Raw genomic sequence first — 226,334 nt, forward strand, 5'->3', positions numbered from 1 at the left:
TGAGCGGCAATTCGATGATAGCGGCGGTGGCGAAGGGAATGCTCGAATGGCTGTCCCGTTTCAAGCGGGATCTGGTGGCGATGAAAGGCGCCGAGCGGCTGACGGTCGAGGAGCATGAGCGGATCTACAAGGCAATCGCCGGCGGCGATCCGGAAGGCGCGAGCGCGGCAATGGCCGACCACATTGGCCGCGCCAACGAGCTCTATTCGAAACTGGCCGGCGGCGGCGCCGGCTGAGCGGCCGCCGAAATTTTTTGCCCGGGAAAACTCATATGATGACATGATTTCTTTTTGGTGCTAACGGTCACTCCGTGAACGTCATTCCAGTCGGGAAGCCTGCATTGTCCGGTCGCCTCCGCGCCACCTATCTGATCGAAACCCGCTACCCGCTGGAGGTTGCCGCGGCTGCGATGGCGGGCGAACAATCAAGCGGGACTTTCCGCGCCATACCCGGAGAAACGCCGGAGCTGCTGCGCAGGTTCGGAGCCCGCGTGGAATTCATCAGCGATGTTGCCGAGGTCGACAGCGAGGCGTTGCCGTTCTCGCGCTCGCCAAAAAATGCGACCGTGAGGCCGCACCGGGCCAAGGTGGGCCTTTCCTGGAACATCGAGAATACGGGGACAGTGCTGGCTTCGGTCTGGTCGACGGTTCTCGGCAATCTGTTCGAGCTGCATCATTTCTCGGCCATGCGTCTCCTCGACGTTACCTTTCCCGATGCCTTCGCGGATGCCTACCCAGGGCCGGCCTTCGCCGTCGAGGGAACGCGTCGCCTGACAAGCGTCGAAGGACGCCCGCTGATCGGCACCATCGTCAAGCCGAGCGTTGGTCTTACCCCGCAGGAGACCGCGACCCTGGCCGACACGCTGATTGCCGCGGGTCTTGATTTCATCAAGGACGACGAATTGATGGGGGACCCTCCGCATTCGCCGTTCGAACACCGGTACGAAGCGGTCATGGCGGTGATAGACGGGCACGCCGACAGGACCGGGCGCAAGATCATGTATGCGGCCAACATTTCCGGTGACATCGACGCCATGCGTCGCCAGCTGGATCTGATCGAGCGCCGTGGCGGGACCTGCGCCATGCTGGTCCTGAATTCCGTCGGCCTGTCCGCCGTCATCGAGATGCGTCGCCACTCCGCCGTTGCGCTGCACGGCCATCGGGCCGGCTGGGGCCTCTTCAGCCGCTCTCCCGATCTCGGCATGAGCTATCTCGCCTATCAGAAATTCTGGCGTCTGGCGGGCATCGACCACATGCACGTCAACGGGCTGTCCAACAAGTTCTGCGAGCCGGACGAATCGGTGATGGCGTCGGCCCATGGCTGTCTCACCCCGATGTTCGAGCGGGCTGGCCGTCCCGATACGGTCATGCCGGTGTTTTCGTCTGGACAGACCGCTGTGCAGGCGGCCGAGACCTATACGAGGCTCGGCTCGGACGATTTCATCTATTGCTGCGGCGGCGGGATCATGGCGCATCCAGGCGGGCCGGCCGCCGGCGTTCGAAGCCTGCATGATGCTTTCGAAGCCGCGGCGGCAGGGGTTCCCGCACGCGACTACGCCGCCACGCATCCGGAGCTCGAAGCCGCGCTGCAAGCGTTCGGCTGAATCTGCGCCATCGGCGCGCCATCAAGGCAAATGGGAGAGAAAGCAAATGACGACATCCGTGGCGGTGCTTGGGGCCGGAGGGAAGATGGGCTTCCGCGTGACGCGCAAGTTGATCGAAGCGGGCTACGATGTCCGCGCCGTGGAGATCGGCGAGGCCGGCCGCAAGCGGCTGGGAGAGGCCGATATCGGCGCCGTCGCCATGGAGGAGGGCATTCCCGGCGCCAAGGTGGTGGTAATGGCTCTGCCGGACAACATCATCGGCCAGGTGGCGCGCCAGATTTCGCCGATGCTTGCCGCGGGCACCATGATCCTCATTCTGGATGCGGCAGCGCCCTATGCCGGCGACTTGCCCGCGGATCGGCCGGATCTCACCTATTTCGTCGGCCATCCCTGCCATCCGCCGCTGTTCGGCGAAGAGACGGAATGGGCCGCGCGTCGCGATTACCATGGCGGCATCGCCAGGCAATCGATCGTCTGTGCCCTGATGCAAGGTCCGGAAGAGCACTATGCGCTTGGCGAGGAAGTGTGCAGGGCCATGTGGTCGCCGATCATCGACAGCCATCGCGTCACGGTCGAACAACTGGCGATCCTGGAGCCGGGCCTGTCCGAAATGGTGGCCATGCCCTTCGTCGACACCATGGTCGAGGCTGTCGAGGAGTGCGAACGCAAATATGGCATTCCCAGGAAGGCCGCGATGGACTTCCTGATAGGCCATCTGAACGTCGAGATCGCCATGTGGTTCGGCTTCTCTCCGAAAGTGCCGTCCGATGCGGCGCTACGCCTGATGCGGTTCGCCAAGGGCGTCGTGGTCCGTGACGATTGGCGCGAAGCGCTGTCTCCTGCCAAGGTCAAGGAAGCCTCGGAATTGATCGTCTACGGCAAGGGAGCCTGAGCCCTGCCTTCGCCGCGCCGGACCTCGGTATCGACCGCGCTCTTCGATGGCTATCCCATGGAATTGGCCCTCGAGGAGATTGCGGCGGCCGGCGCCCTCCATGTCGAGCCGGCCTTCATCCGCGGCTATGTCGATTTCGACGAAGGCATGTTTGCGGCTGCGCACGCCGCGAAGTTGCGCCAGGCAGCGGAACATGCCGGGCTGGGGATCAATGCCGTGTCGGCTCATCTCGACCTGTCGGGGGCCGATGCCGTCGACGCCTTGTCCCGCCGCATCGGCTTTGCCGCCGGTCTTGGCGCGTCCTTCCTGATTACCAATGCCGGCCCGGCGAGAAACAGCGCGGCGATCCGCAAAACGATTGACGCCCTCCTGCCGAGGCTGGAGGAAGTCGGCATCGTCCTGGCGCTTGAAAACCCCGGACATGGCCAAGGCGATCTGCTCGGCAGTGCCCGGATGGGGGCAAGCTTCATTCGGGACATCGGATCGCGACACGTGCGCCTGAACCACGACGCCGGAAATGTCTTTACCTACAGCAACGAGACGGTGCAGCCGGCGCAAGATATCGCTGATGCCATCGATGCCGTTGGGCATGCCCATCTGAAGGATGTCGTCAGCACCGGGGAGGGATGGACATTTTGCGCCATCGGCGACGGCTCGATGGGCTACGGACCGTACTGGGCAACGCTTCCCGCGACGCTGCCGGTCAGCATCGAACTGCCATTGCGGCTGCGGCGCCCGCAGCGCCGTGATCCCCAACGGCGGAGCGCGCCGGTGGATATGGCCACCATTCGGAGCGCGCTGCGGCGTTCACTGGATTTCGTCAACTCGCTGGAGATCGCAAAGAGCAGCACCTTCTGAACAGCGAAAGCTGGTTCCTTGCCTTTGCGAGAGCCGGCTATCCACGCTCCGGGAACATCGCCTTCAGCCCTTCACGCGAGGCCTTGGCGACGCCGCGTTCGGTGATCAGGCCGGTGACCAGCCGCGCCGGCGTCACGTCGAAGGCGGGGTTTGCCGCGGGCGTCGCTTCCGGCGAGACGCGCACCTGGGCGATCTCGCCGCTCGCGGTCTTGCCCCACACCAGCGAAACCTCGTCGCCGGAGCGTTCCTCGATCGGGATTTCGGCAAGCCCGTCGCCCACCGTCCAGTCGATGGTCGGCGAAGGCAGCGCGACATAGAACGGCACGTCGTTGTCTGCGGCGGCGAGTGCCTTCAAATAGGTGCCGATCTTGTTACAGACGTCGCCGTCGGCCGTCGTGCGGTCGGTGCCGACGATGACCATGTCGATTGCGCCGCGCTGCATCAGATGGCCGCCGGCATTGTCGACGATCAGCGTATGCGGCACGCCGTGGCCGGCCATCTCCCAGGCCGTCAACTGGGCGCCCTGGTTGCGCGGCCGCGTCTCGTCGACATAGACATGGACCGGAATGCCGGCCTCCGTTGCCAGGTAGATCGGCGCCGTGGCCGTGCCGTAGTCGACGGTAGCCAGCCAGCCGGCGTTGCAATGGGTCAGGATGTTGACGGTTTCGCCCGGCTTTTTGCGCGCCGCGATGTCCTTGATGATGGCGAGACCGTTCTCGCCGATGGCGCGATTGAGCCCGACATCCTCGTTGGCGATCTCGCTGGCGCGACGATAGGCGGCTGCGGCGCGTTGTTCCGTCGGCAGCGGCCGCAGGAGCCGCCGCATCTCATCCAGCGCCCAACGCAGATTGATCGCCGTGGGACGCGTCTCGTGGAGCGTCTCCCAGACGGCATCGAGCGCGGCATCCGCCGGATCGTCCGCCATCTGCATGGCAACGCCATAGGCAGCGGTGACACCGATCAGCGGCGCGCCGCGCACCCACATGTCGCGGATGGCGGTGGCGATGCCGTTAACGGTATCGACCTTCACGACACGGAAGTCATGCGGCAGCCAGCGCTGGTCGATGATCTCCACCGAGCGCCCATCGTCGCTCAGCCAGATGGTGCGATAGTGGCGCTCGCCGACGTTCAAATGCGGTTCTCCTGTTCGATTAGCGCGGCCAGGTTGTTGACCTCGTCGATGCTGTGAATATGACGCCTGTTGACGGCGATGTGGCGGCCGAACTTCAGCGCCTTCGCTTCACATGTGGCGCGCAGGTCTTCGTCGGCAATGGTCTCGAAATCGGCATTGTGGGCGAGGCCGAGGATGCGCCGGTGCACCTCGATGCCGGCAAAGCCGAGGAGGTCGTCCCAGATCTGGTGCAGCACATGGTCGAGCGCCTGCTCGGCGCCGAGCCTGTCGCCCTGATCCTCGAACAGGCTCTTTTGATAAAGCATGCCGTTGCGCTCCGTGCGCCACAGATGCGAGAATTCGGTGCGGAACACCGACCACGTCTGCGCCGTGACATCGAGCAGATAAGCGCGCATGGCGTCGCGCTTGCCGCTCTGCTCATGGCCCCGCTGCGAGAAGAAGGCCATCCAGAAATTGGCGAGCAGCATGCCGACGTCGAAGGCCATCGGCCCGTAGAAGGCGAATTCAGGGTCGATCATCCTGGTCTCTGTATCCGTGACCATGATCGAGCCGGAATGCAGGTCGCCATGCAGCAATGTCTCTGCATTGGCGGCGAAAAGATGCTTCAGGCGCTGCGCTTCCACCTTGAGGTCGCGGTCGGCGCGCAACTCGGCGACCAATGCGTCGAGCTGCGGCGAAGTGTGGCGGTTTAGCTTGGCGTCGAAATAGGGGTCGGAGAACACCAGGTTCTCGGTGATGTCGCACAGCTCGACATTGTCGGCGAACAGCGCCAGATCCGCCTTGCGTTCCTTGGTCACCATCGAGAAGTCGGAGCCGCGGAACAGGGTGCGGGCCATGAACAGCCCGATATCCCTGGCGATGTTCGGCAATTGCCGGCCCTCGATCAGCGCCCGCCGCAAAATGATGTGCGGCGACAGATACTCCATGATGATCAGCGCCTGGGTCTCGTCGAAATGGTAGATGGCCGGCACCGAGCCCGGCGCGCGCGCCTCCTGCCGTGTCAGCGCGTGATATTCGAAGAAGGAACGCTTCAGCGGCAGCGGCCAGCTGTCGCCGACCAGCCGGACATAGGGCAGGGCCTGCTTGACGACAGCCGCGCCCTTGCCGCCCTCGACGATGAAGACGAGATTAAGATTGCCATCGCCGACCTCGCGCACTTTCCAGCGGCTGGTGTCCTCGCCGATGCGCTGGGTGAGCGCCTCGTTGCTGCCGAGCCGCGTGGCGAGCGTCTCCACCGACAGTGCTTCGAACGGCGTCTTCCCGGTCATCCTCACCTCTCCTGCTCGTTCCCCCATAATAGCGGAGCCACGGCGGCGGGGCCAAGCTAGGTAGCGCTCTGGCAATTGTCAATCGTGTTGACAATTGCCGATGTAGCCCATAGCGTCACGGGCAGGGAGGAACGCATGGTCGGCAATGCCGTGTTCCGCGTAGAGGGACTGAGGAAATCCTTTGGCCGCAACGAGGTGCTTGGCGGCGTCTCGCTCGAACTCCATGCCGGTGAAGTGACCGTCCTGATGGGTGCCAACGGCGCCGGCAAATCCACCCTCGTCAAGATCGTCAGCGGCGTCTACGAGCGCGACGGCGGCACCATGACCCTGGCCGGCCAGGACTTTGCGCCGGGAAGACCGGCGGAAGCGATCCGCGCTGGCGTCGTCACCGTTCACCAGAACATCAATGACGGCGTCGTCGCCGATCTTGACGTGGCCACCAACCTGACATTGGGCAGGCTGAGCGGCAGTGGCGCCCCGGTGCTCTTCAACCCGGTCCGTGTGCGTCGCGAGGCCAAGGCGGTTGCCGACCGCATGGACCTGGCGATCGACTTGAAGGCGCGCGTCAGCGATCTCTCGCTGGCCGATCGCCAGATGGTGGCGATTGCCCGCGCGCTGGCACATCAGCCGAAAGTGCTGATCCTCGATGAACCCACCTCATCGCTGTCGAGCGCCGAAGCCGATCGGCTTTTTGCGCTGGTCGACAGGCTGCGCGCGCAAGGCGTGGCGATCCTCTATATCTCGCACCGCATGTCCGACATAAGGCGGCTTGCCGACCGCATCGTCTCGATGCGCGACGGCGCCGTGTCCGGCGTCTTCGACAAGAAGCCGCTGGACTACGAAGGTGCGGTCAATGCCATGCTCGGCCGTAAGATCCACCTCGAGCAGATCGTCGCCAGGCACTCGGCCAAGGCGGTGCTGACCGTCGAAGGGCTGCGCATCGCCCAGGGCGCCAGGCCGATCTCGATGACACTTGGCGACGGCGAGGTCGTTGCCGTCACCGGGCTGGTCGGCGTCGGCAAGACAGCGCTTGCCGAGACGCTGTTCGGCGTGCGCAGGCCGCTCGCCGGCACCATGACGATGAACGGCAAGCCCTACGCGCCGCGCTCGGCCGGCGACGCGATCGCCGCCGGTGTCTTCCTCGTCGCAAAGGATCGCGCCACCAGCGGCATCGTCGGCGGCTTCAACATCGAGCGCAATGTCAGCCTGCCGTTTCTGAGAAGGATGTCGAACCTGGGCGTGCTCAAGCGCCGCCTGGAACGCGCCACGGCGCGCCGGCAGATCCAGGAATTGGGCATCGTCTGCCGCTCCGAGAAGGACGAGATGTCGGCATTGTCCGGCGGCAACCAGCAGAAGGTGATGGTCGCCCGCTGGATGGCGCAGGATGCAAGGCTGTTCATTCTCGACGAGCCGTTTCAGGGCGTCGATATCTCGGCCAGGCGCGACATCGCCGCCAAGCTGAGGGCAAGCGCCAATGGCCGCGCGACGCTTTTGTTCGTGACCGAACTCGACGAGGCTCTTGAGACGGCCGACCGTATCCTGGTGATGTCGGAGCAGACCATCGTCGGCGAACATCGCAACGCGGACATCGATCTCGATCGCCTGCTGGCCGAGGTGGCCGGCGGGCTGCCGCACCGCGCGGCTTGACCTGCTGGAATTGAAGAGCTGACGATGACAATTGGAATGGAGAGCATGGGTTCGAGTTGGGTAAAAACGGCAGCGGCGCGCGGGGGCGCTGAATGACGCAGCGCAACCACGCCATCCGCTACGGTTTCATCGTCCTGTTGTTCGGGCTCGTCGCTTATTTCGCGATTGCCGCCGACGGTTTCATTTCGCCGCAAAGCGCGGTCTTCATCTTCCAGTCGGTCGCTATCACCGGCGTGCTGGCGCTTGGCGTCACCGCCACGCTGGTCGTTGGCGGCTTCGACCTGTCGATCGGCTCGGTCGCCACGTCAGCCATGATGGCTGCGGCCTATGTGATGGTGGTGCTGGAGCAGAACGCTGTCGTCGCGGTCATCGTCTGCCTGCTGATCGGCGTTATTGTTGGGCTCATCAATGGTTGGCTGATCGTCTATATGCGCGTGCCGGACCTGCTGGCGACGCTCGGCATGATGTTCCTGCTGGTCGGCCTGCAGCGCATCCCGACCGAAGGCCGCTCGATCGCCACCGGCATGACCATGCCCGATGGCTCGGTCGCCAACGGCAAGTTCGGCGAGGCGTTCCTGGCGCTCGGCCGCCACCGCTTCGACTTCTTCATTCCCAATCTCGTTCCGGTCTCGGTCGTCGTCCTGGCGGTGCTCGCGGTGCTGATCTGGTTCTTCCTCGAATACACCCGCTTCGGCCGCATGATGTATGCAGTCGGCTCCAATGAGCGCGCCGCCGAACTCGCCGGCGCGCCTGTCAAGGCATACAAAATCTGGGCCTATATCATTTCAGGAGTTTTTGCCTCGATCGGCGGTATTTTGCTCGCCGCCCGGCTTGGACGCGGCGACATCGCCTCGGGTAATAATCTGCTGCTCGACGCCGTCGCCGCGGCGCTCATCGGCTACGCGGTGCTAGGCGCCGCCAAGCCGAACGCGTTCGGCACGGCTGTCGGCGCCGTCTTCGTCGGTGTCCTGCTGCAGGGCCTGACGATGATGAACGCGCCGTACTACACGCAGGATTTCATCAAGGGCGCCGTTCTGGTCGTCGCCCTTGTCTTCACCTTCGCTCTTTCCGGCAGGGGCAGGACATAGATTTCGACCGGGTTGCATTTCAACAAGTGGAGGAAACGACGTGAACATCACAAGAAGACTTTTGGGCAAGGCAGCGCTCGGGCTCGCCGGCGCGGCGTTGCTGATGCAGGGGACGGCCCTGGCTGCCGATCGCCCGGCACCGTTCGACAAGCCTGGCGTCAAGATCGCCCTGGTGCGCTATCTCTCGACCGGTGACTTCTTCCAGGCCTATCTGTCCGGCGTCGAGGCGCAGGCCAAGGCCCTCGGCGTCGACCTGCGCGTGCTCGACAGCCGCCAGGACGCCGCCCTCCAGGCCGACATGGTCGACCAGGCCATCGCGCTTGGCGTGCAGGGTATCATCATCCAGCACGGCCTGACGGAATCGATGAAGGACGCCGCCCAGCGCGCGGTCGACGCCGGCATCAAGGTGGTCGCTTTCGACGTCAACGTCGAAAACCCCAAGATCCCGCAGATCGAGCAGTCAGACCGCGACCTTGCGCGCCTCGCGCTCGAGCAGGCGGTCAAGGACAATGGCGAGAGCTGGAAGGCCGGCTATGTCTATGTCGCGGGCATCGCGCCGCTCGACCGCCGCAATGAAACATGGGTCGACGTGAAGAAGAAATACTCCGGCATCAACGAAGTCGCCATGTTCGGCACGCTGGACAACCCGATCGCCAACTCGGTCGCCAACCAGGCGCGCTCGGTGCTGACCGCCCATCCCGACATCAAGGTGATGTTTGCTCCCTATGACGAGTTCGCCAAGGGCGTGAAGATCGCCGTCGACGAGGCGGGCCTGAACAAGGACATCAAGATCTATTCGGCCGACATCTCGACCTCCGACATTGCGGCGATGCGCGAGCCCGACAGCGCCTGGGCGGCAACCGCGGCCACCAACCCGGCCGTCGTCGGCCAGGTCTCGGTGCGTGCGCTGGCGCAGCTGCTGGCCGGCGAAGACCCCGGACACAACGTCGTCGTGCCGCCGACGCTGATCACCCAGAAGGACCTTCTCGACAAGGACATCAAGAATATGGAGGACCTGTCGGCCAAGCTGCCGCAGTTCGCCCATGCCGATGTCGCCATGCCGGCCTGGATGCCGAACCCGAACGCGAAGTAGGCCAATCGATATTGCAATTCGCTCACACTTGGAACAGCCGCTTGCAGCAAGTGCAGGCGGCTTTTTTGCTGTCTTCATTCGTTGAACAGATCGGAGTAGGAGCCGGTGCGGGCAAGCCGCAGCTCATCGTCGGCAATGCGGTAGATCAAGAGCCAATCAGGTTCTACATGCGCATCCCGATAGTCTTTCCAGTCGCCTTTTAGAGGGTGATCCTTATAACGCGCCGGCAGTTCCAGTCCGGCGATGAGCAGGCCCAACAACTCGCGCAATTTAGCGAGGTCTTTGCCACGCTTCTCCATGCGCTTAACGTCCCTGCGGAATTGCCCGGAGTGAACGGGCGTCGGCATGTCAGATGCCCAAATCCTTGAACAATTCGTCGGCTGACGCGAAACGCTTGCCTTTGCCTTTTTCCAATTCGGCAATGGCCTTTTGGGTGGTTGCGTTCGGCACCTTCACCGGAAAGGGAAATTCCTTGTCGGCGGCGACGCGGACCAGCAGCAGGCGAATGGCGTCGGAGACCGACAGTCCCATTGCCGCCAGGGCTTCGGTAGCCTGGTCCTTTGTCGCCGTATCAATTCGAGCGCGGACAACCGTATCCGTTGCCATATTGTGACTCCTTGAGTTTGAGCCACAATGTAGCTACAAACGGGTGTTCTTGCAAGCCTGCCGTCTGCGCTGTGCGTGACCGTGCTACCGCAGCGCCGCCGCGATATTGCCGCCGTCGACCGTCGTTACGTCGGCGGTTGTGCGGTCGGCCAGCGCGTGGTGCAGGAAAGCCTGCGCCACGTCCTGCGCCGTCACCTCCTGGCCGAGCAGATTGCCGGACATGTACTCTTTTTCCGACACGCCGCGTGCGCCCGATCGGCTGGCGATCATGGCGTCGGTCAACAGCCCGGAGCGGATGCGGTCGGCATTGACGGCGTTGGAACGGATGCCATGCGCGCCGTAATCCAGTGCATATTGCCTGGACAGGAACAGCGTCGCCGCCTTCGGCACGCCGTAGGCGCCGAATTTCGGACCCGGATTGACCGCCTGCTTGGAGGTGTTGAACAGGAGTGCACCCCCGGTGCCCTGTTCGAGCATGATGCGCACCGCGTTCTGCGCCACCGACTGGTGGGCGAAGAAATTGAGCTCGAAGCTCTTGCGCAGCAGCGCGTCGTCAAGTTCGCCGATCCGGCCTTCCCAGGCGGCACCGGCATTGGACACCACTATGTCGACGCCGCCATACACGGCGACCGCACTGTCGAAGGCTGCACGCACCTGCGCCGTATCGGTGATGTCGGCGGCGACGCCGATCGAATTGTTGCCCGCTTTCTTGGCCGCATCAGCGGCTTTTTCGCCATCGAGATCGACGACCACCGCATGGGCGCCATTGTCGGCGAAAAGCTTGGCTGTCGCGGCGCCGATCGCACCGGCTCCGCCAGTGATCAGCACGACCTGGCCGGTCAGCGGCTTCGGCTTGTTGGAGGCGAGTTTGGCCTGTTCCAGCGACCAGTATTCGAGCGGGAACAGGTCGGCCTTGGAAAGCGGATGAAAACGGCCGACCGCTTCGGCGCCGCGCACGGCCTCGATCCACATCTCGCCGACGTCGGAGGCGATCCTGGCATCCTTCAGCGTGCGGCCATGGCCGAACATGCCGAGTCCTGGCACCAGCGTCAGCCGCGGCATCGGGTCGAGCATGGTGCGTTTGACGTCGTCGAGCGCGTCATTGGTCTCGAAATAGGCACGGTATTCCTTGGCGAAGGCGTCGACATGGCTCTTGATGACGGCCTTGTAGTCGCCGGCCTTGTCCGCATCGGGCGCCGGCACCGCCATCGGCCCGGTCTTGATGCGGATCGATAGGTCCGGCGTCGACACGCCGCGCGCGGCGTAGTCGGCGATCTCGGCCGAATTGATGAAATCGACGATCGCATCCGAGGTGCGGAAATCGCTGATCATGCGGTCGAAGCGGCCTTCGCCGCGTGCCACCGCCACGGCGCCGCGCAACATAGGAGCGATGGAAGCCGGCGTCGCGAGCTTCGCCGGAAGCGCGGCCTTTGCCGCCTTGGGCTTGGCATGCTTGGCTACATACTCCTCGGCGACATTCACATAGTGGATCATCCGGTCGTAGGCCTGCTTGGCGTCGTCGCCGAAGGTGAAGATGCCGTGCTTGTCGAGGATCAGGCCTTCCACATCAGGGTCGGCATCGAAGACGTCGGCAGCCGCCTTGGCGAGGTCGAAGCCCGGCATGATGTAGGGCACGTAACCCATCTTGGCCCCGAACACCGTCTTCACCAACGGCTTGCTGTCTTCCTGGTCGACGATCGCCAGGATGGCGGTCGAGTGCGTGTGGTCGACGAATTTGTGCGGCAGGAAGGCATGCAGCAAAGTCTCGACCGAAGGATTGGGCGAGGACGGATCGATGAGGTTCGCCCGCTGCAGCGCGACCATGTCCTCGTCGGAGAGCTTGTCCAACGCGCGCGCCTTGATGAGCGCGCCCATCTTCACCGCCGGCAAGCCCTGCGGCTCGATGACGGCCATGTCCCAGCCGCTGCCCTTGACGCACAGCACGTCCCATTCGTCGCCAACGAGGTCGGTCGCCTTGGTCTTGCAGGAAGTGTTGCCGCCGCCATGCAGCACCAGTCGCGGTTCGCCGCCCAGCAGGCGCGTCGTGTAGACGCGCAGCGCGAGATCGCGTCCGACGCCTTTCTTTGCATAGTCGGCAACCATCTTCTCCGCGTCGCCGTCATTCCACAGGTTCTTCATTAGCTTCGTCCAGTTGCTGTCATAGTGGTGAAACAGGAATGCCACGACGCCTTGATGACGGCCGCGGCAGGAATGGTCTCTAGGATACCTTTTTGCCTGGCGCTCCGGCATGATCCAGAAGCCGCTGCGCCATATCGGCGCCGACCACCAGATGCGTGCAAAGGCCGCCGGCGATCGCCGCGAGCAGGGGTTCGAACTTGCTGTTCTCCTGCACCACCATCAGCCGCTTCTGAATGGCGCGCAGCGAGGAAAGCTCCGCCGAGATCACCCGCCGGTTGTAGCCGCAGTCGAGCACCTTGCCCTCGGCATCGATGATCTGCCCGGCAATGACGCCGGCCGCGCCCGCCTTGCGCAGGTCGGCCATTTCGTCTGATGCCAGCGCGCCGCATTTGACCAGATGGCTGTCGGCATCGACGGCGCCGACCGAATACAGCGCCAGATCGCATTCGTGGATGCTCGACAGCTGTTCGCGGATTACAGGCTCGGCCCGCAGGCCGCGCGCCAGCTCTTCTGTGGTCAGCACGAGCGGCGCGTAGAAATTGATGCCCTTGGCGTTGAGCCGCCGGGCGATCTCCATCGTGCACTGGTCGGGACGATAGGAATATGGCGCGCCGAGATTGCCGCAGAGCTGCACCACGGTGACATCCTGGAGATCGGCGTAGGACATGATGTCGGCGATCATGTAGACGGTGCGTCCCCAGGCGACGCCGATGCGGTCGCCTTTTTTCACCAGTTCGAGAAAGACGCTCGCCGCCAGCACCGCGATGTCGGTGGCGGGATCGGCGATATGGCCGTTTTCCGGCGCGATCCAGACCGCGTCGAGACCGAGTGCATCCTCGAGCTTGCGCGCCATGACGTCGTCGGTGAAAAGCTGGGTCGAGGTCGAGATGTTGACGATGCCGGTCTCTCGCGCCTTGCGCAGATACATGGCAACCGAGGCGCGGGAAATGTTAAGCTGGCTCGCCACCTGGTCCTGGCGCAGGCCATGCGCATAATAGAGCCAGGCGGCCTTGTGGATAAGTTGTTCTGCCGGTCGGATTGCCATGCCTTCTCCTCGGCTGACATTAGTCACGGCTCTCGACAAAAGTCAAACCGCGCGGAGGTACGCGATGCCTTTACGCGCGCCAAATCTAGATCATCATTGCGCCAGACGCGCTTTGTCGTGGCATCGTTGCTGGTGACGCGGCCCGAGCCTGTGGTTAGAACATGTCGGCAAAGGGACATACGGGGAGGACAGGATGGGCAACCCTTACGAACAGGATCTCGACAGGAACGCTGCCAACCACCAGCCGCTGACGCCGCTCACTTATCTGGAGCGGGCAGCCAAGACCTATCCCGATCATGTCGCCATCATCCATGGCCGGCAGCGCGTGACGTATCGCGATTTCTGGCGGCGTTCGCTGCAGCTCGCCTCGGCGCTCTCCAGGCGCGGCATAGGCAAGGGCGACACGGTGACGGTGATGCTGTCGAACACGCCGCCGATGCTGGAGGCGCATTTCGGCGTGCCAATGACCAAGGCGGTGCTGCATTCGCTCAACACTCGCCTCGACGCCGCCGTGATCGCTTTCCAGCTCGACCATGCCGGGACCAGAGTGCTTATCGTCGATCGCGAATTCTCCGGAGTGGTTCGGCAAGCGCTTGACCTCGCCAAGGTGAAGCCCCTGGTCATCGACTATGACGATCCCGACTACGCCGCGGACGCTCCCTATCCGAAGGGCGGTCGCATCGGCACTCTCGACTACGAGGCCTTCGTCGCCGAGGGCGAGGGGAATTTTGCCTGGTCGATGCCTGACGACGAGTGGGACGCCATTTCGCTCAACTACACCTCGGGCACGACAGGCAACCCGAAAGGCGTCGTCTACCATCATCGGGGTGCTGCCCTGATGGCCTACGCCAACACCGTCCATGCCGGCATGGCCAAGCATGCGGTCTATCTGTGGACACTGCCGATGTTCCACTGCAATGGCTGGTGCTTTCCGTGGACCTTGGCCGTCCAGGCCGGCACCCATGTCTGTCTGCGCTGGGTTCGGCCGAAGCAGATCTACGACGCCATCGCCGACCATGGCGTCACCCATCTGTGCGGCGCACCGATCGTCATGTCGGTGCTGATCAATGCCAGGGATGAGGACAAGCGCCAGTTCCCGCAAGCCGTCACCTTCAACACGGCCGCCGCGCCGCCGCCGGAAGCGGTGCTCACCGGCATGGCCGATGCCGGCTTCGCCGTCACGCATCTCTACGGCCTGACCGAAACCTACGGCCCGGCGGTGGTCAACGAGTGGCACAATGAATGGGACCATCTTGAGAAGGGGCAGAGGGCCACGAGGAAGGCCAGGCAAGGCGTGCGCTACGCCGCGCTCGAAGGCCTCACGGTGATGGATCCCGAAACGATGACGCAGACGCCCGCCGACGGCAAGACCATCGGCGAGGTCATGTTTCGCGGCAACATCGTCATGAAAGGCTATCTCAGGAACCGCAAGGCCACCGACGAGGCGTTCGCCGGCGGCTGGTTCCACTCCGGCGATCTCGGCGTCATGCATGCGGATGGATATATCCAGCTCAAGGACCGCTCCAAGGACATCATCATTTCGGGCGGCGAGAACATTTCCTCGATCGAGGTCGAGGACGCGCTCTACAAGCACCCGTCCGTTGCGTCTTGCGGCGTGGTGGCGCGGGCGGACGAGAAATGGGGCGAGGTGCCGGTCGCCTATGTCGAGCTGAAGCCCGGCAAGACAGCGACCGAGGCCGAGATCATCGAGCATTGTCGCGCGCTGCTTGCCCGCTTCAAACTGCCGAAAGCGGTGGTGTTCGCCGAGATCCCCAAGACCTCGACGGGGAAGATCCAGAAATTCCGGCTAAGAGAGATGGCGAAGGAGGCGTAGGCCGCATGGCCGCTCTTGCGATGACCTCGACAATTTGCGGCGGGCCTTGTGACTTCGTCATCCCAGGGCGAAGCAAGGACCAAGCGACGCGGCGCAGACCCTAGGATCCATGCCCTGATGTCAGTCAAAAAATGAGGTGGATCAGGAAGTTACTGTAGCCTACAGCAGCCATCCTCGACTGCCGGAGCACGGCCGCAAGGCCACGGCATGGATCCTAGGATTTCCGCGACGTCGCTTCGCGACTGCTCCACCCTGGGATGACGAAGTGCGAGGCGAGCCACCCCCCTCACTGTCACCATCTGTCACCATTTTGTACGCGTACGCCGAATCCGTGTTGACATCGCGTTCCTTTCGATTTACGAGTGACGAAAATCAAAATTCATCACTAGTAAATCGAAAGAGGCTATGTCCGAAACCGCCAACCTCGTCGCCGATGCCGCCCGCCAGGAGAATGTAACGCGCATTCTCGATTGCGCCGAGCGCCTGTTCCGGCACTATGGCTACGGCAAGACCAATGTCGCCGACATTGCCCGCGAACTCGGCATGTCGCCAGCCAACATCTATCGCTTCTTTGCTTCCAAGGTCGAAATCCACCAGGCGGTCTGCGGCCGGATGCTCGGGGCCAGCTACAGGATGGCCTACGAGATCATGCATTTGCCGATCAGCGCCGAGGAACGGCTGCGGCGCTACGTGCACGCGCAGTACAAGATGACCATGGAGGTCATGCTCGACGACCAGAAGGTCCATGAGATGGTCATCGTCGCCCTCGAGCGCGATTGGGGCGTTATCGACAAGCATGTCGACAGTATCCATGATCTTTTTGCCGAGGTGATCCGCGAGGGCATCGCGGCCGGCGAATTCAGGGAGCAGGATCCGGTGATTGCGTCGCGCTGCTTCGGCGCGGCCACGGTCATTTTGTGCCACCCGCAGATGGTGGCCCAGTGTCTTGCCAAGACCAACCGGGCAATGCCCGACGACCTCATCGACTATGCGATCAAGGCCTTGAAGAAGTAGCCGCCGCCCGCCGGGCGCCGGTAACGACAATCAATCTCCAGTTTGGGAGTGCTAAGGTGTCTTCGTCCAATTCCATTATCCGCTGGCTGCCGGTTGCCGGCCTGATCGTCGCGTCGCTCGGCCTTGCCGGTTGTTCCCAGGAGAAGGCGGAGGTCAAGGATATCATCCGCCCCGTCAAGGTCGTCGAGATCGGCGCGGCGCAGACCACCCGCCAGCTCGATTATTCCGGCTCGGTGCGTGCCCGCACCGAGATGAATCTCGGCTTCCGCGTTGCCGGCAAGGTCACCGAGAGGCTCGTCGACATCGGCCAGCATGTCACCTCGGGCGACGTCCTCGCCCGCATCGATCCCTCCGATTACGAGCTTTCGGTCAAAAGCGCCGCGGCGAGCCTTGACGCCGCCGAGCGCCAGGTCGAGACGGTGGATCTCGCCAGGAAGCGCGCCGAGCAGCTCTATGCCAAGAATTTCGCGCCGAAATCGCAGCTCGAGCAGGCGACGCTGGCCTACAACCAGGCGGTCGCGACGCGCGATGCCGCCCGCTCGACCCTCGCCCAGGCTCAGAACCAGGTCCACTATACCGACCTCAAGGCGAGCGAGAACGGCATCGTCACCGCGGTCAGTGCCGATGTCGGCCAGGTGGTCGGTGCCGGCACGCCCGTGATGACGGTTGCCGTCGATGGCGAGAAGGAAGTGCTGATCGCGGTGCCGGAAATGGATATTGCCGGCTTCAGGCCGGGCAAGGAGGTCAAGGCAAGCTTCTGGGCGGACGATGCGCTGACGCTTGCCGGCAAGGTCCGCGAAGTGGCCGGCAGCGCCGACCCGCAGTCGCGTACCTTCGCCGTTCGCGTCTCGCTTCCCAACGATCCGCGCGTGCTGCTCGGCATGACCGCCAACGTGCAGGCCTCGATCGACAGCAAGACCCAGCTGGTCTCGATCCCGCTCAGCGCCCTGGCTGAAAAGGACGGCCAGAAGATCGTCTGGGCCGTGGACCGCGGCAGCGACACCGTGCATTCGCGTCCGGTCAAGATCGCGAACTTCACCGCCGATGGCGTCGCGGTTGCCGACGGCCTCAAGCAGGGCGACGTCGTGGTTGCCGCTGGCACCCAGTTCATGACCGACAATCTGAAGGTCAAGCTGTCCGGCGACAGTCTCCAGCAGTCCGCCTCGGCGGCGGAAGACGCTGCCACCAGCAGCCTGCGCTGACAGCCAGGCACAACGAAACCCTTCCCTATCTTGGCGGCGCGAGCCGCAAGACCGGGCAGGCCATGGTTTCCGGGCGGCAGGCGCCCGATCGTCGAGACGCCGGCAAGATGGCTCCCCCGCATCATTGTCGCGTCACACGCGATGCGAGTCTCTCCGCTTGAGGGAGCTTCGCCGCCCGGAAGCCAGACGAAGAACGCATGAACGGCATGATGAACCTGCCTTGCAGATCAATTGGACTGGACTGGCGCCATGACCACCGACAGCAACACTGAAAAGCGGCCTTTCAACCTCTCGCGTTGGGCGATCGGGCATCCGAGCATCGCGCGTTTCCTGTTCGGCCTGATCATCCTTGCCGGTGCGCTCGGCCTGATGCGCATGGGCCAGAAGGAAGATCCCGATTTCACCTTCCGCGTCATGGTCGTGCAGGCGATCTGGCCGGGTTCTTCGATCCAGGAGATGGAAGACCAGGTCGTCAACAAGATCGAGCGCAAGCTGCAGGAAACGCCGCATCTCGACTTCGTGCGCTCCTACACGCGCGCCGGCAGCGCCATCATCACGGTTCAGATCAAGGGCGACACCAATGCTGCCCAGGTCAACGACGCCTTCTATCAGGTACGCAAGAAGGTCGGCGACATAGCAGGCGATCTGCCGCAGGGCCTGCTCGGCCCCTATTTCAACGATGAATTCGGCGACACCTTCATCACCTTGCATTCGATCAGCGGCGATGGCTTCAGCTATCCCGAATTGAAGAAGTTCGCCATTCAGGCCCGCGATATGCTGCTGACGACGCCCGGCGTCGAAAAGGCGGTCATCATCGGCGACCAGCCCGAGAAGATCTATGTCGACGTCTCGTCCAAGGCGCTGGCCGAGCGCGGCCTGACGCTGACTGACCTGCAGAACGCGATCAAGGGACAGAACAATGTCGACCCGGCAGGCTCTGTCGACACCGGCCTGCGCTCGGTCCGCATTTCGGTCGAGGGCGACGTCACCAGGGCGGCTGACATTCGCGAGCTGCGCTTGCGCGCCGGCAACCAGGTGACGCGCCTTGGCGATATCGCCACCGTGAGCTCGGGGCTGGAGGATCCTTTCGAGCGCAAGTACCGGTTCAATGGCCACGAGAGCGTCCAGCTCGGTGTCGTCATGGCCAAGGGCTTCAACGTCACCGATGTCGGCAAGGACGTCGAGGCGACCTACAAGCGATTCGAGGAGGCGCTGCCCTATGGCGTCTCCGTCGACCAGATATCGGACCAACCCGAGGTCGTCAGGGACGCTGTCAGCGAGTTCATGCATGCGCTCGGCGAAGCGCTGCTGATCGTGCTCGTCGTCTCGTTCCTGTCGATCGGCTGGCGCTCCGGACTTGTCATTGCGATCGCCATCCCGCTGGTCCTGGCCGCCACTTTCGCGATCATGTACGAGATCGGCATCGACCTGCAGCGCATTTCTCTCGGCGCCTTGATCATCGCGCTCGGCCTGCTTGTCGACGACGCCATGATCGTCGTCGAGATGATGGAACGCAAGCTGGAGGAGGGGCTGGTCAAGATCGAGGCGGCGGGTTTCGCCTATTCCTCGACCGCTTTCCCGATGCTGACCGGCACGCTGATCACCACCGCCGGCTTCATTCCGGTCGGCTTCGCCGCCTCCACCGCCGGCGAATATGTCCGCACGCTGTTCTACGTTGTCGGCATCGCGCTCGTCGTGTCCTGGTTCGTGGCGGTCTATTTCACGCCATGGCTGGGATATATGATCCTCAAGCAGCGCAAGCATGCCGGTTCCCATCACGACGTCTTCGACACCAGCTTCTATCGCCGGCTTCGCTCGACCGTTACCTGGGCCGTGCGCCATCGCATCATCGTGCTGACGATGACGCTGGTGACCTTCGCCACCAGCCTGTGGGCCTTCCAGTTCATTCCGCAGAACTTCTTCCCGCAATCGTCTCGCCCGGAAATCCTCGTCGATCTCTGGCTGCCGGAAGGCACCAGCATCAAGGAAGTCGAGACGCAGGCCAAGGCGCTGGAAGCCAAGATGATGGACGACAAGGACAAGCGCTTCATCGCCACCTATATCGGTGAAGGCGCGCCGCGCTTCTTCCTGCCGCTGGACCAGCAGCTCAGGAATCCGAACTTCGCCCAGCTTCTTGTGATGGCCAATGACGAGCCGGCGCGCGAGCGGCTGATCGTCAAGCTGCGTACCATCCTGGCGCAGGACTTCCCCTCCATCCGCGGCAAGGTCGACCGCTTGTTCCTCGGGCCGCCGACAGGCTGGCCGGTGCAGATGCGCGTCATGGGCCCGGACCGCCAGGAAGTGCGACGCATTGCCGACCAGGTGAAGGCGAAATTCCAGGCCAACCCGCTGCTCGGCGCCGTCCATGACGACTGGCTGGAACCTGTGCCGGCGATGAAGCTGGTCATCGACCAGGACCGCGCCCGTGCGTTGGGCGTCACCTCGCAGCGCATCCGCCAGATGCTGCAGGCGTCCATGTCCGGCGCGCCGCTGGGCGACTTCCGCGACGGCGAAGAAACGGTGTCCATCGTCGCGCGCGAGCCGGATGCCAGCCGCGCGCTGCTGTCCTCGGTCGATTCCATCTACATCCCGACCGATTTCGGTGGCTTCGTGCCGCTGTCGCAGGTGGCCAAGGTTGTGCCGGTGCTGGAGCAAGGCGTCGAGTGGAGGCGCGACCGCTTGCCGACCATCAGCGTGCGGGCGACCTTGCCCGACGGCGTGCAGTCAAACGACGTCGTCACCAAGATGTACAACGACATGAAGGGCCTGCGCGATGGTCTGGCGCCCGGCTACAAGATCGAGATCCAGGGCGGTGCCGAGGATTCGGCGGAAAGCCAGGCTTCCATTGCCGCCAAGGCGCCGATCATGCTGGCCGTCATCGTCATATTGCTGATGGTCCAGCTGCAGCATTTCGGCAAGGCTATGCTTGTTCTGGCTACCGGTCCACTCGGCATCATCGGTGCGGCCGCGGCCCTTTTGATCAGCGGCGCGCCGTTCGGCTTCGTCGCCATCCTCGGCGTCATAGCGCTGCTCGGCATCATCATGCGAAACTCCATCATCCTCGTCGACCAGATCGACCAGGACATCGCGAAAGGCATGGAACGCTCCGAAGCGATCATCGGCTCGGCTGTGCGCCGTTTCCGGCCGATCGTGTTGACGGCAATGACCGCGGTGCTGGCGCTGATCCCGATCTCGCGCGGCGTATTCTGGGGGCCGCTCGCCTACGCCATGATGGGCGGCATTCTGGTTGCAACCGTGCTCACCATCCTGGTGCTGCCCGCTGGCTACGCCCTGTTCTTCGGCCGCGAGCGCAAGAAGGTGCCGACCGACGAACAGACGCCCGAACCGAAAACCGTCGAAGGCGTGGAGAGGCCGCAACTCGCTTTGGCGGCTGAATGAACGAAATCGGCCGGTCTCATTTGAGACCGGCCGATTTCTGTTCTTGCGGAGCCGAAGGCCGCTTGCCCGTCAGGCAATCAGATGACGAAAAACCAGTTGGCGATCAGCATTACCGCCACTCCGGCGACCAGCGTCAGATAGGGCAGCATGCCCGCCTTTTTCACCGAGAGGTCCGCTCCCGCCATGCCGAGGTCGGCCAGCATGTGGTCGGGGAACTTGCCGCCGTCCTGGATGTAATGGCGGAAGCAGAACACCGGGATGATCAGCGCCGCGGTGATCAGCCCGGCCCACAGCGCCATCGGGTTCCACACCTTGGCGCCGGCGCCCATGAAGATCGCGTTGACATAGGCGAAGATCGCCCCGATCCCCAAGAGCCACGTCGGGGCCTTCCACGGCCGCGCGATATGGCCGTTGTCGATGCGATGGATCCAGCCGGCATTGAGGTTGAGGAAGTTGAAGATGATGTAGCCGCAATTGGATACGGCGAGAATGAAGAAGAAGCTCGTCGCATCGGCCGAGGCGATCGCCAGCACGATCAGGTTGAAGCACAGGTCGGTCCACATCGCCCGCGTCGGCGCGCCATGTTCGTTGACATGGCTGAGGTAGCGCGGCAGCCAGCCGTCGACGGAGCCCTGGTAGAGCGTGCGCGAGGAGCCGGCCATAGCCGTCATGATGCACAGCACAAGCGCCAGGATCATCAGCATCACCAGCAGGCTGTGGATAAGCCCGCCGCCGCCGACCATGCCGGCGAGAGCATCCGCCACGCCTGAGCCGTCGACGATCGGCGTCGCCAGCATGCCATTCAACCCGAGCACGCCCTGGAAGGTGAACGGCACCAGGATGAACAGCAGCATGCAGAGCAGGCCGGAATAGAAGATGGCCTTGAAGGTGTCGGTGCCCGGATTCTTGAACTCGGACGTATAGCAGACGGCGGTTTCGAAGCCGTAGGTCGACCAGGCGGCGATGAACATGCCGCCGAGCACCAGCGTCCAGCCGGCGATGTTCCAGGCGCCGGGCTCTGGCGCATAGGCGGCGGCCAAGGGAACTAGCGGCGAGAAATTGGCCCAGTTGATCTGGCCGGTGAAGATCGGCACGACGCCGACGATCAGCATCGGGACGATGACCAGCAGACCGATATATTTCTGCACATTGGCGGTGCCCAGGATACCGCGATGCTGGATCGAGAAGATCATCAGCATCAGCACGGCGCCGATGAAGAAGGTGGCGTTGAAGGTGAAGGACACCGGACCCAGCGTGTGGCTGAACGCCGACCACGTGCGGATCGCCGGGGTCGCCGCCGCGGTCACCGCGGTAATGGCGTCGGCGGCGCTCGTTCCGGCATGTGCCGCGATATAGGCGGCGACCTCGGGCGACGTGTCGGTAAAGATCGGCACCGGCGCCAGCGCATTGAGGATATAGGCGGCGGCGATCGAGCAGCCGAGCGAGAGCACCGGCGACCAGGCAAACCAGTTGCACCATACCGACAAGGGCGCGATGAACTTGGAGTAGCGCAGCCAGGCGGTGGCGCCGTAGATCGAGGCGCCGCCCGATTTGTTCGGGAACAGGCCGGCGATCTCGGCATAGGTGAAGGATTGCAGGAAGCCCATGACCATGGACACCGTCCAGATCAGGAAAGCGAGCGTCCCGGTCGTGCCGGCAATGCCGCCGATCGAGAACAGGACAAGGGCTGGAACGCCGCTCGCCACCCAGAAGGCGCCGCGCCAGTCGATATGCCTGAGCAGCTTGCTTTCGGCAGGCTGGTCCAGGACCGTGCTTATGGTGCTCATGTCGGTGAATTCCCCTTTTTGATGTTCCCCGCCGGCGACGCCTCGGCTGTGCGAAGCTTGCTCCCCGGCCAATATCGCCGCGACTTCAGTGTTTCCACTCAGTCGTATTTTTTTCTTAGGAGTGAAGATTGATCCGGCGCGCTTTCACGTCAAGCGTTTTGTCGCGCCGTGCACATCACGCTTGCGGGCGGGCGCACAAATGTGCCCTGCGGCGCCGCCGACGGGCAATCCCGTATGCCCGGAAGGCCGCGGTCAGGAACGCGGCCTGGTCTTCTGCGGATCGTAATGGGCGAAGGCCACGACTCGCGCCGGCAGCCGCTTGGCGTGGCCGTCGAGCTTGCCGATTTCAACTCGCGCGCCGATGGCGGCGTGGGTGACATCGAGCCGCGCCAGCGCGATGGTCTTGTTCAGCACCGGCGAGCGCATGCCCGACGTGACGACCCCGATCTGGGCGCGGCCGACATGCACGCAATCGCCATGGCCGACCGCGACGTTGGCATCGATGTCGAGCCCGACCAGTTTGTTCTGCGGGTTCTCCTTGCGCCGGATCAGCGCCTCGCGGCCGATGAAGTCGTCGGTCTTGGACTTCAGCGGCACGGTGAAGCCGATGCCGGCCTCGAACGGGTCGGTCTGGTCGGAGAACTCGTAACCGGCGAAGATCAGCCCGGCCTCGATGCGCACCATGTCCAGCGCCTGCAGGCCCATCGGCTTCAATCCATGCGGCTGGCCGGCGGCCCAGATCGCGTCGAAGACCTTTTCGGCGTCGCGCGGATGACACCAGATCTCGTAGCCGAGTTCACCGGTATAGCCGGTGCGCGAGACGACGACCGGAACGCCATTGCCGCCGCCGATGCGCGCGACGGCGAAGCGGAACCATTCCAGTTCCTCGATCGACGGCTGCAGCGGCGAGGTCCAGATCACCTTCCTCAGGATGTCGCGGCTCTTCGGCCCCTGCACGGCGATATTGTGCATCTGGTCGGTGGACGAGCGCACCAGCACGTTGAGGCCGAGCTTTGTCGCCGTCTCGCGCAGCCATTCGCCGGACAGATCGTCGCCGCCGACCCAGCGGAAATTGTCCTTGCCGAGCCTGAGCAGCGTGCCATCGTCGATCATGCCACCATGCTCGTAGCACATGGCGGAATAGACGACCTGGCCCACGCCGAGCTTCTTGACGTCGCGGGTCAGCGTATATTGCAGCAGCGCTTCGGAATCCGGGCCGGTGACCTCGAATTTGCGCAGCGGCGACAGGTCCATGATCACGGCGTCCTGCCGGCAGGCCCAGTACTCGGCGATCGCGCCTTCCCTGGCGAAGGAATTGGCCAGCCAATAGCCCCTGTACTCGACGAAGTCGCGGGTGTGCTTGGCAAAGCTCGAATGAAAGGAGGTCTCGCGGGTCATTTTCGGTTCCGAATCGGGCGTCATGCGTCTGGCGATCGCACGCGAGAATTTGTGCTGGCCGGAATAGGTGCGCACATGGATGTCGGTCAGGTCCCAGCCATTGGCCGGCGTCGTATCGTCGGGGCAGGCGGAGGACACGCAGACGATGTCGGTCAGGGCCCGCAGCAGCACATAGTCGCCGGGCCGCGACCATGGCTCGTCGGAGACCATGATGCCATGCGCGTCGATCGCCGTGTTGAAGAAGAAGTTGATAGCCATCCAGCCGGCGCGTGGTGTGACGCCCTTGTCCGACAGCGCGCGGTTGAAGTTCTCCGAGCAGTTGGCATGGCCGGGATAGCCGATGTCATCGTAATATTTGGCGGCGCATGCGAGCGCGAAGGCGTCGTGCCGGCCGCATGTGTCCTGCACCACTTCGACCAGCGGCTCCATGTCCTGGTCGTAATATTTCGAGTGCAGCCCCGGCATCGGATAGCTCGCGCCCATCAGCGTGCGTGTCGTCGTCACATCGAGCGGATGGTCGAGCCCCTTGTCCAGCTTGCGCGCCGAAAAGCACTGGAAGTCGGTGCATTGGCGCCCGTCGACGTCGATGATCTGCAGATAGTCGCCGGCTTTGACGAAGTAGGATTCCGCCGTCGCCGAATGGACGCGCAAATCGAGCACCGGATCGGCGAGCGGGTCGGCCAATAGCGACTTCGCCGCCGGACGGATGGTGGCACGCCGCACGATCACGGTAAGCGGCGTCGCCGTATCATGGCCGTCGACCAGCATCGGCCCGCCGGGCGCGGCAATCACCACCGAGCCGTCGCGCACGACGGTGAAAGCTTGTTCGGTGCCGGCCGGCGTGGCGCCGCCGAACACGCGCACCGCCTTGGCCTGGTCGAGCCGCACCTGCCGGCGTGCGAGCCCGCGCCGCAGGGACGCGAGGCTGTCATCGCCCTCGGCAAGCAGCGCCTTGATGCCGGCGGCATTGCTGTTGGAGTTTTCCCCGAGGATGGAGGGATCGGTCGCACCGGTGCCATCCCACGCCAGCAGTTCGCAAGCCTGGCCGCCCTCGACATTGCGCACCGTGATCGTGTCGCCGGCCTCGACCTCGATCAGCACCGCACCATTGCCTTGGACCGTATAGCGCTCCATGCCCGGCGGCAGCGCGATCTGGCCGGGCCGCAGGATCAGGCTCGGCCGGGGTGGCCCGGATGCGACGGCAGGGTAGGGCGACTGGCTCATCTCAGCCTTGCGGTTCGAGAAACAAGTTTGCCTGTGTGTGAAATTATTTTAGCAGCAAGAATAGCAGTGCGGGTGGGTTTGGCAAGGCGGTGGTGGGGCAGGTTCTTCCTTCTCCCCTTGTGGGGTCCGAAGGACGGGACGAGATCCGTGGCTCGCCCCAGGGCGGTGGATCAGTGCCCAGCGCCGAGACGGTTGAGGGGGTGGGTGACGGCGTGCCGTCATTGCCAAGCTGGAGCACCACTCATCCGACCTCGCTCCGCGAGGCCACCTTCTCCTACAAGGGGAGAAGGGAAGGGCGTGCGCAAGGCTACGTCACTTCCTCGGAATGGCTGATATCCACACCATATTCCGCCGCCGCATCGAGCATCGTGTGCCACAGGCTCTCGGCAAAGGTCGCGAAGACCAGAGCGTTGAACACCGGCCGTCCGTCCGCCCGATCATTCCCACGCCAGAGCGAGACGCTGGTGTGATCCATCGAGGTTGCGGCGGCAGAGCCGACCGCGAACACACCGGCATGCAGATCGATCGATGACAGCTTGGCCAACATCGCCCGCGCCTTGTCACCGGAGATGCTGATCAGCGCCCGCGCATGCGACTGGTCGGATAGCGAAGCCGATCCGGCAAGCAGAGGAGCAAGCGCCTTCATCCCGTGCTTGCCACTCTTCGACAGCACGAAAAACTGATCCGGCCCGGACCAGATCAGCGTGGCATCCGCAATCCGCGCCGCCTTGGGCGCATCCGGACCGGCAATGCCGAAACACGCCGTCGCAGCCCTGGCCAGGTCACCCGCCTTGCCGCGGCGTGCCATCACTTGCACGAGGTCGAAATTGCGGATCTCGGTCAGCGAAACGCCGGTATCGCCCTGCGCGCCATGCGGACCGACGACCAGCGTGCGGTCGAGAGGGCTGCGCGCATCCCAGGTAAATTCAGCCACGCTGGCGCCCTCCATCCGGGTCGTAGAAGACGGGATTGCACAGTTCGACATCATACTCCTCTGCGCGCAGCGGATCGTGCGCGCGCACGGTCTCGCCGATACGCTCGCGACCACGTTCCACGAGAGCAAGCCCGATCCATTGATCCGATGTCGGCGAGAAGCAGACTGAGGTGACATAGCCCTGGTCGTTATCAGGTCCGGGCGTCTGGCCCTTCGGAACGATGTGCGCGCCGGAGCGCAGCCGCCGCGCCTTGTCGGTCGGCTTGATGCCGACGACGACCTGCCGGTCCGGCGCGACCAGCGCCTCGCGCCCGGCCATGACGCGGCCCACAAAATCCTTCTTGGTCGACATCATCTTGCCCAGGCCGAGGGCGGCGGCCGTGGTCGTGCCGTTCAGTTCCGGTCCGGCGACATGGCCCTTTTCGATGCGCATGACGCCAAGAGCCTCGGTGCCGTATGGCGTCACGCCGAACGGCTTGCCGGCCAGCATCAGATTGCGCACGAGCGCCTCGCCATAGCGCGCCGGCACCGAAATTTCGAACGCCATTTCGCCGGAGAAGGAAATGCGAAACAGCCGTGCCTTGATGCCACCGCGCAACGCAACTTCGCGCGCGCCCATGAACGGGAAGCCCTCGTTCGACAGATCCTCTGTCGGGTCGACGATCTCCTTCAGCAGATCTCGGGTCTTCGGCCCGGCGATCGAGAATTGCGCCCACTGGTCGGAGACCGAGGTCAGTTGCACGTCCAATTCGGGAAACAGCACCTGCCGGCAGAATTCGAGATGCTGCATCACCAGTCCGGCCTTGGCGGTGGTGGTGGTGAGGAAATAATGATCCTCGGCCAGCCGCGAGGTCGTGCCGTCGTCGTAGACGAACCCGTCTTCGCGCAGCATCAGCCCGTAGCGCGCCTTGCCGACGGCGAGGCTGGAGAAGGTGTTGATGTAGACGCGGTCGAGGAAGGCGCCGGCATCGGGGCCGTGCACGTCGATCTTGCCGAGCGTCGAGACATCGCAGAAGCCGACGCCGGAACGCACCGCCTTGACCTCGCGTGTGACGGATTCCAGCCAGTCCTTCTCGCCCGTGCGCGGATACCATTGCGCGCGCTTCCACAGGCCGGTGTCGACGAAGACGGCACCCTGTTCGACGGCCCAGTGATGCGAAGGCGTCAGCCTTGTGGCGTGGAAAGTCTCGTCGCGGTGATGGCCGGCAAAGGCGCCGATCGCGACCGGCACATAGGGCGGGCGGTAGATCGTGGTGCCGGTTTCGGGAATGGACTTGCCCGACACCGCGGCCATGATGGCAAGGCCGGCGACATTGGAGGTCTTGCCCTGGTCGGTCGCCATGCCGAGCGTGGTGTAGCGCTTCAGATGCTCGACCGACTCGAAGCCCTCGCGCTGCGCTAGTTCGATGTCGGAAGCAGTGACATCGTGCTGCTGGTCGACGAACGCCTTGCCCTTGCCGGCGACATGCCAGAGCGGCGTCAACGAGAACGCCTCGTCATCGGCGATCGGCGCTGTGCCGGCCTTGCCGCTGCGCCCGGCGTCGAGCGCGGCCGCCGCGCCTGCTGCAAACCCTCCCGCCAGGCAGGCGCCGAGACCGAACGAGCCATTGGCTGCACCGGCGGCGACCATGCCGGGAGGCGCTCCGTCGGGCACGAAGGCGGCGATGTCGTCGCGCCATTTCGGCCGGCCGCGATGATAGGAGGTGAGCCCGACCGCCGGGTTCCAGCCGCCGGAGACGGCAAGCCCGTCCGCTTCCACTTCGGCTCGCGCGCCGCCGGTGAGAGAGACGGAGATTTTCCTCACACCGTCCTTGCCGCCGTCCGCACGGCTGACGGCGCCATGCAGCACCGGGAAGCCGCTCTTCGAGGCGAGCGAACGATGGGCGGGCGAGACGTCAGGCCGTGCGTCGATGACCGCCGCAATCTGCAAGCCTGCGCCGAGTACTGTCTCGACCGTGCGCCAGCCATCCTCATTGTTGGTGAACAGCGCGATGCGTTTTGCCGGCGCGGCGGCATAGCGCGCGACATAGGTCCGCATGGCCGAAGCCATCATCACGCCGGGCGTATCGTTGCCGGCAAAGACGACCGGCCGCTCGAGGGCGCCGGCCGCGACGACGCAACGCCTGGCCACGATGCGCCACATGCGCTGGCGCACCTGGTGCTCGGGCGGCGAGGGCAGATGGTCGTTGACCCGCTCGATCGCGCCATAGGTGCCGCCATCGTAGACGCCGAACAGCGTCGTGCGGGTCATGATGCGGACATCGGGCATTGCCTCGAGTTCCGCCAGGGTTCGCGACAGCCACTCGGCTGCCGGCAGCCCGTCGATCGTGCCGCCATCCGAGAGCAGGCGGCCGCCGGGAATAAAATCCTCTTCGCACAGGATGACGCGGGCGCCGGAGCGGCCGGCGGCAAGGGCCGCCGCAAGCCCGGTCGGGCCGGAGCCGGCGATCAGCACGTCGCAATGCGCCCAGGCCTTGTCATAGTGGTCGGGATCGGCAACGCCGGCGGCGCGGCCGAGGCCTGCGGCGCGGCGGATCGCCGGCTCGTAGATCGCCTCCCAGAATTTGGCCGGCCACATGAAGGTCTTGTAGTAGAAGCCGGCGACGAAGATCGGCGCGAAGAGCTGGTTGACCGACATCACGTCGAAATGGAGCGACGGCCAGCGGTTCTGGCTGGCGGCCTCGAGCCCTTCATAGAGCTCGGCGGTCGTGGCCTTGGTGTTCGGCTCGCGGCGTGCGCCGGTGCGCAGTTCGACCAGCGCGTTGGGCTCTTCCGAGCCGGCGGTCAGAATGCCGCGCGGACGGTGGTATTTGAACGAGCGGCCGACCAGCTTGACGCCGTTGGCGATCAGCGCCGACGCCAGCGTGTCGCCCTCGAAGCCGAAGAACGTCTTGCCATCGAAGCGGAAGCTCAGCGGTGACGAACGATCGACGAGGCCGCCAGTGGAGAGACGATTGGACTGGGAGGAAATCACGATGCAGCCCCATGCACTGGCGTCGCGCTGCCCCTCATCGCCCTGCCGCTTCTTACCCTCCCCCTGGTGGGGAGGGTCGCTGCGAAGCAGCGGGGTGGGGGGGCGGCGCCGACCCCCACCCAGACTTGCGGTCCGACCTCCCCACAAGGGGGAGGTAAAGACGTACCGGCCTTCACCGCGGCGCTGAGCTGGACAGAAAAATTCATTTCGCAACCTGCCTCGCCCCGGCGCCCGCCGCCGGCTCCACGGCCGAAATTTCGTGCGTCAGCGTGTTGCGGGTGACCTTCAGCCACGCTCGGCAGCCGCCGCCGTGGTACCAATTCTCGTCCATCACGCCGGCGACATTGTCGCGCAGGTAAACGTAGTCGAAGACGTCGTCCTCCGAAGCGCCAGCCTCCGGACGCATCGGCTTGGCGTCGCCGAGATAGGTGAACTCGCCGAGGTCGCGTTCGCCGCAGAAGGGACAGGTGATGCGCATGGCAGGGCCTTCAGTGCAGGTTCGGTTGGGCGCCCTGGCCCTTTTCGTCTATCATCGCACCAGACCGGAACCGGTCGAGGCGAAAGCGGGCGGCCTCCTTGTGGGACTGGTCGCGGGCCAGCAGGTGGGCAAAGACGAGGCCTGAGCCCGGCGTCGCCTTGAAGCCGCCATAGCACCAGCCGGCATTGAGGTAGAGCCCGTCGACCGGCGTCTTGTCGATGATCGGCGAGCCGTCCATCGACATGTCCATGATGCCGCCCCACTGGCGCAGCAGGCGCACACGGCCGATCATCGGCATCAGCGCCATGCCGCCTTCGCAGACGTCTTCCATCACAGGCAGGTTGCCGCGCTGGGCGTAGGAATTGTAGCCGTCTATGTCGCCGCCGAAGACCAGGCCACCCTTGTCCGACTGGCTGACGTAGAAATGGCCGGCGCCGAACGTCATCACATTGGGGATGAGCGGCTTGATCGCCTCGGAGACGAAGGCCTGCAGCACATGGCTTTCGATCGGCAGGCGCAGGCCCGCCATCGCGGCGACGCGCGAGGAGGAGCCCGCGACGGCCATGCCGACTTTCCCGGCGCCGATCTTGCCGCGCGAGGTCTCGACGCCGGTCACCTTGCCGTTGGCGTCGCGCACGAAGCCCGTCACTTCGCAATTCTGGATGATGTCGACGCCGAGCGCGCTCGCCGCATGGGCGTAGCCCCAGACCACCGCGTCGTGCCGCGCCGTGCCGCCGCGCCGCTGCAAGAGCCCGCCTTGCACGGGAAAGCGCGCATTGTCGAAATTCAGGAACGGCATCATCTTCTTGACCGCGGCAAGGTCGAGCAATTCGGCATCGATGCCGTTGATGCGCATCGTGTTGCCGCGCCGCGCATAGGCGTCGCGCTGCGCGTCGGAGTGATAGAGGTTTATGACGCCGCGCTGGCTGACCATCGTGTTGTAGTTGAGGTCCTGCTCCATCCGCTCCCACAGCTTCATCGATAATTCGTAGAAGCCGGTGTTGCCGGGCAGGCCGTAATTGGAACGGATGATGGTGGTGTTACGGCCGGCATTGCCGGAGCCGATCCAGCCCTTTTCAAGCACGGCGACATTCCTGATGCCGTACTCGCTGGCGAGGAACCAGGCGGTGGCCAGGCCATGGCCGCCGCCGCCGATGATCACCACGTCGTAGCGGTCCTTCGGGCTGGCGTCGCGCCAGGTGCGCTGCCAGTTCTTGTGGCCGGAGAAGGCGGCGCGGGCGAGCGAGAAGATCGAATATTTCATACGTTCATTCCGAGGTCGCTCGCACGCTGCGCCGGTCAGATGTCCAGCGTGTGGTCGCGCTCCCATTGCGTGAAGTGCGAAGCATAGGAATTCCATTCCTGGTGCTTCAGCTTTAGATAAGCCGACGAGAATTCCTCACCCAGCGCCGTCTTGAGCGATTTGTCATTGTCGAATTCGCGCAACGCGTCGAGCAGGTTGAGCGGCAATTTCGGCGCGCCCTCCACCGTGTGACCGTGCTGGTACATATCGATGTCGTAGCGCCTGCCGGGGTCGGCCTTGGAGCGGATGCCGTCGAGGCCGGCGGCGATGATGACGGCTTGCAGCAGATAAGGGTTGGCCGCGCCATCAGGCAGCCGCAGCTCGAAACGGCCGGGGCCGGGCACGCGCACCATGTGGGTGCGGTTGTTGCCGGTCCAGGTCACCGTGTTTGGCGCCCAGGTGGCGCCTGAAATGGTGCGCGGGGCGTTGATGCGCTTGTAGGAGTTGACCGTCGGGTTGGTGATGGCGGCGAGAGCCGAGGCATGTTTCATGATGCCGCCAAGAAAGTTCTTGCCCTTGGCCGACAGGCCGAGCTCCATCGAATTGTCGGCAAAGACATTGGTCTTGCCTGTTTTGTCCCACACCGAGATGTGCGCATGGCAGCCATTGCCGGTCAGTCCCTGGAAGGGCTTGGGCATGAAGGTGGCGCGCAGGCCGTGCTTTTCCGCGATCGACTTGACCATGAACTTGAAGAAAGAATGCTTATCGGCGGTCGCCAGCGCATCGTCGAAGGCCCAGTTCATCTCGAACTGGCCGTTGGCATCCTCGTGGTCGTTCTGGTAGGCGCCCCAGCCGAGCGCCAGCATGTGGTCGCAGATCTCGGCGATGACGTCGTAGCGGCGCATCAACGCTTGCTGGTCGTAGCATGGTTTCGCCGCCGTATCATATTCGTCGGAGATCGTTTTGCCGTCGGGCGAGATCAGGAAGAATTCCGCCTCGACGCCGGTCTTGACATGCATGCCGTCGTTAGCGGCTTCCGCGATCAGTCGCTTAAGCGTGTTGCGCGGTGCCTGGTCGACCTCCTTGTCGTCCATGATGCAGTTGGCGGCGACCCAGGCGACGTCAGGCTTCCAGGGCAGCTGGATAACCGAATTCGGATCCGGCACCGCCAGCATGTCGGGATGTGCCGGCGTGAGGTCAAGCGAGGTAGCGAAACCGGCGAAGCCGGCGCCATCCTTCTGCATATCTGATATCGCCTGCGCCGGCACCAGCTTGGCGCGTTGCCCGCTGAACAGGTCGGTGTAGGAGATCATGAAATATTTGACGTTTTTCGCCCTTGCGAACTCTGCAAGATCAACTGTCACGGAAGTTCCCCATTTTTTGTCGATTGTTGGCCCTAGAGCATATGGCCTTCGGCCCTTTGTTGATCAGAAGCCGTTCTTCCCCGGTATCCAGTTGGTGCCGGCCAGCGGCACGCCGGCCATCGCGGCGGCCTCGATCGTGAGCGCGACGAGATCCTCGGGTTCGAGATTGTGCAGGCTGTTCTTGCCGCAAGCGCGGGCGATGGTCTGCGCCTCCAGCGTCATCACCTTGAGATAGTTCGCCAGCCGGCGGCCGGCGGCCACCGGATCGACCCGCTTCATCAGTTCGGGATCCTGCGTGGTGATGCCGGCCGGGTCGCGGCCCTCGTGCCAGTCGTCATAGGCGCCTGATGTGGTGCCGAGCTCGTTGTACTCCGCCTCCCAGCGGGGATCGTTGTCGCCGAGCGCGACAAGGGCAGCCGTGCCGATGGAGACCGCGTCGACGCCGAGCGCCAGCGCCTTGGCGACATCGGCGCCGTTGCGGATGCCGCCCGAGACGATCAACTGCACCTTGCGATGCATGCCGAGATCCTGCAGCGCCTGCACCGCCGGCCTGATGCAAGCGAGCGTCGGCTGGCCGACATTCTCGATGAACACTTCCTGCGTCGCCGCCGTGCCGCCCTGCATGCCGTCGACGACGACGACGTCGGCGCCGGCCTTCACCGCAAGCGCTGTGTCGTAGTAGGGGCGGGCGCCGCCGACCTTGACGTAAATCGGCTTCTCCCAGTCGGTGATTTCGCGCAGTTCGAGAATCTTGATCTCGAGATCGTCCGGCCCGGTCCAGTCGGGATGGCGCGAGGCCGAGCGCTGGTCGATGCCCTTGGGCAGCGTGCGCATCTCGGCGACGCGATCGGAGATCTTCTGTCCGAGCAGCATGCCGCCGCCGCCGGGCTTGGCGCCCTGGCCGACGACGACCTCGATGGCATCGGCGCGCCGCAGGTCGCGCAGATTCATGCCATAGCGCGAGGGGAGATATTGGTAGACGAGTTGCTTGGAATGGCCGCGCTCTTCCTCGGTCATGCCGCCGTCGCCGGTCGTGGTCGAGGTGCCCGACAGCGTCGCGCCGCGCCCGAGCGCTTCCTTGGCCGGGCCCGACAGCGAGCCGAAGCTCATGCCAGCAACGGTGATCGGGATTTTCAGCTCGATCGGCTTCTTGGCATGGCGTGAGCCCAACACGACTGATGTGTCGCAGCGCTCGCGATAGCCTTCGAGCGGATAGCGCGAGATCGATGCGCCCAGGAACAGAAGGTCGTCGAAATGCGGCAGCTTGCGCTTGGCGCCGGCGCCCCGGATGTCATAGATGCCGGTGGCCGCGGCGCGGCGGATCTCGGAAAGCGTGTAGTCGTCGAAAGTCGCGGATTTGCGCGGCGTCGTCGGCGGGTTGCGATAGGTCATGCTGCCTCAATACGCGTCGGCGTTGTCGATATTGAAATTGTAGAGCGTGCGCGCCGAGCCGTAGCGCTTGAACTCCGACGGCTTGACGCCGGTGACGCCGGCACGATCGAGCAGGCCTTGCAGGAGTTCGAGGTGTTCGGGCCGCATTTCCTTGGCGATGCAGTCGGCGCCCAAACTGTCGACCTTGCCGCGCACGAATAGCCGTGCCTCGTAGATGGAATCGCCGAGCGCGTCGCCGGCATCGCCCAGCACCACCAGATTGCCGGACTGTGCCATGAAGGCCGACATATGGCCGATATTGCCGTGCACGACGATGTCGATGCCTTTCATCGAAATGCCGCACCGCGAGGACGCATTGCCCTCGATGACGAGCAGCCCGCCCTTGCCGGTGGCGCCGGCATACTGGCTGGCGTCGCCTTTGACTGTTATCGACCCCGACATCATGTTTTCGCCGACGCCGGGTCCCGCCGAACCATGCACGGTGATGGCACTGCCGGAATTCATGCCGCCACAGTAATAGCCGACGCTGCCGCGCACATCGATGCTGACCGGCTGGTCGACGCCGACGGCGACCGAATGGCTGCCCTTCGGGTTCAACACTTCCCAGGCGGTCTCGTTCGAGCCTGGCGTCAGATTGTGCAGTGCCTGGTTGAGCTCGCGCAGCGACATCTGGTCCAGGTCGAACACCCGGGAGGCATGGTCGCTCGCCGCCGCGGTTGAAAGTTTTGTTGCCGGCATGAACTCAATGCTCCCAGAAATAGACGGTTGCGGGTTCCGGTTCCCAGACTCTCGCATTGTCTATGCCGGGCAGTTTGGTCAGCGCGCGATATTCCGAGCCGAAGGCGACATACTGGTCCGTTTCGGCCATCACGGCGGGCTTGCAGGCGATCGGGTCGCGCACCACGCCGAAGCCGTTCTTGGTGCCGACGACGAAGGTGAAGAAACCGTCGAGATCTGAGAGGGTGCCCTCCAGCGCCTCGCCGAGGTTCTTGCCATGCGCCATCTGGGAGGAGAGATAGGCGGCCGCCACTTCGGTGTCGTTCTCGGTCTCGAATTTCATGCCTTCGCGGACCAGTTCGCGGCGAACGTTGTTGTGGTTGGACAGCGAGCCATTGTGCACCAGGCACTGGTCGGCGCCGGTCGAGAACGGATGCGCGCCCATCGTCGTCACCGCCGATTCCGTCGCCATGCGGGTGTGCCCGATGCCATGCGTTCCGGTCATCCCACGGATGTCGAAGCGGTCGACCACAGCCTCGGGCAAGCCGACTTCCTTGTATATTTCCACGGCTTCGCCGGCACCCATGATGCGGATGTCGGGCCTGAGCGACTGGATGGTCTCACGCGCGGCATCGACCTTTTCGGGCGTGGTCCTGATGACGGCATGCGTCGATTTTACCATGACGCTCACCGGCACGCCGAGCGCCTTGGTGAGTTCGGCGTCCAGTCCACGGAAATCACGCTCCGGCCTCGGCGACTGGATGGTGATCTTGGCCTCGTTGCGGGACGGCGCGCCATAGATCGCGATGCCGGCGCTGTCGGGTCCGCGATCGCTGAGCGATACCAGCATCTGCGACAACATCGCACCGAGCTGCGGCTCCAGCGCTTTGTCCTTGAGGAAAAGTCCAACGATTCCGCACATGCCAGCCTCCAGACCCTTTGTAGCTAAAAATGATGTATCGAATGAGTTCGGGGAATTCAATTGGTATGAAAAAAATATTCCTCTCGTTACGCGTTGTGTTTTGTCCCATCCGGCGGCCTATCGCCTTGTCGGCGCATGGAATGGGCCCATTTGGCGGTCCGGATACGAGCCATCTTGTAGGCGTCGAGGATCGACAGCGCATAGATCAGGAAGCCGCCGGCGTGGCGGCCGACAAAGCTGGCGTCGGGCGGGGCGATCTTCGCCGTCACCCAGGCCAGGATGACCATGAAGAAAAGAAACTGCAGGCCGCGCGTGGGAACGCCCAGCATGACGTGGCCGCTGCCCGGCAGCAGGGTTGCCGCGCCCAGGACGATATATGGGCTGGTAGGTCCGGGCGAGGGGGTTGCGCTGGTCATGCCGCTTTCCGTTCGTTCCTGTTGATCGCGTCGCGCAGTCCCGAAAGGGATACGAGCAGCCGCGAGATCAGCGCCGGGTCGATTTGCGCGTCACCGAAAGCGGCTTGCCGGAAGACACCGTAGCGGGCCCGCTCGGCTTCGGCCAGCAGCCAGACGATACGCACACCCTTTGGCGTGATCAGTAGCTCCTTGGCGCGTCCTTCTGAAAAGGGCTCCAGATGGTCGGCGATGATGTTTTGCGGGAAGCGCACGCCTCTGCGGTCCGTTCGAAGCACCGCCTCGGCGGGAAAGCCGGGCGCCTTCGGCAGCGTGTGGTCGAGATGGTCGAAATTGGAGAATGTCGTCGGCGAGCCCGGCCGCATCATCATGTCGAAGGTGCCGGGCACGGCTGTTTTCTCCGTTATCGATACGCTGAGCCAGCGCGCCGGCAGCTTTCTCGTCGCCAGCGTGTCGACGATGGTGCGCAACTGCACGCGCTGGCCGTTCCACGAGCCTTCCCACGTAACGACGCCGGCAGTACCGTCCGAGACATCTTCGGCGTCGGCAATGACGGCGCGGATGCTGGCCTGGTCGGCGGCGCGCGCCACGGCAGCCCTGTCGCGGCTGCGGCGTGCCAGCCAGGCAAAGTGCAGGACGAGAGCCAGGACAGCCGCCCCGGCAAGCAGTGCTGACGTCACCTCGGACATTTCGTCATGCCAGGCCCGCCCAATTTGGACGGGCCTACTCCCATCAATAGCCCTGCGGTTTCGGCCACGGCATGGTGAACTGGTCGCCGCGCCGCACGAATTTGTAGCGGTAGAAATGGAACCACAGCGAGATCAGGAAATAGAACGCGACCATGGCGATGAGCTGCGAGCCGAAGCCGAGGAAGATGGCGAAGAAGGTGACCACGCACAGGCAGAACAAGACGATCGCCGGCAGCGGGTGAAAGGGATGCGTGTAGCCGCGGCGGATCGAACCCAGAGGCCACTTCTTCCGGAACATCATGATGTTGATGCTCATGAACGTATATTGCAGCACGCCGGACAGGATCGAGAAGGTGATCGCCTGGTTGAGGTCGGCGATAAAGGCGAAGGCGAGCGCGATCGGCAGCAGGAACAGGATCGAGCGGTAGGGTGTGCGGTATCTCGGGTGCACCGCCGAGAACCAGCTCGGCAGGTAGCGATCGCGGCCGAGCGAGAACCAGGCGCGCGCCGCGTCGTTGATGCAGCCATTGGCGGACGCCAGTGCGGCAAGCAGCGTGGCGATGAACAGCAGGTTTTCCAGCAGCGGGTTGCCGGTCAGCTTGCCGGCGTCCCACAGCGGATAATAAGTGATGCCGAGATATTCCCAGGGCATCAGCGAGGCGCAGACATACCAGGTCATGGCGGCGGCGATCAGAAGCGTGATCATGCCGGCCATCGTGCCATAAGGCAGCGAGCGCGCGGGCGAGCGCACTTCCTCGGCCGCCTGCGTGGTGCCCTCGATGCCGAGATAGTACCAGATGCCGAACTGGAAAGCGGCGATGACGCCGATCCAGCCATAGGGCAGCGCGTTCTCTGGGGTGACCAACTCGTTGAGCTTGAGCACCGCGCCTTGCGTCCACGGGCTGACCGAGAAGAACAGGATGACGATGGAGATGTAGGCAATCGCGGTGATGACGAAGTTGACGTTGAGCGTCATCAGCACGCCGCGATAGTTGAGCCATGCCAGGACGACGATGGTGGCAGCGATGAAGGAGTTGTGGGTGAGGCCCTCGACGCCCGCCTTGGCGACGATCGTGTCGCCGAGCAGGATGGCGTCCGACACTTCGAGCATGGTGTAGGCAAAGACCAGGAACAGCGCGACGTTGAAGGCCATCAGCGGCCCGACGATGTGCTTGGCCTGCGCATATTGGCCGCCCGCGGCGGCGACCGTCGACGTCACTTCGGAATCGATCATGGCGACCGAGGTATAGAGCAGCCCGACGACCCAGCAGACGATCAGCGCGGCAAGCGCGCCGCCCTTGTCGGCGGAGAAATTCCAGCCGGTGAACTCGCCGACCAGGACGATGCCCACACCCAACGCCCAGACATGGGCCGGGCCAAGCACCCGAAGCAGCGAGACCCTGTCGCCATTTGTTGCCGAACCCGCAGTTTCAACCACGACCGTCATCGATCAATCCCCACTCAGATCCGGTGTTTTTCGGAAGCGGCTTCAAGTTCGCCTTCGCGCGAGGACGTCAGCACATCCTCGGAGTAGGTCGTATCGACCTTGAACCAATCGTAGAGCATCCACAGCGCAAGCACGATCGAGATGCCCCAGCATGCGTAAGAGAGCGCTATCCACATGGTCTTGTCCCCGGATTATTTCTCGTCGAACTTCTCGTTGATGACGTCGCGATATTCGCGGTCCGATGCCCGGAACAGGAACACGAAATAACCGATTAGCACGGCTGCCATGACAACAAGCGTCGGCCAGTCGATGATGTAGTGGAAACGGTTCTGGATTATGTCGTGCGCGGTCTCTGGCGTATAGCCGAGCCTTTCCCAGATCGACGCCATGGTCGGGTTCTGGCCGAGCGCCTCCCAGGTCTTGGCGTCGAGCGCGTCGATGGACTTGGCTGCTCCCGCCAATCCCAGTTTCAGCGGCAGCCACAGCGCCACGAAGATGGCGACCACGACGACGGCGATATCGAAGACCTGCCCGGCCTTGCTCTGTTGCGGCGGCGTGTAGCGGGACATGCTTCTCTCCCCCTCAGGATTTGCGGTTGCGGTCGTAGTTCTTGATGTCGAGCCCGTAGATGAACTCCTTGTCCTCCTTGTAGTGGTTGACCATGGCCAGGATCGCCGCCGTGTTGAAGATCAGCACCGCGGCGGCGGCAATCGCGACGACGGCCTTGATGCCGTCATGCGGGATATGCGGCCATGTCATGAAGAGGACGAAGAGGATCGTCGCCCACAGGCAGATGATCAGGAGCGCGGATCCGCGCAAGTCGGAACGGTACAGCGCCTCGATGCGCTGCTGCAGGTCTGACATCGGTTTTCCCCTTTTTCGACGTCCGGTTCCGAATCCACCGTCCGCCGTTCTCTTTCAAGAGAGTGAAATTTTTTTCATAAATTCAGACCGAATTCGGAAATTGTCAAGGCGAATTTACGCAGAGTTAACCGTCTTGTTCGGATGACGAATTTTGCCTGACAATGAAATTATTTGCTTTCAGGGGATTGCAGGCCCCACGCGTTTGCGATCAATATTCGCTCAAAGCTCCAGCCCGCGCGCACAGGAGCAGGGAACATAATCAAAATATCGAACGGAGGATCGGATGACGGCATCCTGGAGATTTTCAACCCTGGCGGATCGCCATCGCGCGCTGGGTTCGAAACTCGAAGACTGGAGCGGCATGGGCACCGCCTGGACCTACGACAAGGATGCCGACGAGGAATACATTGCTATCCGCACCAAGGCCGGGCTGATGGATGTCTCGGGCCTGAAGAAGGTCCACATCACAGGCCCGCACGCCTCGCACCTCATCGATCTCGCCACCACGCGCGACGTCGAAAAAATCTATCCCGGCAAATCGGCCTATGCCTGCATGCTCAACGAGGCGGGAAAATTCACCGACGACTGCATCCTCTACCGCACCGGGCCGAATAGCTGGATGGTGGTGCATGGCTCGGGAACCGGACATGAGGAGTTGCAGCGGGCGGCGATGGGCAGGGACGTGTCGCTGCGCTTCGACGACAATCTGCACGACCTCTCGCTGCAGGGGCCGGCGGCGGTCGACTATCTTGCCAGGCACGTGCCGGGCATTCGCGACCTCAACTATTTCCATCACATGCAGACGCAGCTCTTCGGTTTTCCGGTGATGATCTCGCGCACCGGCTATACCGGCGAGCGCGGCTATGAAATCTTCTGCCGCGGCCAGGATGCCGGCACGATCTGGGACAGGATCCTCGACGAGGGCAAGAGCGCCGGTATCATCCCGTGCCGCTTCACTACGCTCGACATGCTGCGCGTCGAGAGCTATCTCCTGTTCTATCCCTACGACAATTCGCAGAAATATCCGTTCGAGAATGAAGGCCCCGGCGACACGCTGTGGGAACTCGGCCTCGACTTCACCGTCAGCCCGGGAAAGACCGGCTTTCGCGGCGCCGAGGAGCACTACCGTCTCAAGGGCAAGGAGCGCTTCAAGATCTATGGCGTGTTGCTCGACGGCAAGGAGCCGGCCGACGAGGGCGCCCCGGTCTATCGCGATGGGAAGAAAGTCGGCGTCGTCACCTGCGCCATGTATTCGCCGCTGGTCGAGAAATCGATGGGCATCGCCCGCCTCGACGTCGACTGCGCCGTCAAGGACACAAGGCTCGAGATCCGCAACAGGAGCGGATCGATCAAGGCGACGGCGCAGCCATTGCCGTTCGACGACCCAAAGAAGACCAAGCGCACGGCGAAAGGCTGAGGCATAGTCGAAGGCGAGGGTTCGAGGCACGAAGCAGAGAATGGCAGCCAAGTCGATCATCAGCCGGCCCGTCTACGGAACCTTGTCTCCGCAGCCCGGCAAGCACCATCTTTTCATCGCCGATGCCGAGGGTGCGCTCGCGATAGCGGACATGGCCAAAACGGCTCCGGACGGGTTCTTCGACGGTGCCGAGATCGTCTTCATTCCCGGGCCGGACGACAGGCAAGTCGCCGCTCTCGAAGCGCTGAAACCGGCGCGCTTCCACCAGGCGCCGTCCTTCGCCAGTCTGCTGCCGCGGCTGAAACAGACGCTTGATAACGCGCATATGGGCCTGCGCCTCTATCTCGCCGGTACCGAAGGGCTGATCGGCCAGGCCATGCAGGTGGCGCTCGATGCCGGCATCGACCACACCGCGATCCAGACCGAACATCGCGGCTCGCTGGCGCGCCGCGTGCAGTGCGTGCATTGCAAGGGCATCACCGAGAATGTAACGACGCAACCCGCCACCTGCTCGCATTGCGGCCTGCTACTTCTGGTACGCGACCACTATTCGCGGCGGCTGGCGGCGTTCCAGGGCGTCTGCATCAATGCCGAGGATCGCAGCGAAATTCCTCCGTTCGAGGAGGTCTTCCGATGAGCACCGGCACCACCAAGCTCGACGTCGTCGTCAGCGATGTTGTGCCCGTCAACGAGCTGGTCACCCGCTTTCATTTCCGCCGCCGCGACGGCGAGCTGTTGCCGACCTTTTCAGGCGGCGCCCATGTCGTGGTCGAGATGCGCGACGGCGACCGCACAAGGCTCAATCCCTATTCGCTGATGGGCTCGCCGCTCGACACGCGCGAATACACGATCTCGATACGTCGCGACGATGTCGGCCGGGGCGGCTCGCTTTTCATGCACCGGAGCGTCAAGCCCGGCCTGGAGATGGTGATCTCCTATCCAGTCAATCTGTTCTCACTCGATCTCCGGGCGAAGAAACATTTGATGCTGGCGGGCGGCATCGGCATCACGCCCTTCATGGCCCAGACCGCGCAGTTGGCAGGCGAGGGCGGCAATTTCGAACTGCACTACACCTGCCGCACGGCTTCGCTCGGCACCTATGCCGATGTGCTGCAACAGCGCTACGGCCGCCGGGTCCGGCTCTATCACGACGACCGCGGGGAACGCATAGACCTCGACCGGCTGCTGTCGTCGCAGCCGCTCGGCACGCATCTCTATGTCTGCGGTCCGGCAGGCATGATCGGCTGGGTGCGCGAGCGCGCCGCCGCGCTTGGCTGGCCACCGGAGACCGTGCATTTCGAGCATTTCGCGGCGCCGCAACCGGGATTGCCCTTCGATGTGACGCTGGCCGTCAGCGGCAAGAGCATCCGGGTCGGCGAGCAGCAGAGCCTGCTCGAGGCGATCGAGGCGGCCGGCGTCGATCCGCCCTATCTCTGCCGCGGCGGCGTTTGCGGCCAATGCGAAACCAACGTCATCGCGTCCGACGGCAAGTTCATCCACAACGACCATTGGCTGAGCGAGGAAGATCATCGCTCCGGCTGCAAGATCATGCCGTGCGTGTCGCGCTTCGAAGGCAAATCGCTGGTCTTGGAAAGATAGGAGGCGAGCTTGGGCATCACCTTTCGCAAGGAAACGTTTCGCGACGACTTCACCTTCAGGAACAGCCCTGAGCACATCAGGCGGTTCCCGTTTCCGTTCCATGAAGACAGCTACATGTATGCGGTCAACATCGAGCCGCATGTCGTCGGTCCGAAGGGCAGCGTGCTGGAAAACCTGATAGATGTCGATGAGCACTATGTCGCCGAGATGCAGGACCGCGCTCTGGTCCTGGCCGAGGATCCGTTGCGCTGCCAGTCGCTGCCGCACATGACGCTCGCCGGCTGGGATCTGCTCGAACTTCTGATGGAGCAGCAGGCGCTGGGCTATCCCGAGCATTTCACGCTGACCCGAGACGGCGATCGCTGGCGCTGGATCAACCGGCCGCTCGGCATCGACGACACCTTCACCTTCGGCGACACAACGACGCTGCCTTACGGGCCGATGGAGTACATCACCCGCCAGAGCCAGGGCGATTTCTGCATCCTCGATCAGCGCGACGGCAATCTTTGGATGGATGCCGGAATGGTCACCACCCAGGCCGACTGGTCGCTCGATTTTGACATCGGCATGAACTTCTTCGAGTGGCACGCGCCGGTACCGCTGGCACATGAAAAGGGGATTTTCGTCAGGGCGCTGAAGTTCCTCATCAACATCCAGCAGGGCAAGCCGGCGCGTCGCCTGAACTGGACCATGACCGTCAATCCGCGCCTCGACACCAGCCCCGAGAATTATCACAAATGGGGCCCGGACCGGGCGACGGTGACGCCCGACAATGTCGGCGACAAGGTGCATCTGCGCGTCGAGTTGCAGAGCTTCTGGCGCCTGCCGCGCTCCAACGCCATCGTCTTCCCGATCCGCTGCTACCTGATCAAGATGGACGAGCTGGTGACGCAACCGAAATGGGCGCGCCGCCTGCACCGCGTCGTCCGCGACCTGCCCGAGGAGCTTGCCACCTACAAGGGGCTGACGCGCTACCGCCCGACACTGGTCGAGTGGCTGTCGAAATTGGATGATGGCAGTGCGACGAGCCCGGGATTCGGGCCGGATTGATTGCTGTATTGACGCTGCCCTCCAAGCAGCCAATCTCCCCCCAAGAGGGGGAGATGCCCGGCAGGGCAGAGGGGGGCGCCGTGGAGCGCAGGCCTTGCCCAATGTCCAACCTCTAACGCTCCGCGAAACTCACCCGCCGCCCAGCCCGGCCACAATCACGACATGCTGGCAGACACTGTCGATGTCGCGGATAACATCGTCGTTCCAGAAGCGCAGGACGGTCCAGCCCAGGGCTTCGAACTTGGCGGTTCTTGCAGCGTCCAATTCCAACGCTTCGGCTTGGCCATGCTGGGAACCATCAAGCTCGACGATCAGCTTTTTGTCCGGGCATGCAAAATCGACGATATGGCCGGCGATAGGCATCTGGCGCCGAAAACCCCAGTCCATCAACCTACGTGCCCTGATCTCATTCCAGAGCTTGAGTTCGGCGTCGGTCATCACCTTGCGCATCCTGCGCGCATTGCGGCGGTTGTTGGAGGATACGAGATTATGCGTCATCGCGGTTCGCCCCCCTCTGTCCTGCCGGACATCTCCCCCTCAAGGGGGAGATCGGATGTCACTTCGGCTTTCGCCAATCGCCAATGCTGTAAAAAAGGAAATCGAGCCCCGTTAACCCGCGCTCTGCGGATAGCAAATAATCGACAGATAGCGCATGGGCAGTTTCGTCAGCTGCTCCGGTCCGTGCGGGGCGTCGGCGTCGAAGAACAGGCTGTCGCCGGGCTTCATCGGATAGAGATTGCTGCCGTGCCGGTAAATGACCTCGCCCTCGAGCATATAAAGGAATTCCATGCCCTCGTGCTGGAAGGTCGGGAACACGTCCGAATCCTCGGTCAGCGTGATCAGATAGGGCTCGACGACGACGCCGCTGGTGTTTGAGCCGATATGGCCAAGCAGATTGTACTGGTGGCCGGCGCGCGTGCCGCGGCGCTCGACGTCCAACCCTTCGCCCGCCTTGACGAAAACGGCGCTGCGCTCCTCTTCGAAGCGGCGGAAGAAGGCGGTGACGGGAACACCCAGCGCCCGCGACAGCGCCTGCAAGGTGGTCAGCGACGGCGAGGTGATGCCGTTCTCGATCTTCGACAGCATGCCCAGCGAAATGTCGGTGGCGACCGCCAGATCGGCGACGGTGATGCCGAGCTTCTTGCGGAACGCGCGCACCTCGCGGCCGATCGCCACTTCCAGCACCTTTTCACGCGTGTCGCGGATGGCGTGCGGGTTCTGGGTAAGCGGCGCGCGGATGGTCTTCCCGTCCACCGAGACCTTTGGCAGCGGCTTTGCCTTTGCGCCGCCGGCTCCAGCACCGGCCTTTGGATTTGAAGCGTTTTTCGCCATGTCGCCCCCCGGACTTCGCGGATTTATTTCACTCAAGGTGAACATGTTCGGTGGCGATACATGAGCGCAGCCGCGTCGGCAAGCCGTCTTATGTCGCATGCGCCAATCCCGCGATTTCGGCCAATGCGGGTTCTTCGCCAGGAATCCGCCTTGCGCAAACGCCGCTCCCGCAGATGACTGTTGACAGTGCCGAAGGGCCAATTACTGTCACTGCCAGTGAAATTTGTTTCGCAGGGGAAATCAAAAAAATGGAGGCCCGGAAATGAACACTCGCGTTGCCGTCATCGGGGCCGGACCGTCCGGCCTAGCACAGCTCAGGGCCTTCAAGTCAGCGGCCGACAAAGGGGCAGACATTCCCGAGATCGTCTGCTTCGAAAAGCAGTCCGACTGGGGCGGCCTGTGGAATTATACATGGCGCACCGGCCTCGACGAGCATGGCGATCCGGTGCACGGCTCGATGTATCGCTATCTCTGGTCGAACGGGCCGAAGGAATGCCTGGAATTCGCCGACTACACGTTCGAGGAACATTTCGGCCGACCGATCGGCTCCTATCCCCCGCGCGCCGTGCTGTGGGACTACATCAAGGGCCGCGTCGAAAAGTCAGGCGTGCGCAAATGGGTGCGCTTCAACAGTCCTGTGCGCATGGTGACCTTCTCGGACGAGACGAAGAAATTCACCGTCACCGCGCATGACCGCACCAACGACGTCACCTATTCGGAAGAGTTCGACAATGTCGTCGTCGCGTCCGGGCATTTCTCGGTGCCAAACGTTCCCTATTTCGAGGGGTTCTCGACCTTCAACGGCCGCATCTTGCACAGCCACGATTTCCGCGACGCGATGGAATTCAAGGGCAAGGACATCCTGATCATCGGCCGCTCCTATTCGGCCGAGGACATCGGCTCGCAGTGCTACAAATACGGGGCGAAGTCGATCACCTCGAGCTACCGCTCCAAGCCGATGGGCTTCAAATGGCCTGAGAACTGGAAAGAGGTGCCGCTGCTCCAGAAGGTCGTCGGCAAGACCGCGCATTTCAAGGATGGTTCAACCAAGGATATCGACGCAATCATCCTGTGCACCGGCTATCTCCATTCCTTCCCTTTCCTCACCGACGACCTGAAGCTCAAGACCGCCAACCGCATGTGGCCGCTGGATCTCTATGAAGGCGTCGTTTGGGAGAAGAACCCGAAGCTTTTCTACATCGGCATGCAGGACCAGTTCTACACTTTCAACATGTTCGACGCGCAGGCTTGGTTCGCGCGCGACGTGATCATGGGCCGCATCAAGCTGCCGTCCGCGCAGGCAATGGCCGAGCACGGCGCCAGATGGCGGGCGCGCGAGGAGACGCTGGAAGACGCCGAGCAGATGATCTGGTTCCAGGGCGACTACACCAAGGAACTGATGGACCAGACCGACTATCCCGGCTTCGACGTCGAGGCGGTCAACCAGACCTTCATGGAATGGGAGCACCACAAGGTGGAAGACATCATGAGCTTCCGCGACCATTCCTACCGCTCGTTGATGACCGGCACCATGGCGCCGCTGCACCATACGCCGTGGCTGCAGGCGCTGGACGATTCGATGGAGAGCTATCTGGAAGTGAAGGGCGTCGCGGCGGAGTAGCGGCTTTCAGGCCGGCAACACGACCCAGTCGTGGCGGCTTTCGCCATAGACGGCTTGCGTCGGCGCGGGGAAAGACGGATCGGCGAAACAGCCGACCGCGACAGCGACCGCCTCCGGTTTGCGCGACGGATACCAGAACACCGTCGAGCCGCAGTTTCCACAAAAGTGGAACGTGACGGGAAAGCCGCTGTCGGAATTGCGCCGGAATGTCTGGGATGAGCCGTCGATGTCGATCGCGTCGGCATCGAAAAAAGCCGCTATCCCGAACGGACTGCCGGTGCGCCGCTGGCAGTCCAGGCAGTGGCAAAGCGATATTTTGGCCGGCTGTTGCGGACAGCGGATCTGCAATTGGCCACAGGTGCAGCGGGCAATCCTGCTGGTCATGTCTTCCTCCCTTGATAAGTTCGCCGGTTGAGCTTTAACCCAGCCTCGCCCGTGCCTTGGCCGTCCAGGCATTGAACAGCCGGTCGGCGACGATGCCGATGAAGGCGATGGCGAGCCCTGCGACGATGCCGCGGCCCGAATCGGCCTTGGACAGCGCGATGAACACCTCCTGGCCGAGATCACGGGTGCCGACCATGGCGCAGATGATGATCATCGCCAACGCCATCAGGATCGTCTGGTTGACGCCCAGCATGATCTCGGGCAGCGCGAGTGGCAATTGCACGCGAAAGAAAGTCTGGCGCGGCGTGCAGCCCGAAACCTTGGCCGCCTCGATCAGTGCCGGCGGCACCTGCCTGATGCCGTGATTGGTGTAGCGGATCGCCGGCACCACGGCGAAGGCGATCGTTGCGATCATCGCGGTGACGTCGCCGACGCGGAAAAGCATCACCACCGGAATGATGAAGCAGAAGGAGGGCAGCACCTGCAGCGTGTCGATGACGGGCGTGGTCACCTTCTCGAAGCGGTCGCTGCGCGCGGCCATCAGGCCGATCGGAATGCCGATCAGGCAAGCGATGAAAGCCGAGATGCCGCAGAGATAGACGGTCGCCATCGTCTTTTCCCACAGCCCGGTGACGGCGCAGAAGGCGGTCAGCACTGCCACCAGAGCGGCCAGGCGCAACCCGGAAAGCTGAAAGCCGGCAAGGCCGAGCAGGAACACCGCGCCCAGCCACGGAAAGCCCTCGCAGAAGGCCCGCACCGGGTTCAGCACGTTAAGGATCAGCGCCACGCGGAACGCCTCGATGACGTCGAAGAAGTTGATCGTCACCCAATTCACCGCCGCTTTCCACAATGGCGCGGTGGTGAAGGTGATCACCTTCGGCACCGCCGCGAAGGCAGGCACGAAGAGGCCAAGCAGTGTGGTGACGATCAGAATGGCGACGGCCAGCGTCAGATTGCGCCGCCAGAAGGCGGGCTGGACTTGCCGGTGGACGTGACCTTTTGCATGGTTGGCGGCGATGGCCTGGCTCAGCCGGTCGAGCGCGATGGCTAGCGCCACGATGGCCAGCCCCGCTTCCATGGCTTCGCCGACCTTCAGCGCACGCAGCGCCAGCAACACGTCATAGCCTAGCCCGCCGGCGCCGATCATCGAGGCGATGATCACCATGTTCAGCGCCAGCATGATCACCTGGTTGACGCCGACCATCAGCGTCGGCCGCGCCGACGGCAAAAGCACGCGCCACAGTTTCTGCCGCGCCGTGCAGCCGGCCATCTCGCTGAAATCGTCGATCTCGGACGGCACCCGCGACAGGCCGAGCATCGTTGCCCGCACCATTGGCGGCGTGGCGAAGATGGCGGTGGCGATCATCGCCGAAACCGGGCTGTTGCCGAACAGAAGCAGCATCGGGATGAGGTACGCGAAGGTCGGGATGGTCTGCATCAGATCGAGGGCAGGGGAGACCACCAGCCGCTCCGCCCAGGGTTTCCGCCAAGCCCAGATGCCGACGAACAATCCCGTGGCGATGCAGAATGGCACGGCGATGGAAATCAGCGCCAGCGTCAGCATGGCGCTGGTCCATTGGCCGAACAGCGCGATGTAGAGAAAACAGCCGCCGACCAGCATGCCGAGCTTGCGGCCGCCAGCGGCATGCCCGGCGACAAACGCCGCCGCGCAGACGCCGATCCAGGACAGGCGCGGCAGCATATAGGCGTCGGCACCGTGGCCGATCTTGAAATTCTTGGCCAGAAGGTCGAGCGCGAAATCGAGCGGCACGCCGAGCACGGCGGTGATCGACCGCGTCAGCCCTGACAGGTTTATTTTTATCCAGCGCATCAGGGCGCTGACCCAGTCGGCGACCGGCACGATCGCCTCGGCCGGATAATTGACGGCCCAGGGGAAACTGTCCTGGAGCAGGAACACGATCAGCACCACGGCAAGCGCTGCGGCCCAGACCAGCAGCCATGTCTGCGCCGGTCGCGGCCTCGTCTCACTGGCGCTTGCCGTTACTGTCATGCACCGGCTCCTGACCGCTCGATGCCGGCGAGCAGGTCGATCACCGCTTGCGGCGTCACCTCGCCGATCGGCTTGCCGCTGCCGTTGACCACCGCGAACGGTCTGCCGGCCGCGACGATGCTGGCCGAGAAGCTGGCAATCTTGGCCTCCGGCGCCACCGTGCCGCCATGCTCGGCGCCGTCGCAGGCGCGCATCAGGCTCTTCGCCGAGATCACCTTGGCGCGGTCGACGTCGCGGGTGAATTCGGCGACATAGTCTGTCGCGGGATTAACCACCAGTTCCTCCGGCGTGCCGATCTGGATGACTTCGCCATCCTTCATGATGGCGATGCGGTCGGCCAGCCTTATCGCCTCGTCGAAATCATGGGTGATGAAGACGATGGTCTTGTGCAGCATGGTTTGCAATCGCATCAACTCGTCCTGCATCTCGCGGCGGATCAACGGGTCGAGCGCCGAGAACGGTTCGTCGAGGAACCAGATCTCCGGCTTGGTCGCCAGGCTGCGGGCGATGCCGACACGCTGCTGCTGGCCGCCTGACAGCTCGCGCGGATAGAAATGCTCGCGGCCGCGCAGGCCGACAAGCTCGATCACGTCGCGGACGCGTGCTTCGCGCGTCGCGCGGTCCTGCCCCTGGATGCTGAGCGGAAAGGCGATGTTGTCCAGCACGTTGAGATGCGGCAGCAGCGCGAAATTCTGGAACACCATGCCCATGCGGTGGCGCCTGAGTTCGATGAGCGCCGCATCGGAGATCTTGAGCAGGTCCTTGCCCTCGAACTCGACCTTGCCGTGCGTCGGCTCGACCAGACGCGACATGCAGCGCACCAGGGTCGACTTGCCCGACCCCGAGAGCCCCATGATGGTGAAGACCTCGCCCTGGCGGATTTCAAGATCGACGCCGCGTACCGCCCCGACCAGTCCGGCAGCGGCGACATCGGCCATGCTGGCCTTGCCGTCGCGCTCGCGGATGAAGCTGGCCGCGTTCGAACCGAACAGTTTCCAGACATTGCGGCAGGCCAGCTTTATCGGGCGGGCATCCTTTGGCGCGCCCGCAACGTTCGATCCCTGTTCGGTCTTGTCAGGCATTCAAGCGTCCTTCTGGAATATCGACGATTGAGGCCCGGCCGATCGACGGCCGGGTCTCATTCTCCAGTCGGAGCAATCACTGTGCCCAGGCTTGCCAGTCGGCTTCGTGGGCGGCGATCCAGGCGGCGGCGACGTCCTCCGGCGTCTTGCCGCCGAGGTCGATCTCACCGCTCATCTTGTTGAGCTCGTCGGTGTCGACCGTGTAGGCCTTGGCCACCTTGTAGGCGACGGGCCATTTGTCCTTCATGCCGTTCCAGGCATATTTCCAGATCTCGCCATGCGGCTTGCCGCAATCATATTTGGCGTCGGGATTCGTGCCCCATTTCGGGTCGCTGTAGCATTCGGGCGTGTATTCGGGGAATTGAACCCATTCGCCCTTGTATTTGGCCGGCGCCCAATGCGGCGAATAGATCCACAGCATGATCGGCGCCTTGCGCTGGTAAGCGGAATCGAGCTCCGCGAACATCGCCGCGTCGGTGCCGGCGTGGATGACGGTGAATGGCAATTTGAGTGCCTCGACGCGCTCGTCGTCAAAACCCTCCCAGGTCACCGGACCGCCGAGATAACGACCCTTGGGCGCCGTCTCGGCCGTCGAAAAGGCCTCGGCGCATTTCGGATCCTTCAGCGCTTCCCAATTGGGCAGGCCCGGGCATTTCTCCTTCATATATTCGGGGAACCACCACTCTTCCTTGGCCTTGGGGCCGAGCTTGCCGAGGCGCTCGGTCTGGCCGGTGGCGTCGGAAGCCTTCATCGCCTCGCCGGCGGTCGTGTCCCAGAATTCCAGGCCGATATCGAGGTCGCCATTGGTGAGACCGGTGGTCAGGCTGGAGAGGTAATCGGCGGTCGGATATTCGACGGTGTAGCCGAGCTTTTCGAGAATACCGCCGAGAATCTTGGCGTTGAGATTGACGCTGGTCCAGTCGAACAGCGCGATCTTGATGGGATCGTTGGATTCAGGGGCTGCGGCGTGGACGGAAAGCGTTGGCAGGCTCAGTGCCGCGAGCGCGGCGGCGCCCATGGACAGTTTAGAAACTCCGCTCCGAAATGACATGCTTGTTCTCCTTCAAGCTGTGACGGTTATCGTTCGTTCCCTTCTTGCGTCTTTCTGCCCTTGCTGGGTTTTTTCTTGATTGTGTTGGAAAGACCTGCCGTTGCGCAAGGCCGTTTCCGCCATCGCGCGGCCAAAACCGGCGCAGGTGGATTGTGCTGAGTGTTTGATTTGCGGAAATGGTGCTGAAAGGTCGGCGTCATAGCTGCCGACGGATCGCTGCGACAACGATCACCTGCGGGTCGATTGCCAGCCTTATGACGCCCTGCAAAATGCGAGCCATCAGGGTCCCCTGACCTCGGCTATCGGCCCGGCAAGCCCCATCGCCAGAACCGTTTCATGAGATGAAATTATATATACCAACACTTATCGCGCGCAATGACTAAGGCTTGCTGGATGCATAATTCGGACCGCAGGCGAGGTCGCACCCAACCCACCTGCCGAGCCACCTTACCAGCAGACGTAGCCGCCATCGACGATCAGGTCGAGGCCGGTGACGAAGCTCGACGCGCGGCTGGCCAGGAACACGGTCGGCCCGACCATTTCCTCGGGCGCCGCCATGCGCCCCATCGGCGTGTCGCGCTTGAAGATCTTGATCTCCTCCGCCACCTCGGGCCTCTTGTTCATCGGCGTCAGCGTGTAGCCCGGGCTGACCACGTTGACGCGCAGGCCGCGGTCGGCCCACTCCATGGCGAGGCTCTTCGACATGTGGATGACGGCGGCCTTCGAGGAATTGTAATGCGCCTGCGTCAGCCCGCGATTGACGATGGTGCCCGACATCGAGGCGATGTTGACGATCGAGCCCTTGCGCCGCGCCAGCATCTTGCGCGCTTCGGCCTGGCAGGAAAAGAACACGCCGGCGACATTGACCTCGTGCACCTTCCGCCACGTCTCCAGGGCCATTGTCTCGGCCGGCTCCGATCCGGCGATGCCGGCATTGTTGACGGCAATCGTCAGGGCGCCGAGTTCGCTCTCGACGCGGTCCAAGCGCGGTGATACGCTGTGCGGTCTCCTCCAGCCCGCCCTTCGATGCATGGCCGAAACAGGCGACGTCGGCGCCGGCCTGCGCCAATCCGATCGCGATTGCCTGGCCGATGCCGCTGCCGGCACCGGTAACCAGCGCGACATCGCCGTCCAGCTTGAAAAGATCCATCGATAACCCTCCCTGCTTCAGGGAGGGTATGCGCTGTCCCGCGTTCCGATCAAGCCTTCAGCGCGGGCATTGCGACACGGCTAGAAATAGCCGTCGGAGGCGGCCGTGGCTTCTTTCGGGATCTCGACGCCGTCGACCAGGATCTTGTCGACCAGTTCGTGATGGAAGCAGACCAGGCCCTTGATGCGCTCCGCCTCATGCACCGGCTCCGGATAGTACCAGACGAGGTTCTCGTGGCGCTTCTTGCCCGTCGTCACGTGATAGTAGTTGGAGATGCCCTTGTAGGGGCAGCGCGAGATGTAGCGGCTGGGCGCGAACATATCGAGCCGCGTGTCGGAGATCGGCAGATAATGGCGTACCGGATGGCCGGTCTCGAACAGGAACACGCCGCGCCGTGAATCGGCGACCTGCTCGCCGTCCAGGATCACCTGCACCCGCCGTGTCGACGGCAGGCAGTCGACCCGTCGGAACGGGTCGCGGGCGTGGACGAAGATCTCCTCGTCCTCCTCATACCAGTGCGTCATCTTGGGCCAGTAGAAGGACATGTAGTCCGCGATCGGCGGACAGCCCTTGACCGGGTCGAGATAGCGCCAGGCGGCATCCTCGACCAGCGTGATGCCGGTGTTGAGCGAGTAGTGCGTGGCCAGGCCCTTGAACGGATCTTCCGTCGTCGTCCTGCTCGGCAGCAGGAACTCCTCGCGCACGTCACTCATCGGGAAGTAGTAGACCGGCAGGTGATCGGATTCGTAGAACACCAGCGCCCTGGTCGTGTCGGCGACGATCATCGATCCCACTTGCACGCGCAGCCGCTTCTGCATCGGCATGGTGAAGGCGACGTAGCCGGGCTCGAACTCATACTGCACGATCGTGTCGAGCAAGGGAAAATGCGGCCCGCGGCCGCGCAAATGAGGCTTGCGAATGGTAGTCTCCCGTTTCTTTTCTTTTGTCATCGAGTGTTCGCGCAAAGCGAGATGGACCTGGATTGAGTCATCGTATCGGAGTGGGTTTCCGGGCGGCGGGCTTCTCCTGAGTCGAGCGGCTCGAACGATGGCCCCCCATCGCCCTTCGCAGCCCCGCTGGCGGATAGCCTCGCCGCCCGAAAGCAGAAATTGTCCATCCAGCCTCTATCCCAGCGACACCCGGTCGAGCAGCAGGCCGGCGGCGATCGGCGGCAGCCCGCTGACATTCTTGCGCACCGGCACCAGGAGGTCGGGGAAATAGCTGAAGATGACAGGCGTCTCGTCGAGCAGCAGCTTCTGGATGTCTGACGCCGCCGCCCGCTGCGCGCCGATGTCGAGCGCCTTGAGATAGGAATTGACCATGCCGTCATAGGCGGCGCTCTTGAAATGCGCCGCATTCCACGGGCCGTCGCTGACCAGCGGGCTTTTCAGGAAGACGTTCGGCACGCTGCGATGGGCGTAGTCGGTGATGCCGAGCGGGCTGTCCAGCCAGTCCGATTGACCGAACACCGCCTTGCCGTAATATTTGTCCTGGTCCTCGATGTTGAGCGAGACGCGCGCGCCGATCTCCTTGGCGAAGTTCTGGAACAGCTGCGCGTAGCCGGGAATGTCGGAGTAGCGCAGCGTCGTCAGCGTGATGTCGAAGCCGCTGCCGAGGCCCACGGCTTCCATAAGCTGCTTGGCCTTGGCGATGTCCTGGGCGCGCTGCGGCACCGTTCTGTCGGTCGCGGGGAAGGCCGCCGCAAACGGGCTGTCATTGCCGGTCGCCGCCATCCCGCGGCACAGCCCATCCACCAGCTTGGAACGGTCGATGCACAGCGCCAGCGCCTGGCGCACGCGCTTGTCGGTGAAAGGCGCCATGTCGCAGCGCATGTGAAGCTGGCGGTGCGCGGTCGAGGCGACGCGCAGCACGGTGATGTCGGGGCTGTTCAGCACCACCTGGCTGACATCGAGTGGAACGGCGTCGAGAATGTCCACTTCGCCGGCCTGCAGCGCCAGGATGCGCGGCTGGACATCGCCGTAAAATTTGAACTCGAGCCGGTCCGGCAGCGCCTTCTCGCCCCAATAATCGGGGTTGCGGATGAAGGTCGCGCCGACTTTCGGCGTGTAGCTCTCCAGCCGAAACGGGCCGGTGCCTTCAAAGGTCTTTTCGTAATCACCCTTGTAGCTCGCCGGCAGGATGACGGCATTGTAGTTGTCGATCGACACCGAATAGGGAAAGCTGCCGTTCGGCACGTCGAGATGGAAGGCGACGGTGTGGTCGTCGACCTTGCGGGTGCCGCCCTTCGACAGCAGGCCCTTGAACACCGAAAGCGCGTTCGAGGCCCCGTCCGGGTCGGCCAGCCGGTCGAAGGTCGCGACGACGTCGTCGGCCTTGAAGTCCTCGCCATTGTGGAATTTCACGCCCTTGCGCAGCTTGAACGTCCAGACGCTGCCGTCCTCGTTCGGCGACCAGCTTTCCGCCAGCACCGGCTTCAGCGTGAGGTCCGGCTGTGTGACGCAGAGGAATTCGGCGGTCTGGAAAACCAGCTGGTAGCTGCCGCTGTCGTAGTAGGTGACGGGATCGATGGCCCCGCCCGGCGTCGCCACGCCGGCGCGCACCGTGCCGCCCGGTTTGCCTTCGGCGCGGGCTTCTTGCGTGCCGAGACCGGCGGCGGCGACAAGGCTGCCCAAGAACGGCAGCGAAAGGCCGAGAACGCTGCCATGGCGCAGGAAATCGCGCCGGTCGAGCCGGCCGGCCAGCAATTCGTCGACAGCGGAATTTTCGATTGCAGTGAGATTCCGGCGGGCGATGTCGATCCTCTCGAAATGCTTCGGCATGGCTGCAATCCTCGCTTGTCTTGGGGCAGGCCATCTAATTCATCGTTGACCGCCAGCGGAAAGCGATATTTTTTGATAGGGGCCATCGGAATTTTCGATGCGGAGAGCCAAGACATGGACACCGAAAACCTGCGCAGTTTCCTGGAGATTGCCGAGCATGGCAGCTTCACCGTCGCGGCCAATCGGCTGAACCTTGCCCAGTCCACCGTCAGTGCGCGGATAAGAGTGCTGGAGGAGCAGTTGGGGCGACGGCTTTTCGTCCGCGAACGCGATGGCATCACGCTGACGCCGGCCGGCCGCCAGTTCCTGCCGCATGCATCCGCAATCACCCGTACCTGGGAGCAATCAAGGCAGGACATCGCCGTTCCCGATGGCTACGAGACACTGCTGCGGCTGACCGCGCCCGCCTATCTGTGGGAGCGCATCACTTCGCCATGGGTCGAATGGATGCGCGCCGAGCGGCCGAACGTGGCGTTGCGGCTCGAGGGCAGTTTTCCCGATCTGGCAATCGACCAACTGGCCGAAGGCCTGCTCGACATCTGCATCCTCTATCTGCCGCGGCCGCATCCCGGAATCGTTTACGAAACGCTGGCCGTCGATCAGGTCGTGCTTGTCCAGCATGCCGCGCAGACGAAGCCATGGACCGAGAACTACATACTGATGGACTGGGGGCTCGAATTCCGCATCGAGCATGATCGGGCGTTTGCCGGCATGGTCAAGCCGGCCATTTCGGCCGGCCTGGTCTTCATCGGTTTGCAGCACGTGCTGTCGCAGCAAGCCGCCGCCTATCTGCCGCTCAGCGCCGTCAGCGGCCATATCGAGCGCGGCGAAATGAAACGCGTCGCGAACACGCCCATGTTCCAGCGGCCGATCTATCTTGCCTATCCCAGCAATCCGGCGTCGTCGGATGTGCTCGACGTGGCCTTGGCGGGATTGCGGGCACTGACGAGGGATTGGGCCGGCGAGCAGGGCTTTGCCGAGGGCGACCGGTCCTTCAGCATGGCCGGCCATCCGTGAAGGGCAGGGGCCGTATGTTCGGCTACGCCGGCTCGGTATCGACCGCTGCCGGCCTCTGCAGCCTGGCGAGTTCCACATAGGGAATATGGCAACGGATCGAGTGTCCGGGGCGCGCCTCGGCCAGCGGCGGTTCCTGTTGTTCGCAGATCGGGCCGATCTTGCGTGGGCAGCGCGTGTGGAAGACACAGCCCGGCGGCGGATTGGTGGCGCTGGGGATTTCGCCGTCGAGACGGATGCGCGCCGTCTCGGTCTGGTCGAGCCTGGGCACGGCCGACAGCAGCGCTTCGGTGTAGGGATGATGCGGGCCGGAGAAAACGTCCTCCGACGGCCCAAGCTCCATGATGCGGCCGAGATAGAGCACGGCGATTTTGTCGGAGAGGTAGCGCACCACGCCAAGATCATGCGAGATGAAGATGTAGCTGACGTCTTCCTTCGCTTGCAGATCGGCGAGCAGGTTCAGGATCGCGGCCTGCACCGACACGTCGAGCGCCGAGGTCGGCTCGTCGCACACGACGATGCGTGGATCGCCGGCGAAGGCGCGCGCTATGGCAACGCGCTGTTTCAGTCCGCCCGACAGCTGGCGCGGCTTCACGGCCAGATGCCGGTCGGTCAGCCGCACCGAGCGGACGAGGTCGTCGAGGCGCGCCTCGAGCGCCTTGCCGCTCAAGCCCGCCAGCCGCTTCAGCGCGCGGCCGATCAGATGCCTTATCGAATGCGACCGGTTGAGTGCGGAGTCCGGATTCTGGAAGACGATCTGCATCGCCTTGACCTGGTCGTCGCTGCGGTCCCCCAGCCGCGGCGCCAGCGCCTTGCCCTCGAGCTCGATGCTGCCGCCGTCGTCGGGCGGCACGAGGCCGAGCAGCAGCCTGGCGAAAGTGGTCTTGCCGCTGCCGGATTCGCCGACCAGCCCGAGCGTTTCGCCCGGCCTGAGATCGAGCGACACGTCCTTCACCGCGCGCAGCGAATGGCCATGGCTGGCAAAGGTCTTGTTCAGCCCGGCGACCCGCAATACCGGCGCGGCTGCGGCTTTCGGCGCGGCGGGCGCGTCGCTGGGCGTCGCGCGCGGCAGGGATTGCGCCTTCTCGTGATAGTGGCAGCGCGACAGCCGGCCGCCCAGTTCGTAGAGCGGCGGCAACTCGTTGCGGCAGCGGTCAGTAGCGAGAGCGCAGCGGTCGGCGAAGGGGCAGCCCTTGATGTCGGCCCCGATGCCGGGCAAAAAGCCCGGGATGGTGTCGAGGCGGCCCTGGTCCTTGCGCTGGCCGCCGCGCGGCAGGCAGCGCAGCAGCGCTACCGTATAGGGATGGCGCGGATCGTTGAAGACGGCCTCCGTCGGCCCTTCCTCGACCAGCATGCCGGCATAGAGCACGCCGACGCGATCGCACATGTTGGAGACGACGGCGAGATTGTGGCTGATGAACAGGATCGAGGCCGACAATTCTTGCCGCAGCTGCGCGATCAGGTCGAGCACCTCGGCTTCGACGGTCGCGTCGAGGCCGGTCGTCGGCTCATCCAGGATCAGCATCGAAGGATCGTTGGCCAGCGCCATGGCGATCGCCACGCGCTGCTGCATGCCGCCGGAAAGCTGGTGCGGATAGCGTTGCATGACGCTGGCCGGATCGGAGATCCGCACCCGGTTGAGCATGGCGATTGCGCGATCCTCGGCTGCCTGCCCCGTTTTGCCCCCAAGCTCGAAGATCTCGGTCAGCTGGCGACCGATGCGGATCGACGGGTTGAGCGCCTTGCCGGGGTCCTGATAGACCATGGAGACGCTTTCGGCGCGCATTTGCCTGAGCGCCTCGGCATCGAGCTTCATGACGTCCTGGCCGTCGAGCGAGATCGCGCCGCCTGATATCGAACCGTTTCGCGGCAGGTAGCGCACGACGGAAAGGGCGACTGTGGATTTGCCGCAGCCGGATTCGCCGACCAGCCCATAGGCCTCGCCTTGGCCGATGGTGAGACTGAGATTGCGCAGCACCGCCCGGTTTCGGCCCGAAACACGATAAGCGACCGACAGGTCGTCGAGGTCGAGTGCGTTCTGGGCCTTGGCCTTCCGGGTCTTGGAGGGTTCAGTCATTGAAGGCTCCATGCACGCCGTCGGCCGCCAGATTGACGCCGATCACCAGCGAGGCGATGGCGAGCGCGTCGAACAGCACGGTCCACCAGAAGCCGCCGCCGATCATGCCGTAATTGCTGGAAATCGAGAGCCCCCAGTCCGGCGACGGCGGCTGGATGCCGAAGCCCATGAAGGAAAGCGTGGCAACCGCGAAAATGGCATAACCAAGCCGCACGGTCGTTTCAACCAGGATCGGCGGAATGACGTTGGGCAGGATCTCGACGAACATCGTATGCAGCGCACTCTCATGCCTGAGCTGGGCCGCGGCGACATAGTCGAGCTCGCGCTCAGCCAGCACCGCCGAGCGCACGGTGCGCGCGATGATCGGCGCGAAGCTCAGGCCGATGACCACGATGACGGTGGTCTTGGACGTGCCGAGCGCCACGATGGCGAGCAGCGCCACGATCACCACCGGGATTGCCATGAAGGCTTCCAGGATGCGGCTGACGACATCGTCGACGATACCGCGGAAGTAACCGGTGAGCAGCCCGAGCGCCGTGCCGGCCACCGTCGCCAGCAATGTCGCCAGCGGCGCCACGGTCAGGATGTCGCGCGAGCCGACGATGACGCGCGAGAAGACGTCGCGGCCGATCTGGTCGGTGCCGAACCAGTGTTCGGCCGAAGGCGGCGCCAGCGCGTTGATGATGTCGTCGGCGAGCGGATCGTAGGGCGCGAAATGTTCGCCGAACAGCGCACAGGCGACCCAGAACAGCACGATGGTGATGCCGACGAGGAAGGTGCCGGAGCGAAGCAGCGAGGACAAAACCTCCGCCAGGGGGCTGCGCTGGCGGGTGTCGTCCTGTCTGGCGGGACTGGTCTGGACGGCGCTCATTGTTCTGACCCCAGCCGGATGCGTGGATTGAGCACGGAATAGAGGAAGTCGGCCACAAGGGTGGCCACGGCATACACGATGCCAATGGTCAGGATGCCCGATTCCAGCATCGGGAAATCCTTGCCGCGCGCAGCGGTGAAGATCAGCGAGCCGATACCCTGGTAGCGGAACAGCGTCTCGATCACCACCAGCCCGCCGATGAGATAGCCGGTCTGGGTGGCAATGACGGTGATGGTCGGCAGCAGCGCATTGCGCAGCACATGGCGCCAGATCACCGTGCGCCAGGGCAGGCCCTTGAGCACCGCGGTTCGCGTATAGTCGGAATCGAGCGCCTCGATCATGCCCGAGCGCGCCATGCGCGCGATATAGCCGAACAGCACCAGGAACAGCGGCAGCGCCGGCAGGATCAGGTAGTAAAGCTGCGTGAAGAAACCGGCATCGCGCGGCCATGCCGCCGAGATCGGCAGCCAGCGCAGCCAGACGCCGAAGATCAGGATCAGGATGATGCCGGTGACGAACTCCGGCAGCACCGTCACCGACAGGCCGCCAAGGCTGATGATGCGGTCGAGCGGCCGGTTGAGGTTGAGGGCCGCGACGACGCCGCCAAGGATGCCGATCGGCACCACCAGCACGAAGGCGACCGCCGCCAGCTTCATCGAATTTCCCAGCGCATCGATGACGAAGGGGGCGACCGGCGAGCGGAAGATGTAGGACGTGCCCATGTCGCCCTGGACGAAGTTTGAAATCCAGCTCCAGTACTGGGCAAGCAGTGGCCGGTCGACGCCGAGCGAATGGTTGAGCGCATCGACGGCGCGCTGGTCGGCGAACGGCCCCAATATGGCGCGCCCGACATTGCCGGGCAGCACCTGCCCGCCCAGGAAGACCATGATGCTGAGCAGGAACAGCGTGACGAGCGAAAGCGAGACGCGCCGGACAAGGAAGGAGAGAATGGCTAACACTCCCTGAGTAGCCAGCTCCCGTCAGGAAGCTGGCTGTTAGAGGATTGGCTTTCCCTTCCGCTCAGGCCTTCGACGCCTTTTCCAGGAACAGCTGCGACATCGCGGTCGGCTGCACGCCGGCCACGCCCTTCGCCGTCGCCGTCAGATAGTCGTAGAAATAGCCGAAGATGACCGGCGTCTCCTCGAGCAGAAGTTTCTGGATCTTGCCTGCCGTCGCCTTCTGCGCTTCGAGATCGAGGGCCGCGATATAGCTGGTCGCCAGCGCGTCGTAGTCCTTGTTCTTGAAGTGCGCCGCGTTCCACGTGCCTTCGCTCTTCAGCGGGGCGGCAAGATAGACGTTCGGCACGCCGCGGTGGCCGTAGTCGGTGATGCCCATTTCCGAGTCCAGCCAGTTCGATTTGCCGAACACGGCGTCGCCGTAATAGGCGCTCTGGTCGAGGATGTTGAGCTCGAGCTCGATGCCGATTTCCTTGACCCAGTTCTGGATGAGCTGGGCGTATTCGGGGATTTCGAGATAGCGCTCGGTGGTCAGCGTCATCTTGAAGCCCTTGCCCGCGCCCGCCGCCTCCATGAGTTGCTTGGCCTGCGCGATGTCCTGCTTGCGCTGCGGCACGCTCGCATCGGTCGAGGGATAAACCGGGGCGAACGGGCTGTCGTTGCCAGCCACGGCGCGCCCCTTCATCAGGCCCGCGACCAGCTTGTCGCGGTCCAGGCTGAGCGCGATGGCGCGGCGCACGCGCGCATCCTTCATCGGCCCGTCGTCGCAGCGCAGGTGCAGTTGCTGGTGCGCCGACGATTTCAGGCTGATGATGTCGATGTTGGGATCGTTGAGCAGCGCCACGCCAGACAGCACAGGCATCTGGTTGATGATGTCGACCTGCCCGCCCTGCAGCGCCAGGATCATTGGCTGCATGTCGGCAAAGAAGGTGAATTCGGTGCGTTCCGGCAGCGCCTTCTCGCCCCAGTAGCCTTCGTTGCGGACGAAGGACGCGCCGACCTTTGGCGTGTATTTGTCGATCTTGAAGGGCCCGGTGCCGTCGAAGCTCTTTTCGTAGTCGCCCTTGTAACTCGCCGGCACGATGACGGCGTTGTAATTGTCGGACGACACCATGTAGGGAAAGTTGCCGTTCGGGGCGTCGAGGTGGAATTCCACCGTGTAGTCGTCGACCTTCTTGCTGGCGCCCTTCGACAGGATGCCGGTGAACACCGACAATGCGTTGGACGAGTTGGCCGGGTCGGCGATCCGGTCGATGCTGGCCACCACGTCGTCGGCCTTCATTTCGCCGCCTGAGTGGAACTTCACGCCCTTGCGCAGCTTGAAAGTCCACACCGAGCCGTTGTCGTTCGGCTTCCAGCTTTCAGCCAGCGCCGGCTTGAGCACGAGATCGGGGCCGTCGACGCAGAGGAACTCCGCGACTTGCTGCATGATCAGCAGGCCGCCGGCATCGGCGATGGTGACAGGATCGATCGTCGCCGCCGGCACGCTGCTTGCGACGCGGATCGTGGCGCCTGGCGCGCCTTGCGCCCGGACGAGCGACGGCATGGCGCCGAGGCCCGCGGCCGTGGTGATGCCGCCCAGCAGCGGCAGCGACAGGCCGAGCAGGCTGCCATGGCGGATGAAGTCGCGGCGGCTGACACGGCCGTCGACGAGACCGTCGATGAGGTGATTTTCGAGCGGCGAGCGGTTGCGCCGGATGAGGTCGAGAATGCGATAATTCTTGCTCATGGGTTTGACCCTTTCCCCTGTTTCTTATGGTTGACGAAAATTCGCGACTACACCGTTTCCGGTCGCCAGAGGCCTGTAGACCGGGACTGTAGCACGCGGTTTTGTCCGGTCCATCCAGTCCTTGGCGCGGACGTGCCGGTTTCTGGGCTGCACTGCTTCCTCTAGTCCGTGGCCACCCTTTCCGACCGGGATCGCGGCGGCTGGCTTCTGCTGTTGTGGCCGGCCGCCCTCATCTAGTTCAGCGGCAAACGACGGTAAGTTCCGGGCTTTGCCGGATCGTGATATTTGTTGCAGGGCCCGTTCTCGGCGAAGTCGCGATGGCAGGCAGCGAGCCGTTCTCGCGACAATGTGATGCCGAGACCGGGCCCCTCCGGCACAGGCACGACATTATTCCTCGGGCAAAACGGTCCTTCCTCGGTGATGTCGGTCGGTTGCATGCGAAACAGCGACTGGTTCGGTTCCCGTATCCAGCCGAGCGCCGCGCATAGATGCAGGTAGGCGGCGCTGCCGATGCCGCTGTCGCCGCTGTAGCACCAGAAATCGATGCCGGCGTGCTCGCAGGCGCCGACGAAGCGCAGCATGCGGCCGATGCCGCCATGCGCGGTTGGATTGCCGACGAAGGCGTCGGGCACCTTGAGGTCCATGGCGCGGGCGATGTCGATGTTGTGGGTCGAGAACGGGATCGAGCAATGGCGCCTGAGTTCGCGCATCTCCTCGATCGTCGCCACTGGATCCTCCCAATTGCGCACGCTAAGCTCTTCCAGCGGCCGCGTCAGTCGCCGGGCGGTGCTGAGCGAATAGGCCTGGTTGGAATCGATGCGGATCATTGCATCGTCGCCGAGCTTCCTGCGGATCAATTCGATCATCTTCAGCGAGATTTTTGGATCCTGCGTCGAGAACTTCCCTTCGAAGAAGGTCGTTCCGTGGGTCTCATGAAGCTCGACGCAGTAGTCGGCGACTTCCTCCGGCGTCGTCTCGCCTTTCACGCTTGGCCCGTTGCCGCGTAGCGAAAAGTAATCGGTGAACGGGATCTCCTTGCGCACGGCGCCGCCGAGCAATTGGTAGAGCGGCTGGTTCCACGCCTTGCCGCGCAGGTCCCAGAGCGCCATCTCGATCGCGCCGAAGGCCATGATGCGGGTGCGGTCGTTGATCGACTGCACGCCGGTCCAGTAGGGGAGGCAGACATGCTCGGCGCCCGCGATGTCGAAGGCGTCGCGGCCCACGAGCCGCGGTGCCAGGATGTCGTTGATGATCGCGGCTGCTGCCGGCGTCGGTGCTTCGCCGAGGCCGATCAGGCCATCTTCGGTCTCCACTTCGACAATGGTCGGCGAGAAGCCGTCGAGTTCACCGAACACCCAGGCATAAGGCGCCTCGAGCCTGAGGTTGATCGGCGTCGCCTTGATGCCGCGGATTTTCACCGGCCGACCTCGAAGAAGGGCTTGCCGAGAAGATCCGGGACGACGTCGATGCCGAGGCCCGGACCATCCGGAACGCCCATGCGGCTGCCGGTGACCGGCGGCTTGTTCGACGCCGTGCGCACCGTCACCCATTCGTGGAAGGCGATGGCGTGCAGGCGGCGCTCCTGCGGCGTCGACAGCGACAGATGCGCCATGGCCGCCGTGTCGATCTCGGCGCCGCCGGTATCCTCGACGGTGATCATGAAGCCGAGGTCGACGGCGACATCGCGGATCAGCCGGGTCCTGCCGACGCCGCCGAGCCGCGAGATCTTCAGCGTCAGCCCGTCGGCCGCGCCCCGGCGATGAATTTCCAGCATGTCCTCCAGCGAGGTGACGGATTCGTCGAGCACCATCGGCTTGTCGAGCATGCGGCGCACCGACATGTTTTCCTCGATCGTCGTGCAGGGTTGCTCGAATGTGTAATCGATCGAGCGCGTCGCATCGGCGAACTGGCGCGCCTGGTAGGGCGTCCAGCCGGCATTGGCGTCGCAGAAGATGACAGTGTCTTTCGGCACTGAGGCGGCGACCGCCGTGACGCGTTCGATGTCGTCGCGGACGTTGCCGCCGACCTTGGCCTGCAGCCGGTGGAAGCCGTCCTGGACGATGCGCTTCGCAAGTGCGGCCATGGCATCGACGCTGCCATGGGTGACGACCTTGTAAAGCTCGGCCGTATCGCTCTCCTTGCCGCCCAGCATCGTCACCAGCGGCACGTCGGCGGCGCGCGCGGCGAGATCCCAGCAGGCCATGTCGAGCGCCGACTTGATGTAGGGATGCCCTTTGAACACGATGTCCATCAGCCGGCCGATGCCGGCGAGGCCGCGCGGGTCGTGGCCGATGAGGTGCGGGGCGATCTCCATAACGCCGGCACGGGCGCCCGCCGGGAAGGCGGCCGAATAGAAATTGCCGAGCGGCGCCATCTCGCCCCAGCCGGTGATGCCGTCATCGGAGGTGATCGATACGATCACTGCGTCGAAGGCGTCGGCGACGCGCCCCTTCGACATGCGATAGGGGCCGTCCACGAAGGGCTGCGCGACATGGTAGGCTTTGATGGTTGCGATCTGCACGTTGATGTCCGTTGTCCGCTGGGGAAGGATCAGGCGCCTTTCGACGGGCGCCGTTCGAGAGCGCGCGCGTAGGCAAGAAGCTCTTCGAAGTCGTGGTCTATATGCTCGCGGGCGTGGCGCTGGGCAGCGCGCATGTCGTCGCCCTTGAGCAGCCGCACGTAAGTCTCGTGAACGTTCTCGGCAGGCACCGCTTCGTTGCGTGCCTGCTGGTGCAGGGCAAAATACATCTGCAACCGGCTGGTCAGCCGTTGCCATGTTTCCAAAAGAACGGAATTGTCGGCCCATTCGTGAATCAGGCCATGCAGTTGCAGCGCGGTTTCGATCTGCCTTGTGGTGTCGCGGTCGCGCGTCGCCTGCTTCACCGCCTCATGGCGCCGGTCGAGCTCATCGAAAAAGCGCCGATCGCGCAGCTCCCATGTCCGCTCGATGGCGAATTCGTCGAGCACCTTGTTGAGCGAGTAGACATCGTCGATGTCCTTGGCGGTGACATTGATGACGAAGGTGCCGGCATAGGGGATGCTGGTCAGGATGCCTTCCTGCACCAGCTCGCGCATCGCTTCGCGCAAAGGCGCGCGGCTGACGCGCATCTGCTCGGAAATCCGCAGCTCGTTGAGCTTCTGGCCCGGCTCCAACTGGCCGGTCAGGATTGCCCGTCGCAGCAGCGCCACGATCTCCGCGCGTCGGGTCGTATCCGCGATTGGACTGAAATCCGCCTTTGCCATCCCGGCCACTCCCGACGAAACAAGGGCAAGACAAGCAGATTGTCGACAATCTAACAAGGACTTTTGCGGCTTTTTTCACATGGCCGGTACTGGTCGGGCGGAGCTGCTCGCAAAAGCGGCGCCCGCGACCTGTGGGAAGGCCGGGGCGCCGCGCTGAAACCGGGCCTGCGGGGGAGTCAGGTGGCCGGTTTCTGTGGCAGTGGCGAAATCGGCATTCCAGGGCCGATCTTCTGCAGATTGCCTGTTATCACCTGGTCGCCTTCCGTGACTCCGCTCAGGATGGCCACCAGGTCGCCGCTGGTCGGCCCGGTCGAGACCAGCCGCTGGTCGACCGTGTTGCCCTTGCCGACGACGTAGAGATATTTGCCGAGCTGGCTCGAACCCAGTGCCACCTGCGGCACCATCAGCGCATCGGGCTGCTGTTTGACGTGCAGCCGGACGCGGACATATTGGCCAGGCAGCAGCGCGAACTTGGCGTTGCCGATGGTGGCGCGCGCGGTGATGGTGCCGGTCGAATGGTCGATCGTGTTGTCGATGAAGGTGAGTTCACCCTTCTGATGGGCTTCGGTCTCGCCCGGGAGCAGCACCTCGACCTCGATCGGGCCGGCGGCACGAGCTTCCTCGATCTGCGCCAGATCGCTCTCGCTCGGATTGAAGGTTACATAGATCGGGTCGAGCTGCACCAGCGTGTTGAGCACCGTGCCGGCGACGCTGACCAGCGTGCCGATCGAGGCCTGGTTACGGCCGATGCGGCCTGCGAAGGGAGCGCGAATCTCCGAATAGCTCAAATTGAGCTCGGCCGAGCGGACCGCCGCCTGGTTGAGCGCCAGCGACGCCTGCGCCTCGCGCAAGGTGCTGGTGCGCTGGTCGAAGCTGTCCTTGGCCAAATAGCCGCTCTTGGCGAGCTCGGTGCCGCGGCCGAGATTGGAGCGGGCATAGTCGAGCGTCGCTGTATCACGCTGCACCTGCGCCTTCGCCTGGTCGAGCGCCGCCTGGAAGTCCTGCGGCGCGATCCTGTAGAGGAGGTCGCCCTTCTTGACGTCGGCGCCGTCTTCGGCGGCCTGCTCTTCCAGGTAGCCCGGCACTCTGGCCTGCAGCGTGACGCTGCGGATCGGTTCGGTGCGGGCGGCATAGTCGAGATAGATCGGGATCGTTTTCTTCACCACGCTGGTCACCGGCACCGGCATGACGAATGCCGCGGGAGCGGGCGTTGCCGCTCCGGCCGTGCCGGCATTGAGGCTGAGGCTGCCCATATCGAGCAGGTGAACGCTCGCCACCGAGATTGCGCCCAGCGCGACAGCGGCGCCCAAAGCGATTTTCCATTTACGCATGTTCAGTCTCCAATCTTATTCGGCCGCTTGCGCCATGGGCGGCAAGGCGGGTTCGGCAGTTGGTTCGGAATGCAGGGAAGCGGGCTCGTCGCCGCCGCGCCGTTCGCGCAGCTGTTCGATGACCGCATAGAAGACCGGCACGAACACCAGCGACAGGATGGTCGCCGCCACCATGCCGCCGAAGACGGTGGTGCCGATCGATTGACGGCTGGCAGCACCGGCGCCGGTCGCGAACATCAGCGGCAGCACGCCCAGGATGAAGGCGAAGGCCGTCATCAGGATCGGCCGCAGCCTCAGCCGTGCCGCTTCCATCGCCGCTTCGACAATGCTGAGGCCTTCTTCGCGCCGTCGCCGGGCGAACTCGACGATCAGGATGGCGTTCTTGGCCGCCAGGCCGATCAGCATGACGAAGCCGATCTGCGAGTAGACGTCGATCTGCATGCCGCGCACCCACAGCACCACGAACGCGCCGAACAAGGCGAGCGGCACTGCCAGCAGCACCATGAACGGCATCGCCCAGCTCTCATATTGCGCCGCCAGGATCAGGAAGACGAAGACGATGGCGAGGCCGAAGACGACCGACGCGATCGATCCCGCCTTGAGCTCCTGGAAGGTGATGCCGGTCCATTCGAAGCCGAAATCCCTTGGCAGAGCCGTGGCGGCGGCCCGTTCCATGGCGGCGACCGCCTGGCCGGACGAATAGCCGGGCGCGGCGCCGCCATTGATCGAGGCCGAGGCGTTGTTGTTGTAGTGCGGCACCGTTTCCGGGCCGACGAACGGCACCAGCTTGCCCAGCGTGCTGAGCGGCACCATGCCGCCGGAGGCATTGCGCACATAGAGCCGCGAAATGTCGGCCGCACCCGCGCGTGCATCCTTGTCGGCCTGGATGGTCACCCGGAAGGTGCGGCCGAACAGGTTGAAGTCGTTGACGTAGAGCGAGCCGAGATAGATCTGCAGCGTGTTGAAGACGTCAGGCAGGTTGAGCCCGAGCAGCTTCGCCTTGGCGCGGTCGAGGTCGTAGTTGAACTGCGGCGTCGAGGTCGAGAATGGCGAGAAAAGCTGCTGAGGGTTGATTTCCGGCTGCTTGCGCGCCTCGGCGATCACGGCTTGCGTCGCGTCGTTGAGCGCGGTGCTGCCGCGGCCGGTAAGGTCCTCGACGACGAATTCGAAGCCGCCCGTGGTGCCGATACCCGGGATCGAGGGCGGATCGAAGGAGAGCGCGAACGCCTCCGGGATCTGCATCAGCTTGCCGCGCACGTCGGCGACGAGCTTGGAGGCGCTCTGGTCGGGGCCACGCTCTTCCCACGGCTTCAGGATGGCGAATTCGACCGCGGAATTCGACTGCGCCGCGCTGGTCAGGAAGTTCAGGCCGCTGATCGAGCCGACGATGTCGACGCCGGGCGTCGCCTGCAGGATGTCGCGCGCCTTCTGCGCCACAGCGTCGGTGCGTTCCAGCGAAGCGCCGTCGGGCAATTGGATGACGACGAAGAAATAGCCCTGGTCCTCGACCGGAAGGAAGGTCGAGGGAAGCTTTGCCCAGACGAAATAGGTGGCGACCAGCCCGGCCGCGAACAGGCCGAGCATGATCCAGCGCAAACGGATGAGGATGCGCACGCCATTGGCATAGGCATGCGACAGCCTGTCAAAGCCCGTATTGAACCAGCGGAACAGCACGAACTGCGTGCCTTGGCGATGGCGCAGGAAGGCGGCGCTCAGCGCCGGGCTCAGCGTCAGCGAATTGAAGGCGGAAATGCCGACCGAGATCGCCACCGTCAGCGCGAACTGGTTGTAGAGCCGTCCCGAAACGCCGGGGATGAAGGCGACCGGCACGAAGACGGCCATCAGCACGGCTGTGGTGGCGATGATCGGACCGGTGACCTCGGCCATGGCGGCCTTGGTAGCCGCCAACGGTTTCAGCCCGGCCTCGAGCTGTCGTTCGACATTCTCGACCACCACGATGGCGTCGTCGACGACAAGGCCGATCGCCAGCACCATGCCGAGCAGGGAGAGCATGTTGAGCGAGAAGCCCATCATCTCCATGACGACGAGCGTCGCTACCAGCGACACCGGGATGGCGATCGTCGGAATGATTGTGGTGCGCCAGCTTTGCAGGAAGATGAAAACCACGGCGACGACGAGGACCAGAGCCTCGCCGAGCGTGATCAGCACGTCATGCATGGAGGCCGAGACGAAGCGCGTCGTGTCGTAGTGCATGGCATAGCTGACGCCCTTGGGGAAGCGGGCGGACAGCTCCTGCATCTTGTCCTTGACGCGCTGCTGCAGATCGAGCGCGTTGGAGCCGGGCATCTGGTAGACGGCGAGCACCACGGTCGGGTCCTTGCCGAAGAAGGCCGACGACGAATATTGCAGGGCGCCGAGCTCGATGCGGGCGACGTCGCGCAGCCGCACCAGCGAACCGGTGGTGGTGTTGGCGCGCACGACGATGTCGCCGAACTCCTTGGGATCGCTCAACCGGCCGACGGCATTGACCTGCATCTCGAAAGCGGTGCCGGCAGGCGCCGGAGACTGGCCGATCTTGCCGGCGGCCACCTGGACGTTCTGCTCGGCAATGGCGTTCTGGACGTCGACGGCGGTGATGCCGAGATTGGCGAGCTTGTCCGGATCGAGCCAGACGCGCATCGAATAGCGCCGCTCGCCGAAGATCTGCACGTCACCGACACCGGGCAGCCGCTTCAGCGGGTCGACCACTTGCAGATAGGCAAGGTTCGACAGCGCCACCGGATCGACGGAGCCGTCGGGCGAAGTGAGGTTGACGATGAGGACAAAGTTCGGATTCTGCTTCTTGATCGTCACGCCGCCCTGATTGACGATCGCCGGAAGCGACGAGGCAGCCTGCGAGACGCGGTTCTGGACGTCGACGGCGGCGGTGCTCAGGGAGTAGCCGACATCGAAGGTGATGGTGATCGTCGAGGAACCATCATTGGAGCTGGTCGACGACATATAGGTCATGCCTTGCACGCCGTTGATCTGCTGCTCCAGCGGCGTCGTCACCGTGTCGGCGACCACCTGCGCGCTGGCTCCAGGATAGTGGGCGCTGACCACGACCTGCGGCGGTGTGATGTCGGGAAACTGCGAGACGGGCAGCAGGAAATAACAAATCGTCCCGGCGAGCACCATGATGATGGCGATCGCCGAGGCGAAGATCGGGCGGTGAATGAAGAAGTTTACCACGACACGCACGCCTCTCCGGCTGCTCTTGCCCTGCCGAACGCAGTGGCAACCCTGGACAGCCTCTGGCCGCGTCCGAACTCTTCCGACGAACGGAGCAACGGCACCTCGCCGCGCTGCGAACCGGCAAGCGTGCGCAGCATTGTTTCGAAAGCGCGCGGATCGACCCCGTCGGCTTTCATGACCAGCCGGATCATTGGATCCCGGACGGCTTCATCTATGGTAAGATCGCGGCGCTGTGGCATTGGCCGGCTCCTTGTCTGTCGATTCGCAGCCCATGCTCGCGAACCGTTTTTCATCTCTTCACCGGCCGGAGCCGCATGAAATGCAATTTTTCGCCCGCCCCGATCTGGCCGGACCAGATCACGGTCTTGTTATTGACGGCGGACGCCATAGGTGTTACCAGTAAGTAACATTCTGGAAGTTACAGACCGGTAACACCCTAGTCAAGAGGTGGCCGAGGGATTTTTGGAAACGAAAGGAGATCAATGATGACAGACGGCGTCGTGGAGCGTCCTCGTCCCCGGGATCGGATCCTGGAGACGGCGCGCGACATGTTCCACAAGCACGGCATCAAGGGCGTCGGCGTCGACGCCATCACCGAGGCTGCCGGCACGAACAAGATGACGCTCTACCGTCATTTCGAATCCAAGGACGATCTGATCATCGAATGCCTGCGCGCCACCGCATCAAAGGCCGGCGCGATGTGGGACGCATTCGAAGCCGAGCACCCGGGCGACAAGCTCGCGCAACTGCATGCCTGGGTTCGCAAGGCGGCCGAGATGCTTACGGCCGATTGCCGGGGCTGCGACATGGCCAACGCCGCGGTTGAGCTGACTGAACCCGACCATCCGGCCAGGCGCGTGATCAAGGAACTCAAGGAAGCCCAGCGCGAGCGCTTGGTGGCGCTCTGCCGGGGCGCCGGCATCGGCCAGGCCGAACTTCTGGCCGATACGCTTTCGCTGCTGTGCGAAGGCGCGCGCGTGAGCGTGCAGACCGTTGGCACCGAAGGTCCCAGCGCGCAATTGGTGCGCATGGCGGAAGGGTTGATCCAGTCCTTCAGGGGCGGAGCCGCCGCGGGCTGATCCATCGGCAAGGCTCATTGGCGCCGGACAGCGCGTGCGCTTCCGGTTTGCCGTGGCTTTGATGTTGCGTGGATTCCCTGCCGTTCCCGGAAATGTCCGGCATGCAATAAAAAAGCCCGCTGCCGGGAGGAGGTGGCAGCGGGCTCGATTTCGAATGTGGTGCGGGAGGAGGTGCACCCCACTCAGCGCCGGCATCGCATCTGGGAGGAGTAGATGGCCGACAACCAAAAGCTATGAGTTGCCCAATGATTCGGCAATCGTGAATCGTGCATAGCAGCTGTGCAGATTCGCCGTATCGCTCGCGACGTGACCGGAAGGCCTCGCGGCCCGCGTCACTGCACCGGGACGTTTTCCCGGAAGATCAGCCGCGGCTCGATGAATTTCCGCGTCAGGTAGGGCGCCGATGATGCGATCGAGCCAAGCAGGCGGATGACCGATTGCTCGGCGATCAGCCTGGCATTCTGGTCGATGACGACGTCGGCGAGATCGTCGACGAGATAGCCGCGCGTTTCCCTCGTCAGGTCGTGACAGATGAATACCGGCTTGCGGTTGGGCCTGGCCTCCCGGATGGCCTTGGCAACGCCGGAGCGTCCGGCTCCAATGCAATAGATGCCGAGCAGTTCCGGCTCGTTGCGCAGCGCCTTCATGGTTTCGGCATAGCTGGCACCGGTCTCGTCGTTGATCTCGACGGCGCTGCTGACGCTCAGGTTGGGGAACTCCTCGCCGAGCACGGAGCGGAAACCCATCTCACGTTCCTCATGGCCGCGATAGGAGCGCGAGCCGACCACCATCGCCAACTGGCCCTCGCGGCCGCCGAGGAAGCGCCCCATCAGGAGTGCGGCGGTCCGTCCCGCCACCCGGTTGTCTATGCCGACATAGGCCGAGCGTGGTGCGGCCGGAATATCGGACACCAGCGTCACCAGGCGAATGCCGGCCTCGACGATGTCGCGCAGGATGTTGCGCGTCCTGGGATGATCGACGGCGATGACGCCGACGCCGTTGGCTTTCAGCGACAGGTTTTCGACGGCGGTCTGCAAAGCGTTCGGCGAGATTCCGGCGAGGTTGTGGATCCGGCACGAGGCAACGAGCGGCAGGCGCGAGGCATAATCCTCGATATGCCTGGCCAAATCCTGCATGAAGGCGTTGCTGCCGATCGGCAGGAAGAATTCCAGATTGGCCGGCCGCGAGGGGAGCGTTACCTGATCGGCGACCGGCAGATAGCCGAGCTGCTTGGCGGCCTCCATGACGCGCTGCCGGTTGGCCGCGCTGACCCCCTTCCGGTTGTTGAGCACCCTGTCGACCGTCGCCGTCGACAGTTCGCAGTTCCTGGCGATGTCAGAGACGGTGGCTTTCATGCCGCAACCCTATTGCCGATGCGATGGCACGCCAGACGGGCGATTTGAGCGGCGCCGATCGCGCCCATCGCCCGGACGCCCATTCTGCTGTTTCGCAGGGATGTTGCGCTCGTCCTCAATGCGATCCCTTGCCATCGGCGATGGCGTCGCGGATCTCCTTGTCCGACATGCCGGTGATGACGCGTTCAACCTCCGCCACGCTGGTCGTCTTGGGGTCGATGTCCCCGGCCACCACCTTGCCGCGCCGCATGACGACGATGCGGTCCACCACCTGGAAGACATGGTGGATGTTGTGCGCGATGAAGATGCAGGAATGGCCGGAATCGCGCGCGCTGCGCACGAAGCTCAGCACGCCCTGGGTTTCGGCGACGCCAAGATTGTTGGTCGGTTCGTCGAGGATGATGAGATCGCTGTCGAAATGCATGGCGCGCGCGATCGCCACCGCCTGGCGCTCGCCGCCGGAGAGCGAGCCGATCGGCGTGGTCGGCGGAATGTTCTTGGAAATGCCGACCTGCTTGAGCAGGTCGCGGGCGACCGTGTTCATCGCCTCCTGGTCCATGCGGTTGAGGAAGCGCGGCGGCTTGATCGGCTCGCGCCCGAGGAACAAATTGCGGGCGATCGACAGTTGGGTGACCAGCGCCGAATCCTGGTAGATGGTCTCTATGCCGTTGGCGATGGCGTCGCTGGTGTTGCGCAGGTTCACCTTCTTGCCGCGGATGAAGATGTCGCCGCTGGTCAGCGGCACCGCGCCCGACAGCACTTTGATCAGCGTCGACTTGCCGGCGCCATTGTCGCCGAGCAGGCCGACGATCTCGCGCTCGTTGACATGGAAATTGGCGTCCACCAGCGCCTGCACGCGCCCGTAGGACTTGCGGATGTTCTGCATGCGGATCAGTGGCTCGGCCATGGTTCACGTCCCTGCCTGATGCCGGCGTTCCAGCCATGAATGAAGCGCCATCATGCCAAGGATGATCGCGCCGATGAAGATGTTGTAGGCAAGGCCGGGCACGCCGATCAGCACGATGCCGTTGCGCATGACGCGCAGGATCAGGATGCCGAGCACGGTGCCGATGATGGTGCCGCGCCCGCCCGTCAGCGCCGTGCCGCCGATCACCACCATGGCGATGACCTCGAGTTCGTAGCCGGTGCCGCTGTTGGGGTTGGCCGCCGAGGTGCGCAGCGAGGAGATGACGCCTGCAAGCGAGGCCATGACCGAGGACAGCACGAACAGGCCGATCTTGACGCGGCTGACATTGACGCCGCGCGCCCTCGCAGCGTTCGGGTTGCCGCCGGCGGCCTGGATCCAGTTGCCGGTGCGGCTTTGCGTCAGCACATAGCCCAGCGCGATGGCCGCGGCGATGAACCAGAACAGCGACATGTAGATGCGGAACGGGCCGATGAAGAAATCGCCGACCAGCGCCTCCGCCAGCCAACTGCCCTCGGCGCTCCAGGTGCGCTGCGGAAAGCCGTCGGTGACGAACAGCGCGGTGCCGCGCACCACCAGGAGCATGCCGAGCGTGACCAGAAAGGACGGGATCTTGAGCTGCGTGACGAACCAGCCATTGACTAGGCCGATGAAGGCGGCGACCAGCAGCGCGAGGACGAAGCCCATCTCCAGCGAGGTGAGGCCGCTGTTGAACAGCGTCCACATCAGCACCGGCGAGAAGCCGAACAGCGAGCCGACGGAAAGGTCGAATTCGCCCGACGTCATCAGCAACGTCATCGCCAGCGCGATCAGCCCGAGCTCGACCGTGAAGGCCAACGTGTTGGAGATGTTCTGGGGTGACAGGAAGTCGTGGTTGAAACCCCAGAAGACGGCGATCTCGACGACGAGCAGCACGAAGGGGCCGAATTCCGGCCGCGCGATCAGGCCTTGGACAAGCGAACGATTTTCCACGTGTAACCCGCGACTGGTTGGAATGGGCCGGACCATCGGGCCGCATCAAACGGCTCGATACCAGGCGAAAGGGCGGGACGCCGCACGCCCGGTGGACGCGCGGCGCTGGAGATCAGGGGCTATTTGCCGGACAGGATCTTGTCGTAGATCTCGGCGGTGTCTTTCTCATAGAGCGCGCCGGTGATGACGTTGAAGCCCGGGGGAATGCCGCTTGCGGCCATGTTGGCGAGCGACAGCGCGACATAGCTGGTCGCCTGCGGGTCCTGCCACTGGCCGGCATTGACGTAGCCGTTCAGCACTTCCTGGGTGGTGTCGAGCGAGTTGCCCCAGCCGACGACGGGGATTTCGCCGGGCTTGACGCCGACCTGGTCGAACACGCGTTTGATCGAGCCGGTGACGAGGTCGCCAAGGCCGATGATCGCCTTCACCTTGGCCTTGTTAGCGGTGAGATAGTCGACCATGCGGTTGATCACCTCGGCCTGGTCGAGCGTCGCCTCGGTCACCTCATAGGTGATGCCGAGCGGCTCGAACACGCTCTTGATGCCTTCCTCTTCCTGCACGCCATAGGTGGCGCCGGGAATCTCGACAGGCATCCAGACGAAGTCGCCCTTCTTCACCAGGCCCTTGTCGACCAGATACTGCGCCCAGTGCTTGCCGAAGGTGACATTGTCGCCGCCGACATAGGCGTTGAAATTGGCCTTGGGATCGGGCGTGTTGAAATTGATGATCGGAATGTTGGCCGCGCGGGCTTCCTTGACGATCTCGACAAGGCTGCCCGGATCGGGGCTGGTGGTGGTGATGCCGTCGGCCTTGGCCGAGATCGCGGCCCGCACCGCCTCCTGCTGCGAGGCGACGTCGCCATTGTGGAACGAGGTGTTGACGGTATTGCCGGTGTCCTTGGCCCATTGCTTGGCGCCGGCAAGGAAGTAGGTCCAGACCGGATCGGCCGGGCCGCCATGTGAAATCCAGTAGAACGTCTTGGCCTGCGCCGCCGCCGGAATGACCGTCAGCGCGACCAGCAGGCCGTATAGAACCACTCTTAGCCGTGTCAGCATTTGATTTCCTCCCGTTTGAAACTGATCAGTTCGAAACCGCCCTCTTGATCGGGCAAGACCGCGTCCTCCCCGCCAACGCCGTGTTGGATGATCAGAGCATCCTCTTTTTCGACAAATGGCAAGCCTCCGCCTGTCAGTCGTAGTCGGCGCCTGACGGGGCGCCATCAGCGGTCCCATCAGATTGCATCAGTTCGGATGATTTTCGCGGCAGGCGATACCGGCCTCGAGGGTCGCCGGAGCGATGATTGACCGCCCTCGGGCGAACCCAGAGCTAGAGGAGGCCGGCCCTGGCAAGATCGCGCATCAGATGGCTGGCGCCGTAGGTCCAGTGCGGGCAGTCCGGCGACAGTCGCACCCGGTTGACCAGCGCGCCGAATTTCTCCGACGAGATGGTGACGATGTCGCCGACCTTATGGGTGAAACCCTTGCCCTTCTCGCCGCGGTCCTTCGAAGGCACGAACATGGTGCCGAGATAGAGCGCCAGGCCGTCCGGGTACTGGTGATGCGGGCCCATGGCAGCCGCTACGAGCTCTTCGGGAGAGCGGCTGATCTCGGCCATCGAGCTCGCGCCCTCCAGCGAGAACCCGTCCTCACCTTCCACTTTCAGCCGGACCACGGCCCGCTTTACGTCGTCGATGGAGAACGTGCCGTCGAACAGGCGGATGAAGGGGCCGAGCGAGGCGGAGGCGTTGTTGTCCTTGGCCTTGCCGAGCAGCAGCGCGGAGCGCCCTTCGACATCGCGCAGATTTACGTCGTTGCCGATGGTGGCGCCGACGATCCTGCCGCTTGAGGCGGCGATCATGGCGATCTCCGGCTCCGGATTGTTCCAGGTCGAGACGGGATGCAGGCCGACATCGGCGCCGAAGCCGACCGAGGCCATCGGCTGGCATTTGGTGAAGATCTCGGCGTCGGGGCCGATGCCCACTTCCAGATATTGCGACCAGGCGCCGCGTGCGATGAGCTTGGCCTTGATCTCCATCGCTTCCGGCGAACCGGGCTTGAGCTTGGACAGATCGTGGCCGATCAGCCCGGCAATGTCGGCGCGGATGGCGTCGGCCTTTTCCGCCGAACCGCGCGCCTGTTCCTCGATGACGCGTTCCAAAAGGCTGACGACGAAGGTGACGCCCGAGGCCTTGATCGCCTGCAGGTCGACGGGGGAGATGAGATAGGGCCTTGCCGGATCACGCGTGGCTTCGAAACTGTTGGCCGCGATGCCGTCGAGCGAGCCGATCGGCTTGCCCTTGGCCGAGCGCACATAACCGGCCGGATCGGCCATCTCGCAGATATCGCGCACGGTCGGCGCCGTGCTCGACGTGATGTCGAAGACGGTGCCATCACGCACCGTGACCACCAGGGGATGCGAGGCGTCGCTGCTTCTGGCGCGCCCGACAAAAAGGCCTTCGGCGGGCAGATGCATCGGGTTTGTCATGCGTACGGTCCTCTGATCATCAAAAATGCGGCTCGCTGGTTCGGCGCGGCACTTTCACCGGATTCCTGTCAAAGGTCTATCCCGTTTGTGGTGAGCCAGGCGCCATATCTGCCGGCGTCGTCGGCGATTGGCGTACCGCAAGGAAGCACTCCTTCAGGGGTTGGATGCATGCGGCGGTGCGGGAGCCCCAACGCCTGCGTCATTTTTCGGCTTGCGGTTGTTCTCGTTTTGTTCTAATATGCCCAACCTGAGTCAATTGGCGGACGAGATCAGTATGAGTGGGCAACCCGCATTCGGAACCGCGAAGAACGGCCAGGCCTTTTTCCGATGGGAACAGGCCGGGAAGCATTTCCACCGGCTGTTCTTTGCCATCCTCGTCGGCAGCGCGATTGCTGGTCGTCTCGCGCGAAAGGCCATTGCCTTGAACCGTGAGTTCGGATTGCAAGGCTGGCTGGTTCCGGAAAATCACATCCACATCTCGCTTGTCGGGCTCGGCGACCATGAGGAGTACCCGCAGGAGCTGGCAGAGGCCGCCTGTCATATCGGATCGATGATCGTTGCGAAGCCCTTCGAGGTCTCGTTCGATCGCCTGTCGGCTTTTGGCGGTGGTGCACTGGTCCTGCGCGGCAGCGATGGCAATCCGCCGCTGCAGAAGTTCTGGCGTGACCTCACGGCGGTGATCTCGGACAGCCCGCTAAAACCCTTTCTCACCAGGTCCATCGAACCGCATGTTACATTGCTTCGTGATGAAGTGGGCGTTCCCAGCATTCGCGAGCGGTCGATCGATCCGATCGGCTGGACTGTCCGGGATTTTGTGCTGATCCACAGTCTCATTGGGAAGGGCGCCTACAAGCAACCCGGACGTTGGCGGCTGACCGGCCAGGACGATGCACTGCCCGCCATGTGAGAGCCTGGAATCGTCCTCGCATAGTCCGCGCGGTCCATCATCCTGACATGGCATGTCAGCTACCAGACGGCACGACGATGGCAGGCCGCCAACCTTTCCCTATTTGCAATGCGTCTGAACAGGAGGAACACATGACCAACACGGAAATTGCCAAGGATTTCACGGAGCTTCTCAAGCGCGGTGACTACGAAAGTGCTGCCGAGAAATACAACGCCGACGACATCGTCAGCTATGAGGCCATGGAGGGGCCGATGGCCGTCTGCCGCGGCAAGGACGCCGTCAAGCAGAAAGGCCAGTGGTGGCAGGAAAACAACGAAGTCCATGGCGGCTCGGTCGAGGGCCCTTATGTCAACGGCGACCAGTTCGCCGTGCGCTTTACATTTGACATAACGCCCAAGGCCACGGGCCAGCGTGTCACCATGGACGAGGTTGGCCTGTACACGGTCAAGAACGGCAAGATTGCCGAAGAGCGCTTCTATTATTGAGACGGGTTTTCGGCTGTCGGCACATTTCGCCGCATCCTGAGCGGCCAGGATCATGTCCTGGCCGCTATCCGACCTGATGCACATCGTCGTCACGGATCGGCGACCGCGCGCCCGCCATTGAAGAAACTTACTCTTCGATGGTTCTGCCGGGCCGCTGGCAAAGCGCGCCGGGGCTGCTTAATCTGCGGCCAGATTCGAAGTCCGGAAGGCACCTGTTTTGACGATCACCATGTACGGCATCACCACCTGCGACACGATCAGGAAGGCCCGCGTCTGGCTGGATGGCCACGACGTGCCTTACCGGTTCCACGACTATCGGGCCGAAGGCATCGAGGCGGGCAGGCTGGATGGCTGGGTCCGCAAGGTCGGCTGGGAAAAGCTGCTCAATAAGGGCAGCACCACGTTCCGCGAGTTGCCGGACAAGGATAAGCAGGGCCTGGATGAAAGGAAGGCCAAGGCACTGATGCTGGCCAAGCCGACGATGATCAAACGGCCTGTGCTCGAGGTTGGCGACCGCATCCTGGTCGGGTTCAAGCCGGATGTTTATGAGGCGGCGGTGGTCGGGAAGTAGGGCGCGGTACACTCTCAATTCGTCATCCTAGGGCGGAGCAAGGAGCGAAGCGACGCGGCGCAGACCCTAGGATCCATGCCGTTACTTTTGGGCGTCGCAGCCGTGCTGATTCTGCTCCGTTGCATTTCCGGACGGACGTCACGGCATGGATCCTCGGGTCAAGCCCGAGGATGACTAAGGGACAGGTCACTGTCCTCTCAGATACCCCGCCAGTGCCACGGCATTGTTGTGCGCCTCGTCATGGGCGCCGTAGAGCAGCGTCACCTTGCCGTCGCGGAGCAGGGCGCGCAGTTGCGCCACGGCCTCGCCATTGCCTTCCAGTTCGGCACGATACCGCTTCTGGAACTCGGCCCATCGTTCGGGCTCGTGCCCGAACCACTTGCGCAAGTCGGTGCTCGGCGCGATGTCCTTCAGCCATAGCGCCAGCGCGGCATGCTCCTTGCTGACGCCACGTGGCCAGACTCGATCGACCAGGACCCGCTGCCCGTCATCGAACGAGGGTGGTTCATACACCCGCTTGACCGCGATCTCGAAGGCCATCCGCTCTCCTTCGTGCGCTCTCGTCAGGCCCACTCGCCCTTGCGCATGACCGGCACGCGACTGCCGTCCCTGCCGACGCCGTCGATGTCGATCTTGTCCGAGCCGATCATCCAGTCGATGTGGATGAAGCTCTTGTTGCCGCCGCGCTCCGCGATCTCGGCCTGGCTGAGCGAGGCGCCGTCGACGAAGCACTTCGAATAGCACTGGCCGAGCGCGATGTGGCAGGCGGCGTTTTCGTCGAACAGCGTGTTGAAGAACAACAGGCCGCTCGCCGAGATCGGCGAGGAATGCGGCACCAGCGCCACTTCGCCAAGCCGGCGTGCGCCCTCGTCGGTGTCCAGCACTTTCTTCAGCACGTCCTCGCCCTTCGAAGCCTTCGCCTCGACGATCCTGCCGCCCTCGAAACGCACCGAGATCTCGTCGATCAGCGTGCCCTGGTAGGAGAGCGGCTTGGTCGATGAAACATGGCCTTCAACCCGCCGCGCATGCGGCGTGGTGAAGACCTCCTCGGTCGGGATGTTGGGATTGCAGGTGACGCCGTTCTTGGCGGTGGAGGCGCCGCCCATCCACTCATGGCCGTCGGCCAGCCCGACCGTCAGGTCGGTGCCCGGCCCGGTGAAATGAAGCGCATGGAAAGCATGGCCGTTGAGCCATTCGGTGCGGCTGCGAAGGGCGGCATTGTGCGCCTTCCAGTTGCCGATCGGATCTTCCACGTCCACCCGCGAGGCGGCAAAGATGGCGTCGGCGAGCTTGGCCACCGCAACGTCGTCGGCATCATCGGGGAAGACCTGCTTGGCCCAGGCGAGATCGGGATAGGCGACGATGTTCCAGTTGATGTCGAAGCCGGTGATCTTTTCCAGCGCCGGCTGGTAGGCCATCGAATTGGCCTTGTTGGCGCGCGCCACGTTCGCCGGGTCCTGCGCCGACAGGAGCGAAGGATCTTCGCCGCGCACGGCAAGTCGCGCCGCATTGTTGGAGAAGGCTTTGGCCATGCCTTCATAGAGCCAGCCGGCGGCGCGGTCGAAGCCGGCGTCCGCGCCATAACGAAAGCGCGCCAGCGTGATCTCGTCATCGTTGAAGATCGGCGTCACCAGCCCCGCGCCGGCCTTGTAGGCATGCTCGACGATGCGCCGGGTCAGCGGCAGCGCGGCGATGGAGGAGGTCAGCACCAGGTCCTGCCCGGGCTGCAATTGCAGCCCCACTTTGATGGCGACTTCGGCCAGCCTGTCGAGCTTCACCGGGTCGATCGTTGCGGAAACGCCGCGCGAATGTGTGGTCATGATCCTGCCTGCCGTAGTTTGATGTCGGACTCTACATAGACCGGCGCCACGGTGCTTTCCACCGTGATCGCATCGCTCGTGCCCGTCTTCGCGGAGCCGAACCGCGCCATCGTCGCCTCGATCTCTTCCCTGATCCAGAGCTTGAAATCCCGGACCTTGCGGCTTTCGGCCTTGGCGGCGGAGGTCACCAGCCAATAGCCAAGCCCGCTCTGGGCGCGGATCCCGAACGGCGCGACGAGCCGCCCGTCCGCCAGCGCGTCGGCGGCGAGCAACTGCCAGCCCAGCATCACGCCATGGCCGGCAATCGCCGATTCCAGGCAAAGCATCGGATCGGTGAAGCGAGCGCCCTTCAGGAAAGTGACTGGTTCGACACCGGCGGCGTCGAACCAGCTTTCCCAGTTGATCATCGCTCGTTCGTCGGTAATCGCGCAGGTCTGGGCAAGGTCTTCGATCGATTTCAGTTTCTTCGCTATCGAGGGCGCGCAGACCGGGAACACCTCTTGTGCCAAAAGCAACTCCGCCTTGCTGGCCGGCCATGTGCCGTCGCCAAGCCGGATGGCGATATCGATATCGGAATGGTCGAGGTCGGCCAGCCGCACCGAGGCGTCGATGCGCAACAGCACGTTGGGATGCCGGGTGAAGTGATGCGACAGCCGCGGCAGCAGCCATTTCGAGGCGAATGCCGGCGCCACGGAAACCACCAGCGTGCATTGTCGCGCCTCGTCGGCCAGCGCCACGGCCTGGGTGAGCTCGCGGAAACCCGCGCCGAGGCGCATCGCGAACATGGCGCCGAATTCCGTCAGGACCAGCCCCTTGGCCGTTCGCTCGAACACGGCCTGGCCGAGCTGCTGCTCCACGCGCTTTATCTGCTGGCTGACGGCGCTGGCCGAAACGTTGAGTTCGCCGGCGGCCGCGGCGAGCGAGCCGAGACGGGCGACGGTCTCCACGGCGCGAAGGCCGTTGAGGTGGACGCGGTTGAGCATGGCCATTGAGTTTTTCTAAACCAGCGGGGCTGAAATCTCAATTGAAAGTGATGCCGAAAGCGCAGACTTTATTCACGGGACAGGCCTGCGGAGGCTGACATGTTGAGGCTGTTATCGTCGCTCAAGATAGTATTCCCTGTGCACGAGCCGCCAGACGGCTGCGAAATGGTCGCCTGGCTGGCCGATCCGCTTGCGCATCCCGTGCTCGACGCCATGTCGGAGCGTGAGCTCGGCGACATGCCGTTCCGGCTGACGGCGCGACGCACCGCCCACGAGACGGCGCAAGCGGGCTGCCGCTGATTGGTGCTGACGGTCCGGCGCCTGGCCCAACGCAAGCGCGTTGTGTCGCCGGTCTTCGCACTTATTGTGCACCGCGATGACATCCGCCACCTCAACAGCGCTGCGGTTCGCTTTCGCCGGCATGATCGCCATGGCTGTCGCCATGGGCATTGGTCGTTTCGTCTATACGCCGATCCTGCCCGGCATGATGGAAGAACTCCATCTGTCGGCGGCCGATGCGGGCTGGATCGCGTCAGCCAATTATCTCGGCTACCTCGCCGGCGCCTTCGCCGCGGCGGGCGGCTGGGCGCATGGACGCGAGCGCCTGCTGATGCTGGCCGGCCTCGGCGCCAGCGCCTTGCTTGCCGCGCTGATGGGCTTGTCGGATACGATCGCCGCCTTTCTCGTCATCCGCTTTCTTGCAGGCCTGGCCAGCGCCTTCGTCATGGTGTTCCTGGCCAGCATTGTTTTCAGCCATCTTGCCGCGGCCGGCCGCAGCGATCTGCAGGCGTGGCATTTCGGCGGCGTCGGCCTCGGCATCGCCCTGTCCTCGGTGCTGATGGCGGCCCTGGTCAGCGAACATGCCGGCTGGGCGGCGGGTTGGCTGTGGTCGGCGGCGATCTCGGCTTGTGGCTTCGTCGTGGTGGCGCTGCTGGTGGACAGCGGTCCGCTGGCCAGCGGCGATACCGGCCGCGAGCCGGCGCTGCCAAAAGACCGCTCGCTGACCAAGGTGATCGTCGCTTACGGCTTGTTCGGCTTCGGCTACGTGGTAACGGCTACCTTCCTTGTCGCCATTGTCCGGCAAGGCGGCGGCGGACGCGTGTTCGAGGCGGTGGTCTGGATGGTCACCGGTCTTGCCGGCTTTCCCTCGGTCTGGCTCTGGCAGAAGATATCGGCGCGGATCGGCCTATACGCGACCTATGCGCTGGGATGTTTCGTCGAGGTCGTCGGCATTGTCGCAAGCGTCGCGGTGGGCGGGCGCACCGGGCCGCTGCTCGGCGGCCTGCTCGTTGGCGGCACGTTCATCGCCATCACCGCGCTTGGCCTGCAGACCGCGCGGCAACTGGCGCCACAGGCCCCCCGGCGGACCTTCGCCTTGATGACGGCTTCGTTCGGTCTTGGCCAGATCATCGGCCCGATTGCCGCCGGGCTCCTGGCGCAGGCGTCGGGCGATTTCTTCCTTGCCTCGATCGCCGCCGCGGCCGTTCTGGTCGCCTCCGGCGTCATCATATGGTCGGCCGCGCCAAAATCGCCATGATTGTGGGTTTGCTCGGTGCCGGGCATCGGGCATGGGCATTTTCTTTCCCCCTAATGTGTGACTTTATGCCTGCTGAACCCAGCTGATTTGCGCAAAAATCGAGGAATTCGCCACAGTGTTCGTATCCTTCTTCCCGCAGCCGAAGCTGTTTTTCTCTTCGGCCGCCGTCTGGAGCCTTGCGGCGATCCTGTTCTGGTTTTTCGGGGGTGAGCAACTGGGCGCCGTCTTCGGCCTGCCGCCGGCAGCAGCCGGTGCACCGCCCATTATCGGCATCGCCGTCCTCGTCTCGAAGCCGTTTCTCTGGTTCTACATCTACTTCGCGTTCTGCGTGGTCGCTTTCTATGCGTTCTGGAGCTGGTATTCGCCGCATCCGTGGCAACGCTGGTCGATCCTGATGACGGCGGTCATCCTGTTCTTCATCTATTTCAATGTGCAGGTCAGCGTCGCCGTCAACGCCTGGTACGGGCCCTTCTTCGACTATGTGCAGGGGCTGATGTCGGGCACCGGAAAATCGACCAACGCCGAATTCTACATTGGGCTGGCCGATTTCTCGTGGCTTGCGCTGGTCGGCATGAACGTGCAGGTGGTCAACGCCTTCATCGTCAGCCATTGGATCTTCCGCTGGCGCACGGCGATGAACAACTATTTCGTCGAGAACTGGGGCAGGCTGCGCCACATCGAGGGCGCCTCGCAACGTATCCAGGAGGACACGATGCGGTTTTCCCAGATCATGGAAGATCTGGGTTCCAGCTTCGTCCAGTCGATCATGACGCTGATCGCCTTCCTGCCGGTCATGATCCAGTTGCAGGCCCATATAACCGAGTTGCCGATCATCGGCGCGATCCCCCAGCCATTGGTGGTCGCGGCACTGGCCTGGTGTCTGTTCGGAACGATTTCGGTCATGATTGCCGGCATGAAGCTTCCAGGGCTGCAGTTCCGCAACCAGCGCGTGGAGGCGGCCTACCGCAAGGAGCTCGTTTACGGCGAGGATCATGCCGACCGGGCCCAGCCCGCCACCACCGCCGCGCTGTTCGCCAATGTTCGCCACAATTATTTCCGGCTGTATTTCCACTACATCTATTTCAATGTCGTCCGGTACACCTACCTGCAGGCCGACAATATTTTCTCGCTGCTGATCCTCGGGCCGTCGCTGGTCGCCCACAAGATAACGTTCGGCGCGCTGAACCAGATTTCGAATGCATTCGGCAAGGTGACAGGTTCCTTGCAGTTCCTGCTCACCTCCTGGTCGACCATCGTCGAACTGCAATCGGTGCATAAGCGCCTGCGCGCCTTCGAGGCGACGCTGCAGGGCGAGCCGCTGCCGGAAATCGACCAGCGCTATCTGGCGCGGCAAGGCGCCGAGGATCCCGCTTAAGTCAGGAAAGACCTGGGTGCGAAACGGGTCGGCGGCTCAGCCGCCGACGGAAGCCTGCTTCTGGCCAGAACCCTGCCGCGAGATGTAATCGCGAAAACTGATGCATTCGACGTCTGATTTGACGCAGACCTCGCCGGCAAAACGCTCCAGCGCGTTCCAGTAGGCGCCGTCATTCATCAGCGCGAAATGGAAGCCGAGTTGCAGCGGAACGCGCTTGCCCCGGTATTGATCCTCGAAGGCGGCGCGGAAAGCCTGGTAGGTGCGGTCCGCGAACTCGCCTGCCTTGCTCGGCCGCTCGAAGCCGCCGGAATGCCTGACATAGAGATTGTAGTCCATGGCGATCACCGGCCGCGATTTCGGTCCTTCCGGGATCTGCGGCAGTGAAAAGCGCGCGAGGCCGGCGGTGGTCGGCGGCTGGACCGGGCCGCGCGAGACGCCGCTGGCGTCGAACCGGTAACCGGCGGCGGGCAGCGCCTCGTAGAGCGCCTTGCTCGTCGACAGATAGGGCGCGCGGAAGCCAACCACCGCATGCCGCGCGAAATCGCGCCAGCCGGTCGGCTCGGGCTCGATGCCGTTGATCGCATAGGCGTTTTCGAGGATGTGCTCGAACGAGGCGAACTCCTTCAGCCAGTCGGCCTTGCTCCAGTCCTTGCCGTCGAAATGGCCGCAGCCATGACTGGCGATGTCATGGCCTTCCGATGCCGCAAGCCCGATCTGCTCCAGCCGCTGGCTCACTTCCTGCGTCGAGGCGGCGAAGCCGATGTTGGATTTGCCCGATGTCTTGCCCGGCGCGGTGTATTGGCTGCGCGTTTCCGATGACAGCAGGAAGACACAGGAGAGGAAATAGGTGAAATGCGCTCCGGTGCGCTTCGCCAGCGCCCGGCTGCGCTTCCATTGCGAGATGTCGCGGGCGCTGTCGAAGGAGATGATGACGACCTGCTTCGGCCTTGCCGGCAAAGGCGCCCGCGAGCCGGGTGGATCGGCGAAAGCCGCACCGGCCGTGGCAAGCGAAGCGAGACAGAACGCGGCAACGCGAGACGAAAAGGATATTGGCAACAGCTACTGACCCCGGGGCGGTTTTGGCCCCGCTATAGCGCAAATGTGGCGTGGGTGCGGTGGCCTTTTCGTCCGTTTGCCCCGCGAATAGGTGATTTTCCGGTCGAACCCCTTCCATGCCGACAAAATTTCGCTAAAACGCGGGCTCGCGAACGCTCCGGCCCGGGGCAGGAATGGTTTTATTGATGTCCGACGACAGTTTTATCCGTGAAGTCAACGACGAGATCCGTCGCGAACAGGCGCAGAAGCTGTGGGACCGTTTCGGCCCGGCCCTGCTTGTGGTCGCGGTGCTGGTCGTGCTCGGCACCGCCGCCTTCGTCGGCTACCGCTACTGGGACGAGACCCGCGCCAACCGTTCGGGCGATGCCTTCTCGCAAGCGTTGAAGCTGGCCAATGACGGCAAGAACGACGAGGCGCTGGCCGCGCTCGATCAATTGGAGAAGGATGGCTACGGCGCCTATCCGCTGCTCGCCCGCATGCGCGCTGCCACCGTCAAGGCCGACAAGGGCGACGTCGATGCCGCCGTCAAGGATTTCGACGAGGTGGCGGCCGACGCCGCCATTCCCCAGGGCATTCGCGACATGGCGCGGTTGAGGGCGGCGCTGCTGCTGGTCGATCACGGCTCCTTCGCCGATGTGTCGAGCCGCGTCGAGGCCCTGACCTCGGACACCAACACCCTGCGCCACACCGCGCGCGAGGCGCTCGGGCTGGCCGCCTGGAAGGAAGGCAAGACCCAGGATGCGCTGAAGCTGTTCGACCAGATCGCCGCCGATGACGGTGCCCCGCGCAACACCCGTGAACGGGCGACCCTGATGTCCGAGCTGATCCGCGGCTCGGGCAGCGCGTCGTGACATATGAGCTTCAAAGTCGCCATCATCGGCCGGCCTAACGTCGGCAAATCGACTCTTTTCAATCGGCTGGTGGGAAGGAAGCTGGCGCTTGTCGATGACACGCCGGGCGTCACCCGCGACCGCCGCGTCCATGCGGCAAAGCTTTACGACCTGCATTTCGACGTCATCGACACTGCGGGTTTCGAGGACGCCGCCGCCTCGACGCTGCCCGGCCGCATGCGTGCGCAGACCGAGATCGCTATCCGTGAGGCCGACCTGATCTTCTTCACCGTCGACGCCAAATCCGGCCTGTTGCCGGACGACCGGACCTTTGCCGAGATCGTGCGCAAATCCGGCAAGCCGGTCGTGCTGGTCGCCAACAAGGCCGAGGCGAAGGGCGCGCAGGGCGGCATGCTGGAGGCCTGGGAGCTCGGGCTTGGCGAGCCGGTTCCGGTCTCGGCCGAACACGGCCAAGGCATGCCCGACCTGCGCGACGCGGTGATCGCCGCACTTGGCGAGGCGAGAGCCTTTGGCGAAGATGAGGACGACGACGAGGAGATCGCCTCCAGCGAGGTGCTGATCGGCGAGGATATCGCCGATCCCGACGCCGACGAGGTGCCGGCCTATGACGACACCAAGCCGATGCGCATTGCCGTCGTCGGCCGCCCCAATGCCGGCAAGTCGACGCTGATCAACGCACTGATCGGCGAGGAGCGGCTTTTGACCGGACCGGAAGCCGGCATCACCCGCGATTCCATCTCGGTCGATTGGGACTGGCGCGGCCGCCGTATAAAATTGTTCGACACCGCCGGCATGCGCCGCAAGGCCAGGATCCATGAAAAGCTCGAGGTCATGTCGGTGCAGGATGGCCTGCGCGCCATCCGCTTCGCCGAGATCGTCATCATCGTGCTCGACGCCACCATCCCTTTCGAGAAGCAGGATCTCCAGATCGCCGACCTGATCATCCGCGAGGGCCGCGCGCCGGTGATCGCCTTCAACAAATGGGACCTGATCGACAATCCGCAGGAACTCTTGGCCGAACTGCGCGAAAAGACCGAACGGCTTTTGCCGCAGGCGCGCGGCATGCAGGCGGTGACGGTTTCGGCCGAGACCGGACGGGGCCTCGACAAGCTCATGGAAGCCGTCATCCGCACGCACAAGGTCTGGAACAGCCGCGTCTCGACCGGCAGGCTCAATCGCTGGCTGGAAGGCATTCTTGCGCATCATCCGCCGCCCGCGGTTGCCGGTCGCCGGCTGAAGGTTAAATATGTCACGCAGGCCAAGACGCGCCCGCCGGGCTTCGTCGTCTCGTGCTCGCGCCCGGATGCGATGCCGCAATCCTATGTCCGCTATCTCACCAACAGCCTGCGCGAAGCCTTCGACATGCCGGGCGTACCGATCCGCATGGCGTTGAGGACTTCGGACAATCCCTTTGCCGGCAGGGCCAAGAAGCGCTGACGTCCGGGGGAAGGGTGCCAACCCTTCGACGCGGTGTAGACCCTGGAATGACGAAGAGGGGCTGCGACCAGGGCCTAGGCGACCTTCAGCAGGTTCTCATCCGTCCGCGCGCCCTCCGGTAGTGCCTGCCGCGCCGCTTCCAGCAGGATATCGGCGAGGCGGGCGGCCACCGGTTCGGGTTCGGCATCCCTGCGGTGCAGGAACAGCGTCATCCTGGGCAGCGCCGGCAGACCGGCAATCTCCGGCGTCATCGCGCTGACGCTGGCCGGCAGGCCGATGTCGGTGCGGATCGTCAGCCCGAGCCCGGCTGCCACAGCCGCCCAGATGCCACCAAGGCTCGGGCTGGAGAAGGCCATGCGCCAGGGCAGGCCGGCGCGGTCGAGCGTTTCGGTTGCGACCGTGCGCAACAGGCAAGGTGCTTCCAGCGCCACCAGCGGCAGCGGCTCGCCATGGCGCAGGCTGGTCTCGATGCGCTTTGCCGGGCCGATCCAGCGCATCTGCACGTCGGCGACATGCTGGCTGTATGGCAGCGTCGCGCCGCTGTGCCAGGCAAGTGCGATGTCCAGGCTGCCCGAGATGATCCGCTCCGCGAGCTCATGGCTGCGCGCGATGCGGGCCTCGATCTTGACTTTGGGATGGGCACGGGCGAAGCGGCCGAGCACGTCAGGTAGCACCGCCTCGCCAAAATCCTCCTGCAGGCCGAGCCGCACCCAGCCTTCCAGCTCGACATCATGGATAGCGGCGGCCGCCTCGTCATTGAGCTCGACCAGCCGCCGCGCATAGCCGAGCATGGTCTCGCCGGCTTCCGTCAGTGCCAGCCCGCGTCCCGACTTGCGGAAGATAGGCGTCGCCGCCTGCTCCTCCAGTTTCTTCAACTGCGCGCTGACCGCCGAGGTCGAGCGGCCAAGCCGGTCGGCCGCCTTGGCGAAGCTGCCAAGCTCCATTCCGGTGACGAAGCTTCTGAGGACGTCGAGGTCGAATGTCACGCGTCGCATGATAATCCCGTTTTTTAGGATTGTGCGTCAAAAACTTCCTGATTTTATGGACAAAGCTATGGCGATAGACATGCGCCGTCAAGGCCGGTCACCGGGCCGCAAACGGGAATGAAACCATGTCCGCCATCGTCACCCGCACCGATTGTCAGTCGACGCCACGGGCCGAAGGCTCCGGCTCCAGGACCTTCGCGCCCAACCACCGCTGGAAGGTGCTGGGCATCGGCGTCGCCGCCAATGCCGGTTTTTCCGCTACTTTCTCCGGCATACCGGCAACCGCGGTGCTGATGCGGCAGGGCTATCATCTCGGCAATGCTCAGCTCGGCCTGGCGCTTGGCCTTCTCGGTCTGGGCGTTGCGCTCAGCGAACTGCCCTGGGGCCTGCTCACCGATCGCTGGGGCGATCGCCGTGTGCTTTTGACCGGGCTCGGCGCCACGGCGGCGTGGCTGTTCCTGATGGCGTTGCTCATCGTTCCATCCTCGTCCGGCGAGCCGGGCGTTCATGTCCTGGCCGCTGCCTTGCTCGTCACCGGCCTGCTCGGCGGCAGCGTCAACGGTTCGAGCGGCCGCGCCATCATGGGCTGGTTCCGCGAAGGCGAGCGCGGATTCGCCATGAGCATCCGGCAGACGGCGGTGCCGCTTGGCGGCGGGCTGGGCGCTCTTGTCCTGCCCTCGCTTGCCGCCAGGCATGGCTTCGCGGCGGTCTATGGCCTGCTCGCCGCCTTCTCCGTGATCTCCGCCTTCTTCGCCTGGCGCTGGCTGCACGAACCGCCGACGCAGGGTTCGGCCGCGCCGACCGTTCTGGCCGGGCCCCCGCCGCTGCGCAATGTCGAGGTCTGGCGCATCGCAGCGGCCATCGGCCTGCTGTGCTTTCCGCAAGTGGCCGTACTCACCTTCGCATCGGTCTTCCTGCACGACTTCGCCGGCATGGGGACCCTGGCCACCAGCGCAAGCCTCGCCGCCGTGCAGACCGGCGCCATGGCGATGCGCGTCTGGAGCGGCCGCTTCACCGACCGCCACGGCAACCGCCGGCCGTTCCTGCGCCTGTGCAGTGCGCTCAGCGCGCTTGCCTTCACGCTGCTCTGGCTGCTGGTCCTGGCCGGCCCGACCATATCAGGCGGCCAACCCGTCGTGATGGCCACGCTTCCCGTGATGCTGATTGTCGCAGGCATCCTGGTCTCCGCCTGGCATGGCGTCGCCTACACCGAGCTTGCCACGCTTGCCGGCGCTGGCCATGTCGGCACCGCGCTCAGCCTGGCCAACAGCTTCGTTTTCATAGGTTTCTTCCTGGTTCCGGTGGCCATTCCGGGGCTCTTGCATCTCTGGTCCTGGCCCGGCGTTTGGTTGTCGGCGGCGGCGTGCGCGTTGATCGCGTGGCCCATCTTCCTGCGGCCGGCCTCCATGTCCGTCCCGCCGCAAAACCGCCCCACTTCGCAACCACGAGCCTGAGCCGACCGGGAAAACCCGATCGAAGCTGTTAACGTCCCATCAAGGTTAATGCATCATTTTGCTCTCCAGTGGGGTCAGTAGCGTTCCTGGAGAGAGTTCCGTGCATCGACGTGTCTTGACGCGCCTTGTTGCCGTCGCCGGTGAGAAGAAACGCAGCCTCGTGGCACCTTTCATCGTCGGCCTCGGCATCTGGATCGGATTTCCGACGGTTTCCGCCTACCAGGATATGACGAGCCTCGTTTCCGGCCTCGAGGCGCCGACCCGCTGGAATTCCTATGTCGAGAAATCCGTCGCCGGATCGGTCCATGCCGCTGAGATGCCGTTTGTCGACGACGCTGTGACGGGTTCGCTCTCCGGATCGGGGGTGCGCCTGCCCGGCGTCGGCGCCGTCTCCTTTCGCGGCAAGGGCGGCAAGGTCAGCACTACGCCTGATGAGGACCGCATCGTGCGCGCCGACAAGAAGGGCCGCATCGTCCAGATCTCTCCCGTCGCCCCGCCGAAGAACTTCAACGCCGGCTCGATCTTCGAGCGCACCTCATCCCTGCTGCGGCCCAGCATGGACAGCGGCCTGAAGATGGCTTTCGCCAAACCCCAGATCAAAGGCAAGGAAATCCAGATCGCCGCGGCATTCCACGCGCGTGAGGACAAGAAGCCGGATCCCGGCGTGTCGCCCATGCTTGCCGCCCTGGTCAACAACGATCATCCGGATGTGCTGGCGACGGCCTATGCGCAGGCCGCGCCCGATTATGCCAAGGCGTCGCCCTTCGAGGCCCTGCTCCAGGACGAGGAGCCCAACAGCGGCCGTTTCATCCCGCCGATGGCCAAGGGCGACCATTCTTGGATCCAGAATCCGCTTCCGGCGAGCGTCTTCTCCAAGCCCGAGCAAAAATGCCTGGCCAACGGCATCTACTTCGAGGCGCGGGGCGAATCCGTGCGCGGCCAGGCCGCCGTTGCCCAGGTCATCCTCAACCGTGTCCGCAATCCGGCCTATCCCAATTCGATCTGCGGCGTCGTCTACCAGAACGACAGCTGGTTCAACCGTTGCCAGTTCTCCTTCGCTTGCGACGGCAGGAAGAAGCGCATCGACAACCCGGTCGCCTACAAGGCCGCGCAGGATGTCGGCATGGCGGTGACCGCCGGCAAGGTCTTCATTCCCGAAGTCGGATCGTCGACCCATTACTATGCCAATTACGTCCATCCCAACTGGGCGCGCACGATGCAGAAGATGACCAAGATCGGCCTGCATATCTTCTACCGCACCTATGGCGGCGGCTGGAGCTGAACGCCCGATAGGCGTCCATATTTTTGCGCGGCTGCGCGGTCTCTCGAAGAGCCGTCGCGCGGAGGATTCGCTCAAGGCGTTCGCGCCGCCATGGCGGGCACGATGTCGCACCTCTCTATTATATTGATTTCATTGTATAAAATACATGGTAACGAACTTCCGCCCGTGGCTTGACGGGCGCAAACCCTCTAACTATGTTGCCGGCGACTTTAGAAGCGGACGGACGGTGACGGTCTGCCCGGGCAGGGGGGTTGCGATGGCCGACGAAACTGGGCCAGGCGGAACCGGAGAAACCGGCCGCGGCAAGCAGCACGAAGCCGCCATCCGCGACGACGAACTTGAGCGCCGCCGGCGTGAACTTGAAGCATCGCTTGCGACAAGACGGCCGGACCGGCTCGAGGGGAAAGACGCGAAACCAGTGACCGGGTACGGTCAGGCACTCAAGCTGTCCAGCGAGTTCATCGCCGGGGTGGTAGTCGGTGCCGCCATCGGCTGGATCATCGACCGTCTGGCGGGGACATCGCCATGGGGTCTGATCGTGTTTCTGCTGCTTGGTTTTGGCGCGGGCGTGCTCAATGTCATGCGTTCGGCAGGCGTTGTGGCGGAATTCGGACAGGGCGACAAATCGCGCTCTGGCCGCGACGACAGCAAGTGACCGCCGTTCAGGCGGCACTTGGAAATAGCCGCCTTTCGACGGGCGGCATGGTAACAAGGCCGCATGCGGCACTGACGGGGTTTGAACGTGGCAGCTGACAAGGTCGATCCGATCCACCAGTTCCATATCAACAAGCTGATACCGATCGATATCGGCGGTTACGACTTGTCCTTTACCAATTCGGCGCTGTTCATGGTCGCGACCGTGGTCGTCGCCGCGGCATTCCTGTTTCTGACGACGTCGAGCCGCAGCCTCGTTCCCGGCCGGCTGCAATCGATCTCCGAAATGGCCTATGAATTCGTCGGCAACATGTTGCGCGACGCCGCCGGCACGCAGGGCATGAAGTTCTTTCCCTTCGTGTTTTCCCTGTTCATGTTCGTGCTGGTCGCCAACCTGCTTGGCCTGTTTCCGTATTTCTTCACCGTCACCAGCCACATCATCGTCACCTTCGGCCTCGCCGTGTTGGTTATCGGCACCGTGATTGTCTACGGTTTCGGCAAGCACGGCCTTGGTTTCCTCAAGCTGTTCGTGCCGCAAGGCGTGCCGGTGTTCCTGCTGCCGCTGGTGGTGCTGATCGAAGTGATCTCGTTCGTGTCGCGCCCCGTCAGCCTCTCGGTTCGTCTGTTCGCCAACATGCTCGCCGGGCACATCACGCTGAAGGTCTTCTCCGGCTTCGTGGTCAGCCTCTCGGCGCTGGGCGCGGTCGGCGTCGCTGGCTCGGTGCTGCCGCTGGCGATGGCCGTGGCGTTGACCGCGCTCGAACTGCTGGTCGCCTTCCTTCAGGCCTATGTCTTCGCGGTGCTGACCTGCATGTATCTCAACGACGCCCTGCACCCGGGGCACTGATAAAAAATTTCCGGCGCAAGAGTTTTCAACATTGCCGCCGGAATGGAATCGCAACGGAATTTCAGATCCAAAGGAGTTGAACAAATGGACGTAGAAGCAGCAAAGTACATCGGCGCCGGCATCGCTTGCCTCGGCATGGGCGGCGCGGGCATTGGCCTCGGCAACATCTTCGGCAGCTATCTCTCGGGCGCGCTGCGCAACCCGTCGGCCGCCGATGGCCAGTTCGGCCGTCTGATCTTCGGCTTCGCCGTGACCGAAGCTCTGGGCATCTTCTCGCTTCTCATCGCGCTGCTGGCCCTGTTCGGCTGAGCCCCTGTTTGGCTGAGCCGCCATTTGGCTAAGCTATGGGAAGATTGGACAGGCCGGCCGCGAGAGCGGCGGGTCTGATATCAGGGGATAGTCCATGTTCGTGACATCTGCCTTTGCGCAAGAGTCCGCGCCTGCCACCGAGGCTGGCCACGCTGCGACGGAAGGCGACACGCATTCCGGCACCAGCGTGCCTGCCGAAGCTCATGGCATGTTTCCGCCATTCGATCCGGCGACGTTTCCGTCGCAGCTTCTTTGGCTGGCGATCACGTTCGGGCTCTTCTACCTCTTCCTGAAGAGGGTGGTGGTGCCGCGCGTCGGCGGCATCATCGATGTCCGCAACGACCGTATCAGCCAGGATCTCGATCAGGCCGCGAAGCTGAAGGGCGAGGCCGACGCCGCCGTTGCTGCTTACGAGCAGGAGCTGGCGGAAGCCAAGAAGAACGCCAACGCCATCGGCCAGCAGGCCAATGACGCGGCCAAGGCGGAAGCCGAGACCGCGCGCAAGAAGATCGAGGCCGCGCTCGACGAGAAGCTCGGCGAGGCCGAGGCGCGCATTTCTTCCATCAAGGCCAACGCCATGAAGGAAGTCGGCAGCATCGCCGAGGACACTGCCTCGGCGATCGTCGAGGCGTTGGTCGGCGGCAAGGCCAGCAAGGCCGAGATCGCGGCCGCGGTCAAATCCGTGGCCGGGTGAGGAGCGCATCATGGACGCCACATCTCTTGCAACGCTCTGGGCCACGATCGCCCTGGTCATCTTTTTGGGCATCGCCATCTACATCAAGGTGCCCCGCCTGATCGCCAAGGCGCTCGATGCCCGCGCCGCCAGGATCAGCAGCGAGCTTGACGAGGCGCGCAGGCTGCGCGAGGAGGCCCAGCAGCTGCTTGGCCAATATCAGCGCAAGCGCAAGGAAGCCGAGCAGGAGGCCGCAGACATCGTCGCCGCGGCCAAGCGCGAAGCCGAACTGCTCGCCGCCGAGGCGCACAAGAAGACCGAGGACTACGTCGCGCGGCGCACCGCTCTTGCCGAACAGAAGATCGGCCAGGCCGAGCGCGAGGCGATCGGCGAAGTGCGCGCCAGCGCCGTCGACATCGCCGTCGAAGCCGCTCGCACGCTGCTCGCCGGCAAGATCGACGCCAAGGCGGGAGCCAACCTGTTCAAGACCTCGCTCGCCGATGTGAAGGCGAAGCTGAACTGAGTTGATCGCATCGAACAATCAAAGGCTGCCTGGGAAACCCGGCGGCTTTTTTGTTGGCTGGGATAATCTCCCCCCTCGAGGGGGAGATGTCGCCGAAGGCGACAGAGGGGGTCGGTACGTCCTGGCGCGACCTTCTGTCCGGCGAAAGAGCAGGTCGGCGCTTCACGCGCGGCGACCCCCTCTGGCCTGTCGGCCATCTCGCCCCTCCAGGGTTTCTCGTGGGGGGAGATATGCGCTCGGCTGCTTTCGCCCTAATCCAGCCCGGCGAAGCTCTCTTCTTCCACCACCTCGGCACCTTCAAGCCTGAATGGCGCGAACGACACGCGGTGCAGCCGCGCCACCGGCCCGTGCGTCTCGATCGCGGTGCGATGGCGGACCGTGGCATAGCCCATATGCACTTCGAAGCCGTAGTGCTGGTGATGGCTGCCGCAGCCGCACATCATGCGGTCGCGCATCACCTTGGCGACGATCGAGGCGGCGGCGATGGATTGCGAGCGCTGGTCGCCCTTGATCAGCGCGCGCCCCGTGCAAGGCAGGCCCGGCGGCACGTCGCGCCCATCGGCAAGCGCGAGCTTCGGCTGCACCGGCAGGCCGGCGACCGCACGGCGCATCGCCTCCAGGCTCGCCTTGAGGATGTTGCTGCCGTCAATGCCCTCGGCGCTGACCGAGGCCATCGACACGCCGAGCGCGGAGCCGATGATGCGCACGAACAGCGCCTCGCGTTGCAAATGGCTGAGCCGTTTGGAATCGTCGAGGCCGTCGGGGATGTTGGCAGGGTCGAGCACGACCGCAGCCGCCACCACCGGTCCGGCCAGCGGGCCGCGTCCGGCCTCGTCCATCCCCGCGACCGGCCACAGGCCTTCGGCCATCGCCTTCGTCTCGAAGGAGAAATCGGGTTTCTCGACGATTTCGAAGAGAGGCGGAGAATCAGAACGCGCGCGAGCCATGTTGCGGCGAGGTTCGCATCGGCTCTGATTCTCCGCAAGTCCCTCCGGGTCGGGTGGGGCGCCGGACCGGGAGGGCACCGTCTGCAGGCCGGGGCAGGCCGGACGGGATTTTTCGCCACGGCGGCAAACAGCCGCGGTCGTTCAAAGCAGCATCAACTGCTCCTGGTCCTTGCCGGCGGCGACGAACTGGTCGGTCCGCAGCGTGCGCCGCTCGGCATTGAGACCGAGCCGCTTGGCGGTGATTTCGAAGCGCCGGCCGATCTGCCAGGCGTAAGGACCCGCGCCCTTCATGCGCTTGCCCCATTCCGAATCGTAATCCTTGCCCTCGCGCATCGAGCGGATCAGCGACATCACATGGCGATAGCGGTCGGGATAGTGGCGCAGCAGCCAGTCCTTGAAGATCGGGCTGACCTCGAGCGGCAGACGCAGCACGACATAGCCCGCCTCGCGTGCGCCGGCATGGTGCGCCGAATCGAGGATGCGTTCCATCTCCTGGTCGGTCAGCCCGGGGATGATCGGCGCCACCATGACCGAAGCAGGGATGCCGGCATCCGCAAGCTGCCTGATCGCCTCCAGCCGCTTGGCCGGCGTCGAGGCGCGTGGCTCCATGGTGCGCGCCAGCATGCGGTCGAGCGTCGTCACCGACAACGCCACCTTGGCGAGGCCCCGTTCAGCCATGCGTGACAAGATGTCGATATCGCGCGTCACCAAGGCGGATTTGGTGACGATGCCGACCGGGTGGCCGCGCGCCTCCAGCACTTCGAGGATCTCGCGCATGATCCGATACTGCTTCTCGATCGGCTGGTAGGGATCGGTATTGGTGCCGATGGCGATGGTTCGCGGCTGGTAACCGTCCTTCGACAGTTCCTTGTCGAGCAGGCGCGCCGCGTCGGGCTTGGCGAACAGTTTGGATTCGAAATCCAGCCCCGGCGACAGGCCCATGAAACTGTGCGTCGGCCGCGCAAAGCAATAGACGCAGCCATGCTCGCAGCCGCGATAGGGATTGATCGAGCGGTCGAAGGAGATGTCGGGCGATTCATTGCGGGTGATTATGGTACGCGGCTTCTCGACCTGCACCTCGGTCTTGAAGGGAGGCAGTTCCTCCAGCGAGTTCCAGCCATCGTCGAAGACATGCCGGCTGACCGGCTCGAACCGGCCGGACGGGTTGATGCCTGCCGACCGGCCGCGGTTGCGGTCCGGACGCACGCGCATGCCGCTCTGCTCGATCATCGCGTTGGCCATTTCGGCTCGTCCTGCTCCGAAGGCGGCAATGTCGGCGCGCATGATCGGTTCCATCTTCGCCCGCTCCCAGGGACTGTCCATGTTGTTTCGAATCGCTCTGTTCATGAATTTAATCCTATTTGCCGAACGAGAACAAAGCAAGAACTTTCTATGGTGCGCCGCAAAAACTGGCGCTGCGTTCCGCTTTCCGCTATTCGGCAAATGATGCTCACCGTTCTCATAGAGACCCACAATGACGAGGAGGGCCTCGCTCGCACCTTGGCGACGCTGATCGGCGGCGCCGTGGAGGGCGTGGTTCGCGAGGTCATCGTCTGCGACGCCGGTTCCACCGACCAGACCCATCGCGTCGCCGAGCATGCCGGGTGCCAGTATGCGACCGACGGCGTCGCGGCGGCCATCCGGCACGCGAAGGGCGATTGGCTGTTGCTGCTGGAACCGGGCGCGCGGCTGGTCGACGGATGGATCGGCGAGGTCGTTGCGCATACAGCGAGGCAAACCATGGCGGCGCGGTTTTCACGCACACGCGCCGGCCGCGCGCCATTCCTGGCCCGTATCTTCTCGGGAAACCGTGCCTTGGCCGACGGGCTGCTGATCAGCAAGCGCCAGGCCACATCCTTGTCGAAAAGAGCCGGCAGCGCCGAGGCTCTCGCTCGCGGCCTGGCGACCAAGCGGCTGGATGCCGAAATCTGGGCCGCTCCGGCAAAACAAGAGCACCGCCCGTCCAAATGATTTTGCAGCTGCTCTGTCTACGTGCGTTGCACATGTGACGCGCAGCCAGTTTCCGATCACGCGGGTGCCGGCGCGCAGGCCGCGGCTGATGATGGAAGTGGTTTCGGTGTCTCGCGGTCCTCGCGCCGGCGCTTCCACGGCGAGCCGGTCATTCGCTAAAACGCATCTCGACAGGCATCCAGCGAAGACGACGTCTGGCTTGACGCTGTGCCTTGCTTTCCGCGTCGTAGTCGACCGGGATCGGTTCCTGACTGAACGACCTTTGATCGTCCAGGGCGTTGATGATGACGATTGCCCTGGCATCGTCCTCTCCGGCGATTGCGGCGGTATAGACACCGCATTCACCGCAGATAAGGTAGTCGGCCGTCCCCAATCCAAAACGGTATTTCTTCAATCGCTGGATGTCCTTGACTGAGATGACCAGTCTGCCGTCCGGATCGGCGACGGCGCGCGAGCCATGCTTCGTACAGAACGAGCACTGGCAGGCGCGAACCTCGATTTTCGATGGATCGAGCTCGGTTGAAAATCGAAGGCGTATGTTGCCGCAATGGCACCCGCCATTATGCACTGTCATCGCGTCCGCCCGTCTTCAACGGCGATGGCCGCCGCCGCGAGACGATACGTCCTGCCGCATCCGGTTTGGAATGGTCTTTCGAAGGCGAAGGCGGTGTTCTGCCTGGCAAACGCGGCGTGAAACCAGCGCCTTGCCTCGGCTTTCACGGAGCCGACATGCCGCGCCGCAGGTGCTCGTCCAGGCGCGGCATGATCTCGACGAAGTTGCAGGGCATGTGCCGGTAGTCGAGCTGCGCCTTCAAGATGCCGTCCCAGGCATCCTTGCAGGCGCCGGGCGAGCCCGGCAGCACGAAGACGAAGGTGGCGTTGACGACGCCGCCGGTCGCCCGGCTCTGGATCGTGGAGGTGCCGATCTTGTCGTAGGAAATGCGGTGGAACACCTCGGAAAAACCATCCATGCGCTTTTCGAAGATCGGCTCCAGCGCGTCCGGCGTCACGTCGCGCCCGGTGAAGCCGGTGCCGCCGGTGGTGATGACCACATCGATCCCATCATCCTTCGACCAGCCGAGCACCTTGTTGCGGATCTTGTCTCCATCGTCGGTGACAATGTCGCGGGCGGCGAGGATGTGGCCGGCATCCGCGATGCGATCGGCCAGCGTCTGGCCGGACCTGTCGTCGGCAAGGCTGCGCGTGTCGGAAACGGTCAGCACCGCGATGCGGACCGGAATGAAGGAACGGCTCTCGTCAGTCCTGGCCATGGGCATCTGCCTCCGCCGTCATGCTGCGCGTCGCGGCGACGAACCAGTCGGGTTGCCGGGCGCGGATGTCCGCGGCCGCGCGCTTGGCGACATTGCCGGTCTCGAACAGGCCGAAGCACGTGGCGCCGGAACCCGACATGCGGGCACAACCGGCCCCGGCCTTGTTCAGCACCGAAAGTGCCTTGCCGATGGCGGGCTCGATGGCGCGGGCCGCCGGCTCGAGATCGTTGCGCGTTATCTCCAGCCAGTTGCGCAGGCCGTGGAAGTCAACCACATGCGGCAGCGGCGGCAGCGCATCATTGTCGCGCCGCGACAGCGCGTTGAATACGTCGGCGGTCGAGACCGCCTTGCCGGGATTGACCAGCACCAGTCCGAGCGCCGAGAAATCAGGCACGATCGACAGCTCCTCGCCGATGCCGCGTGCAATCAGCGGCCTGGCTGCCAGACACATGGGAATATCGGCGCCAAGCGAAAGCCCGATCCGCGCCAGCGCGACATCGTCGATGTCGAGTTGCCAGCTTGCCGCAAGCCCGCGCAGAACTGCTGCCGCATCGCTCGACCCGCCGCCGACGCCGGAAGCGACGGGCAGGTTCTTTTCGAGCTTGATGGCGACCGGCGGCGTGCCGCGAGGACCGGCTGCCTGCCGCAGCGCGTCACGCGCCCTGAGCACCAGATTGCTGCCGTCGACGGGAACATCCGGAGCGTAGCGGCCGGACACGCTGAAATCGTCTCGCTCGGCAAGCGCGATCTCGATCCTGTCGCCAAAGCGCGTGAACACCGCCAGGCTTTCGATCAGATGATACCCGTCATCGCGCCTGCCGGTGACATGCAGAGCGAGGTTTATCTTGGCGGGCGCCGGCCATATCCGGACGCGCTGGCCGGATTCCAGGCTCTCGATTGCGAGTGAAATGAGGATCAGTCCTTGGCCAGCCGGTACTCGCCGGTCTTCGGATCCTTCACCAGCGTCCCCATCGCGCCGTTTGCCGTCTGCTTTTCGGTGCGCCGCACCTTGGCGGTTACACGCTCGGCCTCGCGGATGAAGGTGCGGTAGCCAAAATAAGCGGCGATCCCGACGACGGCGAAGAAAATGATCTGCGGCATATCAAAACTCCTCCCACGCTGGGCCGGCGAAGGGCGGCCGGTCGGGTCGGTTGGCGCATGTCGTCCAAAGGCGGTTTCTGGAGAAAAACGACATGCATGGAACTTCGAGGTTCATGCTAGACGGTTTTGCCGGGTTTTCAAAGCCCGAAGCGCGCCCACAAAGCGCGCTCTTGCGCCGCATCGATCACGCCCCCGGTGGCAGCGGCGGCAATATCGGGCGCCGAAAATCCCTTGCTCGAGCCGAACAGCCCGAAGCGGCCGAACAAACCGCGCGGCGCCGAGATCAGCTTGAGTTGGGTTTTCGCCCCGAACCGCGTCTTGAGCACGGATCGCATGTCGCCGAGCGCATCGACAAGCCCAAGCTCCAGGCCGCGCTTGCCGGTCCAGAACAGGCCCGTGAACAGGTCGGGATCGTCCTTGAGCTTCGTGCCGCGCCGCTCCTTGACCAGATCGATGAAGGTTTCGTGCACTTCGAGCTGCAGCGCCTTCAGCCGTTCGATGTCTTCCTTTTTCTCGGGCTTGAACGGATCGAGCACCGACTTGTTCTGCCCTGCCGTGTGGACGCGGCGCTCGACGCCGATCTTCTTCATCAGCTCCGGGAAGCCGAACGAAGCCGAGACCACGCCGATCGAGCCGACGATGGACGATGGATCGGCGAAAATCTCGTCGCCGGCGACCGCGATCATGTAGCCGCCCGAGGCAGCGACGTCCTCGACGAAGACCAGCACCTTTCTGTTCTTCTCGATCGCCAGGTCGCGGATACGCTTGAAGATCAGCCGCGACTGCACCGGCGAGCCGCCGGGCGAATTGATGGAGATGGCGATCGCAGGCGCGTCGAAGGAAAACGCCTTTTCGATCAGCCCGGCGGTGGAGGCAAGCGACAGGCTGGGACGGAACGGGCCGCCGCCCGCCAGGATGGTGCCGTGCAACCGGATAACCGGAATGGTGACGACCGTGGAACGCCAGGATTTCGGCAGCAGGCGGTTGAAAAGGCGTTTCACTGAGGTCGATCTCCGCTCGATGGGTTGCCAGCATGTAGGAATTTCAAGGCCAACGGCAATGCCGCGGCCATCGCGGCCAGGTTGTGTTCAATCTCCGAACAGGGAGGCGAGGCCGTTGTTGATCATCTCCGTCCGTTCCGACGGGCCGTCGCCCGTCTGCGCGTGAAGCATCAAAGGCGGCCGGATGGCGAGTTTGCCGCGCGCCCCGAGCGTTGCCCTGACGATGATGCGGATCGCCGCGGCATCGGGGCGGGGATGCACGGCCAGCATCTCGGCGTCGCCGAAACGGCCCGCGATCGCATCGAGAAGCGAACCGAGTTGCTCGGGCCGCGCGATGATGGCAAGCCCGCCGCGCGGCCTGACCACCGCTGCGGCACTGCGGATCCAGCCCTCTAACAGCCCGTCCTCCATGACATGCGCTTCCTTTCTCAAGCGCTCGGGCGTGGCGCGGTCCTGCGCGGCGTTGAAGGGCGGATTCATGATGACGAAATCGAAATCATTGTCGCCGAGGCCGGCCGCCGTCCTGGCGCGGCCCGAAAGCGCGACATTGGCGACGAGCACCGAAGCGCGGTCGACGAGGTGAGCGTTGCCGGGATGCGCGAGCGTGGCCGCGGCGAAAGCCGCCATTTCCGGCGCGCGTTCGACCAGCACGGCCCGGGCCGTCGGGCAGCGCGCCAGAACGGCAAGTGCCGCGGCACCGGCGCCGGCGCCGAAATCGGCGAGACGCCCGCCGAAGGAGGACGGCACGGCAGCCGCCAGCATCATGGCGTCCATGCCGGCGCGATGGCCGCCATGCTTGGGCTGCACCAGCCAGAACCGGCCGCGATGGAAGGCATCGACCGTGTGGGCTGGCGTGTCCGGGGCGAGAGCGGCTGGCGCGGCGGACATTATTTTTGGCGGATCTCGTTGGCGATGCCGGCATCCGTCAGGATGCGCCGCGCCGCGTCGGCCTTGTCGGCGTCGACCATGACGCGCCGCGGCAGGATGCCGAGCGAGCCGTCGAGCACGCTCATATTCTGGTCGGCCACGAAGCAGCCGATGCCGGCATCGCGCATCAGCGATTCGACGAAGGAGATGATGACCGCGTCGTTGGTGCGAATGAGCTCTATCATCGGACGAAACTCTCAGTTTGCCGCGTTCATGTAAACGCATGCGAGGCCCGAAACCAGAGAAGCCGCGCCAATTCGCCACTTGCCGTGGCCGCGTTCGCCGCCCTAGAGTCCGTAACGGAACTAAGGGTGCCGTCGCACGCGTTACATCAGACGGGAGAGTTTGTCGTGGGTGTCGTTCTCAACATCGAAAACGGAAAGCGGGAACCCGCCTCCATCAAGGATCTGATCGACCTGACGGCGGCCGACATGGGGCGCGTCAACGATTTGATCCTGTCGAAGGCCGGATCCGATGTCGAGATGATCCCGGAGGTCGCCAACCACTTGATCTCGTCGGGCGGCAAGCGGCTCAGGCCAATGCTGACGCTCGCCGCCGCACAGATGTTCGGCTATGCCGGCGAGGGCCACGTCAAGCTCGCCACATCGGTCGAGTTCATGCACACGGCGACGCTGCTCCACGACGACGTCGTCGACGAGAGCGGCATGCGACGCGGCAAGAAGACGGCCCGCATGATCTGGGGCAACCAGGCTAGCGTGCTGGTCGGCGACTTCCTGCTTGGCCAGGCATTCCGCATGATGGTCGATGTCGGTTCGCTGGAGGCGCTCGACATCCTGTCGAGCGCGGCCTCGATCATCGCCGAGGGCGAGGTCATGCAGCTTGCCGCCGCCAAGAACCTGGAGACCACCGAGGACGAGCATTTCGCCGTCATCAAGGCCAAGACCGCGGCCTTGTTCTCGGCTGCCGCCGAGGTCGGCCCCGTCATCGCCCAGGCGACGCGCAACGACCGCGCCGCCTTGCGCTCCTACGGCATGAATCTCGGGCTCGCCTTCCAGCTGATCGACGATGCGCTGGACTATGGCGGCACCAGCAAGGATCTGGGCAAGAATGTCGGCGACGATTTTCGCGAGGGCAAGGTGACGCTGCCGGTCATTCTCGCCTACCGGCGCGGCAGCAAGGCCGAGCGCACCTTCTGGAAGCGGGCCATCGAGGACAATGTCACCGATGACGCCGGCCTCGAAAAGGCGATCGGGCTGATGACCCACCACGGCGCGATCGCCGACACGATCGGGCGCGCCCGTCATTTCGGCGAGATCGCCCGCGACGCGCTGGCGCCGCTGGAGGCGACGCCGCAGAAATCGGCGCTGATCGACGTCATCGACTTCTGCATCAGCCGGGTGAACTGAGCCGCTGCCTTTCACGCAGCTCTCCTCTGGCTCGTGCTGGGGAGAAATCCGTGAATCCTTCTCCGCCGCCTCGACAAGCTGCCCGGCTGCAAATTATCTATAAAACATGGCAAAGGGCACGGACGACACCATCGCGGTGCGCATCGGCAAGGTTCTGGCGGATCGCATCATCTCGGGCGCGATCGAGCCGGGCGCCCGGTTGCGGCAGGACCATGTCGCCGAGGAGTTTAACACCAGCCATGTGCCCGTGCGCGAGGCCTTTCGCCGCCTCGAGGCGCAAGGCCTCGCCGTCAGCGAACCGCGCCGCGGCGTGCGCGTGGCGGCTTTCGACCTCGGCGAGGTCAAGGAGGTCGCCGAAATGCGGGCGGCGCTCGAAGTGCTGGCGCTGCGCCACGCGGCGCCGCATCTGACCTCCGCTATTCTCGATCGGGCCGAGGAGGCCAGCAAGGCCGGCGACAAATCCCTGGACGTCAGGTCGTGGGAAGAAGCCAACCGCGCCTTTCACCGGTTGATCCTGACGCCATGCGGCATGTCGCGTCTTCTCGCCACCATCGATGACCTGCACGCCGCAAGCGCCCGTTTCCTGTTCGCCGCATGGCGTTCGGAATGGGAGACCCGTACCGACCAGGACCACCGGGCGATATTGGCCGCCTTGCGGCAGGGCAACACCGAATCGGCCGCGGCGACATTGGGGCGGCACGTGCAATGGATTGGCCGCAAGCCGGTCAGGACAGCCTCCGGCACCACGCGAGAGGCCTTCGCGATCGTGGGCTAACCGCCTTGCGCAAGGCATGCCTTGCCATCGTCCGAAAATTGTGGCTTCGATAATAGATCGAAGGCAAAAATTATCTATAATTTTGGATCGACCAAGGGAGCCCCTATGACCGACATCGCGTTCTCGTCCGCAAAACCGTCCTTCAGCCCGCTCCGGCTTCAGGAGCGATCGCTCGGCTGGCAGGCGGGCGCCGTCGTGCTCGGCACCCTGTTCCTGGCGCTGTCCTCCTACATCCAGGTGCCGATGGTGCCGGTTCCGGTGACGATGCAGACCTTTGCCGTGACGCTGGTCGGCGCGCTCTACGGCTGGCGGCTGGGCGCGATCACCATCGCCGCCTGGCTGGCCGAGGGTGCGGTCGGCTTCCCGGTTCTGGCCGGCGGGGCTGCCGGCGTACAACATTTCATTGGCCCGACGGGCGGCTATCTCTTCGCCTTCCCGGTTGTCGGCGCACTGGTCGGCTGGCTGGCGGAGCGCGGCTGGAACGGCGGCAGGGTCGTGCTTGCCTTTGCCGCCATGCTGCTCGGCAACCTGCTGTGCCTAGCCCTTGGCACGGCGTGGCTCGCCGTCATCATCGGCGCCGAGAAGGCTGTTGCCTTCGGCTTCCTGCCGTTTGTCCTCGGTGGCCTGCTCAAGTCGGCGCTTGGCGCCGCCACGCTGATGGCGCTCCCGCGCGGCAAGGCGAAATAGCGCCAGCCGTGACGATAAGGCTGCGCGCTCATCACCTCCTTTGCCTGCTCACCTATGTGGGCAAGGGATACAGCCCCGCATTCACGGCCAACTACGACGGTATCGCGCAGCGCCTTGGCCGGGGCGAGGACATACTGGTCGTGTCCGGCCCGGACGACATCTGCGCACCGTTGCTGGATGAACAGGAGTCACATTGCCTGCGGGACAGCGCCGCCGAGCGGGACCGGCTTGCCGCCCACGATGCCGGCGCCTTGCTCGGGCGACCAATCCGGGCCGGTGCGCGCCTCGATCCCGGTGCGGACATGCTGGCGCGGATGCGGCAGGCCTTCTCGGCCGGCCTCACGCGCGAGGCCTGCCGAGGCTGTGAATGGAGCGGCCTGTGCAGCGCGGTGGCGTCAGGCGGATATCAGGGCGCGCGCCTGCGGCCCTCCGGTCTTCCGGGCACTCCTGACGCCGATGCGCCGGTTTCGGGCTGAAAGCCGTTCTTTGCCGGCATGGTTTGTTAATCGGGTGACCCGATTGTGAATTCGAGGCGGATTGAAGCGTGACCCCAAAAAGGCCATGCTTTTCTCCGAAAGATCGAATCTACGTCGATCCCGCTGACGCGGAGATGGCGCCTGGCTGAAAGGGATACGATGCAGCAGGGACGTGTGCGCTGGCTGACAAGGCTGGCACTTGTGACGGGCATGGCGATTTCGGCGCTGCCGGCCTATGCCAAGCAGACCACCGAACCGGTGAAGATCACATCTTTCTCGGGAGCCTATCTGGCTGCCCGGATCGCCGAGGGTGACAACGACCTGGATAATGCCATTGCCTACTACAAGCAGGCCCTGGCCTTCGATCCAAGCGATACGGGCCTGCAGCAGAGCCTGATGCTGTCGCTGATCGCGCAAGGCCGCTTCGACGAATCCCTTGTCTATGCCGACAAGCTCAAGGAAGTTCCCGACGTCGAACGGTTCTCGCGCCTGGCGCTGGCGGTCGATTCCTTCCACAAGAAGGATTTTTCCAAGGCGCAGTATTGGTTGAAGCTGTCGCTGGAATCCGATCTCGACCGGCTGATCTCCGGCGTCATGTCCGGCTGGGCCCAAGAGGGCGCCGGCGACCCCAGCGAGGCGATGGCATCCATCGACAAGCTGCAGGGCCCGGACTGGTTCGGCCTGTTCAAATCCTTCCACCGCGCGCTGATCGCCGACGTGTCCAACATGCCTGAGAAGGCCGACGCGATCTATGCCGCGACCATGCAGGACACCGCCGCCGGCAGCGCGGCTCCCGAAACATGGATGCGCAATGCGCAGGCCTATGCCTCGTTCCTGGCCCGCAAGGGCGACACGGCCAAGGCGGTATCGGTGCTCGACCAGGCCGAGGCGTTTTCGCCGGGCAAGCTGGAAATTGTCGCCTTGCGCGACAGGATCAGCAAGGGCGACAAGATCCCGCCCTTCATAGCCGGCCCATCCGACGGCGCCTCCGAGATATTGCTCGATCTGGCAACCGCGCTCAATCGCGGCGGCGGTGAGCCTTTCGTCAGGCTCTATCTGCAATATGCGCTGGCGCTGAAACCCGACAGCGATGCCGCCCTGGTGCAGCTTGCCGCCGTTTCCGAACAGCTGAAGGACGGCGAGGGGGCCATCGCGCTCTACCGACGGATACCGGATACCTCGCCGCTGAAGGAGCTTTCGGACTTACAGCTTGGCCTCAACCTGGCCGATCTCGATCGCCATGACGAGGCGATCACGCATCTGAAGGCCTTCGTCGATAAGCACCCCAACGACATGCGCGCCTATCTGGCGCTTGGAGGGGTCTATTCGTCGAAGGAGGATTTCCGTTCCGCCGCCAATCTCTACGACAAGGCCGTCGAGGCGCTGAAGACGCCGACCGCCGCCAACTGGAATATCTTCTACCAGCGCGGCATCGCCTATGAGCGGCTGAAGGAATGGCCGAAAGCCGAGCCGAATTTCCGCAAGGCGTTGGAATTGCAGCCCGACCAGCCGCAGGTGCTGAACTATCTCGGCTATTCCTGGGTCGACATGAATATGAACCTGAAAGAAGGCCTGGCGATGATACAGAAGGCCGTCGATCTCAGGCCGAGCGACGGTTACATCGTCGACTCGCTGGGCTGGGCCTATTTCCGCCTCGGCAGGTACGATGACGCGGTGCGCGAAATGGAACGCGCGGTGTCGCTGAAGCCGGAAGATCCGGTGCTGAACGACCATCTCGGCGACGCCTATTGGCGCGTCGGCCGCAAGCTGGAAGCCACCTTCCAGTGGAACCAGGCGCGCGACCTGAAGCCGGATCCCGACGTGCTTGCCGCCTTGCAGCAGAAGCTGATGAAGGGACTGCCGCCGATCGAGTCCAACACGGCGCAGGAAACCCCCAAGGTCAAGCCGGCGCCGGCCGCGCCGAAGGGCTAAGATGAAATGATCTTGCTCGCGAACGGGGCCCTTGTCGGGCCCCGTTTTCGTTGGCAGCCATGTCAGAACAGCTTGCGGTAGACGACGAAGCCCGAGCGTTCGCCGATCCTGTCGTAGAGCTTCATGGCGGTGTGATTGGTCTCGTGCGTCAGCCAGTACACCCGGCCCGAGCCGGCCGCCTGCGCCCGCTCGTAGACGCCCTCGATGAGAGCCCGGCCGATGCCCTTGCCGCGCAAGGTCTCGTCGGTGAAAAGATCCTGCAGGTAGCAGTTTGGCGCGATCGCCGTGGTGCTGCGGTGGAAGAGGTAGTGCACGAGGCCGACGAGCCGTCCTTCACTTTCGGCAACCAGCGCATGCACCGGCTCATAGGCGTCGAAGAAGCGCGACCATGTCATGGCGGTGATCTCGCCTGCCAGCGCCGTCTCGCCCGAGCGCCCGTAAAACGCGTTGTAGCCGTCCCACAGCGGCAGCCATTGCGCGAAATCCTGGCGCGTGACCGGGCGGACGGTGATGGAGTTGGGCATGGCTGACCTGTTGTCTGGCGAGACGGAGTTGTGAGCGTTCACCAGAAGGCACGTGCTCATCGCCGGCAATGGGCCAGCCGCTCGCAAAGCTTTCGACATGCCTCGCGACGCCCGCGCCTTGCTTGACGCTTCGCCGCCGTGTCTCTAGGACGGGGCCGCAAGTCAGCCCTTGCAGCCGAGGCCACCGTGACGATTGAAATCCCCGCCCATATGCATCCCAGCCGCTCCTTTCAGGGGCTGATCCTGACTCTGCACAATTACTGGGCGAACTATGGCTGCGTCATCCTCCAGCCCTACGACATGGAGGTCGGTGCCGGCACCTTCCATCCGGCCACGACGCTGCGGGCGCTTGGACCGAGGCGCTGGAACGCCGCCTACGTCCAGCCTTCGCGCCGCCCCAAGGACGGCCGCTACGGCGAGAATCCGAACCGGCTGCAGCACTACTACCAGTATCAGGTGATCCTGAAGCCCAATCCGCCCAACTTGCAGGAGCTCTATCTCGGCTCTTTGGCGGCGATCGGCGTCGACCCGCTGCTGCATGACATCCGCTTTGTCGAAGACGATTGGGAAAGCCCGACGCTGGGCGCCTGGGGCCTTGGCTGGGAATGCTGGTGCGACGGCATGGAGGTGTCGCAATTCACCTACTTCCAGCAGGTCTGCGGCATCGAATGCGCACCGGTTGCCGGCGAACTCACTTATGGCCTGGAACGATTGGCCATGTATGTGCAGGGCGTCGACAATGTCTACGACCTCAATTTCAACGGCCGCGACGGCGCCGACACGGTCACCTATGGCGATGTCTTCCTGCAGGCCGAGCAGGAATATTCGCGTCACAATTTCGAATACGCCGACACGACGATGCTGCTGCGCCACTTCGACGATGCCGAGGCCGAATGCAAGGCACTGCTCGATGCCGGTGCGCCCGCATCGAACGACAGTCTGCCTGTGCACCGCATGGTGTTTCCCGCCTACGACCAGTGCATCAAGGCCAGTCACGTCTTCAACCTGCTCGACGCGCGCGGCGTGATCTCCGTCACCGAGCGGCAGAGCTACATCCTGCGCGTGCGCAATCTGGCGAAAGCCTGTGGCGAGGCGTTCTTGAAGACGCAGGCCGGCGGATTGGCGGCCTGATCTCAGGCACCCTCCCTCATCAAATCGAGGGAAGCGTTGATCGGCGATAGAATCTGGCCGCTCGGGCCGGCTATTATGCGCAATGCTTGGCGCACGCCCGGCATCGAGAAGGCGCCATGGGCCTGAGCGGTGAAGCAAGCGCTGAGCGCCAGGATTTGCAAAAGTCTGGATGCCGTTTTCATGGTCGTTCAGCCAATAGCTCTCTGCCTGAGCGTGGGTCGCTTCAGCGCTGCGTTCGGTTCATGGAAATCTTTGATCCAAGGACGGGTGGGATCATCCCGTCCCGACAGGACGCCCAAAATTTCTGGAAAGGGTGACAGCGGCCAGCCGAGTTGCTATGGCCTCTTTACCTCCCCCTGGATGGGGGAGGTCGCCGCGAAGCGGCGGGTGGGGGTGACAGCGCGACTTCTCATGCCGAAACTCGATCGGTTCAAACTGCGGTCGGTGCAACGGCTTCGTGCGGCGATGACCGACGAAGAACGCATCTTGTGGCGGCACCTATGGCGCATCCCGGTGGAAAGGCACTCATTTCGCAAGCAGGCGTCGGTCGGTATTTACTTCCCTGATTTCATCTCGCACCGCCTGAAGCTGATCGTCGAGGTGGACGGCGCTCACCACAGTTTCGATCGTCAGCAACGACACGACGAAATTCGGACAAAATGGTTCGAAAGTCAGGGCTATCGTGTCATCCGTTTCTGGAACCACGAAATCAAAAACGAACTGGATTCCGTGCTCGATACGATCTATGCGGCGGTGGAAGAACGAAAATCAGACCTTCGCCCGTCAGACGCCGAAGGCGCTTGAGATTGAGACGCCGCCACCCCACCCCGGCGCTGACGCGCCGACCCTCCCCATCGAGGGGAGGGTGAGGAGCTATCCATGCCTGACCTGCTTCTAGAACTTCGCTCCGAGGAAATCCCGGCCCAGCCGCGCGCCCGCAGCGCCGGAGGCACGAGGACGCGCGAACAGGAAAATGGCATGCGGGCGGAGACACTCTGATGCCGGATCTTTTGCTCGAACTTCGCTCCGAGGAAATCCCGGCCCGCATGCAGCGCAAGGCGGCTGGCGATCTGAGGAAGATGCTGACCGACGGCCTGGTCGAGGCAGGGCTGACCTACGAGGCGGCGCGCGAGTACTGGACACCGCGGCGACTGGCGCTCGACATCAGGGGCCTGACCGCGCGCTCGAAGGACATCAGCGAGGAGATCAAGGGGCCGTCGACGACGGCGCCGGAACAGGCGGTCCAGGGCTTCCTGCGCAAGGCCGGGCTTTCCTCGGTCGCCGAGGCACACGTCCATTCCGACCCGAAGAAAGGCGATTTCTACGTCGCCCATGTCTCGAAGCCGGGCAGGGCGGCGGAAGAGATCATCGCCGGGCTGGTGCCTGACATCATCCGCAATTTCCCGTGGCCGAAATCGATGCGTTGGGGGCCGGCCTCGGCCAAGCCCGGCTCGCTGCGCTGGGTACGGCCGCTGCAATCGATCCTGTGCACCTTCGGTCCGGAAACCGAGGAGCCGGTCGTGGTCGATTTCGAGATCGACGGCATCCGTTCGGGCAATGTCACTTACGGCCACCGCTTTCACGCGCCCGGCGAAATCACCGTGCGCCGCTTCGACGATTATGTAAGCAAGCTGGAAGCGGCCAAGGTCGTGCTCGACGCCGACCGGCGCAAGGAGATCATCCTTGCCGATGCCCGCAACCTCGCTTTCGCCAACGGGCTGGATCTGGTCGAGGACGAGGGGCTTTTGGAAGAGGTGTCCGGGCTGGTGGAATGGCCCGTGGTGCTGATGGGCGCGTTCGAAGACGCTTTCCTGGCCATTCCGGCCGAGGTGATCCGGCTGACCATCCGCGCCAACCAGAAGTGCTTTGTGACATCGCGCCCAATCTCCCCCCTCGAGGGGGAGATGTCGGCGAAGCCGACAGAGGGGGTCGGCACGACGGGACGCGACTCCCTTTCGCACACAGAGGACGCTGGCGCTCCACGTGAGACGACCCCCTCTGCCCTGCCGGGCATCTCCCCCTCAAGGGGGGAGATCAGCGAACTTTCCAACCGCTTCATCCTCACCGCCAATATCGAGGCTAGTGACGGCGGCAAGGAGATCGCCCACGGCAACGGCAAGGTGGTGCGCGCGCGCCTCTCCGACGCGCTCTATTTCTGGACGACCGACCAGGGCGATCTGCCTGATCTCGCCGAGCTCGAGGGGTCGGCGAAAAAGTTCGGGCTTGACCTGAAGAAGCCTCTCGACCAGCGCATCGCGCGCCTCGACCACCTCAATGTGACCTTCCATGCCAAGCTTGGCACGCAGGGCGCGCGCGTGGAGCGGATCAGGCGATCGGCGCAGGAACTGGCGCCGACCGTCGGCGCCGATCCCGCGCTCGCCGCTCGCGCCGCGGTTCTCGCCAAGGCCGATCTGACCACCGAAGTCGTCGGCGAGTTCCCGGAATTGCAGGGCGCCATGGGCCGCAAATACGCGCTGCTCCAGCGTGAGCATCCGTCCGTGGCGGCAGCCATCGAAGAGCACTACAAACCGCAGGGGCCGTCCGATTACGTGCCGAGCGATCCGGTGTCGATCGCCGTCGCGCTCGCCGACAAGCTGGACACGCTTGTCGGCTTCTGGGCCATCGATGAAAAACCGACCGGCTCGAAGGATCCTTACGCGCTGCGTCGCGCTGCGCTCGGCGTGGTGAGGATTTTGGTCGAGAACCGCATTCGACTGGGGCTGACGATGATCTTCGGCAGCGCTTCCACGAACTACACGGTTGGCAACATAGATCAGGTCCGAGACCTTCTCGCCTTCTTCCACGACCGCCTGAAAGTCTACCTGCGCGATCAGGGCGCTCGCCACGACCTGATCGACGCTGTCATCACGCCGCAGTCGGATGACCTGCTGCAGATCGTACGCCGCGTCGAGGCGCTCGGCACTTTCCTCGACACCGAGAACGGCAAGAACCTGCTTGCCGGCACCAAGCGCGCGGCCAATATTTTGGCTGCCGAGGAGAAGAAGAAAACGGCGATCGCCGAAACCGTCGAGCCCGCGCTGTTCCGCGAGGATGCCGAGAAATCGCTGTTCGCGGCGGTGAATCAGGCCGAGAAGCAAGCCGGCGAAGCGATTCAAAACGAAGACTTTTCCGCCGCCATGCTGGCGCTTAGCGTTTTGCGCGAACCGGTTGATTCATTCTTTGAACGCGTTCTCGTGAATGATGAGGATCAGGCCGTGCGCGCCAATCGATTGGCGCTGCTCGCCCGCATCCGCGCGGCCACCGACCAGGTCGCGGATTTCTCCAAGATCGCGGGCTAGAGGACTTCAGGCGGCGACGCTCGTCCACGGCGGCAAAAGCGGCCTGTCCGGCAATGGTGCCGGACGCCGGATCGACGTCAAGACAGCCGCTACTTGAGTTTGCCGACCCCAGGGACGGGCTGCTGCGCTGCCGCCGCCGGCGCGGCTGCCGGTGATGTCGCCGGGGTCTTCTGCCCATTCGCCGCCGGTGCCGCCGAAGCGGTGGCGGTTGCAGGGGCAGTGGCCGGCGCCTTGGCCTGCGTGGGCGTCGAGAAGGCGCTGCCGACGATACCGCCGCGAATGATCATCGGGTTTTGCAGGAAGCCGTGCCGCGCCTCAGGCGCGTTCGGGATCGCCGCCACCTTTTCATAGGTGACGTCAGGGTCGCCGAGTGCGGTGACCGACCGCGTATCGCCTGCCTGGGCAGCGTCGGCTGCCTCCAGCGTGACAATGGACGGCGTTGCGGACGGCGCTCCGGGAAAGACCAGTGACGAGGCCTGGGCCCCGCCGGCCATCGCCGCCAGAGTGACACCCAGCGTTCCCCAAATACGCACAGACACGATGAAAGCTCCCCATTACCCGGAAGCCCCACGATAGCGGGTCGGAATTGATGCCGGCTTTCGCGGAACCGTAGCATTTTAGGGATTGTTAAATCGCCAAGGGCCGGGCTTGCCCCTTGGACGCCATCGTACTACGCAGCCGACATTCGTGAGGTGACCAGAGTGGCTGAAATTCTTGCCGTCGGCGAGGCGATGGAACGGGCATTGGCGCTGCTTGAAAGCGGCGAGGTGGTCGCCATTCCGACCGAGACCGTCTATGGGCTCGCCGGCGACGCCACCAACGGCATCGGCGTGGCGCGCATCTTCGAGGCCAAGGGGCGGCCGCGCTTCAACCCTCTGATCGCCCATATCGCCGATATGGCGATGGCCGAGCGCATTGCTTTGTTCGATCCGCTGTCGAGGAAATTGGCGCTTGCGTTCTGGCCGGGTCCTTTGACGCTGGTGCTGCCGCAGCGGCCCGGCAACGGCATTCATCCGCTGGTCAGCGCCGGGCTCGACACGATCGCCTTGCGCATGCCGAGGGGCTTTGGCGGCGACCTGATTGCAAGGCTTGGCCGGCCGCTTGCGGCTCCCAGCGCCAATTCCTCCGGCAGGATCAGCGCGACGACGGCGCAGGCCGTGGCGGCTGATCTCGGCGCACGCATAAAGCTGGTCGTCGATGGCGGCGCGACGCCGGTCGGGCTGGAATCGACCATCGTCAAGGCCGAAGAGGGAAAATTGCGTCTGCTGAGGCCCGGCGGCATTGCCGCCCAGGAAATCGAGGCGGTCGTCGGCATGGACCTGTTGCGCGGCGCCAACGCCGGTGTCGAGGCGCCGGGCATGCTTGCCTCGCACTATGCGCCTGACGCCGCGGTGCGGCTCAACGCCGGGACCGTCGGCGAAGGCGAGGCGCTGCTGGCCTTCGGCAAACGTCGCGCCGAAGGCTGGCAAAAGGCGGCCGCCTGCCTCAATCTGTCCGAGGCCGGTGACCTGCGCGAAGCGGCGAGCAATCTTTTCGCCTACATGCAGCAACTCGATCGCAGCGGCGCGCGGACCATCGCCGTGGAACCCGTTCCCTTCGACGGGCTCGGCGAAGCGATCAACGATCGGCTTTCACGGGCCGCCGCGCCGCGTGACAATAGCTTGCCGCCAACCTAGTTTCGCGCACATGACCGACATCGCCGAGATTCCCGACACCGCTCTCATCGACCGCTTCGCGGCGATCGTAGGCGAAAAATACGCGTTGCGCGACCAGCGCGATATAGCACCCTACATCACCGAACGGCGCGGGCTATGGCATGGCGCGACATCGCTCGTGCTGCGGCCAGGCAGCGTCGAGGAGGTCAGCCGGATCCTGCGGCTGGCGACCGAGACGGCAACGCCAATCGTGCCGCAAAGCGGCAATACCGGGTTGGTCGGCGCCCAGGTGCCGGACAGGTCCGGCCGCGAAATCGTGCTGTCCCTGTCGCGGCTGAACCGCATCCGCGAGATCGATGCCTTGTCCAACACCGTGACGGCGGAGGCCGGCGTCATCTTGCAGACGTTGCAGGAAGCGGCCGATGCCGCCGACCGGCTGTTTCCACTGTCGCTGGCCGCGCAGGGCTCCTGCCAGATCGGCGGTAACCTTTCCTCCAATGCAGGCGGCACCGGCGTGCTGGCCTATGGCAATGCGCGCGAGCTTTGCCTGGGCGTCGAGGTGGTGCTGCCGACGGGCGAGGTGTTCGACGATCTGCGCAAGCTGAAGAAGGACAATACCGGCTACGACCTCAAGAATCTGTTCGTCGGCGCCGAAGGCACGCTCGGCATCATCACCGCCGCCGTGCTGAAACTGTTCCCGAAGCCGAAAGGTCGCGAGGTTGCGTTCGTCGGCCTGCCGTCGGCCGAGGCGGCGCTGTCGCTGTTCAGCCTGGCGACGGACCGCGCCGGCGCCGCGCTCACCGCCTTCGAGCTGATCGGCAAGCGGCCCTACGATTTTACGCTGGCGCATGCCCAGGGCGTGGTGCGGCCGCTGGCGCAGGATTGGCCGTGGTATGTGCTGATGCAGATCTCGTCCGGCCGTTCGCCGGAGGATGCCAGGGCCCTGATCGAGGACGTGCTCGGGGCCGGGCTGGAACAGGAAATCGTCGGCGATGCGGTGATCGCGGCCAGCCTCGCCCAGGGCGATGCCTTCTGGAATTTCCGCGAGGTGTTGCCCGATGCGCAGAAGCCCGAGGGCGCCTCGATCAAGCATGACATTTCGGTGCCGGTGGCATCGATCCCACGTTTCATCGAAGAGGCCGCCGGCGCGGTGGCTTCGGTCAGCCCCGGAGCGCGCGTGGTCTGCTTCGGCCATATGGGCGACGGCAATCTCCACTATAACATCTCGCGGCCAGTCGACGGCGACGACCAGGCGTTCCTCGATCTCTACCACCCCATGAACAAGGCCGTGCACGACGTCGTGCGCTCCTTCCACGGCTCGATCTCGGCCGAGCACGGCATCGGCCAGTTGAAGCGGGACGAACTGATCGCCACCGCCCCGCCGATGGCGATAGACCTGATGCGCAGGGTCAAGCAGGCCTTCGACCCGGCCGGCATCATGAATCCTGGTAAGGTTATCTGATCCTTTCGGATTCAAGCGCTCGGTCGCATTCCGATAACCATCCCCGTGATCAGCAAAATTTAACCGACTTTCTTAAGCGCGGCGGTAAGGAGGCCGCGCTACTGTTTCCCCATAACGAGGCCGGGAAAACTGGCCCGGAGAGAACCGGACACCGGCTCTCAGGAGAAACAGGAAGGCATTCAATGAACACTGGACTGAAGCCAGTCTGGGCGGGACGCAACATGCGCCTCGACCCATTCCGCCTGCCGCAGGTGGTAAGCTACGCCACGCGCGACGACTATGGCGACGTGACCTTCACCATCGACCACCGTGGCGCCGTGATCCGCCGCCTGCTCGAGATGAGCGGCGTACCGGCGATCATCGCTCTGCCCGCCAATGCGTTCCGCGGCGTTGCCGCCCGCGCGATGGAGGACCCGGAAGGTAACGTCACGGTGACTTTGGAACTCCTGCACAATGATCCGATGCTGTCGGTGCCGCTGCTGGTGGCCGACGATCTCGACGACGTCGCCGCCGACTGGCGCGCCTGGGCCGACGCCTATCGCCTGCCGATGCTGTTGATCGAATCGGACGGCATCGCCCGCACGCTGGAGGAATCGCTCGGCGCGGCCATCAAGACGCTGCCGCCGCAGGATCGCCGCAAGGGCCGCGTTTCGACCATGCGCCGCCCGCGCTTCCTCGCCCGCCGCAGGGCGGGTGACCTCGGTCTCAGGCTAGTGATCGGCGGCGAGGAGATCATCGCGCGCGAATAGGCTGAAATTCTGTCTGGAAGGCTGGCGCCGGCTGCCGCCACCTTCTCTCCGTAAACGGGGAGAAGGGAAAGAAAACTATACCAGCGGCTTCAGCGCCACCCACAGCGCGCCGCCGATGAGGCCGAGGAAGATCAGCCAGCCGACCTGGTTGTTCGACCTGAACAGCCGCAGGCATTGATCCGGATTGTCGATATCCAGCACCAGGATCTGCCGCGCCATGTGGGCGCCGGCGGCGATAAGTCCGGCCAGAGCCACGACAGGGGCCTGCGCCGAAGCGAAGGCGATGGCGAAGCAGACAAGCGCGCCGCCATAAAGCCCGACCAGCCACGATTTGGTATTGTCGCCGAACAGGCGCGCGGTCGAGCGTACGCCGACGATGGCGTCGTCTTCCTTGTCCTGGTGCGCATAGATCGTGTCGTAGCCGATCACCCACAGGATCGAGCCGAGATAGAGCATGACGGCCGGCCCGTCCAGGTCGCCGAACTCAACCGCCCATCCCATCAGCGCGCCCCAGGAAAAGGCAAGGCCAAGAACCAGTTGAGGCCAGTTGGTGATCCGTTTCATGAATGGATAGATGGCGACGATGGCCAGCGAACAGGCGCCGAGCAGGACGGCGAAGCTGTTGAACTGCAAGAGCACGGCAAGTCCGACCAGTGCCTGCAGGATGACAAACAGCCATGCCCCCCGCCGCGTGACCTTGCCCGACGGAAGCGGCCGCGAGCGCGTGCGCTCGACCTGATTGTCGATGTCCTCGTCGGCCAGATCATTATAGGTGCAACCGGCGCCGCGCATGGCGATGGCGCCGGCCAGGAACAGCACGAGATACAAGGGCGCCGGCAGCAGCGAAGGCAGCGGATCGCCCGGGCGCGGATAGGCGCTGGCCGCGAGAGCCGCGGACCACCAGCACGGCCACAGAAGCAACTGCCAGCCGATCGGCCTGTCCCATCGGGCAAGCTGCGCATAGGGCCATATCGGCCGCGGCAGCACGCGGTACACCCAATGGCCGTTCGGCGCGTCGGCGACGCGGCCCTGGGCTGCTTTCGACTGAACCGTTTCCATGAACGATGGAGTGGCAGCAGCCGCGCAAACCGTCAAGCGGCGAGCAGGGCAGTGGCATTCGTCAGCGCTTCAGGAGGCGAAGATGTCGCGGGCGGAGAACCAGCTCTTTGCCACGTCGACGAAGGCCAGCACGGCATTGGGCAGGCGCTGGTGCGTGTCATGGGTGAGGATGATGCGCTGCATGGGCAGCGGATCGGAAAGCGGCTTGCAGACGAGAGGCAAGCCGTCATAGCTGCGGTCGCCATGCGGCCTCGTGTAACTGACGGCGACGCCGAAGCCGTTGGCCACCATGCTGCGCTGGAGTTCGAACGAGCTTGTCTGCCTGTCGGCGACCGGCGACAGGCCACGGCTGCGGAACAGGTCCAGCATGTGCTGCCAGCTATGCGGCTGGTCCGTCGTGATCAGCGGATAGGCGGCCAGATCGGCCAGGCTGACATCGGGACGATCCGCCAGCGCGTGTCCAGCCGGCAAAAGCGCGTGCGGCCTGAGCTCATGCAGCAGGATGCGGGCGAAATGCGAAGGCAGCCCAAGATCATAGGTGAGCCCGAGGTCGACGGCGGCATCGCCGAGGCGCCGCCCGAGCGTCTCGAAGGTCTCGTCGCGCACGATCACTGCAACCTCAGGATGGCGTTCCGAGAAGGCGCGGATCAGGGCCGGCGCGAAATAAGGCGCCAGATCTTCGAAGCATCCGAGCACCAGTTCGCCCCCGAGCGCCGACTTGCGCGAGCCGAGACCGATGAGCTCGTCCGTCTCGGCAAGGACCTGTTTCGCCTTGGCCACCACGGCGCGGCCGAAGGATGTCAGCGAAACGCCGCTTCCGCGCTGGCGCACGAAGAGTTTCTGGCCGAAATCCTGTTCGACCGCGTCGATCGCCACCGAAATGGACGGCTGTGAAACGTTCAACGCCCTAGCCGCGCCGGTAACGCTGCCATGGCGAGCGACGGCAACCAGATAGCGCAATTGCGTGAGGGTAGGGCCCATAGAGTATAACTATATGACGGATCAGAAGTTATTATTTTACTAAATGAAAGAGAGTTGCGATAGTGGCATCGATCCCTGAAAGGAGAATGCCATGGCTTCCCAGACCGCACCTCGCGCGATCGACACAGGCTTGATCGATGCGCGGACAATAGCGGATTACCAGTGCGACGGCGCTGTCTGCATCCGCGGCGCTTTCAAGGACTGGGTCGAAACGATCGCCGCCGGCATCGAGCGCAACATGCAAAACCGCAGCGCCACCGCCTCGGACATCGCCAACGGCCGCGGCAGCTTCTTCGACGATTACTGCAACTGGGAACGCATTCCCGAATTCGTCAAGCTGGTCCGCGAATCGCCGGCGGCCGAACTGGCGGCCGCGGTGATGCGGTCGCGCACGGCGCAGTTCTTCCACGATCATGTCCTTGTCAAGGAACCGGGCACCCAGAAGCCGACGCCCTGGCATCAGGATATCCCTTACTACTTCGTCGACGGCCGGCAGACGGTGAGCTTCTGGATCCCTATCGACCCTGTAAAGGAGGCAACGCTGCGGCTGATTGCCGGCTCGCACAAATGGGACAAGATGATCCTGCCGGTGCGTTGGCTCGACGACAGCAATTTCTATGCCGACGAGGGCGACTACCTGCCGGTGCCGGATCCAGACACGGACCCCTCGCTGGAGGTGCTTGAATGGGAAATGGAGCCGGGCGATGCTATCCTGTTCGATTTCAGGACCGCGCATGGCGCGCGCGGCAACCTGACCGCGGCGCGGCGGCGTGCGCTATCGCTGCGCTGGGTTGGTGACGACGCCCGTTATGTCGAACGGCCGGGGCGCACCTCCCCGCCCTATCATGGCCATGGCATGCAGTCGGGGCAGAAGCTGCGCGAAGACTGGTTCCCGATCGTTTTCCAGAGCTGAAGCGCTTGCCAGAAAATCGGCGACGGTCTCCGCCGCCGATTCTTGGGCAGGGGTAACGTTCCCGTGCGCAATTTCGACCAAAGCGCCCGGATGCCTTGACCCGTCGTCCAGAGAGCAATAGCGGGTTCTCTGGAAGATTACAGGCATCAAGAGGTGGCCATGAACGTTCTTCTTCTCGGCTCCGGCGGCCGCGAACATGCGCTCGCCTGGAAGATCGCCGCGTCGCCCTTGCTGACCAAGCTTTATGCTGCGCCCGGCAATCCTGGCATCGGCCGCGAGGCGGAGCTGATCAAGCTCGACATCGCCGATCATTCCGCTGTCGCCGCCTTCTGCAAGGACAAGCAGGTCGACCTCGTCGTGGTTGGGCCGGAAGGGCCGCTGGTCGCCGGCATCGCCGACGATCTGCGCGGCTGGGGCATCCGCGTCTTTGGCCCGTCGCGTGCGGCGGCGCGGCTCGAAGGATCGAAGGGCTTCACCAAGGATCTCTGCGCCAGATATGACATCCCCACCGCCACCTATGGCCGTTTCTCAGACCTGGCATCGGCCAAGGCCTATGTCGAGAAGATGGGCACGCCGATCGTCATCAAGGCCGACGGCCTTGCCGCGGGCAAGGGCGTCACTGTCGCAATGACGATGGATGAGGCGCTGGCCGCGCTCGACGCCTGTTTCGACGGTTCTTTCGGCACCGCCGGTGCGGAAGTCGTGGTCGAGGAGTTTCTGACCGGCGAGGAGGCCAGCTTCTTCTGCCTGTGCGACGGCACTACAGCACTGCCCTTCGGCACCGCGCAGGATCACAAGCGCGTCGGCGATGGCGATGTCGGCCCCAACACAGGCGGCATGGGCGCCTATTCGCCGGCCCCGGTGATGACGCCCCAGATGGTGGAGCGCACCATGCGCGAGATCGTCGAACCGACCATGCGCGGCATGGCTGCAACAGGTGCACCGTTCGCCGGCATTCTCTTCGCCGGGCTGATGATTACGGACAAAGGGCCGAAGCTGATCGAATACAACACCCGCTTCGGCGACCCCGAATGCCAGGTGCTGATGATGCGGCTGAAGGACGACCTGCTGGTGCTGCTCAATGCCGCCGTCGATGGCCAACTCGCGCACATGTCGGCGCGCTGGAGCGACGAGGCGGCACTGACCGTCGTCATGGCCGCGAGAGGCTATCCCGGCACGCCCGAAAAAGGCTCGGTCATTCGCGGGCTCGATGAGGCTGCCAGCGAAGGCGCCCAGATTTTCCATGCCGGCACCGCCATCAATGGCGGTGCGCTGGTCGCCAATGGCGGTCGCGTCTTGAACGTCACCGCGGTCGGCGCGACTGTCGGCGAGGCGCAGGAGAAGGCCTATGCCGCGCTCGACCGTATCGACTGGCCGCAGGGCTTCTGCCGCCGCGACATTGGCTGGCAGGCCGTGGCGCGCGAAGCGGCAGGAGCAAGCTGACCGCAAGCATCCGGTCGCACAAATTCAGCGTTTGCCGCGGTCGGGTTCGGTAGAAGCGGTGCTCACCGGGTCCGCCGCCGCAGCGAAGGCGGCGTCGAGTTGCGCTGGGGTACGCTGCCCGGTGCGCTTCCAGGAGACATATTGGACGATGCCGAAGATCGGCCGCCGCGGCACCGTCTTCACGACAGGCATGCGGAACCCGTCGCGGAATTTCGACCAGCGCGAACCAAGCACCGCGACCATTTCCCCGAAACTCGGTGGCGTCGCCACATCGGCGTAGATGAGAGTGGTCTTGCCGGCCAAAGCGGCTTCGCGCGAGAGCGGCACCGGTACGCTGGCGAGATAATCCGCCGGCACGTCGATCACCCCGCCGAACGGCCATTGCTGGCGCAGCGTGGCGGCATCTGTCGGCGCGACGTTGACGTCGATGTCGTCCGGCGTCCCGGCTACCCTGTAGGGGCAACGGAAGCGGCCGCAATTGGCCTGGGCCGAAAACTGCCAGAGCGCATAGCCTTGCCAGTTGCCGATGGGAAAATGCACGTCGATGTCAGGCTTGTAGCGCGCGTACCAGAGCGGCAGCCGCGACAGCAGCCGGTATTTGTAGCTGTTGTCGGCGATATACTGGGCGGTCTTGCCATTGGTGTAGAGTACCGGGAAGCGGCCGATGCGCCGATGCACCTGGCGCACGAACGCCTCGGCGTCGTCGAGCGACATCCATTGCGCGGGATCAATGCCTTCGATGTCGAGGGCCATGAGGTCGTCCGGCGCGGGATCGGCGAAATCGAGGAAATTATTGGCCTGCTCGACCGGATTGCCGGGGCGGGCGAGGTGATAGGCGCCCCATTTCAGGCCGAGGGCCTTGGCGACCACCTTGCGCGTCTGGAACAGTTCGCGCGTCACCGCATGGCGTTTCCACAGTGCCTTGCAGAGTTTGACCTCGGTATCGTCTCCGGAGCAGGAATAGGGCGGCGACATGCCGTCGGAGGCTTTGTTGATGAAGCCGACGACGCGCTTGTCCGTGGCAAGCTGCGCCCAGTCGATGGAATTGTATTCGTAGGCATCGACGACAAGCGCCCGGTCGGCACTTTTCCACGGCTCGGAGAAATCCGAGGCCCTTGCCGCCGTTGTCAGCGCCATCATCGCCGCGAGAGCGATCGCTGGGCGGCGAAGAAGATGCGCCGTTCTCTTCAAACAGGAATCCCCGTTGATCAAAGGCAAATCCTGGACCGCTATGGTTAAGGATTCGCTTTCAAGGCAATGCGGTCCGTCAGCCGAACAGCTTCAAATGCCGTCGCTACTGATAGGAACAGCGACAACCGCCGGTCTTGAAATGGCCTGAAACCATATTTGCAATAGAAGGCGGCGGCCATGTCGTCCTTTGCGTCGACGATCAGTGCGAAGGAAGCAGGAGCAGCTTGGGCGCAGCGCCGAAGTGCATCCACGATCAGTATCGATCCTACTCTTTTTCCCTGATATCGGGTATCGACTGCCAACCTTCCGATCAATATGGCGGGCAGGACCGGGTAACGCGGTAGGCGTCTTGTCAGGTCTTCCGGCAGAGAAGTGATGGGCACATTTGACGCTGCAAAGTGTAGTATCCGGCAATGAGATCGACATCACGGTCCGCGGCGACAAAGCAGTTGCTAACTCGGCGTTTGACGTCCTGGCTTGCCAACTCGTGTAGACGTTGGCCGAGTGCCAGCACGCCACAGCTGAATGTCTTACGATCATACGATCCGCCCAGCGGCTCGATGATCAAGCCTAGACTCACCGGGATTCGACGACAACTCGCTTGTAGGCGTCGGCGGCTTTGCGCAGCGCTTCATTAGGTTCGGGCGGATTGAGAATGGCCTCTACCAGAGCGAGCTGATCCTCGATGGACAGGCGGATGATAGCGATCTCCTCAATGGTGCGTTGTGCAGCTTCCTGCGCTGCGGAGACCACGAAGTCGCTGACGCTGCGGCCCTGGATTTCGGCGGCACGTTTCATCATACTCAGCATATCCGGGGATATCCGAGCTTCGAGACGGGAGGTACGGGTCAGTTGGTTTGTCATTTCGATCACCTCTAGCACGGTATGTACGGGAATACATATCAAGTGCGACGGTCAGCGCGGCCGAATGGCTGAACTTCAAACGGATCCGGCGCGGGCTGTTGCGGCAGCGTGCCTTCGGCCGCGCGTTTGCGATGATGGGCGAGCGAGCATTTCGGCGAGCACAATATACCGCGATCCGACCAATAGGCGGCGCCGTTTTCCAATTCACCGTGATAGTATGAGAACCCCGCCGCCCGGTAGGGCAGGCCGCACTCGATACAACGGTAGGCGTCAGGTCTGGCAAGCATGAGTTGGTTTCCAGTCGGCTGGTTCTGGTCTGTTGCCGGTCGATTTTGACCCGGCGTCCATCGCATTTAATACGAGCCGGCGCGATTACAAAATCAGCGTGACAAAATTTGACGTTTACGTAAAAAGAAGATGGGCGATCGCCCAAAGGCGAATACGGTGTGTGGCAAGCAGGTCCCACTCAGATCCTAGGATCAGCCTGGCCGATGCATCAGGAGGAGCGAGCGGCATGTATCTGGCACCGGTCGAGGACATCGCGTTCACCCTCAAGCATGTGGCCGGCCTGAAGCCTGCCCTCGATGACGGCACGTTCGGCGATCTCGGCGAGGATCTCGTCGACGCCGTTCTTAGCGAGGCCGGCCGCTTCGCCACCGAAGAGGTCGCTCCGCTCTACAAGATCGGCGACGAGCACGGCGCGGTGCTGAAGGACGCGGCAGTGACCATGCCGCCGGGCTGGAAGGAACTTTATCGCCGCTGGATCGACGGCGGCTGGAACGCGCTCTCCGGCCCGGAAGGATATGGCGGGCAGGCGCTTCCGACCATGCTCGGCGTCGCCGCGCTCGAAATGTGGAATTCCGCCGCCATGGCCTTCGGCATTGGCCCGACGCTGACCATGGGTGCGGTCGAGGCGCTCGACAAGCACGCTTCGGAAGAGCTCAAGGCCAAGTATCTCGCAAAGCTCGTCTCCGGCGAGTGGATGGGCACGATGAATCTGACTGAGCCGCAGGCCGGCTCGGACCTCGCTGCCTTGCGCACGCGCGCCGAACCGGCCCGCGACGGCACCTACCGCATCTTCGGCCAGAAGATATTCATCACCTATGGCGAGCATGATCTCACCGACAATATCGTCCATCTGGTACTGGCGCGGCTGCCTGACGCGCCTGCGGGCACGCGCGGCATCTCGCTCTTCCTGGTGCCGAAATTCCTGGTCGGCGCGGACGGCTCGCCTGGCGCACGCAACGACGTCTTCTGTTCGGGCCTCGAGCACAAGCTCGGCATCCATGCCTCGCCGACCTGCACCATGATCTATGGCGACGGTTTTCAGGGCGCCAAGCCCGGCGCCATCGGATGGCTGATCGGCGAGGAGAACAAGGGGCTGGCCTGCATGTTCACCATGATGAACAATGCCCGCCTCGCCGTCGGGATGCAGGGCGTGGCGGTCGCGGAAGCCGCGACCCAGAAGGCGATCGCCTATGCCAATGAGCGCCGCCAGGGCAAGGCGGCGGATTACGCCGGCGCCGGCATGGCGCCGATCGTCCATCACCCCGACGTGCAGCGCAATCTCCTGACCATGAAGGCGCTGACGCAGATCGCGCGGGCGATCAGCTATTCCTGTGCCCATGCCATCGACCTGGCGCGCGTATCGTCTGGTGACCAGGCGGCGCATTGGCGCGACCGGGCCAACCTGTTGACGCCGCTTGCCAAGGCTTTTTCGACCGATATCGGCGTCGAGGTCGCCTCGCTTGGCGTCCAGGTCCATGGCGGCATGGGTTTCATCGAGGAGACGGGGGCTGCGGCACTCTATCGCGACGCCCGCATCGCGCCGATCTACGAGGGCACCAACGGCATCCAGGCGATCGATCTGGTGACCCGAAAACTGCCGCTCGGCGGCGGCGAGCATGTGCACGGCTTCATCGCCGAGCTTGCCGCTGTCGCCAGCGCCGTGCGGACATCGAATCTCGAAGGGTTTGGCCATACGGCCGATGCTCTCGACCGCGGGCTCGACGATCTGACGCAAGCGACATGTTTCCTGCAAAGACTGTCGGCCGATGGCCGGACTGGCGAGGCGCTTGCCGGCGCGACACCCTATCTCCGGCTGGTCTCGCTTGCAGCCGGCGGCGCCTACTTGGCGCGGGGCGCCCTTGCCGATCACGGCCGCGTCGCTTTTTGCCGCTTTTTCGCCGAAAACCTGCTCGGCGAGACAAGTGCCTTGAAGGAGCGCGTTGTCGACGGCGCCGCAAGCCTCGCCGCTGCCGGCAGGACATTGATTTCCGCCTGACGTTCACAAGGAAAGAACCGTGACAGACCATATCCTCGTCGAGCGCCAGGGCGCCATGCAGATCATCCGCATAAACCGCCCGGACAAGAAGAACGCGCTGACGCGCGCCATGTACGCCAAGATGTCGCAAACCTTGGCCGAAGGGGATGCGGATCCGGCAATTCGCGTCCATGTCTTTCTCGGCGTGCCCGGTGCCTTCTCCTCCGGCAACGACCTCGCCGATTTCATGGTCGTCGCCACTGGCGGCGAAGGCGGCACGGAAGTCTGGGATTTCCTGATGGCGCTGGCCAGGGTCGCAAAACCCATCGTCTCCGGTGTCGACGGCATCGCGGTCGGCATCGGCACCACGCTCAATTTGCACTGCGACCTGACCTTCGCCACGCCGCGCACCGTGTTCAGGACACCCTTCGTCGACCTCGGCCTTGTGCCCGAAGCGGGATCGAGCCTGCTGGCGCCGCGCATCCTGGGCCAGCAGGGCGCGTTCGCGCTGCTCGGCCTTGGCGAAGGCTTCTCGGCCGAACGCGCCAAGGCCGCTGGTCTGATCTACGAAGTTGTCGAGGAAGGAGCGCTGGAGGCGTCGGTTCTGGCGGCCGCCGGCCAGATCGCCGCCAAGCCGCCGCAGGCGCTCAGGATCGCGCGCGACCTGATGCGCGGCTCTCGCGAGGACCTCGTCGCCCGCATCAACGTGGAAAGCGAGCATTTTCGCGAGCGGCTGAAATCGGACGAAGCCCGCGCTGCACTGACGGCATTCATGACCAGAAAAAAATAGTTCAGCCCCCGCCTCCCTTAGATGGGGAGGTCGGCCCGCAGGGTCGGGTGGGGTGGAGCGCCGACCTATCCCGCGTGCCTCGGTCGCCACTGGCCAGCGCGGGCTAGGCGCAGTGAGGATGTCGGCGCTAGTTTACAAACTCAGGGATAAAGCCGCGTCTTCTCCCAACCGCCCCCGGCATTGCGCGAAAACACCACGCGGTCATGCAGCCGAAACGGTCTGTCGTGCCAGAACTCGATCGTCTTCGGCACGATGCGGAAACCCGACCAGTGTTTTGGGCGCGGAATCTCGCCGATGGCGTAGCGGGCCGTGTATTCGGCCACCGCCTTTTCCAGCGCGAACCGGCTTTCCAGCGGCCGCGACTGTTTCGAGGCCCAGGCGCCGATGCGGCTGCCGCGCGGCCGTGTCGCGTAATAGGCGTCGGCCTCGGCATCGCTGACGATCTCCACCGGCCCGCGCACGCGCACCTGGCGGCGCAGCGATTTCCAGTGGAAGCACATCGCCGCCTTCATGCTGCCTAGGATCTCCCGGCCCTTGGCGCTTTCGAAATTCGTGTAGAACACAAAGCCGCTCTCATCGAAGCCCTTGAGCAGCACCATCCGCACATCCGGCATGCCCTCGGCATCGACGGTTGCCAACGCCACGCCGTTGGGGTCGTTCATTTCGCTTTTGGTGGCGTCGTCCAGCCATGCGGCAAAAAGGCGAAACGGCTCGGCGGCCTCGGTAAAGTCACCGCTTGTTAACTCAGTCTCACTCATAGTTTTTCTCAAATTTTCATCAAACAGGGGAGGTTGCCGATTGTCGCGTATCGCGCAAGCTTTTGACAGCAGGCAAGGCAGCCTATTTGCTTCAGCCAGCGCCAAAGCCGCGATCGTGATGATTGCCTTGCCGCTTGCCGCATGTGGCGCGGGCGGCTTCAGCCTGCAAAAAGCCGAGGTCGATCGCTCGATCCTGACTGGCAGCATTTCGGCTCCAGCCGCGTCGGCCGATTCGGACCGCGATTCCGACCAGACGACGATCGGCAACGCGGTGTCCTCCGCCGACATCGAGCAGCTCGGCGGTCAAGCCGTGCCGTGGGCCAATGCCGGTACGGGTTCGCGCGGCTCCATCACCGAACTGGCGGAATTGAAGGACGGGGGTCAGACCTGCCGCCGCTTCAAGGCTTCGCGCGAAAGCTTTGACGGCGTTGCCATGTTCGCGGGCGAACTTTGCCTGGCCAGCGCCGGCGGCTGGCGTATGCAGGACTTCAGGGCGCTTTGATCTTCCACCTCTGAAGTAACGTCCAGCACTGGAATTTCTTCCTATGCGAGCGCATATAAGAGGCGACTATGGACTCACTCTTTCTCCAGGGCAGGAAGCATGCGCGACCCCTATGAGGTGCTGGGCGTTGCAAAGAACGCATCGGCCAAGGACATAAAATCGGCGTACCGCAAACTCGCCAAGAAGCATCATCCGGACCAGAATCCGAATGATCCCAAGGCGAAGGACCGTTTTGCCGCGGCCAATCAGGCCTATGAGATCGTCGGCGACGAGAAGACCCGTGCCGCTTTCGATCGCGGCGAGATCGACGCCGACGGCAAGCCGCGTTTCCAGGGCTTCGAGAGCGCCCCCGGTGGCGGTGACCCCTTCGGCGGTTTTCGCCGCCAGCAGCAGGGAGCCGGCGGTTCGCGATTCGAGTTCCGCTCCGGACGCCCTGGCGGCGATCCGTTCGATGGCAACAGCGATATCTTCAGCCAGATTTTTGGCGACGTCTTCTCCGGCTCGCGCGGCCCCGGCCAAAGCGGGGCAGGAATGGGTGACCGCCGCCAGCCGGCAACCGCCGCCGACCTCAATGTCACGCTCGACATTACCATCGAGGAAGCGGCGAACGCTGAAAAGGTCACGGCGATGTTCCCTGACGGCCGCAAGGTGGCGGTCAAGCTGCCGGCCTATGTCGAGGACGGGCAGACCATCCGGCTGAAGGGGCAGGGCGAGCAAGGGCCGGGCCAGCCCGGCGACGCGTTGGTCAAGATCCGCTTCCGCCGGCATCCGCGCTACCGCCTGGAGGGCCGCGACCTGCATGCCGATTTGCCGGTGGGGCTGGCCGATGCCGTGCTTGGCGCCAAGGTGGCCGTCGAAACGCCGACCGGCAAGCTCGCGGTCAACGTTCCCGCCTGGTCGAGTTCGGACAAGGTCCTGCGCCTGAAGGGCAGGGGCCTGCCGGAAAAGGCCGGCGGCCACGGTGATCTCTACGCCCATGTGCGCATCATGCTGCCAGAAGGCGGCGACAGCGCGCTCGAAGGGCTGTTGCGCAGCCAAAAAGGCTGATTGGCGGCTCTTGTCCCCGAACTGTCCCGTTTGAGCGCTTGAAGGGGCTCTGTGCCTGTGCGATAGGGCTCTCCACAAACAAGAAATCTTGCGGAGAGCACGCATATGGCGGGTGGACAGGGCCTGATGGCCGGCAAACGCGGCCTGATCCTCGGCGTCGCCAACAACAGGTCGATCGCCTACGGCATCGCCAAGGCATGCGTCGACCACGGCGCCGAGATCGCGCTGACCTATCAGGGTGAAGCGTTCAAGAAGCGGGTCGAGCCACTGGCTGCGGAACTCGGCGCCTTTGTCGCCGGCCATTGCGATGTGACCGATCCGGCGAGCCTCGACGAGGTTTTCGCCAATGTCGCCAATCATTGGGGCAAGCTCGACTTCCTCGTCCATGCCATCGCTTTTTCCGACAAGGACGAACTGACCGGCCGCTATGTCGAGACGACGCGCGATAATTTCCTGCGCACGATGGATATTTCGGTCTATTCCTTCACCACCATCGCCAAGCGCGCCGAGGCGCTGATGACCGATGGCGGTTCGCTTTTGACGCTGACCTATTACGGCGCCGAAAAGGTGATGCCGCATTACAACGTCATGGGCGTCGCCAAGGCCGCACTCGAGGCCAGCGTGCGTTACCTCGCCGTCGATCTCGGCGCCAAGAAGATCCGCGTCAACGCGATCTCGGCGGGCCCGATCAAGACGCTGGCCGCTTCCGGCATTGGTGACTTCCGCTACATCCTGAAGTGGAACGAGTACAATTCGCCGCTGAAGCAGACGGTCACCCAGGAAGAGGTCGGCGATTCCGGCGTCTATTTCCTGTCCGACCTGTCGCGCGGCGTCACCGGCGAAGTGCATCATGTCGATTCCGGCTATCACGTCGTCGGCATGAAGGCGGTCGACGCACCTGACATTTCGACAGTCAAGGATTAACTCCTCCGCCTATCCTCCGCCCAGGCCCTGGCCCGACCTCCGGAAGACCTGATGTACCCGCTGGTTTATATCGTGCGCCACGGCCAGACCGCGTGGAATGCCGAATTCCGGCTTCAGGGGCAGGCCGATACCGACATCAACGCGCTCGGCCGCGAGCAGGCGAGCGCAAACGGGCATCGGCTGGCTGACCTGATCTCCAATCCCGCAGAGTTCGATTTCGTCGCCAGCCCGATGCGGCGCACGCGCGAGACCATGGAGCGCATTCGCGCCGCCATGAAGCTCGACCCGGCTGCCTACGGGACCGACCCCCGCCTTGTTGAAGTGAATTTCGGCGATTGGCAGGGTTTCACCTTTGCCGAGCTGGAGACGCAATTTCCGGGTGCGAGCAGGACGCGTGCGCTGGACAAATGGAACTTTCAGCCGCCGGGCAAAGATGCCGAGAGCTACCAGATGCTGCTCGAGCGGGTAAAGCCGTGGTTCGACGCGCTCGAGCGCCAGACAGTCTGCGTGACGCATGGCGGCGTCATGCGCACCTTGTTTCGCTTCGTGCTTGACATGGCCGAGAACGATGCGGCGAAGCTGGCGATACCGCAGGACCGCGTGCTCAAGCTGGAAGGCGACAGCCTGGGGTGGCTTTAGGGACCCGGCACGATCCAGGAAGGCTCATGCAGGCTGCCGGTTGCGGGGTGCATAAAACGGCTGTAACGGCTCAACAAACGCCGAACAGCCGATTTGCATTGGAAGCCTAGTCGGAGTCGCTGTCAGGCAACTGCATATCGGTGACCACGTTTTCGCCATTGGTCACGTCATAGGCGATGACGATGTCCATGCCGGGCTTCAGCGCGTCGAGATCGGTTTCCGCGTTCAGCTTGTAGGATTTGCCGTCGTCCAGCGTCAGGGTCAGCGCGTCCTTGTCGATCTTCTTGATCAGGCCTTCGGTCTGCCCGGCGAAAGCGGCGGTGCAAAGCAGGAATGTGGCGGCAACAGCGCCAATCAGGGTACGCATCATCGTCCTCTTTGGTATTGCGCCGGCATGGGTAGCGGCGGATCCTCAACGGCGAATGGAGCAGAGCAGAAACCAATCGAATGTGTCAAAACTAAATCCGAAGATCACGGTTTGACCCCTGTGGAAAACGCCAATAGAAGGCAGGCTTCAGTCGGCTCCGATGCCGGGCAGGGCACTTTGCGATGTCTCACAACACGTTCGGCCATCTTTTCCGCGTCACCACCTGGGGCGAAAGCCATGGGGCCGCATTGGGCTGCGTGGTCGACGGCTGCCCACCCGGCATCCGCTTCACGCGTGACGAAATCCAGGCCGAACTCGACAAGCGCCGGCCCGGCCAGTCGCGCTTCGTCACGCAGCGCCGTGAGCCTGACGAAGTGAAGGTGCTGTCGGGCTTCATCCTTGACGATGACGGCGAGACGATGATCGCGACAGGTACGCCGATCTCCATGCTGATCGAGAATGTCGACCAGCGCTCGAAGGACTATGGAGAGATCGCCCGCCAGTACAGGCCGGGCCATGCGGACTACACCTATGACGTCAAATACGGCGTGCGCGACTATCGCGGCGGCGGCCGATCCTCGGCGCGCGAGACCGCGGCTCGGGTCGCCGCCGGAGCCCTCGCCCGCAAGGTCGTGCCGGGCATGGTGGTGCGCGGTGCACTGGTATCGATGGGCGAGAAGTCGATCGACCGCGCCAACTGGAACTGGAATTTCATTGGCGACGCGGACAATCCGTTCTTCACGCCGGATCCGGCGTCCGTTCCCGTTTTCACGAGCTATCTCGACGGCATCCGCAAGGCGGGTTCCTCCGTCGGCGCCGTGATCGAGATCGTCGCCGACGGCGTTCCGGCCGGCCTCGGCGCGCCGATCTACGCAAAGCTCGACCAGGATATCGCGTCAGGCCTGATGTCGATCAACGCCGTCAAGGGCGTCGAGATCGGCAACGGCTTCGAGGCCGCCCGCATCACCGGCGAACAGAATGCCGACGAGATGCGCATCGGCAATGACGGCCAGCCGGTGTTCCTGTCCAACAATGCCGGCGGCATCCTTGGCGGCATCTCGACCGGCCAGGCGATCATCGCCCGCTTCGCCGTCAAGCCGACGTCTTCAATCCTGACGCCCCGGAAGTCGATCGACAAGGACGGCAACGACGTCGAAGTGATGACCAAGGGTCGCCATGATCCGTGTGTGGGCATTCGCGCCGTACCGATCGGCGAGGCGATGGTTGCCTGCGCAATCGCCGACCATTATCTGCGGCACCGAGGACAGACAGGCAAGGAAGGCAGTAGGGCAGTAGGGCAGTAGGGCAGTCTGTTAAGCTGCCCGCGAGACGAGCAATTTTTCCTTTCCCTTACTCCCTTACTCCCTTACTGCCCTATTCCCCTACTCCCTTGCGAGCGAAGCGAGCATTTCCATGTCTTACGACCAGAAAAAGATCGTCGAAGCAATCCGCGCCTTCGAGCGGGGCGAGATCGTCGTCGTCATGGATGATGACGGGCGCGAGAACGAGGGCGACCTGATCGTCGCCGCCGTCCATTGCACGCCGGAAAAGATGGCCTTCATCGTGCGCAACACTTCGGGCATCGTCTGCACGCCGATGCCGCGCGAGGAGGCCAAGCGCCTCAACCTTGCGCCGATGGTCGCCGACAATGATTCGGCGCACACCACCGCCTTCACGGTTAGCGTCGATTTCAAGCACGGCACCACGACTGGCATTTCAGCTGACGACCGCACGCTGACCGTGCGCAATCTCGCCAACGGCAATGTCGGCGCCTCCGATTTCGTCCGCCCCGGCCACATCTTCCCGCTCATCGCGCGCGAAGGCGGCGTGCTTATGCGTTCGGGCCATACCGAGGCGGCCGTCGATCTGTGCAAGCTCGCCGGCCTGCCGCCGATCGGCGTGATCTCGGAACTGGTCAATGATGACGGCACCGTCAAGCGCGGCCCGCAGGTCGCGGCTTTTGCCGAGGAGCACGGCCTCAAGCAGGTCTCGGTCGCCGACCTCATCGCCTATCGGCAACGCAAGGAAACACTGGTCGAACGCGTGGCATGCTCCGAGATCGACACGCTCGGCGGCAAGGCGCAAGTCTTCACCTACACGCTGCCCTGGGATTCCATGCATCATGTCGCCGTCGTCTTCGGCGACATCCGCGATGGGGAAGAGGTGCCTGTGCGTCTGCACTCCGAGGACGTGGTGACCGACGTCTTCGGCACCAGCCACCGGCTGGACGCCATCATGAAGGCGATGGGCGAGCGCAAGCGCGGCGTCATCGTCTATCTGCGCGAGGGCTCGGTCGGTGTCGCCCACCAGGAGCGCAACCGGCCGGCGAGCGGCGACCGGGAGGACCACGAAGAGGCGCGCCGCCGCGAGAATGAATGGCGCGAGATCGGGCTCGGTGCTCAGATCCTGAAGGATCTCGGCATTTCCTCGATCAATTTGATCGCCTCGCGCGAGCGCCACTATGTCGGCCTCGAAGGTTTTGGCATCCACATCGCCAAGACCGAGATTCTCTAGGTTCGACGGCGGCAATAGCGTCCGATCCGCTGAACCGGACGCGTCATGGTTCATTCCGCGGCAGCGACGGCCGCTTCACACCCATCCAACTCGCATTTGTGAGTGGCAAGACTGCGCTGGCCGAGCAGCACCGTGACCAGCGCGATGCCGCCCGCGACCACCGAGACCCAGAACCCGTTCTGGGCGCCGAACGCATCCACCACCGCGCCGGCGGCGAAAGAGCCCAGCGCCATGCCGATGCCGATTCCCGTTGTCACCCAGGTAATGCCCTCGGTCAGCATCGCTTCCGGCACATGCCGTTCGATCAGGCCGAATGCCGTGATGAAAGTCGGCGAGATCGCCACGCCGCTGATGAAGACGGTCAGCGCCAAAATCGGCACGCTGTCGGCGGTGAGCGGCAAAATCGTGCTGACTGCGATGATGGCGACCGCGACGGTCAGCTGGCGCTGTAGCGGCGTCTTGAGGTTGAGCGCGCCGACCACGATGCCCAACACGAACGATCCCAGCGCATAGACGCCGATCACCAGGCTTGCGGCACCGGCTTGGCCGAACTCCTTGGTGATCGCCACCGTGCTCACTTCCGTCGTCGCGAAGGTCGCGCCGATGAAGATTAGGGCGAAGGTGATGATCTGTACCGGCCGCAGGCGGATTGCCGAGCCAGTCGAACCATGGTCCACCGGCCGCACTTTCGGCTCCGTCGATCGCTGCAGGATGAATGCTATCGAGCCCAAAGCGAGAAACAACGTGCTCGCCAGCATGCCTGCTTCCGGAAACAGCGCCGCACTGAGGCCCACCGACAGCGACGCGCCGGCGATATAGACCAGTTCGTCGGCCGCCGATTCGAAGGCGAAGGCGGTGTTCATCTCCGGCCGGCCGCGAAAAAGCTCGGTCCAGCGCGCGCGCACCATTGCCGGCATGCTGGGCATGGCCGCTGCCAGCAGCGCCGACACGAACATTGTCCATACCGGCCAATCCTGGTTGGCCGACGCAATCAGCAGCAGGAATGCCAGCACGGAGATGATGGTGGTGGGCACCACGATCCATGTCTGGCCGAGGCGGTCGACCAGCCTGGAGATCTGCGGCGCCAGGAAAGCGTTGGCCAGCGCGAATGTCGCCGAGACGGCACCCGCCAGCCAGTATTCGCCACGCGTCTGCGACAGCATCGCCACGATGCCGATCGGCGCCATGGCGATCGGCAGGCGCGCCATGAAGCCTGCAGCGGCAAAGCCCTTGGCGCCAGGGGCTCGAAAGATCTCGGAATAGGGGTTCTGCATGATCCGTTCCTCGACAAAAGGCGATTCGGAAATTACATACGATGCGTATGAATACTAAATAGATCATACGTCGCGTATGTCAATTGGCATACGTGACGTATGTAGATAAGGCCAGAAGAGATGCACAAGCCCCGCAGGGAAATGATCGCCGAAACGCGCGCCAAATTGATTGCCGCGGCCCGGCATGCGTTCGGAACGATCGGTTATGCCGAGGCATCGATGGATGATTTCACCGCATCGGCAGGGCTGACGCGCGGTGCGCTCTATCATCATTTCGGGGACAAGAAGGGGCTTTTGCAGGCGGTTATCGCCGAGATAGACGCCGAGATGGCGGCACGGGTGAATGAGGTTGCAGCGAAAGCACCGACCCGCTGGCAAAGCTTCGTCGACGAATGCACGAGCTACATCGAAATGGCGCTGGAGCCGGAAATCCAGCGCATCATGTTTCGGGACGGTCCGGCCGTGCTGGGGGATCCCGCGCAATGGCCGAACGCCAATGCCTGCGTCGCGTCGATGACCGATCACCTGACGACGCTGCAGGGCGACGGGGTGGTTGTCCCGGGCGTAGACCCCGAGACCGCGGCACGGCTGATCAACGGGGCGAGCAGCCAGGCGGCGCAGCGGATCGCCAATTCGAACGACCCGGAAGCGACGTCGAAGACCGTGGTGGCGGCATTCAAGCAACTGCTCGAAGGATTGTTGAGGAAGGATGCCGGAGCCGCCTGACGACGGCAGGCCGCCGGCAGCGCGCTGCGCATGCCGTATCGGCAATCAAATCAAGGGTTTGTCAGACTTTTCGCATGTTGCCGCCTTGAGGCGTGCGATCGTTGATTTGAGCGGAACTTCGCCCTGTCCGCAAAACGTCTCGCTCATGATCAGCTCGGGCAGCGGCAGCCGCCGCCCCCAGCCATGTGTTTCGAGGTCCGGTTTCGGCGCGAACTCCGAGACACGGCCGACACAGAGATAGGCCACCGGCGTCACATGCTCGGGAATCGACAGAAGGCCTTTCAACGCCTGCGCCTCGATAATGCTGACCCAGCCAACGCCGACGCCTTCGGCGCGCGCCGCCAGCCAGAAATTCTGCACCGCGCAGACCGTGCTGTAGAGATCCATCTCGGGATTGTGCCAGCGTCCCAGCGGCGAACCCTGTGAGCGTCGGCGGTCGCAGGTGATACAGATATTGAGCGCGCTTTCGCAGATGCCTTCCAGCTTGAGCTTGCGGTAGAGCGCCCGCCGCTCTTCCTCGATCGCCGGCAATTCCTGCTCGCGCGCCGCGAGGAACAGGTCGCGCACCTGTTCCCGTCGTTCGGTGCCACGAATGACGATGAAATTCCATGGCTGCATGAAGCCGACCGATGGCGCGTGATGGGCGGCAAGCAGCAGCCGCGCCAAGACCTCGTCGTCGACGGCCTCTGATGTAAAATGGCTGCGGACATCGCGCCGCGTGAACATGGCGCGGTAGACCGCATCGCGCGCCATCTGGTCGAATCCGTCACCCACGGGGATGGTCATATTGTCCGGCATCGCTTGTCCCCTTGCGATTGCAATCAACTGCCGTCCGCCTGACCATGCGGATGACGATGCCTGCCAGGCCGGTCTTCTGGCTCGGGATCAACCCGCATCCGGCGCCTTCCCGTCATCGACAGTGGCATTTACCGGCGCGGTCCCCCTTACAGCGTTGGGCACGCCACGGTATCAAACCGTGTTCCCGATTCTCCCGCTCGCGGCGGGCACCAGGCAGTGGCGGGGACTTTACGACGAAGCCCCTGCGCCGCCAATCCCCGCGGCGACGCGAACGGACGCAAGCGCGATTTTCCCCAACCATCAGGCCGCAACGCATGGCCATCGCCGCGCCGGGGCACTAGATAGGGAGCATGGCCACTCGTCTCTACACCCATCCGATCTTCCTCGAGCACATCACGCCACCCGGCCATCCGGAGCGGCCGGACCGCTTGCGCGCCATTGAGCGCGTGCTCGACGACGAGGCTTTTGCCGCGCTCGACCGCCTCGAGGCGCCACAAGGCGATGAGGCCACCATTCTCTACGCGCATCCCGAGGATTTCGTCGAGCGGGTACGCGCCGCCATTCCCGAGACGGGCATCGCCCGCATCGATGCCGACACAACGGCCAGCCCGAAGAGCTGGCAGGCGGCGATCACCGCGATCGGAGCCGCCAACGCCGCCGTCGACGACGTCTTTGCCGGCAGGGCAGACAACGTTTTCGTCGCCGCCCGGCCGCCCGGCCATCATGCCGAGAAAGCGACCGCGATGGGCTTCTGCCTGTTCAACACGGCGGCCATCGCCGCACGTTATGCACAGCGCAAACACGATATCGAACGTGTCGCCATCGTCGACTGGGACGTGCATCACGGCAACGGCACGCAGGATGTTTTCTGGGACGATCCGTCCGTGCTTTATTGCTCGACGCACCAGATGCCGCTCTACCCCGGCACCGGAGCAAAGAACGAAACCGGCGCCGGCAACATCGTCAACGCGCCGCTTGCGCCGCAGACCGGCAGCGAGGCGTTCCGCGATGCCTTCCTGTCGCGCGTGCTGCCCTCGCTCGACAATTTTGCACCCGACCTGATCATTATTTCGGCCGGCTTCGATGCGCATCATCGCGACCCGCTGGCCGAGATCAACCTGACCGAGGATGATTTCGACTGGGCGACCGGCCAACTCATGCAGCGCGCGGCGCGCCACAGCGGCAACCGGCTCGTCAGCCTGCTCGAGGGCGGCTACGATCTGCAAGGATTGGCATTTTCGGTCGCCGCCCATGTCGGGCGACTGATGAAAGGATGAATGATGGCTGGTGAAACCAACGAAGACGTCAAGGCGATGAGCTTCGAACAGGCTCTCGACGCGCTGGAGAAGATCGTCGATGATCTGGAGCGTGGCGATGTGCCGCTCGACCAGTCCATTAGGATCTACGAGCGCGGCGAGGCGCTGAAGGTGCATTGCGACCGGCTGCTGAAGGCGGCCGAGGACAAGGTGGAGAAGATCAGGCTGTCCCGCGACGGCAAGCCGGTCGGGACGGAGCCGCTGGACGCGGATTGAGGCACGCAGCCGTCTCTCTGGTTTTTGACACGATCATGATTGAGGATAGAACGCGTCCCGATTGAAACGGCTCCAGGACAAGAGGAGATACGGAAGCGATGTGCAGAAACATCAAGACCCTGTTCAATTTTGATCCGCCGGCGACCAACGACGAGGTGCGCGATGCAGCCCTTCAATTCGTTCGCAAGCTGAGCGGAAGGACGCGGCCTTCGAAGCAGAACCAGCACGCATTCGACCATGCCGTCGAGGCCATCGCGGCGTCGGCGCGCGAGCTTCTCGATTCGCTTGAAACCAACCAGCATCCGCGCAATCGCGAGGAGGTTGCGGCCAAGCTGCGGGCGAAGGCGGCGATCCGCTTTGCCTGATCTGGCCAAAGCAGCCATCGGCCGCTGACAAGGAGAGTTCATGAGCTTCTTTCCCGGGAAGGATCCTGAAGCCGGCGATGCCTTTGCCAGCGACCAGATCGAATTGATGGTCATTCCGAACGCCAAGGACATTGGCGGTTTTCAGGTTCGCCGCGCCTTGCCGACTGCCAAAAGGCGGCTGGTCGGTCCCTTCATCTTCTTCGACCGCATGGGCCCGGCCATCCTGCGTGCCGGTCAGGCGCTCGACGTCCGGCCGCATCCTCATATCGGCCTGTCGACGGTCACCTACCTGTTCGACGGCAGGATCAGGCATCGCGATTCGCTCGGCACCGAGATGGTGATCGAGCCGGGTGACGTGAACCTGATGACCGCCGGCCGCGGCATCGTCCATTCGGAGCGCACGCCGGAAGAACTGCGCGGCGCGCCGATGTCGATCTCGGGGCTGCAGACATGGTTGGCGCTGCCGGACGGCAAGGAGGAAGTGGCGCCGGTTTTCGAAAACACCGCTGTCGCGCGGCTTCCCGACATCGACGCGGAAGGCGTCAGCGGCCGCATCGTTATAGGCGATTTCCAGGGGCTGCGTTCCCCGGTGCGAGCCGATTCCGAGACGCTCTACGCCGACCTCAGGCTGGCGCCCGGCGCCAGCGTGAAAATCCCTGCTGACGCGGAAGAACGCGCCATCTATACGCTGGAAGGCGAGGTCTCGATTTCCGGCGACGTGTTTCCGGCGGAACGGCTTCTGGTGTTCCGGCCCGGCGACGAGATCGTCGTATCCTCACAGGCTGGTGCCCATTTCATGCTTTTCGGCGGTGCCTCGCTGGGCTCGAAGCGCTACATCTGGTGGAATTTTGTCTCGTCCTCCAAGGAGCGCATCGAACAGGCCAAGCAAGAATGGAAGACCGGCCGCTTCGACATCGTTCCCGGCGATGAGGAAGAGTTCATTCCACTGCCGGAAGGCTGAGGAAGTCGACGACGGGGCGTGCCTTTCGCGTCATTTGGCAGGCATTTACTTTCGCCTGCCGGCGGCCTATCCCGCGCATGAACAGAAGCTTGGGCCTACCCGTGAACGCAACGCCGCATACGCCGCTTCTCGACAAGGTCCGCATCCCGGCCGAGCTGCGCACGCTTTCCGAAAGCGAATTGCCGCAACTGGCATCGGAGCTTCGCCTCGAACTGATCGACGCGGTGTCGCGCACCGGCGGTCATCTCGGCGCCGGGCTTGGCGTGGTCGAACTGACCGTGGCGCTGCACTATGTCTTCAACACGCCCGATGACCGGTTGATCTGGGATGTCGGCCACCAGGCCTATCCGCACAAGATCCTGACCGGGCGCCGCGATCGCATCCGCACCCTGCGGCAGGAGGGCGGCCTCTCCGGCTTCACCCGCCGCACCGAAAGCGAATACGATCCGTTTGGCGCCGCCCACTCCTCGACGTCGATATCGGCCGGCCTCGGCATGGCGGCGGCCCGCGATCTTGCCGGCGGCCGCAACAATGTCATCGCTGTCATCGGCGACGGCGCCATGTCGGCCGGCATGGCCTATGAGGCGATGAACAATGCCGGTGCGCTCGATGCCCGCCTGATCGTCATCCTCAACGACAACGACATGTCGATCGCCCCACCGACCGGCGCCATGAGCGCCTATCTGGCGCGCCTGGCCTCTGGCAAGGCCTATGTCGGCCTGCGCGACTTCGGCAAGAAACTGACCTCGTATCTCGGCAAGCGTGCCGACCGTGCCATCACCAGGGCGGTCGAGCACGCGCGCGGCTACGTCACAGGCGGCACGCTGTTCGAGGAGCTCGGCTTCTACCATATCGGTCCGATCGACGGTCACAATCTGGACCATCTGATCCCGGTGCTGAAAAATGTCCGTGACAATGGCAAGGGCCCCGTGCTGATCCATGTCGTCACCCAGAAGGGCAAGGGCTACGCGCCGGCCGAGGCCGCGGCCGACAAATATCACGGCGTCAACAAGTTCGACGTCATCACCGGCGCTCAGGCCAAGGCCCCGGCCAACGCGCCGGCCTTTACCAAGGTGTTCGCCGAAAGCCTGATCCGGGAGGCCCAGGAGGACGAGCGCATCGTCGCCGTCACCGCCGCCATGCCGGGCGGCACCGGGCTTGACCTGTTCGGCGAAGTGTTTCCGGCCAGGACCTTCGACGTCGGCATCGCCGAACAGCATGCGGTGACGTTCGCGGCCGGCCTCGCGACCGAAGGCTACAAGCCGTTCGCGGCGATCTATTCGACCTTCTTGCAACGTGCCTACGATCAGGTCGTGCACGACGTGGCGATCCAGAAATTGCCGGTGCGCTTCCCCATCGATCGCGCCGGCTTCGTCGGAGCCGACGGCGCTACCCATTGCGGCGCCTTCGACACCACCTTCCTGGCCTCCCTGCCGGGCTTCGTCGTCATGGCGGCGGCCGACGAGGCGGAACTGCGCCACATGGTGCGCACCGCGGCAACCTACGATGACGGCCCGATCGCCTTCCGCTATCCGCGCGGCAATGGCGTCGGCGTCGACATGCCCGATCGCGGCTCGGTGCTTGAAATCGGCAAGGGCCGCATCATCAGGGAAGGCGGCAAGGTGGCACTCCTCTCCTTCGGCACGCGCTTGCAGGATTGCCTGATCGCGGCCGAGGAGCTGGGCGCGGCCGGGCTTTCGACCACCGTCGCCGATGCGCGCTTCGCGAAGCCGCTCGACGAGGACCTGATCCGACGGCTGGCCCGCTCGCACGAGGTTCTGGTCACGGTGGAGGAGGGCGCCATCGGCGGCTTCGCCAGTCACGTTTTGCAGTTCCTCGCCCATGAGGGCCTGCTGGAAAGCGGCCTGAAAGTGCGCCCGCTTGTGCTACCGGACGTGTTTGCGGACCACGCCAAGCCGGAAAAGATGTATGCCGATGCCGGTCTCGATGCCGCCGGCATCGTCCATACGGTTTTCACCGCCCTCGGGCAGGCGCTCCGCGCCCAGCGCGCCTGACTCGACACATCAAGCGCTTGAATCGGTTTGCCGGCTCGATGTCGTAACGCATTGTTGACATTGCGGTTTGGCGTTTTGCTTACCGTGTCTCTTGCCCGTTTTTCAACGGCACGCTGCTAGGTTCTGGCCAGGCAGGGAGACAACAACAGTGAAGACGCTTCTGTGCGGCATGGCGATCCTGACCGCCATCGCAGCGCCGGCCATCGCCGGAACGCGCTACGACCGCAATCTCGAGAAGGCGGCCGTGGATATAGTCGCCAGCAGGATGGGGCATATCAGGGGCGGCTTCTCCTACAAGCAGCTGCCGCAGCTTGTTGTCCCGCCGGACGCCGCATCGGCATCCGCCGCGCCAGTCGAGCGCCCGCGCAGGGAAGTTGCCCGCGATCGGGATGACGGCCTGTCTCCCGCCGTCGAACGGCAGGCTCCCCGCACCATCTTCTGATCTCGCCCAAATCAAACCACCCAAATCAAAACCACATGTCGCGCACGCAGCGGCCATCGCGCGGCAGATCGTCGTAGGTCTCGAGACCGTCGAAATGGTCGATCGGCAGGTCGGCCACGGCTTCCGGCGGCGCAAGCCTTACATTGACGGCGATCCGCGTGCGGCCGGACTCGGCTGGGCGCAAACCGCGCCAGGCAAGCACGCACGCACATGTCGGGCAGAACAGGATCTCGAGCGTGGGTTCGGCCTTGCCGGCACGTTTATAGCTTTTTATCGGCCCCACGACGCGGATACGTTCATCGACAAAGTCGTAGGCCCAGAGCGTGCCGTAACGTCGGCACAGCGTGCAGTTGCAAGCGGTGATCGGCCCGGGATCGCCCTTCAAGGTCCAGTGGGCCGCACCGCAATGGCAGATTCCCGTCAGCATCCGTCCTCCTTCGCCTTCGGCAGCAAAACGGCGTTTCTTCCTTATCATCGTGGCCGACCTGATGCGATATGCGACTGGCCGCGAGCGGCTCTCTGCGGTCGCCGCCCTGGGGGATGTTGCTTCTCCCGCTCCAATATCCTTGCCTTCGCCGCCGGCTTTCGCCAAGGAAGACCGATGAATTTTCCCCCGCCAGCCAGCACGCGCCAGCGGCTCGACGATCTGCTCGTCCAGCGCGGCCTGTTTGCCAGCCGCTCGCGTGCCCGCGACGCGGTCGAGCGCGGCACGGTAACGGTGGACGGCGCTATTGCCCGAAAGCCTGGCCAGGCCGTGCAACCGGAATGTGTCATCGCCGTTGATGACCCGGCCCAAGGCTATGTCTCACGCGCGGCGCTGAAGCTGATCGCCGGGCTCAACCATTTCGGCCTCGATCCGGCCGGCTGTGAGGCGCTCGACATCGGCGCCTCGACCGGCGGATTCACCCAGGTCCTGCTCGAACGCGGCGCGACCCATGTCACGGCGATCGATGTCGGTCACGGACAGATGCATGCTGATATCGGCAAGGACGCGCGCGTGACGGTCATCGAGGGGCTGAACGCCCGCGATCTCTCAACCGCCGATCTTGGCGGCCGGAGTCCGGACTTCATAGTCTCCGACGTCAGTTTCATTTCACTGAAACTGGCCCTGCCACCTGCGCTTGTCATCGCCAAGCCCGGTGCCGCAGCGATGTTTCTGGTCAAGCCGCAGTTCGAGGCGGGTCGCGAGGCGATCGGCAAGGGCGGCCTGCTGAAAGACCCCTATCATGCCGCCCGTGTCGCCGGCTTGCTGCAGGATTGGCTGGATGCCGTGCCCGGCTGGCGCTCGCTCGGCTTGCATCTGTCGCCAATCGAGGGCGGTGACGGCAATCGCGAATTCCTGCTTGGTGGGGTCAAGGACCGATGAGCGCACGCTTCACCATCAAAAAGCTTGGCGCCCAGGGGGATGGCATCGCCGACACCGAAAGCGGCGATCTGTTCATTCCTTTCACGCTGCCAGGCGAGGTCGTCACCGCGGCGCGTGAAAGGGATCGCGCCACGCTGATGGCGCTGATCGAGGCCTCGCCCCTGCGCATCGAACCCGCCTGCCGACATTTCGGCGAGTGCGGCGGCTGCGCCCTCCAGCATTTGGAGGCGCAAGCCTATCAGCAGTGGAAGCGCGAGAAGGTCGTGCATGCGCTGAGAGGCATCGATTGCGAAATAGGCGGTCTGGTCGCCTGCGCGCCGCACACGCGCCGCCGCGTCGTGCTCGCCGCCAGGCGCACCGAAACAGGCATGCTGCTCGGCTTCAATCGCCATCTGTCGCCGGAAATCATTTCCATCTCCGAATGCCCGATCTCGCTGCCTGGGATCGTCAGCGCGCTCGACGGCTTGAGGGCACTCGCCGAATTGATCTGCGCCACCCCGAAATCGTTTCGCATGGCGGTCACAGTGACGGATTCCGGCCTCGACGTGGCGGTGCATGAATCGGGCAAGCTCGGCGAAAACCAGCGCCGCATCGCCGCCAATTTTGTCATTGCGCAGGGCTTTGCCAGACTGTCCATCGATGACGAGATCATCATCGAGCCGAAGAAGCCTGTCGTCATGTTCGGCAGCGTTGCCGTCGCGGTGCCGCCGGGCGCCTTCCTGCAGGCGACGGAGGCAGCCGAACGGACCATGGCCGATATCGTCGGCGGACATCTGAAACGTGCCAAAAAAATTGCCGATCTCTTCGCCGGCTGCGGCAGCTTCGCCCTGCGGTTGGCCGCGAGATCGGAAGTGCATGCGGTGGAGGGCGATGCGGCCGCACTTTCGGCGCTCGATCGGGGTTCACGCTTCGCCACCGGCCTGAAACGCGTGACCGGCGAGCGCCGAGACCTGTTCCGCCGTCCGCTGACGTTCAAGGAGTTAAACGCCTTTGATGGCGTTGTCTTCGATCCGCCCCGCGCGGGCGCGGAGGATCAGTCGAAGCAGATCGCCCGCTCGGATGTTCCATTCGTTGCCGCGGTCTCCTGCAACCCGGTGACGCTCGCGCGGGATTTGCGCATCCTCATCGACGGCGGCTACGCGGTGAAAAGCGTGACGCCGATCGATCAGTTTCTGTGGTCGCCCCATGTCGAGGCTGTTGCCTTGCTGGAGAAGCCGCGGAAAAGACGTTAGGCGCTTAGCCCTGCTCAGCGAGACTGGTCGCGTCATGCAGTCTGCCCCGAAATCCCAGCCAGATTTATCGCTAAAGTTGTGGATCATCGCCACTGCAGTTGAATCTGCCCCGCAAAAAGGCATAATCCAAATTGGGATAGGGGGAGAAGATGATTTCACCAGGTTTTGTTGCCGAGATTTTTGGTTCGGCTCTCATCATGGCGCTCACCGGTGCGGTGCTCGCTTGGATCTTGAGAAAATTCACGCGTGTGGGGCTGGTGCCATCCTATGCGCTTGGCGTCGCGGTCATGACGTTTGTCGGCGCTGCGCTCTATGTCTCGGGCCATGATGGGACCGTCGACTACCTGAGTGCATGGACCCAGTACGCGATCGGCGGCGTTATCGGCTTCCTGATCCTGTATGCCACGTCGCGCCGGTCTGTGAGCAAGACCTAGCAGACTGGCCACGAGGCGGCTTCAAACCCTTGTGCCGCCGACCGTCATCTGGTCCATCCTGAGGTGCGGCTGGCCGACGCCGACCGGCACGCCCTGTCCAGCCTTGCCGCACATACCGATGCCGTTGTCGAGCTTCATGTCATTGCCGATCATCGAAACGCGGTGCATGGCGTCGGGCCCGTTACCGATCAGCATGGCGCCCTTGATCGGTTGCGTCACCTTGCCGTTCTCGATCATGTAGGCTTCGGTGCAGCCGAACACGAACTTTCCGGAGGTGATGTCGACCTGGCCGCCGCCGAAGGAGACGGCATAGATGCCGTTCCTGACCGAGGCGATGATCTCGTCCGGCTCCATGTCGCCCGATGTCATGTAGGTGTTGGTCATGCGCGGCATCGGCTGGTGCGCGTAGCCCTCGCGCCTTCCGTTGCCGGTGGCCCGCATGCCCATCAGCCGGGCGTTCTGGCGGTCCTGCATGTAACCGACCAGCTTGCCGTCCTCGATCAGCACGTTGCGCGCCGAAGGCGTGCCTTCATCGTCGACGGTGAGCGACCCGCGTCGTTCCGCGATCGTGCCGTCATCGACGACGGTGACGCCCTTTGCCGCCACCTGCTGGCCCATCAGGCCGGCGAAAGCGGATGTCTTCTTGCGGTTGAAGTCGCCTTCCAGCCCGTGGCCGACGGCCTCGTGCAGCATGACGCCGGGCCAGCCGCTGGAGAGCACGATGTCGAAAGTGCCGGCCGGCGCCGGTACGGCTTCGAGATTGACCAGCGCCTGACGCAGCGCCTCCTTGGCGGCGTGCTTCCAGCTGTCCTCGACGAGGAAGTCGCCGAACGCCTTGCGTCCGCCCATGCCGTAGGAGCCGCTTTCCTGGCGGTCGCCGTCGCCGACCACCACCGACACGTTCACCCTGACCAGCGGCCGGATGTCGCGCACCACCTGGCCGTCGGCGCGCACGATCTCGACATGCTGCCAGGACGAGGTCAGCGATGCCGAGACCTGGCGCACGCGCGGATCCTCGGCGCGCAGCCATGCGTCGACTTCCTGCAACAGCTTCGCCTTGGCCTCGAAGGAAGGGGAGGGGATCGGGTTCTCATCGCCATAGAGATGGCGGTTGGTGCGGGCGGGCGCGGCGGCAAGCGTTCCGGAATAACCGCCCTTAACGGTCGAGACGGCGTCAGCCGCGCGTCGCAGCGAAGCCTCGGACAGGTCGCTGGAGTGGGCATAGCCGCTGGCTTCGCCGGCAACCGCGCGTAGGCCGAAACCCTGGTCGGTGTTGAAATTGGCCGTCTTCAGCCGACCGTTGTCGAACATCAGCGCTTCGCTCTCGCTGTATTCGACGAACAACTCGCCATCGTCGGCGCCGTTGATGGTCTCTGCGACGATCTCCTTGACGCGATCGTCGGAAATATCGAATTGGCCGATAAGGCTGTTCATGGCGTATGTCCGTGGATGAATGGTTATATCCGGGATGTAGGCGCGAAGCCGCGCCCAGACAATCGCCAATCGTCATTCAAATGCAGGGCGGCGGCGTCCCGGATCTATCCCAGGTCCGGAAAACCTATCGTTGATCGGCAGCTCCCGGGTCGAGGCGCGGGAGTCTACGGCAGGGCCGCAAATCCGTCAGCAAAACCCTTGAGGTCCACCGGGATGCCGATGCCTTCTTCTGGCGTCTGGAAGACGATGAACGTGGCCGACGTGCCGGTCTTCAGCGTATCGAGCAGCGGCTTCTCGAGAATGACCTCAGCGTAGCAGCCGTCCTGGAAGCAGCGCACGAAATAAGCGCGGCCGATATCCTTGCCGTCGACATTGAGGCCGAGCCCGTTGGGCAAGAGCACGCCGAGCGGCGCCAGCACGCGCAGGATCTCCGCCTTGTTGTCGGCGGTGCGCAGCACCACGACCGACAGCCCCATCTCGGGGCGGTCCTCGGCGACGACGTTCTGCATCATCACGCATTGTTCGGACGTGGCGCCGGCCGGCGTGTCGCAGATGATCGACCACGCGCCATGGGTCGAGCGCACCGTGCCGCTCGGCTGGGCCGCGTTGGCCTGGCCGGCGGCCGACAAGCCGGCGACGAACAAGGCGGCGAGAAAGATGACCTTCGCCAAGGGGCTCGAAAGCCCAAATCCCGACAGCCAAGAGTTCATGACGGCTCCATTGCGAATCACGGCACTTTAAGCCGCGCCAAAGCCAAGTAAAGGACGAGACAGCGGCCGAGCCGCCACGAAAATGCCCATGCGGCGCTTTTCCTAGCCAATTTCGCCCGAATTACGACGCCAGGCGCGCCGGCCGGCAGGAAGCAGCCGATCCGTTGAACATAGCCGATTCGCCATGGCGGCCGCCGCCTTCAAAGATGCATTCCGGCTTGCGCGCAAAAATGCCGCACGGTTTCCTCCGCTCCTTTCTTGCGGAGGGAAAAAGAGTATGGTTTGAACCAGCTTGAGACAGTCGGGATTCCCGTCCCGGCATTGTTCGTTATTCTCGTGGACACAGCCGCGAGGAACTGGGAGACGAAGAGGGCGATGAGAAATTTCCTGGCAAACGCCAAGCTTCCAGCAAGTGCCAAGTTTCTAAGCGCTTGTGCCGTTACCACGTTTTTCGCCGGCACGGCCGCCCATGCCGATCAGCCCGTCGAGTGGGAGACGACCTTCCAGGCGCCGGCAACCGACATGATGCGCCAGATCGAGTGGTTCGGAAACTACACGATGTGGTTCATCATCCCGATCACCGCCCTAGTATTGGTCCTTCTGATCTACTGCATCGTGAAATTCCGCGCGAGCGCCAACCCGGTTCCGTCCAAGACCAGCCACAACACGCTGATCGAGGTGATCTGGACTGTCGGCCCCGTCGTCGTCCTGCTCTGCCTCGCCATCCCCTCGTTCCAGCTCTTGACCGCGCAGTACACGCCGCCGGAAGAAGCCAAGCTCACCGTCAAGGCGACGGGCAACCAGTGGAACTGGGATTACGAATACCAGACCGACAACACGCTCTCGTTCAACTCGGCGATCCTCCAGGATGGCGACCGTGCCGCCGCCGGCAAGGAAGATCGCAAGGTCTATCCGCGCCTGCTTGCCGTCGACAACGAGATGGTGGTGCCCGTCCACACGATGACCCGGGTGCTCGTCACCGCGACCGACGTGATCCATTCCTTCGCCATGCCGTCCTTCGGCATCAAGATCGATGCCATTCCCGGCCGCACCAACGAGACCTGGTTCAAGGCGGAGAAGGAAGGCCTCTACTACGGCCAGTGCTCGCAGCTCTGCGGCAAGGACCATGCCTTCATGCCGATCGCCATCCGCGTCGTCTCCGACGCGCAGTTCAAGACCTGGCTGGCTGCGGCCAAGACCGATCTGCCCGGCGCCAACAAGACGCTGATGGCCGAGGTCGATGGCCAGAACAAGGTAGCGGCCGCCGGCAACTGATGCCGCGGGTTAGCAAGATTTAGGGAACGGAGCGGAACATGGCAGACGCTGCAGCTCACGACGGGCACGACCACAAGCCTTATCATGGTTGGGTGCGCTGGGTTTATTCGACCAACCACAAGGACATCGGTACGCTCTACCTGATCTTCGCGATCATGGCCGGCATCATCGGCGGCGCGCTGTCGGTCGCCATCCGCATGGAGTTGCAGGAGCCTGGCATCCAGATCTTCAGCGGTCTGGCGCAGATGGTCTACGGCATGAACGGTGACGCCGCGATCGACGGCGGCAAGAGCATGTACAACGCCTTCGCCACAGCGCACGCGCTGATCATGATCTTCTTCATGGTCATGCCGGCCCTGATCGGCGGTTTTGCCAACTGGATGGTGCCGATCATGATCGGCGCCCCGGACATGGCGTTCCCGCGCATGAACAACATCTCGTTCTGGCTGCTGCCGCCGGCTTTCATCCTGCTGCTTATCTCGATGTTCGTGCCGAGCGCGCCTGGCGCCTACGGCGTCGGCGGCGGCTGGACGCTCTATCCGCCGCTTTCGACCTCCGGTCAGCCCGGTCCGGCCATGGATCTGGCGATCCTGTCGATTCACATCGCCGGCGCGTCCTCGATCCTGGGTGCCATCAACTTCATCACCACCATCTTCAACATGCGCGCGCCAGGCATGACGCTGCACAAGATGCCGCTGTTTGCTTGGTCGGTGCTGGTCACCGCATTCCTGCTGCTGTTGTCGCTTCCGGTCCTTGCCGGCGGCATCACCATGCTGCTTACCGACCGCAATTTCGGCACGACCTTTTTCGCTCCCGATGGCGGCGGCGATCCGCTGCTGTTCCAGCACCTGTTCTGGTTCTTCGGCCATCCGGAAGTGTATATCCTGATCCTGCCGGGCTTCGGCATCATCAGCCATATCGTCTCCACCTTCTCGCGCAAGCCGGTGTTCGGCTATCTCGGCATGGCCTACGCCATGGTCGCGATCGGCGCGGTCGGCTTCATCGTCTGGGCGCACCACATGTACACGACCGGCCTGTCGCTCGACACGCAGCGCTACTTCGTCTTCGCCACCATGGTCATCGCGGTGCCGACGGGCGTGAAGATCTTCTCCTGGATCGCGACGATGTGGGGCGGATCGATATCGTTCAAGCCGCCGATGCTGTGGGCGCTGGGCTTCATCTTCCTGTTCACGATCGGTGGTGTTACCGGGGTTCAGCTGGCCAATGCCGGTCTCGACCGGTCGCTGCACGACACCTATTTCGTGATCGCGCACTTCCATTACGTGCTGTCGCTGGGGGCGGTGTTCGCCATCTTCGCCGGCTGGTACTACTGGTTCCCGAAGATGACCGGCTACATGTATTCGCCCGTCATCGCCAACACCCATTTCTGGGTCATGTTCGTCGGCGTCAACCTTGTCTTCTTCCCGCAGCACTTCCTCGGCCTTGCCGGCATGCCGCGCCGCACCATCGACTATCCGGACGCGTTTGCGGGCTGGAACATGGTGTCGTCCTACGGTTCGTACATTTCGGCCGTCGGCGTGGTGATCTTCCTCTATGGCGTGTTCGAAGCCTTCCAGAAGAAGCGGATCGCTGGCGCCAATCCATGGGGCGAGGGCGCAACGACGCTGGAATGGCAGCTGCCGTCGCCGCCGCCGTTCCACCAATGGGAGCAGCTGCCGAAGATCAAATAAGGCGGCAGCCCGGAATCGAAACCGCCGGCCTGCCGGCGGTTTCGGCCAAACGGAATATGGATTTGAGTACGCATGGCCCTTGTCGACGAAACCAGCATTGACGAAGCGGGCTTCCGCATGTCGGAAGCGACGGCGGGTGATTTCTTCGCCCTCCTGAAGCCGCGCGTCATGTCGCTGGTGGTGTTCACCGCCTTTGTCGGACTGGTCGCGGCACCCGTGACCATCAATCCGCTGCTGGCGGTGATCGCGATCCTGGCTATTGCCATCGGGGCTGGTGCCTCCGGCGCGCTCAATATGTGGTACGATGCCGATATCGACGCGGTGATGACACGCACCGCCACCCGCCCGGTGCCGGCCGGCCGCATCCAGCCCCACGAGGCGTTGAGCTTTGGGTTGGTGCTTTCGGTTTTGTCGGTGATGACGCTCGGCGTGCTGGTCAACTGGCTGTCGGCGGCGCTGCTGGCCTTCACCATCTTCTTCTATGCCGTCGTCTACACAATGTGGCTGAAGCGCTGGACGCCGCAGAACATCGTCATCGGCGGTGCTGCCGGCGCCATTCCGCCCGTGATCGGCTGGGCCGCGGTGACCGGCACGGTCAGCCTGGAGAGCGTCGTCCTGTTCCTCATCATCTTCCTGTGGACGCCGCCGCATTTCTGGGCGCTGGCGCTGTTCAAGTCGCAGGATTATGAACGCGCCGGCATCCCGATGATGCCCAATGTCGCCGGCCCGGCGTCGACCCGCCGTCAGATCTTCGCCTATGCTCTGGTGCTGGCCCCGGTCGGTGTGCTGCCGTGGCTGCTTGGCTACACCACGCCGTTCTATGGCGTGGCTGCCCTGCTGCTCGGGCTCGGCTTTGTCTGGTATGCGTGGAAAGTGCTTGGCATGTCCGACGACGATCGCGCGATGAAGCCAGCCAAGGCGTTGTTCGGCTATTCGCTGCTCTATCTCTTCGCCATCTTCGCCGTCTATCTCGCCGACAGCGTCGTCGAACGTGCACTTGCGGTGGGTGGAGCATGAGCATGATCGAAGACAAGCTCGAAACGGTCACCTTGACCGAACGCCAGCGGAAGGCCCGGCGCAACCGCTCGGTCGCCATCGGCGTAGCCTTGGCCGTGCTGGTCGTTATCTTCTATATCGCGACGATCGTGAAGTTCGGTCATAACCTCTCTGGCACGATGTGAGGCGGGAGATGGGTGTCGACACGAGCGCCAAACCGGCCGGGCACAACAGCAACCGCCTTGTTGCGGCCGTCTGCGTTGCCTTCTTCACCGGCATGATCGGCATGGCCTATGCCGCGGTGCCGCTGTACAAGATGTTCTGCCAGGCGACAGGCTATGGCGGCACGACGCAACGCGTCGAGAAGCAGTATGCCGGCCGCGTGCTCGATCGCGAGATCACCGTCCGCTTCGACGCCAATATCGCCGGCGTGCCGTGGGATTTCCAGCCGGTCCAGCGCTCGATGACCATGAAGATCGGCGAGACGGTGCAGGCGCACTATCAGGCGACCAACAAGTTCGATCGCCCCATCACCGGCCGCGCCACCTTCAATGTCCAGCCTGAACTGGCGGGTCCCTATTTCAACAAGGTCGAATGCTTCTGCTTCACCGACACCACGCTGAAGCCCGGCGAAACGCTTGACATGCCGGTCCTGTTCTACGTGGACCCCGATATCGTCAACGTGCCGGAACTGAAGGACGTGAAGACGATCACCCTGTCCTACACGATGTTTCCGGTCGAGAAGAACAAGCCGGTCGCATCGTCAGAGCCGGTCCAGGGCAACAGCAAGACAATTTCAAATACCGAAGGAAATCTCGGGGGTTGATATGGCAGACGCGCACGCAAAACATCACGACTATCATCTCGTCGACCCGAGCCCGTGGCCTTTCCTGGGATCGATAGGGGCGCTCGTCACCGCCTTTGGCGGCGTTTGCCTCATGGAATACCTGAAGGGCGGCTCGTTCCCGATCTTCGGCTTCAACATCGCCAATCCGTGGCTGTTCTTCATCGGCCTCGCGATCGTCCTCTACACCATGTTCGCCTGGTGGTCGGACACGATCAAGGAAGCGCATGAGGGCCATCACACGCGGGTCGTGTCGTTGCATCTGCGCTATGGCATGATCATGTTCATCGCCTCCGAGGTGATGTTCTTCGTCGCTTGGTTCTGGGCCTATTTCGATGCCAGCCTGTTTCCGAGCGAAGCCCACCAATATGCCCGCACCGCGTTCACCGGCGGTGTCTGGCCGCCGAAGGGCATGGAGGTTCTCGATCCTTTCCACCTGCCGCTCTATAACACCGTGATCCTGCTGTTGTCGGGCACCACGGTCACCTGGGCGCACCACTCCCTTATCCACGGCGATCGCAAGGGGCTGATCAACGGGCTGGTGCTGACCGTCGGCCTCGGCATGCTGTTCACCATGGTGCAGGCCTACGAGTACATGCATGCTCCGTTCGCCTTCAAGGATTCCATCTACGGCGCCACCTTCTTCATGGCGACCGGCTTCCACGGCTTCCATGTCATCATCGGCACCATCTTCTTGGCCGTCTGCCTGATCCGGGCCATGAAGGGCGATTTCACGCCCAAGCAGCATTTCGGTTTCGAGGCTGCCGCATGGTACTGGCATTTCGTCGACGTGGTCTGGTTGTTCCTGTTCGCCTCGATCTATGTCTGGGGATCGGTCGGCGCGGTAATCGAAGCCCACTGATACCGGTCTGATGACTTTGAAGGGGCGGCTGCGGCAACGTGGCCGCCCTTCTTCTTTTCGGTCCAATGCGATCCGGGCGGTTGCGAGGGCGCACAGTGTCGATGCCGGCGGTATGATCATGATCCACGGCCAGCCGAACGGATTCGGCGGCTGCTTCAATTGGTCGGCTGGACCGACGGCGGCATTGCCGTTACGGACTCCGGCATGGACGAAGTCTGGGCGGTGGTGATCGATGGAACACCCATCAGGATTGAGCGGTAAGCAATGAGCGACGACAAGGCGATCTGGCCTCCGATCGACCCTATTTCCGCGGGCTTGCATGGACGCTGCCCGCGCTGCGGCGAGGGGCGGCTGTTTTCCGGCTTTCTCACCGTAGGCAAACGCTGCACCAATTGCGGTCTTGATTATTCCTATGCCGATGCCGGCGACGGGCCCGCGGTTTTCGTCATCCTGATCATCGGCTTCATCATCGTCGGCCTGGCGCTCTGGGTCGAAGTGACGCTGAGCCCGCCGCTCTGGCTGCATCTGCTGGTCTGGATCCCGCTGGCGCTGGTGCTGTGCCTGACGGCGCTCCGGCTGATCAAGGGGGTGCTGCTTACGCTGCAGTACCGCAACAAGGCGGCCGAGGGCCGGCTGGATCGCGGCGAATGACCGACATGTCCGCCAAGGGCGGTCGTTCGCGGCCAGGATCGGTATTGCTGCTTGGCATTGGCCTCGTCCTGCTCCTGATCCTGCTGGCGCTCGGCACCTGGCAGGTCCAGCGCCTGCACTGGAAGGAAGGTCTTATCCAGACCATCGACCAGCGCACCCACTCGCCGCCGCTCCCGCTGGCCGAGGTGGAGAAACAATTCGCCTCGACTGGGGACGTCGACTACACGCCGGTGACGGTGACCGGCACGTTCCTGCATTCCGGCGAGCGGCATTTCTACGCAACATGGGAAGGCGAAGCCGGCTTCAACGTCTACACGCCGCTGGCCCTCGACGATGGCCGCTTCGTCCTGATCAATCGCGGTTTCGTGCCATACGATCTGAAGGATGCCGCCAAGCGCGCCAAGGGACAGGTCGCGGGCAAGGTCACGGTCACCGGCCTCGCTCGCAATCCGCTGCCGGCAAAGCCGTCGATGATGCTTCCCGACAACGACGTGGCGAAGAACATCTTTTACTGGAAGGACCGTGACGTGATGGCGGCGAGCGCTGGCTTGCCGGCGAGCGCCAAGCTGGTGCCAATCTTCATCGACGCCGACAAGACGCCGAATCCGGGCGGTTTGCCCATCGGCGGTGTCACCATCATCGACCTGCCGAACAGCCATCTGCAATATGCCGTGACCTGGTATGGGCTTGCCGCGGCACTTGCCGCCGTTCTCATCCTGCGGCTTCGCAGGCCAGCGAAAGAGGAATGAGCGCGACCGACCCGCTTGAAGGGCCATCGCCCTTGACAGGACGGGGGTAGGCACCTCATTTCGGCTCTGATCAAACGGCCCGGATTCATGCTTCAGACCACGACAAAGCCTTCTCTGACGATCCGCCTCTGCCAGCCGCGCGGTTTTTGCGCCGGCGTCGACCGTGCTATCCAGATCGTCGTGCTGGCGCTGAAGAAATATGGCGCGCCGGTCTATGTCCGCCATGAGATCGTGCACAACCGCTATGTCGTCGAGGGTCTGCAAAGCCTTGGCGCCGTCTTTATCGAGGAACTTTCCGAGATTCCGGCCGAACATCGGCAGTCGCCGGTCGTCTTTTCCGCGCATGGCGTGCCGAAGTCGGTACCGGCGGATGCCCAGGCGCGCAATTTGTTCTATCTCGACGCCACCTGTCCGCTGGTCTCCAAGGTCCACAAGCAAGCGATGCGCCACCAGCGGCTCGGCCGCCACGTGCTCCTGATCGGCCATGCCGGACATCCCGAGGTGATCGGCACGATGGGACAATTGCCGGAGGGTGCGGTAACGCTGATCGAGACCGAAGCCGATGCCGCGAGGCTTGCGCCGGCGGACCCGAAGGCGCTCGGCTTCGTCACCCAGACCACGCTATCGGTCGAGGACACGGCCGGCATCATCCGCGCGCTGCAGGACCGCTTTCCCGACCTGAAGGCGCCGGCGGCGGAATCGATCTGCTATGCCACCACGAACCGTCAGGAAGCGGTCAAGGATACAGCCGCGGGGGCCGATCTCTACCTGATCGTCGGCGCGCCCAATTCCTCCAATTCGCGGCGTCTTGTCGAAGTGGCTGAGCGTGCGGGGGCTGCGATGTCGCTTCTCGTGCAGCGCGCCGCCGAGATTCCGTGGGATGACATCGGCGACATCTCGACGCTCGGTCTGTCGGCGGGGGCATCCGCCCCGGAGATCATCGTCGACGAGATCATCGATGCGTTCCGCCAGCGCTTCGATGTCACGATCGACCTGGCCATCACGGCCACCGAAACGGAGGATTTTCCCGTCATGCGGGTACTGCGCGATGTCGAACTGACGGCGGCCGACATGGCTTTCGTCAACGGGGCGCCGTAAGGCACATGGCGGTCTACACCGACGTTGCGGAAGGCGAACTCGGCGCATTCCTGAAGCACTACCCAGTCGGCGATCTCCTGTCCTACAAGGGCATCGCGGAGGGCACCGAGAACTCGAATTTTTTGCTGCACACCTCCAGCGGCTCCTACATCCTGACGCTCTATGAAAGACGGGTCGAAAAGGCGGATCTGCCGTTTTTCCTCGGGTTGATGGGTCATCTCGCCAAAAAGGGCGTGTCCTGCCCGCTGCCGGTAACCGCGCATGACGGCAGCGTCATCGGCACGCTGGCGGGCCGGCCGGCCGTCATCATCACTTTCCTCGAGGGTCTCTCGCTCCGGCGACCGACATCCATCCATTGCGCCGAGGTCGGCAAGGCGCTGGCCTCCCTGCACCTGGCCGGTGCCGACTTTCCGATGATCCGCCCCAATGCGCTCGCAATCGACGGCTGGCGCAAGCTCTGGTCGGCAGCTCGCGACCGTGCCGATGAGGTCGAGCCGGGCCTTGCGGCCGAAGTCGACGCCGACTTCGCCGACTTCGAGCGGAATTGGCCGAAGGGTCTCCCGGAAGGCATCATCCACGCCGATCTTTTCCCGGACAATGTGTTCTTTCTCGGCGAGAAGCTCTCCGGCTTGATTGATTTTTATTTCGCTTGCAACGACCTCTACGCCTATGACGTCGCCACATGCCTGAACGCCTGGTGTTTCGAGAAGGATTTTTCCTTCAATCTCACCAAGGGCAAGGCGCTGCTTGCCGGCTACCAAGGTGTGCGGCCTCTGAGCAATCAGGAAAAGGCGGCACTTCCGATGCTGGCACGGGGCTCGGCGCTGCGTTTCATGCTGACCCGGCTGTATGACTGGCTGACCGTTCCCGGTGGCGGGCTGGTAATGAAACGCGATCCGACCGAATACATCAGGAGAATGCGGTTTCATCGGACGATCAAATCTGCTTCGGAATATGGGCTGGCATGAGCAAACACGTTGAGATATTCACCGATGGCGCCTGTTCGGGCAATCCCGGCCCGGGCGGCTGGGGCGCGATCCTGCGCTTCAACGGCGCCACCAAGGAACTATCGGGTGGCGAGGCCGAGACGACCAACAACCGCATGGAATTGCTTGCCGCCATCTCGGCGCTGAACGCGCTCAAGGAACCTTGCACGGTCGATCTTCACACCGACAGCAAATATGTCATGGACGGCATTTCAAAGTGGATCCATGGCTGGAAGAAGAACGGCTGGAAGACCGCCGACAAGAAGCCGGTCAAGAATGGTGAGCTCTGGCAGGCGCTGGATGAAGCCAATCGGCGTCACAAGGTCACCTGGATCTGGGTCAAGGGCCATGCCGGCCATACCGAGAACGAACGCGCCGACGAACTTGCTCGTGAGGGCATGGCGCCGTTCAAGAAGGGCGCGGTCAAGCTTGTTGCTGCCCCAGCGAAGCCGGTCGCGCAGTCCAAGCAGCCGGCGATGGTAAAGGTGCGGCGCTCGACCCAAAGCTATTGAATTCCGGGGCGGCACCATCCCCAGGCTGGGATCTCTGTCATGCCGATCCTCCACTATGTGATGCATCCCCAGGTTCAGGTGGACGCCAAGATTCCGGTACCGGGATGGGCCTGTCCGATGTTGGACGCGCGAGAGCGATTGCAATGCTGGCTGCTTTGACCAACGTCCAGTGGGCGTACGCATAGAGCCCATAACGTTGCAGTTGCTCCGGGATAGGAGTAATATTTGCTACCAAAGAGCAATGAAGGAAGCCGGCGTGGCGAACGTGGAAAAAATGAGCATTGCGGTGACGCCGCAGCAGGCAGCCGTCATGCGAGAGGCGGTGGAAGCGGGCGAGTATGCCACTGCAAGCGAGATTGTGCGGGAAGCAGTGCGAGATTGGCTGGCCAAACGTGAACTGCGGCATGACGATATCCAACGGCTGAGACAGCTGTGGGATGAAGGCAAGGCAAGCGGAAGACCCGAGCCTGTGGATTTCGACGAGCTGCGAAAGGAAGCTCGGCGAAAGCTGACGGACGTCTCGCTGAATGGCCGTTAGGCTAGTCTGGTCACCCGCAGCTAGAGCGGACCTCATCGACATCTACATGGTGATCGGCAGCGAAAACATACGGGCGGCCGATCGTTATTATGATCGGCTGGAAGCGCGAGCCATGCAGCTGGCAGACCAGCCGCGCATGGGAGTTAGACGACTGGACATCAGGTCGTCCGCACGAATGCTGGTGGAGACGCCGTTTTTACTGCTCTACGAAACGATTCCGGACACCGACGATGGCCCTGTTGAGCAGGTTGAAATCGTCCGGGTTGTTGATGGGCGGCGAGATTTGAACCGCTTGTTTTAGCCATTCAGCGGATCAACAGCGCCGTGCCCCAAAGCCCGAGGGCGAACACGGTGTGTGACACCAGGTTCAGCGCCCGTACCTTCATCGGGTTGGGCCGCTTCGACGCTGCCCAGCCCGCGCCCATGCCGGGCGCCAGCAGGAACCAGCCGGCGCCGACTGTGACCATGCCAAGGATGAAAGCCGGCAGGAAAATCGGCGCGACAAGCCAGCCCGCTCCGGCCCCCACGACAAGGATGATGCCGTAGACGATGCCGACAACATAGTGAAAGGCCCAGCCCAAAGCCGATTCGTGTACATAGGGCGTCGCATCGCCAATATCGTCGTGAAAGACTTTTTCCCGTAAATGCCAGACCCAGCGGCCAACGGGGGCCCAGTTCGGCCGTGCTTGACCGAACATCTTGTAGAGAAGAAAGGCCCAGATATCCATCAGCAGCGTGGCGCCGACGCCGATCGCCACGCTACGCCAGACGATGTCGAACGTCATGGTCAGAGCAGTTCGAGGATATTGGCGGCGCCGGATTCATCGACGCCGGGCTTGGTCTCGACATTGAGGGCGGTGACCTTGCCGTCATCGACGATCATTGAAAACCGCTTCGACCGAAGACCCATGCCTCCGCCGGAGAAGTCGGCGTCGAGGCCGATCGCCTTGGCGAAGTCGCCATTGCCGTCGGCGAGGAACAGGATCTTGCCTTCACCGCCGGTGAAGCGTGCCCAGGCGCCCATGACATGGACGTCGTTGACCGAAACCACGGCGACCGTATCGACACCGCGCGCCAGGATGGCGTCGCGGTTCTCCAGGTAGCCGGGCAAATGATTGTTGCTGCAGGTCGGCGTGAAGGCGCCAGGCACAGCAAACAGCACGACCTTCTTTCCCGCAAAAATCTCGGCCGTCGTGATCGGCTTGGGACCGTCGGCAGTCATCGTCTTGAACGTCGTATCGGGCAGTCTGTCGCCAGCGGAAATGGTCATGAGTTCCTCGCTTGGGAGAATGGGGAAGGACGTAGCCTTGGGTAGCGAACTATGCGGTTTCCCGCAACCATCGCGGAGGGCTGGATCAAGGGAAAGGCAAGAGCCCTTCGACCGCGCCTGCCGAACTCGTCAGTGTATAGTGAAGTCCGCCATCCGTGGGGGTCGTCGATGGCCGGTCGAGGATCGGCACAGTGAAGACCAGCTTGCCGTCCTTCTGGCTGCGCGCCGGCGAACCGAACATGTAGTCGCGGTCTCCTGCGACGAAGAAGTCAGCCGCTTCCGGATCGCCGGGAAAGCTCGCCTCCACAACCAGCGTTTCATGGTCGCCCGGCAGCACGTTGATGCCGAAGTCGGATCTTGCCGGCGCGGGCAAGGCGGCGAAGCTCCCCTTGACCAGCTCCGCGTCCTCGGCATTGTCCGGGTCGGAGCCGGGGTCGACGGTCAGCCGCGTCTGCACAGGGATGCATATCGTCTCGCAAATGCCGAGGAAAATGTCGGCGTCGATGACGGACGGATCCTTCGCGGCCGACAGCGTGAACGTCACCGGCAGCGAGACCGGATAGTCGTAGCCCGCCCATTTGCCGTAGCCGTCGTCATGACGCTTCGGCGCCGGGAAGGAAAGGCTGGCATCGGAAATGTTGGTGCTGGCCGAGATATCGAGTTGCGGCGGCACGCCCGCGTCGCCCGGGTCGCGCCAATAAGTCTTCCAGCCAGGCTTGAGCGCTATGTCGAGAACGCCCCGGATGCGGCCGGCATCGTCGGGCTTGCCGCTCGTCACCAGCCGTACCTTGCCGCCTTCGCTGTTGTACCAGGCGGACGAAGAGGCCGCGGCTGGGAGTGTGATCGCCGATCCGATAACGGCGCCGAGCAACAGGATTTTCAAGCTTTGCATGGTGATGATTTGATCGTCCGTTCATGGCCGTGCAATGATTTCATGGTCTTGCCGGTATCATATTTGCGTGACCTTTGCCGCAGGTAATGATCGGCCGGCGGCACGGGCTTGGTCGAAAACCGGCGCGGTACATCTTTTCGGCGCCCGGGAAACGCGTTACCCTCTGATTATGGACTTGTTGCGCCACAAGAAGACAGCCGCCGGCAGCGGCTTTCTCGACGATCAGTTCCTCATTGCCATGCCTGGCATGAAGGACGACCGTTTCACGCGCTCGGTCATCTATATCTGCGCCCACAGCGATGAGGGCGCGATGGGCCTGATCATCAACCAGACGCAGCAGATGCTCTTTCCGGACCTTTTGGTGCAACTTGGCATCATGAACGAGCACGAGGCGATCCGGTTGCCCGCCCGTACCCGTGATTTCGTCGTTCGCAATGGCGGGCCCGTCGACCGAAGCCGCGGCTTCGTGCTGCATACGGGCGATTACCGGGTGGAGTCTTCGTTGACCGTTTCCGACGATGTCTGCCTGACCGCGACCGTCGACATATTGCGCGCCATATCGTCGGGCCGGGGACCCCGTCACGCGCTGATGGCGCTGGGCTATTCGGGTTGGGGCGCCGGCCAGTTGGAAACCGAGATAGCCGAAAACGGCTGGCTGACTTGTCCGGCCACTCCGGAGCTTCTGTTCGATACCGACATCGAGCGCAAATACGACCGGATTCTCGCCTCGATCGGCATCGACCTCGCGCATTTGAGTGTAGCGGCCGGCCACGCCTGAGCTCCAGCGGCGTGAAAGCCAACTACGCCTGCGTCAGCGGATACTGTTCCTTCAGCGTCTTCAGCACCTGATCCCCGGGCATCGGGGCGCCGAACATGAAGCTCTGCACATATTCGCAGCCCATCTGGCGCAGCTCCAGCGCGTCGCGCTCGTCCGAAATGCCTTCGGCGACCACCGACAGGCCGAGCTCATGCGCCATGCTGACCATGGATTTGAGCAGCACGGCGCGTTTGGGCGTGCTGTCGTCCACGAAACTCTTGTCGATCTTGATCGTGTCGAAGGGAAAGCGCGTCAGGTAGGCCAGCGAAGAATAGCCGGTACCGAAATCGTCCAGCGACAGGCCGATGCCGAGCTGCTTCAGCTTGGTCAGCACATGGGCAGTCTGCTCGGGATTGTCCATAACCAGCGATTCCGTGAGCTCGAGCCGGAAGCAGCGCGGCTTCAGATTGGCTCGCGCAATCACGGAGCGGACGTCGCTGACCAGGTCGCGGCGGATGAGCTGGCGGCTGGAAAGGTTGACCGAAACCGACAGCGGCGCGTCGCCGATCTGCTTTTGCCATGCCGCCAGATCCTCGGCGGCTTGCTGCATGGCGAACAGCCCAAGCTGTACGATCAGCCCGCAGCTTTCGGCGACCGGAATGAAATCCGCCGGCGGGATCATGCCGCGGCGCGGATGGTCCCAGCGCAGCAATGCCTCGAAGCCGGCGACGCTGCCGTCTTCCAGCCGAACGATCGGCTGGTAGGCAAGCGTGAATTCGCGCCGTTCGATGGCACGGCGCAGGTCGGATTCGAACTGCAGCCGATCGGTGCCGACGGTGCGGAAGGCCGGGCGGAACGGTTCGATCCTGTCGCCGCCGAAGCGTTTGGCCTGATGCATGGCAAGCTCGGCGTCCTTGACCATGTCCTCGGCCGAGGTCTGCGCCGAGGTCCAGGTGATCAGCCCGATCGAGGCGGTCAGCACGATCTCGCGCTTGGCAAAGGTGATCGGGGCGTTGATGGCATGCTTGATGGCGTCCGCCACCGCCGCGATGCGGGCCGGGTCCTGCTCGGAAAGCAGCATCAAGGCGAACTGGTCGCCGGCGAAGCGTGACAGCGAGTCCTTCGGCTTCAAGAGCCGGTGCAGGCGTCGCGCGATGGTGAGCAGGATGGTGTCGCCGGCCGAGATGCCGAGCCCGTCATTGACCTGCTTGAAGCGGTCGATGTCGATGACGAAGACGGTCGGGCGCACCTTCTCTTCGGTCCGTGCGATCGAGATGATCGCCTCGAGCCGGTTCATGAACAATTCGCGATTGGGCAGGCCGGTGAGGTTGTCGTGCACCGCGTCGTGCAGCAGCCTCTCCTCGGATTTTTTCTGCTCGGTGACGTCAACCATGGTGCCGACACAGCGGATGACCTCACCGTCCGATCCGATAACCGGGCGCGCGCGCAGCGCAAACCAGTGATAGTGGCCGTCGGCGCCGCGCAACCGGAAGTTCTGCGCCACCTTGCCGCGACGGTGCTCGAGCACCACGTCGAGCGTGGTGCGGAACGTGTCGCGGTCATCGACATGCAGCACCGGCAGCCAGTTGCGGGCTGCACCCCCCAGGCTGTTAGGGGCGAGGCCGAGCTGGATGCTGACGTCGGGCTTGGTGACGACGCGGTCGCGCAGCACGTCCCAGTCCCACACCGTGTCGCCCGAGCCGGCCACCGCCAGCGCCTGCCGCTCGAGGTCGGAGAACAGACCCTGGTGCAGCGCGCCGCCGGCAAAGGCATGCTGCATGACGGTGAAGCCGATCAGCAGGATGATGAGGATCAGACCGCCGCCAAGCGCCGGCTGGGCGATGTCGTTGTCGAGCATGCCGGTTATCGCCATCCACGATCCGCATAGCCACAACAGCACCATCACCCAACTGGGCACCAGCATGATGGCACGGTCATAGCCGCGTATGCCGAGGAAGATGATCAGGCCGAGCCCGGTCAGCGCGGTGGCGGCGAAGGACAGCCTGGCGATGCCCGCGGCGACCGCCGGGTCGACGATGGCGACGCCGGCGATCAAGAGCAGCCCGAGGATCCAGACCAGCGCCCCATAGCTGAAATGGCCGTGCCATCGGTTGAGGTTGAGATAGGCGAACAGGAACACCACGAAGGTCGCCGCCAGGGCCACCTCCGTTCCCGCCCGCCACATCTGCTCGTTGCCGGGCGATATCTCGATGATCTTGTTGAGGAAGCCGAAATCGACGCAGATATAGGCAAGCACGGCCCAGGCGAGTGCTGCGGTCGCAGGGAACATGGAGGTTCCCTTGACCACGAACAGGATGGTCAGGAACAGCGCGAGAAGCCCGGCGATGCCGATGACGATGCCGCGGAACAGCGTGTAGGAATTGACTGAGTCCTTGTAGGATTCCGGGTCCCAGAGATAGACCTGCGGCAGCTTGGGCGAGGCGAGTTCGGCGATGAAGGTGATCACCGTCCCCGGGTTCAGCGTCACCCGGAAGACGTCGGCGTCCGGGCTGCTCTGGCGGTCGAGCGCAAAGCCTTCGCTGGGCGTGATGGCGGCGATACGGGTCGAGCCGAGATCCGGCCAGAAGATGCCGGAATTGACCAGTCGGAAATGCGGCGCCACGATCAGCCGGTCGAGCTGCTGGTCGGTGGTATTGGCAAGCGCGAACACGGCCCAGTCGCCGGTGGAACGGGCGTCATTGGCCTCGACCTCGATGCGTCGCACGATGCCGTCGGGTCCGGGCGCGGTTGAAACCTGGAAGTTTTCGCCCTGGTTCCGGTAAATTTCCACGGCGCCGGACAGATCGAGCGCGACATCGTCGCGAGCGATCTTGATCGGTTCGACGGCAAAGGCCGAGGACGCCGCGTACAGCGTCAGGATCGTCGCGAGGACAAAGGCGAACAGCGGCCCGTTGCGCAGGAATTTCGTCAAAAATCAGTCCTTCGTTCCAGCGCCTGGCGGATCGTCCGCGATCCGGGCGTAGAGGTAATGGTCCTGCCAGATGCCATTGATCCTGAGGTAGGATCGCAGAAGTCCTTCGCGCCGGAATCCGGCTTTTTCAAGCACACGGATCGACCTGATATTGTCGGGAATACAGGCCGCTTCGATCCGGTGCAACCTCAGCGTATCGAAGGCGAAGCGGGTCACGACCTTGACGGCGTCGGTCATCAGGCCACGGCCGCCGAAGCGCTCGCCGATCCAGTAGCCGACATGCCCGCTCTGCGAGACCCCGTGGCGTATGTTGCCGAGCGTAATTCCGCCAGCCAACCTGCCGCTCGACTTCTCGAATATGAAGAAGGCGATCGCGGTTCCCTGCGCATAGTCCTCGCGGTAGCGGCTGATGCGCAGCCGCCATGCCGCCCGGTCAAGCTCGTCCGGCGCCCAGCGCGGCTCCCATGGTTCGAGGAATGCCCGGCTCTCGCCGCGCACAGTCGACCACTCCCGGTAGTCATTGGTGAACGGCACGCGCAGCGTCACGCGGTCGCCCTTCAGTGCCGGCAGGTCGCGGCGAAAGAAAGGGAGCGCGAACACGGCGCTTGTGCGGGCTTAGACGGCGAGCTTGCGGGCCGTGGTGGGCGTGCCCGGAAGCGAATCGAGGATCGCTTCGTATGGCGCCAGCGTACCCACAGGCCCTACAGCGGTAAGCGTCGGTTTGGTCGAGAACAGCCGTGACGACAGGTCGGTCAAACGATCGACCGTCAGCGCCGACAGCCGCTCCATCAGTTCCTCCTTGGCGATCGGCCGGCCGAACAAGAGCAGCTGTCGCGCGATCTGCGAGGCGCGGCTGGCCGGGCTTTCCGCCGACATGATCAGACCTGCGCGGTATTGCGCGCGCGCCCGGTCGAGCTCTTCCTGCAGGATGTTCTCGCCGGCCTTCTGCAATTCCTCGATGATGACGGGCACCAGTTCGGCGATGTCGCTCTGCCCGGTCGCGGCATGGACGCCGAATATGCCGGTATCGGAAAAGCCCCAGTGGAAGGCATAGACCGAATAGCACAGGCCACGCTTTTCGCGGACTTCCTGGAACAGCCTGGACGACATGCCGCCGCCGAGGATCATCGACAGCACCTGCGAGGCGTAGAAATCGCGCACATGGTAGGCGCGGCCTTCGAAGCCCAGCACGATCTGCGCGTCCATCAGGTCGCGGTCCTCGCGGAAATCGCCGCCGACATATTGCGCATATTGCGGGATGGTGTTGTCGGCCTTGGTGCGGAAGCCGCCGAGCTGCTTTTCCACTTCGCGCACGAAATTGTCGTGCTTGATGTCGCCGGCGGCCACGATCACCATACGTTCGGCGCCATACTGGCGCTCGATGAAATCGTGCAATTGCTTCGAGGTAAAGGATTTGACGGTTTCCGGCGTGCCCAGAATCGAGCGGCCGATGGTCTGGTGGCGAAAGGCCGTCTCGGTGAACCGGTCGAACACGATGTCATCGGGCGTGTCGTGCGCGGCGCCGATTTCCTGCAGGATCACGTGCTGCTCGCGTTCGAGCTCCTGCGGATCGAATTCCGATTCCTGCAGGATGTCGGCAAGAATGTCGACGGCCAGCGGCACGTCGTCGGAGAGCACCCTGGCATAGTAGGATGTGGTCTCGACGCTGGTGGCGGCGTTGATCTCGCCGCCCACGTCCTCGATCTCCGATGCGATCTCGAAGGCTGTTCGCCGCTTTGTGCCCTTGAACGCCATGTGCTCGAGCAGATGGGCCATGCCATGCTCTTCGTCACGTTCATTGCGGGCACCCGACTTGACCCAGGCACCCAGGGCAACCGATTCGATGCTTGGAAGGGTTTCGGTGGCGACTGTCAGGCCGTTCGACAGACGGCTTACCTCAACACCCATATGGTTCGTACTCCTTAACGCGCCGCTCGCGCACGGCGGCTGACGTAATCTTCCACCATTTTCAGGTCGGATGGAAGTACCGTGTATTTTTCCTCCGATGTCATCAACCCACCTAGCCATGCGGGCAGCGCGGGTGACACGCCGCTGGCGGCCTCGACGGCAGCCGGGAATTTTGCTGGGTGCGCAGTGCCCAGCACCACCATCGGCACGGCATTCGAAGCCTTGCCGGCCGCGACATGCACGGCTGCCGCGGTATGCGGATCAAGCAGGTAGTTGCTGGCCGCGAGCGTCGAGCGGATCGTCGCGGCGACCTCGTCCATATCTGCGCGGCCGGCATCGAATTCGGCTCGCATCCCTGCGATTTCCGTGGCTTCTATGGTGAAGGCGCCGGATTGTTTGAGCCCGGCCATGTAGCGCCGCACAGTCGCCGGGTCGCGGCCCGACGCCTCGAACAGCAGGCGCTCGAAATTCGACGACACCTGAATGTCCATGGAAGGCGAGGTGGTCGCGAACACGCCCTTGGTGCGGTATTCGCCGGTCGCGAAAGTGCGTGCCAGTATGTCGTTGTCGTTGGTGGCGATGACCAGCCGATCGATCGGCAGGCCCATTTTTTTGGCGGCGTAACCGGCAAAGATATCGCCGAAATTCCCTGTGGGCACGGTGAAGGAGACGGGGCGATCGGGCGCGCCGAGCGACAGGGCCGAGGAGAAATAATAGACGATCTGGGCCATGATGCGGGCCCAGTTGATTGAATTCACCCCCGACAGCGAGACACGGTCGCGAAAGCCGTGATCGTTGAACATGTCCTTGAGCATGCCCTGGCAATCGTCGAAATTGCCTTCGATCGCCAAGGCATGCACGTTCTCAGCCTTCGATGTCGTCATCTGCCGTTGCTGCACCGGCGACACGCGGCCATGCGGGAAGAGAATGAAGATGTCGGTGCGGCTGCGCCCGGCGAAGGCGTCTATCGCTGCTCCGCCGGTGTCGCCCGATGTGGCGCCGACGATGGTGGCATGCTGGTTGCGTTCGGCGAGCACATGGTCCATCAGCCGGGCGAGCAACTGCATCGCCACGTCCTTGAAGGCGAGCGTAGGTCCATGGAAGAGTTCGAGGACAAAAGCGTTGGGGCCGGTCTGGACCAGCGGGCAGACAGCCTCGTGGCGGAAGGTGGCATAGGCCTCCCGCACCAGACGCTCGAACACGGGGGCCGGGATTTCGTCGCCAAGGAACGGCGACAGCACCCGGATGGCCAGCTCGGGATAGGCCAGGCCGCGCATGGCGCGGATCTCGGCCATCGAGAATTGCGGCCACTGGCGCGGCACATAGAGCCCGCCGTCGCGTGCCAGGCCTGTCAGGACGGCATCGCAAAACCCAAGCGCGGGCGCCTCGCCGCGGGTACTCACATATTGCATCGTCACAATTCCGTTACTGCCTTGGGTTTTCGACCCACGCAAGGTGGTTAATTTCTACGCTGGCTCAGTCGCATTTTTGCCGCGCGGTTGATATACGTCACCAGCTTTGCGAGAGGGAAGTGCAGTTTCATGGCGTTTCATACATTCAGCGGTCGCTTTTTCGCGGGTCTTGCGCTCACCGGCTTTATGCTTGCCGCCGCCGGCTGCCAATCAGGCGACAACGGTATGCTGAACCTGGGTTTTGGCAAGAAGGACCCGACCGCGCCACCGCCGCCGCAGGACCCCAAGATTCTGGCCAGCCAGTTGAATGCCTATTGCCCGAGGGTGATGCTTCGCGACGGCACGGCATTCTTCAACACCTACGCCAACGAAGCCCGGAAGCCCAGGCCCAAGCTCAAGAAGACCGGCGACGCCGCGCAGGATGCCGCGGCCCAGGCTGCGGCCGATGCTGCCGCTGCTACTCCGCCGGACGATTCGGCGAGGGTCATTTATCAGGCCTCGATCAGCGACGTGACCCGCGATTGCAGCCGCGCCGACGGACAGCTGACGATGAAGATCGCCGTCGCCGGCAAGATCGTGCCGGGACCGAAATTCACGCCCGGCACCATCACCATGCCGATCCGCACCGCGGTAATGCATGGCACTGAGGTGCTTTATTCCCAGATCCACCAATACCAGGTCCAGGTTACCGACCCCTCGGTCGCCACGCAGTTCGTCTTCACCGATTCCAACATCGTCGTGCCGGCGCCGACGGCGCAGGACTATCAGGCCTATGCCGGCTATGATGAAAATGCGCCGAAGGCCGCGACCGACAAATCGAAGAAAAACAGGAAGAAAGCCGCCGCGACCAACTAAATCCGCAGGGGTGCTCGTCGGGGCCTAGCGGACGCTCACACGTCCGCCGACCATTCTGATAGGGCGGCCAGCGTGCCGCTCAGATCCGCCCAGCGGCGGATCACCGTCTCGGCGCCCGCCTCCGTCAGCGCATCGGCATGGCCGGGATAGCTATGGGCGGCGCCCGTGAACCCGATGACACGCATTCCTGCCGACCTTGCGCCGGTCACGCCGTGCACGGAATCCTCGATGACGAAAGTGTTTGCCGGATGGGCGCCGAGCTTTTCGGCGGCGAACAGGAACACGTCCGGAGCCGGTTTGGTTTTTCCGGTCGGCGTCTCCATCGCGGAGAAGATGCGCCCGGCAAAGAATGGCAGCAGATGCACCTTCTCCAGCATGAATTCTATCCGCTCCGAGCGTGAGTTGGAGCAGATGCAACGTTGCGCCGTCACCGAGGCGACCGCTTCGCGCACGCCCTCGATGGCACGAACGTCGCTGCGCAGTTTCCGGTCGACCAGCTCTTCGGCGCGATCGATCAGCGAAACCTGGAACGGGATGTTGGACTTCTCCTCAACCCGCATCAGAATGTCCTTGAACGTCAGCCCCGCATAAGTCTCGGCAATCTCCTCGGCCGAGATTTCGTATCCGGACAAGGTCAGGAGCTCGGCCTCGACGCGCGCGGCGATGATTTCGGAATCGACGAGCACGCCGTCGCAATCGAAGATGACAAGGTCTGGCTGGGGCATGGTGATCCGGGCAATGAGAACGGGCAGGCTTCAGGCGGCGCGGCATACACCAACGGGCACGTCGGCGCAAACCGGCGGCGTCCGATCGCTGCCCTTCACCGAATATTTACGCTGATCGGTAACCATAACCGGGAGTAAACAGTAACGCGTGCCTTGGGTGTAAAAATGTCAGCCGTGCGTCTTGTCGACGAGCTTTCCCATGCTCCCCAGCAATCCGAATGGCTGGACACGATCCTGAAGGGCGACTGCGTCGCGGCGCTCGACCGGCTGCCCGAAAAATGCATCGACGTCATCTTCGCCGATCCACCCTACAATCTGCAGCTCGACGGCGACCTGCACCGGCCCGACCAATCCAAGGTCGATGCGGTGGACGACGACTGGGACCGGTTCGAGAGCTTCGAGGCCTACGATGCCTTCACGCGCGCCTGGCTGCTGGCCGCGCGCCGGGTGTTGAAGCCCAACGGCACCATCTGGGTCATCGGCTCCTATCACAACATCTTCCGGGTCGGCGCCAAGATGCAGGATCTCGGCTTCTGGATCCTCAACGACGTCGTCTGGCGCAAGACCAATCCGATGCCGAATTTTCGCGGTCGCCGCTTCCAGAACGCGCATGAGACGATGATCTGGGCCTCCCGCGACCAGAAGGGCAAGGGCTATACCTTCAACTACGAAGCGTTGAAGGCGTCGAACGACGACATACAGATGCGTTCCGACTGGCTGTTCCCGATCTGCACCGGTGGCGAGCGGCTGAAGAACGACAATGGCGATAAACTGCACCCGACGCAGAAGCCGGAGGCGCTGCTCGCCCGCATCATGATGGCCTCGACCAAGCCGGGCGACGTCGTGCTCGATCCCTTCTTCGGCTCCGGCACGACAGGCGCGGTGGCCAAGCGCCTTGGCAGGCATTTTGTCGGCATAGAGCGCGAGCAGGCCTATATCGACGCCGCCAATGAACGCATCGACGCGGTGCGGCCGCTCGACGGCGCGGACCTGACCGTGCTCACTGGCAAGCGCGCCGAGCCTCGCGTCGCCTTCGTCAGCCTGATCGACACCGGGCTGGTGACGCCCGGTGCTACGCTCTACGACGCCAAGAAGCGCTGGGCGGCCAAGGTTCGCGCCGATGGCACGGTGGCGATCGGCGACAGTGCCGGATCGATCCACAAAATCGGCGCCGAAGTTCAGGGCCTGGATGCCTGCAACGGCTGGACCTTCTGGCACTATGAACGCAGCGGCGGCCTGACCCCGATCGACGAACTGCGTCGCATCGCGCGTCTCGGCATGGAAAGGGCAGGGGGCTGACCCTGCCGATTGCCGCGGCTTTGGCGTTGGTTCAAAGTCTCAACGAAGTACTGGAAGCGATTCAAATCACGCCTTGATTCCGAGCCGCTCAAGGTCTGCTTGAAGTGTCTTGGCATCGGTGAACAGCACTGCTTGCCAGCCGGCCGCTTTGGCGCCGTCGACATTCTTCTGGCTGTCGTCGATGAACAGCGTCGCGGACGGTTCGAGCTCGAACGCGGCGACGTGATGGTCGTAGATGTCGCGATCCGGCTTGATCTTGCCGATCTCACCCGAAATGGTGACACCGCGCGGACGATTGAGAAAATCGAAGCGTTTGCGCGCTTCGGCCAGCGTATCGGCGGCGAAGTTGGTCAGCATGGTGACATCGTGGCCGCTGTCGATCAGGCCGACCATGATGGCGACGCTGTCGTCATAGGCATGCGGCACCATGTCGTGCCAGTGGCGGCGAAAATTGCGGATGTTATCCGCGTGATCCGGGTGGTCCGCGATCAGCAGCGTTTCCGCCTCTTCCCATGTCCGGCCGCGGTCCTGCTCGATGTTCCAGTCATGCGTGCAGACATTGTCGAAGAACCACTTTCTCTCCTCGGCATCGGGAATAAGCCGGCTGAACGGGATGTTCGGGTCGTAGTGGATCAGCACTTTGCCGATGTCGAACACGATGTGGCGGATTTCAGTCATGGGGCCTCTCTGCACTGTTCGGTGACGGCTTTTTCGTCGCGCCGGGTATCGCAGCCTCGATTGCCTTTTTCATGACAGTGGGCAGCGCTTCACCCGAAATGTCCGATGGCAGCGACCAGAAATGCCCGGCGGGCGTCTCGCCGGTGCTTCGGGCGAGGAAGATTTCGAGCTCGAGCGCAAAATGGGTGAAGACATGCGCGATCCGGCCGGCTTGTCGCCAGTCGCCGGGAAAGGGTGCGGCCGCCGCTGTGGTCGCGCCGTCCAGCCGCGCCGTCCAGCCGGTCGTCGGCACCTCGGTCATGCCGCCGAGCAGCCCTTTGTCGGCGCGTTTGCGCAGAAGAATGGCACCGTCGCTTCGCACGGCGACGAAGGCTGCGCCGCGCCGCAGCGGTTTGTCGGCCTTGGGCAGGCGCACGGGATATTGTTCAGGATCGCCTGAAACGACCGCGCTGCAGCCCTCGCGCAGCGGGCAAAGCATGCAGCGCGGTCGGCGCGGGGTACAGATCGTGGCGCCGAGGTCCATCATCGCCTGGGCGAAATCGCCGGGCCTCGTCGTGGGAACCATGCGCTCGACACGGGCGCGAATGTCGGCCTTGGCTTCGCTGAGCGGCGTGGCAATGGAGAACAGGCGGGTCACGACACGTTCGACATTGCCATCGACGACGGCAGCCGGCCGGTCGAAAGCGATCGCCGCGATCGCCGCCGAAGTATAGGCGCCGATGCCCGGCAATTCCTTCAAGCCGGCTTCCGTATCCGGAAACCGGCCGTCGCGCCCGGCCACCAGATCGGCGCAGGCCTTGAGGTTGCGGGCACGGGAATAGTAGCCGAGCCCTGCCCAGGCTTTCATCACGTCCTCGACGGGCGCCGCCGCCAGCGCCGCGACATCAGGCCATTTCTCGACAAAGGCGCGAAAATAGGCCTTCACGGCTTCAACCGTGGTCTGCTGCAGCATGACCTCCGACAGCCAGATCCGGTAAGGATCGGGCCGCACGCCACGGGCATTGTCGCGCGGGGTCACGCGCCACGGCAACTCGCGATGATGCACGTCGTACCATGCGAGCAGGCGGGATGCGGTATCGCCAGCTTTGCTGCTGTCACTAGACGCAGCTTTGCTGCTGTCACTAGACGCAGCTTTGCTGCTGTCACTAGACGCAGCTTTGCTGCTGCTGTCCTCTGATATGGCCTTGCGGGTCTGCTCGTGCGGTGCCATTGATCTCGTATCGGCCTCGGCCGGGAAGAGTGGAGGTGGTGGCTGGAGAACGCACATGGCAGGGAAAAGGCCCTTCGGCAATCCCGTTCCGGTGAGCGATCTCGCCACCGCGATCCTCGACCCGGTGCTGCGCAAGCGGGCGGGCATTTCGGTCAGCCTGGTCCAGTCGTGGGAAGAGATTGCCGGTTCGCGCCTGGCCGGCCATTCGCGCCCTGAAAAGATCCAGTGGCCTCGGCGGCTGCACGAAGACGACCCGTTCGAGCCGGCCGTGCTGGTGATCGCCTGCGAGGGCATGGCGGCGCTCCATCTGCAGCATGAGGCCGGCGAGATCATCAATCGCGTCAACGCTTTTCTCGGCTTCACGGCCATCGGCCGCATCAGGATAGTGCAGAAGCCGGTTCTACGTGAAAAAGCGCGGCCGAAACCGCTCGTCAGGCCTCTCAACGAGGCGGAAAAATCAAGACTGTCGCACATCGTCGGCAAGATAGAAGACGATGGCCTGCGTGCCTCGCTTGAGCGGCTCGGCGCCACTATTCTGGGACAAAGAAAGTCATAGCACTGTCGCCAATCTCGCGCTTTCGTGATTATAAACTTCAAGTTTCACGATTGGATTGGGGACGGCGATGCCTTAATTCGCGCCAACTCTCGCCTTTTCGTGCCTTTGCGTTGCAAAATCCAACCCTTGTCAGGTGATTCGTATGAACCGTCCTCCGTTCGGCAAAAGCTTGTCCCGCAGAAACCTGCTGTCTTCGCTGGCCGCCATTCCGGCGGTGGCCGTGCTTGCGGCATGCAGCGACTCTGGTGAGGAAGCCAAGGCGGCCGATGTGAAGCCTGCCGCTCCCGCCGCGCCCGCGACATCGGCCACGCCAGCCGCCGTCAAGGCGCCGGAGGCTCAGGGCACGGTCGACATGGCCGAATTGCTGAAGCCCGGCGCACTGCCCGACAAGCAACTCGGCAAGGACGACGCGAAGGTCACGATCGTCGAATACGCCTCGATGACCTGCCCGCATTGCGCGCATTTTGCCGAAACCACCTTCCCGGAATTGAAGAAGAAATACATCGATACCGGCAAGGCGCGCTACATTTTGCGCGAATTCCCGTTCGATCCGAGCGCCGAGGCCGGTTTCATGCTGGCGCGCTGCGCCAAGGACAACTACTTCCCGATGGTGGATGTCCTGTTCAAGCAGCAGGCGAACTGGGTGGGCGTGTCCAACACCAAGGATGCGCTGCTGCAAATCTCCAAGCTCGCCGGTTTTACACAGGAGTCCTTCGAAGCCTGCTTGACGGACCAGAAACTTCTGGACGATGTGAGGGCGGTCCAGAAACGCGGCGCCGACGAATTCAAGGTCGACTCGACGCCGACCTTCTTCATCAACGGAAAGACCTACAAAGGGGCGATGTCGATTGAGGAAATGTCGGCCATCATCGACCCTCAGCTCTGACGTCCTGGCGATGCCGAAGCGGCAGCGCTTCGGCATGCGTGGCCTTTGGCCGTGCTGCGCGCCGCCGCAAACCCGCGGCGCGTTTTCGCAAAAGTCGCTTTCAGGGCGGCGTGAATGAAGTTTTCGCGCCTTCGCCTCCTCGGTTTCAAATCCTTCGTCGAACCAGGCGAGTTCGTGATCGAACGCGGCCTGACGGGCATTGTCGGGCCGAACGGCTGCGGCAAGTCTAACCTTGTCGAGGCGCTGCGCTGGGTGATGGGCGAAAGCTCCTACAAGAACATGCGCGCGTCCGGCATGGACGACGTGATCTTTTCCGGCTCGGGCACGCGCCCGGCACGCAATACCGCCGAGGTCACGTTGTTCCTCGACAACAGCGATCGCTCGGCGCCGGCAGCCTTCAACGACGCCGACGAATTGCAGGTGTCGCGCCGCATCGAGCGTGAGGCGGGCTCGCTCTACCGTATCAACGGCAAGGAAGCGCGCGCCAAGGACGTGCAGCTTCTGTTCGCCGACCAGTCGACCGGCGCGCGTTCGCCCTCGATGGTTGGCCAGGGTCGCATCGGCGAGCTGATCCAGGCCAAGCCCCAGGCGCGCCGCGCCCTGCTGGAAGAAGCGGCCGGCATTTCCGGCCTGCATACGCGCCGCCACGAGGCCGAACTCAGGCTCAAGGCCGCCGAGCAGAACCTCGAGCGCCTGGATGACGTCGTTGGCGAGCTGGAAAGCCAGATCGAAAGCCTGAAGCGCCAGGCACGCCAGGCCTCCCGCTTCAAGAACCTGTCGGCCGACATCCGCAAGGCCGAGGCGACGCTGCTCCATCTGCGCTGGACGCTGGCCAAGGCCCAGGAAGGCGAGGCACGTTCGGCGCTGGCCGTCGCCACCGCCCTGGTTGGCGACCGCGCCGCCGCCCAGATGGCGGCCGCCAGGGAGCAAGGTATCGGCGCGCATCGGCTGCCCGATTTGCGTGACGCCGAAGCTGCGGCGGCCGCGGCCTTCCAGCGCCTGTCGATCGCCAGATCGCAGATCGAGGAAGAAGCCGGCCGCATCCGCGCCCGTCAGGCGGAACTCGAGCGCCGGCTCCAGCAGCTCGACGGTGACATCGCCCGCGAGGAGCGCATGGTGCGCGACAATGCGGATATCCTCGAACGCCTGCGCGCCGAGGAAGCAGCGCTCAACTCCGAAAATGCCGGCGCGGCCGAGCGTGAAGCAACCACCCGCGCCGCCTTCGAACAGGCAGCCGCGACGCTCTCGCAGAGCGAAGCCAGGCTTGCAGCACTTACCGCCGAGCGGGCCGAGGCCGCCGCTTCGCGCAATCAGGTCGAGCGGACGCTGCGCGAGACCGCCGAGCGTCGGGACCGTTTCGCCCGCCAACTCGCCGATGTCGACCGCGAATTGTCGGAAATACTCTCCAAAGTCGCGGGCCTGCCCGACCCGGCCGAGAAGCGACTTCTGGTCGAGGACGCGCTGGCGCGGCTCGAAGAGAGCGAGGCCGGCGCGATTGCCGCCGAACAGGCGGTCGCCGAGGCGCGCGCCGCCGAAAATGCCGCCCGCCCGCCATTACAGGACGCCAGGGCCGAACTGGCGCGCATCGAAACCGAAGCCCGCACGCTGGCCAAGATCCTGAACGCAGCCAGCGGCGATCTCTTCCCGTCCGTGCTGGAACAGATCAGCGTCGAGCGCGGCTATGAGACGGCCTTGGGCGCCGCCCTCGGCGAGGACCTTGACGTGCCGCTCGACCGCAGCGCCCCGGTGCATTGGGGCGAGAGCGCGATCCAGGCCGATGACGCCGCGCTTCCCGAAGGCATCAAGAGCCTGGCCAGCGTGGTACGTGCCCCGGCGCAGCTTGCCCGCCGGCTGGCGCAGATCGGCATTGTCGAAGCCGCCGACGGCCGCCGCCTGCAAGGGCTGCTCGCGCCCGGCCAGAGGCTGGTCAGCCCTGAGGGCGCGCTGTGGCGGTGGGACGGGCTGACCGCCAGCGCCGACGCGCCGACCGCGGCCGCGCAACGCCTGGCGCAAAAGAACCGGCTGGCCGAGCTCGATGCCGAAGCGGTGCAGGCGACGCTTGTGCTGCGCGAGGCCGAGGCGGTGCTCGCACAGGCCGAACAGTCGCTTCGCGAGGCCAGCGAGGCCGAGCGCGCCGCGCGTCAGGCCGGACGCGACGCCCAGCACGGGCTGGACGCCGCCCGCAACGCGCTGGCCGAAGCCGAAAAGGCCGGCGGCGAGTTGGCGAGCCGGCGCGCCGCCCTGGACGAGGCCCGCGCCCGTATTGTCGACAGTCATGAAGAAACTTCGGCCGCCTTTGCCGAGGCGGAAATGCTGCTGCAGGACGCGCCCGATCTCGGCGACCTGCAGATACAGCTCGAGCAATCCTCGGCCAATGTCGCCCGCGACCGCGCCACGCTCGCCGATGCGCGTGCCGTCCATGAAGGGTTGCGGCGGGAGGCCGAGGCGCGGTCGCGCCGGCTCGATGCGATCGGCGCCGAGCGCAGCAACTGGCTGGAGCGCGCCGAGAACGCTTCGACGCAGATCGCCTCGCTGGGCGAACGCAAGGCAGAGGCCGAGGCCGAACGCGAGAGATTGGCCGACGCACCCGACGAGATCGATGCCAAGCGGCGCGCCTTGCTGTCACAGCTCACCGAGGCCGAGACCTTGCGCAAGGCGGCGGCCGACCGTCTGCAGGAAGCGGAGAACAGGCAGGCCGAACTGGACAAGGCGGCCACCAGCGCCATCCAGTCGCTGGCCGAGGCGCGCGAGACCCGTGTCCGCGCCGAGGAGCGCTTGACCGCGGCCGACGAGCGCCGGCTGGAGGTCGAGGCGCGCATCCAGGAGACGCTGAACACGCCGCCACATCTGGTCATCCGCCATACCGGGCTGGAGGCCGACGATCCGATGCCCGAAATGGCCGAGATCGAGCGCCAGCTCGACAGGCTGAAGATCGAGCGCGAGCGGCTCGGCGCCGTCAATTTGCGCGCCGAGGAGGAGCAGAAGGAGCTTTCGGACCGGCTGGAGACCATCGTCTCGGAGCGCGAGGACATCATCGAGGCGATCCGCAAGCTCAGGCAAGCGATCCAGAACCTCAACCGCGAAGGCCGCGAGCGGCTTCTCGCCGCTTTCGACGTGGTCAACGGTCATTTCCAGCGGCTGTTCTCGCATCTCTTCGGCGGCGGCACGGCGGAATTGCAGCTGATCGAATCCGAGGATCCGCTCGAGGCAGGACTTGAAATCCTTGCCCGTCCGCCCGGCAAGAAGCCGCAGACCATGACGCTGCTGTCCGGTGGCGAGCAGGCGCTGACGGCGATGTCGCTGATCTTCGCCGTGTTCCTCACCAACCCGGCGCCGATCTGCGTGCTCGACGAAGTCGATGCGCCGCTCGACGATCACAATGTCGAACGCTTCTGCAATCTGATGGACGAGATGGCCAAGACCACCGAGACGCGCTTCGTCATCATCACCCACAATCCCATCACCATGGCGCGCATGGACCGGCTGTTCGGGGTGACCATGGCCGAGCAGGGCGTCAGCCAGCTCGTTTCGGTCGATCTGCAGGCAGCCGAAGCCATGCGCGAGGCAAGCTGACTTCACCTTCAACGTGCCGTGCTGAAGCCTGATTTTGAGCGTTGTCTTTCGCGGTAAGGCAGTCGGTTCGGCTTCTTCTCACCTTGCGCGTTGCACGATCCAGGTCGCCCAGATCGCGGCCAGCAGACCGCATGCAATGCCAATGCAATCGGCAACCCAGTCGAGCACGTCGAAATCGCGGCCTATCGCCGTGGTGCCCTGGAGAACTTCTATGGCAGCGCCGACAAAGGCGAGGAAGACGATCAGCGCCGGCTTGTGCCGCGGCCAGCCGAGGCTGCCCAGGAAAGCCAGCACGGCGAATGCGCTGGCGTGATTGAGCTTGTCATAATGGAAGCCGATATCGATTCCGAATTGCTTGAGGCGATGTGCCGGCAGCAGCGCGAGAACGAGGACGGCCAGGAGCGTGACGACAAAGGCAATCCGCTCGGCGACGGAATAGATTCTCATTCTGCTCCAACAACATGTCTCCGGTATAAACCGTAACCTATGTGTCCGGAACGGACCCTTGCGCGCTTGGCTGGGGCGCCAGGATTCGAACCTGGGAATGTCGGTACCAAAAACCGATGCCTTACCACTTGGCGACGCCCCAGCAGCTGACATGCGTCGACTGCGCGCGGCCTTATAGGCTGTGCCGGTGGAAAGCTCAATGCCTGGAGATTGCGACTTTCCTGCTGATCCACGACTCCGTTGGCGACGGTCGTCTCATGCGCCGGTCGTGCCGCCTATTCTCCCCACACCGCCATCTCGTTTCCAGCCGGGTCGGCAAAGTGGAACCGCCTGCCGCCCGGAAACGAAAAGATCGGTTTGATGATCGTGCCGCCGGCATTCTCGACGGCGGCCAGCGTCTCTTCCAGATCCTGGGAATAGAGCACCGGCAACGGCTTGGCGGTGGCGTCGCCGCTGTCGGCCTGGAAACCGCCGTCCAGTCCCTCGCTAAAGGCCGAATAGGTCGGGCCATAGTCGGTGAACGACCAGGCAAAGGCGGCGCTGTAGAAGGCTTTCACACTGTCCAGCGTCGCGCCGGTTGCCGGCAGTTCCAGATAGTCGAGTTTTCCGGTGAGCTTCATAATGCACCTCTTCGTTCCCTGTATGTTCTAGTCTTGGACCGTTGCACTGGCAAGTCCTTTTGCCGCAGCTTTTGCTTAATCGATTGTAGCGGCCAAACGGCTTTGCCGACGCCTTGCCTTTCGCATTGCAGCATCATATCCGTCCAAAGTCGGGATATGGCGGGGCTTTCTGTTTCGTCAATCTTTCCAATCTCCTGCAACCGGAGAGCAAAGCATGACCAAGTGGGTTTTCACCTTTGGCGATGGTGCGGCCGAAGGCCGGGCTGGCGACAAGAATCTGTTGGGCGGCAAGGGTGCCAATCTGGCCGAGATGTGTAGCCTTGGCCTGCCGGTGCCGCCGGGCTTCACCATCACGTCGGAGGTCTGCAACGCCTACTATGCCAACGGCCGCGCCTATCCGGCAGGGCTTGAAGCGGACGTCGCCGTGGCGCTGGACCATATCGGCCGGCTCACCGGCCGCCGTTTCGGCGATCCGTCGAAACTGCTGCTTGTGTCGGTGCGCTCCGGCGCCCGCGCCTCGATGCCTGGCATGATGGACACCGTGCTCAATCTCGGCCTCAACGACGAAACCGTCGAGGCGCTGGCCGCCGATTCCGGGGATGCGCGCTTTGCCTATGACAGCTACCGGCGCTTCATCCAGATGTATTCCGATGTCGTCATGGGGCTCGACCACGAGGTGTTCGAGGAGATCCTCGAGGATCAGAAGGCCAGCCTCGGCCATGAACTCGACACGGAACTGACAGCTATCGAGTGGCAAGGCGTCATCGCGCTCTACAAGGCCAAGGTCGAAGAGGAGCTCGGCAGGCCGTTCCCGCAGGATCCGCACGAACAGCTCTGGGGGGCGATCGGTGCCGTGTTCTCGAGTTGGATGAACAACCGCGCCATCACTTACAGGCGCCTGCACGATATTCCCGAAAGCTGGGGCACGGCGGTCAATGTCCAGGCCATGGTGTTCGGCAACATGGGTGAAACTTCGGCCACCGGGGTCGCCTTCACTCGCAATCCGTCGACCGGCGAAAAGCAGCTCTATGGCGAGTTCCTGGTGAATGCGCAGGGTGAGGACGTCGTCGCCGGCATCCGCACGCCGCAGAACATCACCGAGGCGGCCCGCATCGCCGCCGGCTCCGACAAGCCGTCATTGCAGAAACTGATGCCGGACGCCTTCCAGTCCTTCGTCACCATCTCGGACAGGCTGGAAAAGCACTACCGCGACATGCAGGACCTCGAATTCACCATCGAGCGCGGCAAATTGTGGATGTTGCAGACGAGGTCCGGCAAGCGCACCGCCAAGGCGGCGCTCAGGATCGCCGTCGAGATGGCCAGGGACGGCTTGATCTCGAAAGAGGAAGCGGTCGCCCGCATCGATCCCGCCTCGCTCGACCAGCTCCTGCACCCCACCATCGATCCGAAGGCCGCACGCGACGTCATCGGTGTCGGCCTGCCGGCGTCTCCAGGCGCCGCTACCGGCGAGATCGTCTTTTCCTCCGCGGACGCCGAGGATCTCAAGGCGCAAGGGCGCAAGGCTATTCTGGTGCGTGTGGAGACCAGCCCCGAGGACATCCACGGCATGCATGCGGCGGAAGGCATCCTGACCACGCGCGGCGGCATGACCAGCCATGCTGCCGTCGTGGCGCGCGGCATGGGCAAGCCGTGCGTTTCGGGCGCCGGTTCGCTGCGCGTCGACTATAAGGCAGCTACGCTGATGTCGATGGGGCAGACCTTCCGCAAGGGCGACATCATCACCATCGACGGCGGCAACGGGCAGGTGCTCAAGGGCGCCGTAGCGATGCTCCAGCCCGAGCTTTCCGGCGATTTCGCCGCCATCATGGAATGGGCGGATGCGGTGCGGCGCATGAAAGTGCGCACCAACGCCGAAACCCCGCTCGATGCGCGCATGGCGCGCTCCTTCGGTGCCGAAGGCATCGGCTTGTGCCGCACCGAACACATGTTCTTCGATGGCGCCCGCATTATCGCCATGCGCGAGATGATCCTGGCCGACACCGAAAAGGACCGGCGCGCCGCGCTTGCCAAGCTGCTGCCGATGCAGCGAGCGGATTTCCTGGAGCTGTTCGAGATCATGGCCGGTCTGCCGGTGACCATCCGCCTGCTCGATCCGCCGTTGCACGAATTCCTGCCCAAGACCGAGGCCGAGATAGCCGAAGTCGCGGCGGCGATGAATGTTGCGCCGGACAAGCTCAGGCAGCGCACCGAGGCGCTGCACGAATTCAATCCGATGCTCGGCCATCGCGGCTGCCGGCTTGCTGTGTCCTATCCCGAGATCGCCGAGATGCAGGCGCGCGCCATTTTCGAAGCCGCCGTCGAGGCTGGCCGCAAGGCCGGCGCGCTGGTGGTACCCGAGATCATGGTGCCGCTGGTCGGGCTTGTGAAGGAACTCGACTATGTCAAGGCGCGCATCGATGCGGTGGCCAAGAGCGTCATGGACGAAAGCGGCGTCAAGATCGACTACCTGACTGGAACCATGATCGAGCTCCCCCGCGCGGCGATCCGCGCCCATGTCATCGCTGAATCGGCCGAGTTCTTCTCTTTCGGCACCAACGACCTGACCCAGACGACATTCGGCATCTCGCGCGACGACGCGGCCTCGTTCCTGGAGACCTATCGCCAGAAAGGCATCATCGAACAGGATCCGTTCGTATCGCTGGACATCCATGGCGTCGGCGAACTGGTGCGCATGGCCGCCGAGAAGGGCAGGGCGGCGCGGCCAGGGATCAAGCTCGGCATTTGTGGTGAGCATGGCGGCGATCCGGCCTCCATCCGCTTCTGCGAGGAGGTCGGACTGGACTATGTGTCCTGTTCGCCCTACCGCGTGCCGATCGCCAGGTTGGCGGCCGCGCAGGCGGCCGTTCAGGTGGCAAAGGCGGGCCGCGGCTGAGCGCCTGCCGCCGATCGGAACGAGGAACTGCCGCAAGACGGTCAGATTGTCGCGTCTGGTGCTTTTCTGCTATCCAGCTCCGATTTTCGCCTTCATGCGGGTCTTGGGATGCCTGCGTGAAACGCCCGATTGGAATTGGATTTGATGCGCCTGCTGCAAAAAAATCTCTGCATTGTCGCCATGTCTTTGGCCGTCGTGTCCAGCGGCCATGCCGCATCGCTGGTCGAACCCATCCTGCACATCAAGCCGGATGCAGGTGGAACCGGGCGCATTGCCTTGACCCTCGATGCCTGCGGCGGACGGACCGACAACCGCATCCTCTCGGCGCTGGTGGAAAACAGGATACCTGCGACCATCTTCGTCACCGGCATCTGGCTGAAGCGGAACGCCGCCGCCGTCGAGATCATGCGGGCGCATCCCGACCTGTTCGAACTGGAAAACCACGGCGGCCATCACATCCCGGCCGTCGACACGCCGCAGAAGATCTATGGCATACGCAGCGCCGGCAGTCCGGAAGCGGTTCTGGCCGAGGTCGAGTCGGGCGCCGTCGCCTTGGCCGGGACTGGCGAGCCAGCGCCGAAATGGTTTCGTGGCGCGACCGCGGAGTATAGTCCGTCGGCGATCGCCATGATCCGCAAGCTGGGCTTCAAGATCGCCGGCTTCTCGATCAATGGCGACGGCGGTTCGCTGCTCGGCGCCAGGGAAACCACAAGGCGCATAGAAGCGGCCAAGGATGGCGACGTCATCATCGCCCATATCAACCAGCCGACCCATGCCGCCGGGGAGGGCGTCGTGCAGGGCCTGCTGGCGCTCAAGCAGAAGGGACTGACCTTCGTGCGGCTCGATGATGCCGGAGGCTTCGGCAATAACGGCACCACCGACTGATCGGCAGGACGGCAGGTCCGGCCTCCTCGTTCGTCCGTTCAAGCTGGCTTGGCTTCGATGCTGACCTTGCTTGCGTAGAACGCGCCGTGGTTGCGGATTTCAGCCATTTCGTCGAAAGGCTGCTCATAGGCCCACATCGCATCCTTGCCTGCCTCGGCGGCAGGCAGCACGCTCCAGTAGCTTGCGTCGCCCTTGTAGGGACAATGGGTGGAGGATTGCGTGCCGCTCAGCTTGTTGAAATCGATGTCTGCGAACGGGATGTAAAAGGCGGCCGGATAGGGCGCTTCCGTCAGCACCTTGGCGTTCGTCGATGAGGCGATAACAGTGTCGCCTGCACGCACGGTGACGGTGCCCTTATACGGTTCGACGGTGATGACCTTATCGGGGTTGCGCTGGAAGCCGGGTGCCGGGTTGGCGATCTTGTCCATGCTATTTCTCCTCGTCTCAGCTTTAAGTGTGTCGACGAGGTGGTTTGCGCAAGGCCGACGGTCGCCAGCAATCCGCAATCAATCTCCAGCCGTGGGCGCTGCCGACGGCATTTTTAGCGATGACCTTGTCCGGCGAGGCTCAGGCCGCGGTTCTGAACGCGTCCATCAGGCCGGCATAGGCGGCCGCGATACCGGCCACGGGATTGCTGCTCCTGGATGCGGTCTCGACTTTCAAGTGGCCGCCGCCGGTCGGCAAGGTGAGCAGCAGGAATTGACGATTGCCGCCATCGCCCACGGATGCCGCGGCGACGTGCTCGCCTTCCCCTTCGTTCTGGACGCACATCTTGAACAGCAGCGTGCCGCCCACCGCTTCGAGCGCACCGCCGACAACTTCAACAAATTCATCTTCGGAAACAGTCTTTGTGTCCGGCACCAGATCGCCCAGGCTTTCGGCAAGCGTGCTTTCCAGTGCCTTATCGTCGAGCTGCGTGTCCATGCGAACCTCTTTCAGTCGCCAATCGCACCCCTTTGCCCATTAACGAAACTTAATGCCGACGATGGCCGGATTGTGGCGGATTCTCCTCTCGGTCGAGTAATTTAGACTTCTCTGATATAATGGATTTCAAGGCCGCCGGTCCTATGACATGAGCGCCAGGCATTCGGACCTCCAAGAAAAGACACGACTCGATCGCTTGCCTGCGCGACCGGCATTCGGATTTCGTTCGCCACCGGCGGTGGCTGGACAATCCACCGGTTCGCTTCACAATGGCAACAAAAGCGAGGAGCGTAAGGGAGGAACGAATGCTGGGGCTGATGCAGGAATGGCCGCTTCTTTGCCATAAGCTTATCGACAACGCAGAGCGGCAGCATGGCGCGCGAGAGATCGTATCGCGCTCGATCGAAGGTCCGATCGTGCGCACAACCTACGCCAGCATCCATCGTCGCGCCCTGAAGGTCTCCCAGCGCCTGGAGCGTGACGGCTATCGGCTGGGCGACCGCATTGCGACGCTGGCCTGGAACACGGCGCGCCACATCGAGGCCTGGTATGGCATCATGGGCATCGGCGCGATCTATCACACGCTCAACCCGCGGCTGTTTCCCGAGCAGATCGTCTGGATCATGAACCATGCCGAAGACAAGGCGGTCTTTGTCGACCTGACTTTCCTCCCTTTGCTCGAGAAGATCGCCGGCGCGGTCAAGTCCCTGAAACAGGTGATCGTGCTGGCCGACAGGGCGCATCTGCCGCAGACCATGCTGCCCAACGTCGTCGCCTACGAGGAATGGCTCGACGAGGCCGATGGCGATTTCGCCTGGAAGAGCTTCGACGAAGGCACCGCCGCCGGCATGTGCTATACGTCTGGAACCACTGGCGATCCAAAGGGCGTCGTCTACAGTCACCGCTCGAATGTCCTGCACGCCATGATCGCCGCCATGCCCGACGCGATGGGCCTGTCTTCGCGCGACACGATCCTGCCGGTGGTTCCGATGTTCCACGCCAATGCCTGGGGCCTTGGCCAGAGCGCACCGATGATCGGCGCCAAGCTTGTCATGCCGGGCTGCAAGATGGACGGCGCCTCCATCTATGAATTGCTCGACACCGAGAAAGTAACCTTCAGTGCCGCCGTGCCGACCGTGTGGATGATGCTGCTGCAATATCTGGAGGAGACCGGCAGGAAGCTGCCCTACCTCAACAAGGTTGTCATCGGCGGCTCGTCATGCCCACGCATCATCACCAAGAAATTCCAGGACAATTACGATGTCCAGGTCGTCCACGCCTGGGGCATGACCGAAATGTCGCCGCTCGGCACACTGTGTACGCTGAAGCCGGACTATGCAGGCCTTAAGGGTGACGCCCGGCTCGATGTCCAGGGCAAGCAGGGTTACCCGCCCTTCGGCGTCGAGATGAAGGTGACGGACGACGAAGGCAACGCGCTGCCTTGGGACGGCAAGACATTCGGGCGGCTGAAGGTGCGCGGCCCCGCGGTGGCCAGCGCCTACTACGGCGGCGCCGGCTCGGAGCAGTTCGACGAGGATGGCTGGTTCGATACCGGGGATGTCGCCCACATCGACGCTGGCGGCTATATGCAGATCACCGATCGCGCCAAGGACGTCATCAAGTCCGGCGGCGAATGGATTTCGACCATCGACCTGGAGAATCTGGCCGTCGGCCATCCCGATGTCGCCGAGGCAGCCGCCATTGGCGTCCCTCATTCGAAATGGGGCGAGCGGCCTTTGCTGGTGGTTGTCCGCAAGCCGGGGAAGGAACCGACCAAAACCGATATCCTTGGTTTTCTCGACGGTAAGGTGGCCAAATGGTGGATGCCCGACGACGTCGCCTTCGTCGGCGAAATTCCGCACACCGCCACCGGCAAGATCCAGAAGATCACCTTGCGCCAGCAATTCAGGGACTACCGCTTGCCGACGGATTGACGCGATATTGCGTGTCTCGGCCTGATGCGGTCGTAAAAGGACAGTGCAGCGACGTGCACCTTTCCGGCAGGGCACGATAGCATTTCCAACTGGCGCACGATCCTCCTCGAAAATCGATTCCGATTTTGGTGGCCATGCGCTAAGTCTTCTTCGGCTTGGGATGACGCAGAGAAACATGGTCAGCATTTCGGAACGGCAAACGTCGAAGGCTGCCGGATGGTCGCGGCGCACCGCTGCTTTTTCGGCGGTGCTTTTGCTGACCGTGTTCGTCGGCCATTATTTCAACCTCGTTGAAACGCCGGTGTTCCTGTGGGTGTTGGCTATCGTCGCGCTGTTGGCGGCGCTGGCGCTGCTGTTCGCCGGATTTGCCTTCTCGAGGGTGTGGAATTTTGGCGACTATGGCGGCCGCGACATCACGGTCGGCGTCTTGCTGGCAGTGCTGGTGCTGACCCCCTATGGCATCGCCGCCTATTGGGCGACAATCTTTCCGCCGCTCAGGGATATTTCGACCGATTTCGACGAACCGCCGGCACTCGACGTCACCGGTCGCACGAAGGACATGAACGTGCTCTCGCCGCCGACGCCCGGCGAGCAGCGGTTGCAGACCGACAGCTATCCGCTTGTCACCGCGCGCAGCTACGACCTGCCGTTCGAGACCGTCGTCACTGCCGTTGAAACCGTGCTCGACCGCCGCAATTGGGATCTTACCGGACCCTATCCCGAACTCGCCGGGCAAAGCGACGTGACGATTACCGCTGTCGCCAGGAGCTTCGTGTTGGGCCTCCCCGCAGACGTGGCAATTCGCATCACGGACGACGGGGATACGGTTCTCGTCGACATGCGGTCGGCTTCCCGCTACGGCCGCTACGACCTCGGCGACAACGCTGCGCGCATCACCGACTTTCTGGCGGAGTTGGACCAGGAAGTCGCCGGCCAGGTCGGCGCGGCTCCGGCCGAATAGATGCTCGGGCCTAAGGGGCTGGCCTAAAAATGCCGTCTATGGCCGGCGCGGCGTCTGTCGCGACCAGGCCGCGCGCCACCAGATCCTCCAGATGGGCAAGCACCGACAACCCGGCGGCGCCATGCAGCCGCGGGTCGGTATCCCTGTAGATCGCCTTGACCATGTCTGCGATCGTGCGGTCGCCCGCGCGGATCCGCTCAAATATGGCCCGTTCGCGCATTTTGCGATGGGTCTTCAACCCGCGCATGAAGCCACGCGGTGCCGTCACCGGCCCGCCGTGGCCGGGCAGCAGCAGGCGGTCGCCGCGTTCGATCAGCCGGTCCAGCGAGGCCATGTAGTCCGCCATCGCCCCGTCCGGCGGCGCGACGATGGAGGTCGCCCACGCCATGACGTGGTCGGCCGAAAACAGGATGCCGGTGCCCTCCAGCGCGAATGCCGCGTGGTTGGCGGTATGGCCGGGGGTCAGGACCGTGCGGATTGCCCAGCCGTCGCCGGCGACCAGCGCGCCGTCCGGCAGCGCGAGATCGGGAACGAAAGCGGTATCGGCGCTGGCATCGAGCGCGTTGATCTCGCCAATATGCAATGGCCTTGCCGGCCGGTGCGGCCCTTCCGCCATCACCTGGGCTCCGGTCTCCTGCTTCAGCCGTGCCGCCAGCGGGGAATGGTCGCGATGCGTGTGGCTGACGAAGATGTGGCTGACCGGCCTGCCGGCGATGACGTCGAGCAAGGTGCGAAGGTGAGCTTCGTCATCCGGCCCCGGATCGATCACTGCCAGCGTATCGCGTCCGACGATGTAGCTGTTGGTGCCGTGAAAGGTGAAGGGACTTGGATTTCGGGCCGTGACGCGCTGCACGTCGGGCGCGACGCTGACGCCCCCGCCGTAGCAGGGATCGAAGCTGGTATCGAATTCGAGGGCCATGACGGTGTCGATGCCTGTTGCGGGAATGGCAAAACCGATTGCCGCATAGCACGCAAGCCAATATAGGAAAACGCAAGACCGCGATCATCGGATGGCGGCACTCGGATGGGGAAGACCATGGCAACTGCAACGACGATGCGCCCGCTTGTTTCTCTGGCTCTGCCGCAAGATGGCGCGGCGCGGCTGGCAACGCAGTTCTTCCTGGCGATAGCCGGGACATTGCTCCTGACCCTGTCGGCCAAGACCAAGGTGGTTCTGGGGCCAGTCGATATTTCGATGCAGACGCTCGCCGTCCTGCTGATCGGGGCCGCTTTCGGCCTGCGGCTCGGCGTCGCCACCCTGCTGCTCTATATGGCCGAGGGCGCGATGGGCTTCCCGGTCTTCCAGAGCACGCCGGAAAAGGGAATTGGCATTGCCTACATGCTCGGCTCGACCGGCGGCTATCTCGCCGGCTTCGTGGTCATGGCGGCGATTGCCGGCTGGGCCGCCGATCGCGGCTGGGATCGCCATCCGATCAAGCTTTTCAACGCGATGCTGGTTGCCGAGTTCGTCATGATGGCCATGGGTTTTGCCTGGCTGGCGATGCTCATCGGTCCGGAAAAATCCTGGCAGTTCGGGGTCGTGCCGTTCATCGTCGGTGATCTGATCAAGGTTGCCCTGGCCGCAAGCCTGGTGCCCGCCGTCTGGTCGCTGCTGAAGCGCAACTGAACTAGCGATCCACTGAGACATTCCGGGGAAGAACCTGGTTCATCCAGGTCGGACGGATGTGACTGGGAGGTCTTGGCCAAGCAGCCAGCCAGTCACCAGAGATACGAACATCCATTTACCTTCATGCGTCCAGACATTCTCGATGGCGGGCAGTAAGCCAATTTATTAGCGATAGCTTTTGAACCGCATTCAGCGACGCGATTGATAAAAAATCCTGCCGATTGCTACAGTGTAAATAGATACTTGCTGGTATCGTTACAGTGTCGTAGCTCTTGATCTTCGACTGAGTCGAACAGCCAGTAGCGAGAGGCCCGATTCCGCTTTGCGAATGAACGGCCAAGCCAAGCGCATTATTGCAATGGCAATCGCCGACATGGCAGCTTCGAGGGGGGAAGAAGTTGAATGTCGCAACATCAACTCTTGTCGGAAGCCGGCACTTCCTGTTCAGAATTCGCTTTCAACTTATTGGCGGACTGACGTTCGCGATCGTCGCGCCGGCCCTCATCCGGATCGCCTTCAAACCCGATGCGGTCTACGTCGCCAATCTCCAGGTAACCGTCGCTGCCGCGGTCATTGCGCATGTAGCAGGCTTCCTTGCCTATCGGCGTATCGGGAATTTCCCCGGCGTGGCCGCTGCCAGCTACATCCTGCCGACATTTGTGCTGTCCTACGGGCTTGTTTTCCTGACTATTTTCTTTTTTCGTTTCGAGTACAGCCGGTTTCAGGCGGCTGCCAGCTTCACCCAGTCCACGCTCTGGTATTTTGGCCTGAGCATCATAACGCGGCATCTCGAACCGTACCGGCTGGTCGTCATTCCCGGCGGGAACGTAGAGCGCCTAAGGACACTGCCGGGAGTGCATTGGTTCTGGATCACTTCGCCTGGCACCGTCATCGAACGGGCGAATGGCGTGGTTGTCGATCTGCGGGCCGACCTTGACGCCGAATGGGAACGATACATCGCGGACCGGGCCCTTTCGGGCACGCCGGTCTACCACGTCAAGCAGGTCAGCGAATCGCTGACCGGCCGCGTCGAGATCGAACACCTGTCGGAAAACACGCTCGGCTCGCTCAATCCGAACCAGGCCTATCTCAAGATCAAGCAGGCAATCGACTGGATCTCCGCGCTTGTCATGGTCGTGGCTCTTTCACCTTTCGTGGTGTTGATCGCGCTGCTGATCCGGCTGGACTCGGAGGGCCCGGTGCTGTTTCGCCAGCCCCGCATTGGCTACAGGGGCCGGATCTACACGGTCTACAAGTTTCGTTCGATGAGGCAGCAAGCCGGCATTGGCAGCGACAAGGACAAGGCGATCACGAAACGTGACGACGATCGCATCACCCGGATAGGGCGTTTTTTACGCAAGTTCAGGATCGACGAGCTGCCGCAGGCCATCAACATCCTGCGCGGCGAAATGAGCTGGATCGGGCCACGGCCCGAGGCTGTCGTCCTGTCGCACTGGTATGAGGCGGAATTGCCGTTCTATCGCTACCGGCACATCGTCAGGCCAGGTGTGAGCGGGTGGGCGCAAGTAAACCAGGGGCATGTTGCGGCGGTCGACGATGTGATGGAGAAATTACACTACGATTTTTACTACATAAAGAACTTCTCGCCTTGGCTTGATGTTCTCATCACCCTCAGAACCATCAAGACGATGATTACCGGCCATGGTGCGCGATAGCGGAGGCCGTGGCTGATTAAGGCTTGCCGGACAGGAAGCAAATGGACCTCGGCTCCAGGAAAATAGCTGTCATCGGGCTTGGCTATGTGGGTTTGCCGCTGGCGGTGGCCCTCGGAGCGATCAGGGACGTCGTCGGCTTCGACATCAGCCAATCGCGCGTGGATGCGCTGAGGCGTGGCGAGGATCACACGCTTGAGGCCAGCAGAGATGAAATCGATGCCGCCACGCGGCTGCGGTTCACCAGCGACAAGGCCGATCTGCGGGATTGCGGAGTTTTCATCGTCACTGTCCCCACTCCGATCGACAGGGCCAACCGGCCGGACCTGAAGCCCCTTGTCATGGCGTCCGCCACGGTCGGCGAGGTGATCTCCCCCGGTGCGGTGGTAATCTTTGAATCGACCGTCTATCCCGGCTGTACGCAAGAGGTGTGTGCTCCGCTGATCGAGAAACATTCGGGGCTGCGCTACAACGAAGACTTCTTCCTGGGCTACAGCCCTGAGCGCATCAACCCCGGCGACCGCGAGCACCGGCTTCAGACGATCGTCAAGGTGACCAGCGGCTCCACGCCGGAGGTGGCGGACGCCATCGACGCCCTCTATGCCTCGATCATTCCCGCCGGCACGCATCGTGCATCGAGCATCGCGGTCGCCGAGGCAGCCAAGGTCATCGAGAACACGCAACGCGATCTCAATATCGCCTTGATGAACGAATTGTCGCTGATCTTCGGCAAACTGGGCATCGACACGTCGGAGGTGCTGGAAGCGGCCGGCACCAAATGGAATTTCCTGCGCTTCAGCCCTGGTCTCGTCGGCGGCCACTGCATAGGCGTCGATCCCTATTATCTGACCCACAAGGCTCAAGAACTCGGCTATCATCCCGAGGTGATTCTTGCCGGTCGCCGCATCAACGACGGCATGGGCCGGCATGCAGCGGACCAGACGGCCCGCCTTATGATGCGCAAGGGCATACCTGTCGTTGGCAGCCGGATTCTGGTCATGGGCGCGGCCTTCAAGGAAAACTGTCCGGACCTGAGAAACTCCAAGGTCGCCGACATTGTCGCGCAGCTGAGGCAGTACAATGCCGGCATCGATATCTGGGATCCTTGGGTCGATGCGCAGGAATGCGCGCGCGCCTTTGGCGTAACGAGCGTTAAAGAGATGCCCGCCGCGCGTTACGATGGCGTTGTCGTCGCCGTGGGGCACGGGCAGTTTCACACCCTGGGCGTTGCCGGTCTTCGGGCGCTTTGCAAGGACCCTAGCGTCGTCTACGACATCAAGGGTCTGTTCCCCAGGGATGTTACGGACGGGCGGTTCTGATGAAGGTTCTGGTCACCGGCGCTGCCGGCTTCATAGGCTATCACGTCGCCAGGCGGCTGCTCGAACGCGGCGACGAGGTCGTCGGCATAGACAGCATCAACGACTACTATGATCCGCAGATCAAGCAGGCGCGGCTGCGGCTTCTGGCCGAAGCAAGCCGCAACACCAATGCGGGCTACCATTTCATCCACGGTAATCTCGCAGAGCGAAACGTGGTGGACGGCTGCTTTGCCGATCACGCCTTCGACAGGGTGATCCATCTCGCCGCCCAGGCCGGCGTCCGCTACAGCCTTGAAAACCCGCACGCCTATGTCGAGAGCAACATTATCGCCTACGCCAACATGCTGGAGGCCTGCCGCAACAGCCGTGTCGGCCACCTGACCTATGCCAGCACGTCGAGCGTCTATGGCGCCAATACCGACATGCCGTTTTCCGAGCATCGCCCGGCCGACCATCCGCTGCAGTTCTACGCCGCAACCAAGCGCGCCAACGAGCTGATGGCGCACAGCTACAGCCACCTGTTCGGGCTGCCGACCACGGGCTTGCGTTTCTTCACAGTGTACGGCCCTTGGGGGCGTCCCGACATGGCGCTGTTCCTGTTCACCAGGAACATCCTGGCCGGCGAGCCGATCAAGCTGTTCAACAACGGCAACCACACACGCGACTTCACCTACGTCGAAGACATCGCCGAAGGCGTGATCCGCACCAGCGACAGCCCCGCCGCGGCTAACTCCGCCTGGGATTCCGGTCATCCGGATCCTGCGACGAGCAGCGCGCCTTGGCGCATTTTCAACATCGGCAACAACAACCCGGTGAAGCTGACCGCCTATGTCGAGGCGCTTGAAAACGCGCTTGGCCGCAAGGCCATCGTGGAGCTCTTGCCGCTGCAGGCCGGCGACGTGCCTGACACTTTCGCCGATACTTCGGCGCTGCAGGCGGCGGTCGGCTATCGTCCCGGCACGTCCGTGACGGAGGGCGTCGGGCGGTTCGTCGAATGGTACCAGGCCTATTTTGAGCGGAGGTAGGGGGAGGTCACGTGTTGTCCACGAAATCGATGACGGGATAGCGTCTTTGCTGCGGGGTTTTGTTCGCACGAACGTGGCGGTCTCAGAGTGTCTGGACCGAGCCTTGCCGCTACGGCTGCGCGTGGATGGCAACCACGCCTTTGCTGCGGAAATCGCACCGGTGCTCTTTACACCTAACGCACTGGTCTATGATCTGGGCGGAGGAGCAAGGCCGCTTGTAAGCCTAGCCGAGAAGCGTCGTCTGGGGCTGGTTGTCGTCGGGGTGGACCGCGATGCCAAGGAACTGTCGAAGGCTCCGGGCGAGATCTATGACGAGCGGATCGAGGCGGATCTTACCTCGTTCAGGGGGAAGGGAGATGCCGATCTGGTCATATGCCAGGCCACTCTGGAGCACGTCCGCGACGGCGAAGGCGCATTTCGCGGCATTGCCAGCTGCGTAAGGCCGGGCGGCACGGTCGCCATTTTCTCGCCTTCACGCAACGCCGTTTTCGCCAGGCTCAATCGGGTCTTGCCCGAGGCGATCAAGCGTCGCCTGCTGTTTGCGGTCTATCCGGACAAGGGCAGGGGGCACGACGGCTTCCCAGCCTTCTATGACAGATGCCTGCCGAGCGAGGTGGAAAGGATCGCAGCGCAAAATGGCCTGGAACTCGTCCAGCGTCATCTGTTCTGGAGGAGTTCATACTTCTACGCTTTCGTGCCGGCCTTCCTTGTCTGGCGCCTCTGGCTAGGTCTCTCGGCTCTTCTCATCGGGAAGGATGCGGCTGAAACCTACGCCTATGTCTTTCGGCGAAGACATTGATCACCCGAAGATATTCTCCGCTTTCGTGGACCCGAGTGCGACGGCTGTCTCCCCGGTATCCGGGTGGAGCATCGCTCATCGCGCACGGTCAGGCGCAAGCAAAAAAGCTTTCGCCGTGACCGGCCAGGAAAGGTGGCGAACCGAGTGACGTGCACGCGCCAAGACAAGAGATCGCCAGGCAGCCCAGACGCTCGGATTGCTATCTTCATTCCCTCTCTTCGTGCTGGCGGCACCGAGCGGGCAATGCTCACCCTGGCCAGCGAATTTGGCCGGCGCGGCTTGCCGATCGATCTGGTGCTTGGGTGTGCGACGGGCGAGTATCTCGCTTTGGTTCCGAAGACGATAAGGATACAGGACCTCCGAGCCTCGCGGTTGCTGTTTTCCGTATTGGCTTTGATCCGGTATTTGAGGCGGGAGCAGCCGCGGGTGATGCTGACGGCGTTACCCCATGCAAATATCGTTGGCATCGTCTCGTCCATGCTCTCGCTGCGCCGGACACCGATCGTGATATCGGAAAGGAGCAATCTTTCCAGGACCGTCGCTGATACGAAGCTGGTTCGTGAGAAGTTCCTGCCATTCCTCATGCGGCTGACCTATGGTCGTGCCGACACGATCATCACTGTATCGCATGGCGTCGCGGAAGACCTGATCCAGAGCATCGGGGTCCACCGGAGTTCCGTCAAAACGATCTACAATCCGCTGGACATCAAACATGTTGAAGAGCAGGCGGATGAACCGCTCGATCACCCCTTCGCGGTCGAGGATGGCAGGATCTTGCTGGTGGCCGTTGGGCGGCTTGATTTCGCAAAAGACCATGCCACGCTCATAAGCAGCTTCGCGCGGATTGCGACGAAGAGGGCCGTCAAATTGGCCATTGTCGGGGAAGGACCGCTGCGGGGATCGCTTCAAACCCTGATCGACGAACTCGAGCTGAATTCTTCGGTCGCTCTGGTCGGCTTTTCGAAGAATCCGTATCCGTGGATGCGGCGGGCAGCGTTGTTTCTTCAATCCTCCCGCAGGGAGGGATTTCCAAACACGATCATCGAAGCAATGGCTTGCGGGACCAACGTGGTGAGCACCAACTGCGAAAGCGGTCCGGCCGAGATTCTGGAGGACGGCAAGTGGGGGCGTCTCGCCGCGGTCGGAGATGCCCAGGGTTTTGCGGCAGAAGTGATGGCCGCCCTTGATGAAGCTGATCCTCCGGACGTCAGGCGTCGGGCGCGGGATTTCAGTGTCGAGAAGGTGGCCGACGCCTACCTGCTCGCGATGGGTGTCGATCCCACGAACGCCGTGGGGAAGGAGCGGTCGTATTAAGATCCTGCACGTCATCACCGGACTTGAGAACGGCGGCGCCGAGGCAGCGCTATACCGCCTGTGCACGGCCGAGCGCAGCCATTCCCATTTTGTCGTCTCGCTTTCGGGTGACGGAAAATATGGCCCGTTGCTTCGCGCGGCCAAAATACCGCTCGCCTGCCTGGCGATGCCAAAGGGAAGGTTGAGTCTCAAGGGGCTCGCCTCGCTCAGGCGCGTGTTCTCGACCTATCGGCCGGACGTGGTTCAGTGCTGGATGTATCACGCCAACCTCGTCGGAGGCGTCCTGGCGCGGCTTGGCGGCATCAGCCCGGTTCTTTGGGGGATGCACAATTGCGGACTGGATCCGCGGGCGGCCTCCTTTACGACCAGGACAGTGGACAGGATATGCGCTCTCATATCCGGTATCATCCCGGCTCGGATTGTCAGTTGCTCGCAAAATGCATCGCGGTGCCACATCCATGCAGGATATTCGAGCTCGAACTGGACGATCATACCGAATGGCTACGATCTGGCCGTGTTCGAGCCGGACGACCGGGCGCGCGCGCGGCTCCGTCGGGATTGGTCGATAGGTGATGGCCAGTTCGTTATCGGAAACGTCGCTCGCTGGCATCCCGACAAGGACCACCAGAATCTCTTCGCTGCCCTGTCCAGGCTGTCGATGCACAAGAGCCTTCCCTTCAAATGTGTTCTTGCCGGCCCGGGTATGACGGCTGAAAACACTGCGCTTGCCGTGCTGTTGGAGCGCTATGATGTTCGCCACAAGGTGAAGCTTCTCGGGCCGAGCGACGACATTGCCGGTTTGATGAATGCATTCGACATTCATGTGCTGGCCTCCAGCAGCGAAGCCTTTCCGAACGTGGTTGCCGAGGCGATGGCATGCGGCACGCCATGCGTGGGAACGGACGTCGGGGACATCGCGATGCTTGTCGGCAACACGGGATTGATCGTTCCGCCGCGGAACCCTGACGCGTTATCGCGTTCCATCGAGATCATGGCTTCGGAAATCCAGGATACCCGGTCTTGGGCGAGCAGGCGGCAAGCATGTCGCGACCGCATCGCTGCGGATTTCTCGCTTGAGCGGATGGCGCACTCGTATGGCTTGCTGTGGGAGAAATCGTCCCTGAGCCGCTAAGGGGTGAGAACAATTCGAATATTCAGATGGCGATGGAACGAAAGTGAAGCACCTCAAACGAGATTATTTTGTTTCACCATTTGCGCTCACGCCGCAAATGTTGTTGCTTTTGTCGAGCTTGGTCTACTTTGTGCCATTCGTCACCGGGGGATTTCAGTATGTTGATGTCGGCAGAAGGAAGTATGATTTCATATATCACGCGGGCACTGGATATGCCATTGCGCTTTCTCTTTCTTGCATTGCTGCCGCGATGCTGGTCTTCATGCCAAGGCGTCAAGATTTCGAAGTCGAAGGCGACGTTCGGGGAGAGTCGATCGTAATAATTGTGATGCTGGTGGTGTTCGGTGGGATTTCGATAGCAAATCCGGCACTTTTTTCGGCCTCAAAGGCCGATGTTTTGTCATCTACCGGGCGGATCCAGTATGTATTTTACAACAGCTGCATCATCGGCATGGTGTTCGGAGCCCTGTCGGGGTGGAAGAAATCCAGGCTGGTCATCATCTTGAGCTGCCTGGGACTGATGCTTACGCTCTATATCGGGCATCGCTCTTCGGTTGCGATCGCGATTTTAGCTTGTTTGTACATAAGGTACAGGAACATTTCCCTGCTTTTGATTAGGAAAAGATACATAATTGGAGGAATTGGCGCATTCTTTTTTCTTGCAGTGTACAAGGCAGTATATGCCGCAATAAAAGCAGGAAATTTTGAACTTGTAGGTCAGAAAATACAATTCGACCAATTGTCCGATTCCGCTCTCGTGGGGTTGGAGCAGTTCGTGACATTGGCTCACCTGGATCTGGTCGTGAAATATGACTACACCTTGCCGTGCTCGAATCTTTGGCTGGTGCCTCTTTCTCTGTTTCCGTTCTCGGATACGGTCTTTGGCAAGGACGGATGCACCTACAACGAGCAGGTTCAGCCGTTCCTATTTCCGGGTTACAGTGGTGGCGTCGCTGCAAACATCTGGGCGGAGTTCTTTGCCAATTTCGGGTATGCCGGATTTCCGCTGCTCGTTGTCATTCTGTCGCTCGTGTGTGTTGCCGTCGAGGCGATAATCCGCAATGTGCGCAGCGCGACGCTCAAGGCCGGGCTGATCGTGGCCATCGTCCATCTCACATTCTACATCCAGCGCAAGGAGCTGCTTGGCGCCTTCATCTCCGCCAAGCGAGCCGTTCTCGTTGCGCTTTTCATTTTTGGCTTGGTTTATGTGCACCGGAAGTGTTTTCCACCGGCCTCCGCCGAGGTGATGGCGCAGGGGGCGCGGGCCTTGCGCCGAGACAATGGCTGAGGACGTGACGGCGGTCGCCAAGCCTTCCGGATGGATGCGCGCGCGGCGGGTTGCCCGCGACGTTACGTTTACGACGTCCGCAAGCGGAGTGGCCGCGTTGTGCTCCATCCTTGCACTGGCGCTCAACGCACGGTCGCTTGGTCCGGGGAATTTTGGCACACTCGCCGTAATTCAGGCCTATGTGGCGTTCGTTTCCGGCCTATGCACGTTCGAGAGCTGGCAGCTAGTGATCAGGCTGTGCGCGAGGTCGCCTTTGCGTCTGGGACCGGCGGCATCTTGCGGAATTGCCCTCGATGTTTCAGCCGCCCTTCTCGCCACGGTCCTGGCGATAGGCGGGATCTTGCTGTTTGGAGAAGCTGTTGGCGTGTCGCGGGATAATCGCCTTCTGGCGATTATCTACAGCCTCACCTTGTTGGCGAGTCTTTCGGGTACGCCGAAAGGTGTGCTTCGGCTGAACGGCCGGTACCACGTCATTGCCGGCAATCAACTCATGCAAGGGTTGCCGTGGTGGTTGCCTCTCTCGTCCTTTGGATCCTCGATGCCTCATTGCCGGATTATGTAATCGTGCTGGCAGCGGTCGGCGCATTCTACAACCTGACGCTGTTCGTTCGCATGCTGCTCTATGCCAGGCAGGAGCACATCGAACTGCTCAACCCGCTTCGCTCCCGGTCCAAACGCCGTTTCTTCTGGGCGTTTCTTGCCATGGCCACGGGGACCAGTCTGCTCTCGACGCTTGTGAGCGCCAGGCGGCATCTCGCATTGTTCCTTGTCGCGGGCCTGCTGGGAGAGGTCGCCGCGGGCTCCTATTCGCTCGCATCGCGCCTGGCGACGATGGTTTCCCGGCTGACCGGTCCCTTGAACCAGGTGATCTTTCCCGAAATCGCGAAACTGTCCAGGCAAGAGCCTCCTTCTCGTCTATACCGCTTGAACGCCCGCACCACCGTGGTTTCGGCATGCGCTGCCACCGGCATGGCAGTCGTGGGGGTGCTGCTGCAAAACCCCATCGTCCTTCTGGCTGGCGGTTCGGCCTACGCCGAAGCTTCGCTGCTCTTTGCCATTTTGTTCGCGGCCGAATGCTTCGGCCTCGCTGGAATGCATCTCAATCCGTTGATCCAGGTCCTGGCCGGCACGAAGCCGCTTTTGAAAATCACGGCGCTGGCGATCGCCATCTATGTTCCGCTTTGCCTGGCTTTGTCCGGATGGATCGGAATTTCAGGCATCGCCTGGGCCGGCTTGCTCGTATCGGCGGCGGTCTATGCGGCGATGATGGTGGTTTCGCACTTATTGTTGAAAAGGCGGATCCGCCTGGCGGAAGATATCTGAAGGCTGATGTTTTGAGATACTTGTTTTGCCTGCCAAGATACCACACCAATGCGGTACCTTGGGTTCGCATTCTCACTTCGGCGGGGCACCATGTTGCGGTCGACGTAGTCGAAACGAGCGTCACGGAGAATCACGCTCTTGTTTCTCCCAACGTGATGGCTCCATCCGCGCTGTCCCGGATGATCATGCGTCGGCGCTCGAGCAACATTCCGAATTCGCCTTTTTCCTTTCCCGGCGTCTTTTCCTACTGGAAGCGTTTGCAGGCCGAAGACCCCGACGTGGTGATCATCCGCGGAGTGACGCGATGGTTTTGCAGGGTCGCGGCACTCTGTTCAATTCTGCAAGGGCGCAGGCTGGTCATCTACGACCAGGAGGACGCCAAGCCCAGCGCATGGAGTGGCACATGGGTTCGAAGAGCCGTCTTTCATGGCCTAGGCATCCCGCATTTCACCTCACGGCTTTCGCCAAATCTTGGCCCGGCCAAGCTCGGCGATGCCATGTCCCTGCCATTCGGGAGCCCTTTCGAGCCGGCCCGGACTGAAGGCCTGGAAAGCAGGCCATTGCAGTGGCCGCCTCGAATCCTGATGGTGGCAAAATACCGGGAGCGCAAGGGGCACAGTTTGCTTCTGAGGGCGTTGTCCGCGATTTCATCCATGCCCTTCTCCCTGACATTCTGCGGCGAGGAGGCAACGAACGCCGACACGGCTTTCTGTCAGGCCTTGCGGCGCGAGGCTCAGGCGCTTGGCGTGGCGGACAGGCTTCGGTTTCAAAACAACATTGCGCATGACGACATGATCTCGGTCTTTTCCGGTCATGATCTCTTGATACTGCCCTCGCGGGCTGAACCCGCGGCGGTGTCTCCCATCGAGGCGGCCTGGGCGGGATGTGCCGTGCTGATGTCGCGAGACAGCGGCACGAGGTACTACATGCCCGAGGGGGCAGCTTTCGATTTCAACCCCGACGATCCGCAAGACATCGCACGCGCGGTCGCGAGGCTGATCGCTCGGCCACAGGATCTGGGGCCTGCAAGGGACGCCTGCTTCGCCCGCATCTCATCGCTCGCCAGTGACGACGAGATCTTGCGGCTGTTCGAGACCTTTGGGCCGGGCAGGGCACGACTGCATACAAGACGGTGAGCGAAACGGCATTGGGGAGGCGGGGACGATGCTTGGGATCGGAAGAAAGATAATCATCTCCATCAACACGTCCTGGAATGTCGTCAATTTCCGCAAAGGCCTCATCGAGGCGCTGCAAGGGCGGGGCTATGAAGTGGTGGTTGCGGCGCCCAGGGACGAGTATTCGCGCCTGATCCCGCCGATGGGCTGCCGGTATGTCGAAATCGAGATGGATAATTCCGGCACCTCGCCGTTTCGCGACATGGTGCTTCTGTGGCGCTACTGGCGCCTGCTGCGCCGCGAGAGGCCGCTGGCGTTTGTCGGCTTCACCATCAAGCCCAACGTGTTCGGATCGCTGGCGGCAAACCTCAATGGCATCCCGGTCATAAACAATGTTTCAGGGCTAGGCACGGTTTTCGTCCGTGGCGGCCTTCTCCAGAAAATTGCCAAGGTCCTGTACCGGCTGGCGCTGGCCCGTTCGAAAATAGTCTTCTTTCAGAATGACGACGACAGGATGCTGTTCGTCAGCGAGCGCCTAGTCCGCAAGGAACTGACCGCGCTGCTGCCGGGCTCCGGGGTCGACCTTATTCGCTTCTCTCCGGCGCCCCGCCAAAGCCAATCGTCCGGCGCGATCGTCTTTCTGCTGGTGGCCAGGCTTCTCTGGGACAAGGGCGTGGGCGAGTTCGTCGAGGCAGCTCGTCAGATGCGCCGCAACATGCCCGGCGCGCGCTTCCAGCTTCTTGGATTCCTCGATGTCGAGAACCGCACAGCGGTCAGCCGTGCGCAGGTCGAGCGATGGGCAGGCGAAGGCCTGGTCGAGTATCTCGGAACCACCGACGACGTCCGTCCCTTCCTGGACGCGGCCGATTGCGTCGTCTTGCCCTCCTACAGGGAAGGAACGCCGCGCTCGCTGCTGGAAGCAGCCGCGATGGGCAAGCCGCTGATCGCGTCAGATGTGCCCGGCTGCAGGGAGGTGGTGGACCACGGCGTCAACGGCCTGCTGTGCAAGGTGAAAGACGCAGGCGACCTGGCAAGCAAGATGCTCGAATTCGCAACGATGGACGCCGCATCCAGGAACAGGATGGGCATGGAGAGCCGAAGCAAAGTGGAGCGGCAGTTTTCGGAACGGATCGTCATAGAGTGCTACATGACGCAGATAGGGAAGCTCAATGCCTCGCCAGGCGATGAACCGGCCGGCGTGTAGTTGAACGCGGTTGAAGTTCGAGCCGAGGAGATCAGGCATTCAAGCAGGCGCTAAGCTTGTCTTGCTGCATTGCAGATCGGGACTCGGCTTTCGAGGGGGCTCGGCTTTGATCAAGTTGGGCTCGGTGTAATCAGGATGAAAAGGGAACCGTAATTTCTCTTTGGAGGGCCAGACATCCATCGCCGACAGCTCGGGATTATTTATGCGTAATTGCTAAAATGGCGCGTTGTTCAGGTCAAACTTCTCCGCATCGTGCGACACGGGTTGGAATTGTGGCAAAAAAATGTTAGGCGCTGATGTCACCACCTTTTGATCTGGCATATCCGGGATGATTTGAAGGAAGGCGAAACGGATGAATGTCATCATTAGAACCGCAGTGAGCGCGTTGGTTGCCGCGAGCGGTTTCACTTCGGTTTCATCTTTCGCCCAGGACGTATCCTGCAGCTGCGCTGCCGCCTATCGCGGCCCGGCGAGTGCGATTGGATCCATTCGTTCCGCCGATGGCGAGGTGATGGTCTCGCAGTCGGTCGGCTATGGTCCTGCAAAGGCGGGGAGCACTCTCGGCCTTGGCAGTCGGGTGGTAGTCGGTACCAAGGGTTCGGCATCCGTACTTGTTGGCGGCTGCAACATGAATGTACCGGCGAATTCCAGTCTGGATGTTTCACGCGTGGGCGGCAACATCTGTCTGAAACTCGTGGGTTCAGAACGGACGGCGGCCATCCAGCCGTCCGGTGGCACAAGTGGGTTTGGCCTGCCCGAAGGGATTTTCGCCGGTGCGCTTGTCACCAGCGGTGTGTTGGCGGCGACGCAGGATGACGACAAAGCGGTCAGTCGCTGAGGGGCGGACCACCGTGAGTGCTGGTGAGTTCTTTGAGTGTTGTTGATCGAAGGGGTGCGTAAGCGATCCGTTCCGGGGGCGGGTCGTTGGTTCGAAGGGGGGTAGAAATGACCGGGCGTCATCGGGTTGGGGTTGTCTTCGCTTTTATCACGCTCGCCGGGGGAGGTGCCTGGTTTACAGCGTCCGATGCTGTTGCCCAGTCGGCACAGACATGTTCGTGCCTGGCCGCTGCGCCCGTGTCTGGCATTGTCGGCCAGTTCACCCAAGTCCGGGGTGATGTGCAGATGTCGCAGGCCGGCGGTTACGCCGGGGTGGGCGCGGGAGCGCCGATTTATCCAGGCGCGCGCATCATGACCGGGCCGCAAGCATCGGCTTCTTTGGCCATCGGCGCCAATTGCGCGCTTGATGTTCCGGCCAACGCGACCGTCAGCATCAATCCGGTGCAAGGCGGTATGTGCGTCTCGCTTGATGCGCAGGAAGCTGCTACCGGACCTGCCAATTCCGGACCTGGCATTTTGCCGGTGCTGTTGGGCGCCGGCGCGGTTGGTGGCGGCGCCGCACTGGCTATTGGACTACAGGATGACGACGACGCAGTCAGCCGCTAGGCAAGGTCTGGTCTCGCCGGTTTGCGCAAGCTCGGGCGCGATAGTGCAGAACCAGTTGCTCACGCCATCGGAAAAACGAGCGAAGAAGCCGGGAGCCAGCTGTGCGGGCCATTTCGATGGGCCGCCAAAGCTGTTCAAAAGTGGGGCTCTGTGATGGGCATTCTCGATCTCGGGGGAAGTGGCGTGGAGATGCCGGCATTGCTTGTACTGCTCGCCCTCTCTGCTTGCGCGAGCAGTTCATCATCGTCCACGAGCTCTGTCGATGCGCTGCAGCCGACATCGTCCTCAACGGCGCTTGCCGGGGGCGGCGCGCTACAGATGGTGAAGGATCTGCCGGCACCGCAGAATACACAAAACGGCAGCGAGCAGCCGCTGTCTGCCAACGATGTACTCGAAGTCAGCGTATTCCAGGTCGACAACCTGAACAGGACGGTTCAGGTGGACGCCGGCGGCCAGATTTCCCTTCCGCTTATCGGGACGATGACAGCGGCCGGCAAGACGGTCCGCCAGCTCGAAAAGGATATCGAGACAGCCTATGGCGCAAAATATCTGCAATCGCCGGATGTGACGATTTTCGTCAAGGAATCGATAGGCCAGCGCATCACGGTCGACGGTGAGGTCAACAGGGCCGGCATCTATCCGGTGTCCAGCAGCGCCTCCTTGCTGGATGCGATCGCCCTTGCCGGAGGCTTCAACGCCATCGGCGATGCCGGCAAGGTCTTCGTCTACCGCAATGTCGGTCAAAACAAGCTGGTCGCAAACTACAATGTCGAGGAAATCCGCGCCGGCAAGAATCGCAACCCGCGCATCTATGGCGGCGACGTGGTCGTGGTTTTCGCTTCGAAGTCGAAAATCGCAATGAACAATTTGAAGGATGCCCTGGGCCTCGCGTCGAGCGCGGCCCGAATTGCGGTCATTCCGTAAGGGAGGCCTGGCCGGCCAGGGTACGGACAACCAGGATCACCTCGCGCATGCTCGATCGCAACAGGCAGCCCCAAATCGCCGGTCCTCGACATGGCCAGGCTTTGTCCGCGGACCTCTATTATGACGGGGCGCAGAATTATAGTCCTTACGGTCGAGACTATGCCGCTCACGACGAGAGATTCAATCCGCTCAAGCTGCTTTTCTATGTCGTGCAATATCGCTGGCTGATTGTCATGATGGCGGTGGCTGGCCTAGTTGCCGGTATCATAGTGACAATGATGCAGACGCCGAAGTATGGCAACGACACAGCTGGAAGTCCTGGTCCCTTCGGCAAAGGTTTTTCAGGACATCGAAGTGGTTTCCGAAAACAGCGACTTACGCGCGTTTCTGACCGCTCGCGAGAAACTGAAGAGCCGTGCGCTGGCCCAGCGCGTCGTGTTTCAGCTGGGGCTCTCCGAAAAACCGGATTTCCTGTTCCCAACCCCGAGCTTCTCGCTCAGCAACATCCTCTACCGTGCATTCGGAATTTCCAAATCGCCTTCGATCCAGGAAAAGACCCCCGAAGAGCGAGAGGCAATGGCGATCAAGCGCGTTCTGAAGGATCTGACGGTCAACCTTGTGACCAACACCAGCTTGCTGTCGATCACCTTCATCGACCAGAAGCCCAGATACGCAAGCGACGTCGCCAACCAGGTCGCGCAGAGTTTTATCGATCAACGTCTCGACCAGACCAGCGAGACGTCCGATCTGGCGAGACAGTTCATCCAGGAACAGGTCCTGCAGGTCAAGCAGAAGCTGCAGAAGTCCGAGGAGGAGCTGGTCGCCTATGCGAAGGATGCCGGCATCACCGTCACCGGCGACGACAAATCGCTGATCGGATTGAACATCGAGGCGCTGAACACAGCGCTCGCGACCGCTATCCAGGATCGTCTTGATGCCGGTCGCGTCGTGGACCAGATAGACAAGGGGCGAGGCTCCAGCCTGTCGCCGGTTCTGGAGAGTGATGGCTTACAAAAACTCAGCGAAAAACTCGCGGACCTCAAGAGCCAATATCAACAGAAACTGAGCATTCTGAAGCCTGGCTTTCCGGAGATGCAGCAACTCCAGTCGCAGATCAAGGAGCTGACGCGGCTCTATAATAACGGCGTCCTGGCGATAACCGATTCGCTGCGCCTGAAGTACCAGGAAGCACAGAACAAGGAAGCCGACCTCAAATCCAAGCTCGCCGAGATGGAAAAGCAGCAGGTCGTCTTCAATGACAAGAACATAAAATACACCATCCTCAAGCGCGAGGTCGATTCCAACCGGTCGCAATATGACAGCCTCATCACCAAGCTGAATGAAGTAGGCGTCAGCTCCGAGCTCAAAACGCAAAGCGCAGCCATCGTCGATTTCGCGACCCTGCCCGTAAGTCCCTATTCTCCGCGCCTGATCATCAATCTGGCGATCGCGCTAGCGCTGTTCATGGCTCTCACTGCATCGATCATCTACATCATCGAGCTGCTGAACAACACCTTCACCAACCCCGAGCAGGTCGAAAGGGAGCTGGGGCTGGCCATGCTCGGCATCCTGCCGCTCGTCGGTGACCGCGAACTGACGGCCAGCATCGCCGACCAGAAGTCCGGGCTATCGGAAGCTTATCGTTCGCTGCGAACGTCGCTGCAATTCTCCGGCGCGGAGGGCGCGCCGCGTTCGCTGCTGGTGACCAGCTCCGAGCCTTCCGAAGGCAAGTCGACGACCTCGTTCAAGCTCGGCCAGGATTTTGCCGCCCTCGGTGCGAAGGTCTTGCTTATCGACGGCGATCTGCGCAAACCGAATCTTCATCGGCTGTTCGGTCTCGACAACACGATCGGGTTGAGCAATCTCCTGACGAATACCGTGCGCAAGGAAGATGTGGCGGGCATATTCAGGACGACCAAATATCCCAACGTGACCGTGCTGACGTCCGGAACGATCCCGCCCAACCCTGCGGATCTGCTTTCATCGCCGAAGATGGCGCTGATCGTCACCAATCTCGGCAAGCGTTTCGATCTCGTCATCATCGACGCTCCGCCGATCGTCGGCCTGTCCGATGCGCCCATTCTCAGCCGGCTTGCCGAGGGCACACTGGTGGTCATTTCCACGAACCAGGTGACGCGCAAGGCGGCCAAGACGGCGCTGAAACGCCTGCGCGCAGCCGGAGCGAACGTGATCGGGGCGGCAATGTCGAAATTCGCGGTGAACAAGTTCGACTACAACTACGCCTATAAATACATGAACTACCAATATTACGAACATGGCGCGGGCACGCCGAAGATTGAGGGCAAAGTCGATGACGGAGCAGGCCAGCCCTCTCATGCAAAATCTCCTGCGTTCAAGCGTTTGGTTCGTCGCCTCCGTTCTGGTGTTGATGGCTTCGTCGATCGGGCTAAGTCGGCTCCTTGAGGAGGGAACGCCGAGCGTGTCTCTGGCACTGGACCCGCTGAACGCAGATGCCTTGATAGACGAAATTGCCGGCGAGCTGAACGAAACGAGCGTCGATCTCGGCGCCTTGGCCGCCAAGGCCAAGAATGCGCTTCGCTTCAATGTCGCGGACGCCCGTCTCTACAGCCTGATCGGTGAGATCAGATATCGGCAAGGCGAACAGGCCCAGGCTTTCGAACTTTTCGACCAGGCGCGAAAACTGTCCAAGACTGAAATCCATGCGCTGCAGAGGTCCATCGATCGCTCGATCGCGGCAGGCGATCTGGCGAGGGCCGTGGGCGAGATCGACACCTTGCTGCGCCGGTGGCCAGACCAGTTTTCGGCCATCGCCCCAGGCTGGCCTGCCATCCTTTCCAATTCCGACGGCTATCAGGCCGTGCTGGCAGCCCTGGAGGCAGAGGCGCCGTGGCGTGGTAAGCTTTTTCTCGCCCTTGGCCAGAACCCGCAAAGCCTGGGACCTGCAAACCAGCTGCTGCTCGATCTCGGACGCACGGATGCGCCCCCGAAATCCAGCGAATTGTCCGCCGTTATCACCGGTTACATCAAGCAGAAGGACTATGGCCCGGCCTATCGGCTGTTTCTTTTCAGCCTGTCCGATCGGGAGCGGAAGCTGGGCGGCTATATCTTCAATGGCGGCTTCGAGCCGCTCTTCAGCGGCAAGCCGTTCGACTGGGTGATACACGACCGATCTGGGCTGGAGATCACCTTTGCCGGATCGCAGGGCGCGGGTGAAAGTGACAGCAACAGCGGGGCGACGGTTCGATTTCTAAACACGCCGGTCAAGAACGCTGCGCTTCAGCAATATGTCGAATTGCCCCCCGGTTCTTACCGGATGTCCATGACCGTGTCCGCAACAAATCTCAAACTGCCAAAGCAGCTGTTCTGGTCCGTCAGATGCGCGGACCCGTCAAGCGAGATAGCGCGCTTCAACATACCGGAAGGCACATTCAACCGGCGAAGCCTGAGCCTGGATTTCACCGTCGGACCGGCTGCGTGTCCGATACAGTTGCTGAGGCTGGAAACAGCCGCAATTGCCGAGAGCTGGCGGTTTCGATACGTCGGCACGCTGGTCATGCACAGATTGAGCATCGAGAGGGTGTCGTCGTGAGAGCACGGTCACGGCAGCCCGGGCAGTGGGACAAATACCTGCTTGGGTCGGTTCTTTTCCTGTCCCTGCTGATTGGCGGCGGCACCGCGAGCGGCCTCTACACCGAAACGCTGATCGAGATCGCGGCGATTCTCTCGGCCGCGGCCATCCTGTCGCGGCCCAGCGGACAAACAATTCCCCGGGCGATCTTGTGGCTGATTGCTCTCGGCCTAGCCGTGTTCTGCTTCCAGATCGTTCCGCTGCCCGGGGCCTTGCTGGACGGGTTGCGGCCCGAGGTGCTGCTTGTCAGACCCTGGCTGGATGGTGAAACGCAATCGCGCTTCGTCAGCGTCGGCGTCGGGCGCACGATCGAGTGCATGTTGTATTTCGCCGCCGCCGCGGCATTTTTCCTCGGCGTCACCCGCCTGCGCACCGAGGAGGTCTACGGCCTTGTTCCCTTCTTTTTCATGGGCGTCATCTGCAATGGCCTGGCCGCGGCGATCCAGTATTCGCTCTCCGATACCGTCGCCATAGAAGGATTGCTGCCGTTTACGATCAATGCGGGCCTGTTTGCCAATCAAAATCACTTTTCGGCCTTGCTCTTCGTCTCCATCCCATTCGTGGTCTATTATGGCTTGTTCCGTGGACATTTTCTGTCCGGATCGCTTGGGCTGACGATGCTCTTGCTGCTTCTTCTGGCAGCCGGCTCGCGCGCCGGCATTCTGATCGGACTGGTGATCACCGCGATATCAGTTGTCTTCCTGTCCGCTCGCTCAAGGGCGGGCGGATATGGCATTCTTGCGGTTTTCATCGGGCTTTCCGTCTACACGATCGGCGCATGGGCGAAGATCGATGCGAAAGTGGTCGATCCGGCTTTCGGCAGGGCGGAGTTTGCTCGCACCACGATCGATGGAATGAAAGAGAACTGGGTGACTGGCGTTGGTTTCGGCAGCTTTCCGAAGGTCTATCAGATATACGAAAAAGCCGGAATGATTTTCAGAACTTATGTAAATCATGCCCACAATGACTACCTCGAATTGGCACTTGAGGGCGGCATACCGGTCGTTTTGTTAATGATTGTGTATGCCATATTGCTTTTCGCCTCGTCGGTCCGGATTCGCCGGGAGCCGTTACAGAAGGCTGCATTTCTGTCGGTGTCGTTTTTGCTCGTTCACTCTCTTGTCGACTATCCCTTGCGAACCGCAGCACTCGCGATGACGTTTGCCTATTTGAATGCGATCGTCTTTCACAAGGGTTTTGCCGAGCGGCTGAACCAAAGGCGCGAGATGGGCGAGATAGGCCATCACGATGAAGACGATCTGCTTGTCCCGGCCAGGACCTCGGGCCCGGCAAGGCAAGGGCGGTTGGCGGGGGCCGGGGACACTCGCTCGGCCCCTTCGTCGGGCACCAGATTGACAAGCCACGGCATGAAACCTAAGCACGGGCGGCTTGTGTCAGGGGAGGGGACTTAGGCATGTCAAGGAGAGTTTCTTGAAAGGAATTATCCTTGCTGGGGGCAGTGGAACGCGCCTTTATCCGCTAACGTTGGCGGTCTCCAAGCAAATCCTCCCGGTATACGACAAACCGATGATCTATTACCCGCTGAGCGTTTTGATGCTTGCGGGGATTCGAGAGATTCTGGTCATATCCACGCCGCGGGACCTGCCCGTTTTCCGCGAGCTGTTGGGCGATGGATCGGAATTCGGGCTTGAGTTGTCCTACGCCGAGCAGCCGCAGCCCAACGGGCTTGCGGAAGCGTTCATTATCGGCCGCGATTTCATCGGCGCGGACAGCGTTTCGATGATACTGGGCGACAACATCTATTTTGGCGACGGATTGTCCAAGCTTTGCCGCACCGCGGCATCGCGCGAAAGCGGCGCTTCGGTGTTCGCCTACCATGTCGAGGATCCGGAGCGCTATGGCGTGGTGTCCTTCGACAAGACCACTGGAACCGCGCTCACGATTGAGGAAAAACCACAGAAGCCGAAATCCAACTGGGCCGTCACCGGCCTTTATTTCTACGACAACCAGGTTGTCGATATCGCCTCAAGGATTCGGCCTTCGGCTCGAGGCGAGCTCGAAATCACGGCGGTCAACAATGCCTACCTGGAGCGTGGCCAGTTGCAGGTGCATAGGTTGGGGCGCGGTTATGCCTGGCTCGATACCGGCACTCATGACAGCCTGGACGATGCTTCTTCGTTCGTGCGTACAATCGAACGTCGCCAAGGCATCAAGGTCGCCTGTCCGGAGGAAATCGCCTTCGAACAGGGCTGGCTGCGGGCTGACGAAGTGTTGCAGCGCGCAACCCGATTGGGAAAAAATGAATATGCCGCCTATCTGCGCCGCCGGGTGGTCGAGTTGTCGGAGGACTAGATGCTGGAGGTGAGACCCCTTGGCATCGAAGGTCTGCTCGAAATCATTCCGAAGCGGCACGGCGATGCCCGTGGCTACTTCACCGAAACCTGGAACGCCGCACGCTTCGCCGAGGCCGGCCTCGAACTCGCCTTCGTCCAGGACAATCACTCCTATTCCGCCGCGGCCGGTGTCGTCAGGGGGCTGCACTATCAGTTGCCGCCACGCGCCCAGGACAAGCTGCTGCGCGTTGTCAGAGGCAGTGTCCTTGATGTCGCGGTCGATATCCGCCGCTCCTTGCCGACATTCGGAAAATGGGTTGCCCTCGAGGTCTCGGCCGAGAAGGGCAACCAGATCCTGGTGCCCAAGGGCTTCGCCCACGGCTTCATGACGCTCGTGCCCGATACCGAGGTGCTGTACAAGGTGACCGACACCTATTCGCCCGAACACGACCGCTCGATCCGTTTCGATGATCCGGCCATCGGCATCGAATGGCCGCCGCCGGCCGGCGGGTTTCAGCTTTCTGACAAGGACCTCAAGGCGCCGCTGCTCGCCGCCGCCGAGGTGTTTGCCTGATGAACATTGCCAGATGCGCGGGGATAGCGGCATGAATTTTCTGGTGACGGGCGGGGCCGGCTTCATCGGTTCGGCGGTGTGCCGGCATCTGTGCGCCAACCCGGCCTACCGGGTGACCAATCTCGACAAGCTGACCTATGCCGGCAATCTGGCCTCGCTGCGGCCGATCGAAAATGCACGAAATTACAGCTTCGCCCAGGCCGACATCTGCGACGAGCGGGCGGTGCTCGACATATTGCGCCGCGGCGATATCGACATCGTCATGAACCTCGCCGCCGAGAGCCATGTCGACCGCTCGATCGATGGGCCGGGCGCCTTCATCGAGACCAACATCGTCGGCACCTACCGGATCCTCAATGCAGCGCTGGAATACTGGCGCGGCCTTTCCGACGACAGGAAGGGCCGTTTCCGCTTCCATCACGTCTCGACCGACGAGGTGTTCGGTGACCTGCCCTTCGATGGCGGCATGTTCGTGGAAGAGACGCCTTACGCGCCGTCCTCGCCCTATTCCGCCTCCAAGGCGGCCTCCGACCATCTGGTGCGCGCCTGGCACGAGACCTATGGCCTGCCGGTGGTGCTGTCCAATTGTTCGAACAATTACGGGCCCTACCATTTTCCCGAAAAGCTGATCCCGCTGGTCATCCTCAACGCTCTCGACGAGAAGCCGCTGCCGGTCTACGGCGCCGGCGCCAATGTGCGTGACTGGCTGTTCGTCGAGGACCATGCGCGCGCGCTGGAACTGATCGCCACCAAGGGGCAGCCGGGCGAGAGCTACAATGTCGGCGGCAATTCGGAACGCACCAATCTGGGTGTCGTCGAGACGATCTGCGATCTGCTCGACGCCAGGCGCCCCCGGGCCGCCGGCAAAAGCTATCGCGACCTGATCTCTTTCGTCACCGACCGTCCCGGCCACGATCGCCGCTACGCCATCGACGCGTCCAAGATCGGCCGCGAGCTCGGCTGGACGCCGAGGGAGAATTTCGACAGCGGCCTGGCAAGGACGGTCGACTGGTACCTGGACAACAAATGGTGGTGGGGACCGATCCGCGAACAGCGCTATGCCGGCGAAAGACTGGGCGAAGCGCGCAAGGAGGCGGTGTGAGGCTCGTTGTCACCGGACGCGAGGGCCAGGTCGCGGCAAGCCTTCTGGAGGCTGGGCGCGAAGACGTCAAGGTCATCGCCATCGGCCGGCCGCAACTCGACCTCGCGCGGCGCGGGACTGTGATCGAGGCCATCACCGCCGCTAAGCCCGATATCGTCGTGTCGGCCGCCGCCTACACGGCGGTGGACCAGGCCGAGGACGAACCCGAGCTCGCCTTTGCGGTGAACGCCGCCGGCGCCGGCGAGGTGGCGCAGGCGGCGGCTCGGCTCGGCGTGCCCGTCATCCATCTGTCGACCGACTATGTCTTCGACGGCACCAAGGACGGTCCCTATCTGGAAACCGACGCGACCGCGCCGATTGGCGTCTACGGCGCCTCCAAGCTTGCCGGCGAACAGGCGGTGGCATCAGCCAATTCGCGCCACCTGATCTTGCGCACGGCGTGGGTCTACAGCCCGTTCGGCAAGAATTTCGCCAAAACCATGCTGAGGCTGGCCAGCGACCGCGACGAGATACCGGTTGTGGCCGACCAATGGGGAAATCCCACCTCCGCGCTTGATATCGCTGACGCGATCCTGCATGCGGCAGCACGGCTGCACCGCAACGAGGATTTCGCCGCGTGGGGCATCTATCATCTGGCCGGCACGGGCGAGACCAACTGGAGCGGCTTCGCCCGCCATATCCTGGACATAAGCGGTGGGCTCGGTGGCCCCTCCGCGCGGGTGCGCGATATTGCTGCGACGGACTATCCGACCAAGGCGCGCCGCCCCGTCAATTCCCGGCTGTCGAGCGCGAAGTTTGCCTCCGTGTTTGGATGGAGTGCGCCGGTACTGCAGAAATCGGCGCGAGAGGTGGTCCGTCGTCTCCTGAGCAGGTGACCTGACGGGGATTTGACTGCATCAACAACCAACAAATCGCGGGGATTCACCGGCTGCCACAGTGCGAAACCGTATTCAGCGTCGGCGGTTATCGAGTTGGTGATAGAGATCGGCGTATGTTTTTCCCATCCTGTCAGCTGTAAAGAGGCGAACGTAGCGATCGCGAGCAGCTCGCCCCCAGTTCGCTGCCTCGACCGGCGAATCGACGACCTGGTTGATGGCTTCGGCAAGGCGTGCTGGATCGGAAGGCGGTACGACCAACCCGGTCTCGCCGGCTTTGTTCACATAACTTGTTCCCGTTCCGATCTCGCAGGAGATCATCGGTTTACCGCACATCGCAGCCTCGACGAGAGAAAGCCCGTAGGCTTCCGACCTCTGGTTTGACGGAAAAACGAACCCCAGGCAGTTGTGGAGGAGCGCCATCTTGTGCCGCTCGGCCACCTCGCCGAGGAATATCACATTGTTGCGACGCAACGTCTTGGCCTGAAGCTTCAGGCGCTCTTCGATAGGCCCTGATCCGGCAATAACGATCTTGCACCTGACTTTGTCGGCCGCCTGAATCAGCACGTCCAGCCCCTTGTAGTAGCGCAAGACGCCGACGAAGAGCACGAAAGGCTCCGTCACCGCCGCTTGGCACCATCTGTTGTCGGCTTCGGTCGGCGTGGGATAATCGGTTTCATTGATGCCGATTGGGATGATCGCCGATTTGCCCTCCAAGGCTCTGAGAACGGGGCTCGATTTCAAATAGTCCGGAGATGTCGCGACGATAGCGTCCACATCCCTGAGGAAGCGCAGCATCAGCGGCCGATAAAGAGGCAGCAAAAGCCTCTGTTTGACGATGTCGGAATGGTAGGTGACGACGGTCGGTTTGCCATGACGGGATTGAAAATGCACCATGTCCATGAATGGCCATGGGAAATGGTAGTGTATGAGGTCGGCTTTCCCGGCGAGCGCCCCGAACTTCCGAAAGACCTCGAGCGAAAACCCGGTCGACGCCAGTTCGAAATCCAGCCTGGCTTTTCGGGCCATGTGCCCGTCGAGATGCTGCGTGTTCTCGTTCGGAGCACGGCTCAACGAGAGCACTTCGGTTTCGATGCCGCGGCTGGCGGTGCTTTGAGCGATGGCATGTATCGTCCGCTCCACCCCGCCAAAAGTATCGGGCCAGTATGTCTTGAAGAAATGCAGCACTTTCAAATGTTGGTCTTCCGTCTTCGCTCGATGGCCAGTTCAAAAATCTGAAGCATACCCTTGTCCGTGTCAGCGCTTCCTCGCGGCGAGGGCCAATTCGAACACCGCAACCAGGTCTAAGGCACTTTTTCTCCAGTCGAACCGGAGCGCGTTCAGGGGCGCTTTCTCAGCCAGCCGCGAGCGCAACGCATTGTCGAGTGCCAACCGGCCCATCGCGGCGGAGATATCCTGGACGTTGGTCGGGTCAACAAGAATGGCAGCTTTGCCAGCCACCTCGGGCATGGAAGACATATTTGAAGTTACAACAGGCACCCCAACCCCATTTGCTTCGATAATTGGAAATCCAAAGCCTTCGTATAATGACGGCATGACAAGAAACTTCGCTCGGCGATAGAGGACAGCGAGATCGCTGTCCGTGACATATCCCGTAAGTCGCACATCCGATTCGATTTCGAGGCGCACCATGCGCTCGCGCAGGTCGCCGAGACGCCACCCCTGACCCCCCGCTACGACGAGCAGCAGATTTTTCCTGACCGGCTCCGGAAGCAGCGCATATGCTTCCAGGAGACTTGGCAAGTTTTTGCGGGGTTCAAGTGTGCCGACAAAGAGGGCGTATTCGCGGTCGATGCCTTTGTCCGCAAGCACGCTGCTGGTCCCGCCATCCTCCAGGCGCGTTAGTCCAGGGTACACCACGTGCAGCTTCTTGGAGACCTGTGGATACAGCATTCGAATGGCATCGGCCGTAGAGCGCGAGACTGCGACGATCTTATCCGATGAAAATATTGCAGGTCGCATGAGGAAGCGATCGCCGAGCCAGCCCTGCAAACGCATTGTCGATGCCGCATGGTGCCATACGAGATCGTGAATGGTCACAACGCGGGGGATATCCGGATCCAAGCTAAAGGGCAATCTGTGTGCAGGCCCCCAAAAGATGTCGATTTTGTCGCGGGCGGCCAGTTTGGGTAAGATGGTTTGACCCCAAACCATGCGCCTGAAATTGCCTGCATGATCAGATATCCGAAACGTACCGCCCGATAGACGAGACAGATCCGACACCGGTCGCTCCGGGAGATACAGAAAGATTTCGTGACCGGCTTCCGCCAACCCACGGCACATCTCCAGCACATAGCGGCCGATGCCTGTGAGATTGTGGACAAGGTTGCGGGCATCAATGCCGATTTTCATGAATCGGGCCGTTTTTCTGTTCGAGCCTGAAAGGAAAGCGGCTGGCGCTGTCTAGCCGTGGGCTCGACGGGCCGGCGTGCCTGTATACACGCCGGGCACTTCAATGTCTCGGACGACCGTTGCGCCAGCGCCGATGATGACATTGTCACATATGCTGATCCGATCAATCACGGTCGCACCTGCGCCAACCAGAACCTGTGTGCCTATTCGGCAGCGGCCTGCAACGGTCGCATTGACCGATATATGCGAAAAATCACCGATCACGCATTCGTGGTCAACGACTGCGCCGCTATTGATGATGACGCCCGGCCCGATCTTTGTAAGCGGTCCCAAATGGGCCTGATGAGCGACCAGTGAGCCTTGCCCGATCTCACATTGCCTCCCGACAGAGGCAGTCGGTGCGACGAGCGTCGCAAGAGGAAGAAGCGCGCTCCCGCATTGCGCGCGTCGCCGCGCATTGTCACCCGAGCCCGGAAACATGAGCCAACCGGCGCCGGCGGCATTGCTGGGAAGAACAGCGACAGCAGGAAAGCCCGCAAATTCCTCACCGGCCTTTGCCTGGTCATCGATGAAAATCAAATCATCGAACCCTGACGACAGCGCTATATCCCCTACGCTACGCGCATGGCCGCCAAAGCCCAGAATGAAAAGACCTTTGCTCATAGTGACGGCGTCATGCCTTTCTGCTCGGCTATGACATCAAGGATGCGGATATGTTCCTTAACAACATCCTTCCACGTACGTTTCGCGAGAACATCAAAAAATTGGCGCTGCTGAGCGTAGAGGGCATCCCGGTTTTGAAGTGCCCATTCGATCTTGTCAGCCATTGCCTTCCAATCATATGGGGCGAACAAGGTGGATTCTCGCAGCGCCGGATCGACAACAATCTCCCTGGTCACCTCAATGTCGCCCATGACAACGGTAGTTCCTACGGACAACGCCTCTGTAATCGTGAATGGCATTCCACCTTCGGAAAGCGATGGATTTACCGCAAGGTCAGCGCACTTGTAGAGGCGGCAAGCTCTACCGGACCCCGGGATGAACGCCGACCAAGACAGATTGGGTGGGCATCGACATCACTGCGCCAATCCATTCACTTTTTTGTATGCCTTGATCGCGGGCCCTATTGCGCCGTCAAACGCAACCGCTCCATGATGAAAAACAACACCTCGCTCACAAATGGAACTCAGCGTGCCAAAGTCGTGTGAAGCGAGCAACAGAATCTCCGCCTGCTCGACAAGATCCAGGATGCGTTTGCGCGCTTTTCCCATAAAATTCGCATCACCGGCACCGATCACCTCGTCGAGGAGGAGAATGTCACCGCCGACCGCTGTCGAAATCGCGAAGGCGAGGCGCACCTGCATGCCAGCGGAATAGGTTTTGATCGGATAGTCGATAAACTCCCCGATATCGGCAAAGGCGACAACCTCGTCCTCTATCGAGCGCATGAATTTGGGCGAGAGACCAAGGAGAAGTCCGCGGTACAGGATGTTCTCCCGGCCGGTGGCATCAGGCTCGAAACCCAAACTCAGGTCAAACAAAGACCGGACGGTCCCCTCGACCACGCGCTTCCCGGAAGATGTCGGGTATAATCCTGCCACCATCTTGAGGAACGTGCTCTTGCCGGCCCCATTGTGTCCTAAAAGGCCGACACGTTCGCCAGGACCAATGTCCAGACTAACATCCTTCAATGCGTGGATGTCGACGATCTTCTTGCCTCCTCCGTTCAACGTCGCCAGCGACGCCAGCATGGATTTCAACGACCGCTCGCTGAAGCCGACGGATGCATAATGGAGGTTTACCGACTCGAGGTGAATCCGGTTTGTCATAGGTAGAAGATCACCCTCTTTTCGGCGGACCTGCCCACGAGTGCTGCGATCAGCATGAGCACTGCGATAGTCCCGAAGCACCACAGGTAATTGGCAGCGACGGGCCATTCACCATGCAGGAGTGGAGCGCGTACGATCTGGAGGAGGTGATAAAGCGGATTGTAGTCCAGAAGGACATGCAGATTGCCTTTGCGGAACACCGAAGTCTCGAAATAGATTGGTGAGACAAACCATAGGGCTTGCAATATCAGGCCAAGCGCATGCGGCAGATCGCGAAAACGGGCAGAAAAATATGCCATTATCGTCGCCCACGGCCAGACAATCAGACCGATGATCGGGAATATCGTGAGGGCGGCAAGCCAAGACCAGCCGAAATTCTGCGGCATAACGACAAGCACCCAACCGATGAGGCTGATGCTGGCCAGGGCAAGCACCATAAGCCCGGAAATAACGTTTCGAAGCGTATATATCGCTAACGGGTGACGTGTCTGCTTGATGTACGCGTCGGCTTGGACGAAAGCCAATGCGCCTCCACTTACATTGAAGACGATGTACTCCCAGATGATGACCCCGGAGAGAATGTAGGGCGCATATTCCGAGATCGCGGCGTCGAAGATGCGACTGAATACGATGGAGATAAGGATCGTTAGGCCCAGAGGCTGGATAATCGACCACAGGACACCGAAGAAGGACCTTCTCCAGCGACCGCGCAGATCGGACATCGCGAGATGCATCCAAAAATATCGCGCGGCCCAAATGCCCCTAAGATACTCGTTCACAGGCCATTTCCTTAACGCAAAGTCACCGCGGTCGATCCTCGAAATAACCGATGATCGAAGAACATATGCGGTTCAACTGTTCCTCGGTCAGTCCGGGGTAGCTCGGCAGATTGATGCCACGCTTGCTTACGCTATCGCCATTCGGAAAGGCCCGGTCAGAATAACAGTGCGGCATGTGGCTGGCTAAGGGGAAAAACGGGCGTGTCTCGATTTCGTCGTCGGCAAGACGCGCACGCAACCGATCTCGATCCTCAACGTGGTCAACGACAATCGAACACATCCAGTGCGAATGATTAACGTCGCCCACGGGATCATGGGTCCTCAAGGGAAGCCCGGACAGTCGGGTCCGGTATATCTCTGCGATCTGCTGCTTGCGGTGGATGATCTCTTCAGCCATCTCGATCTGGGCAAGCCCGATCGCCGCCTGGATATTGGTCATCCGATAATTGTAGGCGAGCATGTCGTGCCAGTATTCGCGGGTCGGCGAGACACCTTGGCTTTTCAGGCGCCGACACTTGTCCATCACCTCAGCCGATCGCGCCAGAACCATTCCGCCTTCGCCAGTTGTGATTGTCTTGTTCCCGAAGAAACTGAAGGTGGCAACATCACCAAACGTGCCGACATGCCGGCCTTTCCACCGGGTCCCGAAGCCTTCCGCGCAGTCCTCGATGAGCAAAAGATCGTGATCGCGGCAAAGGCCCGAGATCGCATCCATATCACAAGGATGGCCATACAAATGCACCGCCATGACCGCGCGGGTTCTCGGGGTTATAGCGTCACGTATTGCCTGCGGATCCACCTGCAGCGTGTCTTCCAACGAGTCGACATAGATCGGCGTCGCGCCGGTCTGCAAAATGGTGTTGACCGACGCTATGTAGGTGAAGCTTGGAACGATGACCTCGTCGCCGGCACCGATGCCCAATGCATCCAGCACAAGGTGGATGGCTACGGTGCCGTTTGCCACGCTTGTCGCCTCTTTCGCGCCTACATACTCTGCAAAAGCTTTTTCAAATCGGGATATGAAGGCTCCACGCGAGGAAATCCAACCCGTAGTCAAGCACTCGTTGACATACGCCGATACGTTTCCGCTGAGGTATGGCTCATATACTGGAATTCGTGCCATGGTTATTCTGCGCGAGTGAAGCGTTGATAGCCATGCGTTGTAAGCAGCTTTTCCTGCTCGGCACCCTTAAAGTCCTCGCGAATCATTTCTTGGACCAGCTCGGTGAATTTAATTCTAGGTTCCCAGCCAAGGTTCTTTCGAGCTTTACTGGCGTCGCCAAGAAGCGTTTCGACTTCTGTCGGCCGAAAGTAAGCCGCATCGACAGCCACTATACATTGACCGCTTTTGTTATCGTACCCTTTCTCGTCGACGCCTTTTCCCTCCCATCTTACGTCAATATCCAGTTCCGCAGCCGCCAGGGTCACAAATTCGCGCACGGAATGCTGCTCGCCAGTTGCGATAACGTAATCCTCAGGCGCCTCCTGTTGCAACATAAGCCATTGCATCTCAACATAGTCTTTGGCATGCCCCCAGTCGCGCAGTGAATCTAGATTACCCAGGTAAAGCTTCTCTTGCATGCCTAGCTTGATCCGTGCCAGCGCTCGCGTAATCTTACGCGTCACAAACGTCTCACCTCGCATTGGGGACTCGTGATTGAACAGAATGCCGTTACACGCATAGATGCCGTATGCTTCGCGATAATTGATCGTAATCCAGTATGCATACAATTTGGCCACGGCATAAGGAGACCGTGGGTAGAATGGCGTGGTTTCCTTTTGCGGCGTCTCTTGCACGAGCCCGTACAGCTCAGACGTAGACGCCTGATAGAAACGGACCTTCTTCTCCAAGCCGAGAATTCGGATGGCTTCCAAAATTCTCAACGCCCCTAGAGCGTCGGAGTTGGCGGTGTATTCAGGTTCCTCAAATGAAACGGCTACGTGACTCTGTGCCGCCAGATTGTAAATCTCATCCGGCTGAACGAGCTGAATGATCCGCATCAGACTTGATGAGTCAGTCAGATCGCCATGATGCAACGTCAGATCTACACCCTTTTCATGCGGATCATGATACAAATGATCGATGCGATCAGTATTAAAAAGGGATGTGCGGCGCCTTACGCCGTGAACGGAATAACCCTTTTCCAGCAGGAATGCCGCCAGATAGGCGCCGTCCTGCCCGGTGATGCCGGTAATCAAAGCTGTCTTTGTCATCAATGTTCTCGGTTTATCCGGTGACTGGTCGCCAAGCACCCAATGGATTGTCAGGCGCGGCCGTATACGTCGTCAAAACGCACGATATCGTCCTCGCCGAGATAATCGCCGCTTTGCACTTCAATGATCACCAGGTCAATCCGGCCCGGGTTCTCCAGCCTGTGTTTATGACCGCAGGGGATGTAGGTTGACTCGTTTGTCGCCAGGAACAGCTCCTGGTCGCCATTGACTATTTTCGCGGAGCCGCTGACCACGACCCAGTGCTCGGAACGATGGTAGTGCATCTGCAGGCTCAAACGTCTGCCGGGTTTCACCTCGATGCGTTTGATTTTGAAGCGCTCGCCTTCCTCCAGAACCGTATAGGTGCCCCACGGCCTATGTACGGTGCTGTGGACCAAATGTGCCTCATGCCCGGAAGCCTTGAGGCCCTCGAATAACTTCTTGACGTCCTGAACCCGATCTCGGGAGGCGACAAGCAATGCGTCGGGAGAATCGACGATCACCAGATCGCTGACCCCGACCGTGCCGATGACGCGCTTGTCGGAACTTACATAGCTGCCGGTGGTGTCGACCATGTGAACATCGCCGCGCAGCCTGTTGCCGCTTTCGTCAGGAGCGATCAAATCGGCCATGGCGTTCCAAGATCCGATGTCGTTCCAATCCATGTCGCAAGGAATCACGGCAAGATTGTTCGCCTTCTCCATAACCGCATGATCGAGAGAGATACGCGGAGCGGAGCCAAAATGCTCGGGCGCGAGTTCGATTTTGGCAAAGCCTTCGCCTTGACTGAATCGGCCGTTCTCATAACTGTCGGAAACCGCCTGGATCACTTCGGGGCAATGCAAAGCCATCTCGTCGAGCATGCGTTGCGCGCTGAAGCAGAATATCCCCGCGTTCCAGAAGAAGCGTTTGGAGGCGACATAGGCCTTGGCTGTGTCGAGATCCGGTTTCTCAACGAAACGGACGACTTTCTCACCATCGGCTTCGATATAGCCGAACGCCGTGTCCGGCCTGGTTGGGCTGATGCCCAGTGTGGCAATCCGCCCCAGTTTTGCATATTCGATGGCGCGGCCCATAACGTCTAGAAATGCGGGCAGGTTGCCAATCATGTGATCGGCCGGGAAGACGCATAGAATCGCATCAGGGCCCTGCGTTGCCTTGGCATGGACAGTGGCTGCCGCCACGGCAGCGGCCGTATCCCGGCCTTCCGGCTCGAGCAGAAACGTACGTGGCAACACAACCGAATCCAGTTCGTCGAAGTCGTCCTTTGTAAGGAAAAGGTGGTCCCCGGACGTTACAGCCACGAGTTCCACCACTCCCTCAATCGACGCGGCGCGCAGCACTGTGTGCTGAATAAGCGAATGCCCGTCCGCCACTTTAAGAAAAGGCTTGGGGTGCGATTGCCTTGAGGCAGGCCATAGTCGCGATCCGGCTCCACCGCTGATGATGACGGGAACCACTTTCATGAAATGACCTCTGCTTCGTTTGTGGATGCGATCGCCAGCGCCCTGTCGAGCGTCAGCGCCACAATCGCTCTCGCTCTGCCTGGGTCTGCTGCCTCCGAATAACAGCGAAGTTCAGGCGCGTTGCCGGACGGCCGCAGATGGATGATCTCGCCAGTCAGCATTTGTGTCCTTAGGCCGTCGGTCTCGTCAACTTCAGCAACAGTCCCGAACGGGGCCAGAAACCGCTGCAGTGCAGGCCGATCCGCGAGCCGACGCATCAAGCTGCGCGAACTCTCCACTGGAAAATTCTCAAGGCGTTCGCTTGCACAGGCCGGAAGATTCCACAACGCGCGCAGACCTGACAGCGATTTTCTTGTCGATGCGACCATCCCGAGGACAGCCAGGATGGGGAGCAGTGAATCCCGTGTCGGCAATGCCGTCAATGTCTTGCCGTGTAGCGAACAGTCCGACCCCAAGAGAACGCCACCATTGGCTTCAAAGCCCACAACGATTTTCCCGGGGCGGTGTGAGGCTTCCATGGCTTCGACAACAAAGGGAGATCCGACCTTCGTTCTCAGAACCGTAAAACCGAAGGCTTTCGAAATACCTGAATTCGAAGTCACGGGCGTCACCACGATGTCAGCCCGCAGGAACAGAGCCGTGGCGAGGCCGATCAGGTCGCCGCGAAACAGGTCACCATTCTCGTCGGCAATCAGTGGCCGATCAGCATCGGCATCGGTCGACACGATGGCGTCGAGGTGGAATTCCCGCGCCCAACCCTTGAACTTTGCAATTGTGGTTTCGTCAACGGCTTCGGTATCGACGGGTACGAAGGTCTCCGATTTCCCGACAGGTGTCACATCTGCGCCAAAGGATCGGAGAACCTCCACCAGAAGATCCGCCGCGACCGAACTGTGCTGATAGACGCCGAGCCTCAGGCCCGAAAGGGACCCAGGCTCCAAGATGTCATCGGCGCGCGCGCGATAGGCGGCGATCGCATTGTCGTGATGTCCCGGCAAAGCCGTACCTATTGGCGGCGGGGGGCAATAGGCGTCTAGCCGTTCGGCAGCATAGTGTGCCATAGCGGCTTCATCGGCCTTGGTGATCTCGCCCCGCGGGCTATAGAACTTGATGCCATTGCGGTCCGCAGGGATGTGCGAACCCGTAACCATGAGCGCCGCTGCGTCATGCTGCCCGGCATACAACGCCAAGGCTGGCGTTGGAATGGCACCGCAATCGATCGGTTGAAACCCACTTGCCGCCAAGGCAGCCATGCAGTTGGCGGCGATCGTCGGACTGCTATCGCGCAAGTCGCGACCAACGAACACCTTGGCCTTCGATCGGACCCCATCGGCAACGAGACGCCAAGCGAAAGCCTCCGTATAAAGGCCGCTGGGTTTCCCGACTAATTCTGAAGCCAACCCTCGCAGGCCACTTGATCCAAACTTCATCACTTCGCTTTGGCTGGTAAAGGGAAGACCGTCATATTGCAGCAGACTTGGCTGTCAACCGCAAAATCGCTTCGGGCGGTTCACCTTTCCTTCCAGCTATCCACACTGCATTCCCAGCCGCGTCGACAGGGTGAGAGCCGTCTGGCGTCAAGGACCGAGCGATGGCCTCACGATCGCGCTGCCGGCATTCTCGAACCGCTTGATATCTGCGGAACCATAGGCCATAGGTCGAGAGCAGACCGCACCAGGGCAAAGAGTAGTCAAGGATTGACCTCTCCGGCCGACCCCTCTCTCTATCCTGAGTTGCTGTCGGACTCTAGGGCTCTTTGCAGTTGATGTGCAAGATCTTGATCAAACGGACTTTCTCTTCACCCGCCAACCTATGAAAAAATCTCTGGCGATGATTTCAAGTCCACGCTATGCGATACACGCGGCGGGGGCCGAAGATTTGGTACTAAAAAGAAGCCGCCGGTGACGGATGGTATTCGCTCTAGAGCCACTTTAGTATTGAAGTCTTCGCGCCTGGAGTTCAGTACCGTCCGATGAAATCCTATGTAGAAGCTGTACCCGGACTCCGGCCCACAATGCGTCGCGCCATCATCATGATTCAAGACATCGCCATGGTTTTGGTGGCGGTGGCGCTTAGCCTGACTTTATCGCAGTCGAGGCTGTCGTTCGAAGCGTTCTCTCCAGCGGGTTTCGCTTGCTGGGCGAGCATCATTATTCTTAGTCATCTGTTATTCAGATATTGCGGCCTCTACAATACTGTGTGGCGCTTCGCCTCGACGCCGGATTTCTTCAACATCCTGAAGGGCTGCGCAATACTGACCATCGTCCTTTACTGTGTTTCGCTTTTTGTTCGTTCCTTTCAGCCGGTGGCGGGCCTCAATGAGCGCCAGTTCATCGTCTTCTTCCTGGTTTCTTTCACGATCATCTCGGCGCCCCGGATTTTCTACCGGTTCTTTCGCGACGGCGCGAGCTGGCGCATTCTGAGTCGCGGCAAGGCTTCGACCAAGAGAGCGGTGTTTGTCGGCAAGCTGAGCGAGGCCGACGTAATCATCCGTTTCACGCGCACGACGCAGCCTGTAGAGTATTCAATTGCAGGGATTATGGCGATTGAGCACGGTGTTCCGCAGGGCACTCGGATCCAGGGCGTTCCCGTCGTGGCCACCCGCCCCCGCCTGATCGAGGTGCTGGAAGAATACGCCAAGGGTACGACAAGCCTGGACCTGCTGATTTTCGGCAGCGGCGCCGAACATGAGATCGAGGAGTATTCGGAGCTCGTCCGTGTTGCCCGGCAAGGCGACATAGCGGTGGTGCAGTTCTCGGGGCTTTCGCAGCTCGGCCAGGAGGGAAAGCTCGTTCTCGACGAGGTCGAGATGGAAACGATCCTGCGCCGCCCCACGGTTCCGTCCGACATCGAACGCATCGGGGCCTTCGTCGGCGGCAAGCGCGTCCTGGTCACCGGCGGCGCCGGTTCCATCGGCCGCACCCTGGTCAAGAGGTCACTGGAACTGGGCGCGGAGGCGGTGCTGGTTGCCGATAATTCCGAGTTCGGCATTTTCCAGTTGAGCCAATACGTCGAAGAGAAGGACCATGACCGCCTCAAGGTCCGCATTGTCGATGTCGCCGACCGGCGCCAGATGACGCGTGTCGTCACCGAGTTCAAGCCGGACATCGTTTTCCACGCCGCGGCACTGAAGCATGTGCCTTTGCTCGAGGAAAACTGGGATTCGGCCATCCAGACCAATGTCTTCGGAACGCTTGTCTGTGCCGAGGTTGCCGCCAAATGCGGCGTCAAGCAATTCGTGCTTGTTTCGAGCGACAAGGCCGTGGACCCGACATCCGTGCTGGGCCTGACGAAGCGGGCGGCCGAACAGATCGTCAGCGCCTTGCATGAAACGCCCGCCGGCGAGCCCGGCGCACGGCGCCCCGCCACCAAGTTCATAGCCGTTCGGTTCGGCAATGTCTTTGGCAGCAATGGCTCGGTCGCAACCATATTCCAGGCGCAGATCGAGGCCGGAGGTCCGGTCACCATAACCGACCGGCGCATGACGCGCTATTTCATGACCGTGGCCGAAGCCGTCGACCTCGTCATCATGTCCGCGGCCGATGCCGCCTCGCGGAAAGCCGGCGACGACTACGCCGTCTACATGCTCGACATGGGCAAACCGGTGCCGATCCTCGAAGTTGCCGAGACGATGATCCGCATGTCCGGAAAAAGCCCATACACGGACATCCCCATTCGCTTCACCGGAATCCGGCCGGGTGAAAAACTCCATGAAACGTTGCATGGTGAGGATGAGGAGCTGGTCGAACTCGGCATTTCCAAGATTTTTGGCCTGAGCACCGATGTCGCGGAATGGTCCGATGTCCAGGCGGCGCTTGCGGCCCTGCAGCAATCCGTGAAGAGCCAGGACAAGGCATCCTCGCTCGCTGTGCTTGCGGGTCTTGACCATACCAAGAAGGTAAGAGGGGACGTGCCTGAGGCCGTGATCCCGAAAGCGGCCGGGCAGGCGAACTGATGCTTCAAAAGACCCTGGCCTTCTTCGGCGCTTGAGCAGTCTGCGCAAGAGCGGCATTTATCGGCGGACCTTCGGGACCCTGGGGCGCTGGCTGGCATTCCTCTGCGGGCGCACCCGAGCAGGCGAGGGGTCGAGCTTGGTCGAGCGATAGCCTCATGCTACGTCGAGCGGATTCGTATTTTCGTCTTTGGTTTTGGCAACGAGCACTATCGGCGGTTCATGAAGACAGCCAAGCAAATCTTCGATCTTGCCGGCGCGGCGCTGCTGCTCCTGGTCACTTCACCCGTCCTGGCGCTCGCTGTCCTGGCTGTTCGTATATCGTCGCCCGGTCCGGCCATCTTTTCTCAAACGCGGGTTGGCCGCGATGGCGTGCTCTTTCGCTGTCACAAATTGCGCACGATGTATGTCGGCACGCCATCCTTGCCTTCGCACGAGGCGCCGGCGAATGCCGTGACGCCGGCCGGAAAGACCCTGCGGAAGTTCAAGCTCGATGAGCTGCCGCAGTTCTGGAATGTTCTGAAGGGCGAGATGAGCTTGGTCGGACCGCGTCCCTGTCTGCCGACGCAAACCGAGCTGATCGAGTGCCGCCGACGGCTGGGCGTTTCATCGGCGCTTCCCGGCATCACCGGCCTGGCTCAGGTCAAGGGCATCGATATGTCGGACCCGGCCCTATTGGCCGAAACCGATGCCGACTATCTCAAGGTCGCCTCGATCGGCCTTGATCTTCGCATCCTGCTCGCGACGATTTATCCAGGTTGAGCTTGCCTGCTGCGCGCCGCGATTTCGCTTAGACGATCAAGCGTCGCTGTTTCCGGCAGCCAGCCCTGCGAGACGAGCAGGGAAGGGTCGCATATCTGTGTCGCCGTCATGCTTTCCCAAAACGCCCGCTTGCCTAGCGCGACCGCGGCCATCCGCATCAGGCTGGCCGGTACGGCAGCCAGGCGCACCGGCCGCCCAAGTCCCTTACGGAAGGCGCTTACGACGGCTGCCACCGACACCGGAGGCACATCGCTGGCTATATAGGCAGGGCTAAGCGGCCCCGGATGAGCCAACAAATGCCGCACGGCTTGCGCCGCTGCGTCGGCCGACACCAGCGAGCGGGTTCCTGTCAGAATACCTGTCGGCAGCGGCAGGCCCGTATCGGCCAGGCGCATCAGCATTGCCAGATTGCCCTTCATGCCGCTTGCGTAGGCCGCCGGCAGGCGCAGCACGGCGGCGTCGGCGCGGCCGTGCGATGCATAGGCGTCCAGGACCCTGATCTCGCCCTCGCGTTTCGAGCGCCCGTAGGCGCATTGCGGATCGGGGACCGTATGCTCGTCGATCGTTGCGCTGACGCGGGCGCCGATCACGGCCCGGACCGATGACAGTTGGATGAAGCGTCCGCTTGCCTGCATGGCGGCCGCATGCGCCAGCCGCGCGCTCAGTTCCGCGTTGGCGGCTCGGTAGTCGGCTTCGGTGGCACCGCCGTGATCATTGTTCAGGCCGGCGCAATGAACGACGTCCGTGACATCGCGGGTGACGGCAAGGAAGGCCTTGGCCGGCGCATCGAAACGCGGCAAGGCGACGATGTCGCTGCCCGAAGCGAGGCTTTCGGGATAGCGCGAGGCGAGGCGAACCTCCACGCCTGCCTCGCGAAGCCTTTGCACGACGAGACGTCCGATGAAGCCCGATGCGCCTGTGACCAAGACCTTCATTGCCTTGCCCGGAGCCGCTATTGCGTGACTGGCGGAAGCGGCATCTCTTCCGGCAACGGGGCCTGACGTCCCGACGCAAGATAGGTCCCGGATACCAGGAAGACCATGAACACCGAATCCAGGATGTCTTGGCCGATCAGGATGCCTGTCATCCCAGCCGTCAGGTAGATGATCACCATGACGACGACCATGGTGGCGCCAAAGCGCTCGATCGGGTCGGCGCTGTTGCGCAGGACCAGGGCGGCGTTTCTGCCGGCGACGACAAAGATCGCCGCCAAAGTCACGGCGCCCAGGATGCCCGCCTGTACCAATGCCGTCAGGAAGCCATTGTGGAAATGATTGAAACCTGCCGTTTTCGCGAACAGGTCTTGGAAGCCCTGCCTGATCAAGAGCTGGTTGGCGCCCACTCCGTGTCCGAACAAGGGCATGTCGCGGAATGCCTTCAGGCCGATGTCCCAGAGGGCAACACGTATTCCAAGCGAGGTGTCGGAATTGCCGTGCGCCCCAAGCGCGTCCCAATCAGAGCGCAGAAAATCAAATCTGTCGGATATTGTATGGAAGCCGATAGCGGCGACCGCGACGCCGATCGCCGCCAGCAGAAGCAGCAGACGGACGGCATTCTTCCCTTTCAGCCAATGCTGGTTGATCAACAGCACGGCAATGCCGGAAATCAGCAGCGCCAGCCAGATGATGCGCGTGCCGGAATAGATGATGGCGATCGTTCCGCCGAGCGCTGCGCAGATCAGCGCACTCTTGTGCCTTTCGATGCCCGACAGGGCACCGGCCACGCAGGCCATCACTGCAAGGCAGACGACCGTGGCGAACACTATCGCATTTCCCGCTCCGCCCTCCGCCCTCATCCCGATCCAATATTGCTGGATGATCGCCAACAGCAGCGCGACGAAACAGGCGGCCATGCTGCTGAGGATTATGATCCGGACAAGGGTTGTTTTCTGCGTAATGCTCCAGGTTGAATAGGAGAGGGGGAAAAACAGGAAGGTGACGAGCGGGATCAGATGCGGCGCATCCCTGACAATTGCGTTATTGGCGAGCGAAGCCAGGAGATTTGCCGCGCAATAGGCATAGATCGCGATCGTGAGCGCCATCATCGCCCGGTCGATGTTGAAGCGCCTCTTTTTCGAGGCGATCAAAAGAACCGACCACAGGCCGCCGCCGTTGAACACGAAGCTCACCACAGACCCCAGGACCGGTGGAAAAAAGAAGCAAGCGATGGAAAAATAGATATTGATCCGCGCGGGCGAGAACTGCCGTCTTATCGATGAAAGCTGGCTCAAGGGCGGCTCACCATTCTCGGACGCTTCACACGGCGGATTGTCTGACGGCGGCAAACATAGCCCTGCCGAAATTGCCCGTGTCGCATCGTGCATCTGCCCGCTTTCAGGGGCCGGTATAGCGGCTTGGGTCTTTTTCTGAAAGTGCATCAAGGCCGATTGCCACCGAAAATCGGTAGTCGCTGGCAGACGATCGGATTTGGGCGCGGCGAAGACTGCGTGCTTTTCATCAAGCAATTTTTTCCCCCGCATTTTCTCAGCCGCCGGCGTGACAAGCAGGAATTTCCGCATTTTGACGCATGGATGGAAAATTCATTCCCGAACCACTCCTTGCCAGGCGCGTCTTGCATTGTTCTGGGCAGCGGCGATCTGCTAGAACGCCCGCAAGAATAACATTGTCCAGAAGCAAGCTTGAACCGGGCGGGAAGCCCGATGATTTGATGCCAGGTCTTCTGTCGGAAGGCACGAGAGAACGCTAGACAGGCCATGACAACAGCGCTTACGCACCTGCAGCGGCTTGAGGCCGAGTCAATCCACATATTCCGTGAAGTCGCGGCCGCCTTCGCCAAGCCGGTCATGCTCTATTCCGTAGGCAAGGATTCGTCCGTGCTGATGCACCTGGCGATGAAGGCGTTCTATCCCGCCAAGCCGCCCTTTCCGTTCCTTCATGTCGACACAACCTGGAAATTTCGCGAGATGATCGCCTTTCGCGATCAGATGGCGCAAAAACTCGGTTTCGATCTCCTGGTTCACGTCAACCAGGATGGCGTGCGCGACAACATCAATCCCTTCGATCATGGCTCGAACACGCACACCCATGTGATGAAGACCGTGGCGCTGCGCCAGGCGCTCGACAAATACGGTTTCGATGCCGCCTTTGGCGGCGCCCGCCGCGACGAGGAAAAATCGCGCGCCAAGGAGCGCATCTTTTCCTTCCGCAACGCCCAGCACGTCTGGGATCCGAAGAATCAGCGCCCCGAAATGTGGAAGATCTTCAACACCCGCATCGCCACGGGTGAATCGATCCGCGTCTTTCCGCTGTCCAACTGGACCGAGCTCGACATCTGGCAGTACATCCTGCAGGAGAACATCCCGATCGTGCCGCTCTATTTCGCCAAGCAGCGGCCGGTCGTGGAACGCGATGGCATGCTCATCCTCAAGGACGACGATCGCATGAAATTGCGCCCCGGTGAGGCGATCGAGAATCGGCTGGTGCGCTTCCGCACGCTCGGCTGCTACCCGCTGACCGGCGCTATCGAATCGGAAGCAGACACGCTGGAAGCTATCGTCGGCGAGATGCTGACCGCGCGCACCTCCGAACGGCAGGGCCGCCTGATCGACCGGGACGAAGCCGGCTCGATGGAAAAGAAGAAGCGCGAGGGGTATTTCTGACCATGCGCCACATCATGGCAAAGAGCCTCGCACCTACCGACGGCGTCCGCGATTATCTGGCGGCGCAGGAGAAGAAATCGCTGCTGCGCTTCCTCACCTGCGGCTCCGTCGACGATGGCAAGTCGACGCTGATCGGCCGCCTGCTCTCGGACACCAAGCAGATTTTCGAGGACCAGCTCGCCGCGCTCGAACGCGATTCGCGCAAGCACGGCACGACCGGCGACGACATCGATTTCGCACTGCTTGTCGACGGTCTCGAAGCCGAGCGCGAACAAGGCATCACCATCGACGTCGCCTATCGCTTCTTCGCCACGCCAAAGCGCAAATTCATTGTCGCCGACACGCCCGGCCACGAGCAGTACACGCGTAACATGGCGACCGGCGCGTCCACCGCCGACCTGGCAATCGTGCTGATCGATGCGCGGCAAGGCGTGCTGCGCCAGACCAGGCGCCACTCGATCATCGCCTCGCTGCTCGGCATCCGCCATATCGTGCTGGCCGTCAACAAGATCGATCTCGTCGATTTCGACCAGGCGGTCTTCGACCGGATCACGCAGGACTATCTGCAATTTTCGCGCGATCTCGGCTTTGAGACCATCGTGCCGATCCCGATGTCGGCGCGCTACGGCGACAACGTCACCGGCCGCTCCGACAGGATGGAATGGTATTCCGGCCCGACGCTGATCGAACATCTCGAAACCGTTTCGGTCGACGAGGCCGCGGCCGAGCTGCCGTTCCGTTTTCCGGTGCAGTACGTCAACCGCCCCAATCTCGATTTTCGCGGCTTCGCCGGAACGATCGCCTCGGGCGCGATCTCGCAAGGCGACGAGGTCGTCGTCGCCAAATCGGGCAAATCCTCCCGCGTCAGACGCATCGTCGCGCAGGGTGGCGACCTCGCCCAGGCGGTTGCCGGCCAGGCCATCACGCTTGTCCTCGATGACGAGGTCGAGATTTCCCGGGGCAACATGCTGGTGGCGCCTGCGGCACGCCCGCAGGTCGCCGACCAGTTCGCCGCCAACATCGTCTGGTTCGACGAACATGCGCTGTTGCCGGGCCGCTCCTATATCCTGCGCACCGAGACCGACCAGACCAGCGCTACCGTCACCGATTTGAAATATCGGGTCAATGTCAATGACTTTGCCCGTGAAGCTGCCAAGTCGCTCGAGATGAACGAAGTGGGCATCTGCAACATCTCGACGCGCACGCCGATCGCTTTCGACACCTTCGCCGAGAACCGTACAACCGGCGCGTTCATCCTGATCGACCGCATCAGCAACGCCACGGTCGGCGCCGGCATGATCCTGCATTCGCTGCGCCGTGCCGAGAACATCCATTGGCAATCGCTCGATGTCGGCAAGCGGGTACGTGCCGACATCAAGAACCAGCGGCCCGCCGTGTTCTGGTTCACCGGGCTGTCGGGCTCGGGCAAATCGACCATCGCCAACCTGTTCGAGAAGAAGCTGTTTGCCTCCGGGCGCCATACCTACATTCTCGACGGCGACAATGTCCGCCACGGCCTCAACCGGGATCTCGGCTTTACCGACGCCGACCGCGTCGAAAACATCCGCCGCGTCGCCGAAGTGGCCCGCCTCATGGCCGATGCAGGGCTGATCGTCATCGTTTCCTTCATTTCGCCCTTCAGCGCCGAGCGGCGCATGGCCCGCGAATTGATGGCCGAAGGCGAGTTCGTCGAAGTGTTCGTCGACACGCCGTTCGAGGAATGCGCCAGGCGTGACCCGAAAGGCCTCTACGCCCGCGCGCTCAATGGCGAGATCAAGAACTTCACGGGTGTCGACTCGCCTTACGAAGCGCCGGAAAAACCGGAAATCCATCTGAAGACGCTCGGCAAATCGGCCGAGGAGATGGTAGATGCCCTGGAACACTGGCTGAACGAGCGTGACATTGCCGAAGACCAATACGACAATGGCGGCGGCATCTGACGACAGGTCGATGCTCGAAATTTTCGAGGGGCTCGCTTTGGCGGCCGGCCGCGAGGTCATGCGTGTGTTCCACGCCGGCTGCGCGGTCGACCAGAAATCAGATTCCTCGCCGGTGACCGAGGCGGACCGCGAGAGCGAGAAGATCATTCTGGCCGGATTGCGTGCGGCCTTTCCCGACATTCCCTGCGTGGCCGAGGAGGAAGCATCCGCCGGCATCGTGCCGCCGGACCTGGACGGGGCTTTCTTCCTGATCGATCCGCTGGACGGCACCAAGGAATTCGTCAATCGCCGCACCGATTTCACCGTCAACATCGCGCTTGTCCGCCACGGCGTGCCGGAAGTCGGCGTCGTTTTCGCGCCCTGCACGGGCCGGTTCTTTTCCGGGCTGCCGGGCAAGGCGGAATTCCTCGAAATAGATGACGACTACCGCATCGCTTCTCGCCGGCCGATTTCGGTGAGGGCGGCTGCGACGCCGCTGGCTGTGGTTGCGAGCCGCTCCCACAATACGCCCGAAACCGAAGCCTATATTCGCGACCTAGGCGTCGCCGAGATCGTCTCTGTCGGCTCGTCGCTGAAATTCTGTCTGGTCGCCAATGGCGAGGCGGACATTTATCCGCGCTTCGGTCGTACCATGGAGTGGGATACCGCGGCCGGCGATGCCGTGCTGCGCGCCGCCGGCGGCATCACGCGCACGCTGGACGGACAGCCCTTGATGTATGGCAAGCGAAACCAGGGCGGCGATGCGGATTTCGCCAATCCGCATTTCATCGCCAGCGGCAGGGCAGGGGCAAGCCCGCCTGAAGCCGGCTAACTACTCGGCCGCGGCCTGCGCCGAGTTCGATCCGACATAGTTGCGGATTGTCTCGATGATCCGGTCCTGATCGGCTTCGCTGAGATAGGGGTGCATCGGTAGGCACAGGATGCGCTTGGGCAATTGCTCGGATACGGCAAGGCCGGTCGGCGTTCTCGGATAGTCGCGATAGGCGATCTGCTCGTG

General features: G+C 62.9%; 217 protein-coding genes, 1 tRNA gene, 2 pseudogenes and 1 riboswitch (2 of these 221 running past the window's edge). Of the genes and pseudogenes, 116 read left to right on the forward strand and 104 right to left on the reverse strand.

Annotation, left to right across the window (positions count from 1 at the left end; translation table 11 throughout):
• The 4 genes from nanR to FJ942_RS01390 all read left to right on the forward strand — a co-directional run.
• Window positions 1–236, forward strand: the end of a protein-coding gene (nanR, locus tag FJ942_RS01375; protein ID WP_140497819.1) for a transcriptional regulator NanR. Its footprint begins 478 nt before the window's first position; 236 of the gene's 714 nt are visible here — the last part of the coding sequence; its start codon lies beyond the left edge, outside the window; the stop codon is at window positions 234–236.
• A 104-nt stretch (window positions 237–340) separates the two neighbouring features.
• A complete protein-coding gene (locus FJ942_RS01380) occupies window positions 341–1,603 on the forward strand; it encodes a ribulose-bisphosphate carboxylase large subunit family protein (RefSeq protein ID WP_181169771.1) in 1,263 nt (420 codons plus the stop codon).
• 46 nt (window positions 1,604–1,649) lie between these two features.
• The gene (locus tag FJ942_RS01385; protein WP_140520880.1) at window positions 1,650–2,495 is read left to right on the forward strand and encodes a phosphogluconate dehydrogenase C-terminal domain-containing protein; all 846 of its coding nucleotides are present in this window, start codon (window positions 1,650–1,652) and stop codon (window positions 2,493–2,495) included.
• 57 nt (window positions 2,496–2,552) lie between these two features.
• Entirely contained in the window at window positions 2,553–3,353 is an 801-nt protein-coding gene (locus FJ942_RS01390) for a sugar phosphate isomerase/epimerase (RefSeq protein WP_140555467.1), read from the forward strand.
• A 37-nt stretch (window positions 3,354–3,390) separates the two neighbouring features.
• Here the strand turns inward: FJ942_RS01390 and mtnA are convergent, their stop codons facing one another.
• Both mtnA and mtnK read right to left on the reverse strand, forming a co-directional pair.
• Window positions 3,391–4,485: an S-methyl-5-thioribose-1-phosphate isomerase gene (gene mtnA, locus FJ942_RS01395; protein ID WP_140897115.1), complete on the reverse strand. Its 1,095-nt coding sequence runs from the start codon at window positions 4,483–4,485 to the stop codon at window positions 3,391–3,393.
• Window positions 4,482–5,753 carry an S-methyl-5-thioribose kinase gene (gene mtnK, locus FJ942_RS01400; protein WP_140897116.1) on the reverse strand — a complete coding sequence of 424 codons (1,272 nt, stop codon included), beginning with the start codon at window positions 5,751–5,753 and terminating at the stop codon, window positions 4,482–4,484. Before mtnK ends, mtnA begins: the two co-directional genes overlap by 4 nt.
• 135 nt (window positions 5,754–5,888) lie before the next feature.
• Here mtnK and FJ942_RS01405 point away from each other — a divergent pair, with 135 nt between their 5' ends.
• The 3 genes from FJ942_RS01405 to FJ942_RS01415 all read left to right on the forward strand — a co-directional run bounded on the left by FJ942_RS01405 (window position 5,889) and on the right by FJ942_RS01415 (window position 9,581).
• Complete coding sequence (locus tag FJ942_RS01405) at window positions 5,889–7,400, forward strand: sugar ABC transporter ATP-binding protein (protein ID WP_140897117.1); 1,512 nt, start codon at window positions 5,889–5,891, stop codon at window positions 7,398–7,400.
• Window positions 7,401–7,492: 92 nt separating this feature from the next.
• On the forward strand, window positions 7,493–8,488 hold the full coding sequence (locus FJ942_RS01410) for an ABC transporter permease (protein ID WP_140580692.1): 996 nt from the start codon (window positions 7,493–7,495) through the stop codon (window positions 8,486–8,488).
• A 40-nt stretch (window positions 8,489–8,528) separates the two neighbouring features.
• Window positions 8,529–9,581, forward strand: a complete 1,053-nt coding sequence (locus tag FJ942_RS01415; RefSeq protein WP_140520874.1) for a substrate-binding domain-containing protein — start codon at window positions 8,529–8,531, stop codon at window positions 9,579–9,581.
• 74 nt (window positions 9,582–9,655) lie between these two features.
• Here FJ942_RS01415 and FJ942_RS01420 read toward each other — a convergent pair whose 3' ends face one another.
• The 4 genes from FJ942_RS01420 to FJ942_RS01435 all read right to left on the reverse strand — a co-directional run bounded on the left by FJ942_RS01420 (window position 9,656) and on the right by FJ942_RS01435 (window position 13,371).
• Window positions 9,656–9,928 (reverse strand): type II toxin-antitoxin system YafQ family toxin, encoded by a 273-nt coding sequence (locus tag FJ942_RS01420; protein ID WP_140559322.1) that lies wholly within the window; start codon window positions 9,926–9,928, stop codon window positions 9,656–9,658.
• 1 nt (window position 9,929) lies between these two features.
• Window positions 9,930–10,187 carry a type II toxin-antitoxin system RelB/DinJ family antitoxin gene (locus FJ942_RS01425; RefSeq protein ID WP_140520872.1) on the reverse strand — a complete coding sequence of 86 codons (258 nt, stop codon included), beginning with the start codon at window positions 10,185–10,187 and terminating at the stop codon, window positions 9,930–9,932.
• Between the two features lie 84 nt (window positions 10,188–10,271).
• The gene (locus FJ942_RS01430; RefSeq protein WP_140897233.1) at window positions 10,272–12,326 is read right to left on the reverse strand and encodes a bifunctional aldolase/short-chain dehydrogenase; all 2,055 of its coding nucleotides are present in this window, start codon (window positions 12,324–12,326) and stop codon (window positions 10,272–10,274) included.
• A 79-nt stretch (window positions 12,327–12,405) separates the two neighbouring features.
• A complete protein-coding gene (locus tag FJ942_RS01435) occupies window positions 12,406–13,371 on the reverse strand; it encodes a sugar-binding transcriptional regulator (RefSeq protein ID WP_140897118.1) in 966 nt (321 codons plus the stop codon).
• 193 nt (window positions 13,372–13,564) lie between these two features.
• Here FJ942_RS01435 and FJ942_RS01440 point away from each other — a divergent pair, with 193 nt between their 5' ends.
• From FJ942_RS01440 to FJ942_RS01455, 4 genes are all read left to right on the forward strand, one after another.
• On the forward strand, window positions 13,565–15,205 hold the full coding sequence (locus tag FJ942_RS01440) for an acyl-CoA synthetase (RefSeq protein ID WP_140897119.1): 1,641 nt from the start codon (window positions 13,565–13,567) through the stop codon (window positions 15,203–15,205).
• A gap of 405 nt (window positions 15,206–15,610) precedes the next feature.
• Window positions 15,611–16,219 carry a TetR family transcriptional regulator gene (locus tag FJ942_RS01445; protein ID WP_140497843.1) on the forward strand — a complete coding sequence of 203 codons (609 nt, stop codon included), beginning with the start codon at window positions 15,611–15,613 and terminating at the stop codon, window positions 16,217–16,219.
• Window positions 16,220–16,275: 56 nt separating this feature from the next.
• Window positions 16,276–17,421, forward strand: a complete 1,146-nt coding sequence (locus FJ942_RS01450) for an efflux RND transporter periplasmic adaptor subunit (protein ID WP_140623598.1) — start codon at window positions 16,276–16,278, stop codon at window positions 17,419–17,421.
• A gap of 249 nt (window positions 17,422–17,670) precedes the next feature.
• Complete coding sequence (locus FJ942_RS01455) at window positions 17,671–20,820, forward strand: efflux RND transporter permease subunit (RefSeq protein ID WP_140897120.1); 3,150 nt, start codon at window positions 17,671–17,673, stop codon at window positions 20,818–20,820.
• A 77-nt stretch (window positions 20,821–20,897) separates the two neighbouring features.
• Here the strand turns inward: FJ942_RS01455 and FJ942_RS01460 are convergent, their stop codons facing one another.
• The 16 genes from FJ942_RS01460 to FJ942_RS01535 all read right to left on the reverse strand — a co-directional run bounded on the left by FJ942_RS01460 (window position 20,898) and on the right by FJ942_RS01535 (window position 38,666).
• A complete protein-coding gene (locus FJ942_RS01460; protein WP_140897121.1) occupies window positions 20,898–22,607 on the reverse strand; it encodes an APC family permease in 1,710 nt (569 codons plus the stop codon).
• Between the two features lie 252 nt (window positions 22,608–22,859).
• On the reverse strand, window positions 22,860–25,229 hold the full coding sequence (locus FJ942_RS01465) for an aminomethyltransferase family protein (protein ID WP_140728116.1): 2,370 nt from the start codon (window positions 25,227–25,229) through the stop codon (window positions 22,860–22,862).
• Window positions 25,230–25,536: 307 nt separating this feature from the next.
• Entirely contained in the window at window positions 25,537–26,163 is a 627-nt protein-coding gene (locus FJ942_RS01470) for a sarcosine oxidase subunit gamma family protein (RefSeq protein WP_140897122.1), read from the reverse strand.
• Complete coding sequence (locus FJ942_RS01475) at window positions 26,156–29,137, reverse strand: sarcosine oxidase subunit alpha (RefSeq protein ID WP_140897123.1); 2,982 nt, start codon at window positions 29,135–29,137, stop codon at window positions 26,156–26,158. Before FJ942_RS01475 ends, FJ942_RS01470 begins: the two co-directional genes overlap by 8 nt.
• Window positions 29,138–29,339: 202 nt before the next feature.
• Entirely contained in the window at window positions 29,340–29,615 is a 276-nt protein-coding gene (locus tag FJ942_RS01480) for a sarcosine oxidase subunit delta (RefSeq protein ID WP_140520863.1), read from the reverse strand.
• 10 nt (window positions 29,616–29,625) lie between these two features.
• Complete coding sequence (locus tag FJ942_RS01485) at window positions 29,626–30,879, reverse strand: sarcosine oxidase subunit beta family protein (RefSeq protein WP_140497859.1); 1,254 nt, start codon at window positions 30,877–30,879, stop codon at window positions 29,626–29,628.
• Window positions 30,880–30,914: 35 nt separating this feature from the next.
• Window positions 30,915–32,222 (reverse strand): type III glutamate--ammonia ligase, encoded by a 1,308-nt coding sequence (gene glnT, locus FJ942_RS01490; RefSeq protein WP_140497861.1) that lies wholly within the window; start codon window positions 32,220–32,222, stop codon window positions 30,915–30,917.
• Between the two features lie 63 nt (window positions 32,223–32,285).
• Window positions 32,286–33,614 carry an FMN-binding glutamate synthase family protein gene (locus tag FJ942_RS01495; RefSeq protein WP_140514697.1) on the reverse strand — a complete coding sequence of 443 codons (1,329 nt, stop codon included), beginning with the start codon at window positions 33,612–33,614 and terminating at the stop codon, window positions 32,286–32,288.
• 6 nt (window positions 33,615–33,620) lie between these two features.
• Entirely contained in the window at window positions 33,621–34,352 is a 732-nt protein-coding gene (locus tag FJ942_RS01500; protein WP_140551135.1) for a GXGXG domain-containing protein, read from the reverse strand.
• A 4-nt stretch (window positions 34,353–34,356) separates the two neighbouring features.
• Window positions 34,357–35,253, reverse strand: a complete 897-nt coding sequence (locus FJ942_RS01505) for a glutamine amidotransferase family protein (protein ID WP_140497865.1) — start codon at window positions 35,251–35,253, stop codon at window positions 34,357–34,359.
• 86 nt (window positions 35,254–35,339) lie between these two features.
• The gene (locus FJ942_RS01510) at window positions 35,340–35,669 is read right to left on the reverse strand and encodes a hypothetical protein (RefSeq protein WP_140897124.1); all 330 of its coding nucleotides are present in this window, start codon (window positions 35,667–35,669) and stop codon (window positions 35,340–35,342) included.
• Complete coding sequence (locus tag FJ942_RS01515) at window positions 35,666–36,355, reverse strand: hypothetical protein (RefSeq protein ID WP_181165153.1); 690 nt, start codon at window positions 36,353–36,355, stop codon at window positions 35,666–35,668. The genes FJ942_RS01510 and FJ942_RS01515 overlap by 4 nt, the downstream gene beginning before the upstream one ends.
• Window positions 36,356–36,398: 43 nt before the next feature.
• The gene (locus FJ942_RS01520) at window positions 36,399–37,802 is read right to left on the reverse strand and encodes an amino acid permease (protein ID WP_140497869.1); all 1,404 of its coding nucleotides are present in this window, start codon (window positions 37,800–37,802) and stop codon (window positions 36,399–36,401) included.
• Between the two features lie 14 nt (window positions 37,803–37,816).
• Window positions 37,817–37,978: a hypothetical protein gene (locus FJ942_RS01525; protein ID WP_140551131.1), complete on the reverse strand. Its 162-nt coding sequence runs from the start codon at window positions 37,976–37,978 to the stop codon at window positions 37,817–37,819.
• Window positions 37,979–37,993: 15 nt separating this feature from the next.
• Window positions 37,994–38,371, reverse strand: coding sequence for a hypothetical protein (locus tag FJ942_RS01530; RefSeq protein ID WP_140497873.1), 378 nt, complete (start codon window positions 38,369–38,371; stop codon window positions 37,994–37,996).
• A 13-nt stretch (window positions 38,372–38,384) separates the two neighbouring features.
• The gene (locus FJ942_RS01535) at window positions 38,385–38,666 is read right to left on the reverse strand and encodes a hypothetical protein (protein ID WP_140497875.1); all 282 of its coding nucleotides are present in this window, start codon (window positions 38,664–38,666) and stop codon (window positions 38,385–38,387) included.
• A 283-nt stretch (window positions 38,667–38,949) separates the two neighbouring features.
• On the opposite strand from FJ942_RS01535, the gene FJ942_RS01540 reads away from it, so the two are divergent.
• The 4 genes from FJ942_RS01540 to FJ942_RS01555 are packed head-to-tail and all read left to right on the forward strand — an operon-like array spanning window position 38,950 to window position 42,732.
• Window positions 38,950–40,083 carry an aminomethyltransferase family protein gene (locus FJ942_RS01540; RefSeq protein ID WP_140497877.1) on the forward strand — a complete coding sequence of 378 codons (1,134 nt, stop codon included), beginning with the start codon at window positions 38,950–38,952 and terminating at the stop codon, window positions 40,081–40,083.
• Window positions 40,084–40,123: 40 nt separating this feature from the next.
• Window positions 40,124–40,720, forward strand: coding sequence for a dimethylamine monooxygenase subunit DmmA family protein (locus tag FJ942_RS01545; protein ID WP_140497879.1), 597 nt, complete (start codon window positions 40,124–40,126; stop codon window positions 40,718–40,720).
• Entirely contained in the window at window positions 40,717–41,682 is a 966-nt protein-coding gene (locus FJ942_RS01550; RefSeq protein WP_140497881.1) for a PDR/VanB family oxidoreductase, read from the forward strand. Before FJ942_RS01545 ends, FJ942_RS01550 begins: the two co-directional genes overlap by 4 nt.
• 9 nt (window positions 41,683–41,691) lie before the next feature.
• Window positions 41,692–42,732: a DUF3445 domain-containing protein gene (locus FJ942_RS01555; protein ID WP_140497883.1), complete on the forward strand. Its 1,041-nt coding sequence runs from the start codon at window positions 41,692–41,694 to the stop codon at window positions 42,730–42,732.
• A 129-nt stretch (window positions 42,733–42,861) separates the two neighbouring features.
• Here the strand turns inward: FJ942_RS01555 and FJ942_RS01560 are convergent, their stop codons facing one another.
• Window positions 42,862–43,230, reverse strand: coding sequence for an endonuclease domain-containing protein (locus FJ942_RS01560; protein ID WP_140580707.1), 369 nt, complete (start codon window positions 43,228–43,230; stop codon window positions 42,862–42,864).
• Between the two features lie 111 nt (window positions 43,231–43,341).
• A complete protein-coding gene (locus FJ942_RS01565; protein ID WP_140580709.1) occupies window positions 43,342–44,064 on the reverse strand; it encodes an XRE family transcriptional regulator in 723 nt (240 codons plus the stop codon).
• Between the two features lie 262 nt (window positions 44,065–44,326).
• On the opposite strand from FJ942_RS01565, the gene FJ942_RS01570 reads away from it, so the two are divergent.
• Window positions 44,327–45,685, forward strand: coding sequence for an NAD(P)/FAD-dependent oxidoreductase (locus FJ942_RS01570; protein WP_140514713.1), 1,359 nt, complete (start codon window positions 44,327–44,329; stop codon window positions 45,683–45,685).
• Window positions 45,686–45,691: 6 nt separating this feature from the next.
• On the opposite strand, the gene FJ942_RS01575 is transcribed toward FJ942_RS01570, so the two are convergent.
• From FJ942_RS01575 to FJ942_RS01605, 7 genes and pseudogenes are all read right to left on the reverse strand, one after another.
• Window positions 45,692–46,069: a GFA family protein gene (locus FJ942_RS01575; protein ID WP_140514715.1), complete on the reverse strand. Its 378-nt coding sequence runs from the start codon at window positions 46,067–46,069 to the stop codon at window positions 45,692–45,694.
• Window positions 46,070–46,103: 34 nt separating this feature from the next.
• The gene (locus FJ942_RS01580) at window positions 46,104–48,080 is read right to left on the reverse strand and encodes an ABC transporter permease subunit (protein WP_140558271.1); all 1,977 of its coding nucleotides are present in this window, start codon (window positions 48,078–48,080) and stop codon (window positions 46,104–46,106) included.
• Window positions 48,077–49,162 (reverse strand): glycine betaine/L-proline ABC transporter ATP-binding protein, encoded by a 1,086-nt coding sequence (locus tag FJ942_RS01585; RefSeq protein ID WP_140897125.1) that lies wholly within the window; start codon window positions 49,160–49,162, stop codon window positions 48,077–48,079. The genes FJ942_RS01580 and FJ942_RS01585 overlap by 4 nt, the downstream gene beginning before the upstream one ends.
• Window positions 49,163–49,238: 76 nt before the next feature.
• Window positions 49,239–50,213 (reverse strand): ABC transporter substrate-binding protein, encoded by a 975-nt coding sequence (locus FJ942_RS01590; RefSeq protein WP_140818342.1) that lies wholly within the window; start codon window positions 50,211–50,213, stop codon window positions 49,239–49,241.
• Window positions 50,214–50,660: 447 nt separating this feature from the next.
• Window positions 50,661–51,363 (reverse strand): annotated as a pseudogene (locus tag FJ942_RS01595) (SDR family oxidoreductase).
• A gap of 80 nt (window positions 51,364–51,443) precedes the next feature.
• Complete coding sequence (locus FJ942_RS01600; RefSeq protein WP_140897126.1) at window positions 51,444–52,313, reverse strand: DUF427 domain-containing protein; 870 nt, start codon at window positions 52,311–52,313, stop codon at window positions 51,444–51,446.
• Between the two features lie 174 nt (window positions 52,314–52,487).
• Complete coding sequence (locus FJ942_RS01605; protein WP_140897127.1) at window positions 52,488–54,143, reverse strand: ABC transporter substrate-binding protein; 1,656 nt, start codon at window positions 54,141–54,143, stop codon at window positions 52,488–52,490.
• Between the two features lie 114 nt (window positions 54,144–54,257).
• Between FJ942_RS01605 and FJ942_RS01610 the strand changes: the two genes are divergently transcribed.
• Window positions 54,258–55,160, forward strand: a complete 903-nt coding sequence (locus tag FJ942_RS01610) for a LysR family transcriptional regulator (protein ID WP_140897128.1) — start codon at window positions 54,258–54,260, stop codon at window positions 55,158–55,160.
• 22 nt (window positions 55,161–55,182) lie between these two features.
• Here the strand turns inward: FJ942_RS01610 and FJ942_RS01615 are convergent, their stop codons facing one another.
• The 10 genes from FJ942_RS01615 to FJ942_RS01660 all read right to left on the reverse strand — a co-directional run bounded on the left by FJ942_RS01615 (window position 55,183) and on the right by FJ942_RS01660 (window position 68,798).
• A complete protein-coding gene (locus FJ942_RS01615) occupies window positions 55,183–57,234 on the reverse strand; it encodes an ABC transporter ATP-binding protein (RefSeq protein WP_140897129.1) in 2,052 nt (683 codons plus the stop codon).
• Window positions 57,227–58,105 carry an ABC transporter permease gene (locus FJ942_RS01620; RefSeq protein ID WP_140497909.1) on the reverse strand — a complete coding sequence of 293 codons (879 nt, stop codon included), beginning with the start codon at window positions 58,103–58,105 and terminating at the stop codon, window positions 57,227–57,229. Before FJ942_RS01620 ends, FJ942_RS01615 begins: the two co-directional genes overlap by 8 nt.
• Window positions 58,102–59,055 carry an ABC transporter permease gene (locus tag FJ942_RS01625; RefSeq protein WP_140498118.1) on the reverse strand — a complete coding sequence of 318 codons (954 nt, stop codon included), beginning with the start codon at window positions 59,053–59,055 and terminating at the stop codon, window positions 58,102–58,104. The genes FJ942_RS01620 and FJ942_RS01625 overlap by 4 nt, the downstream gene beginning before the upstream one ends.
• Window positions 59,056–59,125: 70 nt before the next feature.
• Window positions 59,126–60,790 (reverse strand): ABC transporter substrate-binding protein, encoded by a 1,665-nt coding sequence (locus FJ942_RS01630; protein ID WP_140514726.1) that lies wholly within the window; start codon window positions 60,788–60,790, stop codon window positions 59,126–59,128.
• Between the two features lie 233 nt (window positions 60,791–61,023).
• Window positions 61,024–62,208 (reverse strand): mandelate racemase/muconate lactonizing enzyme family protein, encoded by a 1,185-nt coding sequence (locus tag FJ942_RS01635; RefSeq protein ID WP_140897130.1) that lies wholly within the window; start codon window positions 62,206–62,208, stop codon window positions 61,024–61,026.
• Window positions 62,205–63,311 carry a mandelate racemase/muconate lactonizing enzyme family protein gene (locus FJ942_RS01640; protein ID WP_140897131.1) on the reverse strand — a complete coding sequence of 369 codons (1,107 nt, stop codon included), beginning with the start codon at window positions 63,309–63,311 and terminating at the stop codon, window positions 62,205–62,207. Before FJ942_RS01640 ends, FJ942_RS01635 begins: the two co-directional genes overlap by 4 nt.
• A 29-nt stretch (window positions 63,312–63,340) precedes the next feature.
• The gene (locus FJ942_RS01645) at window positions 63,341–64,033 is read right to left on the reverse strand and encodes a GntR family transcriptional regulator (RefSeq protein ID WP_140497917.1); all 693 of its coding nucleotides are present in this window, start codon (window positions 64,031–64,033) and stop codon (window positions 63,341–63,343) included.
• 176 nt (window positions 64,034–64,209) lie between these two features.
• The gene (locus FJ942_RS01650; protein ID WP_140559343.1) at window positions 64,210–65,364 is read right to left on the reverse strand and encodes an efflux RND transporter periplasmic adaptor subunit; all 1,155 of its coding nucleotides are present in this window, start codon (window positions 65,362–65,364) and stop codon (window positions 64,210–64,212) included.
• 15 nt (window positions 65,365–65,379) lie between these two features.
• Window positions 65,380–68,556, reverse strand: a complete 3,177-nt coding sequence (locus FJ942_RS01655) for a multidrug efflux RND transporter permease subunit (protein ID WP_140498120.1) — start codon at window positions 68,554–68,556, stop codon at window positions 65,380–65,382.
• The gene (locus FJ942_RS01660; protein WP_140497921.1) at window positions 68,550–68,798 is read right to left on the reverse strand and encodes a hypothetical protein; all 249 of its coding nucleotides are present in this window, start codon (window positions 68,796–68,798) and stop codon (window positions 68,550–68,552) included. The genes FJ942_RS01655 and FJ942_RS01660 overlap by 7 nt, the downstream gene beginning before the upstream one ends.
• Before the next feature lie 246 nt (window positions 68,799–69,044).
• Here FJ942_RS01660 and FJ942_RS01665 point away from each other — a divergent pair, with 246 nt between their 5' ends.
• Window positions 69,045–69,638 carry a TetR/AcrR family transcriptional regulator gene (locus tag FJ942_RS01665; RefSeq protein ID WP_140497923.1) on the forward strand — a complete coding sequence of 198 codons (594 nt, stop codon included), beginning with the start codon at window positions 69,045–69,047 and terminating at the stop codon, window positions 69,636–69,638.
• A gap of 332 nt (window positions 69,639–69,970) precedes the next feature.
• On the opposite strand, the gene FJ942_RS01675 is transcribed toward FJ942_RS01665, so the two are convergent.
• The 5 genes from FJ942_RS01675 to FJ942_RS01695 form a co-directional block, all read right to left on the reverse strand.
• Complete coding sequence (locus FJ942_RS01675) at window positions 69,971–70,993, reverse strand: LacI family DNA-binding transcriptional regulator (RefSeq protein WP_140897132.1); 1,023 nt, start codon at window positions 70,991–70,993, stop codon at window positions 69,971–69,973.
• A gap of 115 nt (window positions 70,994–71,108) precedes the next feature.
• Entirely contained in the window at window positions 71,109–71,900 is a 792-nt protein-coding gene (locus FJ942_RS01680) for an ATP-binding cassette domain-containing protein (RefSeq protein ID WP_140497927.1), read from the reverse strand.
• A gap of 3 nt (window positions 71,901–71,903) precedes the next feature.
• Complete coding sequence (locus FJ942_RS01685; protein WP_140497929.1) at window positions 71,904–72,890, reverse strand: ABC transporter permease; 987 nt, start codon at window positions 72,888–72,890, stop codon at window positions 71,904–71,906.
• A gap of 119 nt (window positions 72,891–73,009) precedes the next feature.
• Complete coding sequence (locus FJ942_RS01690) at window positions 73,010–73,945, reverse strand: substrate-binding domain-containing protein (protein WP_140497931.1); 936 nt, start codon at window positions 73,943–73,945, stop codon at window positions 73,010–73,012.
• A gap of 271 nt (window positions 73,946–74,216) precedes the next feature.
• Window positions 74,217–75,374 (reverse strand): fumarylacetoacetate hydrolase family protein, encoded by a 1,158-nt coding sequence (locus tag FJ942_RS01695; protein WP_140520842.1) that lies wholly within the window; start codon window positions 75,372–75,374, stop codon window positions 74,217–74,219.
• A 274-nt stretch (window positions 75,375–75,648) separates the two neighbouring features.
• On the opposite strand from FJ942_RS01695, the gene FJ942_RS01700 reads away from it, so the two are divergent.
• The 3 genes from FJ942_RS01700 (at window position 75,649) to FJ942_RS01710 (ending at window position 77,337) form a co-directional block, all read left to right on the forward strand.
• Window positions 75,649–76,281: a 2'-5' RNA ligase family protein gene (locus FJ942_RS01700; protein WP_140514736.1), complete on the forward strand. Its 633-nt coding sequence runs from the start codon at window positions 75,649–75,651 to the stop codon at window positions 76,279–76,281.
• 131 nt (window positions 76,282–76,412) lie between these two features.
• On the forward strand, window positions 76,413–76,766 hold the full coding sequence (locus FJ942_RS01705) for a nuclear transport factor 2 family protein (protein ID WP_140497937.1): 354 nt from the start codon (window positions 76,413–76,415) through the stop codon (window positions 76,764–76,766).
• Between the two features lie 217 nt (window positions 76,767–76,983).
• Entirely contained in the window at window positions 76,984–77,337 is a 354-nt protein-coding gene (locus FJ942_RS01710; RefSeq protein ID WP_140514738.1) for an ArsC family reductase, read from the forward strand.
• Window positions 77,338–77,523: 186 nt separating this feature from the next.
• Here the strand turns inward: FJ942_RS01710 and FJ942_RS01715 are convergent, their stop codons facing one another.
• The 3 genes from FJ942_RS01715 to FJ942_RS01725 are packed head-to-tail and all read right to left on the reverse strand — an operon-like array spanning window position 77,524 to window position 80,146.
• Entirely contained in the window at window positions 77,524–77,877 is a 354-nt protein-coding gene (locus FJ942_RS01715) for a DUF488 domain-containing protein (protein ID WP_140514740.1), read from the reverse strand.
• Between the two features lie 23 nt (window positions 77,878–77,900).
• Window positions 77,901–79,157: an aminopeptidase gene (locus FJ942_RS01720; RefSeq protein ID WP_140514741.1), complete on the reverse strand. Its 1,257-nt coding sequence runs from the start codon at window positions 79,155–79,157 to the stop codon at window positions 77,901–77,903.
• Window positions 79,154–80,146 (reverse strand): LysR substrate-binding domain-containing protein, encoded by a 993-nt coding sequence (locus tag FJ942_RS01725; protein ID WP_140671790.1) that lies wholly within the window; start codon window positions 80,144–80,146, stop codon window positions 79,154–79,156. Before FJ942_RS01725 ends, FJ942_RS01720 begins: the two co-directional genes overlap by 4 nt.
• A 93-nt stretch (window positions 80,147–80,239) precedes the next feature.
• Between FJ942_RS01725 and FJ942_RS01730 the strand changes: the two genes are divergently transcribed.
• From FJ942_RS01730 to sbmA, 3 genes are all read left to right on the forward strand, one after another.
• Window positions 80,240–80,440, forward strand: coding sequence for a hypothetical protein (locus FJ942_RS01730; protein WP_140520836.1), 201 nt, complete (start codon window positions 80,240–80,242; stop codon window positions 80,438–80,440).
• A gap of 76 nt (window positions 80,441–80,516) precedes the next feature.
• Window positions 80,517–81,677: a YbfB/YjiJ family MFS transporter gene (locus tag FJ942_RS01735; protein ID WP_140514745.1), complete on the forward strand. Its 1,161-nt coding sequence runs from the start codon at window positions 80,517–80,519 to the stop codon at window positions 81,675–81,677.
• 115 nt (window positions 81,678–81,792) lie between these two features.
• Window positions 81,793–83,052 carry a peptide antibiotic transporter SbmA gene (gene sbmA / locus FJ942_RS01740; RefSeq protein WP_140497950.1) on the forward strand — a complete coding sequence of 420 codons (1,260 nt, stop codon included), beginning with the start codon at window positions 81,793–81,795 and terminating at the stop codon, window positions 83,050–83,052.
• A gap of 36 nt (window positions 83,053–83,088) precedes the next feature.
• On the opposite strand, the gene FJ942_RS01745 is transcribed toward sbmA, so the two are convergent.
• Window positions 83,089–84,102: a polysaccharide deacetylase family protein gene (locus FJ942_RS01745; protein ID WP_140558293.1), complete on the reverse strand. Its 1,014-nt coding sequence runs from the start codon at window positions 84,100–84,102 to the stop codon at window positions 83,089–83,091.
• 191 nt (window positions 84,103–84,293) lie between these two features.
• Here FJ942_RS01745 and FJ942_RS01750 point away from each other — a divergent pair, with 191 nt between their 5' ends.
• Window positions 84,294–84,959, forward strand: coding sequence for a tetratricopeptide repeat protein (locus FJ942_RS01750; protein ID WP_140514747.1), 666 nt, complete (start codon window positions 84,294–84,296; stop codon window positions 84,957–84,959).
• A 3-nt stretch (window positions 84,960–84,962) separates the two neighbouring features.
• A complete protein-coding gene (der, locus tag FJ942_RS01755) occupies window positions 84,963–86,396 on the forward strand; it encodes a ribosome biogenesis GTPase Der (RefSeq protein WP_140497954.1) in 1,434 nt (477 codons plus the stop codon).
• 74 nt (window positions 86,397–86,470) lie between these two features.
• Here der and FJ942_RS01760 read toward each other — a convergent pair whose 3' ends face one another.
• Entirely contained in the window at window positions 86,471–87,391 is a 921-nt protein-coding gene (locus FJ942_RS01760) for a LysR substrate-binding domain-containing protein (RefSeq protein WP_140497956.1), read from the reverse strand.
• Between the two features lie 116 nt (window positions 87,392–87,507).
• On the opposite strand from FJ942_RS01760, the gene FJ942_RS01765 reads away from it, so the two are divergent.
• The 7 genes from FJ942_RS01765 to FJ942_RS01795 all read left to right on the forward strand — a co-directional run bounded on the left by FJ942_RS01765 (window position 87,508) and on the right by FJ942_RS01795 (window position 93,124).
• A complete protein-coding gene (locus FJ942_RS01765; RefSeq protein WP_140818323.1) occupies window positions 87,508–88,836 on the forward strand; it encodes an MFS transporter in 1,329 nt (442 codons plus the stop codon).
• 100 nt (window positions 88,837–88,936) lie between these two features.
• Window positions 88,937–90,118, forward strand: a complete 1,182-nt coding sequence (locus FJ942_RS01770; protein WP_140818321.1) for a cell wall hydrolase — start codon at window positions 88,937–88,939, stop codon at window positions 90,116–90,118.
• A 256-nt stretch (window positions 90,119–90,374) separates the two neighbouring features.
• Entirely contained in the window at window positions 90,375–90,773 is a 399-nt protein-coding gene (locus tag FJ942_RS01775) for an AtpZ/AtpI family protein (RefSeq protein WP_140498124.1), read from the forward strand.
• Window positions 90,774–90,860: 87 nt separating this feature from the next.
• Window positions 90,861–91,619 carry a F0F1 ATP synthase subunit A gene (locus FJ942_RS01780; RefSeq protein ID WP_140497962.1) on the forward strand — a complete coding sequence of 253 codons (759 nt, stop codon included), beginning with the start codon at window positions 90,861–90,863 and terminating at the stop codon, window positions 91,617–91,619.
• A gap of 84 nt (window positions 91,620–91,703) precedes the next feature.
• Complete coding sequence (locus FJ942_RS01785; protein WP_140497964.1) at window positions 91,704–91,928, forward strand: F0F1 ATP synthase subunit C; 225 nt, start codon at window positions 91,704–91,706, stop codon at window positions 91,926–91,928.
• Window positions 91,929–92,022: 94 nt separating this feature from the next.
• Window positions 92,023–92,622 carry a F0F1 ATP synthase subunit B gene (locus tag FJ942_RS01790; protein WP_140497966.1) on the forward strand — a complete coding sequence of 200 codons (600 nt, stop codon included), beginning with the start codon at window positions 92,023–92,025 and terminating at the stop codon, window positions 92,620–92,622.
• Between the two features lie 10 nt (window positions 92,623–92,632).
• Complete coding sequence (locus FJ942_RS01795) at window positions 92,633–93,124, forward strand: F0F1 ATP synthase subunit B (protein WP_140897133.1); 492 nt, start codon at window positions 92,633–92,635, stop codon at window positions 93,122–93,124.
• A 251-nt stretch (window positions 93,125–93,375) separates the two neighbouring features.
• On the opposite strand, the gene FJ942_RS01800 is transcribed toward FJ942_RS01795, so the two are convergent.
• Together FJ942_RS01800 and FJ942_RS01805 are read right to left on the reverse strand one after the other, a co-directional pair.
• On the reverse strand, window positions 93,376–94,071 hold the full coding sequence (locus FJ942_RS01800; RefSeq protein WP_140514759.1) for a ribonuclease HII: 696 nt from the start codon (window positions 94,069–94,071) through the stop codon (window positions 93,376–93,378).
• A 141-nt stretch (window positions 94,072–94,212) separates the two neighbouring features.
• Window positions 94,213–95,367, reverse strand: coding sequence for a PA0069 family radical SAM protein (locus FJ942_RS01805; RefSeq protein WP_140514951.1), 1,155 nt, complete (start codon window positions 95,365–95,367; stop codon window positions 94,213–94,215).
• 150 nt (window positions 95,368–95,517) lie between these two features.
• Between FJ942_RS01805 and FJ942_RS01810 the strand changes: the two genes are divergently transcribed.
• Window positions 95,518–96,042, forward strand: a complete 525-nt coding sequence (locus tag FJ942_RS01810; RefSeq protein ID WP_140818473.1) for a glycosyltransferase — start codon at window positions 95,518–95,520, stop codon at window positions 96,040–96,042.
• A 148-nt stretch (window positions 96,043–96,190) separates the two neighbouring features.
• On the opposite strand, the gene FJ942_RS01815 is transcribed toward FJ942_RS01810, so the two are convergent.
• The 7 genes from FJ942_RS01815 to FJ942_RS01845 form a co-directional block, all read right to left on the reverse strand.
• Window positions 96,191–96,436: a hypothetical protein gene (locus tag FJ942_RS01815; protein ID WP_140671798.1), complete on the reverse strand. Its 246-nt coding sequence runs from the start codon at window positions 96,434–96,436 to the stop codon at window positions 96,191–96,193.
• 322 nt (window positions 96,437–96,758) lie between these two features.
• Window positions 96,759–97,313: a molybdenum cofactor biosynthesis protein B gene (gene moaB, locus FJ942_RS01820; protein ID WP_140818319.1), complete on the reverse strand. Its 555-nt coding sequence runs from the start codon at window positions 97,311–97,313 to the stop codon at window positions 96,759–96,761.
• Window positions 97,300–98,202 (reverse strand): 4-(cytidine 5'-diphospho)-2-C-methyl-D-erythritol kinase, encoded by a 903-nt coding sequence (locus FJ942_RS01825; RefSeq protein ID WP_140497978.1) that lies wholly within the window; start codon window positions 98,200–98,202, stop codon window positions 97,300–97,302. Before FJ942_RS01825 ends, moaB begins: the two co-directional genes overlap by 14 nt.
• A 26-nt stretch (window positions 98,203–98,228) precedes the next feature.
• Entirely contained in the window at window positions 98,229–98,414 is a 186-nt protein-coding gene (locus FJ942_RS01830; RefSeq protein WP_140497980.1) for a hypothetical protein, read from the reverse strand.
• Between the two features lie 137 nt (window positions 98,415–98,551).
• The gene (locus tag FJ942_RS01835) at window positions 98,552–99,415 is read right to left on the reverse strand and encodes a S49 family peptidase (RefSeq protein WP_140497982.1); all 864 of its coding nucleotides are present in this window, start codon (window positions 99,413–99,415) and stop codon (window positions 98,552–98,554) included.
• 87 nt (window positions 99,416–99,502) lie between these two features.
• Window positions 99,503–100,303: a methyltransferase gene (locus tag FJ942_RS01840; RefSeq protein ID WP_140564280.1), complete on the reverse strand. Its 801-nt coding sequence runs from the start codon at window positions 100,301–100,303 to the stop codon at window positions 99,503–99,505.
• Entirely contained in the window at window positions 100,303–100,527 is a 225-nt protein-coding gene (locus FJ942_RS01845) for a DUF2007 domain-containing protein (RefSeq protein WP_135901951.1), read from the reverse strand. Before FJ942_RS01845 ends, FJ942_RS01840 begins: the two co-directional genes overlap by 1 nt.
• A gap of 165 nt (window positions 100,528–100,692) precedes the next feature.
• On the opposite strand from FJ942_RS01845, the gene FJ942_RS01850 reads away from it, so the two are divergent.
• The 5 genes from FJ942_RS01850 to FJ942_RS01870 all read left to right on the forward strand — a co-directional run bounded on the left by FJ942_RS01850 (window position 100,693) and on the right by FJ942_RS01870 (window position 105,579).
• Window positions 100,693–101,709, forward strand: coding sequence for a polyprenyl synthetase family protein (locus tag FJ942_RS01850; RefSeq protein ID WP_140897134.1), 1,017 nt, complete (start codon window positions 100,693–100,695; stop codon window positions 101,707–101,709).
• Window positions 101,710–101,815: 106 nt separating this feature from the next.
• Window positions 101,816–102,484 carry a GntR family transcriptional regulator gene (locus FJ942_RS01855; RefSeq protein ID WP_140547324.1) on the forward strand — a complete coding sequence of 223 codons (669 nt, stop codon included), beginning with the start codon at window positions 101,816–101,818 and terminating at the stop codon, window positions 102,482–102,484.
• A 105-nt stretch (window positions 102,485–102,589) separates the two neighbouring features.
• Complete coding sequence (locus tag FJ942_RS01860) at window positions 102,590–103,171, forward strand: biotin transporter BioY (RefSeq protein WP_140547325.1); 582 nt, start codon at window positions 102,590–102,592, stop codon at window positions 103,169–103,171.
• Window positions 103,172–103,179: 8 nt separating this feature from the next.
• Window positions 103,180–103,647, forward strand: a complete 468-nt coding sequence (locus FJ942_RS01865) for a DUF1284 domain-containing protein (protein WP_140564279.1) — start codon at window positions 103,180–103,182, stop codon at window positions 103,645–103,647.
• Window positions 103,648–103,806: 159 nt separating this feature from the next.
• Window positions 103,807–105,579 (forward strand): tetratricopeptide repeat protein, encoded by a 1,773-nt coding sequence (locus tag FJ942_RS01870; RefSeq protein WP_140897135.1) that lies wholly within the window; start codon window positions 103,807–103,809, stop codon window positions 105,577–105,579.
• A gap of 62 nt (window positions 105,580–105,641) precedes the next feature.
• Here the strand turns inward: FJ942_RS01870 and FJ942_RS01875 are convergent, their stop codons facing one another.
• Window positions 105,642–106,103 (reverse strand): GNAT family N-acetyltransferase, encoded by a 462-nt coding sequence (locus FJ942_RS01875; protein WP_140558231.1) that lies wholly within the window; start codon window positions 106,101–106,103, stop codon window positions 105,642–105,644.
• 210 nt (window positions 106,104–106,313) lie between these two features.
• Here FJ942_RS01875 and FJ942_RS01880 point away from each other — a divergent pair, with 210 nt between their 5' ends.
• The 3 genes from FJ942_RS01880 to glyS all read left to right on the forward strand — a co-directional run bounded on the left by FJ942_RS01880 (window position 106,314) and on the right by glyS (window position 110,533).
• Window positions 106,314–107,234: a glycine--tRNA ligase subunit alpha gene (locus FJ942_RS01880; protein WP_181169800.1), complete on the forward strand. Its 921-nt coding sequence runs from the start codon at window positions 106,314–106,316 to the stop codon at window positions 107,232–107,234.
• 129 nt (window positions 107,235–107,363) lie between these two features.
• Window positions 107,364–108,038, forward strand: a complete 675-nt coding sequence (locus tag FJ942_RS28735) for a DUF559 domain-containing protein (RefSeq protein ID WP_246679632.1) — start codon at window positions 107,364–107,366, stop codon at window positions 108,036–108,038.
• A gap of 194 nt (window positions 108,039–108,232) precedes the next feature.
• Window positions 108,233–110,533, forward strand: a complete 2,301-nt coding sequence (gene glyS, locus FJ942_RS01895; protein ID WP_140897138.1) for a glycine--tRNA ligase subunit beta — start codon at window positions 108,233–108,235, stop codon at window positions 110,531–110,533.
• Between the two features lie 89 nt (window positions 110,534–110,622).
• Here glyS and FJ942_RS01900 read toward each other — a convergent pair whose 3' ends face one another.
• Window positions 110,623–111,072, reverse strand: a complete 450-nt coding sequence (locus tag FJ942_RS01900; protein WP_140514781.1) for a hypothetical protein — start codon at window positions 111,070–111,072, stop codon at window positions 110,623–110,625.
• 162 nt (window positions 111,073–111,234) lie between these two features.
• Between FJ942_RS01900 and FJ942_RS01905 the strand changes: the two genes are divergently transcribed.
• The 3 genes from FJ942_RS01905 (at window position 111,235) to FJ942_RS01915 (ending at window position 114,399) form a co-directional block, all read left to right on the forward strand.
• Entirely contained in the window at window positions 111,235–112,209 is a 975-nt protein-coding gene (locus FJ942_RS01905; protein WP_181169775.1) for an L-threonylcarbamoyladenylate synthase, read from the forward strand.
• Window positions 112,210–112,219: 10 nt separating this feature from the next.
• Window positions 112,220–113,650, forward strand: a complete 1,431-nt coding sequence (locus FJ942_RS01910) for an FAD-binding oxidoreductase (protein ID WP_140895537.1) — start codon at window positions 112,220–112,222, stop codon at window positions 113,648–113,650.
• 182 nt (window positions 113,651–113,832) lie between these two features.
• Window positions 113,833–114,399, forward strand: coding sequence for a DUF6101 family protein (locus tag FJ942_RS01915; RefSeq protein ID WP_140498020.1), 567 nt, complete (start codon window positions 113,833–113,835; stop codon window positions 114,397–114,399).
• 75 nt (window positions 114,400–114,474) lie between these two features.
• On the opposite strand, the gene ubiA is transcribed toward FJ942_RS01915, so the two are convergent.
• Together ubiA and FJ942_RS01925 are read right to left on the reverse strand one after the other, a co-directional pair.
• Entirely contained in the window at window positions 114,475–115,458 is a 984-nt protein-coding gene (gene ubiA / locus FJ942_RS01920) for a 4-hydroxybenzoate octaprenyltransferase (RefSeq protein WP_140897139.1), read from the reverse strand.
• A gap of 69 nt (window positions 115,459–115,527) precedes the next feature.
• Window positions 115,528–116,439, reverse strand: a complete 912-nt coding sequence (locus tag FJ942_RS01925) for a LysR family transcriptional regulator (RefSeq protein ID WP_140897140.1) — start codon at window positions 116,437–116,439, stop codon at window positions 115,528–115,530.
• A gap of 91 nt (window positions 116,440–116,530) precedes the next feature.
• Between FJ942_RS01925 and FJ942_RS01930 the strand changes: the two genes are divergently transcribed.
• Both FJ942_RS01930 and purD read left to right on the forward strand, forming a co-directional pair.
• Entirely contained in the window at window positions 116,531–117,352 is an 822-nt protein-coding gene (locus tag FJ942_RS01930) for a phytanoyl-CoA dioxygenase family protein (protein WP_140897141.1), read from the forward strand.
• Between the two features lie 159 nt (window positions 117,353–117,511).
• Complete coding sequence (purD, locus tag FJ942_RS01935) at window positions 117,512–118,795, forward strand: phosphoribosylamine--glycine ligase (protein ID WP_140897142.1); 1,284 nt, start codon at window positions 117,512–117,514, stop codon at window positions 118,793–118,795.
• Window positions 118,796–118,819: 24 nt separating this feature from the next.
• On the opposite strand, the gene FJ942_RS01940 is transcribed toward purD, so the two are convergent.
• From FJ942_RS01940 to FJ942_RS28745, 4 genes are all read right to left on the reverse strand, one after another.
• Window positions 118,820–119,935 (reverse strand): glycoside hydrolase family 25 protein, encoded by a 1,116-nt coding sequence (locus FJ942_RS01940; RefSeq protein WP_140649180.1) that lies wholly within the window; start codon window positions 119,933–119,935, stop codon window positions 118,820–118,822.
• Window positions 119,936–120,030: 95 nt separating this feature from the next.
• Window positions 120,031–120,288 carry a GNAT family N-acetyltransferase gene (locus FJ942_RS28740; protein WP_246674948.1) on the reverse strand — a complete coding sequence of 86 codons (258 nt, stop codon included), beginning with the start codon at window positions 120,286–120,288 and terminating at the stop codon, window positions 120,031–120,033.
• Window positions 120,289–120,562: 274 nt separating this feature from the next.
• Complete coding sequence (locus FJ942_RS01950; RefSeq protein WP_140897143.1) at window positions 120,563–120,850, reverse strand: DUF1778 domain-containing protein; 288 nt, start codon at window positions 120,848–120,850, stop codon at window positions 120,563–120,565.
• Between the two features lie 38 nt (window positions 120,851–120,888).
• Window positions 120,889–121,137, reverse strand: a complete 249-nt coding sequence (locus tag FJ942_RS28745) for a hypothetical protein (protein WP_140498033.1) — start codon at window positions 121,135–121,137, stop codon at window positions 120,889–120,891.
• Window positions 121,138–121,364: 227 nt separating this feature from the next.
• Here FJ942_RS28745 and FJ942_RS01960 point away from each other — a divergent pair, with 227 nt between their 5' ends.
• Both FJ942_RS01960 and FJ942_RS01965 read left to right on the forward strand, forming a co-directional pair.
• Window positions 121,365–123,134, forward strand: coding sequence for an acyl-CoA dehydrogenase (locus FJ942_RS01960; protein ID WP_140897144.1), 1,770 nt, complete (start codon window positions 121,365–121,367; stop codon window positions 123,132–123,134).
• Window positions 123,135–123,153: 19 nt separating this feature from the next.
• Window positions 123,154–123,903, forward strand: a complete 750-nt coding sequence (locus FJ942_RS01965) for a crotonase/enoyl-CoA hydratase family protein (protein ID WP_140762426.1) — start codon at window positions 123,154–123,156, stop codon at window positions 123,901–123,903.
• A 140-nt stretch (window positions 123,904–124,043) separates the two neighbouring features.
• Here FJ942_RS01965 and pdxH read toward each other — a convergent pair whose 3' ends face one another.
• Window positions 124,044–124,661 carry a pyridoxamine 5'-phosphate oxidase gene (gene pdxH / locus FJ942_RS01970; RefSeq protein WP_140498039.1) on the reverse strand — a complete coding sequence of 206 codons (618 nt, stop codon included), beginning with the start codon at window positions 124,659–124,661 and terminating at the stop codon, window positions 124,044–124,046.
• Between the two features lie 40 nt (window positions 124,662–124,701).
• Here pdxH and FJ942_RS01975 point away from each other — a divergent pair, with 40 nt between their 5' ends.
• From FJ942_RS01975 to FJ942_RS01990, 4 genes are all read left to right on the forward strand, one after another.
• On the forward strand, window positions 124,702–125,163 hold the full coding sequence (locus tag FJ942_RS01975; protein WP_140498041.1) for an RT0821/Lpp0805 family surface protein: 462 nt from the start codon (window positions 124,702–124,704) through the stop codon (window positions 125,161–125,163).
• A gap of 99 nt (window positions 125,164–125,262) precedes the next feature.
• Window positions 125,263–126,210 carry a DnaJ C-terminal domain-containing protein gene (locus tag FJ942_RS01980; protein ID WP_140897145.1) on the forward strand — a complete coding sequence of 316 codons (948 nt, stop codon included), beginning with the start codon at window positions 125,263–125,265 and terminating at the stop codon, window positions 126,208–126,210.
• A 105-nt stretch (window positions 126,211–126,315) separates the two neighbouring features.
• A complete protein-coding gene (fabI, locus tag FJ942_RS01985) occupies window positions 126,316–127,134 on the forward strand; it encodes an enoyl-ACP reductase FabI (protein ID WP_140498045.1) in 819 nt (272 codons plus the stop codon).
• A 51-nt stretch (window positions 127,135–127,185) separates the two neighbouring features.
• Entirely contained in the window at window positions 127,186–127,773 is a 588-nt protein-coding gene (locus FJ942_RS01990; RefSeq protein ID WP_140559375.1) for a histidine phosphatase family protein, read from the forward strand.
• 106 nt (window positions 127,774–127,879) lie between these two features.
• On the opposite strand, the gene FJ942_RS01995 is transcribed toward FJ942_RS01990, so the two are convergent.
• On the reverse strand, window positions 127,880–128,140 hold the full coding sequence (locus FJ942_RS01995; protein ID WP_140498049.1) for a DUF1344 domain-containing protein: 261 nt from the start codon (window positions 128,138–128,140) through the stop codon (window positions 127,880–127,882).
• 182 nt (window positions 128,141–128,322) lie between these two features.
• On the opposite strand from FJ942_RS01995, the gene aroC reads away from it, so the two are divergent.
• Both aroC and ribB read left to right on the forward strand, forming a co-directional pair.
• Window positions 128,323–129,444 carry a chorismate synthase gene (aroC, locus tag FJ942_RS02000; RefSeq protein ID WP_140514806.1) on the forward strand — a complete coding sequence of 374 codons (1,122 nt, stop codon included), beginning with the start codon at window positions 128,323–128,325 and terminating at the stop codon, window positions 129,442–129,444.
• A gap of 109 nt (window positions 129,445–129,553) precedes the next feature.
• Window positions 129,554–130,654 (forward strand): 3,4-dihydroxy-2-butanone-4-phosphate synthase, encoded by a 1,101-nt coding sequence (gene ribB, locus FJ942_RS02005; protein WP_140514808.1) that lies wholly within the window; start codon window positions 129,554–129,556, stop codon window positions 130,652–130,654.
• Window positions 130,655–130,704: 50 nt separating this feature from the next.
• Here the strand turns inward: ribB and FJ942_RS02010 are convergent, their stop codons facing one another.
• Window positions 130,705–131,928, reverse strand: a complete 1,224-nt coding sequence (locus tag FJ942_RS02010) for an MFS transporter (protein ID WP_140674977.1) — start codon at window positions 131,926–131,928, stop codon at window positions 130,705–130,707.
• 120 nt (window positions 131,929–132,048) lie between these two features.
• On the opposite strand from FJ942_RS02010, the gene FJ942_RS02015 reads away from it, so the two are divergent.
• Window positions 132,049–132,654 (forward strand): TetR/AcrR family transcriptional regulator, encoded by a 606-nt coding sequence (locus FJ942_RS02015; protein ID WP_140498058.1) that lies wholly within the window; start codon window positions 132,049–132,051, stop codon window positions 132,652–132,654.
• A 45-nt stretch (window positions 132,655–132,699) separates the two neighbouring features.
• On the opposite strand, the gene bluB is transcribed toward FJ942_RS02015, so the two are convergent.
• On the reverse strand, window positions 132,700–133,452 hold the full coding sequence (gene bluB, locus FJ942_RS02020; RefSeq protein ID WP_140520811.1) for a 5,6-dimethylbenzimidazole synthase: 753 nt from the start codon (window positions 133,450–133,452) through the stop codon (window positions 132,700–132,702).
• Between the two features lie 48 nt (window positions 133,453–133,500).
• A riboswitch (cobalamin riboswitch) is annotated at window positions 133,501–133,681 on the reverse strand.
• 121 nt (window positions 133,682–133,802) lie between these two features.
• Here bluB and FJ942_RS02025 point away from each other — a divergent pair.
• The 6 genes from FJ942_RS02025 (at window position 133,803) to FJ942_RS02050 (ending at window position 138,767) form a co-directional block, all read left to right on the forward strand.
• Entirely contained in the window at window positions 133,803–134,729 is a 927-nt protein-coding gene (locus FJ942_RS02025) for a histone deacetylase family protein (RefSeq protein ID WP_140514813.1), read from the forward strand.
• 3 nt (window positions 134,730–134,732) lie between these two features.
• Window positions 134,733–134,984, forward strand: coding sequence for an exodeoxyribonuclease VII small subunit (locus tag FJ942_RS02030; RefSeq protein WP_140498064.1), 252 nt, complete (start codon window positions 134,733–134,735; stop codon window positions 134,982–134,984).
• A gap of 98 nt (window positions 134,985–135,082) precedes the next feature.
• Window positions 135,083–135,349: a DUF2277 domain-containing protein gene (locus FJ942_RS02035; RefSeq protein ID WP_140897146.1), complete on the forward strand. Its 267-nt coding sequence runs from the start codon at window positions 135,083–135,085 to the stop codon at window positions 135,347–135,349.
• A 40-nt stretch (window positions 135,350–135,389) separates the two neighbouring features.
• Entirely contained in the window at window positions 135,390–136,310 is a 921-nt protein-coding gene (locus FJ942_RS02040) for a pirin family protein (protein ID WP_140498066.1), read from the forward strand.
• A 77-nt stretch (window positions 136,311–136,387) separates the two neighbouring features.
• Window positions 136,388–138,325 carry a 1-deoxy-D-xylulose-5-phosphate synthase gene (dxs, locus tag FJ942_RS02045; RefSeq protein ID WP_181169777.1) on the forward strand — a complete coding sequence of 646 codons (1,938 nt, stop codon included), beginning with the start codon at window positions 136,388–136,390 and terminating at the stop codon, window positions 138,323–138,325.
• A gap of 148 nt (window positions 138,326–138,473) precedes the next feature.
• Complete coding sequence (locus FJ942_RS02050) at window positions 138,474–138,767, forward strand: hypothetical protein (protein WP_140520807.1); 294 nt, start codon at window positions 138,474–138,476, stop codon at window positions 138,765–138,767.
• 25 nt (window positions 138,768–138,792) lie between these two features.
• On the opposite strand, the gene FJ942_RS02055 is transcribed toward FJ942_RS02050, so the two are convergent.
• Entirely contained in the window at window positions 138,793–139,194 is a 402-nt protein-coding gene (locus FJ942_RS02055; RefSeq protein WP_140629233.1) for a GFA family protein, read from the reverse strand.
• A 174-nt stretch (window positions 139,195–139,368) separates the two neighbouring features.
• On the opposite strand from FJ942_RS02055, the gene FJ942_RS02060 reads away from it, so the two are divergent.
• The 3 genes from FJ942_RS02060 to FJ942_RS02070 all read left to right on the forward strand — a co-directional run bounded on the left by FJ942_RS02060 (window position 139,369) and on the right by FJ942_RS02070 (window position 141,799).
• Entirely contained in the window at window positions 139,369–140,133 is a 765-nt protein-coding gene (locus tag FJ942_RS02060) for a TlyA family RNA methyltransferase (protein WP_140685270.1), read from the forward strand.
• Window positions 140,130–141,365: a class I SAM-dependent RNA methyltransferase gene (locus FJ942_RS02065; RefSeq protein ID WP_140498072.1), complete on the forward strand. Its 1,236-nt coding sequence runs from the start codon at window positions 140,130–140,132 to the stop codon at window positions 141,363–141,365. The genes FJ942_RS02060 and FJ942_RS02065 overlap by 4 nt, the downstream gene beginning before the upstream one ends.
• A gap of 149 nt (window positions 141,366–141,514) precedes the next feature.
• Window positions 141,515–141,799, forward strand: coding sequence for a hypothetical protein (locus FJ942_RS02070; RefSeq protein WP_140494980.1), 285 nt, complete (start codon window positions 141,515–141,517; stop codon window positions 141,797–141,799).
• A gap of 21 nt (window positions 141,800–141,820) precedes the next feature.
• Here the strand turns inward: FJ942_RS02070 and tldD are convergent, their stop codons facing one another.
• Complete coding sequence (gene tldD / locus FJ942_RS02075) at window positions 141,821–143,233, reverse strand: metalloprotease TldD (protein ID WP_140514821.1); 1,413 nt, start codon at window positions 143,231–143,233, stop codon at window positions 141,821–141,823.
• 164 nt (window positions 143,234–143,397) lie between these two features.
• Window positions 143,398–143,943, reverse strand: coding sequence for an invasion associated locus B family protein (locus FJ942_RS02080; RefSeq protein ID WP_140897148.1), 546 nt, complete (start codon window positions 143,941–143,943; stop codon window positions 143,398–143,400).
• A gap of 258 nt (window positions 143,944–144,201) precedes the next feature.
• On the opposite strand from FJ942_RS02080, the gene coxB reads away from it, so the two are divergent.
• The 14 genes and pseudogenes from coxB (at window position 144,202) to FJ942_RS02155 (ending at window position 154,446) form a co-directional block, all read left to right on the forward strand.
• Complete coding sequence (gene coxB / locus FJ942_RS02085) at window positions 144,202–145,218, forward strand: cytochrome c oxidase subunit II (protein WP_181167186.1); 1,017 nt, start codon at window positions 144,202–144,204, stop codon at window positions 145,216–145,218.
• A gap of 38 nt (window positions 145,219–145,256) precedes the next feature.
• Complete coding sequence (ctaD, locus tag FJ942_RS02090; RefSeq protein ID WP_140494972.1) at window positions 145,257–146,909, forward strand: cytochrome c oxidase subunit I; 1,653 nt, start codon at window positions 145,257–145,259, stop codon at window positions 146,907–146,909.
• Between the two features lie 72 nt (window positions 146,910–146,981).
• Window positions 146,982–147,926 carry a heme o synthase gene (locus tag FJ942_RS02095; protein ID WP_140494970.1) on the forward strand — a complete coding sequence of 315 codons (945 nt, stop codon included), beginning with the start codon at window positions 146,982–146,984 and terminating at the stop codon, window positions 147,924–147,926.
• A 2-nt stretch (window positions 147,927–147,928) separates the two neighbouring features.
• Window positions 147,929–148,090 (forward strand): hypothetical protein, encoded by a 162-nt coding sequence (locus tag FJ942_RS02100; protein ID WP_140494968.1) that lies wholly within the window; start codon window positions 147,929–147,931, stop codon window positions 148,088–148,090.
• An 8-nt stretch (window positions 148,091–148,098) separates the two neighbouring features.
• Window positions 148,099–148,731 (forward strand): cytochrome c oxidase assembly protein, encoded by a 633-nt coding sequence (locus tag FJ942_RS02105; RefSeq protein ID WP_140494966.1) that lies wholly within the window; start codon window positions 148,099–148,101, stop codon window positions 148,729–148,731.
• Between the two features lies 1 nt (window position 148,732).
• Window positions 148,733–149,611 (forward strand): cytochrome c oxidase subunit 3, encoded by an 879-nt coding sequence (locus FJ942_RS02110; protein WP_140494964.1) that lies wholly within the window; start codon window positions 148,733–148,735, stop codon window positions 149,609–149,611.
• A 76-nt stretch (window positions 149,612–149,687) separates the two neighbouring features.
• Window positions 149,688–149,872 (forward strand): annotated as a pseudogene (locus FJ942_RS28750) (L,D-transpeptidase family protein); the annotation flags it as partial.
• A 3-nt stretch (window positions 149,873–149,875) separates the two neighbouring features.
• Window positions 149,876–150,262, forward strand: a complete 387-nt coding sequence (locus FJ942_RS02120; protein ID WP_140494962.1) for a DUF983 domain-containing protein — start codon at window positions 149,876–149,878, stop codon at window positions 150,260–150,262.
• On the forward strand, window positions 150,259–151,011 hold the full coding sequence (locus FJ942_RS02125; protein ID WP_181169779.1) for an SURF1 family protein: 753 nt from the start codon (window positions 150,259–150,261) through the stop codon (window positions 151,009–151,011). The genes FJ942_RS02120 and FJ942_RS02125 overlap by 4 nt, the downstream gene beginning before the upstream one ends.
• Before the next feature lie 87 nt (window positions 151,012–151,098).
• Window positions 151,099–152,109, forward strand: coding sequence for a 4-hydroxy-3-methylbut-2-enyl diphosphate reductase (gene ispH, locus FJ942_RS02130; protein WP_140494960.1), 1,011 nt, complete (start codon window positions 151,099–151,101; stop codon window positions 152,107–152,109).
• 5 nt (window positions 152,110–152,114) lie between these two features.
• Complete coding sequence (locus tag FJ942_RS02135) at window positions 152,115–153,077, forward strand: homoserine kinase (RefSeq protein WP_140623526.1); 963 nt, start codon at window positions 152,115–152,117, stop codon at window positions 153,075–153,077.
• Window positions 153,074–153,607 (forward strand): ribonuclease HI, encoded by a 534-nt coding sequence (rnhA, locus tag FJ942_RS02140; RefSeq protein WP_140580785.1) that lies wholly within the window; start codon window positions 153,074–153,076, stop codon window positions 153,605–153,607. Before FJ942_RS02135 ends, rnhA begins: the two co-directional genes overlap by 4 nt.
• A gap of 256 nt (window positions 153,608–153,863) precedes the next feature.
• Window positions 153,864–154,145, forward strand: a complete 282-nt coding sequence (locus FJ942_RS02150) for a type II toxin-antitoxin system ParD family antitoxin (RefSeq protein ID WP_140580963.1) — start codon at window positions 153,864–153,866, stop codon at window positions 154,143–154,145.
• A complete protein-coding gene (locus tag FJ942_RS02155) occupies window positions 154,135–154,446 on the forward strand; it encodes a type II toxin-antitoxin system RelE/ParE family toxin (RefSeq protein WP_140580787.1) in 312 nt (103 codons plus the stop codon). The genes FJ942_RS02150 and FJ942_RS02155 overlap by 11 nt, the downstream gene beginning before the upstream one ends.
• Before the next feature lie 4 nt (window positions 154,447–154,450).
• Here FJ942_RS02155 and FJ942_RS02160 read toward each other — a convergent pair whose 3' ends face one another.
• The 3 genes from FJ942_RS02160 to FJ942_RS02170 all read right to left on the reverse strand — a co-directional run bounded on the left by FJ942_RS02160 (window position 154,451) and on the right by FJ942_RS02170 (window position 156,307).
• Complete coding sequence (locus FJ942_RS02160; protein ID WP_140878875.1) at window positions 154,451–154,930, reverse strand: DUF2938 domain-containing protein; 480 nt, start codon at window positions 154,928–154,930, stop codon at window positions 154,451–154,453.
• A gap of 2 nt (window positions 154,931–154,932) precedes the next feature.
• Window positions 154,933–155,415: a peroxiredoxin gene (locus FJ942_RS02165; protein WP_140897149.1), complete on the reverse strand. Its 483-nt coding sequence runs from the start codon at window positions 155,413–155,415 to the stop codon at window positions 154,933–154,935.
• Between the two features lie 85 nt (window positions 155,416–155,500).
• Window positions 155,501–156,307 (reverse strand): protein-disulfide reductase DsbD domain-containing protein, encoded by an 807-nt coding sequence (locus FJ942_RS02170; RefSeq protein ID WP_140897150.1) that lies wholly within the window; start codon window positions 156,305–156,307, stop codon window positions 155,501–155,503.
• Window positions 156,308–156,476: 169 nt separating this feature from the next.
• On the opposite strand from FJ942_RS02170, the gene FJ942_RS02175 reads away from it, so the two are divergent.
• The gene (locus FJ942_RS02175) at window positions 156,477–157,085 is read left to right on the forward strand and encodes a YqgE/AlgH family protein (RefSeq protein WP_140494949.1); all 609 of its coding nucleotides are present in this window, start codon (window positions 156,477–156,479) and stop codon (window positions 157,083–157,085) included.
• Window positions 157,086–157,107: 22 nt separating this feature from the next.
• Here FJ942_RS02175 and FJ942_RS02180 read toward each other — a convergent pair whose 3' ends face one another.
• The 4 genes from FJ942_RS02180 to thrC are packed head-to-tail and all read right to left on the reverse strand — an operon-like array spanning window position 157,108 to window position 163,316.
• Window positions 157,108–159,996 carry an EAL domain-containing protein gene (locus FJ942_RS02180; protein WP_140655766.1) on the reverse strand — a complete coding sequence of 963 codons (2,889 nt, stop codon included), beginning with the start codon at window positions 159,994–159,996 and terminating at the stop codon, window positions 157,108–157,110.
• Between the two features lie 3 nt (window positions 159,997–159,999).
• Window positions 160,000–160,596 carry a GNAT family protein gene (locus tag FJ942_RS02185; RefSeq protein ID WP_140494945.1) on the reverse strand — a complete coding sequence of 199 codons (597 nt, stop codon included), beginning with the start codon at window positions 160,594–160,596 and terminating at the stop codon, window positions 160,000–160,002.
• A gap of 15 nt (window positions 160,597–160,611) precedes the next feature.
• Window positions 160,612–161,904: a pitrilysin family protein gene (locus FJ942_RS02190; protein ID WP_140494943.1), complete on the reverse strand. Its 1,293-nt coding sequence runs from the start codon at window positions 161,902–161,904 to the stop codon at window positions 160,612–160,614.
• Window positions 161,905–161,918: 14 nt separating this feature from the next.
• Window positions 161,919–163,316, reverse strand: a complete 1,398-nt coding sequence (gene thrC, locus FJ942_RS02195) for a threonine synthase (protein ID WP_140897151.1) — start codon at window positions 163,314–163,316, stop codon at window positions 161,919–161,921.
• A gap of 129 nt (window positions 163,317–163,445) precedes the next feature.
• Between thrC and FJ942_RS02200 the strand changes: the two genes are divergently transcribed.
• Window positions 163,446–164,171, forward strand: coding sequence for a hypothetical protein (locus FJ942_RS02200; RefSeq protein ID WP_140494939.1), 726 nt, complete (start codon window positions 163,446–163,448; stop codon window positions 164,169–164,171).
• A gap of 35 nt (window positions 164,172–164,206) precedes the next feature.
• Here FJ942_RS02200 and FJ942_RS02205 read toward each other — a convergent pair whose 3' ends face one another.
• Complete coding sequence (locus tag FJ942_RS02205; RefSeq protein ID WP_140558193.1) at window positions 164,207–164,896, reverse strand: HAD family phosphatase; 690 nt, start codon at window positions 164,894–164,896, stop codon at window positions 164,207–164,209.
• A 165-nt stretch (window positions 164,897–165,061) separates the two neighbouring features.
• On the opposite strand from FJ942_RS02205, the gene FJ942_RS02210 reads away from it, so the two are divergent.
• A complete protein-coding gene (locus FJ942_RS02210; protein WP_140558191.1) occupies window positions 165,062–166,195 on the forward strand; it encodes a site-specific DNA-methyltransferase in 1,134 nt (377 codons plus the stop codon).
• A gap of 66 nt (window positions 166,196–166,261) precedes the next feature.
• Here the strand turns inward: FJ942_RS02210 and FJ942_RS02215 are convergent, their stop codons facing one another.
• Window positions 166,262–166,873, reverse strand: coding sequence for an HAD family phosphatase (locus FJ942_RS02215; protein WP_140558189.1), 612 nt, complete (start codon window positions 166,871–166,873; stop codon window positions 166,262–166,264).
• Window positions 166,866–168,083, reverse strand: a complete 1,218-nt coding sequence (gene mutY, locus FJ942_RS02220) for an A/G-specific adenine glycosylase (protein ID WP_140897152.1) — start codon at window positions 168,081–168,083, stop codon at window positions 166,866–166,868. The genes FJ942_RS02215 and mutY overlap by 8 nt, the downstream gene beginning before the upstream one ends.
• 55 nt (window positions 168,084–168,138) lie before the next feature.
• Here mutY and FJ942_RS02225 point away from each other — a divergent pair, with 55 nt between their 5' ends.
• From FJ942_RS02225 to smc, 3 genes are all read left to right on the forward strand, one after another.
• Entirely contained in the window at window positions 168,139–168,639 is a 501-nt protein-coding gene (locus FJ942_RS02225; protein ID WP_140897153.1) for a DUF721 domain-containing protein, read from the forward strand.
• Between the two features lie 142 nt (window positions 168,640–168,781).
• Window positions 168,782–169,525 carry a DsbA family protein gene (locus FJ942_RS02230; RefSeq protein ID WP_140638678.1) on the forward strand — a complete coding sequence of 248 codons (744 nt, stop codon included), beginning with the start codon at window positions 168,782–168,784 and terminating at the stop codon, window positions 169,523–169,525.
• A 114-nt stretch (window positions 169,526–169,639) separates the two neighbouring features.
• Window positions 169,640–173,098 (forward strand): chromosome segregation protein SMC, encoded by a 3,459-nt coding sequence (gene smc, locus FJ942_RS02235; RefSeq protein WP_140629253.1) that lies wholly within the window; start codon window positions 169,640–169,642, stop codon window positions 173,096–173,098.
• Window positions 173,099–173,176: 78 nt separating this feature from the next.
• Here the strand turns inward: smc and FJ942_RS02240 are convergent, their stop codons facing one another.
• The 3 genes from FJ942_RS02240 to FJ942_RS02250 form a co-directional block, all read right to left on the reverse strand.
• On the reverse strand, window positions 173,177–173,545 hold the full coding sequence (locus FJ942_RS02240; RefSeq protein WP_140555925.1) for a VanZ family protein: 369 nt from the start codon (window positions 173,543–173,545) through the stop codon (window positions 173,177–173,179).
• Between the two features lie 67 nt (window positions 173,546–173,612).
• Window positions 173,613–173,687 (reverse strand) — tRNA-Gln (locus FJ942_RS02245).
• A gap of 133 nt (window positions 173,688–173,820) precedes the next feature.
• On the reverse strand, window positions 173,821–174,165 hold the full coding sequence (locus FJ942_RS02250; protein ID WP_140494922.1) for a VOC family protein: 345 nt from the start codon (window positions 174,163–174,165) through the stop codon (window positions 173,821–173,823).
• Window positions 174,166–174,379: 214 nt separating this feature from the next.
• Between FJ942_RS02250 and ppdK the strand changes: the two genes are divergently transcribed.
• Together ppdK and FJ942_RS02260 are read left to right on the forward strand one after the other, a co-directional pair.
• Window positions 174,380–177,058 carry a pyruvate, phosphate dikinase gene (gene ppdK, locus FJ942_RS02255; RefSeq protein ID WP_140514847.1) on the forward strand — a complete coding sequence of 893 codons (2,679 nt, stop codon included), beginning with the start codon at window positions 174,380–174,382 and terminating at the stop codon, window positions 177,056–177,058.
• A 144-nt stretch (window positions 177,059–177,202) separates the two neighbouring features.
• A complete protein-coding gene (locus FJ942_RS02260) occupies window positions 177,203–177,943 on the forward strand; it encodes a polysaccharide deacetylase family protein (protein WP_140494917.1) in 741 nt (246 codons plus the stop codon).
• Between the two features lie 38 nt (window positions 177,944–177,981).
• Here the strand turns inward: FJ942_RS02260 and FJ942_RS02265 are convergent, their stop codons facing one another.
• Window positions 177,982–178,371 carry a DUF427 domain-containing protein gene (locus tag FJ942_RS02265; protein ID WP_140494914.1) on the reverse strand — a complete coding sequence of 130 codons (390 nt, stop codon included), beginning with the start codon at window positions 178,369–178,371 and terminating at the stop codon, window positions 177,982–177,984.
• A gap of 139 nt (window positions 178,372–178,510) precedes the next feature.
• A complete protein-coding gene (locus FJ942_RS02270; protein WP_140494911.1) occupies window positions 178,511–178,867 on the reverse strand; it encodes a hypothetical protein in 357 nt (118 codons plus the stop codon).
• A gap of 305 nt (window positions 178,868–179,172) precedes the next feature.
• Between FJ942_RS02270 and FJ942_RS02275 the strand changes: the two genes are divergently transcribed.
• Window positions 179,173–180,801, forward strand: coding sequence for a fatty-acid--CoA ligase (locus tag FJ942_RS02275; RefSeq protein WP_140494909.1), 1,629 nt, complete (start codon window positions 179,173–179,175; stop codon window positions 180,799–180,801).
• Window positions 180,802–180,976: 175 nt separating this feature from the next.
• Window positions 180,977–181,762: a DUF1499 domain-containing protein gene (locus FJ942_RS02280; RefSeq protein WP_140494907.1), complete on the forward strand. Its 786-nt coding sequence runs from the start codon at window positions 180,977–180,979 to the stop codon at window positions 181,760–181,762.
• Window positions 181,763–181,772: 10 nt separating this feature from the next.
• Here the strand turns inward: FJ942_RS02280 and FJ942_RS02285 are convergent, their stop codons facing one another.
• On the reverse strand, window positions 181,773–182,681 hold the full coding sequence (locus tag FJ942_RS02285; protein WP_140494904.1) for an MBL fold metallo-hydrolase: 909 nt from the start codon (window positions 182,679–182,681) through the stop codon (window positions 181,773–181,775).
• 117 nt (window positions 182,682–182,798) lie between these two features.
• On the opposite strand from FJ942_RS02285, the gene FJ942_RS02290 reads away from it, so the two are divergent.
• The 22 genes from FJ942_RS02290 to rfbD all read left to right on the forward strand — a co-directional run bounded on the left by FJ942_RS02290 (window position 182,799) and on the right by rfbD (window position 206,403).
• The gene (locus FJ942_RS02290) at window positions 182,799–183,389 is read left to right on the forward strand and encodes a biotin transporter BioY (protein ID WP_140494902.1); all 591 of its coding nucleotides are present in this window, start codon (window positions 182,799–182,801) and stop codon (window positions 183,387–183,389) included.
• 398 nt (window positions 183,390–183,787) lie between these two features.
• Complete coding sequence (locus FJ942_RS02295) at window positions 183,788–185,065, forward strand: sugar transferase (protein ID WP_140520791.1); 1,278 nt, start codon at window positions 183,788–183,790, stop codon at window positions 185,063–185,065.
• A 41-nt stretch (window positions 185,066–185,106) separates the two neighbouring features.
• A complete protein-coding gene (locus FJ942_RS02300; protein WP_140494898.1) occupies window positions 185,107–186,381 on the forward strand; it encodes a nucleotide sugar dehydrogenase in 1,275 nt (424 codons plus the stop codon).
• On the forward strand, window positions 186,381–187,406 hold the full coding sequence (locus FJ942_RS02305; RefSeq protein ID WP_140494896.1) for an NAD-dependent epimerase: 1,026 nt from the start codon (window positions 186,381–186,383) through the stop codon (window positions 187,404–187,406). Before FJ942_RS02300 ends, FJ942_RS02305 begins: the two co-directional genes overlap by 1 nt.
• A gap of 103 nt (window positions 187,407–187,509) precedes the next feature.
• On the forward strand, window positions 187,510–188,205 hold the full coding sequence (locus tag FJ942_RS02310) for a methyltransferase domain-containing protein (RefSeq protein ID WP_181168414.1): 696 nt from the start codon (window positions 187,510–187,512) through the stop codon (window positions 188,203–188,205).
• Window positions 188,206–188,349: 144 nt separating this feature from the next.
• Window positions 188,350–189,519 carry a glycosyltransferase gene (locus tag FJ942_RS02315; protein WP_224684500.1) on the forward strand — a complete coding sequence of 390 codons (1,170 nt, stop codon included), beginning with the start codon at window positions 188,350–188,352 and terminating at the stop codon, window positions 189,517–189,519.
• On the forward strand, window positions 189,476–190,651 hold the full coding sequence (locus tag FJ942_RS02320) for a glycosyltransferase (protein ID WP_181169781.1): 1,176 nt from the start codon (window positions 189,476–189,478) through the stop codon (window positions 190,649–190,651). Before FJ942_RS02315 ends, FJ942_RS02320 begins: the two co-directional genes overlap by 44 nt.
• Window positions 190,652–190,694: 43 nt before the next feature.
• Window positions 190,695–191,939, forward strand: coding sequence for a hypothetical protein (locus tag FJ942_RS02325; RefSeq protein ID WP_140514859.1), 1,245 nt, complete (start codon window positions 190,695–190,697; stop codon window positions 191,937–191,939).
• Window positions 191,932–192,501: a hypothetical protein gene (locus FJ942_RS02330; RefSeq protein ID WP_140897156.1), complete on the forward strand. Its 570-nt coding sequence runs from the start codon at window positions 191,932–191,934 to the stop codon at window positions 192,499–192,501. Before FJ942_RS02325 ends, FJ942_RS02330 begins: the two co-directional genes overlap by 8 nt.
• Complete coding sequence (locus FJ942_RS28755; protein ID WP_246679635.1) at window positions 192,486–193,262, forward strand: oligosaccharide flippase family protein; 777 nt, start codon at window positions 192,486–192,488, stop codon at window positions 193,260–193,262. The genes FJ942_RS02330 and FJ942_RS28755 overlap by 16 nt, the downstream gene beginning before the upstream one ends.
• A gap of 497 nt (window positions 193,263–193,759) precedes the next feature.
• On the forward strand, window positions 193,760–194,398 hold the full coding sequence (locus tag FJ942_RS28760; protein WP_281405957.1) for a glycosyltransferase family 4 protein: 639 nt from the start codon (window positions 193,760–193,762) through the stop codon (window positions 194,396–194,398).
• A gap of 28 nt (window positions 194,399–194,426) precedes the next feature.
• The gene (locus FJ942_RS02340; protein WP_140878887.1) at window positions 194,427–195,581 is read left to right on the forward strand and encodes a glycosyltransferase family 4 protein; all 1,155 of its coding nucleotides are present in this window, start codon (window positions 194,427–194,429) and stop codon (window positions 195,579–195,581) included.
• A gap of 352 nt (window positions 195,582–195,933) precedes the next feature.
• A complete protein-coding gene (locus FJ942_RS02345; RefSeq protein ID WP_140514866.1) occupies window positions 195,934–196,419 on the forward strand; it encodes a hypothetical protein in 486 nt (161 codons plus the stop codon).
• 107 nt (window positions 196,420–196,526) lie between these two features.
• Window positions 196,527–197,024, forward strand: coding sequence for a hypothetical protein (locus tag FJ942_RS02350; RefSeq protein WP_140494878.1), 498 nt, complete (start codon window positions 196,527–196,529; stop codon window positions 197,022–197,024).
• Between the two features lie 21 nt (window positions 197,025–197,045).
• On the forward strand, window positions 197,046–197,948 hold the full coding sequence (locus FJ942_RS02355) for a polysaccharide biosynthesis/export family protein (protein WP_246679636.1): 903 nt from the start codon (window positions 197,046–197,048) through the stop codon (window positions 197,946–197,948).
• 294 nt (window positions 197,949–198,242) lie between these two features.
• Window positions 198,243–200,372, forward strand: coding sequence for a polysaccharide biosynthesis tyrosine autokinase (locus FJ942_RS02360; protein ID WP_246679639.1), 2,130 nt, complete (start codon window positions 198,243–198,245; stop codon window positions 200,370–200,372).
• A complete protein-coding gene (locus tag FJ942_RS02365; RefSeq protein WP_181169785.1) occupies window positions 200,260–201,519 on the forward strand; it encodes a hypothetical protein in 1,260 nt (419 codons plus the stop codon). The genes FJ942_RS02360 and FJ942_RS02365 overlap by 113 nt, the downstream gene beginning before the upstream one ends.
• The gene (locus tag FJ942_RS02370; RefSeq protein WP_140629332.1) at window positions 201,516–202,970 is read left to right on the forward strand and encodes an O-antigen ligase family protein; all 1,455 of its coding nucleotides are present in this window, start codon (window positions 201,516–201,518) and stop codon (window positions 202,968–202,970) included. Before FJ942_RS02365 ends, FJ942_RS02370 begins: the two co-directional genes overlap by 4 nt.
• Window positions 202,971–202,989: 19 nt before the next feature.
• Window positions 202,990–203,871, forward strand: coding sequence for a glucose-1-phosphate thymidylyltransferase RfbA (gene rfbA / locus FJ942_RS02375; protein WP_140514965.1), 882 nt, complete (start codon window positions 202,990–202,992; stop codon window positions 203,869–203,871).
• Window positions 203,872–204,426, forward strand: a complete 555-nt coding sequence (gene rfbC / locus FJ942_RS02380) for a dTDP-4-dehydrorhamnose 3,5-epimerase (RefSeq protein WP_140564241.1) — start codon at window positions 203,872–203,874, stop codon at window positions 204,424–204,426.
• Between the two features lie 31 nt (window positions 204,427–204,457).
• The gene (gene rfbB / locus FJ942_RS02385; protein WP_140564240.1) at window positions 204,458–205,528 is read left to right on the forward strand and encodes a dTDP-glucose 4,6-dehydratase; all 1,071 of its coding nucleotides are present in this window, start codon (window positions 204,458–204,460) and stop codon (window positions 205,526–205,528) included.
• Window positions 205,525–206,403: a dTDP-4-dehydrorhamnose reductase gene (gene rfbD, locus FJ942_RS02390; RefSeq protein ID WP_140629334.1), complete on the forward strand. Its 879-nt coding sequence runs from the start codon at window positions 205,525–205,527 to the stop codon at window positions 206,401–206,403. The genes rfbB and rfbD overlap by 4 nt, the downstream gene beginning before the upstream one ends.
• 75 nt (window positions 206,404–206,478) lie before the next feature.
• Here rfbD and FJ942_RS02395 read toward each other — a convergent pair whose 3' ends face one another.
• The 10 genes from FJ942_RS02395 to FJ942_RS02440 form a co-directional block, all read right to left on the reverse strand.
• Window positions 206,479–207,597: a glycosyltransferase gene (locus FJ942_RS02395; RefSeq protein ID WP_140494864.1), complete on the reverse strand. Its 1,119-nt coding sequence runs from the start codon at window positions 207,595–207,597 to the stop codon at window positions 206,479–206,481.
• Between the two features lie 63 nt (window positions 207,598–207,660).
• On the reverse strand, window positions 207,661–208,776 hold the full coding sequence (locus FJ942_RS02400) for a glycosyltransferase family 1 protein (protein ID WP_140897158.1): 1,116 nt from the start codon (window positions 208,774–208,776) through the stop codon (window positions 207,661–207,663).
• Window positions 208,777–208,827: 51 nt separating this feature from the next.
• Window positions 208,828–209,439, reverse strand: a complete 612-nt coding sequence (locus FJ942_RS02405; protein WP_140897159.1) for an acetyltransferase — start codon at window positions 209,437–209,439, stop codon at window positions 208,828–208,830.
• A complete protein-coding gene (locus tag FJ942_RS02410; protein WP_140555896.1) occupies window positions 209,436–209,834 on the reverse strand; it encodes a glycosyltransferase in 399 nt (132 codons plus the stop codon). The genes FJ942_RS02405 and FJ942_RS02410 overlap by 4 nt, the downstream gene beginning before the upstream one ends.
• A gap of 18 nt (window positions 209,835–209,852) precedes the next feature.
• Window positions 209,853–210,605, reverse strand: a complete 753-nt coding sequence (locus tag FJ942_RS02415; RefSeq protein WP_140494856.1) for an ABC transporter ATP-binding protein — start codon at window positions 210,603–210,605, stop codon at window positions 209,853–209,855.
• On the reverse strand, window positions 210,602–211,384 hold the full coding sequence (locus FJ942_RS02420; protein ID WP_181165147.1) for an ABC transporter permease: 783 nt from the start codon (window positions 211,382–211,384) through the stop codon (window positions 210,602–210,604). Before FJ942_RS02420 ends, FJ942_RS02415 begins: the two co-directional genes overlap by 4 nt.
• A 22-nt stretch (window positions 211,385–211,406) precedes the next feature.
• Window positions 211,407–212,507, reverse strand: coding sequence for a DegT/DnrJ/EryC1/StrS family aminotransferase (locus FJ942_RS02425; RefSeq protein ID WP_140520769.1), 1,101 nt, complete (start codon window positions 212,505–212,507; stop codon window positions 211,407–211,409).
• Between the two features lie 2 nt (window positions 212,508–212,509).
• Complete coding sequence (gene gmd, locus FJ942_RS02430) at window positions 212,510–213,598, reverse strand: GDP-mannose 4,6-dehydratase (protein ID WP_140897160.1); 1,089 nt, start codon at window positions 213,596–213,598, stop codon at window positions 212,510–212,512.
• A gap of 50 nt (window positions 213,599–213,648) precedes the next feature.
• Window positions 213,649–215,064, reverse strand: a complete 1,416-nt coding sequence (locus tag FJ942_RS02435) for a mannose-1-phosphate guanylyltransferase/mannose-6-phosphate isomerase (RefSeq protein ID WP_140897161.1) — start codon at window positions 215,062–215,064, stop codon at window positions 213,649–213,651.
• Window positions 215,061–216,494, reverse strand: a complete 1,434-nt coding sequence (locus FJ942_RS02440) for a phosphomannomutase (RefSeq protein WP_140655814.1) — start codon at window positions 216,492–216,494, stop codon at window positions 215,061–215,063. The genes FJ942_RS02435 and FJ942_RS02440 overlap by 4 nt, the downstream gene beginning before the upstream one ends.
• A gap of 542 nt (window positions 216,495–217,036) precedes the next feature.
• On the opposite strand from FJ942_RS02440, the gene FJ942_RS02445 reads away from it, so the two are divergent.
• Together FJ942_RS02445 and FJ942_RS02450 are read left to right on the forward strand one after the other, a co-directional pair.
• A complete protein-coding gene (locus tag FJ942_RS02445) occupies window positions 217,037–219,019 on the forward strand; it encodes a nucleoside-diphosphate sugar epimerase/dehydratase (protein ID WP_181165146.1) in 1,983 nt (660 codons plus the stop codon).
• Between the two features lie 219 nt (window positions 219,020–219,238).
• Window positions 219,239–219,778: a sugar transferase gene (locus tag FJ942_RS02450; protein ID WP_140494844.1), complete on the forward strand. Its 540-nt coding sequence runs from the start codon at window positions 219,239–219,241 to the stop codon at window positions 219,776–219,778.
• Here the strand turns inward: FJ942_RS02450 and FJ942_RS02455 are convergent.
• Together FJ942_RS02455 and FJ942_RS02460 are read right to left on the reverse strand one after the other, a co-directional pair.
• Complete coding sequence (locus tag FJ942_RS02455; RefSeq protein WP_140564232.1) at window positions 219,766–220,713, reverse strand: NAD-dependent epimerase/dehydratase family protein; 948 nt, start codon at window positions 220,711–220,713, stop codon at window positions 219,766–219,768. The genes FJ942_RS02450 and FJ942_RS02455 overlap by 13 nt on opposite strands.
• 17 nt (window positions 220,714–220,730) lie before the next feature.
• The gene (locus FJ942_RS02460) at window positions 220,731–222,008 is read right to left on the reverse strand and encodes an O-antigen ligase (protein WP_140495055.1); all 1,278 of its coding nucleotides are present in this window, start codon (window positions 222,006–222,008) and stop codon (window positions 220,731–220,733) included.
• Between the two features lie 483 nt (window positions 222,009–222,491).
• Between FJ942_RS02460 and cysD the strand changes: the two genes are divergently transcribed.
• The 3 genes from cysD to cysQ are packed head-to-tail and all read left to right on the forward strand — an operon-like array spanning window position 222,492 to window position 226,148.
• The gene (gene cysD / locus FJ942_RS02465) at window positions 222,492–223,397 is read left to right on the forward strand and encodes a sulfate adenylyltransferase subunit CysD (protein WP_140494839.1); all 906 of its coding nucleotides are present in this window, start codon (window positions 222,492–222,494) and stop codon (window positions 223,395–223,397) included.
• Between the two features lie 2 nt (window positions 223,398–223,399).
• The gene (gene cysN, locus FJ942_RS02470; RefSeq protein WP_181167193.1) at window positions 223,400–225,337 is read left to right on the forward strand and encodes a sulfate adenylyltransferase subunit CysN; all 1,938 of its coding nucleotides are present in this window, start codon (window positions 223,400–223,402) and stop codon (window positions 225,335–225,337) included.
• A 10-nt stretch (window positions 225,338–225,347) separates the two neighbouring features.
• Window positions 225,348–226,148, forward strand: coding sequence for a 3'(2'),5'-bisphosphate nucleotidase CysQ (gene cysQ, locus FJ942_RS02475; protein WP_181169787.1), 801 nt, complete (start codon window positions 225,348–225,350; stop codon window positions 226,146–226,148).
• Here cysQ and FJ942_RS02480 read toward each other — a convergent pair whose 3' ends face one another.
• On the reverse strand, window positions 226,149–226,334 hold the end of the coding sequence (locus tag FJ942_RS02480; RefSeq protein WP_140897162.1) for a DegT/DnrJ/EryC1/StrS aminotransferase family protein. 957 nt of this gene lie beyond the right edge of the window; the window shows 186 of its 1,143 coding nt (coding positions 958–1,143); the start codon falls outside the window, past its right edge; the stop codon is at window positions 226,149–226,151. It lies immediately after the preceding gene.

This window comes from Mesorhizobium sp. B2-4-2 (genome assembly GCF_006442845.1).
In the GTDB taxonomy this organism is placed as follows: Bacteria; Pseudomonadota; Alphaproteobacteria; order Rhizobiales; family Rhizobiaceae; genus Mesorhizobium.

What these genes read in the sequence shown, in the direction of transcription:
- FJ942_RS01385 (WP_140520880.1), top strand. Translation starts at nt 1,650, where the DNA reads ATGACGACATCCGTGGCGGTGCTTGGGGCCGGAGGGAAGATGGGCTTC.
- FJ942_RS01390 (WP_140555467.1), top strand. Translation starts at nt 2,553, where the DNA reads ATGGAATTGGCCCTCGAGGAGATTGCGGCGGCCGGCGCCCTCCATGTC.
- mtnK (WP_140897116.1), bottom strand. Translation starts at nt 5,753, where the DNA reads ATGACCGGGAAGACGCCGTTCGAAGCACTGTCGGTGGAGACGCTCGCC.
- FJ942_RS01405 (WP_140897117.1), top strand. Translation starts at nt 5,889, where the DNA reads ATGGTCGGCAATGCCGTGTTCCGCGTAGAGGGACTGAGGAAATCCTTT.
- FJ942_RS01410 (WP_140580692.1), top strand. Translation starts at nt 7,493, where the DNA reads ATGACGCAGCGCAACCACGCCATCCGCTACGGTTTCATCGTCCTGTTG.
- FJ942_RS01420 (WP_140559322.1), bottom strand. Translation starts at nt 9,928, where the DNA reads ATGCCGACGCCCGTTCACTCCGGGCAATTCCGCAGGGACGTTAAGCGC.
- FJ942_RS01425 (WP_140520872.1), bottom strand. Translation starts at nt 10,187, where the DNA reads ATGGCAACGGATACGGTTGTCCGCGCTCGAATTGATACGGCGACAAAG.
- FJ942_RS01430 (WP_140897233.1), bottom strand. Translation starts at nt 12,326, where the DNA reads ATGAAGAACCTGTGGAATGACGGCGACGCGGAGAAGATGGTTGCCGAC.
- FJ942_RS01435 (WP_140897118.1), bottom strand. Translation starts at nt 13,371, where the DNA reads ATGGCAATCCGACCGGCAGAACAACTTATCCACAAGGCCGCCTGGCTC.
- FJ942_RS01440 (WP_140897119.1), top strand. Translation starts at nt 13,565, where the DNA reads ATGGGCAACCCTTACGAACAGGATCTCGACAGGAACGCTGCCAACCAC.
- FJ942_RS01445 (WP_140497843.1), top strand. Translation starts at nt 15,611, where the DNA reads ATGTCCGAAACCGCCAACCTCGTCGCCGATGCCGCCCGCCAGGAGAAT.
- FJ942_RS01455 (WP_140897120.1), top strand. Translation starts at nt 17,671, where the DNA reads ATGACCACCGACAGCAACACTGAAAAGCGGCCTTTCAACCTCTCGCGT.
- FJ942_RS01460 (WP_140897121.1), bottom strand. Translation starts at nt 22,607, where the DNA reads ATGAGCACCATAAGCACGGTCCTGGACCAGCCTGCCGAAAGCAAGCTG.
- FJ942_RS01465 (WP_140728116.1), bottom strand. Translation starts at nt 25,229, where the DNA reads ATGAGCCAGTCGCCCTACCCTGCCGTCGCATCCGGGCCACCCCGGCCG.
- FJ942_RS01480 (WP_140520863.1), bottom strand. Translation starts at nt 29,615, where the DNA reads ATGCGCATCACCTGTCCCTTCTGCGGCGAACGCGACCTCGGCGAGTTC.
- FJ942_RS01485 (WP_140497859.1), bottom strand. Translation starts at nt 30,879, where the DNA reads ATGAAATATTCGATCTTCTCGCTCGCCCGCGCCGCCTTCTCCGGCCAC.
- FJ942_RS01495 (WP_140514697.1), bottom strand. Translation starts at nt 33,614, where the DNA reads ATGACCTATCGCAACCCGCCGACGACGCCGCGCAAATCCGCGACTTTC.
- FJ942_RS01500 (WP_140551135.1), bottom strand. Translation starts at nt 34,352, where the DNA reads ATGCCGGCAACAAAACTTTCAACCGCGGCGGCGAGCGACCATGCCTCC.
- FJ942_RS01505 (WP_140497865.1), bottom strand. Translation starts at nt 35,253, where the DNA reads ATGTGCGGAATCGTTGGACTTTTCCTCAAGGACAAAGCGCTGGAGCCG.
- FJ942_RS01510 (WP_140897124.1), bottom strand. Translation starts at nt 35,669, where the DNA reads ATGACCAGCGCAACCCCCTCGCCCGGACCTACCAGCCCATATATCGTC.
- FJ942_RS01515 (WP_181165153.1), bottom strand. Translation starts at nt 36,355, where the DNA reads ATGTCCGAGGTGACGTCAGCACTGCTTGCCGGGGCGGCTGTCCTGGCT.
- FJ942_RS01520 (WP_140497869.1), bottom strand. Translation starts at nt 37,802, where the DNA reads ATGACGGTCGTGGTTGAAACTGCGGGTTCGGCAACAAATGGCGACAGG.
- FJ942_RS01525 (WP_140551131.1), bottom strand. Translation starts at nt 37,978, where the DNA reads ATGTGGATAGCGCTCTCTTACGCATGCTGGGGCATCTCGATCGTGCTT.
- FJ942_RS01530 (WP_140497873.1), bottom strand. Translation starts at nt 38,371, where the DNA reads ATGTCCCGCTACACGCCGCCGCAACAGAGCAAGGCCGGGCAGGTCTTC.
- FJ942_RS01535 (WP_140497875.1), bottom strand. Translation starts at nt 38,666, where the DNA reads ATGTCAGACCTGCAGCAGCGCATCGAGGCGCTGTACCGTTCCGACTTG.
- FJ942_RS01540 (WP_140497877.1), top strand. Translation starts at nt 38,950, where the DNA reads ATGACGGCATCCTGGAGATTTTCAACCCTGGCGGATCGCCATCGCGCG.
- FJ942_RS01545 (WP_140497879.1), top strand. Translation starts at nt 40,124, where the DNA reads ATGGCAGCCAAGTCGATCATCAGCCGGCCCGTCTACGGAACCTTGTCT.
- FJ942_RS01550 (WP_140497881.1), top strand. Translation starts at nt 40,717, where the DNA reads ATGAGCACCGGCACCACCAAGCTCGACGTCGTCGTCAGCGATGTTGTG.
- FJ942_RS01560 (WP_140580707.1), bottom strand. Translation starts at nt 43,230, where the DNA reads ATGACGCATAATCTCGTATCCTCCAACAACCGCCGCAATGCGCGCAGG.
- FJ942_RS01565 (WP_140580709.1), bottom strand. Translation starts at nt 44,064, where the DNA reads ATGGCGAAAAACGCTTCAAATCCAAAGGCCGGTGCTGGAGCCGGCGGC.
- FJ942_RS01570 (WP_140514713.1), top strand. Translation starts at nt 44,327, where the DNA reads ATGAACACTCGCGTTGCCGTCATCGGGGCCGGACCGTCCGGCCTAGCA.
- FJ942_RS01575 (WP_140514715.1), bottom strand. Translation starts at nt 46,069, where the DNA reads ATGACCAGCAGGATTGCCCGCTGCACCTGTGGCCAATTGCAGATCCGC.
- FJ942_RS01580 (WP_140558271.1), bottom strand. Translation starts at nt 48,080, where the DNA reads ATGACAGTAACGGCAAGCGCCAGTGAGACGAGGCCGCGACCGGCGCAG.
- FJ942_RS01585 (WP_140897125.1), bottom strand. Translation starts at nt 49,162, where the DNA reads ATGCCTGACAAGACCGAACAGGGATCGAACGTTGCGGGCGCGCCAAAG.
- FJ942_RS01590 (WP_140818342.1), bottom strand. Translation starts at nt 50,213, where the DNA reads ATGTCATTTCGGAGCGGAGTTTCTAAACTGTCCATGGGCGCCGCCGCG.
- FJ942_RS01600 (WP_140897126.1), bottom strand. Translation starts at nt 52,313, where the DNA reads ATGACAAAAGAAAAGAAACGGGAGACTACCATTCGCAAGCCTCATTTG.
- FJ942_RS01605 (WP_140897127.1), bottom strand. Translation starts at nt 54,143, where the DNA reads ATGCCGAAGCATTTCGAGAGGATCGACATCGCCCGCCGGAATCTCACT.
- FJ942_RS01610 (WP_140897128.1), top strand. Translation starts at nt 54,258, where the DNA reads ATGGACACCGAAAACCTGCGCAGTTTCCTGGAGATTGCCGAGCATGGC.
- FJ942_RS01615 (WP_140897129.1), bottom strand. Translation starts at nt 57,234, where the DNA reads ATGACTGAACCCTCCAAGACCCGGAAGGCCAAGGCCCAGAACGCACTC.
- FJ942_RS01620 (WP_140497909.1), bottom strand. Translation starts at nt 58,105, where the DNA reads ATGAGCGCCGTCCAGACCAGTCCCGCCAGACAGGACGACACCCGCCAG.
- FJ942_RS01630 (WP_140514726.1), bottom strand. Translation starts at nt 60,790, where the DNA reads ATGAGCAAGAATTATCGCATTCTCGACCTCATCCGGCGCAACCGCTCG.
- FJ942_RS01645 (WP_140497917.1), bottom strand. Translation starts at nt 64,033, where the DNA reads ATGGCAAAGGCGGATTTCAGTCCAATCGCGGATACGACCCGACGCGCG.
- FJ942_RS01650 (WP_140559343.1), bottom strand. Translation starts at nt 65,364, where the DNA reads ATGCGTAAATGGAAAATCGCTTTGGGCGCCGCTGTCGCGCTGGGCGCA.
- FJ942_RS01660 (WP_140497921.1), bottom strand. Translation starts at nt 68,798, where the DNA reads ATGCCACAGCGCCGCGATCTTACCATAGATGAAGCCGTCCGGGATCCA.
- FJ942_RS01665 (WP_140497923.1), top strand. Translation starts at nt 69,045, where the DNA reads ATGACAGACGGCGTCGTGGAGCGTCCTCGTCCCCGGGATCGGATCCTG.
- FJ942_RS01675 (WP_140897132.1), bottom strand. Translation starts at nt 70,993, where the DNA reads ATGAAAGCCACCGTCTCTGACATCGCCAGGAACTGCGAACTGTCGACG.
- FJ942_RS01680 (WP_140497927.1), bottom strand. Translation starts at nt 71,900, where the DNA reads ATGGCCGAGCCACTGATCCGCATGCAGAACATCCGCAAGTCCTACGGG.
- FJ942_RS01690 (WP_140497931.1), bottom strand. Translation starts at nt 73,945, where the DNA reads ATGCTGACACGGCTAAGAGTGGTTCTATACGGCCTGCTGGTCGCGCTG.
- FJ942_RS01695 (WP_140520842.1), bottom strand. Translation starts at nt 75,374, where the DNA reads ATGACAAACCCGATGCATCTGCCCGCCGAAGGCCTTTTTGTCGGGCGC.
- FJ942_RS01700 (WP_140514736.1), top strand. Translation starts at nt 75,649, where the DNA reads ATGAGTGGGCAACCCGCATTCGGAACCGCGAAGAACGGCCAGGCCTTT.
- FJ942_RS01705 (WP_140497937.1), top strand. Translation starts at nt 76,413, where the DNA reads ATGACCAACACGGAAATTGCCAAGGATTTCACGGAGCTTCTCAAGCGC.
- FJ942_RS01715 (WP_140514740.1), bottom strand. Translation starts at nt 77,877, where the DNA reads ATGGCCTTCGAGATCGCGGTCAAGCGGGTGTATGAACCACCCTCGTTC.
- FJ942_RS01720 (WP_140514741.1), bottom strand. Translation starts at nt 79,157, where the DNA reads ATGACCACACATTCGCGCGGCGTTTCCGCAACGATCGACCCGGTGAAG.
- FJ942_RS01725 (WP_140671790.1), bottom strand. Translation starts at nt 80,146, where the DNA reads ATGGCCATGCTCAACCGCGTCCACCTCAACGGCCTTCGCGCCGTGGAG.
- FJ942_RS01730 (WP_140520836.1), top strand. Translation starts at nt 80,240, where the DNA reads ATGTTGAGGCTGTTATCGTCGCTCAAGATAGTATTCCCTGTGCACGAG.
- FJ942_RS01735 (WP_140514745.1), top strand. Translation starts at nt 80,517, where the DNA reads ATGACATCCGCCACCTCAACAGCGCTGCGGTTCGCTTTCGCCGGCATG.
- FJ942_RS01750 (WP_140514747.1), top strand. Translation starts at nt 84,294, where the DNA reads ATGTCCGACGACAGTTTTATCCGTGAAGTCAACGACGAGATCCGTCGC.
- der (WP_140497954.1), top strand. Translation starts at nt 84,963, where the DNA reads ATGAGCTTCAAAGTCGCCATCATCGGCCGGCCTAACGTCGGCAAATCG.
- FJ942_RS01760 (WP_140497956.1), bottom strand. Translation starts at nt 87,391, where the DNA reads ATGCGACGCGTGACATTCGACCTCGACGTCCTCAGAAGCTTCGTCACC.
- FJ942_RS01765 (WP_140818323.1), top strand. Translation starts at nt 87,508, where the DNA reads ATGTCCGCCATCGTCACCCGCACCGATTGTCAGTCGACGCCACGGGCC.
- FJ942_RS01775 (WP_140498124.1), top strand. Translation starts at nt 90,375, where the DNA reads ATGGCCGACGAAACTGGGCCAGGCGGAACCGGAGAAACCGGCCGCGGC.
- FJ942_RS01785 (WP_140497964.1), top strand. Translation starts at nt 91,704, where the DNA reads ATGGACGTAGAAGCAGCAAAGTACATCGGCGCCGGCATCGCTTGCCTC.
- FJ942_RS01790 (WP_140497966.1), top strand. Translation starts at nt 92,023, where the DNA reads ATGTTCGTGACATCTGCCTTTGCGCAAGAGTCCGCGCCTGCCACCGAG.
- FJ942_RS01795 (WP_140897133.1), top strand. Translation starts at nt 92,633, where the DNA reads ATGGACGCCACATCTCTTGCAACGCTCTGGGCCACGATCGCCCTGGTC.
- FJ942_RS01800 (WP_140514759.1), bottom strand. Translation starts at nt 94,071, where the DNA reads ATGGCTCGCGCGCGTTCTGATTCTCCGCCTCTCTTCGAAATCGTCGAG.
- FJ942_RS01805 (WP_140514951.1), bottom strand. Translation starts at nt 95,367, where the DNA reads ATGGAACCGATCATGCGCGCCGACATTGCCGCCTTCGGAGCAGGACGA.
- FJ942_RS01810 (WP_140818473.1), top strand. Translation starts at nt 95,518, where the DNA reads ATGCTCACCGTTCTCATAGAGACCCACAATGACGAGGAGGGCCTCGCT.
- moaB (WP_140818319.1), bottom strand. Translation starts at nt 97,313, where the DNA reads ATGGCCAGGACTGACGAGAGCCGTTCCTTCATTCCGGTCCGCATCGCG.
- FJ942_RS01830 (WP_140497980.1), bottom strand. Translation starts at nt 98,414, where the DNA reads ATGCCGCAGATCATTTTCTTCGCCGTCGTCGGGATCGCCGCTTATTTT.
- FJ942_RS01840 (WP_140564280.1), bottom strand. Translation starts at nt 100,303, where the DNA reads ATGTCCGCCGCGCCAGCCGCTCTCGCCCCGGACACGCCAGCCCACACG.
- FJ942_RS01845 (WP_135901951.1), bottom strand. Translation starts at nt 100,527, where the DNA reads ATGATAGAGCTCATTCGCACCAACGACGCGGTCATCATCTCCTTCGTC.
- FJ942_RS01855 (WP_140547324.1), top strand. Translation starts at nt 101,816, where the DNA reads ATGGCAAAGGGCACGGACGACACCATCGCGGTGCGCATCGGCAAGGTT.
- FJ942_RS01860 (WP_140547325.1), top strand. Translation starts at nt 102,590, where the DNA reads ATGACCGACATCGCGTTCTCGTCCGCAAAACCGTCCTTCAGCCCGCTC.
- FJ942_RS01870 (WP_140897135.1), top strand. Translation starts at nt 103,807, where the DNA reads ATGCAGCAGGGACGTGTGCGCTGGCTGACAAGGCTGGCACTTGTGACG.
- FJ942_RS01875 (WP_140558231.1), bottom strand. Translation starts at nt 106,103, where the DNA reads ATGCCCAACTCCATCACCGTCCGCCCGGTCACGCGCCAGGATTTCGCG.
- FJ942_RS01880 (WP_181169800.1), top strand. Translation starts at nt 106,314, where the DNA reads ATGCATCCCAGCCGCTCCTTTCAGGGGCTGATCCTGACTCTGCACAAT.
- glyS (WP_140897138.1), top strand. Translation starts at nt 108,233, where the DNA reads ATGCCGGATCTTTTGCTCGAACTTCGCTCCGAGGAAATCCCGGCCCGC.
- FJ942_RS01910 (WP_140895537.1), top strand. Translation starts at nt 112,220, where the DNA reads ATGACCGACATCGCCGAGATTCCCGACACCGCTCTCATCGACCGCTTC.
- FJ942_RS01915 (WP_140498020.1), top strand. Translation starts at nt 113,833, where the DNA reads ATGAACACTGGACTGAAGCCAGTCTGGGCGGGACGCAACATGCGCCTC.
- ubiA (WP_140897139.1), bottom strand. Translation starts at nt 115,458, where the DNA reads ATGGAAACGGTTCAGTCGAAAGCAGCCCAGGGCCGCGTCGCCGACGCG.
- FJ942_RS01925 (WP_140897140.1), bottom strand. Translation starts at nt 116,439, where the DNA reads ATGGGCCCTACCCTCACGCAATTGCGCTATCTGGTTGCCGTCGCTCGC.
- FJ942_RS01930 (WP_140897141.1), top strand. Translation starts at nt 116,531, where the DNA reads ATGGCTTCCCAGACCGCACCTCGCGCGATCGACACAGGCTTGATCGAT.
- purD (WP_140897142.1), top strand. Translation starts at nt 117,512, where the DNA reads ATGAACGTTCTTCTTCTCGGCTCCGGCGGCCGCGAACATGCGCTCGCC.
- FJ942_RS01940 (WP_140649180.1), bottom strand. Translation starts at nt 119,935, where the DNA reads ATGATGGCGCTGACAACGGCGGCAAGGGCCTCGGATTTCTCCGAGCCG.
- FJ942_RS01950 (WP_140897143.1), bottom strand. Translation starts at nt 120,850, where the DNA reads ATGACAAACCAACTGACCCGTACCTCCCGTCTCGAAGCTCGGATATCC.
- FJ942_RS28745 (WP_140498033.1), bottom strand. Translation starts at nt 121,137, where the DNA reads ATGCTTGCCAGACCTGACGCCTACCGTTGTATCGAGTGCGGCCTGCCC.
- FJ942_RS01960 (WP_140897144.1), top strand. Translation starts at nt 121,365, where the DNA reads ATGTATCTGGCACCGGTCGAGGACATCGCGTTCACCCTCAAGCATGTG.
- pdxH (WP_140498039.1), bottom strand. Translation starts at nt 124,661, where the DNA reads ATGAGTGAGACTGAGTTAACAAGCGGTGACTTTACCGAGGCCGCCGAG.
- FJ942_RS01980 (WP_140897145.1), top strand. Translation starts at nt 125,263, where the DNA reads ATGCGCGACCCCTATGAGGTGCTGGGCGTTGCAAAGAACGCATCGGCC.
- fabI (WP_140498045.1), top strand. Translation starts at nt 126,316, where the DNA reads ATGGCGGGTGGACAGGGCCTGATGGCCGGCAAACGCGGCCTGATCCTC.
- FJ942_RS01990 (WP_140559375.1), top strand. Translation starts at nt 127,186, where the DNA reads ATGTACCCGCTGGTTTATATCGTGCGCCACGGCCAGACCGCGTGGAAT.
- FJ942_RS01995 (WP_140498049.1), bottom strand. Translation starts at nt 128,140, where the DNA reads ATGCGTACCCTGATTGGCGCTGTTGCCGCCACATTCCTGCTTTGCACC.
- aroC (WP_140514806.1), top strand. Translation starts at nt 128,323, where the DNA reads ATGTCTCACAACACGTTCGGCCATCTTTTCCGCGTCACCACCTGGGGC.
- ribB (WP_140514808.1), top strand. Translation starts at nt 129,554, where the DNA reads ATGTCTTACGACCAGAAAAAGATCGTCGAAGCAATCCGCGCCTTCGAG.
- FJ942_RS02010 (WP_140674977.1), bottom strand. Translation starts at nt 131,928, where the DNA reads ATGCAGAACCCCTATTCCGAGATCTTTCGAGCCCCTGGCGCCAAGGGC.
- FJ942_RS02015 (WP_140498058.1), top strand. Translation starts at nt 132,049, where the DNA reads ATGCACAAGCCCCGCAGGGAAATGATCGCCGAAACGCGCGCCAAATTG.
- bluB (WP_140520811.1), bottom strand. Translation starts at nt 133,452, where the DNA reads ATGCCGGACAATATGACCATCCCCGTGGGTGACGGATTCGACCAGATG.
- FJ942_RS02025 (WP_140514813.1), top strand. Translation starts at nt 133,803, where the DNA reads ATGGCCACTCGTCTCTACACCCATCCGATCTTCCTCGAGCACATCACG.
- FJ942_RS02030 (WP_140498064.1), top strand. Translation starts at nt 134,733, where the DNA reads ATGGCTGGTGAAACCAACGAAGACGTCAAGGCGATGAGCTTCGAACAG.
- FJ942_RS02035 (WP_140897146.1), top strand. Translation starts at nt 135,083, where the DNA reads ATGTGCAGAAACATCAAGACCCTGTTCAATTTTGATCCGCCGGCGACC.
- FJ942_RS02040 (WP_140498066.1), top strand. Translation starts at nt 135,390, where the DNA reads ATGAGCTTCTTTCCCGGGAAGGATCCTGAAGCCGGCGATGCCTTTGCC.
- dxs (WP_181169777.1), top strand. Translation starts at nt 136,388, where the DNA reads ATGAACAGAAGCTTGGGCCTACCCGTGAACGCAACGCCGCATACGCCG.
- FJ942_RS02055 (WP_140629233.1), bottom strand. Translation starts at nt 139,194, where the DNA reads ATGCTGACGGGAATCTGCCATTGCGGTGCGGCCCACTGGACCTTGAAG.
- FJ942_RS02060 (WP_140685270.1), top strand. Translation starts at nt 139,369, where the DNA reads ATGAATTTTCCCCCGCCAGCCAGCACGCGCCAGCGGCTCGACGATCTG.
- FJ942_RS02065 (WP_140498072.1), top strand. Translation starts at nt 140,130, where the DNA reads ATGAGCGCACGCTTCACCATCAAAAAGCTTGGCGCCCAGGGGGATGGC.
- FJ942_RS02070 (WP_140494980.1), top strand. Translation starts at nt 141,515, where the DNA reads ATGATTTCACCAGGTTTTGTTGCCGAGATTTTTGGTTCGGCTCTCATC.
- tldD (WP_140514821.1), bottom strand. Translation starts at nt 143,233, where the DNA reads ATGAACAGCCTTATCGGCCAATTCGATATTTCCGACGATCGCGTCAAG.
- FJ942_RS02080 (WP_140897148.1), bottom strand. Translation starts at nt 143,943, where the DNA reads ATGAACTCTTGGCTGTCGGGATTTGGGCTTTCGAGCCCCTTGGCGAAG.
- ctaD (WP_140494972.1), top strand. Translation starts at nt 145,257, where the DNA reads ATGGCAGACGCTGCAGCTCACGACGGGCACGACCACAAGCCTTATCAT.
- FJ942_RS02095 (WP_140494970.1), top strand. Translation starts at nt 146,982, where the DNA reads ATGGCCCTTGTCGACGAAACCAGCATTGACGAAGCGGGCTTCCGCATG.
- FJ942_RS02100 (WP_140494968.1), top strand. Translation starts at nt 147,929, where the DNA reads ATGATCGAAGACAAGCTCGAAACGGTCACCTTGACCGAACGCCAGCGG.
- FJ942_RS02105 (WP_140494966.1), top strand. Translation starts at nt 148,099, where the DNA reads ATGGGTGTCGACACGAGCGCCAAACCGGCCGGGCACAACAGCAACCGC.
- FJ942_RS02110 (WP_140494964.1), top strand. Translation starts at nt 148,733, where the DNA reads ATGGCAGACGCGCACGCAAAACATCACGACTATCATCTCGTCGACCCG.
- FJ942_RS02120 (WP_140494962.1), top strand. Translation starts at nt 149,876, where the DNA reads ATGAGCGACGACAAGGCGATCTGGCCTCCGATCGACCCTATTTCCGCG.
- FJ942_RS02125 (WP_181169779.1), top strand. Translation starts at nt 150,259, where the DNA reads ATGACCGACATGTCCGCCAAGGGCGGTCGTTCGCGGCCAGGATCGGTA.
- ispH (WP_140494960.1), top strand. Translation starts at nt 151,099, where the DNA reads ATGCTTCAGACCACGACAAAGCCTTCTCTGACGATCCGCCTCTGCCAG.
- FJ942_RS02135 (WP_140623526.1), top strand. Translation starts at nt 152,115, where the DNA reads ATGGCGGTCTACACCGACGTTGCGGAAGGCGAACTCGGCGCATTCCTG.
- rnhA (WP_140580785.1), top strand. Translation starts at nt 153,074, where the DNA reads ATGAGCAAACACGTTGAGATATTCACCGATGGCGCCTGTTCGGGCAAT.
- FJ942_RS02155 (WP_140580787.1), top strand. Translation starts at nt 154,135, where the DNA reads ATGGCCGTTAGGCTAGTCTGGTCACCCGCAGCTAGAGCGGACCTCATC.
- FJ942_RS02160 (WP_140878875.1), bottom strand. Translation starts at nt 154,930, where the DNA reads ATGACGTTCGACATCGTCTGGCGTAGCGTGGCGATCGGCGTCGGCGCC.
- FJ942_RS02165 (WP_140897149.1), bottom strand. Translation starts at nt 155,415, where the DNA reads ATGACCATTTCCGCTGGCGACAGACTGCCCGATACGACGTTCAAGACG.
- FJ942_RS02170 (WP_140897150.1), bottom strand. Translation starts at nt 156,307, where the DNA reads ATGCAAAGCTTGAAAATCCTGTTGCTCGGCGCCGTTATCGGATCGGCG.
- FJ942_RS02175 (WP_140494949.1), top strand. Translation starts at nt 156,477, where the DNA reads ATGGACTTGTTGCGCCACAAGAAGACAGCCGCCGGCAGCGGCTTTCTC.
- FJ942_RS02190 (WP_140494943.1), bottom strand. Translation starts at nt 161,904, where the DNA reads ATGGGTGTTGAGGTAAGCCGTCTGTCGAACGGCCTGACAGTCGCCACC.
- thrC (WP_140897151.1), bottom strand. Translation starts at nt 163,316, where the DNA reads ATGCAATATGTGAGTACCCGCGGCGAGGCGCCCGCGCTTGGGTTTTGC.
- FJ942_RS02200 (WP_140494939.1), top strand. Translation starts at nt 163,446, where the DNA reads ATGGCGTTTCATACATTCAGCGGTCGCTTTTTCGCGGGTCTTGCGCTC.
- FJ942_RS02205 (WP_140558193.1), bottom strand. Translation starts at nt 164,896, where the DNA reads ATGCCCCAGCCAGACCTTGTCATCTTCGATTGCGACGGCGTGCTCGTC.
- FJ942_RS02210 (WP_140558191.1), top strand. Translation starts at nt 165,062, where the DNA reads ATGTCAGCCGTGCGTCTTGTCGACGAGCTTTCCCATGCTCCCCAGCAA.
- FJ942_RS02215 (WP_140558189.1), bottom strand. Translation starts at nt 166,873, where the DNA reads ATGACTGAAATCCGCCACATCGTGTTCGACATCGGCAAAGTGCTGATC.
- mutY (WP_140897152.1), bottom strand. Translation starts at nt 168,083, where the DNA reads ATGGCACCGCACGAGCAGACCCGCAAGGCCATATCAGAGGACAGCAGC.
- FJ942_RS02225 (WP_140897153.1), top strand. Translation starts at nt 168,139, where the DNA reads ATGGCAGGGAAAAGGCCCTTCGGCAATCCCGTTCCGGTGAGCGATCTC.
- FJ942_RS02230 (WP_140638678.1), top strand. Translation starts at nt 168,782, where the DNA reads ATGAACCGTCCTCCGTTCGGCAAAAGCTTGTCCCGCAGAAACCTGCTG.
- smc (WP_140629253.1), top strand. Translation starts at nt 169,640, where the DNA reads ATGAAGTTTTCGCGCCTTCGCCTCCTCGGTTTCAAATCCTTCGTCGAA.
- FJ942_RS02240 (WP_140555925.1), bottom strand. Translation starts at nt 173,545, where the DNA reads ATGAGAATCTATTCCGTCGCCGAGCGGATTGCCTTTGTCGTCACGCTC.
- FJ942_RS02250 (WP_140494922.1), bottom strand. Translation starts at nt 174,165, where the DNA reads ATGAAGCTCACCGGAAAACTCGACTATCTGGAACTGCCGGCAACCGGC.
- ppdK (WP_140514847.1), top strand. Translation starts at nt 174,380, where the DNA reads ATGACCAAGTGGGTTTTCACCTTTGGCGATGGTGCGGCCGAAGGCCGG.
- FJ942_RS02260 (WP_140494917.1), top strand. Translation starts at nt 177,203, where the DNA reads ATGCGCCTGCTGCAAAAAAATCTCTGCATTGTCGCCATGTCTTTGGCC.
- FJ942_RS02265 (WP_140494914.1), bottom strand. Translation starts at nt 178,371, where the DNA reads ATGGACAAGATCGCCAACCCGGCACCCGGCTTCCAGCGCAACCCCGAT.
- FJ942_RS02270 (WP_140494911.1), bottom strand. Translation starts at nt 178,867, where the DNA reads ATGGACACGCAGCTCGACGATAAGGCACTGGAAAGCACGCTTGCCGAA.
- FJ942_RS02275 (WP_140494909.1), top strand. Translation starts at nt 179,173, where the DNA reads ATGCTGGGGCTGATGCAGGAATGGCCGCTTCTTTGCCATAAGCTTATC.
- FJ942_RS02280 (WP_140494907.1), top strand. Translation starts at nt 180,977, where the DNA reads ATGGTCAGCATTTCGGAACGGCAAACGTCGAAGGCTGCCGGATGGTCG.
- FJ942_RS02285 (WP_140494904.1), bottom strand. Translation starts at nt 182,681, where the DNA reads ATGGCCCTCGAATTCGATACCAGCTTCGATCCCTGCTACGGCGGGGGC.
- FJ942_RS02290 (WP_140494902.1), top strand. Translation starts at nt 182,799, where the DNA reads ATGGCAACTGCAACGACGATGCGCCCGCTTGTTTCTCTGGCTCTGCCG.
- FJ942_RS02300 (WP_140494898.1), top strand. Translation starts at nt 185,107, where the DNA reads ATGGACCTCGGCTCCAGGAAAATAGCTGTCATCGGGCTTGGCTATGTG.
- FJ942_RS02305 (WP_140494896.1), top strand. Translation starts at nt 186,381, where the DNA reads ATGAAGGTTCTGGTCACCGGCGCTGCCGGCTTCATAGGCTATCACGTC.
- FJ942_RS02330 (WP_140897156.1), top strand. Translation starts at nt 191,932, where the DNA reads ATGGCTGAGGACGTGACGGCGGTCGCCAAGCCTTCCGGATGGATGCGC.
- FJ942_RS28760 (WP_281405957.1), top strand. Translation starts at nt 193,760, where the DNA reads ATGTCCCTGCCATTCGGGAGCCCTTTCGAGCCGGCCCGGACTGAAGGC.
- FJ942_RS02340 (WP_140878887.1), top strand. Translation starts at nt 194,427, where the DNA reads ATGCTTGGGATCGGAAGAAAGATAATCATCTCCATCAACACGTCCTGG.
- FJ942_RS02345 (WP_140514866.1), top strand. Translation starts at nt 195,934, where the DNA reads ATGAATGTCATCATTAGAACCGCAGTGAGCGCGTTGGTTGCCGCGAGC.
- FJ942_RS02350 (WP_140494878.1), top strand. Translation starts at nt 196,527, where the DNA reads ATGACCGGGCGTCATCGGGTTGGGGTTGTCTTCGCTTTTATCACGCTC.
- FJ942_RS02360 (WP_246679639.1), top strand. Translation starts at nt 198,243, where the DNA reads ATGGCAACGACACAGCTGGAAGTCCTGGTCCCTTCGGCAAAGGTTTTT.
- FJ942_RS02365 (WP_181169785.1), top strand. Translation starts at nt 200,260, where the DNA reads ATGACGGAGCAGGCCAGCCCTCTCATGCAAAATCTCCTGCGTTCAAGC.
- rfbC (WP_140564241.1), top strand. Translation starts at nt 203,872, where the DNA reads ATGCTGGAGGTGAGACCCCTTGGCATCGAAGGTCTGCTCGAAATCATT.
- rfbB (WP_140564240.1), top strand. Translation starts at nt 204,458, where the DNA reads ATGAATTTTCTGGTGACGGGCGGGGCCGGCTTCATCGGTTCGGCGGTG.
- FJ942_RS02400 (WP_140897158.1), bottom strand. Translation starts at nt 208,776, where the DNA reads ATGAAAATCGGCATTGATGCCCGCAACCTTGTCCACAATCTCACAGGC.
- FJ942_RS02405 (WP_140897159.1), bottom strand. Translation starts at nt 209,439, where the DNA reads ATGAGCAAAGGTCTTTTCATTCTGGGCTTTGGCGGCCATGCGCGTAGC.
- FJ942_RS02415 (WP_140494856.1), bottom strand. Translation starts at nt 210,605, where the DNA reads ATGACAAACCGGATTCACCTCGAGTCGGTAAACCTCCATTATGCATCC.
- FJ942_RS02425 (WP_140520769.1), bottom strand. Translation starts at nt 212,507, where the DNA reads ATGGCACGAATTCCAGTATATGAGCCATACCTCAGCGGAAACGTATCG.
- gmd (WP_140897160.1), bottom strand. Translation starts at nt 213,598, where the DNA reads ATGACAAAGACAGCTTTGATTACCGGCATCACCGGGCAGGACGGCGCC.
- FJ942_RS02435 (WP_140897161.1), bottom strand. Translation starts at nt 215,064, where the DNA reads ATGAAAGTGGTTCCCGTCATCATCAGCGGTGGAGCCGGATCGCGACTA.
- FJ942_RS02440 (WP_140655814.1), bottom strand. Translation starts at nt 216,494, where the DNA reads ATGAAGTTTGGATCAAGTGGCCTGCGAGGGTTGGCTTCAGAATTAGTC.
- FJ942_RS02445 (WP_181165146.1), top strand. Translation starts at nt 217,037, where the DNA reads ATGAAATCCTATGTAGAAGCTGTACCCGGACTCCGGCCCACAATGCGT.
- FJ942_RS02450 (WP_140494844.1), top strand. Translation starts at nt 219,239, where the DNA reads ATGAAGACAGCCAAGCAAATCTTCGATCTTGCCGGCGCGGCGCTGCTG.
- FJ942_RS02455 (WP_140564232.1), bottom strand. Translation starts at nt 220,713, where the DNA reads ATGAAGGTCTTGGTCACAGGCGCATCGGGCTTCATCGGACGTCTCGTC.
- cysD (WP_140494839.1), top strand. Translation starts at nt 222,492, where the DNA reads ATGACAACAGCGCTTACGCACCTGCAGCGGCTTGAGGCCGAGTCAATC.
- cysN (WP_181167193.1), top strand. Translation starts at nt 223,400, where the DNA reads ATGCGCCACATCATGGCAAAGAGCCTCGCACCTACCGACGGCGTCCGC.
- cysQ (WP_181169787.1), top strand. Translation starts at nt 225,348, where the DNA reads ATGCTCGAAATTTTCGAGGGGCTCGCTTTGGCGGCCGGCCGCGAGGTC.